Origin of the sequence: Streptomyces sp. NBRC 110611, assembly GCF_001590865.1 — a bacterium.
In the GTDB taxonomy this organism is placed as follows: Bacteria; Actinomycetota; Actinomycetes; order Streptomycetales; family Streptomycetaceae; genus Streptomyces.
On sequence record NZ_BBUY01000008.1, the window covers coordinates 1 to 229925 of the forward strand.

At 71.5% G+C, this 229925-nt stretch carries 194 protein-coding genes, 3 tRNA genes, 2 pseudogenes and 1 riboswitch (1 of these 200 running past the window's edge); of the genes and pseudogenes, 95 read left to right on the plus strand and 104 right to left on the minus strand.

Annotated elements, in window-relative coordinates; genetic code table 11:
• Positions 1-288: 288 nt before the first annotated feature.
• Positions 289-1296, minus strand: a complete 1008-nt coding sequence (locus tag AZE13_RS18640) for a stage II sporulation protein M (protein ID WP_066932800.1) — start codon at positions 1294-1296, stop codon at positions 289-291.
• A gap of 126 nt (positions 1297-1422) precedes the next feature.
• On the opposite strand from AZE13_RS18640, the gene AZE13_RS18645 reads away from it, so the two are divergent.
• On the plus strand, positions 1423-2514 hold the full coding sequence (locus tag AZE13_RS18645; RefSeq protein WP_066932805.1) for an RDD family protein: 1092 nt from the start codon (positions 1423-1425) through the stop codon (positions 2512-2514).
• A 92-nt stretch (positions 2515-2606) separates the two neighbouring features.
• Here AZE13_RS18645 and AZE13_RS18650 read toward each other — a convergent pair whose 3' ends face one another.
• Entirely contained in the window at positions 2607-3239 is a 633-nt protein-coding gene (locus AZE13_RS18650) for a hypothetical protein (protein ID WP_066932807.1), read from the minus strand.
• Positions 3240-3503: 264 nt separating this feature from the next.
• A complete protein-coding gene (gene ahcY, locus AZE13_RS18655; RefSeq protein WP_066932809.1) occupies positions 3504-4964 on the minus strand; it encodes an adenosylhomocysteinase in 1461 nt (486 codons plus the stop codon).
• Between the two features lie 522 nt (positions 4965-5486).
• On the opposite strand from ahcY, the gene AZE13_RS18660 reads away from it, so the two are divergent.
• Positions 5487-7685 carry a fructose-specific PTS transporter subunit EIIC gene (locus AZE13_RS18660; protein ID WP_398780175.1) on the plus strand — a complete coding sequence of 733 codons (2199 nt, stop codon included), beginning with the start codon at positions 5487-5489 and terminating at the stop codon, positions 7683-7685.
• A gap of 108 nt (positions 7686-7793) precedes the next feature.
• Here AZE13_RS18660 and AZE13_RS18665 read toward each other — a convergent pair whose 3' ends face one another.
• The 6 genes from AZE13_RS18665 to AZE13_RS18690 form a co-directional block, all read right to left on the minus strand.
• Positions 7794-8750: a cation diffusion facilitator family transporter gene (locus AZE13_RS18665; protein ID WP_066932813.1), complete on the minus strand. Its 957-nt coding sequence runs from the start codon at positions 8748-8750 to the stop codon at positions 7794-7796.
• Positions 8751-8972: 222 nt separating this feature from the next.
• The gene (gene manA, locus AZE13_RS18670) at positions 8973-10211 is read right to left on the minus strand and encodes a mannose-6-phosphate isomerase, class I (RefSeq protein ID WP_066932815.1); all 1239 of its coding nucleotides are present in this window, start codon (positions 10209-10211) and stop codon (positions 8973-8975) included.
• Positions 10212-10387: 176 nt separating this feature from the next.
• On the minus strand, positions 10388-11530 hold the full coding sequence (locus AZE13_RS18675) for an SIS domain-containing protein (RefSeq protein ID WP_066932817.1): 1143 nt from the start codon (positions 11528-11530) through the stop codon (positions 10388-10390).
• 75 nt (positions 11531-11605) lie between these two features.
• Positions 11606-11821, minus strand: a complete 216-nt coding sequence (locus AZE13_RS18680) for a Trm112 family protein (protein ID WP_066932819.1) — start codon at positions 11819-11821, stop codon at positions 11606-11608.
• 247 nt (positions 11822-12068) lie between these two features.
• Positions 12069-13427, minus strand: a complete 1359-nt coding sequence (locus tag AZE13_RS18685; protein WP_066932821.1) for a phosphomannomutase/phosphoglucomutase — start codon at positions 13425-13427, stop codon at positions 12069-12071.
• Positions 13428-13554: 127 nt separating this feature from the next.
• Positions 13555-13995: a DUF3499 domain-containing protein gene (locus AZE13_RS18690; RefSeq protein ID WP_079124135.1), complete on the minus strand. Its 441-nt coding sequence runs from the start codon at positions 13993-13995 to the stop codon at positions 13555-13557.
• 304 nt (positions 13996-14299) lie between these two features.
• Between AZE13_RS18690 and AZE13_RS18695 the strand changes: the two genes are divergently transcribed.
• Complete coding sequence (locus tag AZE13_RS18695) at positions 14300-14758, plus strand: metallopeptidase family protein (protein WP_181690379.1); 459 nt, start codon at positions 14300-14302, stop codon at positions 14756-14758.
• 43 nt (positions 14759-14801) lie between these two features.
• Here AZE13_RS18695 and AZE13_RS18700 read toward each other — a convergent pair whose 3' ends face one another.
• The 3 genes from AZE13_RS18700 to AZE13_RS18710 all read right to left on the minus strand — a co-directional run bounded on the left by AZE13_RS18700 (position 14802) and on the right by AZE13_RS18710 (position 20995).
• The gene (locus AZE13_RS18700) at positions 14802-16391 is read right to left on the minus strand and encodes a DUF5719 family protein (RefSeq protein ID WP_066932827.1); all 1590 of its coding nucleotides are present in this window, start codon (positions 16389-16391) and stop codon (positions 14802-14804) included.
• On the minus strand, positions 16388-20383 hold the full coding sequence (locus AZE13_RS18705) for a glycosyltransferase family 2 protein (RefSeq protein WP_066932829.1): 3996 nt from the start codon (positions 20381-20383) through the stop codon (positions 16388-16390). Before AZE13_RS18705 ends, AZE13_RS18700 begins: the two co-directional genes overlap by 4 nt.
• A 348-nt stretch (positions 20384-20731) precedes the next feature.
• Positions 20732-20995, minus strand: a complete 264-nt coding sequence (locus tag AZE13_RS18710; RefSeq protein WP_003983763.1) for a WhiB family transcriptional regulator — start codon at positions 20993-20995, stop codon at positions 20732-20734.
• Positions 20996-21741: 746 nt separating this feature from the next.
• On the opposite strand from AZE13_RS18710, the gene AZE13_RS18715 reads away from it, so the two are divergent.
• From AZE13_RS18715 to AZE13_RS18725, 3 genes are read left to right on the plus strand one after another with little or no spacing between them, the layout of a single operon-like run.
• Positions 21742-22317 (plus strand): cysteine dioxygenase, encoded by a 576-nt coding sequence (locus AZE13_RS18715; protein ID WP_066932831.1) that lies wholly within the window; start codon positions 21742-21744, stop codon positions 22315-22317.
• A gap of 22 nt (positions 22318-22339) precedes the next feature.
• Complete coding sequence (gene cofD / locus AZE13_RS18720; protein WP_066932832.1) at positions 22340-23296, plus strand: 2-phospho-L-lactate transferase; 957 nt, start codon at positions 22340-22342, stop codon at positions 23294-23296.
• Complete coding sequence (locus tag AZE13_RS18725) at positions 23293-24711, plus strand: coenzyme F420-0:L-glutamate ligase (RefSeq protein ID WP_079124136.1); 1419 nt, start codon at positions 23293-23295, stop codon at positions 24709-24711. Before cofD ends, AZE13_RS18725 begins: the two co-directional genes overlap by 4 nt.
• 64 nt (positions 24712-24775) lie before the next feature.
• Here the strand turns inward: AZE13_RS18725 and AZE13_RS18730 are convergent, their stop codons facing one another.
• The 3 genes from AZE13_RS18730 to AZE13_RS18740 form a co-directional block, all read right to left on the minus strand.
• Positions 24776-25732 carry a DNA-3-methyladenine glycosylase family protein gene (locus tag AZE13_RS18730; RefSeq protein WP_066932834.1) on the minus strand — a complete coding sequence of 319 codons (957 nt, stop codon included), beginning with the start codon at positions 25730-25732 and terminating at the stop codon, positions 24776-24778.
• A 68-nt stretch (positions 25733-25800) separates the two neighbouring features.
• Complete coding sequence (locus AZE13_RS18735) at positions 25801-26883, minus strand: NDP-sugar synthase (protein WP_066932836.1); 1083 nt, start codon at positions 26881-26883, stop codon at positions 25801-25803.
• 128 nt (positions 26884-27011) lie between these two features.
• Positions 27012-28577, minus strand: a complete 1566-nt coding sequence (locus AZE13_RS18740) for a peptidoglycan recognition protein (protein ID WP_066932839.1) — start codon at positions 28575-28577, stop codon at positions 27012-27014.
• A 128-nt stretch (positions 28578-28705) separates the two neighbouring features.
• Here AZE13_RS18740 and AZE13_RS18745 point away from each other — a divergent pair, with 128 nt between their 5' ends.
• The 4 genes from AZE13_RS18745 to AZE13_RS18760 all read left to right on the plus strand — a co-directional run bounded on the left by AZE13_RS18745 (position 28706) and on the right by AZE13_RS18760 (position 34816).
• Positions 28706-29467 (plus strand): TIGR03089 family protein, encoded by a 762-nt coding sequence (locus AZE13_RS18745; protein ID WP_066932842.1) that lies wholly within the window; start codon positions 28706-28708, stop codon positions 29465-29467.
• A 147-nt stretch (positions 29468-29614) separates the two neighbouring features.
• A complete protein-coding gene (locus tag AZE13_RS18750) occupies positions 29615-30877 on the plus strand; it encodes an LCP family protein (RefSeq protein WP_066932844.1) in 1263 nt (420 codons plus the stop codon).
• Positions 30878-31112: 235 nt separating this feature from the next.
• A complete protein-coding gene (locus AZE13_RS18755) occupies positions 31113-32984 on the plus strand; it encodes an LCP family protein (protein WP_066932847.1) in 1872 nt (623 codons plus the stop codon).
• Between the two features lie 137 nt (positions 32985-33121).
• Positions 33122-34816, plus strand: coding sequence for an LCP family protein (locus AZE13_RS18760; protein WP_066932850.1), 1695 nt, complete (start codon positions 33122-33124; stop codon positions 34814-34816).
• Between the two features lie 582 nt (positions 34817-35398).
• On the opposite strand, the gene AZE13_RS38195 is transcribed toward AZE13_RS18760, so the two are convergent.
• The 6 genes from AZE13_RS38195 to AZE13_RS18790 form a co-directional block, all read right to left on the minus strand.
• Positions 35399-35833, minus strand: coding sequence for a hypothetical protein (locus AZE13_RS38195; RefSeq protein WP_258527863.1), 435 nt, complete (start codon positions 35831-35833; stop codon positions 35399-35401).
• Positions 35834-36262: 429 nt separating this feature from the next.
• On the minus strand, positions 36263-37021 hold the full coding sequence (locus AZE13_RS18770; RefSeq protein ID WP_398780176.1) for an MvdC/MvdD family ATP grasp protein: 759 nt from the start codon (positions 37019-37021) through the stop codon (positions 36263-36265).
• Entirely contained in the window at positions 37018-37314 is a 297-nt protein-coding gene (gene tgmA / locus AZE13_RS18775) for a putative ATP-grasp-modified RiPP (RefSeq protein WP_066932857.1), read from the minus strand. The genes AZE13_RS18770 and tgmA overlap by 4 nt, the downstream gene beginning before the upstream one ends.
• Before the next feature lie 127 nt (positions 37315-37441).
• Positions 37442-37690, minus strand: coding sequence for a hypothetical protein (locus AZE13_RS18780; protein WP_066932860.1), 249 nt, complete (start codon positions 37688-37690; stop codon positions 37442-37444).
• Positions 37687-37932, minus strand: coding sequence for a hypothetical protein (locus AZE13_RS18785; RefSeq protein WP_079124137.1), 246 nt, complete (start codon positions 37930-37932; stop codon positions 37687-37689). Before AZE13_RS18785 ends, AZE13_RS18780 begins: the two co-directional genes overlap by 4 nt.
• A gap of 202 nt (positions 37933-38134) precedes the next feature.
• The gene (locus AZE13_RS18790) at positions 38135-38452 is read right to left on the minus strand and encodes a hypothetical protein (protein ID WP_147264681.1); all 318 of its coding nucleotides are present in this window, start codon (positions 38450-38452) and stop codon (positions 38135-38137) included.
• A gap of 449 nt (positions 38453-38901) precedes the next feature.
• Between AZE13_RS18790 and AZE13_RS18795 the strand changes: the two genes are divergently transcribed.
• Positions 38902-39771 (plus strand): helix-turn-helix domain-containing protein, encoded by an 870-nt coding sequence (locus AZE13_RS18795; protein WP_066932869.1) that lies wholly within the window; start codon positions 38902-38904, stop codon positions 39769-39771.
• Positions 39768-39995 (plus strand): DUF397 domain-containing protein, encoded by a 228-nt coding sequence (locus tag AZE13_RS18800; RefSeq protein ID WP_066932872.1) that lies wholly within the window; start codon positions 39768-39770, stop codon positions 39993-39995. The genes AZE13_RS18795 and AZE13_RS18800 overlap by 4 nt, the downstream gene beginning before the upstream one ends.
• Positions 39996-40235: 240 nt before the next feature.
• Here the strand turns inward: AZE13_RS18800 and AZE13_RS18805 are convergent, their stop codons facing one another.
• Entirely contained in the window at positions 40236-41264 is a 1029-nt protein-coding gene (locus tag AZE13_RS18805) for a glycosyltransferase family 2 protein (RefSeq protein ID WP_066932875.1), read from the minus strand.
• 262 nt (positions 41265-41526) lie between these two features.
• On the opposite strand from AZE13_RS18805, the gene AZE13_RS18810 reads away from it, so the two are divergent.
• The 3 genes from AZE13_RS18810 to AZE13_RS18820 are packed head-to-tail and all read left to right on the plus strand — an operon-like array spanning position 41527 to position 44277.
• Positions 41527-43005 carry an LCP family protein gene (locus AZE13_RS18810; RefSeq protein WP_066932878.1) on the plus strand — a complete coding sequence of 493 codons (1479 nt, stop codon included), beginning with the start codon at positions 41527-41529 and terminating at the stop codon, positions 43003-43005.
• The gene (locus AZE13_RS18815) at positions 43002-43652 is read left to right on the plus strand and encodes a hypothetical protein (protein WP_258527864.1); all 651 of its coding nucleotides are present in this window, start codon (positions 43002-43004) and stop codon (positions 43650-43652) included. The genes AZE13_RS18810 and AZE13_RS18815 overlap by 4 nt, the downstream gene beginning before the upstream one ends.
• Positions 43653-43692: 40 nt before the next feature.
• Positions 43693-44277, plus strand: coding sequence for a VanZ family protein (locus AZE13_RS18820; RefSeq protein ID WP_258527865.1), 585 nt, complete (start codon positions 43693-43695; stop codon positions 44275-44277).
• Here the strand turns inward: AZE13_RS18820 and AZE13_RS18825 are convergent.
• A complete protein-coding gene (locus tag AZE13_RS18825; protein WP_066932884.1) occupies positions 44228-44782 on the minus strand; it encodes an acyl-CoA thioesterase in 555 nt (184 codons plus the stop codon). The two genes, AZE13_RS18820 and AZE13_RS18825, sit on opposite strands and share 50 nt — an antisense overlap.
• Positions 44783-44937: 155 nt before the next feature.
• On the opposite strand from AZE13_RS18825, the gene AZE13_RS18830 reads away from it, so the two are divergent.
• Entirely contained in the window at positions 44938-46227 is a 1290-nt protein-coding gene (locus tag AZE13_RS18830; protein WP_066932887.1) for an LCP family protein, read from the plus strand.
• 94 nt (positions 46228-46321) lie between these two features.
• On the opposite strand, the gene AZE13_RS18835 is transcribed toward AZE13_RS18830, so the two are convergent.
• Complete coding sequence (locus AZE13_RS18835) at positions 46322-47545, minus strand: helix-turn-helix domain-containing protein (RefSeq protein WP_258527866.1); 1224 nt, start codon at positions 47543-47545, stop codon at positions 46322-46324.
• A gap of 450 nt (positions 47546-47995) precedes the next feature.
• Here AZE13_RS18835 and AZE13_RS18840 point away from each other — a divergent pair, with 450 nt between their 5' ends.
• Positions 47996-48178 carry a hypothetical protein gene (locus AZE13_RS18840; protein WP_066932891.1) on the plus strand — a complete coding sequence of 61 codons (183 nt, stop codon included), beginning with the start codon at positions 47996-47998 and terminating at the stop codon, positions 48176-48178.
• 69 nt (positions 48179-48247) lie between these two features.
• Positions 48248-48664, plus strand: a complete 417-nt coding sequence (locus AZE13_RS34150) for a class I SAM-dependent methyltransferase (protein ID WP_079124139.1) — start codon at positions 48248-48250, stop codon at positions 48662-48664.
• Here AZE13_RS34150 and AZE13_RS18845 read toward each other — a convergent pair.
• Positions 48639-49814: an acyl-CoA dehydrogenase gene (locus AZE13_RS18845; RefSeq protein WP_066932894.1), complete on the minus strand. Its 1176-nt coding sequence runs from the start codon at positions 49812-49814 to the stop codon at positions 48639-48641. The two genes, AZE13_RS34150 and AZE13_RS18845, sit on opposite strands and share 26 nt — an antisense overlap.
• A 257-nt stretch (positions 49815-50071) precedes the next feature.
• Between AZE13_RS18845 and AZE13_RS18850 the strand changes: the two genes are divergently transcribed.
• Positions 50072-51415: a UDP-glucose dehydrogenase family protein gene (locus tag AZE13_RS18850; protein WP_066932897.1), complete on the plus strand. Its 1344-nt coding sequence runs from the start codon at positions 50072-50074 to the stop codon at positions 51413-51415.
• Between the two features lie 17 nt (positions 51416-51432).
• Here the strand turns inward: AZE13_RS18850 and AZE13_RS18855 are convergent, their stop codons facing one another.
• Complete coding sequence (locus AZE13_RS18855) at positions 51433-51978, minus strand: CGNR zinc finger domain-containing protein (protein WP_066932900.1); 546 nt, start codon at positions 51976-51978, stop codon at positions 51433-51435.
• 78 nt (positions 51979-52056) lie between these two features.
• On the opposite strand from AZE13_RS18855, the gene AZE13_RS18860 reads away from it, so the two are divergent.
• Positions 52057-52428, plus strand: coding sequence for a VOC family protein (locus AZE13_RS18860; protein WP_066932903.1), 372 nt, complete (start codon positions 52057-52059; stop codon positions 52426-52428).
• Between the two features lie 9 nt (positions 52429-52437).
• Here the strand turns inward: AZE13_RS18860 and AZE13_RS18865 are convergent, their stop codons facing one another.
• From AZE13_RS18865 to AZE13_RS18875, 3 genes are read right to left on the minus strand one after another with little or no spacing between them, the layout of a single operon-like run.
• On the minus strand, positions 52438-53640 hold the full coding sequence (locus tag AZE13_RS18865) for a dipeptidase (RefSeq protein WP_066932906.1): 1203 nt from the start codon (positions 53638-53640) through the stop codon (positions 52438-52440).
• The gene (gene purE / locus AZE13_RS18870; RefSeq protein ID WP_398780166.1) at positions 53637-54248 is read right to left on the minus strand and encodes a 5-(carboxyamino)imidazole ribonucleotide mutase; all 612 of its coding nucleotides are present in this window, start codon (positions 54246-54248) and stop codon (positions 53637-53639) included. The genes AZE13_RS18865 and purE overlap by 4 nt, the downstream gene beginning before the upstream one ends.
• Positions 54245-55399 (minus strand): 5-(carboxyamino)imidazole ribonucleotide synthase, encoded by a 1155-nt coding sequence (locus AZE13_RS18875; protein ID WP_066932912.1) that lies wholly within the window; start codon positions 55397-55399, stop codon positions 54245-54247. Before AZE13_RS18875 ends, purE begins: the two co-directional genes overlap by 4 nt.
• Before the next feature lie 108 nt (positions 55400-55507).
• Between AZE13_RS18875 and AZE13_RS18880 the strand changes: the two genes are divergently transcribed.
• Positions 55508-56041 (plus strand): hypothetical protein, encoded by a 534-nt coding sequence (locus AZE13_RS18880; RefSeq protein ID WP_258527867.1) that lies wholly within the window; start codon positions 55508-55510, stop codon positions 56039-56041.
• 183 nt (positions 56042-56224) lie between these two features.
• Positions 56225-56734 carry a GtrA family protein gene (locus tag AZE13_RS18885; protein WP_066932916.1) on the plus strand — a complete coding sequence of 170 codons (510 nt, stop codon included), beginning with the start codon at positions 56225-56227 and terminating at the stop codon, positions 56732-56734.
• Between the two features lie 46 nt (positions 56735-56780).
• On the opposite strand, the gene AZE13_RS18890 is transcribed toward AZE13_RS18885, so the two are convergent.
• Together AZE13_RS18890 and AZE13_RS18895 are read right to left on the minus strand one after the other, a co-directional pair.
• Positions 56781-58034, minus strand: a complete 1254-nt coding sequence (locus tag AZE13_RS18890; protein ID WP_066932919.1) for an ATP-binding protein — start codon at positions 58032-58034, stop codon at positions 56781-56783.
• 6 nt (positions 58035-58040) lie between these two features.
• Entirely contained in the window at positions 58041-58721 is a 681-nt protein-coding gene (locus tag AZE13_RS18895) for a response regulator transcription factor (protein WP_066932922.1), read from the minus strand.
• 541 nt (positions 58722-59262) lie between these two features.
• On the opposite strand from AZE13_RS18895, the gene AZE13_RS18900 reads away from it, so the two are divergent.
• Complete coding sequence (locus tag AZE13_RS18900; protein ID WP_066932924.1) at positions 59263-60795, plus strand: peptide MFS transporter; 1533 nt, start codon at positions 59263-59265, stop codon at positions 60793-60795.
• 154 nt (positions 60796-60949) lie between these two features.
• On the opposite strand, the gene AZE13_RS18905 is transcribed toward AZE13_RS18900, so the two are convergent.
• The 5 genes from AZE13_RS18905 to AZE13_RS18925 all read right to left on the minus strand — a co-directional run bounded on the left by AZE13_RS18905 (position 60950) and on the right by AZE13_RS18925 (position 66464).
• The gene (locus AZE13_RS18905; protein WP_066932926.1) at positions 60950-62272 is read right to left on the minus strand and encodes a hypothetical protein; all 1323 of its coding nucleotides are present in this window, start codon (positions 62270-62272) and stop codon (positions 60950-60952) included.
• A 23-nt stretch (positions 62273-62295) separates the two neighbouring features.
• Positions 62296-63333 (minus strand): hypothetical protein, encoded by a 1038-nt coding sequence (locus AZE13_RS38205; protein ID WP_079124170.1) that lies wholly within the window; start codon positions 63331-63333, stop codon positions 62296-62298.
• Between the two features lie 1001 nt (positions 63334-64334).
• Entirely contained in the window at positions 64335-65090 is a 756-nt protein-coding gene (locus AZE13_RS18915; protein WP_066932929.1) for an LPXTG cell wall anchor domain-containing protein, read from the minus strand.
• 328 nt (positions 65091-65418) lie between these two features.
• Positions 65419-65922 (minus strand): ATP-binding protein, encoded by a 504-nt coding sequence (locus tag AZE13_RS18920; protein ID WP_066932932.1) that lies wholly within the window; start codon positions 65920-65922, stop codon positions 65419-65421.
• Between the two features lie 173 nt (positions 65923-66095).
• The gene (locus tag AZE13_RS18925) at positions 66096-66464 is read right to left on the minus strand and encodes an STAS domain-containing protein (RefSeq protein ID WP_066932935.1); all 369 of its coding nucleotides are present in this window, start codon (positions 66462-66464) and stop codon (positions 66096-66098) included.
• 275 nt (positions 66465-66739) lie between these two features.
• Between AZE13_RS18925 and AZE13_RS18930 the strand changes: the two genes are divergently transcribed.
• Positions 66740-67678 (plus strand): RNA polymerase sigma factor SigF, encoded by a 939-nt coding sequence (locus tag AZE13_RS18930; protein WP_079124140.1) that lies wholly within the window; start codon positions 66740-66742, stop codon positions 67676-67678.
• 134 nt (positions 67679-67812) lie between these two features.
• Here AZE13_RS18930 and hutI read toward each other — a convergent pair whose 3' ends face one another.
• From hutI to hutU, 4 genes are all read right to left on the minus strand, one after another.
• Entirely contained in the window at positions 67813-68994 is a 1182-nt protein-coding gene (gene hutI, locus AZE13_RS18935) for an imidazolonepropionase (protein WP_066932941.1), read from the minus strand.
• A gap of 104 nt (positions 68995-69098) precedes the next feature.
• Entirely contained in the window at positions 69099-70487 is a 1389-nt protein-coding gene (locus AZE13_RS18940; protein ID WP_066933378.1) for a formimidoylglutamate deiminase, read from the minus strand.
• Positions 70484-71746 (minus strand): allantoate amidohydrolase, encoded by a 1263-nt coding sequence (locus AZE13_RS18945; RefSeq protein ID WP_066932944.1) that lies wholly within the window; start codon positions 71744-71746, stop codon positions 70484-70486. The genes AZE13_RS18940 and AZE13_RS18945 overlap by 4 nt, the downstream gene beginning before the upstream one ends.
• The gene (gene hutU, locus AZE13_RS18950; RefSeq protein WP_066932946.1) at positions 71743-73413 is read right to left on the minus strand and encodes a urocanate hydratase; all 1671 of its coding nucleotides are present in this window, start codon (positions 73411-73413) and stop codon (positions 71743-71745) included. The genes AZE13_RS18945 and hutU overlap by 4 nt, the downstream gene beginning before the upstream one ends.
• A gap of 273 nt (positions 73414-73686) precedes the next feature.
• On the opposite strand from hutU, the gene AZE13_RS18955 reads away from it, so the two are divergent.
• The 5 genes from AZE13_RS18955 to AZE13_RS18975 all read left to right on the plus strand — a co-directional run bounded on the left by AZE13_RS18955 (position 73687) and on the right by AZE13_RS18975 (position 78091).
• Positions 73687-74193, plus strand: a complete 507-nt coding sequence (locus AZE13_RS18955) for a hypothetical protein (protein WP_181690380.1) — start codon at positions 73687-73689, stop codon at positions 74191-74193.
• On the plus strand, positions 74190-74582 hold the full coding sequence (locus tag AZE13_RS18960; RefSeq protein ID WP_066932952.1) for a transcriptional regulator: 393 nt from the start codon (positions 74190-74192) through the stop codon (positions 74580-74582). Before AZE13_RS18955 ends, AZE13_RS18960 begins: the two co-directional genes overlap by 4 nt.
• A 98-nt stretch (positions 74583-74680) precedes the next feature.
• Positions 74681-75598 carry an ABC transporter ATP-binding protein gene (locus AZE13_RS18965; protein ID WP_258527880.1) on the plus strand — a complete coding sequence of 306 codons (918 nt, stop codon included), beginning with the start codon at positions 74681-74683 and terminating at the stop codon, positions 75596-75598.
• Positions 75595-76602: an ABC transporter permease gene (locus tag AZE13_RS18970; protein ID WP_079124142.1), complete on the plus strand. Its 1008-nt coding sequence runs from the start codon at positions 75595-75597 to the stop codon at positions 76600-76602. The genes AZE13_RS18965 and AZE13_RS18970 overlap by 4 nt, the downstream gene beginning before the upstream one ends.
• A gap of 151 nt (positions 76603-76753) precedes the next feature.
• Positions 76754-78091 carry a diaminopimelate decarboxylase gene (locus AZE13_RS18975; protein ID WP_066932958.1) on the plus strand — a complete coding sequence of 446 codons (1338 nt, stop codon included), beginning with the start codon at positions 76754-76756 and terminating at the stop codon, positions 78089-78091.
• Between the two features lie 49 nt (positions 78092-78140).
• Here AZE13_RS18975 and AZE13_RS18980 read toward each other — a convergent pair whose 3' ends face one another.
• On the minus strand, positions 78141-79196 hold the full coding sequence (locus AZE13_RS18980) for a MurR/RpiR family transcriptional regulator (protein ID WP_066932961.1): 1056 nt from the start codon (positions 79194-79196) through the stop codon (positions 78141-78143).
• 525 nt (positions 79197-79721) lie between these two features.
• Entirely contained in the window at positions 79722-81110 is a 1389-nt protein-coding gene (locus tag AZE13_RS18985) for a cystathionine beta-synthase (RefSeq protein WP_066933384.1), read from the minus strand.
• A gap of 227 nt (positions 81111-81337) precedes the next feature.
• Here AZE13_RS18985 and AZE13_RS18990 point away from each other — a divergent pair, with 227 nt between their 5' ends.
• The 3 genes from AZE13_RS18990 (at position 81338) to AZE13_RS19000 (ending at position 85439) form a co-directional block, all read left to right on the plus strand.
• Positions 81338-82357: an SGNH/GDSL hydrolase family protein gene (locus AZE13_RS18990; protein ID WP_066933387.1), complete on the plus strand. Its 1020-nt coding sequence runs from the start codon at positions 81338-81340 to the stop codon at positions 82355-82357.
• A 225-nt stretch (positions 82358-82582) separates the two neighbouring features.
• Positions 82583-83803: an acetyl-CoA C-acetyltransferase gene (locus tag AZE13_RS18995; RefSeq protein WP_066932964.1), complete on the plus strand. Its 1221-nt coding sequence runs from the start codon at positions 82583-82585 to the stop codon at positions 83801-83803.
• 634 nt (positions 83804-84437) lie between these two features.
• A complete protein-coding gene (locus AZE13_RS19000; RefSeq protein ID WP_066932967.1) occupies positions 84438-85439 on the plus strand; it encodes a hypothetical protein in 1002 nt (333 codons plus the stop codon).
• 261 nt (positions 85440-85700) lie between these two features.
• On the opposite strand, the gene AZE13_RS19005 is transcribed toward AZE13_RS19000, so the two are convergent.
• Positions 85701-86060, minus strand: coding sequence for a hypothetical protein (locus AZE13_RS19005; protein WP_066932970.1), 360 nt, complete (start codon positions 86058-86060; stop codon positions 85701-85703).
• A 98-nt stretch (positions 86061-86158) separates the two neighbouring features.
• Here AZE13_RS19005 and AZE13_RS19010 point away from each other — a divergent pair, with 98 nt between their 5' ends.
• Positions 86159-86386: a DUF4287 domain-containing protein gene (locus AZE13_RS19010; protein ID WP_066932973.1), complete on the plus strand. Its 228-nt coding sequence runs from the start codon at positions 86159-86161 to the stop codon at positions 86384-86386.
• 262 nt (positions 86387-86648) lie between these two features.
• On the opposite strand, the gene AZE13_RS19015 is transcribed toward AZE13_RS19010, so the two are convergent.
• Complete coding sequence (locus AZE13_RS19015) at positions 86649-87536, minus strand: Bax inhibitor-1/YccA family protein (protein WP_066932976.1); 888 nt, start codon at positions 87534-87536, stop codon at positions 86649-86651.
• A gap of 709 nt (positions 87537-88245) precedes the next feature.
• On the opposite strand from AZE13_RS19015, the gene AZE13_RS19020 reads away from it, so the two are divergent.
• Both AZE13_RS19020 and AZE13_RS19025 read left to right on the plus strand, forming a co-directional pair.
• On the plus strand, positions 88246-91044 hold the full coding sequence (locus tag AZE13_RS19020) for a CDP-glycerol glycerophosphotransferase family protein (protein WP_398780178.1): 2799 nt from the start codon (positions 88246-88248) through the stop codon (positions 91042-91044).
• Positions 91044-92213, plus strand: a complete 1170-nt coding sequence (locus tag AZE13_RS19025) for a glycosyltransferase (protein WP_066932981.1) — start codon at positions 91044-91046, stop codon at positions 92211-92213. The genes AZE13_RS19020 and AZE13_RS19025 overlap by 1 nt, the downstream gene beginning before the upstream one ends.
• 197 nt (positions 92214-92410) lie before the next feature.
• Here the strand turns inward: AZE13_RS19025 and AZE13_RS19030 are convergent.
• A tRNA-Leu gene (locus AZE13_RS19030) sits at positions 92411-92492 on the minus strand.
• 487 nt (positions 92493-92979) lie between these two features.
• Between AZE13_RS19030 and AZE13_RS19035 the strand changes: the two genes are divergently transcribed.
• Both AZE13_RS19035 and AZE13_RS19040 read left to right on the plus strand, forming a co-directional pair.
• On the plus strand, positions 92980-93762 hold the full coding sequence (locus AZE13_RS19035; RefSeq protein WP_066932984.1) for an ABC transporter ATP-binding protein: 783 nt from the start codon (positions 92980-92982) through the stop codon (positions 93760-93762).
• A 63-nt stretch (positions 93763-93825) separates the two neighbouring features.
• Positions 93826-96366 carry an ABC transporter permease gene (locus AZE13_RS19040; protein WP_066932987.1) on the plus strand — a complete coding sequence of 847 codons (2541 nt, stop codon included), beginning with the start codon at positions 93826-93828 and terminating at the stop codon, positions 96364-96366.
• Between the two features lie 57 nt (positions 96367-96423).
• Here the strand turns inward: AZE13_RS19040 and AZE13_RS19045 are convergent, their stop codons facing one another.
• The 10 genes from AZE13_RS19045 to AZE13_RS19090 all read right to left on the minus strand — a co-directional run bounded on the left by AZE13_RS19045 (position 96424) and on the right by AZE13_RS19090 (position 108637).
• Positions 96424-97740 (minus strand): SAM-dependent methyltransferase, encoded by a 1317-nt coding sequence (locus AZE13_RS19045; protein ID WP_066932990.1) that lies wholly within the window; start codon positions 97738-97740, stop codon positions 96424-96426.
• A gap of 217 nt (positions 97741-97957) precedes the next feature.
• Positions 97958-99349 carry an NAD(P)/FAD-dependent oxidoreductase gene (locus AZE13_RS19050; protein WP_066932994.1) on the minus strand — a complete coding sequence of 464 codons (1392 nt, stop codon included), beginning with the start codon at positions 99347-99349 and terminating at the stop codon, positions 97958-97960.
• Positions 99350-99844: 495 nt separating this feature from the next.
• Positions 99845-100792, minus strand: a complete 948-nt coding sequence (locus AZE13_RS19055) for a Ppx/GppA phosphatase family protein (protein WP_066932997.1) — start codon at positions 100790-100792, stop codon at positions 99845-99847.
• Positions 100789-101346 carry a DUF501 domain-containing protein gene (locus AZE13_RS19060; protein ID WP_066933000.1) on the minus strand — a complete coding sequence of 186 codons (558 nt, stop codon included), beginning with the start codon at positions 101344-101346 and terminating at the stop codon, positions 100789-100791. The genes AZE13_RS19055 and AZE13_RS19060 overlap by 4 nt, the downstream gene beginning before the upstream one ends.
• A gap of 69 nt (positions 101347-101415) precedes the next feature.
• Positions 101416-101868, minus strand: a complete 453-nt coding sequence (locus AZE13_RS19065; RefSeq protein ID WP_066933003.1) for an FtsB family cell division protein — start codon at positions 101866-101868, stop codon at positions 101416-101418.
• A 102-nt stretch (positions 101869-101970) separates the two neighbouring features.
• Positions 101971-103251, minus strand: coding sequence for a phosphopyruvate hydratase (gene eno, locus AZE13_RS19070; RefSeq protein ID WP_066933006.1), 1281 nt, complete (start codon positions 103249-103251; stop codon positions 101971-101973).
• A 409-nt stretch (positions 103252-103660) separates the two neighbouring features.
• Positions 103661-104401 (minus strand): transglycosylase family protein, encoded by a 741-nt coding sequence (locus AZE13_RS19075; RefSeq protein WP_066933009.1) that lies wholly within the window; start codon positions 104399-104401, stop codon positions 103661-103663.
• Between the two features lie 7 nt (positions 104402-104408).
• Positions 104409-104617: riboswitch (cyclic di-AMP (ydaO/yuaA leader) on the minus strand.
• A gap of 230 nt (positions 104618-104847) precedes the next feature.
• Positions 104848-106086, minus strand: a complete 1239-nt coding sequence (locus AZE13_RS19080) for a transglycosylase family protein (protein ID WP_258527869.1) — start codon at positions 106084-106086, stop codon at positions 104848-104850.
• 251 nt (positions 106087-106337) lie between these two features.
• A complete protein-coding gene (locus tag AZE13_RS19085; protein WP_066933015.1) occupies positions 106338-107612 on the minus strand; it encodes a cytochrome P450 family protein in 1275 nt (424 codons plus the stop codon).
• Between the two features lie 125 nt (positions 107613-107737).
• On the minus strand, positions 107738-108637 hold the full coding sequence (locus AZE13_RS19090) for a LysR family transcriptional regulator (protein ID WP_066933018.1): 900 nt from the start codon (positions 108635-108637) through the stop codon (positions 107738-107740).
• 257 nt (positions 108638-108894) lie between these two features.
• On the opposite strand from AZE13_RS19090, the gene AZE13_RS19095 reads away from it, so the two are divergent.
• Positions 108895-110040, plus strand: a complete 1146-nt coding sequence (locus tag AZE13_RS19095; protein ID WP_107288382.1) for an MFS transporter — start codon at positions 108895-108897, stop codon at positions 110038-110040.
• Between the two features lie 47 nt (positions 110041-110087).
• Here AZE13_RS19095 and AZE13_RS19100 read toward each other — a convergent pair whose 3' ends face one another.
• Together AZE13_RS19100 and AZE13_RS19105 are read right to left on the minus strand one after the other, a co-directional pair.
• Positions 110088-111041: a nucleoside triphosphate pyrophosphohydrolase gene (locus AZE13_RS19100; RefSeq protein WP_066933394.1), complete on the minus strand. Its 954-nt coding sequence runs from the start codon at positions 111039-111041 to the stop codon at positions 110088-110090.
• Between the two features lie 183 nt (positions 111042-111224).
• Complete coding sequence (locus tag AZE13_RS19105; RefSeq protein WP_066933020.1) at positions 111225-111863, minus strand: SurA N-terminal domain-containing protein; 639 nt, start codon at positions 111861-111863, stop codon at positions 111225-111227.
• Between the two features lie 304 nt (positions 111864-112167).
• Here AZE13_RS19105 and AZE13_RS19110 point away from each other — a divergent pair, with 304 nt between their 5' ends.
• Genes AZE13_RS19110 through AZE13_RS19120 form a run of 3 tightly spaced genes read left to right on the plus strand, consistent with a single transcriptional unit; the run spans position 112168 to position 114588 of the window.
• Entirely contained in the window at positions 112168-112398 is a 231-nt protein-coding gene (locus tag AZE13_RS19110; protein WP_066933024.1) for an acyl carrier protein, read from the plus strand.
• Positions 112395-113639 (plus strand): beta-ketoacyl-[acyl-carrier-protein] synthase family protein, encoded by a 1245-nt coding sequence (locus AZE13_RS19115; RefSeq protein WP_079124144.1) that lies wholly within the window; start codon positions 112395-112397, stop codon positions 113637-113639. The genes AZE13_RS19110 and AZE13_RS19115 overlap by 4 nt, the downstream gene beginning before the upstream one ends.
• A gap of 43 nt (positions 113640-113682) precedes the next feature.
• Positions 113683-114588, plus strand: a complete 906-nt coding sequence (locus AZE13_RS19120) for an alpha/beta fold hydrolase (RefSeq protein ID WP_066933027.1) — start codon at positions 113683-113685, stop codon at positions 114586-114588.
• Between the two features lie 44 nt (positions 114589-114632).
• Here AZE13_RS19120 and AZE13_RS38210 read toward each other — a convergent pair.
• Together AZE13_RS38210 and AZE13_RS19125 are read right to left on the minus strand one after the other, a co-directional pair.
• Positions 114633-114883: pseudogene (locus AZE13_RS38210) on the minus strand (DNA mismatch repair protein MutT); the annotation flags it as partial.
• Positions 114884-115166: 283 nt separating this feature from the next.
• Positions 115167-115679 carry a GntR family transcriptional regulator gene (locus AZE13_RS19125; protein ID WP_398780180.1) on the minus strand — a complete coding sequence of 171 codons (513 nt, stop codon included), beginning with the start codon at positions 115677-115679 and terminating at the stop codon, positions 115167-115169.
• 212 nt (positions 115680-115891) lie between these two features.
• Between AZE13_RS19125 and AZE13_RS19130 the strand changes: the two genes are divergently transcribed.
• From AZE13_RS19130 to AZE13_RS19160, 6 genes are all read left to right on the plus strand, one after another.
• Complete coding sequence (locus AZE13_RS19130) at positions 115892-117142, plus strand: helix-turn-helix domain-containing protein (protein WP_181690381.1); 1251 nt, start codon at positions 115892-115894, stop codon at positions 117140-117142.
• A gap of 135 nt (positions 117143-117277) precedes the next feature.
• Complete coding sequence (locus AZE13_RS36965) at positions 117278-117595, plus strand: hypothetical protein (RefSeq protein WP_258527870.1); 318 nt, start codon at positions 117278-117280, stop codon at positions 117593-117595.
• A gap of 193 nt (positions 117596-117788) precedes the next feature.
• On the plus strand, positions 117789-118109 hold the full coding sequence (locus AZE13_RS19145) for a hypothetical protein (RefSeq protein WP_066933039.1): 321 nt from the start codon (positions 117789-117791) through the stop codon (positions 118107-118109).
• A gap of 38 nt (positions 118110-118147) precedes the next feature.
• Positions 118148-118375 (plus strand): hypothetical protein, encoded by a 228-nt coding sequence (locus AZE13_RS19150; protein WP_220127583.1) that lies wholly within the window; start codon positions 118148-118150, stop codon positions 118373-118375.
• 186 nt (positions 118376-118561) lie between these two features.
• A complete protein-coding gene (locus AZE13_RS19155) occupies positions 118562-118996 on the plus strand; it encodes a VOC family protein (protein WP_066933044.1) in 435 nt (144 codons plus the stop codon).
• Positions 118997-119460: 464 nt separating this feature from the next.
• On the plus strand, positions 119461-120972 hold the full coding sequence (locus tag AZE13_RS19160) for a DUF2079 domain-containing protein (protein ID WP_079124145.1): 1512 nt from the start codon (positions 119461-119463) through the stop codon (positions 120970-120972).
• A 39-nt stretch (positions 120973-121011) separates the two neighbouring features.
• Here AZE13_RS19160 and mfd read toward each other — a convergent pair whose 3' ends face one another.
• The 4 genes from mfd to AZE13_RS19180 form a co-directional block, all read right to left on the minus strand.
• Positions 121012-124635: a transcription-repair coupling factor gene (gene mfd / locus AZE13_RS19165; RefSeq protein WP_066933047.1), complete on the minus strand. Its 3624-nt coding sequence runs from the start codon at positions 124633-124635 to the stop codon at positions 121012-121014.
• Between the two features lie 186 nt (positions 124636-124821).
• A complete protein-coding gene (locus AZE13_RS19170) occupies positions 124822-125955 on the minus strand; it encodes a cellulose-binding protein (RefSeq protein ID WP_079124146.1) in 1134 nt (377 codons plus the stop codon).
• Between the two features lie 228 nt (positions 125956-126183).
• On the minus strand, positions 126184-128907 hold the full coding sequence (locus AZE13_RS19175; protein ID WP_066933053.1) for an SUKH-4 family immunity protein: 2724 nt from the start codon (positions 128905-128907) through the stop codon (positions 126184-126186).
• 5 nt (positions 128908-128912) lie between these two features.
• Positions 128913-129920, minus strand: a complete 1008-nt coding sequence (locus AZE13_RS19180; RefSeq protein ID WP_066933056.1) for an HNH endonuclease — start codon at positions 129918-129920, stop codon at positions 128913-128915.
• Between the two features lie 334 nt (positions 129921-130254).
• Here AZE13_RS19180 and AZE13_RS19185 point away from each other — a divergent pair, with 334 nt between their 5' ends.
• Entirely contained in the window at positions 130255-130752 is a 498-nt protein-coding gene (locus AZE13_RS19185) for a YwqJ-related putative deaminase (protein ID WP_066933059.1), read from the plus strand.
• A 20-nt stretch (positions 130753-130772) separates the two neighbouring features.
• The gene (locus tag AZE13_RS19190) at positions 130773-131339 is read left to right on the plus strand and encodes an SUKH-3 domain-containing protein (RefSeq protein ID WP_066933062.1); all 567 of its coding nucleotides are present in this window, start codon (positions 130773-130775) and stop codon (positions 131337-131339) included.
• A 94-nt stretch (positions 131340-131433) separates the two neighbouring features.
• On the opposite strand, the gene AZE13_RS19195 is transcribed toward AZE13_RS19190, so the two are convergent.
• On the minus strand, positions 131434-132987 hold the full coding sequence (locus tag AZE13_RS19195) for a sensor histidine kinase (RefSeq protein WP_079124148.1): 1554 nt from the start codon (positions 132985-132987) through the stop codon (positions 131434-131436).
• A gap of 156 nt (positions 132988-133143) precedes the next feature.
• Between AZE13_RS19195 and AZE13_RS19200 the strand changes: the two genes are divergently transcribed.
• The 7 genes from AZE13_RS19200 (at position 133144) to AZE13_RS19230 (ending at position 138860) form a co-directional block, all read left to right on the plus strand.
• On the plus strand, positions 133144-134004 hold the full coding sequence (locus AZE13_RS19200; RefSeq protein ID WP_066933065.1) for a hypothetical protein: 861 nt from the start codon (positions 133144-133146) through the stop codon (positions 134002-134004).
• A gap of 29 nt (positions 134005-134033) precedes the next feature.
• Positions 134034-134108, plus strand: a tRNA-Gln gene (locus tag AZE13_RS19205).
• Positions 134109-134225: 117 nt separating this feature from the next.
• The gene (glmU, locus tag AZE13_RS19210; RefSeq protein WP_066933068.1) at positions 134226-135683 is read left to right on the plus strand and encodes a bifunctional UDP-N-acetylglucosamine diphosphorylase/glucosamine-1-phosphate N-acetyltransferase GlmU; all 1458 of its coding nucleotides are present in this window, start codon (positions 134226-134228) and stop codon (positions 135681-135683) included.
• Positions 135684-135754: 71 nt separating this feature from the next.
• Positions 135755-136729 (plus strand): ribose-phosphate diphosphokinase, encoded by a 975-nt coding sequence (locus tag AZE13_RS19215; protein WP_066933071.1) that lies wholly within the window; start codon positions 135755-135757, stop codon positions 136727-136729.
• A gap of 203 nt (positions 136730-136932) precedes the next feature.
• The gene (locus AZE13_RS19220) at positions 136933-137514 is read left to right on the plus strand and encodes a 50S ribosomal protein L25/general stress protein Ctc (protein WP_066933074.1); all 582 of its coding nucleotides are present in this window, start codon (positions 136933-136935) and stop codon (positions 137512-137514) included.
• A gap of 124 nt (positions 137515-137638) precedes the next feature.
• Positions 137639-138229, plus strand: a complete 591-nt coding sequence (gene pth / locus AZE13_RS19225; RefSeq protein ID WP_066933076.1) for an aminoacyl-tRNA hydrolase — start codon at positions 137639-137641, stop codon at positions 138227-138229.
• 106 nt (positions 138230-138335) lie between these two features.
• Positions 138336-138860, plus strand: a complete 525-nt coding sequence (locus AZE13_RS19230) for a hypothetical protein (protein WP_066933078.1) — start codon at positions 138336-138338, stop codon at positions 138858-138860.
• 89 nt (positions 138861-138949) lie between these two features.
• Here the strand turns inward: AZE13_RS19230 and ppc are convergent, their stop codons facing one another.
• Positions 138950-141715, minus strand: coding sequence for a phosphoenolpyruvate carboxylase (ppc, locus tag AZE13_RS19235; protein WP_398780168.1), 2766 nt, complete (start codon positions 141713-141715; stop codon positions 138950-138952).
• Positions 141716-142100: 385 nt separating this feature from the next.
• Between ppc and AZE13_RS19240 the strand changes: the two genes are divergently transcribed.
• Both AZE13_RS19240 and AZE13_RS19245 read left to right on the plus strand, forming a co-directional pair.
• The gene (locus AZE13_RS19240) at positions 142101-143114 is read left to right on the plus strand and encodes an acyl-CoA desaturase (protein ID WP_066933081.1); all 1014 of its coding nucleotides are present in this window, start codon (positions 142101-142103) and stop codon (positions 143112-143114) included.
• A 22-nt stretch (positions 143115-143136) separates the two neighbouring features.
• Positions 143137-143826, plus strand: a complete 690-nt coding sequence (locus tag AZE13_RS19245) for a TetR/AcrR family transcriptional regulator (protein WP_066933084.1) — start codon at positions 143137-143139, stop codon at positions 143824-143826.
• A 216-nt stretch (positions 143827-144042) separates the two neighbouring features.
• Here AZE13_RS19245 and AZE13_RS19250 read toward each other — a convergent pair whose 3' ends face one another.
• A complete protein-coding gene (locus AZE13_RS19250; protein WP_066933087.1) occupies positions 144043-144864 on the minus strand; it encodes a trans-aconitate 2-methyltransferase in 822 nt (273 codons plus the stop codon).
• 165 nt (positions 144865-145029) lie between these two features.
• Between AZE13_RS19250 and AZE13_RS19255 the strand changes: the two genes are divergently transcribed.
• Together AZE13_RS19255 and AZE13_RS19260 are read left to right on the plus strand one after the other, a co-directional pair.
• Complete coding sequence (locus AZE13_RS19255; RefSeq protein ID WP_066933091.1) at positions 145030-145527, plus strand: MarR family winged helix-turn-helix transcriptional regulator; 498 nt, start codon at positions 145030-145032, stop codon at positions 145525-145527.
• Positions 145528-145950: 423 nt separating this feature from the next.
• Complete coding sequence (locus AZE13_RS19260; protein ID WP_066933094.1) at positions 145951-146811, plus strand: SDR family NAD(P)-dependent oxidoreductase; 861 nt, start codon at positions 145951-145953, stop codon at positions 146809-146811.
• A 57-nt stretch (positions 146812-146868) separates the two neighbouring features.
• Here the strand turns inward: AZE13_RS19260 and AZE13_RS19265 are convergent, their stop codons facing one another.
• The 4 genes from AZE13_RS19265 to galT form a co-directional block, all read right to left on the minus strand.
• The gene (locus AZE13_RS19265) at positions 146869-147756 is read right to left on the minus strand and encodes a response regulator transcription factor (protein WP_066933097.1); all 888 of its coding nucleotides are present in this window, start codon (positions 147754-147756) and stop codon (positions 146869-146871) included.
• 384 nt (positions 147757-148140) lie between these two features.
• Positions 148141-149337 (minus strand): galactokinase, encoded by a 1197-nt coding sequence (gene galK, locus AZE13_RS19270; RefSeq protein WP_066933100.1) that lies wholly within the window; start codon positions 149335-149337, stop codon positions 148141-148143.
• The gene (gene galE, locus AZE13_RS19275; RefSeq protein WP_079124149.1) at positions 149334-150386 is read right to left on the minus strand and encodes a UDP-glucose 4-epimerase GalE; all 1053 of its coding nucleotides are present in this window, start codon (positions 150384-150386) and stop codon (positions 149334-149336) included. Before galE ends, galK begins: the two co-directional genes overlap by 4 nt.
• The gene (gene galT / locus AZE13_RS19280) at positions 150383-151444 is read right to left on the minus strand and encodes a galactose-1-phosphate uridylyltransferase (RefSeq protein ID WP_066933103.1); all 1062 of its coding nucleotides are present in this window, start codon (positions 151442-151444) and stop codon (positions 150383-150385) included. The genes galE and galT overlap by 4 nt, the downstream gene beginning before the upstream one ends.
• A gap of 255 nt (positions 151445-151699) precedes the next feature.
• Between galT and AZE13_RS19285 the strand changes: the two genes are divergently transcribed.
• Complete coding sequence (locus tag AZE13_RS19285; RefSeq protein WP_079124150.1) at positions 151700-153370, plus strand: sodium:solute symporter family protein; 1671 nt, start codon at positions 151700-151702, stop codon at positions 153368-153370.
• Positions 153371-153391: 21 nt separating this feature from the next.
• Positions 153392-153685 (plus strand): hypothetical protein, encoded by a 294-nt coding sequence (locus tag AZE13_RS19290; RefSeq protein ID WP_066933106.1) that lies wholly within the window; start codon positions 153392-153394, stop codon positions 153683-153685.
• Between the two features lie 4 nt (positions 153686-153689).
• Here AZE13_RS19290 and AZE13_RS19295 read toward each other — a convergent pair whose 3' ends face one another.
• Both AZE13_RS19295 and AZE13_RS19300 read right to left on the minus strand, forming a co-directional pair.
• Positions 153690-154415, minus strand: a complete 726-nt coding sequence (locus AZE13_RS19295) for a response regulator transcription factor (RefSeq protein ID WP_066933109.1) — start codon at positions 154413-154415, stop codon at positions 153690-153692.
• Between the two features lie 295 nt (positions 154416-154710).
• Entirely contained in the window at positions 154711-156519 is a 1809-nt protein-coding gene (locus AZE13_RS19300; RefSeq protein ID WP_066933112.1) for an ABC-F family ATP-binding cassette domain-containing protein, read from the minus strand.
• 175 nt (positions 156520-156694) lie between these two features.
• On the opposite strand from AZE13_RS19300, the gene AZE13_RS19305 reads away from it, so the two are divergent.
• Positions 156695-157459 carry an alpha/beta hydrolase gene (locus AZE13_RS19305; RefSeq protein ID WP_066933414.1) on the plus strand — a complete coding sequence of 255 codons (765 nt, stop codon included), beginning with the start codon at positions 156695-156697 and terminating at the stop codon, positions 157457-157459.
• A gap of 54 nt (positions 157460-157513) precedes the next feature.
• Positions 157514-158115 (plus strand): annotated as a pseudogene (locus tag AZE13_RS19310) (Uma2 family endonuclease).
• Between the two features lie 64 nt (positions 158116-158179).
• Here AZE13_RS19310 and AZE13_RS19315 read toward each other — a convergent pair.
• From AZE13_RS19315 to rsmI, 6 genes are all read right to left on the minus strand, one after another.
• Complete coding sequence (locus AZE13_RS19315; RefSeq protein WP_066933115.1) at positions 158180-159103, minus strand: 4-(cytidine 5'-diphospho)-2-C-methyl-D-erythritol kinase; 924 nt, start codon at positions 159101-159103, stop codon at positions 158180-158182.
• Entirely contained in the window at positions 159100-160029 is a 930-nt protein-coding gene (gene rsmA, locus AZE13_RS19320; RefSeq protein WP_066933118.1) for a 16S rRNA (adenine(1518)-N(6)/adenine(1519)-N(6))-dimethyltransferase RsmA, read from the minus strand. The genes AZE13_RS19315 and rsmA overlap by 4 nt, the downstream gene beginning before the upstream one ends.
• On the minus strand, positions 160026-161180 hold the full coding sequence (locus tag AZE13_RS19325) for a resuscitation-promoting factor (RefSeq protein ID WP_066933121.1): 1155 nt from the start codon (positions 161178-161180) through the stop codon (positions 160026-160028). Before AZE13_RS19325 ends, rsmA begins: the two co-directional genes overlap by 4 nt.
• Positions 161181-161319: 139 nt before the next feature.
• Positions 161320-162198 (minus strand): TatD family hydrolase, encoded by an 879-nt coding sequence (locus AZE13_RS19330; protein ID WP_066933124.1) that lies wholly within the window; start codon positions 162196-162198, stop codon positions 161320-161322.
• 33 nt (positions 162199-162231) lie between these two features.
• The gene (locus tag AZE13_RS36970) at positions 162232-162714 is read right to left on the minus strand and encodes a hypothetical protein (RefSeq protein ID WP_066933127.1); all 483 of its coding nucleotides are present in this window, start codon (positions 162712-162714) and stop codon (positions 162232-162234) included.
• A 204-nt stretch (positions 162715-162918) separates the two neighbouring features.
• Complete coding sequence (gene rsmI, locus AZE13_RS19340; protein WP_066933130.1) at positions 162919-163821, minus strand: 16S rRNA (cytidine(1402)-2'-O)-methyltransferase; 903 nt, start codon at positions 163819-163821, stop codon at positions 162919-162921.
• Between the two features lie 143 nt (positions 163822-163964).
• On the opposite strand from rsmI, the gene AZE13_RS19345 reads away from it, so the two are divergent.
• From AZE13_RS19345 to AZE13_RS19360, 4 genes are all read left to right on the plus strand, one after another.
• Positions 163965-165746 (plus strand): dolichyl-phosphate-mannose--protein mannosyltransferase, encoded by a 1782-nt coding sequence (locus tag AZE13_RS19345; protein WP_066933132.1) that lies wholly within the window; start codon positions 163965-163967, stop codon positions 165744-165746.
• A gap of 125 nt (positions 165747-165871) precedes the next feature.
• Positions 165872-166069 (plus strand): hypothetical protein, encoded by a 198-nt coding sequence (locus AZE13_RS19350; RefSeq protein ID WP_066933134.1) that lies wholly within the window; start codon positions 165872-165874, stop codon positions 166067-166069.
• A 192-nt stretch (positions 166070-166261) separates the two neighbouring features.
• Positions 166262-167917, plus strand: coding sequence for a penicillin-binding transpeptidase domain-containing protein (locus AZE13_RS19355; protein WP_066933138.1), 1656 nt, complete (start codon positions 166262-166264; stop codon positions 167915-167917).
• A 134-nt stretch (positions 167918-168051) separates the two neighbouring features.
• On the plus strand, positions 168052-168903 hold the full coding sequence (locus tag AZE13_RS19360) for a DMT family transporter (RefSeq protein ID WP_066933141.1): 852 nt from the start codon (positions 168052-168054) through the stop codon (positions 168901-168903).
• Positions 168904-169002: 99 nt separating this feature from the next.
• Here AZE13_RS19360 and AZE13_RS19365 read toward each other — a convergent pair whose 3' ends face one another.
• From AZE13_RS19365 to AZE13_RS19385, 5 genes are all read right to left on the minus strand, one after another.
• Positions 169003-170244, minus strand: a complete 1242-nt coding sequence (locus AZE13_RS19365; protein WP_181690384.1) for a serine hydrolase domain-containing protein — start codon at positions 170242-170244, stop codon at positions 169003-169005.
• Positions 170245-170414: 170 nt separating this feature from the next.
• Positions 170415-171290 (minus strand): energy-coupling factor ABC transporter ATP-binding protein, encoded by an 876-nt coding sequence (locus tag AZE13_RS19370; RefSeq protein WP_398780170.1) that lies wholly within the window; start codon positions 171288-171290, stop codon positions 170415-170417.
• Positions 171278-172054, minus strand: a complete 777-nt coding sequence (gene cbiQ, locus AZE13_RS19375; protein WP_066933150.1) for a cobalt ECF transporter T component CbiQ — start codon at positions 172052-172054, stop codon at positions 171278-171280. The genes AZE13_RS19370 and cbiQ overlap by 13 nt, the downstream gene beginning before the upstream one ends.
• A gap of 1 nt (position 172055) precedes the next feature.
• Entirely contained in the window at positions 172056-173339 is a 1284-nt protein-coding gene (locus AZE13_RS19380; protein WP_079124151.1) for an energy-coupling factor ABC transporter permease, read from the minus strand.
• A gap of 323 nt (positions 173340-173662) precedes the next feature.
• Positions 173663-174229, minus strand: coding sequence for a hypothetical protein (locus AZE13_RS19385; protein ID WP_147264683.1), 567 nt, complete (start codon positions 174227-174229; stop codon positions 173663-173665).
• A gap of 417 nt (positions 174230-174646) precedes the next feature.
• On the opposite strand from AZE13_RS19385, the gene AZE13_RS19390 reads away from it, so the two are divergent.
• Both AZE13_RS19390 and AZE13_RS19395 read left to right on the plus strand, forming a co-directional pair.
• Positions 174647-175345, plus strand: a complete 699-nt coding sequence (locus AZE13_RS19390) for an alpha/beta fold hydrolase (protein ID WP_258527871.1) — start codon at positions 174647-174649, stop codon at positions 175343-175345.
• Positions 175346-175580: 235 nt separating this feature from the next.
• Entirely contained in the window at positions 175581-179024 is a 3444-nt protein-coding gene (locus AZE13_RS19395; RefSeq protein ID WP_066933417.1) for a S41 family peptidase, read from the plus strand.
• A gap of 124 nt (positions 179025-179148) precedes the next feature.
• Here the strand turns inward: AZE13_RS19395 and AZE13_RS19400 are convergent, their stop codons facing one another.
• From AZE13_RS19400 to AZE13_RS19415, 4 genes are all read right to left on the minus strand, one after another.
• On the minus strand, positions 179149-179337 hold the full coding sequence (locus AZE13_RS19400) for a hypothetical protein (RefSeq protein WP_066933156.1): 189 nt from the start codon (positions 179335-179337) through the stop codon (positions 179149-179151).
• 75 nt (positions 179338-179412) lie between these two features.
• Positions 179413-180309 carry an SDR family oxidoreductase gene (locus tag AZE13_RS19405; protein WP_258527872.1) on the minus strand — a complete coding sequence of 299 codons (897 nt, stop codon included), beginning with the start codon at positions 180307-180309 and terminating at the stop codon, positions 179413-179415.
• A 74-nt stretch (positions 180310-180383) separates the two neighbouring features.
• On the minus strand, positions 180384-181367 hold the full coding sequence (locus AZE13_RS19410; protein ID WP_066933159.1) for an alpha/beta fold hydrolase: 984 nt from the start codon (positions 181365-181367) through the stop codon (positions 180384-180386).
• Complete coding sequence (locus AZE13_RS19415) at positions 181364-182959, minus strand: flavin-containing monooxygenase (RefSeq protein WP_066933163.1); 1596 nt, start codon at positions 182957-182959, stop codon at positions 181364-181366. Before AZE13_RS19415 ends, AZE13_RS19410 begins: the two co-directional genes overlap by 4 nt.
• 311 nt (positions 182960-183270) lie before the next feature.
• On the opposite strand from AZE13_RS19415, the gene AZE13_RS19420 reads away from it, so the two are divergent.
• Positions 183271-184020 (plus strand): MerR family transcriptional regulator, encoded by a 750-nt coding sequence (locus AZE13_RS19420; RefSeq protein ID WP_066933166.1) that lies wholly within the window; start codon positions 183271-183273, stop codon positions 184018-184020.
• Positions 184021-184032: 12 nt separating this feature from the next.
• Here the strand turns inward: AZE13_RS19420 and AZE13_RS19425 are convergent, their stop codons facing one another.
• A complete protein-coding gene (locus tag AZE13_RS19425) occupies positions 184033-184836 on the minus strand; it encodes an exodeoxyribonuclease III (protein ID WP_066933168.1) in 804 nt (267 codons plus the stop codon).
• A gap of 107 nt (positions 184837-184943) precedes the next feature.
• On the opposite strand from AZE13_RS19425, the gene AZE13_RS19430 reads away from it, so the two are divergent.
• The 7 genes from AZE13_RS19430 (at position 184944) to AZE13_RS19460 (ending at position 191219) form a co-directional block, all read left to right on the plus strand.
• The gene (locus tag AZE13_RS19430) at positions 184944-185483 is read left to right on the plus strand and encodes a GNAT family N-acetyltransferase (protein WP_398780172.1); all 540 of its coding nucleotides are present in this window, start codon (positions 184944-184946) and stop codon (positions 185481-185483) included.
• A gap of 95 nt (positions 185484-185578) precedes the next feature.
• On the plus strand, positions 185579-186535 hold the full coding sequence (locus AZE13_RS19435; RefSeq protein WP_066933171.1) for an ABC transporter ATP-binding protein: 957 nt from the start codon (positions 185579-185581) through the stop codon (positions 186533-186535).
• On the plus strand, positions 186532-187554 hold the full coding sequence (locus AZE13_RS19440; protein ID WP_066933173.1) for an ABC transporter permease subunit: 1023 nt from the start codon (positions 186532-186534) through the stop codon (positions 187552-187554). The genes AZE13_RS19435 and AZE13_RS19440 overlap by 4 nt, the downstream gene beginning before the upstream one ends.
• Positions 187555-187714: 160 nt before the next feature.
• Positions 187715-188113, plus strand: a complete 399-nt coding sequence (locus AZE13_RS19445; protein WP_066933176.1) for a GntR family transcriptional regulator — start codon at positions 187715-187717, stop codon at positions 188111-188113.
• Between the two features lie 108 nt (positions 188114-188221).
• Complete coding sequence (locus AZE13_RS19450; RefSeq protein WP_066933179.1) at positions 188222-189001, plus strand: MerR family transcriptional regulator; 780 nt, start codon at positions 188222-188224, stop codon at positions 188999-189001.
• 71 nt (positions 189002-189072) lie between these two features.
• Positions 189073-190437, plus strand: a complete 1365-nt coding sequence (locus AZE13_RS19455) for a glycosyltransferase (RefSeq protein ID WP_066933182.1) — start codon at positions 189073-189075, stop codon at positions 190435-190437.
• Positions 190438-190601: 164 nt separating this feature from the next.
• On the plus strand, positions 190602-191219 hold the full coding sequence (locus tag AZE13_RS19460; protein ID WP_066933185.1) for a M23 family metallopeptidase: 618 nt from the start codon (positions 190602-190604) through the stop codon (positions 191217-191219).
• Positions 191220-193333: 2114 nt separating this feature from the next.
• Here the strand turns inward: AZE13_RS19460 and AZE13_RS39055 are convergent.
• The 8 genes from AZE13_RS39055 to galU form a co-directional block, all read right to left on the minus strand.
• Positions 193334-195832 carry a tetratricopeptide repeat protein gene (locus AZE13_RS39055; protein WP_066933194.1) on the minus strand — a complete coding sequence of 833 codons (2499 nt, stop codon included), beginning with the start codon at positions 195830-195832 and terminating at the stop codon, positions 193334-193336.
• Positions 195833-196262: 430 nt separating this feature from the next.
• A tRNA-Ala gene (locus AZE13_RS19480) sits at positions 196263-196335 on the minus strand.
• Positions 196336-196459: 124 nt separating this feature from the next.
• A complete protein-coding gene (locus AZE13_RS19485) occupies positions 196460-197512 on the minus strand; it encodes a hypothetical protein (RefSeq protein WP_066933197.1) in 1053 nt (350 codons plus the stop codon).
• Between the two features lie 152 nt (positions 197513-197664).
• Positions 197665-198279 (minus strand): GNAT family N-acetyltransferase, encoded by a 615-nt coding sequence (locus AZE13_RS19490; protein WP_066933199.1) that lies wholly within the window; start codon positions 198277-198279, stop codon positions 197665-197667.
• A gap of 14 nt (positions 198280-198293) precedes the next feature.
• Positions 198294-198797 (minus strand): molybdenum cofactor biosynthesis protein B, encoded by a 504-nt coding sequence (locus AZE13_RS19495; protein WP_066933202.1) that lies wholly within the window; start codon positions 198795-198797, stop codon positions 198294-198296.
• A complete protein-coding gene (gene moaC, locus AZE13_RS19500; protein WP_258527875.1) occupies positions 198794-199348 on the minus strand; it encodes a cyclic pyranopterin monophosphate synthase MoaC in 555 nt (184 codons plus the stop codon). The genes AZE13_RS19495 and moaC overlap by 4 nt, the downstream gene beginning before the upstream one ends.
• 158 nt (positions 199349-199506) lie before the next feature.
• Positions 199507-200811 (minus strand): gephyrin-like molybdotransferase Glp, encoded by a 1305-nt coding sequence (glp, locus tag AZE13_RS19505; protein WP_066933205.1) that lies wholly within the window; start codon positions 200809-200811, stop codon positions 199507-199509.
• Between the two features lie 3 nt (positions 200812-200814).
• Positions 200815-201717, minus strand: a complete 903-nt coding sequence (galU, locus tag AZE13_RS19510; RefSeq protein WP_066933426.1) for a UTP--glucose-1-phosphate uridylyltransferase GalU — start codon at positions 201715-201717, stop codon at positions 200815-200817.
• A 167-nt stretch (positions 201718-201884) separates the two neighbouring features.
• Between galU and AZE13_RS19515 the strand changes: the two genes are divergently transcribed.
• The gene (locus AZE13_RS19515) at positions 201885-202460 is read left to right on the plus strand and encodes a 5-formyltetrahydrofolate cyclo-ligase (RefSeq protein ID WP_066933208.1); all 576 of its coding nucleotides are present in this window, start codon (positions 201885-201887) and stop codon (positions 202458-202460) included.
• Positions 202461-202597: 137 nt separating this feature from the next.
• On the opposite strand, the gene AZE13_RS19520 is transcribed toward AZE13_RS19515, so the two are convergent.
• Positions 202598-205321, minus strand: a complete 2724-nt coding sequence (locus AZE13_RS19520; protein WP_066933211.1) for a penicillin acylase family protein — start codon at positions 205319-205321, stop codon at positions 202598-202600.
• Between the two features lie 233 nt (positions 205322-205554).
• Between AZE13_RS19520 and AZE13_RS19525 the strand changes: the two genes are divergently transcribed.
• From AZE13_RS19525 to mscL, 6 genes are all read left to right on the plus strand, one after another.
• Positions 205555-207081: a potassium/proton antiporter gene (locus AZE13_RS19525; protein ID WP_079124155.1), complete on the plus strand. Its 1527-nt coding sequence runs from the start codon at positions 205555-205557 to the stop codon at positions 207079-207081.
• Between the two features lie 421 nt (positions 207082-207502).
• Positions 207503-208804 (plus strand): MFS transporter, encoded by a 1302-nt coding sequence (locus tag AZE13_RS19530; RefSeq protein ID WP_066933429.1) that lies wholly within the window; start codon positions 207503-207505, stop codon positions 208802-208804.
• A gap of 163 nt (positions 208805-208967) precedes the next feature.
• Entirely contained in the window at positions 208968-209309 is a 342-nt protein-coding gene (locus tag AZE13_RS34180) for an FmdB family zinc ribbon protein (protein WP_079124156.1), read from the plus strand.
• Positions 209310-209465: 156 nt separating this feature from the next.
• Positions 209466-210299, plus strand: coding sequence for an S-methyl-5'-thioadenosine phosphorylase (locus tag AZE13_RS19535; protein ID WP_066933432.1), 834 nt, complete (start codon positions 209466-209468; stop codon positions 210297-210299).
• 241 nt (positions 210300-210540) lie between these two features.
• Entirely contained in the window at positions 210541-210831 is a 291-nt protein-coding gene (locus tag AZE13_RS39060; RefSeq protein ID WP_147264684.1) for a hypothetical protein, read from the plus strand.
• A 381-nt stretch (positions 210832-211212) separates the two neighbouring features.
• On the plus strand, positions 211213-211707 hold the full coding sequence (gene mscL, locus AZE13_RS19540) for a large conductance mechanosensitive channel protein MscL (protein ID WP_181690385.1): 495 nt from the start codon (positions 211213-211215) through the stop codon (positions 211705-211707).
• Between the two features lie 43 nt (positions 211708-211750).
• On the opposite strand, the gene AZE13_RS19545 is transcribed toward mscL, so the two are convergent.
• Both AZE13_RS19545 and AZE13_RS19550 read right to left on the minus strand, forming a co-directional pair.
• Positions 211751-212062, minus strand: coding sequence for a hypothetical protein (locus AZE13_RS19545; RefSeq protein WP_066933217.1), 312 nt, complete (start codon positions 212060-212062; stop codon positions 211751-211753).
• 468 nt (positions 212063-212530) lie between these two features.
• On the minus strand, positions 212531-213076 hold the full coding sequence (locus AZE13_RS19550; protein WP_079124174.1) for an AMP-binding protein: 546 nt from the start codon (positions 213074-213076) through the stop codon (positions 212531-212533).
• Positions 213077-213470: 394 nt separating this feature from the next.
• On the opposite strand from AZE13_RS19550, the gene AZE13_RS19555 reads away from it, so the two are divergent.
• Entirely contained in the window at positions 213471-214934 is a 1464-nt protein-coding gene (locus tag AZE13_RS19555; protein ID WP_079124175.1) for an MFS transporter, read from the plus strand.
• A 72-nt stretch (positions 214935-215006) separates the two neighbouring features.
• On the opposite strand, the gene AZE13_RS19560 is transcribed toward AZE13_RS19555, so the two are convergent.
• On the minus strand, positions 215007-216380 hold the full coding sequence (locus AZE13_RS19560) for an MBL fold metallo-hydrolase (protein ID WP_066933222.1): 1374 nt from the start codon (positions 216378-216380) through the stop codon (positions 215007-215009).
• Between the two features lie 295 nt (positions 216381-216675).
• On the opposite strand from AZE13_RS19560, the gene AZE13_RS19565 reads away from it, so the two are divergent.
• The 3 genes from AZE13_RS19565 to AZE13_RS19575 all read left to right on the plus strand — a co-directional run bounded on the left by AZE13_RS19565 (position 216676) and on the right by AZE13_RS19575 (position 219740).
• Complete coding sequence (locus AZE13_RS19565) at positions 216676-217560, plus strand: GntR family transcriptional regulator (protein WP_258527876.1); 885 nt, start codon at positions 216676-216678, stop codon at positions 217558-217560.
• 1 nt (position 217561) lies between these two features.
• Complete coding sequence (locus AZE13_RS19570; RefSeq protein WP_066933225.1) at positions 217562-218431, plus strand: sulfite exporter TauE/SafE family protein; 870 nt, start codon at positions 217562-217564, stop codon at positions 218429-218431.
• Positions 218432-218540: 109 nt separating this feature from the next.
• Positions 218541-219740: an FAD/NAD(P)-binding oxidoreductase gene (locus AZE13_RS19575; protein ID WP_066933228.1), complete on the plus strand. Its 1200-nt coding sequence runs from the start codon at positions 218541-218543 to the stop codon at positions 219738-219740.
• Between the two features lie 3 nt (positions 219741-219743).
• Here AZE13_RS19575 and AZE13_RS19580 read toward each other — a convergent pair whose 3' ends face one another.
• Together AZE13_RS19580 and AZE13_RS19585 are read right to left on the minus strand one after the other, a co-directional pair.
• Positions 219744-220853 carry a MerR family transcriptional regulator gene (locus tag AZE13_RS19580; protein ID WP_066933231.1) on the minus strand — a complete coding sequence of 370 codons (1110 nt, stop codon included), beginning with the start codon at positions 220851-220853 and terminating at the stop codon, positions 219744-219746.
• 164 nt (positions 220854-221017) lie between these two features.
• On the minus strand, positions 221018-222421 hold the full coding sequence (locus AZE13_RS19585) for an amidohydrolase (protein WP_079124157.1): 1404 nt from the start codon (positions 222419-222421) through the stop codon (positions 221018-221020).
• A gap of 279 nt (positions 222422-222700) precedes the next feature.
• Here AZE13_RS19585 and AZE13_RS19590 point away from each other — a divergent pair, with 279 nt between their 5' ends.
• The 4 genes from AZE13_RS19590 (at position 222701) to AZE13_RS19605 (ending at position 227613) form a co-directional block, all read left to right on the plus strand.
• Entirely contained in the window at positions 222701-223732 is a 1032-nt protein-coding gene (locus AZE13_RS19590; RefSeq protein WP_066933234.1) for a methyltransferase, read from the plus strand.
• A 234-nt stretch (positions 223733-223966) separates the two neighbouring features.
• The gene (locus AZE13_RS19595; protein ID WP_066933237.1) at positions 223967-225124 is read left to right on the plus strand and encodes a low temperature requirement protein A; all 1158 of its coding nucleotides are present in this window, start codon (positions 223967-223969) and stop codon (positions 225122-225124) included.
• A gap of 514 nt (positions 225125-225638) precedes the next feature.
• The gene (locus AZE13_RS19600; protein ID WP_066933240.1) at positions 225639-226463 is read left to right on the plus strand and encodes a L,D-transpeptidase family protein; all 825 of its coding nucleotides are present in this window, start codon (positions 225639-225641) and stop codon (positions 226461-226463) included.
• Positions 226456-227613 (plus strand): P1 family peptidase, encoded by a 1158-nt coding sequence (locus tag AZE13_RS19605; protein ID WP_066933242.1) that lies wholly within the window; start codon positions 226456-226458, stop codon positions 227611-227613. The genes AZE13_RS19600 and AZE13_RS19605 overlap by 8 nt, the downstream gene beginning before the upstream one ends.
• 65 nt (positions 227614-227678) lie before the next feature.
• Here the strand turns inward: AZE13_RS19605 and AZE13_RS19610 are convergent, their stop codons facing one another.
• A complete protein-coding gene (locus tag AZE13_RS19610) occupies positions 227679-228395 on the minus strand; it encodes a VIT family protein (RefSeq protein WP_066933245.1) in 717 nt (238 codons plus the stop codon).
• A 116-nt stretch (positions 228396-228511) separates the two neighbouring features.
• Here AZE13_RS19610 and AZE13_RS19615 point away from each other — a divergent pair, with 116 nt between their 5' ends.
• Positions 228512-229153: a Yip1 family protein gene (locus AZE13_RS19615; RefSeq protein WP_220127584.1), complete on the plus strand. Its 642-nt coding sequence runs from the start codon at positions 228512-228514 to the stop codon at positions 229151-229153.
• Between the two features lie 92 nt (positions 229154-229245).
• On the opposite strand, the gene AZE13_RS19620 is transcribed toward AZE13_RS19615, so the two are convergent.
• Positions 229246-229566 carry a hypothetical protein gene (locus tag AZE13_RS19620; protein ID WP_066933248.1) on the minus strand — a complete coding sequence of 107 codons (321 nt, stop codon included), beginning with the start codon at positions 229564-229566 and terminating at the stop codon, positions 229246-229248.
• 304 nt (positions 229567-229870) lie between these two features.
• Here AZE13_RS19620 and AZE13_RS19625 point away from each other — a divergent pair, with 304 nt between their 5' ends.
• Positions 229871-229925: the beginning of a CaiB/BaiF CoA transferase family protein gene (locus AZE13_RS19625; RefSeq protein WP_066933250.1), read on the plus strand. It continues 1151 nt past the right edge of the window; only the first 55 of its 1206 coding nucleotides appear in the window; the start codon lies at positions 229871-229873; its stop codon lies beyond the right edge, outside the window.

Consider the following 229925-nt stretch of genomic DNA (forward strand, 5'->3'; position numbering starts at 1 on the left):
TTTCCGGTTCGAATTCGAGTCCGAATCCCCGTCGGAGGGGATTGCCTTTTGGCTTTTCCGACTTTATCAGAAGAACTTCGGTCGAATTAAATCGGCCGTAGCTTCCGGTAAGCGGTCGGTTGCGCTTCGCCGGATATAAATCCTGGCCGAAGCGGAGAAGAGACTAGCCGTCGCGGATGAACTTGTCTAGTTCGTTGCAACCGTTTGAATCTACCTCCCCCTGCTACCCGTGTCAACGGGTTTCTGGGGCGAAGAGGAGATTAGCAGGTCAGCGGGGTGCGGCGCACATCAGGCGGCGGTCGGGAGGGTGGTGTCGCGGTCGGTGGAGCCCACATCCCCGGTCACTCCGGCGCGTACGGCTCGGCCTCCCAGGACGTACACGTACAGGAGGAAGCCCAGCTCGGCGAGGACGCCGATGCCGATGCGGGCCCAGGTGGGAAGGCCGGAGGGGGTGACGAAGCCTTCGAGGACTCCGGAGACGAAGAGGACCGCGGCGAGGCCGAGGGCGACGCCGAGGGCGGAGCGGCCTTCCTCCGCCAGGGCGGCACGGCGCGTGCGCGGACCCGGGTCGATGAGGGTCCAGCCCAGTCGGAGGCCGATCCCGGCCGCGACGAAGACGGCGGTCAGCTCGAGGAGACCGTGCGGGAGGATCAGGCCGAGGAAGGTGTCGAGGCGGCCGGCCGAGGACATCAGGCCGATGCCGACGCCCAGGTTGAGCATGTTCTGGAACAGGACCCACAGGACGGGCAGGCCGACGAAGGCGCCCAGGACCAGGCAGAGGGCCACCGCCTGCGCGTTGTTCGTCCATACCTTGGCGGCGAAGGACGCGGCGGGGTGGCTGGAGTAATAGGTCTCGTACTCGCCACCGGGGCGGGTCATGGCACGGAGGTCTTCGGGAGCGCCGATGGACGCCTGGATCTCGGGGTGGGCGGCTATCCACCAGCCGATGAGGACGGCGACCACGGTGGAGCCGATCGCCGTGGGAATCCACCAGTGGCGCAGGCGGTAGACCGCAGCGGGGAAAGCCGTGGTGAAGAAGCCGGCGACGTCTCGCCAGGAGGCCTTGCGCGCGCCGGTGACCGTGCTGCGGGCGCGGGCCACGAGGGACGTCAGGCGGCTGGTCAGCGCGGGGTCGGGGGCGTTGGAGAGGAGGAGGGAGAGGTGGGTGGTGGTGCGTTGGTAGAGAACGACGAGTTCATCGGCCTCGGCACCGGTGAGGCGGCGCTTACGGCGCAGAAGGGTTTCGAGCCGGTCCCATTCGGCGCCATGTGCCGTGATGAAGACATCGAGGTCCATACGGGGTCGCTCCTCGCAGCGCCGTGGGTGGGTACCGGACCCGGTCAGCTTGGCAGACTGGCCGAGCCCGGCGTGGGCGGGGCTTGAGGACAGCGTGCGGAACGAGCGAGAGGGAGTGGGCGCGGAGTGAGCGGACTGGTCACGGGCGAAGCGGTGGTGCTGGGGCTGCGGCCCGCCAGGCTGGCGACCCGGGGGCTGGCGGTGGCGGTGGATGTGGCCGTGGCGTGGAGCGTCTATATCGCGGAGTCGATGCTGTTGCTGGGCGCGACGTCGTCGTTGGACAGCGCGGCGGTGGCGGCCGTGTCGGTGGCGGCGTTCGTGCTGGTACAGGTCGGGATCCCGATCGTGATCGAGACGCTGAGCCATGGCCGGTCGTTGGGGAAGGTCATCTGCGGACTGCGGGTCGTACGGGAGGACGGCGGGCCGATCCGGTTCCGGCACGCGCTGGTGCGCGGGGCGATGGGGGCCGTCGAGATCGTGCTGACGATGGGGGTGGTGGCGGCCATCGCCTCGTTGGTCTCGGCCCGGGGGCGCCGGGTGGGGGATGTGTTCGCCGGGACGTTGGTCATACGGGAGCGGATGCCGGCGGCCCAGGTGGGGATGGCGTTGCCGCCGCCACCTCCTTGGCTGGCGTCGAAGCTCGGGGCGCTGGACCTGTCGCGCGTGCCCGACGGGTGGTGGCTCACCGTGCGGCAGTACCTGACGCGGGTGGGGCAGCTGGATCCGCAGGTGGGTGCGGCGATGGCGGGGCGGCTGGTGGAGGACCTGCGGGGGTTCACGGGCGTACCGGGGCCGGCGGGGGTGCATCCGGCGGCGTATCTGGCCGCGGTGGCCGGGGAGCGGCAGGTGCGGGAGTCCCGGCGGACGTTCGGGGTGTCGACGGGGGTCGGGGCCGTACCGGCAGGGGCTGTACCTGCAGGAGCCGTACCGGGAGAGGCCGTAGCGGGAGAGGCTGGGGCCGTATGGGCGGGGAGCGGGACCGTACCTGTGGACCACGGGGCGGCACCGGCGGGGGCTTGGGCGTCGCCTGGGGCTGGTGCCGGTGCTGTGCCGGGGAGCGAGGCGAGGGCCGAGGGCGGGGCGGGCGCCATGGGGCTCGGCGGGGCGGCCGTCGCCGGGCACGGGGACGGGAATCAGGGGGACGAGGACGGAGACGGGGGTGGTGGTGCGGGTGGGCAGCGGCGGCCGCGGTCCACGGGGTTCGCGCCGCCGGTGTGATCACGAAGGCGGTCCTGCGGGAGACGTGCGGCGGAGATGTGTAGCCGGAGACGTGCGGCGGGGCGTGGGGCGGAGGGAGCGGGGCGGAGGAGTCAGGCGGGGGGCGGCGATGAGGTGAACGTCGACGGCGGGGAGTCGAGGGATTCGAGTTCGATGCCGGGGGCGGCGAGGACCACGTCGCCGGCGATGTGGACGGTGTGCTGCTCGCCGGTTTCCAGGTCGTTGACCTGGTATTCGTCGGCGATGAGGGGGGCGTTGTCAGTGGCGTGTGGTGTGCTTCTCACCAGAGCCCAGGACTGGTCGAGGGTGCGGGGCGCGAGGACGGGGGGTGTGAAGGCGACGAGGCGGGTGCGGACGGCGCCGGCGCCGAGGGCGGGGCGCAGCAGCCGGGCGGTGGCGATGAGGAAGGCGGGGGATGCGCCCGTGAAGGCGTGTGCGGGGACGTTGCCTTCGGTGGCGTGTTCCCCGGTCGGGTCGGTACGTACCCAGGTGACACCGTCCAGGGCGGCGCCGCGGACCTGCCAGGCGGCGGCGTGGAGTTCGAGACGGACGGGGCGGCCGAGGTCGTCGAGAGTGAGGTCGACGGAGCCGATGTGATCGCCGGACGGGTTGGTGATCTGGGAGACGTAGCGCCAGCCGGAGGGGCCGGTGGCGCAGTGGAAGTGCTCTTCACCGAGGGGGGTGTGATCGTGCGGATCGTGGAGCGAGTAGTGGCCGCGGGGCATGGGGGATGCAGTCCTTCGGGCGGTCGCCGGCGGGTGGGGCGGCCGGTGGAACGGGGGCGGTGCGGGCGCACGGGCCTTCGCAGGGGTTCGGGCCTTCGCGGGGGTTCGGGGGGTTACGGCCCAGGCCCCCGCCGTGAGTGGCGAGGGCCTGGGGTCACCGTCCGCGGGGGATGCGCGCCGGCGGACCGGCACCGGTGGCGCCGGTCATCCGGTGGGCGCGTGATGCTCAGAAGCGGTGCGGCTCAGGAGCCGTGGGCCTCGGGATCAGTAGCGGTAGTGGTCGGGCTTGAAGGGGCCTTCGACCTGGACGCCGATGTAGGCGGCCTGCTCCGGGCGCAGGGTCGTGAGCTTCACGCCCAGCGCGTCGAGGTGGAGGCGGGCGACCTTCTCGTCCAGGTGCTTGGGGAGGACGTAGACGTCGGTCGGGTACTCCTCGGGCTTGGTGAACAGCTCGATCTGGGCCAGCGTCTGGTCCGCGAAGGAGTTGGACATCACGAAGGACGGGTGGCCCGTGGCGTTGCCCAGGTTGAGCAGGCGGCCCTCGGACAGCACGATCAGGACCTTGCCGTCGGGGAAGGTCCAGGTGTGGACCTGCGGCTTGACCTCGTCCTTGACGACGCCCGGGATCTTGGCCAGGCCGGCCATGTCGATCTCGTTGTCGAAGTGGCCGATGTTGCCGACGATCGCCTGGTGCTTCATCTTCTCCATGTGCGAGGCAAGGATGATGTCCTTGTTGCCCGTGGTGGTGACGAAGATGTCCGCGGTCTCGACGACGTCCTCGAGCGTGGTGACCTGGTAACCGTCCATGGCGGCCTGCAGGGCGCAGATCGGGTCGACCTCGGTGATGATGACGCGGGCGCCCTGGCCGCGCAGGGACTCGGCGCAGCCCTTGCCGACGTCGCCATAGCCGCAGACCACAGCGGTCTTGCCGCCGATGAGGACGTCGGTGGCGCGGTTGATGCCGTCGACGAGGGAGTGGCGGCAGCCGTACTTGTTGTCGAACTTCGACTTGGTGACGGAGTCGTTGACGTTGATCGCCGGGAAGAGCAGGTCGCCGTCGCGCTGCATCTCGTAGAGGCGGTGCACGCCGGTGGTGGTCTCCTCGGTGACGCCGCGGATCTCGGAGGCCAGGTTCGTCCACTTCTGCGGGGCCTCGGCGAGCGTGCGGGTGAGCAGCTCCAGGATTGCGCGGTGCTCGTCGCTCTCGGCGGTCTCGATCGCGGGGACCTTGCCGGCCTTCTCGTATTCGACGCCCTTGTGGACGAGGAGGGTGGCGTCACCACCGTCGTCCAGGATCATGTTGGGGCCGCCGGTGGACGAGTTCGGCCAGGTCAGGGCCTGCTCGGTGCACCACCAGTACTCATCGAGGGTCTCGCCCTTCCAGGCGAAGACCGGGACGCCCTGGGGGTTGTCCGGCGTGCCATCGGGGCCGACGGCGATGGCCGCGGCGGCGTGGTCCTGGGTGGAGAAGATGTTGCAGGAGGCCCAGCGGACCTCGGCGCCCAGGGCGACCAGGGTCTCGATCAGGACGGCGGTCTGCACGGTCATGTGCAGGGAGCCGGTGACGCGGGCGCCGGCCAGCGGCTGGGCGGCGGCGTACTCCTTGCGGATCGCCATCAGACCGGGCATCTCGTGCTCGGCGAGGGTGATCTCCTTGCGGCCGAAGGCGGCGAGGGAAAGGTCCGCGACCTTGAAGTCCTGGCCGGTGGCTGCTGCTGTCGTCATGCGTGCTGCTCCTCGGGGAATCGAGGCGGATGGGCTGGCGGTCTGCGGCGCGGGCTGGGGTTCCCCAGCATCAGCTGGCGGGAGGAGCGTACGTGCGCGTTCGCGCAGGCGGACACACCTCTCCCTGGGCCGCAGCGCAGTCCGTCGAAGGTCCTCTCTCCCTCGGCCGGTCCGCGGTGCGGGCCGACCGACCGCCATCAGCAGCGACGTCTGGCACTGGTCACGAATCTACACCGATCGGGCCGGTGAACCCCAGCCAGGCTGGGCCGCCTCGGTGCGGTCCCGACCACGGGAGGGAGAGGGGAGGCATGGGGAAGGGAGGCATGGCTCAAGTGCCGGAGGGGCTTTGCTCGGGCGGGGCCGTCATGCAGGATGCCGGGAGCGCGGGAGCATCCGGAACGTCTGCTCCGCCATCCGCTCCGCCGTGCGCATGTTCGTAAGGAGAACCACGTGACCACCAGTACAGCGGAATCCCCCGACGATGGTGCGGAGAGGGGCGGGCCTGCGCTGAAGCTGCTCGCCGTGACCGCCTGCCCGACCGGCATCGCCCACACGTACATGGCCGCGGAGAAGCTGGCCCAGGCCGCCGCGTCGCTCGGTCATGAGATGAAGGTGGAGACACAGGGCTCCATAGGGGCCGAGAACGTACTGTCTGACAACGATGTCAGGAGCGCGGACGGGATCATCATCGCCGCGGACAAGGACATCGACCGGAGCCGGTTCATCGGCAAGCGGCTGCTGGTGGTGGGGGTCGCCGAGGGCATTCGCCACCCTGAACAGCTGATCGCGCGGGTGCGGAGCGCGCCGGTATACGGGGGCGGGGCGCCGCTGCATGAGGGCGGGGCGTCGGCGTCCGGTGGCGCGGGTGACGGCGGTGACGGCGGTGTCGGTGGCGGTGATGCCGGCGTCAGGGGCGGCGCGCGTGGCGGTGGCGGCGGCGTCGGGAGCGGGGCCGGGGTCGGAGCCGGTGTGGCCGGCCGCGGCGGGGAACGCGGTGTGGCCTACAAGGCGCTGATGAACGGCGTCAGCTACATGATCCCGTTTGTGGTGGTCGGCGGTCTGCTGATCGCGATCTCGCTGGCGCTGGGCGGGCATCCGCAGGCGGACGGCGGCCTGGTCATCCCCGAAGGCTCGTTCTGGAAGCACGTCAATGAGATCGGTGCCATCGGCTTCACGCTGATGGTGCCGATCCTGTCCGGCTATATCGCGTACGCGATCGGCGACCGGCCGGCGCTGGTGCCGGGCATGATCGGCGGCTGGATCGCCAATACGGGTGAGCTGTACGGCTCCAAGGCGGGCGCGGGCTTCATCGGCGCGATCGTCGCCGGCTTCCTGGCCGGCTACCTGGTGCAGGGGATCAAGAAGATCAGGGTTCCCCGGTTCGTACGGCCGATCATGCCGATCATCGTGATCCCGATCGTGGCGACGACGACGCTGGGGCTGTTCTTCATCTACGTCATCGGCCGCCCCATCTCGTGGGTGTTCACGCACCTCACCGGCTGGCTCGGCGGGATGACGGGGTCCAGCGCGATCCTGCTCGGCGCGATCCTCGGCCTGATGATCGCGTTCGATATGGGCGGTCCGGTCAACAAGACCGCGTTCCTGTTCGGTGCCGGGCTGATCGCGTCCGGCAACCAGACGGTGATGGGCATGTGTGCCGCGGCGATCCCGGTGATGCCGCTGGGGCAGGGGCTGGCCACGCTGATCCGCAGGCGCCGGTACTCCGGGCAGGAGCGGGAGACGGGGATGGCAGCGCTGTTCATGGGGCTCTTCGGGATCTCCGAGGGCGCGATTCCGTTCGCCGCGGCGCGGCCCGCGCAGGTCATTCCGGCGAACATGCTGGGTGGTGCGGTGGCCGGCGCGGTCGCGGGGATGGCCGGGGTGACGGATGCGGTGCCGCACGGTGGGCCGATCGTGGCGGTGCTGGGTGCGGTCGGCGGGGTGCCGGCGTTCTTCCTCGCCGTGGTGATCGGTTCGGTCGTGACGGCGCTGACGACGGTGGCTCTGATGGACGTCGCGGAGCGGCGGAAGGGCGGGGCGGCCGCGACGGCTCCGGTGAGCGCGGGGACGGCGGGGCCGGCGGCTGCGGCAGGTACGGCGCCTGCGGCAGGTGCGGCGGCTCCGGCAGGTGCGGCGCCTGCGCCAGGTGTGGCTGCGGCAGCTGCGGGGGTGCCCCTTACGGGCGCGGCCGCGGCTGCCGCCGTCGCCGTCGCCGTCGCGGAGGATGCGCGGAGTACTGAGGAGGCGGAGGTGGCCGCCCCCGCCGAGGTGCTGTCCGGCTACCTCACCGAGCAGACCGTCACCACACAGCTGACCGCCGGCGAGAAGGACGCGGCGATCCGCGAGATGGCCGCGCTGGCGGCTGCCGGCGGCACGGTGGCGGACGTCGACGAGCTGATCCGGGCCGCGCTGGCACGGGAGGCGCAGGGCACCACCGGGCTGGGTGAGGAGATCGCCATCCCGCACGCCAAGACGGATGCGGTGACCGCGCCGGTCGTCGCCTTCGGGCGGTCCGCGGACGGTATCGACTGGGGTTCGCTGGACGGCTCGCTCGCCAAGATGGTCTTCATGATCGCGGTGCCGGAGGCGGCGGCCGGGGACGAGCACCTGCGGATCCTGGCGCTGCTGTCACGGAAGCTGATGGACACCGGCTTCAGGGCGCGGTTGCAGGGTGCGGCGGACGAGGCGGCTCTGCTGCAGATACTCCGGGAGATCCATTAGGACAGGTGCTCCGGGAGATCCATCAGGGGGGTGTGAACAGAGCCCCCAGGGGACGCCCCCGCGCTCGCCTGGAGCGCGGGGGCCGAGTGGTGATTTTGCGGGGGCGGGTCAGTGGGCGCCGGGGGTCTTGGCGGTGGCGGGGCCGGCGGCGACGGTCTCGTCGTAGATATCCGGTTCGAGGTAGATGACGCGGGCGATGGGGACGGCCTCGCGGATGCGGGCCTCGGCGGCGTTGATGGCGTCCGCGACCTGGGTGGCGGTGTCGTGGCCGCGCACCGCGATCTTGGCGGCGACCAGCAGCTCCTCGGGGCCGAGGTGGAGGGTGCGCATGTGGATGACGCGGGTGACGAACTCGCCGTCGACGATCGCGGTGCGGATCGCGGCGACCTCTTCGGTGCCCGCGGCCTCGCCCAGCAGCAGGGACTTCGTCTCGGCGGCCAGGACCAGGGCGATCAGCACCAGGAGCGTGCCGATGCACATGGTGCCGATGCCGTCCCAGATGCCGTTGCCGGTGGCGAGGGTGAGGCCGACGCCGCCGAGGGCCAGCACCAGACCGACGAGCGCGCCCAGGTCCTCCAGCAGGACGACCGGCAGCTCGGGGGCCTTGGCACGGCGGACGAACTGCGTCCAGGTCTGCTTGCCGCGCAGCTCGTTGGACTCCTTGATGGCCGTACGGAAGGAGAAGCCCTCGGCGATGATCGCGAAGACCAGGACACCGATCGGCCAGTACCAGTCCTCCAGCGGGTGCGGGTCGTGGATCTTCTCGTAGCCCTCGTAGAGCGCGAAGACGCCACCGATGGTGAACAGGACGATGGAGACCAGGAAGCCGTAGATGTAGCGCTCGCGGCCGTAGCCGAAGGGGTGCTCCTCGGTGGCCGCCCGCTTGGCCTTCTTGCCGCCGAGCAGCAGCAGGCCCTGATTGCCGGAGTCCGCGAGCGAGTGCACGCCTTCGGCCAGCATCGAGGACGAGCCGCTGAAGGCGAAGGCCACGAACTTCGCTGCGGCGATCGCCACGTTGGCGCCCAGCGCCGCAACGATCGCCTTTGTCCCGCCTGATGCGCTCATTGGTGCCGCGTATCCCTTCCATCATCCGGATCCCCCTTTGTCGGGTTCATCCGGTTCGCCCCGGCCCTCCGGGGCCTTCCGGCCGTCGGGCTTCACCGCCGCTCGACGGCCTGCGGCGGTCATTGTGACAGCACGGCGCGAGACGTCCGCCACGCGGCCGTCCGGCGGACGGCCGTCCTGCCCGTCGTGATCCGTTATGCCCCGCCGTGCCGGTCCGTCTCGCTACGCCACGACGGTCGCGCGGAAGAGGGTGCCCGCTCCGGAGAGGGTGAGCTGTTCACCGGCGCGTACGAACGCGGACTCGCCGGGGGCGAGGGTCAGCTCGGTCCCGCCGTGCTCCGGGCTCTGTTCCGGGCTCTGTTCCGGGGCCTCGTCGGCGCGGTGCAGCCGGACCGTGCCGGCCGTGCACAGCAGGATCTGCGGCGTGCGGGAGACCAGGGCGCGCGGGGCGCCGCCGGGGGCGAGGACGAAGCGGGAGAGCCGGAACTCGTCGACCGGGGTGTCGTAGACCTCCTCGCCGGCGACGTCCTCGGGACGCAGCACGGTGGCGTCGCCGGCTTCGAAGCGGACGACGCGCAACAGTTCGGGGATGTCGACGTGCTTGGGGGTCAGTCCGCAGCGCAGCACATTGTCGGAGTTGGCCATCAGCTCGACGCCGAGTCCGCTGAGGTAGGCGTGCGGGATACCGGCGCCGAGGAACAGCGCCTCGCCGGGCTGGAGCCGTACGTGGTTGAGCAGCATGGCCGCGAGGACACCGGGGTCGCCGGGGTAGTGGTGGGCGATGCCGGCGTAGGCGGCGTAGGCGTCGGCGTGCGGTCCGCCCTCGGCGGCCCGCTGCCCGGCCGCGACGGTGGCGCGCTCGACCGTGCCGGCGATGGCGTGGTGCTCGGCGCCGAGTACGGCGGTGAGCACCTCTCGCAGGGCGCCTTCCTCGGGCGTGGCACGCAGGATGTCGACGTACGGGGTGAGGTCGTCGATGCCCAGGCCTTCCAGGAGGTCCGCGGCCTGGGCCGGGTGGCGGAAGCCGCACAGCCCGTCGAAGGGGGTGAGCGCGACGATCAGCTCGGGCTTGTGGTGGGCGTCCTTGTAGTTGCGGTGGGGGGCGTCGAGGGGGACGCCGCGCCGTTCCTCGTCGGCGAAGCCCTCCCTGGCCTGGGCCAGGTCGGGGTGGACCTGGAGGGAGAGCGGTGAGCCGGCGGCGAGCAGCTTGAGCAGGAAGGGCAGCCGGGGGCCGAAGGCGCGCACGGTGTCCGGGCCGAGCTCGGCCTCGGGTTCGGCGTCGATCGCCTCGGCCAGGGAGACCGGGCCCGCGCCACGGTCGATGCGGGAAGGGGCGCCGGGGTGGGCGCCCATCCACATCTCGGCCTGTGGTTCGCCGGTGGGCTCGGTGCCGAGGAGTTCCGGGATGGCGGTGGTGGAGCCCCAGGCGTAGGGGCGCACGGTGTTGGCCAGGCGGTCCATCGGGGTCGCTGCTTCCTGCTGGTTGTTCGTCCTACGACGGCGTACGGCCGCAGCGGGGCGGCATACGGCTGTGTGCGTGCCACTGCGTTCGTGTCACTGCGTTCGTGTCACTGCGTTGTGACTGCGTTGGGTACGGGGGGCACGGCCGGCTCTGTACGGCGGGCCGCTCGTGCAGGTCACCCGGTACCGGCGAGCGCCAGGTAAACGGCGCCGAAATCCGCGATGGCGAGCAGCTCCGCGGCCTTCTCCAGATCGCTGCCGGCGCCCGGTTCCAGCTCGGTGAGGGTGGTGTCGCGCTCCTCGGCGAGCGCCTTGGCGGCGCGGGTGGCGGACAGCGGGCCGGGCTCCTGCTCGCGCAGCAGCACGACCCGGGCGTGCAGCGCCGTCGCGGCGGGCTGTTCGACCCGGTCACGGAAGAAGTCATCCGGGTCGGCGCCTTCGGCGAGGGGGCCGACGAGCAGGGTGCGGTGGGTGGTGAGCGCCTCGGGCAGTTCGGCGGCGAGCGCGGGGCGGCCGGCCAGTCCGGCCAGTTCGGCGGCGAAGTGCCGCCCGACGGCGTGCGCGAGGGGGCCCTCGGTCCATATCAGCGGGAGCGCGTCGGCGAGGTCGGCGGCGAGCGTCTTGCCGGGGTTGGTGTAGGTGGGGATGGCCGGGCCGCAGCGCTCGGCGAGCTGGTCGAGGCGGTCGGCGAGCTGGTCCAGGGCGACCGGCGGGGCGCTGATCAGGCCGATCCGGTCGGTGAGCATCAGCAGCGGGATCAGGACGGACCAGAGGGTGCCGGGGGCGGCCGGGGGCGCGCCCTCGACGTCGAACTCGGCGTCGTACGCGGTGGTCGCCAGTGGCACGGCGAGACCGCGGGCCTGGGTGACGGCGTCGGAGAGCGGGCCTCCGGCCGGGGTGACGGCGACCACCGAGCAGCCCCGGCGGTTGGCCTGTTCGACCAGTTCGGCGAGGCCGGGGTCGGCGGCGTCCGGGCCGGCGAGCAGCAGCAGGTCCAGCGGGCCGGCCCAGCCGGGGAGCGTCCAGCGCAGTGCGCCGGGCAGCGGGGCGACGCCGGTGGGCTGGATGAGGCCGACCGGGCAGGTGCCGCCGGCCAGGGCCCGCAGCAGGTCGGCGACGCCGGCCGCGGCGGGTCCGGGGCCGGCGACGAGGACGGAGCGTGGCCGGCCGTCGGGCGTCAGCCGGGAGATGCCGGATTCGGTGGCGCTGCGGGCGGCGGTGCGGACCCGGGCGCCGGATTCGGCGACGCCGCGCAGCAGACCGAAGCGGTCGGCGCCGGCCAGTGCGTCAGGGGCGTCGAGGAGTGACTCGTCGAGCATGGTGGGCGCGGCCTCCGATCGCCGGTACGGGCGGGGGTACGCGGGCGGTGCCGGGGCGGGCCCGGCGGGGCCCGGTCAGGCGGAGCCGGGGTTGCTTCCCGTGCCGTCGGCGCCGGGGCGGCGGGCTTCGTCGACGAGGAGTACGGGGATACCGTCCCGGACGGGGTAGCCGAGGCCACAGTCACCCGAGGTGCAGACCAGCTCCGCCGGGTCCGCGTCGGTCCGGTCCTCGAGCGGGGCGTGGCACGCCGGGCAGGCGAGGATCTGGATCAAGCTGGCTTCGACCGGCATGGATGCGACTCCTTCAGGGTGATTGCGGCGTGGCCAGCGTACCGCCGGACGAGGGGCCCCGGCCTGCTCGGAGGGAATACGCGGAGGTGGGAGGCGCGCGGGAGAGTGGCGGGCGCGCGCCCAGGAGGCAGCGCCACCCGCCACCGCAGGTGACCGCGGAGGTCCGCGGTCCTCGGTGTCCGCGGCCCTCAGCCCTCCCCGTCCGGGATGCGGGATGCAGGATGCGGGATTCCCGGAGGGCGCCCGCTCAGCCGCGGATGATCGCCAGGGCCTCGTCGCGGACCCGCTCGACGGTCTCCTGGTCGCGCGCTTCGGCGTTCAGACGCAGCAGCGGTTCGGTGTTGGAGGGGCGTACGTTGAACCACCAGTCCGCGGCGGTGACGGTCAGGCCGTCCAGTTCGTCGAGGGTGATGCCCGGGCGGCCTTCGTAGGCGGCCCGGATGGCGGCGAGGCGCCCGGCCTGGTCGTCGACGGTGCTGTTGATCTCGCCGGAGGCCGCGTACCGGTCGTACCCGGCGACCAGCTGCGACAGCGGGCCGTCCTGGCCACCGAGAGCCGCCAGGACGTGCAGCGCGGCGAGCATGCCGGTGTCGGCGTTCCAGAAGTCGCGGAAGTAGTAGTGGGCGGAGTGCTCACCGCCGAAGATCGCGCCGGTCCTGGCCATCTCCTGCTTGATGAAGGAGTGCCCGACGCGGGTGCGGACCGGCGTGCCGCCGTTCTCCGCGACGACCTCCGGGACGGACCAGGAGGTGATGCAGTTGTGGATGACGGTGGCGCCGGGGGCCTTGGCCAGTTCGCGGGCGGCGACCAGGGCGGTGATCGCGGAGGGGGACACCGGGTCGCCGTTCTCGTCGACGACGAAGCAGCGGTCCGCGTCGCCGTCGAAGGCGAGGCCGAGGTCGGCGCCGACCTCACGGACGCGTGCCTGGAGGTCGACGATGTTCGCGGGGTCGAGCGGGTTGGCCTCGTGGTTCGGGAAGGAGCCGTCCAGCTCGAAGTAGAGCGCGTCGAGTTCGATGGGCAGGCCCTCGAAGACGGTGGGAACGGTGTGGCCGCCCATGCCGTTGCCGGCGTCGACGACGACCTTCAGGGGGCGGATGCCCGAGAGGTCCACCAGGCCGCGGAGGTGCGCGGCGTAGTCCTCCAGCACATCGCGCTGGGTGACCGATCCGGTGGCGGGCACCGGCTCGGGCGCGCCGTCCGCACTCCAGCGCTCGACCAGTTCGCGGATCTGGGCGAGGCCGGTGTCCTGGCCCACCGGGGCGGCGCCCGCGCGGCACATCTTGATGCCGTTGTACTGGGCGGGGTTGTGCGAGGCGGTGAACATCGCGCCGGGCAGGCCGAGGGCGCCGCTCGCGTAGTACAGCTCGTCGGTCGAGCACAGCCCGATCTCGGTGACGTCCGCTCCGCGGGCCGCGGCGCCGCGCGCGAACGACCGGGACAGCCCGGGTGAGGACGGCCGCATGTCGTGCCCGATCACGATCGCGTCCGCGCCGGTGACCTCGACGAAAGCGGCTCCGAACAGCTCGGCGAGCGGTTCGTCCCAGTCGGTGGGGACGACGCCGCGTACGTCGTACGCCTTCACGAGGTGCGAAAGGTCTTTCACGAGGCAGTCCTCCTGGGGTGGGTTCGGCCACCCCAATTTATCCACGCCGGTGTCACGGCGGGACGGGAGGTACGGCGCCGGGAACGACGACGGAGGAAGCACGCCACGCGCGGCGGTTGGCCGGGGGTCAGTCGGGCGAGCGCAGCACCCGCAAGTGCCCCCGGCGGGCGACCTCCATGGGATGGGGGTCGCGGGCGCCGGACGGCGGGGAGCCGTCGCCGGCGGCGCGTTCCTGGGGGCGGGCGGCCTCGCGTACCGCGTTCGCCAGCGCTTCGAGGTCGTCGCCGCTGGGCCGTGCCGGTCCGGAGTCGACGGCGAGGCGGACGACCTCCCAGCCACGGGGCGCGGTCAGCCGCTCGGAGTGCTCGGCGCACAGGTCGTAGCAGTGCGGCTCGGCGTAGGTGGCGAGCGGTCCGAGCACAGCGGTCGAATCCGCGTAGACGTACGTCAGCGTTGCGACGGCGGGGCGGCCGCACGCAGTGCGCGAACAGCGACGTACAGGGCTCACGACGTTGGACGGTACCGCACTCTTGAGCGGGCCGCGACGACTCTCCCCCGGCTCACCCAACCGTGTCGTCCCGCTTCGTCCGATGCGTCTGACCTGCACCCGCTCGGGAGGACCTGGACCGGGAGCCCGGTGGCAGCCGGCGGAGGGCGGGGAGCACCGTCACCGGCCGGTGCGTTTCCGGGCATCGCCCGAGGTTGCCGCCCGGGGCTTCCGGGCATCGCCCGGGGTAGTCGCCCGGGGCTTTCGCGATCGGATATGGAAGGGAACCGAAACCGATGAGGGCGGGTTCGGTCGGCCGGCGACATGGCGCATCTTGCCGCACTCGGCGGTGCCCGGGGGTGCCCGACGGCTACGCTCGATGCTGATGGACAGCCCCGTACCTCCTCGACCGGCGGAGCCGCGGCCTCGCCGCCGCGACCGTCATGGCCGTGGCATGCGCGGGCCGATCGCGCCGCCCCAGGTGCCGCTGTCGGTGACCCGCGCCGACGCCTTTGTGGATCTTGTGTACGACTCGCGGGACCGTCTGGAGCGACGGTGGCCGCAGCTCGCCCAGGTCGATTTCATGGTGGTGGAAGTGCCCGGTTTCGGTCCCGACGAGGGGCCGGGCGGGGTGGCCGACGAGGAGACCGTGCCGCTGGGGCGGGTCCTGCCGGCCGGGGGCGGACATCGGGACCGGATCGTGATCTACCGCCGGCCGGTGGAGATCCGCACGAAGAGCCGGGACGAGCGGGCGCTGCTGGTTCACGAGGTCGTGGTCGAGCAGGTCGCCGAGCTGCTGGGACTGGCTCCGGAGTCGGTGGACCCGCGCTACGGCCAGGAGTGAGCGGCGCGGGCTCCTGGGGCAGTCCGTCGGCCCCTCAGCCCCTTCAGTCCGTCAGGACCGAGAGATCCTGGCCGGCGGTGGGGACGAGGACCGAGCCGCGGTCGTCGGGCAGCGGCTGGATGGTGAAGGCGGGCACCTTGCCCTGGGGCAGGGCGAGCATCCGGGCGGCGTGCACCGGTCCGCTGCCGGCCTCGGGCTCGACGGTCAGCGCATAGCCACCCTTGAGGCCCTGGGGGCGGGGCGGGTCGATGTCCAGGGTGGTGCCGCCCTTGACCGTGTACGTCTTGCTGACCGGGGTGCCGCCGCCGCTGCCGGCCGAGGCGGTGACCTTCACCCGGGCGTCCTTGCCCTTCTCGGGAGCGACCAGGGAGAGCGTGCTGCCCTTGTCGCGGTTGTCGGCGGCGGTGGCGCGCCGCTCGACGGGGCGGGTCGCCGGGATGAACGCCATCTCCTGGTTGTCGCCGGTGCCGCGGGTGACCCGTAGCGCTGCGGTGACCGGGGCCTTGGAGGTGCCGTCCGCGGGGGTGAGCACCAGGGAGCCGGCCTCGCCCTTGGTGAGGTCCTTGAGGTCCACCGCGGTGGTCATACCGCTCTTGACGTGCAGGGTCTCCAGACCGGCGGGGGTGATCAGCCCGGTGGGGGTGGCCAGCTGGACCTTCAGGTCGGCGTCGGCGCCCCCGGGGGCGAGGGCCACCAGCCGGACGGAGGTGGCGTCCTTGGGGATGCCCGGCAGCACCGCGCCGGGGGACGGGTCGCCGGCGGCCGGCAGCCAGTCGCTGCCGAGCTTGCCGTCGACGGCCTGGACGGCGGCGCCGACCCGGCCCTCGCGGGCGGTGACGTGGAGGGTGGCGTCCGTGGTGGGAGTGGTGGTGAGGGTCGAGAGGAGGACGGGGACGTCGGTGTGCGGCGGAACGGTGATGTTCTCGCCCGCGCCGCCGCCGCTCAGCGCACCGCCCTTGCCGCGCAGTTCGAGGTCGACGACGGCCGGGGTGGAGCCCGGGTTGGTGAGGTGGACGTAGTCCTGGCGGCCGGTCTCGGTGCTGACGCCGGGGAACCAGAAGGCGGTGTCCGGGGCGGTGCAGCTCAGGCCGAGCAGGCCGCGGCCGGCGCCGGCCGCCACGGCGGTGGTCTGCTGGACGGTCCAGCCGGGGGCCAGGGCGCCGTCCGCGGCACCGACGAGGGCCGGGGCGCCGGAGCGGTCGGTGGTCGTGGTGACCGGTGTGCCGGCCTGTCGCAGGGGGACGACGGGCTTGGTGTCGCGGGGCGGGACGACGCGGCCGCCGGCCGGGTCCGCACCGCTGTCCTTGCCCTTGCCCTTGCCCTGGCTCTTGTCAGCGCCGCGGTCGCTGCCGCCGTCGTCCTTGACCGTGCCGGCGGGCAGCAGCCGGGCGGTGCCCTTCGGGGTGCCGGACCCGGCGGCCGTGCCCTTGGGGACGAAGGCGGTGTAGGCCGTCTCGCCGACCTCGGAGGAGGTGGGGGCGGGGCAGAGCAGGGCGGAGCGCTGGACGGGCAGCCGGGTGCCGGCGGCGGGGGCGGCCTCGGTGCCGCCGTCCGGGGCGGCGACGGCGGCGACACCGGTGACCGCGCCCAGTGCGACGGCCACGCCGATCAGGGACATCATCGTGCGCTTCACTGCTGGTCGCTCCCGTCACGGCGCGGCTCGGCGGCGGAGCCGGGGTACGTCGTGCCGTCGTCGTAGGGCTGGTGCTGGTGCTGGTGCGGGTGTGGGGGCTGTCCGCCGTAGCCGTACGGGTCGTAGGCGCCGGTCTGGAGGGGATCGGCGGCGTACGGGTCGGCGTACGACGGGTCGACAGGGGCCGGGTAGGGGTCGGCCTGCGGGTACTGTCCGCCGTACTGGCCCGCCTGGTAGGAGTCGGCGGGGGCGTAGGGCTGCTGCTGTTCACCGAGCGGACCGGGCTGACCCGGCTGACCGGGCTGGGCCGGACCGCCCGGCGCCGCCTGCCAGTTCGCCCAGCCGTCGTGGCTGTCCTGGCTCCCATAACTCTCGTGGCTCTCGTGGCCCGCGTGGCTCTCGTGACCCGCGTGGCTCTCGTGCGACTGCTGCTGGGGCACCGCGGCGTACGGATCGGCGTACGACGGGTCGGCGTAGGGATCGGCGTACGGATCGGCGTACGAGTCGGCGTACGGGTCGGTGGCCGCGACGATGTCCTGGGCGGGCGCCGTACCCGCCGCGGCGGCGGGCGGCTGCTCGCCGGGGGCGGCCGGGCCGGTGCCCTCGGGCGCGCCGCCCGCGGCCTCGGCCTGGGCGCGCAGCCGACGGGCCCGGCGGCCGTCGCCGGTGGTCGCGGCGGCCTGGGCGGCGGCCACGTCCTCGGGCAGGTCGTCGTCGACCTCCCGGCGGCGGCCGGGCAGGGCGAGCACCACCAGGACGACGGCGAGCAGGCCCTGGGCCGACAGCCAGAGGGTGTGGCCGAGCGGGCTCTCGTGGGTGAGGTCGAGGGTGCCGCCGTGCGCGGGGAGGGTGAAGCCCTGCGCCCAGCCGTCGACGGTGACGGGCTTCAGCGGGGTGCCGTCGAGGGTGGCCCGCCAGCCCTCGTCGGCGGCGTCGGCGAGGCGCAGCACCCGGCCGGCCGGCCCGGCGGGGAGGGTGGTGTGCGCCTCGACGGGGCCGGCCTTGACCGGGGCGGGCGCGGCGGCCTCGCCGGCGGTGGCGCCCTGCTGGGTTCCGGGCGCTTCGATCGAGACGCGGGAGACCTTGCTGTTGACCCGCCACAGGGCGCTGCCGTCGTCCTGGCTGAGCCGGGTCAGGCCGGGCGTGCTGTCCAGTACGCGGCCCATCGCGCGCGGGGCGCCGTCCCTGACCAGGACGTAGCGGATGGCGTAGCCGCCGAGCTGACGGGTCTGGTCGGCACCGGAGCCGGCCACGAGGTTCGCGACGACGGTGCCCAGCCGCTTGTCCTCGCCCGCCTCGGCGGCCAGGTCGGCGTCACCGAGCCGGGCGCCGGAGCCGCGGACGAGGGAGTAGCGGACCCGGCCGGGTGTGCCGTCGAGGACCAGGGTGCGGGCCCGGTCGGTGGAGCCGGACTCCTCGGCGACGAACGCGGGTACCTGTTCGGGGCTGCGGCGTGCCAGCGGCCCGCCCGCACCGGTGATCATCCAGCTGACCGCCGCGTACAGCGGGGCGAGCAGGCAGGCCAGCGCGATCAGCACGGCGACCGGCTGCTTCCAGCCGAAACCGAGGCTGGCCATGCGGGTCCGGATGCCCTCGGCGCCGATCGCGGCGGCGCACAGCAGCGCCAGGCCGTAGATCAGCATCGCCGGGCCGGTCCAGCCGGAGCCGTTGCCGAGCGCCGCGCACAGCAGCCCGGTCAGCGCGACGGCCCATGCAGTACGGACCGCGCGCTGCCGGGTGTCGCGCAGCGTCGCGGCGAGGGCGGCCAGGACGATGCCGAAGAGCAGGACGCCGCCGGCCGCCTCGGGGCCGCCGGGGCTGAGGCCGAGGAGGTCGAGGGCGGAGGCGGCGCCGGCGCCGAAGCCGAGCCCGGGCTCGGCGAAGAAGCGGGACGGCCGGGTCAGCAGCGACAGCGACCAGGGGGCGAGGACGAGGAGCGGGACGAGCGCCACGGCCAGGAAGCGCAGCACATGGCCGAGGAGCTGGTCACGGCCGCCGGTCCGCTGCCCTCCGCCGATCCGTCCGCCGTCGCTCTGCCACGGGCCGCCGGGTGCGCGGCCCAGGGCTCGCAGCACCAGCAGGACGGTGCCGAGCAGCACCGCGACCGGCCAGACGACCGGGGTGAAGGCCATGGTGACCGTGATCAGCAGGGTGTACGCCCAGGTGGCGCGCCAGCTGGGCCGGGTGCCGGCCGGGAGCCGCAGTCCGGCGGCGGCGATCGCGGCGCGCGCCAGCAGCGGCAGCAGGACGGCGAGCACGGCGGTGCCCAGCCGGCCGCCGGCCAGCGCGCCGGTGGCGGCGGGCAGGAAGGCGTACGCGATGCTCCCCCAGGCCCGCAGCAGCCGGGAGGCGACCAGCGGGCGGGAGGCGAAGTAGGCGGTGAGGCCGGCCAGCGGGACGGAGCAGACCAGGAGCAGGGTGACGGTGAGACCGGTGGAGCCGAGGAGGACGCTCGACACCAGGGCGACGAGGGCCAGGTAGGGGGGCGCCGGGGCGGTGCTGCCGACGCCGACCGTGTGCCAGCTGTCGAGGTACGCCGACCACAGGTCGGAGGCGGTGCCGGGCGCGGGCAGCAGCGCGCCGCCGGCCAGCGCGCCGGAGCCGAGGAGTCCGCGGCAGGCGATCAGGGAGACCAGCAGCAGGACGGCGAAGAGCACCGGTGCGGGTTTGCGGGCGATCCGCTTGAGCCGGGCGAACTGCTCGATCTGCAGGTAGTCGGCGTCGTCGCCGCCGGGTCCGGACTCGACGGCGCCGTGCCGGCCGGCCGAGGCCACGTCGGGTGCCGCGCGCCCGGCGAGGTTGCCGGCGACCTGCTCGACGGTGGCCCGTACGGTGGCGCCGGGCGGCGGGAAGAGCGGCCGCAGTTCACCGGCGGGGACGGCGGGCCGGCCCCGGCGTTTGCGTGCCGCGAGGAGGGTGCCGGGCCGCAGCAGGGTGCCGAGGAGCCCGGCGAGTTCGTCGAGGGCCTGGCCGGGGGCCTTGCCGACGAGGTAGGCGAGGACCCGCAGGACGGTGCCGAGCAGCAGCCGCAGCAGGACGTACGGCAGGAGCGCGCCACGGGTGTTGGTGAGCAGGGTGTAGGCGGCGCCGGCCTTGTCGACGCGGTGCGGGTTGGCCCGGGTCCGGCCGACGCAGTCGATGGGGCGGCGCTCGCGGGCGGCGGCCTCGGCGTGCCGCAGGACGGCGTCCGGGGCGACCAGGACCTGGTGGCCGGCGGCCTGGGCGCGCCAGCACAGGTCGACGTCGTCCCGCATCAACGGGAGCCGGCGGTCGAAGCCGCCCAACTCCTCGTAGACGTCGCGGCGGATGAGCATGCCGGCGCTGGAGACCGAGAGCACCGGGCGCACCTGGTCGTGCTGGCCCTGGTCCTGTTCGCGGCGGTCCAGGCCGGTCCAACGGCGGCCGCTGCGGGCGATGCTGACTCCGGTTTCGAGCAGCTGGCGGCGGTCGTACCAGCTGCGCAGCTTGGGGCCGACGATGGCGGTGGCTGGGCTGGCGTCGGCGACCCGCAGCAGTTCGGCGAGCGCGTCCGGCGCGGGTGCGCAGTCGTCGTGCAGCAGCCACAGCCACTGGACCGGTTCGCCGTGCGGCAACTCCGGCATGTCGTAGGTCTCGTCGCGCCAGGTGCGGCTGACCGGGTCCCAGCCGCTGGGGCGGCGCAGGTACGGCAGCTCGTCGGGGGTCAGGACGGGGGCGGTGCGGACGGCCTCGTCGACGGCGGTGCCGAATCCGGAGCGGCGGGCGAGGTGCAGTACCCGCTGCTCGCCGAGGGCTTCGCCGAGAAGCTGGGCGGAGTTGTCCGCGCTGCCGGTGTCGGCTCCGACGGCGTTCTGCACCGGGCGTTCCTGGCCGAGCAGGCCGGAGAGCGCGTCGGGCAGCCAGCGGGCGCCGTCGTGGGAGACGATCACGGCGGTGACGACATGCCGCGGGAACTCTGGGGTGGCGGCTTCATAGGAGGCGGCGTGGGCCGCCGACTGGCTGTGCACGGACATCGAGGTACGGGCCCTCCGGACCCGGGAGTTCGGGACCCGCGGCGAAGCCTCCGCCACGCCTGAACGGCGCGGGGGGACCCCCATACGGCACCCGCCCCCGGAAGACACTGCGACGGACTACGAGGTGACGCGCGCGCCTCGCGGGGCGGCGGCACATCTCGGACGGGGCCCCACACTAATGGTTCGCGCCGGGGCCCCGGCCGGGTCCGCAGACAGCAGTCCGCCTCCGGCGGCCGGGGCCGCGGGAGGCGGAGGGTTCCTTATCGGTGGATATGGGGAGTTGGGGGGCTGCGGCGGCGTGGTCCGTGAGGCCGCGCGCCGTCGGTCCGGACGGCTGCCTGATCATCGTCAGACGGCGGCCTTCTTGAGCCGGCGCCGCTCGCGCTCGGACAGACCGCCCCAGATACCGAAGCGCTCGTCGTTGGCGAGCGCGTATTCGAGGCATTCGGACCGGACTTCGCAGGCGAGGCAGACCTTCTTGGCCTCGCGGGTGGAGCCACCCTTCTCCGGGAAGAAGGACTCGGGGTCGGTCTGGGCGCACAGTGCGCGCTCCTGCCAGCCGAGCTCCTCGTCCGCCTCCTCGACCAGCAATTCCTGGAACAGCTCGGTCATGTGCGCCCCTCGTCTGTCTTTACGTCCCCGTGATCAAGCCGTGATCGATTTCGGCTGAACGACACGAGTGAAATTACAAGTGTGGTGATCCGGGCCAGTCAAGCCGAGATCTGCTATTGAGCCTCTTATTCACTCGGCGGAACCAAGCGGTTGCGAAAAGTGTTCAAATCAGTAAAAACCAGGACACTTTCCCGGGCGCACCGCTCGGCACGTCCGCGTCGTCAAGAAAGACGCGATCGGGCGGCGCGCGCGTTGCACCCCGCGCGCCGAAGCGGGGAAGATCACAGTCGGATCACAGGACCGCAACGGCGTTTGGAAGCGCGGTTGCCGGTCGACTTCTCCGCCGCCGGTACTGCACAAACCTTTCGCCGGACGGAGTAACCGGATGAGGTGAAAGATTCACGGCAAACCAGACATCCGGTTGACATCGCGCCGGGAACCCGGTCTCCTTGACCGCATGCCAGCCACCGCCGCGTCCCGCCCGACCCGCATCCACGGGTCGCTCGGCGCCGCGCGGAACCGCTGTCGCTGTTCCGGCTGTTTCCGCTGTTGTAGCCACTGAGCTCCAGCTTCTCCGCTCGCACCACCCCGCAGAGCCCACCGCTCCTGCCCGGCGACCACTCTGCCGCGCCCCCCACAGGGAGAGCCGGCGTCGTGCCGCCCTCCCCAGCTCCCCCTCCCCAGCTGACGCCGGGCGGTCCCCCAGCCCGTCACACCCAGCACTTCCGCCGAGGAACCCGAAACCGATGAACAGCGACGTCCAGATCGCCGGCGACCCCCTCGCCCTCCCCCATCTGCTGCCGCCCGTCCCCGCCCACCCGCACACCGTCGCCGGCTTCGCCGGTCTGGCCCGGTCGATCGCCGCCGACCGCGCCGCCTGGGCCCCGCTCGTCCGGTACGACGCCACCACCCGCTGGTACCACCGGCTGCGCACCGTCCCGGCCCGGCCGGGCGAGGCCCCGCCCGGCTACGAGGTGTGGCTGCTGAGCTGGGTGCCCGGCCAGGGCAGCGGCCGGCACGACCACGGCGCGTCCGCCGGCGTACTGACCGTCCTGGAAGGCGAGTTGACCGAGCACGGCGGGACGACGACCGGCCCTCGGACGCTCACCGCCGGCGCCCAGCGGGTGTTCGCCCCCGGATACGTCCACGAGATCGTCAACGACTCCCTCAGGCCGGCGGTCAGCCTGCACATCTACTCCCCCGGCCTGACCGACATGCCGATGCACCCCCGGTCTCCGCTCCGTTCGGCCGGGGAGACCCCCATCGGCCGGGACACCACTGCCGGAACCGCGGCCACCGCCCCCGAGATCCTCGCCCCCTGACAGTCTTTGAGATCCTTGGGCCATGCGAATCGTGGTTCTGGCCGGCGGTATCGGCGGCGCCCGCTTTCTGCGGGGACTGAAGGCAGCGGCTCCGGACGCGGACGTCACCGTCATCGGCAACACCGGCGACGACATCCATCTGTTCGGCCTCAAGGTGTGTCCCGACCTCGACACCGTGATGTACACCCTCGGCGGCGGTATCAACGAGGAACAGGGCTGGGGCCGGACCGACGAGACCTTCCGGGTCAAGGAGGAGCTGGCCGCCTACGGCGTCGGCCCCGAGTGGTTCGGCCTCGGCGACCGGGACTTCGCCACGCACATCGTCCGTACGCAGATGCTGGGCGCCGGCTATCCGCTCAGCGCGGTGACCGAGGCGCTGTGCGACCGCTGGCAGCCGGGCGTGCGGCTGATCCCGATGACCGACGACCGGGTCGAGACCCACGTGGCCATCGAGGAGGACGGCGAACAGCGGGCGGTGCACTTCCAGGAGTACTGGGTGCGGCTGCGCGCCTCGGTGGACGCGAAGGCCGTGGTGCCGGTCGGTGCCGAGCAGGCCGCACCCGCGCCCGGCGTCCTGGAGGCCATCGCGGCCGCCGACGTGATCCTCTTCCCGCCGTCCAACCCCGTCGTCAGCGTCGGCACCATCCTCGCCGTCCCCGGGATCCGCGAGGCCATCGCCAAGGCCGCGGCACCGGTCGTGGGCCTCTCCCCCATCGTCGGTGACGCGCCGGTGCGCGGGATGGCCGACAAGGTGCTGGCCGCGGTCGGCGTGGAGGCCACGGCCTCGGCGGTGGCCACGCACTACGGGGCGGAGCTGCTGGGCGGCTGGCTGGTCGACACCGTGGACGCGGACCGGGTGCCCGATGTCGAGGCCGCCGGGATCCGCTGCCGCGCCGTGCCGCTGATGATGACGGACCTGGACGCCACGGCCGCGATGGCACGCGAGGCCCTGGCCCTGGCAGAGGAGGTACGGGCATGAGCGGTACGGGCGCGAGCGGCGCGGACAGGGGACGTACGGGCGCGAGCGGTACGGGCGCGGGGGCTACGGCTACCGGCCTGCCCGACGCCGCCGGGACGCCCGCGTACCGGGTGTGGGCACTGCCGGGGATCCCCGAGGTACGGCCCGGCGACGACCTGGTCAAGCTGATCACGGCCGCGGCGACCACCGACGGGAAGCCCCAACTCGCCGACGGGGACGTACTGTTGGTGACCTCGAAGATCGTCAGCAAGGCCGAGGGGCGGGTGGTCGAGGCCGACGACCGGGAGGCGGCCATCGACGCGGAGGCCGTACGGGTGGTGGCCCGCCGCGGATCGCTGCGGATCGTGCAGAACCGGCAGGGCCTGGTGATGGCGGCGGCCGGCGTCGACGCCTCCAACACCCCTGCCGGCACAGTGCTGTTGCTGCCGGAGGACCCGGACGCCTCGGCCCGCGCCCTGCGTGCCGGGCTGCGCGAGGCGCTGGGCGTCGAGGTCGGGGTCGTCATCAGTGACACCTTCGGGCGGCCGTGGCGCAGCGGCCTCACCGATGTCGCGATCGGCGCGGCCGGGGTGCGGGTGCTGGACGACCTCCGCGGCGGCACGGACGCGTACGGCAATCCGCTCAGCGCGACGGTGGTGGCCACCGCGGACGAGCTGGCCGCGGCCGGCGACCTGGTGAAGGGCAAGGCGACCGGGCTGCCGGTCGCCGTGGTGCGCGGACTGCCGCACGTCGTCACGGCGGGGGCGGCGGACGACGGGGACGGGGCGCGGGCGCTGGTGCGGTCCCCGGAGGGCGACATGTTCCGGCTGGGCACCTCGGAGGCCGTACGGGAGGCGGTGACGCTGCGGCGTACGGTGCGCACCTTCACGGACCACCCGGTCGACCCGGGGGCCGTCCGGCGGGCCGTGGCGGCGGCCCTCACCGCCCCGGCGCCGCACCACACCACACCGTGGCGGTTCGTCCTCCTGGAGTCGGCGGAGTCCCGGACGCGGCTGCTGGACGCGATGCGGGACGCCTGGATCGCGGATCTGCGCGCCGACGGGAAGTCCGAGGAGTCCATCGCCCGGCGGATCCGGCGCGGCGACGTGCTGCGGAACGCGCCGTACCTGGCCGTGCCGTGCATGGTGACGGACGGCGCGCACACCTACCCCGACGCACGGCGGAACGCGGCGGAACGGGAGATGTTCGTGGTCGCGCACGGCGCCGGGATCCAGAACTTCCTGGTGGCGCTGGCGGGCGAACGGCTCGGCTCCGCCTGGATCTCCTCGACGATGTTCTGCCGGGACGTCGTACGGGATGCCCTCGCTCTGCCCGACGACTGGGAGCCGATGGGCGCGGTCGCGATCGGCCGGCCGGCCGAGGCACCGAAGGAACGGCCCGCGCGGGACGGCGCGGACTTCGTGGTGGTGCGCTGAGGCGTCCGAGCCGAGTCAGGGCCGTCAGAGACGCGTCAGGGCCCTCAGAGTCGGGTCGGGGCCGTCAGAGACGGGCGATGTCTCCCACCGGAAATCTCGGCGCCCGGCGTGGCGGGGTGATGCCGGACAGCAGGATCAGCCGGGCGGCGCGGTGGCGCTGGCCGTCGTAGGGGGCGAGGAGTTCGAGCATCTGCTCGTCGGTGGTGCCGCGGCGGCCGGTGAGGGCGTATCCGATGATCTTCGGCAGGTGGAGATCCCCGACGGTGATCGCGTCGGGGGCGCCGAGGGTGCGCTGCAGCGTCTCGGCGGCGGTCCACGGGCCGATACCCGGTATCGCCGTCAGCCGGCGGGTGGCGGCCGCGAGGTCCATCCGCGCGGCCTCCTCCATCCGGCGGGCGGCCCGCACCGCGCGCAGGATCGCGGCGGAGCGCTTGGCGTCCACGCCGGCGCGATGCCACTCCCACGAGGGGATCAGTGCCCAGCCGCGCGGATCCGGCATCACCCGCATCCGCTCCCAGGGGCCGGGGCCGGAGGGCCCCGCGGAGGGCCCCGCGGAGGGCCCCGCGGAGGGCCCCGGGGCGGGCTCGCCGTGGCGCCACAGCAGGAGCCGCCAGGCCCGGTAGGCCTCGTCGCTGGTGACCTTCTGCTCCAGGATCGCGGGGATCAGCGACTCCAGGACCAGACCGGTCCGGGCGAGCCGTACACCGGGGTGGCGGCGGCGCGCGTCCCGGACGATGCGGTGCCGGGCGGTGAGCTGCTCCGGATCGTCGGACTCCCCCAGCAGGTCGGGCAGCTGCGCCAGCAGCCAGTCGGCGCCCGGCCCCCAGGCCTCGGCCTCGACCCGGCCGGCGGCCGGGCGGGCCGTGAGGCGCAGCGTGCCCGGCCCCTCGGGTGTGCGGGAGCACCGCCACACCTCGTCGCCGCGCACCACGCACGCGGGGTCGCCCGGGCCGCGCCGCAGCACACTCAGCGTGCGGTGGAGGTCGTACGGGCCGGACGGGACCCAGGCGCGGGCGGGCATGCGGCCAGGTTAGGCGATCGGGGGACGGGGGCGGGGGAGAGAACCGGGGGGAGAACGGGGGGAGAGAACTACGCGTCCGAGGAGAAGCGGATCGATCCTGCTGGGATCTCGGCGTCGCACCAGATGCGGATGCCGTCGCGCAGCTCGTTGTCCGCGCCGACCCGGGCGCCGTCACCGATGACCGCGCCCTCCAGGACCGTACGGGCTCCGATGCGGGCCCCGGCGCCGATCAGCGAGTCGCGGATCCGGGCGCCGTCCTCGACGACCGCGCCTTCCAGGACGGCGCTGCCGTCGATCCGGGCGCCGGCGCCGATGGAGGCGCGCGCGCCGACGACGGTGCCGCCGCCGAGCTTGGCGTCCGGGGCGACCTCGGCGGAGTCCAGGACCAGGCGCTCGCCGCAGCGGCCGGGCACCGCCGGGGACGGGGCGCGGCCCAGGACCAGGTCGGCGGAGCCGCGGACGAAGGCCTGCGGAGTGCCGAGGTCGAGCCAGTAGGTGGAGTCGACCATGCCCTGGAGGTGGGCACCGTCGGCGAGCAGCCCCGGGAAGGTCTCGCGTTCGACGGAGACCGGGCGGCCGGCCGGGATGGTGTCGATGACCGAGCGGTTGAAGACGTACGCCCCGGCGTTGACCTGGTCGGTGACGATCTCCTCGGGGGTCTGCGGCTTCTCCAGGAAGGCGGTGACCCGGCCGGTGCCGTCCGTGGGCACCAGGCCGAAGGCGCGCGGGTCCTCGACCCGGGTCAGGTGGAGGGAGACGTCGGCACCGGAAGTGCGGTGGGTGTCGACCAGGGCCCGGATGTCCAGGCCGGTGAGGATGTCGCCATTGAAGATCAGCACCGGCTCGCCGGGGGCGGAGTGCAGCCGCTCCGCGACGTTGCGGATGGCGCCGCCGGTGCCCAGCGGCTCCTCCTCGGTCACGTACTCAAGATGCAGGCCGAGCGCCGACCCGTCACCGAAGTACGGCTCGAAGACCTCGGCGAGGTAGGAGGTGGCCAGGACGATGTGCTCGACGCCGGCGGCCCGGGCGCGGGCCAGCTGGTGGGTGAGGAACGGAACGCCGGCCGCCGGGACCATCGGCTTGGGCGTGCGCATCGTCAGCGGACGCAGCCGGGTGCCTTTGCCGCCGACCAGGAGGATCGCTTCAGTCACCTTGTCTTCTCTGCTTCCTGCTGGGGTCGGCCGGTCGGCGGACCAGTGTAGGCAGACGACTCGGCGGGAAATGCCTAGACCCCGCGTCCGACGTCAGCCGAGAAGCCGGGCGTCGGTCGGAAGCCGGTTCATCGGCGGCCCTGCAGCTGGGCGGCGGTGAGGCGGGCGGCGGCCAGCTTGCTGTAGAGGTGGGCGCCGGGGCAGTCGGTGGTGAAGCCGTCGCGATGGCCGGAGAGGGTGTTCATCCGCACCTTGGCGCCCTTGGGGTAGCGGTTGCTGCCGGAGGACAGCAGCTGGATCTTGGCGCGCGGGTCGACGCCGTAGAGGCCGAGCTTCCAGGACGTCAGGCGCGAGATGGCGTCGATGGCCGGCTTGGGCGGCTCGGATTCGGTGAAGGTGCCGAGGACGGCGATTCCGGTGCTCGCGTCGTTGAAGCCGAGGGTGTGCGCGCCCATCACGGGCTTGGCGACGCCGCCGGCGCGGCCTTCGTAGACCGTTCCGCACTTGTCGACGAGGAAGTTGTAGCCGATGTCCCGCCAGTGGTTGCTCTTGACGTGGAAGCGGTACATCGCGCGGATCAGCGAAGGCGCCTGTGCGCAGGTGTAGTTGTTGCCGGATCCGCTGTGGTGGACGAAGGCGGCGCGCACGGTCTTGTTGTAGAGGAAGGTCTTCTCGCGGAGCTTCTCGTCGGCGCCCCAGCCGGCCCGGGTGATGATCCGCGGGCGCGGTCCGACGGCGGTCCGGTCCGGGTGGCTGCCGCCGACGGCGGCGAGGTCGGCCTGGGCGGCGGCCCGGTCGGCGGCCGGGATCTCGGTGGCGCCGAGCGGGACGAACTTGCTGTTGGCGGCGGAGGACGCAGTGGCCTCGGGGCCGAGCGGAACCGGCGGGTCGGTGCGCGCGCCGCGGTCCGTATTGCGATCCGTGCTGCCGTCCGCACCCGGCCGGTGGCCGGGGTCGACGAGTTCCAGCCGGAGCCCGCGGGGGACGGCGACCGGGCCGCGATGGCCGGGCTCGGGGGTGATGCGCAGCTGCACGGCGTCGGAGTCGCCGACCCACAGGGGCGCGGTGCTGCCCCGTACGGCGCTGTCGCGGCGCTCGGCGGCGCCGGGGTCGGGGGCGTCGTCGTTGTGGGCCTGGACGTCCTGCCAGCCGGACCAGACGTGGCTGCCGGTGGCACGGGTGCGGACCTGGACCCGGGCCCCCAGCTCGGCGCGGGCGTCGTCCCAGACGACGCCCAGCAGCGAGAACGGCCGTACGGTGCGGGGCGGCAGGCCGAGCGCCCGCGGGGTGGGCGCGCTCGCGGTGTCGCGGTCGGTGGACTGCGGGAGGGGCGCGTCGAGGGCGGGCACCAGCAGGGACTGGGTGCTGCCCGGCAGTTCGCCGGTGCGTTCCGGGTCAGCGCCCTCGGGGCCGGTGCGCTCCGGGTCCGGGACCGGCGGACGGGCGACGGGCCCAGCACCGGTCCTGGTCCTGGCACTGGTCCTGGTCCCGGCACTGGTCCTGGTCCTGGTCCTGGTCACGTTCGTACTGGTCCTGGTCACGTTCCCGTTCGCGGTCCCGGTCACGGTGCCGGTACCGATCACAGTGCCGGTGCCGGTGCCGGGAACTGCGACGGCGGCGGCATCCGGCGCGGAGGGCAGGGCGATGGCGGCGCTGCACGCCGCGCCGAGACAGCTCGCGAGGAAGGGGCGCATGGCAGCATCGTGAACACGGCCGACGGGAACCCGCCAACGCGGACCTGACGGGGCATCCGCCGATCCGGTGTCCCGGGGCTGCCGTGCCCGACCCTCCGTCAGCCGCCGCCCCGCGTACCCTTGCCGCGATGAACGCCACCGATCGCACCCCCGCCGACCTGCTGAGTTCCGCGCTCGCCGCGGACCCGGCCCGCCCGCTGGTGACCTTCTACGACGACGCCACCGGTGAGCGTGTGGAACTGTCCGTCGCCACCTTCGCCAATTGGGTGGCCAAGACCGCCAACTACCTCCAGGGTGATCTGGCCGCCGAGCCCGGTGACCGGCTGGCCCTGCTGCTGCCCGCGCACTGGCAGACCGCCGTCTGGCTGCTGGCCTGTTCCTCGGTGGGCGTGGTCGCGGAGGTGGACGGCGATCCGGCCGCCGCGGATCTGGTCGTCGCGGGGCCCGACCGGCTCGACGCCGCCCGGGCCTGCTCCGGGGAGCGGGTGGCGCTGGCGCTGCGCCCGATGGGCGGCCGGTTCCCGCAGCCGCCGGAGGGCTTCGCGGACTACGCCGTGGAGGTTCCCGGCCAGGGCGACCGGTTCGCGCCGTTCGCTCCGGTGGACCCGGGTGCGCCGGCGCTGGCCGTCGGTGGCGAGGAGCTGACCGGTGCCGGGATCGTGGCCCGTGCGCTGGCCGACGCGGGCGCGGCCGGGCTGCCGGAGGCGCCCCGGGTGCTGTCGGGGCTGCCGTTCGGCACCTGGCAGGGCCTGTCCTACGGGCTGTACGCGCCGCTGGCGTCCGGTGGGTCGGTCGTGCTCTGCCGGCACGCGGACCAGCTGGGCGCCGAGGCCGCGGCGGACCGCGAGACCAGCGAGAAGATCACGTTCCGGGCGCCGGCAGCGGTCTGAGGCGTCTGAGGCGGCGCCCCGGCCCCAGGGTTCCCCCAGGGCAGGTGCCGGAAGTCCCGTCTGCCTCTCCCCGCCATGGTCCGCCGGGCGGACGAGCCGGAGCGCTCCCGGCAGGACGGTGTGCCGGTTTCGGGCCATGCTCGGGGGATGACCGATACGCCCGAGCCGCCCCGGTTCACCGGCTGGGCCGAGCGCCCCGCCAGGGGGGCGGGGACGGACCGGCCGGGGTCACCGCGCCGGCGGCGATGGCGGCGGTGGCGGCGAGGGCACTGGGTGGCCTTCGGGACGGCCGGTGCGCTGCTGGCCGGCGCCGGCGGCCTCGGCTGGGCGCTGTACGCCGAGCTGAACGGCAACATCCGTATCGACAGCGCCATCGAGCGGGAGCTCCGCAAGTGGGAGTCGGAGCGGCCGCCGGGGGGCCCGCCGAACGCCGAGAACCTGCTGCTGATCGGGTCCGACAGCCGCCAGGGCGGCAACCGCCGGTACGGCAGCGCCGCAGGCCGACGCGCGGACACCACGATGCTGCTGCACCTGGCGGCGGACCGGCAGAGCGCCACCGCGGTCAGCATTCCGCGCGACCTGATGGTGCGGGTGCCGCAGTGCGAGCGCTCCGACGGGCAGCAGACCGAGCCCCAGACGGCCCAGTTCAACTGGTCGTTCGCGTTCGGCGGGGCGGCCTGCTCGATCCGTACGGTCGAGCAGATGACCGCGGTCCGCGTCGACCACTACCTCCTCATCGACTTCGTCGGCTTCACGAAGATGGTGGACGCGGTGGACGGGGTCGAGGTCTGTCTGCCGCGGGCGGTCCGTGACGACGCGGCGCGGCTGCGGCTGCCCGCGGGGCGGCAGACGCTGAACGGGGAGGACGCCCTGGCATATGTCCGGGCACGGGAGGGTCTGGGTGACGGCAGCGACACCCAGCGCATGGAGCGACAGCAGCGATTTCTTGGTGCTCTGGTGAAGAAAGTGCAGAGTAATGGTGTCCTGCTCAATCCGGCCCGGCTGTATCCGGTCCTGGAGGCCGCGACGAGTTCGCTGACGACGGATCCCGGGCTCGCGTCGCTGAGAGGACTGTACGAATTGGTGCGCAGTACGCGCCGCATTCCCACCGACCGGGTGCAGTTCCTGACCGTTCCACGCCGGGAGTACCGCTACGATCCCAATCGCGACGAACTCGTACAGCCGGACGCCGACCGGCTCTTCGGGCAGCTGCGCAAGGATCTTCCCGTGACGGTGGAGCCGGGGCGCGACGCCGGGGAGGAGCCGTCCCGCGGCGGCAGCGGATCGGCCGGCGAGGTCTCGCGGGGCACGCCGGAAGACACCTCGCCGCCGTCACCGTCGGCGTCACCGTCGGCGAGTTCCGGCCCGACCTTTCCGGGGACGACGGCGGAACACGGCATCTGCGAATAAAGATGCCGCAAAGGACGCTTGGCGACTCGAATGGATTGGGCGGATTGCCCAGGTGTAGGGAAGTGGAATTTGTCACGCGCGTCGCGGGGCGCTGAACTGGGCGGATAGTGTGAGCGATCCGGCCGCGCAGTTGGCTGGCCGATGACCATGCACTATTGACATGTACGCACGATCGACCTACCGAGCGCCTTGAGGGGATGGCGCCGCGTGGCACCGACGGAGGACTTCAGGCACCGTGGACGCGCAAGGCCGTGGGCGCGCGGGCGACGACAACGTCGATCCCGCCGATCAGTGGGTGTTCGACCCGAACACCGGCAGCTACCAGCTGCGGCTCGACCCCGCCGGTCAAGGCCCCGGCCGGCCCGCCGGACGCGGGACTCCCGGCTCCGGACGCACCACGCACCACCCCGGCGGCGAGACGGGCGACACCGACACCCGGCCGCTGCCGGTCCAGCGCCGCCGCCGGACCGAGCCGCCCGAGGGCGACGGCGGCGAGCGGCGGCAGCCCGAGGGTGACGGCGACGAGCGGCGGCAGCCCGAGGGTGACGGCGACGAGCGGACCGGGGACGGCGACGGCGAGCGCCGCGCCACCGGCGGCCGGGCCGCGCGCCGGACGGCCGGGAACCGCGGCGCGGCGTCCTCCTCGACGGGCGGTCCGACGCGCCGGCGCAAGCCCAAGCCGAAGGCGTCCGGCAAGAAGAAGGCGCTGTACTGGACGGCCGGTGTGGTGGGCTTCGTCCTCGTCGCCGGCTGCGGCGGCGCCTTCTACCTCTACCAGCAGCTGAACGGCAACATCAGCAAGGTCGACGTCGGCGTGGAGAACCCCGCGGTGTCCGACGGCCCGGTGAACCTGCTGATCATCGGGACGGACGCCCGCACCGGCAAGGGCAACTCGGGCTACGGCGACGCCGAGAGCGTCGGGCACGCGGACACCACGATCCTGATGCACATCTCCAAGGACCGGTCGAACGCCACCGCGCTGAGCATCCCGCGCGACCTGATCACCGACATCCCGGACTGCCCCACGACGCAGAAGGACGGCTCGAAGAAGGTCATCCCCGGTCAGCGGGGGGTGCGGTTCAACACCAGCCTGGGCCAGGAGGAGCGGGACCCCGGCTGCACCTGGCGCACCGTCGAGAAGCTCACCGGCCTGAAGATCGACCACTTCATGATGGCCGACTTCAACGCGGTCAAGGACCTGACCGAGGCGGTGGACGGGGTCGAGGTCTGTGCCGCCAAGGACATCGACGACCCCAAGTCGCATCTGAAGCTCAAGGCCGGCCGGCACACCGTCAAGGGCGAGCAGGCGCTGGCGTTCGTCCGTACCCGGCACGCCGTCGGCTTCGGCAGCGACCTGGACCGGATCAAGATGCAGCAGCAGTTCCTCAGTTCGCTGATCCGGAAGCTGAAGTCGGACGCCTTCTCCAGCCCCGGCAAGCTCTACGACGTCAGCCAGGCGGCGACCAAGGCGCTCACCGTCGACACCGGTATCGACACCGCGAAGAAGCTGCTGGACTTCGGCTCCGACCTCAAGCGGGTCAACCTCGACAAGGTCACCTTCGCCACGGTGCCGGTGCTGGACAACCCCAATGACAAGGCCACCGTCATCCTGGACAAGGCCAAGGCCGACCCGCTGTTCGCGATGGTCCGGGCCGACCACACCCTGGCCAAGGGTGAGAAGAAGCAGGAGAAGGAGAAGGACAAGGACTCCGGGCCGGCGAAGAAGGCCCCGGCGGCGCTCGTACGGGTCGATGTCACCAACGGCGGCGGGCCGATCGGCTCGGCCCAGATGACCGTGGACTGGCTGCAGAACACCAAGGGCGCCCGGCTCTCCACCAACGCCGGCAACGCCCCCGAGAAACTCGCCGCCACCCGCCTCGAATACGCGCCCAACCAGGCCGACCAGGCCGCGACACTGACCGACTGGATGGGCCTGCCCAAGAGCGCGCTGAAGAAGTCCGCGCAGGACGCCGGCGCCCGCGTACCGATGAAGCTCGTCCTCGGCAAGGACTTCACGGCACCGGGCACGCCCGTCACGGCGCCGACCGAAACCCCGGACGGGGTACAGAACGTCAACGCGGATGACAAGAACATCTGCGCCAAGTAACCATCCGCACGCAGCAACCATCTGCGCGCAGTAACCATCTGCATCGGTGATCCGAGCGGGACCCGGCCGCTTGCCCAGGCGCCGCCGACCGCAGCACCGAACTGAACGTGAACTGAACCTGACGGGGAGAGAGCCCAATGCCGCAGAGCAGTGTGCGTGGTGACCGGCCGAAACGGCGGAACCGGCCGGACGCACAGCAACTGGGCTGGGACGACAGCCTCTACGACACCGAGGGCGCCGACAGCAGAGGCGGCGAGGGCGGCGAGGACGGCGGAGACAGCAAGGACACCAAGAACACCCACGACACCAAGAGCAGCAGGGGAACCAAGGCCGGCAAGGGCACCAAGGGCGGCAAAGGCCGCAAGGCGCTGCGCTGGTCCGCGATCACCCTCGCCGTCCTCATAGTGGGCACGGCCGGCGCCGGTTACTGGTACTACGAGCACCTCAACGCGAACCTCCAGAAGGCCCCGCGCTCCCTGGGCGGCGGCGGTCTGAAGAAGCCCGACCCCAACGCCTTCGGCCAGACTCCACTCAACATCCTGCTGCTCGGCTCGGACGGCCGGAACAGCGAGAAGAACATCGAGCTGGGCGGCGCCCGGCAGGACGCGGACCGCAAGCCGCTGGCCGACGTCCAGATGCTGGTGCACGTCTCCGCCGACCGCAGCAACATGTCGGTGATCTCCATCCCCCGGGACACCCGGGTGACGATCCCCCAGTGCACCGACCCGAAGACCGGCGAGGTCTATCCGCAGACCACCGAGTCCATCAACGAGTCCCTCCAGCACGGCGGTCCGGGCTGTACCGTCGCCACCTGGCAGGAGCTGACCGGCATCTACATCGACCACTTCATGATGGTCGACTTCGCCGGTGTGGTGTCCATGGCCGACGCCATCGGCGGCGTCCCCGTCTGCGTCGACCGGAACGTCTACTCGCACGACAGCAAGGGCCACGGCAGCGGCCTGAAGCTCACCAAGGGCACCCACCCGGTCAAGGGGGTCCAGGCGCTGCAGTGGCTGCGGACCCGTTACGGCTTCGAGGACAACACCGACATCGGCCGGGCCAAGGCCCAGCACATGTACATGAACTCGATGGTCCGCCAGCTGAAGAAGGACGCCAAGCTCACCAACCCCGGCGAACTGCGCGCCCTCGCGGAGGCCGCGACCAGCGCACTCACCGTGGACGACGGCCTCGGCACCGTGAAGAAGCTCTTCGACCTGGGCGGTGACCTCAGCCGGGTGCCGACCGGGCGCATCACGATGGTCACCATGCCGTGGGTGTACAGCTCCGGCGAGGAGTACGTCCTGCCCAAGCCGGGCGAGGCGGACCAGACCTTCGCGATGCTGCGCAACGACACCGCGCTGGACGGCAAGGACAAGACGAAGAAGCCCGCCCCCGACCCCAAGCCATCAACCCCCAAGGAAAATCTGAAGGTTGTGGTGCAGAACGGCACCGACAGCAGGGTGACCGGCCCGGTGTCCGGCCGCGCCTCCGCCGTCCAGCAGCGCCTGGCGGGCCTCGGCTACACCGCAGCCGCCACCGACACGTCGCTCACCAGCCAGGCGGACACCACCCTCACGTACCACGGCAAGGACCGGCGGGGCGACGCCCTGACCCTCGCCAAAGCCCTCGGCCTCCCCAACAGCGCAGTAAGGGAGTCCAGTTCGGCCACCTCGATGCGCCTGGTGATCGGCAACGACTGGCGCGACGGCACGACGTACCCGAAGCAGCCCAGCGACGACAAGCCCGCCCGCAAGGCCCCGGACAGCGCCGACGCCCTCAACGGCGAGGACACCAAGGCCTGCATGAAGGTGAACCCGCAGTACTCGTTCTGACCAGCAAACGGTCGGCGGGCCATGCCGCCGTGCGCGCCTGCAGATGACTCGGCCTGAGGGCTCGGCGCAACCACCGGGGCGGGCACTGCCAGCGCGTCCGGCGACTGCAGCTACATCTGGGGCGTAAAGCGGAAATCTGACGCCGTCGACACCCTCGTCCACACTATCGACCTCAAAGCGGGACCTGCCGCGGAGTGCGGGACGGTGGCGCGGGTAAAGAGTGGAACACAGTTTGACGCCTGGTGCTGGGTCACCAACTCCTACGGAAGGCAGTGGATCTGGGGGAGATGAGGGGCACCGGGGCCGGTGGCTGGGTGTACTTCGCTGACCGGCACAAGGGCCCGGGCGCGGAGCGCCACTGTTAGTACTGCAACCGCATCTGGGGTGACGATCAACGGCGCCTGATGTTGATGTGACTGTGCGCTGATGTGCTGACGGTCGACCAGGTTGCGTCGTGGCCCAAGGCGCTCCGTCCCCTAGGGGATCTATTCGACCGTCCCCTAGGAGCCCAGAGGCAGGCGGCAGCCGACGCCCCGCGGCTGATGAAGGCTACGGGGCGTCGATAGTGTGCGGATGCGGTTGCTACACGGGACGGAGGTTCCATCGGTGGCCGTCGGTGAGGTGCCATACGGAGACGTGGCCGTCGGGCTCGCGTACGTATCCGAACTGGTCCTGTCCGGGGCGGCCGGCGTCGTTCCACCACTTCCACGCCGCCTCGGCCTGCTGCCAGATTCCCGGCGATCCGCCGTACGTCATGGTGTCGAGCCAGTCGCCGGCTAGGGGCACGCGTGCCCATGAACCGTTGGACTGCTGGAGCTGGAGAGACATGGTGCCGGTGGTTTCGTCGGAGTGGTACACGAGCTCGGCGCCGGGCAGATGGAACGCCAGCAGCAGGCGGAACGGGTAGTGCGCCCGGATGTCTGCCGCCGTGACGGTGGTGCGGTGAGTGCCTGCCTCGTCCGCGTACGGGACGCGCTCGCACCGCGGGTAGGTCCGGGCGTCGCCGCGGGCGGCCATGAATCGGCCGCCGGTGGCGGTGAACTGCCCGTAGGCGCGGTGCTCGGCGTCGACCGTGAGGCGTACGAGGCCGCCCTCGATCCCGAGGTCGACGTCGGCGACGACCAGGCCGCCGGCGGTGTCCGTTGTCGACGGCGAGGTCTTCCAGCATTCCGGCCATTAGGCTCGGCAGGGTGCTGGACGACGTGGGGATGCCGGTCCATGCGGTCTCGTCGACCTGCTCGGCGGTGTCCGGGTCGAGGGCGGTGACCAGGGTGGTGTCTCGGTAGACGCGTGCGAGACGGCCTTCGTGGGCGATGTGCCGCATGCGCCATACGGCGATGCCTTGGTCGTTGGTCTCCTGCTCGTACCAGCGCGGTACGAACACGTGCCGGGGGACGGCGCCGAATGCTTCGGCCCATTCCGGCGTCCGGATCGCGCCGGCCTTGGTCAGTTCCTCGACCATCGCCGCCGCGTGCGGGCGGGCGATGTCCGTGCCTTCGCGCTGGTGGCGTAAATCTCGGCGGCGAACAGGTGTTTCCCCATGACCGTGAGGCGTACCTCGTACGCCTTGCTCACCCAAGCTTGGAACAGGTGGGCCGTGGCCTCGATGCCGCGTAGGTCGGCGAGGTCGTGCTCGGTGATGCGCCGGGTGTAGACGGTCTTGAGCTCGTTGCCCTCGATGAATACCGGTGAGGCCACGGGTTTGCAGATGACCGGGCCGGGGATGTCGGCGGCGAATGCCCGTACTTCTTCCGGGCTGTTGGTGATCAGGGTCGGTGGGATGGAGAGACCGGCCTCACGCGCTGCGGCGAGTTGGACGGGTTTATACTCGGCGTGCGACATGGCTGACGGGTGGTTGACCCATCGGCAGTCGAGGGCTGTGAGGATGCCGCCGAAACCGGCGCGCGCTTGTGCTGCGGCGAACCGGCGCTCGGGCTCGGACATGTCCGTGGAGAGACGGAACGGGTTGGGTGCGCGGAAGTAGCAGGCGACGACGTCGAGGAGGTCGAGCGTGCGGTGTGAGGTGGTCACTTCGCCCGCCCAGCTGTGGGGGCCGATGCGTCCGACGAGAGTGGCCTCTTGCGGGAAGTCCGCGGCATCCATGCGGAACACCTTCGCGCCTCGATCGCTCAGCGTCTTCACGACGCGATCTGTCGGCCAGTCTTCGCGGGCGGCGATGACGAGGACGGTAGCTACGGCCGTCAGTCCTTCGGTCCCTCGTCGAGGGGCGGAGGGTTGGTGACGTTACCGTCCGGGACGGTCGGGTTGTGCGTCTGCATGAACGGCAGCAGATCGCTGTCGACGCCTACGGAGACTTGCAGTTCCTCGTCGTAGAGGGCGGCGGGGAGGGGCTTCGCCTGGGTGGCGTCCGGTGTCTGGGCGTAGCGCAGGATCCACGGGCGGGTGGCCGGTCCGGACGGCTGCTCGGCGCTGTGCGGGATGCGCCCGCCGTCGGGCGTCAGGGGGAACGCTTCACGCGGATGCGCCAGGGTGCTCATGGGCGATCTCCTTTGATCGGTTCCAACTCGGCCGGTGCAGGTGGTGCACCGCTGCCAACCCTCCGCAGAGTGGAGGTTGCGCGGGCGGGGCGGCCGGAAGGTGTGCCACGGTGGCCCCGCCCGGGTCTTATGTCATGGACGGGGCGCCGCCCGCCGTTGGGTCGGTCAGGGCGGCGTCGAAGTACTGGAACGCCGAGACCTCGTAGACGCCGTGCCGTGTGGCCCCCGCGTGCTTGAGGCACCACGTCTGCGCATCGTCGGCGTCCGGGGTGTCCACCGAGTGCTGCCCGCAGATCAGGCACTTACCGAGGTGCCGCGCGGCCATGCCCGGCACGGCCGAGAGCTTCCATTTCAGGAACCGGTACCGCGCCCTCATGCTGTGGCCTCCGGGCGGTTCGGGATGCTGGTGTCCGCCGCCTGCATGGCCTCGATGCACTCGTTGAGGCCGCGCAGCATCTCCGCCAGTTCCTCCTCGGTCAGCTCTTCCATCCACGCGGTACGGGCCTTGACTTCCGCCCGCTTGTGGTCAAGGTGCCGGTACAGCGCCCGGTACCTGACGTGCCGGTTCCAGAATTCCTCGACCCGGGAGCGCATCCGCGACCAGGCGCCCGCGCTCATGGCCGTGCCGCCTTCAAGGTGCGCGGGTGAGGGTGGCGGCGTAGCTCGACGTTGCAGTCGATCACCTTAGATTTGTCCCCGGCGGTGTACGCCTCGGCGCGCTGCCGGGCCAGAGCCCCGCAGACGTCGCACCCGGCAACCGGTACCGGCTCCGGTACCGGCAGGGGGTCTTTCAGGTGGGCGGGGCGACAGTTGCGGGGCATCAGGCCGTCACCTCCACCCCGTGAATCCGACGCGGCCCGGCGTCGACGCCGTGCACGGCCAGCCACAGCGCCTGGCGCCGCTGACGCTGCGCCCGCCGCTCCCGCCGCTCCTCCGGCGTGAGGACGTACGGGCGGATCAGCGCCGTGTCCTCACCCCGCAGCAGCTCCTGCTGCCGGACCGGCACACGGGTGTGTACGAGCGTCGGCGCGTCCGCGCACCCCCCGGTGAGCAGTCCGCCGGGGGACCGGTGACGCCCGCGCGCGGGCAGTAACAGCCGCAACAGCGATTCGAAGATCGTTCGGATAGTGTGGGGCATGCTTTCAACCTCCATGCGGTTGAGGCCACGCCCCCGGACGTTCGCCGCTCCAGCAACGTCGCGGGGGTCTTCGTGCGTGGCCGGTCCTCTTCAGAACAGGTCGCTGCTGACGCGTTCCGCTCACAACGGAAGCGTGGGCAGGACCGCTTGACTGCTGCGATGGCGCGAGTCCCGTGCTGGCACTGGGGTCTGTCTCAGCACTTCGCGCTGCTTCCCGTGCCGGATGAACGGTAGGCAGCGCAGAGGACGAAGAACTACGAGCCCGATCAGAGCTGCTGGAGCCGTCGCGCCTTCGCTCAGTCAGAGTGCACCTCCGAGAGCGTAACTCGCAAGTTTGGAACCGAAGTTGGCAAAGAGAAGAATTTCTGTTCTATCGACTTGAGAACCAGGGCGATGCCAAACTGCACCCGGGCCGTCATATGCGCACCTTGGAGGTATCAAAAAGCACCATGCCGAATGTTCGAGCAGTGCCAACTCTCCGCCGGCGCCGACTCGGTGAAGCTCTGCGCAAGTACCGCAACAACGCGAAGCTGAGCCTGGGCAGCGCCGCTACGGCGATGGGCTGGGAAGAGAGCAAGCTGTCCCGCATCGAAAACGCCAAAGCGCGCATGCGTCCGCAGGACGTCGAGACGCTGCTGAAGGTGTACGACGTGACGGACGCCGATGTCGTCGCGGCGCTGGAGGGTCTGGCCAAGGACGCCGGGAAACAGGGCTGGTGGCAGGGGTACGGCGACGTCGTAGCCCTCGCCTACAAGGACTATCTCACCCTGGAGACCGACGCGGAGGGCGTCCACATCTACACACCGGGCCTGATCCCCGGTCTGTTGCAGACCGGCGCGTATGCACGGGAGATCATCTCCGCGATGGCCCTCACCCGTACGCCGGAGGAGGTGATCGCCCTTGCGGAGGTCCGCAAAACACGCCAAGCCATTCTCACCAGGCCGTCCGCACCAGTGAAGCTCTGGGCGGTCATCCACGAAGCTGGGCTGTACCAGCGCTCCGCCTCGCAGTCGTCCCTCATGCGGGAGCAGCTTCGGCACCTGCTCGACATGGCGGATTTGCCGAATATTACCATCCAGGTCATGCCGCTGGCCTCCACTCCACACCCCGGGATGCTCGGGATCTTCCAGGTGGTGCGCTTCCAGCGCCCATGGCCCACTGTGGTCCTCCTCGAAAACATCCGTGGCGGCTACTTCGTCGAGGGCCACGACGACGTGAAGGTCTTCGAGACCGCATTCGACCGCGTGGTTGCCGCAGCACTTTCCGTGGACGACTCACGGGAGATCATTAAGAACATCATGGAAAGGAACGGGAAGTGAGCAATTCCCACCACAAGGACGACCTGTACGCCATCGACTTGAGCGGGGCCACCTGGCGGAAATCGCCGTTCAGCGATGGCGGCGAGAACTGCGTCGAGATCACCGAACTTCCCGGCGGTGGCGTCGCGGTCCGCGATTCCAAGAACCCGGAGAGGGGCGCTCTCCGCTACACCCCCGAGGAATGGCACGCGTTCCGGCAGGGCCTGATCGACGGCCTCCTGTAGCCCTCGACAAGGACCTGCATGGCCCGGCGCTGGCCTTCCCGGCGGACGGCTGGTCGTCGTTCGTATTCGCCGTCAAGCGCGGGCAGTTCACCGTCTGAGCCGACCCGCAACACCCCGAGTGATCGGCCCCCACCACGTTCCTTCCCGGCGGGGGCCGACGTCGTGTCGCCGCCGTGCCGCGCCGTGCCCGCGACCGGGCGCCCTTCCCGACCCGGCGGCCATGGCCCGTGCCCGCCCTAACTACGCCCCTTCCGACGGCGCCAGTACCGCCGGGCGGCGGCTGGCGATGACCTTCTTCGCGAGGGAGCGGGGGCTGGTCAGGAAGCCGGCGCCCCAGGACATGTGCATGGTGGCCAGGGCGAGGGGGATCTGGGCGCGGGCCTTGAGCGGGAGGCCCTTGCCGGCGGGGAGAGAGCCCGCGGTGATGGCGGCGAGGTAGCCGGCCGGGATGACGAAGCCCCAGGGGGTGACGGTGGCGCCGGCGACCAGGCCGGCGGCGATGGCGACGACGGCAGTCGGCGGGGCCAGGTAGCGGAGGTTGATCGAGCCGGCGTGGTAGCGGGCGACGACGTGGCGCCACTTGCCGTAGTCCTTGTACTGCTTGGCGAGCGCCTTGACGCTGGGGCGGGGGCGGTACTGGACCTTCAGCTCCGGTGAGAACCAGATCTGGCCGCCGGCCTCGCGGATGCGGAAGTTCAGCTCCCAGTCCTGGGCGCGGATGAACTCCTCGTTGTAGCCGCCCTGCTGCTCCAGGGCCTCGCGGCGGAAGACGCCGAGGTAGACGGTCTCGGCGGGGCCCGCTTGGCCGCCGGTGTGGAAGGCGGCGTTGCCCACGCCGATCTTGGAGGTCATCGCGGCGGCGACCGCGTCCTCCCAGGCGTTCTCGCCCTCGGCGTGCATGATGCCGCCGACGTTCGCCGCGCCGGTCTCCTCCAGGAGGCGCACGGCGGTGGCGATGTAGTTCGGGGAGAGCATGCCGTGGCCGTCGACGCGGACGACGATCGGATGCCGGGAGGCCTTGATCGCGGCGTTGAGCGCGGCGGGGGTGCGGCCCGTCGGGTTCGGCACGGTGTGCACCCGGGGGTCCTCGGCCACCAGCTCGGCGGCGATCTCGTCCGTACGGTCCGTGGACGGGCCGAGGGCGATCACCACCTCCATCTCGCCGGCGTACTCCTGCTCCAGGATGTGCCGGACCGAATTGCGCAGGTGACGTTCCTCGTTGAGCACCGGCATGATCACGGAGACGGCCGGGGGCTGCTGCTGCGGCATGGTTCCTCGGGGGTACGGCCCGTGGCGGAGCCGCCTGGGACGGCAGCGCCCGCCGGGAGACTGCGGTATGCGGTGTGGGGTGTTCGGTATGCGGTATGCGGTGTGGGGTGTCGCTGCCTCACGTTACCGCGAATGAGGGACGTCCTCGGACGCAGCCGGGTGGCGGGACGGCGGCCGCCCGGCGTGTGGCGCTTTACAGAAGATCGTATGGATCTACGGTGTCCTCGCCGTCTTCGTGGCGTCTTCGTGGAGGTGCCCGCCTGTGACCACGCCGTTCCGCTCCCGCCACCGGGCCGGCCGCCGGGCCGCCCGGCGCGACGGGCAGCGGCGCCCGGGTCCGCGCTGGGGACTGCGGATCGGCACCGGCGCGTCCGTCCTGCTGCTGTCCGCGAGCGGCGTCGGGCACGCGATGGTCACCGGGGTCGAGAGCGGCATCGGGCGGGTGGACGCCTTCACCGGGATGAGCAACCGGCCCGGCGGCGGCAAGGGGCTGAACTTCCTGGTCGTCGGCACGGACGGCCGCGACCGGCTCACCGAGGAGGAGAAGCGGCGCTACCACCTGGGCGGCCAGCCCTGTCACTGCACGGACACGCTGATGCTGGTGCACCTGTCCGCCGACCGGGACCGGGCCAGTGTCATCAGCCTGCCGCGCGACTCCTACGCCGAGGTCCCCGCCCATGTCGACCCGGTGACCGGCCGGCCGCGCGACCGGCGCGCCATGAAGCTGAACGCGGCGTACGCGGAGGGCGGCCCCAGCCTGACCGTGCGGACCGTCGAGCACATGACCGGGGTGCACATCGACCACTACCTGGAGGTCGACTTCACCAGCTTCATGCGCAGCGTGGACGCGGTCGGCGGGGTGGAGATCTGCACGTCACGGCCGCTGCGCGACAGCTATACGGGGCTGGACCTGCCCGCCGGGAAGTCGCGGCTGAACGGCGGGCAGGCGCTTCAGTACGTGCGCTCGCGACATCTCGACGGCTCCGCCGACCTCGGCCGGATGCAGCGCCAGCAGCGCTTCCTGGCCGCCCTCATCGACAAGGTGGCCTCGTCCGGGGTGCTGATGAACCCGATCCGCGTCAAGGACGTCGCGGGCGCGATGCTGGAGTCGGTACGCGCCGACTCCGGCTTCACCGCCAACGACCTGGTCGACCTGGGGCAGGCGATGCGCGGGTTCACCGCGTCGTCGTCGGAGTTCACCTCCGTACCGCTGGCCAGTCTGGAGCAGCCGGTGCCGGGCGTCGGCTCGACGGTGCGCTGGGACCCGGTGGCGGCGCCGAAACTGTTCCAGGCGATCCGCGAGGACCGGCCGATCGCGGTACGCCGGGACCGGCCGGAGCCGCGGGCCACGGCCGTGGAGGTGGCGCCCGACCGGATCCAGGTACGGGTCGCCGACGGCAGCGGCCGGGCGGGGCCGGCCGCGGCGGTGGCCAGGGACCTGCGCGCCACCGGGTTCGCCATCGTGGGCACCCCGGGCGACTCCGCCACCGGCAGGGCTCCCCATACGCCCCATACACCCCATACGGTCATCGCGTACGACCCGCGCTGGAACCGCTCGGCCCGCTCGCTGGCCGCGGCGCTGCCGGGCGCGCAGCTGCGGCCGGTGGCCGGGCAGGGGCCGGTGCTGCGGGTGACGGTCGGGCGGGACCACACGGAGGTCCGGCGGGTACGGGCCGAGGAGCCGGCGCGGGAGCCGGGCGGGATCGCGGCGATCACCGGCGATGAGGCGGTATGTCCATGAACGAGCGCGATGACGGGCACGGTGACGAGCGCGGTGGCGAACGCGATGACGGGCGGGGTGGCGGGCGCGGCGACGGGGGGCCCGGCATGAGTGTTCCGGCGCCCCGGCGGACGGGGGCCGGGCCGCTCGCGCGGCGGCCGGGCGGGCGGCGCCGGGCCCGCCGGGTGTCGGTGGCCATGGTGTCGGCCGGTCTGATCGCGGCCACCGTGGCGGCGGCACCGGCCGCGCCGGAGTCCCCGACCGGCTGCGGTGATCTGGTGCGCGGCCGGCTGTGCCTGCGCGGCCCGGTCGGGGCCACGGGGACGTACTCCGTGACGTACCGGCGATACGACGGGCTCCCGGCGGCGGCCGGTCAGGCCGGGACGGGGGCCGCGCGGACCGGGACGGAGACGACGCGGGCCGCGGCGGAGACGACGCGGGCCGCGGCGGAGACGACGCGGGCCGGGGCGGACGAGATCACGGTACGGCTCGGATACCAGCGCAAGAACTTCCGGATCACCGCGTTCCCGGGCTGGTTCGGCAGCCGGCGCACGGCGGGCGGGGCGGTGGGGCTGAACGGCCGGGTGGAGATGCTCCCGGACGAGTGCATCCGGGGCGTCATGGAGCACGGGCAGACGGTCTACGTCACCAAGTGGAGCTGCGGCTGACGCCCGGGCACTCAATGATCTTCGTGAAAGGTGAGCATCCGTGTTGTGGCAGGTTGTGCTGGGCATCACCCCCGCCTCGGTGACGCTCTTCCTCGTCGTGGCGCTGGGCCTGGCGGTGGCGTTCACCCTGTGGACCGCGCTCGTCCCGGACAGCGGCGCGGCGCGCGGCACCGCCCGCGCACTGCTGGTCTGCTGGCTGCTGGTGCTGCTGGCGGCGACGCTCACGCCGGTCCAGCCGATCGGTTCGGGGGACGCGACGGTGTGGTGGCGGCCCGGTGAGGGGCTGTTCGAGCTGGGTGCCCAGCTGGAGCCCGGGGAGACGGCCATGCTGGTGCGCCGGCAGATCGCCGGTGCCGCCCTGTTCGTGCCGGGGCCGCTGCTGCTGCGGTTCGCGGTGCCACGCGCCCCGGCCGCCCTGGCGTTCCTGCTGGGGGTGGGGCTGTGCCTGGCCATCGAGGCGGCGCAGCTGCTGATGCGGGCCGGCCGGATCGCCGATATCGACGATGTGCTGTGCGCGGCGGCCGGGACCGTCGTCGGTACGGCGCTGACGCTGCTGGCGCAGCTGTCGGTGGCCGTTATGCGCCGTCGAGGCCTTCCGCGACGTGCCGTTCGCGCAGCTCCATGATCGCGCGACGCCGGGCGAGGCGGTGCGTACGGCGGATCTGTGCCTCCTGGTAGCGGCGCTTGTCCCGTTCGGTCTCGGGGATCACCGGCGGCACCGAGCGGGGTTTGCCGTGCTCGTCGACGGCGGCGAAGACAAGGTAGGCGGAGCCGACCTGCTGGGCCGGGCTGGATTCGTTCCAGCGCTCGGCCAGGACCCGTACGCCGACCTCCATCGAGGACCGGCCCGTCCAGTTGACCTGGGCCCGGACGTGGACGAGGTCCCCGATCCGTACCGGCTCCAGGAAGGCCATCTCGTCCATGGAGGCGGTCACCGCGGGCCCGCCGGAGTGGCGCCCGGCGACCGCGCCCGCGGCGTCGTCGACCAGTTTCATGATCACGCCACCGTGTACCGTGCCCAGGAGGTTCGCGTCGCCGGCCGTCATGATGTGGCTGAGCGTGATGCGGGACACGGAGGTGGGCTTGCCGGCGGGCTCACCCTCGGGGCCGTTGGTGGCGTTCTCGGTCATGCAGCCAGCGTAAGCGGGCGCGTACGGGCCCTGGCCCCGCGCCGTACGTGACGCCGGTCTCCCACGCGTAGCTTTGCATCAGCTCTGCAACAGCCGTGACCCGATCCCGCACCCGCCCTATGGGGGACGCCTTGCGGCCAGGCACACTGCCCTCTATGAACGAGTGGCCCAATGGGTGGTCCGGGGACCAAGGCAACCGGTACGGACGCGGCAGCAGCGGCGAGCCGGAGGGCGCGCGCGCCATGCCGCAGGTACGCCGTACCAGCCCCGGCCGTCCGCGGCAGGAGCCTCCGCTGCCGCCATCGCTCTCCCCGCACGGTGGCCGGGGTGCCACCGTGCCGCCACAGCAGGCCCAGGGCTACGACGGCGCGTACGGCGACGGCTACAACACCGGCCAGGTCTACGGCGGCGGCCGGGGTGGCGGTCACGCCGGCGGGCAGCACGGCGGCTACGGCAGCCGACCGCGCCCCGACTGGGGCCGGCGCGTCAAGCGCACGCTGGTCGTCCTGGCCGTGGTGCTCCTGGTCACCTCGGTCGGCACGTACTTCTGGGCGGACAGCAAGCTCCGCGGCGAGGTGGACCTGAGCAAGGTCATCGACCGCCCGGAGGCGGGCGACGGCACGAACTACCTGATCGTCGGCTCGGACAGCCGCGAGGGCATGTCCGACGAGGAGAAGAAGGAGCTGCACACCGGCTCCGCCGACGGCAAGCGGACCGACTCCATGATGATCCTGCACGACGGGAGCAACGGCCCGACGCTGATCTCGCTGCCCCGCGACTCGGACGTCGAAATACCGTCCTTCATCGGCTCGGACTCGGGCAAGAAGTACCCGGCCACCGGCCGGCACACCAAGCTCAACGCGGCCTACGCCGAGGACGGCCCGGAGCTGCTGGTCCGCACCGTCGAGCACAACACCAAGCTGCGCATCGACCACTACGTCGAGATCGGTTTCGCCGGCTTCGCCAACATCGTCGACGCCCTCGGCGGGGTGGAGATGGACATCCCCAAGGCGTTCAAGGACAAGTGGTCGGGCGCCGACTTCCAGGCGGGCAAGCAGACCCTCGACGGCCGGCAGGCCCTCGCCTTCGTCCGCACCCGGCACGCCTTCGCGGGCAGCGACCTGGACCGCACGAAGAACCAGCAGAAGTTCCTGGCCTCGCTGGCCGGCCAGGCCGCCACGCCCGGCACGATCCTCAACCCGTTCAAGCTCTACCCGACGCTGGGCGCCGGCCTGGACACCCTCATCGTCGACAAGGACATGGGCCTGTGGGACCTGGGCCGGATGTTCTTCGCGATGAAGGGCGTCACCAGCGGCGACGGCACGTCCATGAACATGCCGGTGTCCGGCTCCCGCGGCGGCAACCTGGTCTGGGACCAGACCAAGCTGCGCAAGCTGGTCCAGCAACTGAACAACGACGAGAAGGTCACGGTCACCGCCGACTGACCACCACCGCCGGACGACGCAGCACAGGGCCCCGGTTCGCATTCCCCATGATCATCACAACGTCTCTTCAGGCGACCAACCTGCCAGGCAGGTGCTAGACCTTGATCCCGAACCGCTTCGACAGCTTCAGCAACTGCGGATTGCTGCGACGGTGGAGGGACGACAGGACTCGGAACACCTCTCGGCCCATGGGATGAATCCGGGCCATCTGAGGTGCCGCGTCCCAAGCGACACAGAGGTCCTCAAGGGCCCCGTCCCGATCGCCGAGGTCGAGCTGGGCCCGTGCCATGTTGATGCGGGTCGGAGCGATCCGCGTAGGCGGCAGCCCCTCCAAGACGGCATCGATGTTCTCGGCAGCACGCAGGGCTTCACGGGGTTTGCCGAGATCCAGCCGAGTGGCCAGTACGTGTGTGACCGTGTTCTGGGGCCCAAAGATCATGTGGTGCCGGTTCCAGTCGCAGGCGAACCACTCGGATGCTTCCCAGGCCGACTTGATGTGCCGCTCCGCTTCCCTCTTTCCTTCCTTCTTGTCCTTGAGCCTCCCCGCAAGGGTCATGCCCCGAAGGTTCAGCACACCCACGGCGAAAGCCCTCTCCTGCCCTGACAAGCTGTCCTGCGCCCTGCCAATCGCCCGGTCGACGACGGTAAGTCCACCTTCGAAATCTCCACCGTTCAGGTAGGCCCCTGCCCTGTCCCTGGCCGCGATGGCTTCGCCCAGAGGGTTCTTCTTCTGCTCGATGGCCCAACGCTGACGCGTTACGGCCAGCTCCGCCATGTCCATCCACCTGTGCCGGGCGGCGAGCCAATAGACAGTGCTGTAGACATCTGCGAGCCCTGCCCAGGACTCCCTCGTGTTCGCGTCGTGTGCGAGCGTCGTGGCGTCCCTGAGCAGCTTCGGCAGCATGGCGAGTAGCCGAGTCACCTTCACCTCGTCACGCAGCCGCCCGGACGTCCCCAGAGAATCCTTGAGAGCGTCTTCCCGGACTTCCTCGTGCCCCGGCAGGTCATAGTCCCGGACAGCCGACCTGAGCGCAGACAGGCGCTCTTCCTCGTTCCGGGCCAGAGAGGTTTTGCCCAGAACCTCGGCCATACTCAGGCCCATCGGTTTGCCCAGAGAAGCAGCGACAGCAGGCGTCAGAGCGCGGTCCCCTACTTCGATCTTGGACAGCAGGGAGACGCTGACATTGGCCATCCTCGCCAGCTGGTTCTGAGTGAGCCCACGTTCCTTCCGAAGCACAGCGAGGTTGGCGCCCGGTGCCAGTTCGGTGGTCTTGCCCATGTGATCAGCCCTATCCAGGAAGACGTCCGCCAGAGCCATGGTCGCAAGCTCCGCGAGTTCCCACAGCCGATTCGTTCCCGCGCACGGCTTCCGTGCGCCAGTCACGTGCAAGTCCGCTGATTCTCAAAGCCGTTGACTGGAAGGCACCACCAGCGAAAGGCGGACGGGATGAGACAGGAAACTGCGTGGGAGCCCGGTACGGCCGTGTTCGACTGCGGCAGTGGGATGGTCGGTGTTGTGCACGATCGCCGTGGACCCATGGTGCTCCTGAAACGACCCTCCGGCCTTCGCTGGCTGGCGCGCGCCGTGTCCGTACGAGCCGCCACGGATCGAGAGTTGATCCAGCTCCGAGCCTTGGCCCAGCACAACCGCCGGGTGCGCGAGTCGGCTGCTCTGCACCGTCGCGCGACCTCCTGAGCCGCCGGCCCTGGTCACCCCGACCAGGCCGAGTGGCCGGACCAGTTCCACGCCCGAGCACGACCAAGCGAAATGGACCGCGATACGGCCGAGCGCACCTTCGGTCAGACAATCGCCTACCTGGTCACCTCCACCGAACGCCCCGATCAGGCCATCCGGGACGCCGGATTCGTCATCGACCGGGAACTGTGGAACGCCAAGGCGGCAGACTGCCACCAGTGCCACGCCTGCTGCTCTGATAGCCCTGTCGCCTGACGGAGCCGAGCAAGGTCCGGTGGCTCCCCCTCTCCGCGAGGGGGAGCCACCCTGCGTGGAAGGAGCGGCATGGAAGCACTCACCGCAGCGTGGGAACGGTACGCCGCAGGCAGAACGCCCAGAAGGGCCGTCAATGCCGCTGGCGCCACCACGTGGTTGAACTGGACCCAGTATCCCGACCACGGCCCCGACGAGTCGCTACTCGGTCCGGTACGCGGGCTTCGGGTGCTGGAACTGGGGTGCGGTACCGGCTGCAACCTCGCCCACCTGGCCAACCTGGGGGCTCGGTGCGTCGGCATCGACATCGTGCCCAGCCAGCGGACCAAGGCGGACATCGTTCTCCGCCGCAGCAAACAAAGAGACGCCCCGGCTCATTCAGCCGGGACGTCTCCTTACCTCGAGGCCCGTGAGCCGATCACAGCTGCGAGCCACGAGAAATGGCACTTGACCTGCGAAATCCTTACTGCGGCAGGTTCCGGGCCATGACGATGCGCTGGACCTGGTTCGTGCCCTCGTAGATTTGGGTGATCTTGGCGTCCCGCATCATGCGCTCCAGCGGGTAGTCGCGGGTGTAGCCGTAGCCGCCGAGCAGCTGGACGGCGTCGGTGGTGATCTCCATGGCGGCGTCGGAGGCGTAGCACTTGGCCGCGGCGCCGAAGAAGGTCAGGTCCTCGCCCTTGCCGCCGGCCGAGACGCGCTCGGAGCGGGCGGCCGCGGCGTAGGTCAGCTGACGGGCCGCCTCCAGCTTCATGGCCATGTCGGCGAGCATGAACTGGACGCCCTGGAAGTCGCCGATCGGCTTGCCGAACTGCTTGCGCTCCTGGACGTAGCCCTTGGCGTAGTCCAGGGCGCCCTGGGCGATGCCGAGCGCCTGGGCGGCGATGGTGATGCGGGTGTGGTCCAGGGTCTGCATGGCGGTGGCGAAGCCGGTGCCCTCCGCGCCGATGAGGCGGTCGGCGGGGATCCGGACGTTGTCGAGGTAGACCTCGCGGGTCGGGGAGCCCTTGATGCCGAGCTTCTTCTCCGGGGCGCCGAAGGAGACGCCCTCGTCGCCCTTCTCGACGACGAACGCGGAGATGCCCTTGGAGCGCTTCTCGGGGTCGGTGACCGCCATGACCGTGTAGTACTCGCTGACGCCCGCGTTGGTGATCCAGCGCTTGACGCCGTTGAGGACGTAGTGGTCGCCGTCGCGGACCGCCTTGGTCTTCATGCCCGCGGCGTCGGAGCCGGCGTCGGGCTCGGAGAGGCAGTACGAGAACATCGCGTCGCCCTTGGCGAGCGGGGTGAGGTACTTCTTCTTGAGGTCCTCGGAGCCGGAGAGGATCACCGGGAGCGAGCCGAGCTTGTTGACGGCCGGGATCAGGGAGGAGGAGGCGCAGACCCGGGCGACCTCCTCGATGACGATGACGGTGGCCAGCGCGTCGGCGCCGGCGCCGCCGTAGGCCTCGGGGACGTGCACGGCGTGCAGGTCGTTGAGGGTCAGCGCGTCGCGTGCCTCCTGCGGGAAGCGCGCCTCCTCGTCCACCTCGGCGGCGAACGGGGCGATCTTCGCTTCGGCGAGCGAGCGCACCGACTCGCGGAGCATGTCGTGCTCCTCCGACAGCCGGTACAGATCGAAATCAGCGGTTCCCGCCACTAACTCTCACTCCCCTGTGAGCTCCCCGGCAGCACTGACTACCGTTAAGTAACTTATTTCTCTCCGCGGATTCTAGGCCGCGGACGCGGCTCGCGGATACGTGAGGTTGCCGACAGTTGTCACCTGCCCGCAGGACGGCTGGATTAGGCCTTTCCCGGCGCGACTATGCTCGGTCCGGCCCCTTCCCGCCCGCCCGTCGCCCGACCACCGCCCCTGAACGTCGGCGCTTCACGCCGCAGCCTCTGTTTGGAGCACTCATGGCCCTCAAGATCACCGTGATCGGCACCGGCTACCTCGGCGCCACCCACGCCGCCGCCATGGCCGAGCTCGGTTTCGAGGTGCTGGGGCTGGACGTGGTGCCCGAGAAGATCGAGATGCTCCAGCGCGGCGAGGTCCCGATGTACGAGCCGGGGCTGGCGGAGCTGCTGCGCCGCCATGTCGCCGGGATCGAGGGCTCCAGCGGGCGGCTGCGCTTCACCACCTCCTACGAGGAGGCCGGGGCCTTCGGCGATGTGCACTTCGTCTGTGTGAACACTCCGCAGAAGCACGGTGAGTACGCCTGCGACATGTCGTATGTGGACGCCGCCTTCGACGCGCTGGCGCCGCATCTGACCCGGCCCACCCTCGTCGTCGGCAAGTCGACCGTGCCGGTGGGCAGCGCGGCCCGGCTCGCCGAGCGGCTGGCCGCGGCCGCCCCGGCGGGCGCGGACGCCGAGCTGGCCTGGAACCCGGAGTTCCTGCGCGAGGGGTTCGCCGTCGAGGACACCCTGCGCCCGGACCGGATCGTGGCCGGTGTGGCCGGTGCGCGGGCCGAGGAGCTGCTGCGCGAGGTCTACGCCACGCCGATCGCCGCGGGCTCGCCATTCATCGTGATGGACTACCCGACCGCCGAGCTGGTGAAGGCCTCGGCCAACTCCTTCCTGGCGACGAAGATCTCGTTCATCAACGCCATGGCGGAGGTGTGCGAGGCCGCCGACGGCGATGTGGTGAAGCTGGCCGAGGCCATCGGCCATGACGAGCGGATCGGGAAGAAGTTCCTGCGGGCCGGTATCGGGTTCGGCGGCGGCTGCCTGCCGAAGGACCTGCGGGCCTTCATGGCGCGCGCCGGTGAACTGGGCGCCGACCAGGCACTGACGTTCCTCCGCGAGATCGACTCGATCAACATGCGGCGGCGCGGCCATATGGTCGAGCTGGCCCGGGACGCGGTCGGCGGCGGTTCCTTCCTCGGCAAGCGGGTCGCCGTCCTCGGCGCAACCTTCAAGCCGGACTCGGACGACGTACGGGACTCGCCGGCGCTCAACGTCGCCGGGCAGATCCACCTCCAGGGCGGCCAGGTGACGGTCTACGACCCGAAGGGGATGGACAACGCGCGGCGGCTGTTCCCCACGCTGGGGTACGCGGACAGCGCGCTGGAGGCGGTGCGCGGCGCGGATGTCGTACTGCATCTGACGGAGTGGCGCGAGTTCCGGGAGCTGGACCCGGCGGCGCTGGCCGAGGTGGCCGGCGAGCGGCGCATTCTGGACGGGCGCAACGCGCTGGACCCGGAGCTGTGGCGGAAGGCCGGCTGGACGTACCGGGCGCTGGGCCGCCCGCGGGCCTGATCCGCTCTCCCCAGGTACTAGGTACCGGGCTCCGCGCGGCGGGCGCGGTAGGTCCGCATCTTCGCCCGGCTGCCGCAGACCGCCATGCTGCACCAGCGGCTGCGGCCGGCCGGGCTCCGGTCGTAGAAGACCCAGCGGCACTCATGCGCTTCGCAGGCCTTGAGCCGTTTCCAGGTGCCGTCCGCGACGGCGGTGGCGATGCCCGCGGCGATACGGGCGGTGAGGTGGGCGATCCCCCGTAGTCCGGGTGCCGGACGCAGGGCGGCGTCACCGTCGGGGGTGATGGCCAGGACGAGGGGCGCGACGGCCAGGAGACGGTCCAGGGCGCGGGCGGCCGGCTCGGGGACGGCGGTGCCCGCAGTGTGCGCGAGGCAGGCCGCGCGGAGCGCCTCGCGCAGCTCTTGCAGCTCTTGCAGTTCGCGCGACTCGTGCAGCTCGTGCGGCTCCAGGAAGGCGGCGAGGCCGCCGTCGGCGGTCAGCGCGTCCTCGCCGGTCTCGATGTCGAGGGTGTTCACCAGGTCCTGGACCAGCAGCAGGGATTCCGGAGCGGTTCGCGATGCCACTCTTGCGATGTTACCGATACCTCGCCATCATGCAGTAACGCACGAAGTTACCGGTTGAATGGGCATGGAGGTAACACGATGAGTCTGATCACCCTCGACGTCGTCGCACTGGACTGTCCCGACCCGCGGGCGCTCGCCGGCTTCTACGCCGAGATGCTCGGCTGGCAGGTGACCGCCGACGACGATGAATGGGTCGAGATCGCGGGGCCCGAGGGCCGTCCCCTCGCCTTCCAGCGGGTGGCGGAGGGCTACCGGGCACCGCAGTGGCCCGGCCAGGAGGTGCCGCAGCAACAGCACCTCGACTTCAATGTGCCGCGGGCGCGGATCGACGAGGCCGAGAGCAAGGTCGTCGCGCTGGGTGCCGAGCTCGTCCGGCACGACGAAGGGGTGCGCAACTTCCGGGTCTATCTCGACCCCGCCGGGCACCCCTTCTGCCTCTGCTTCACGTAACCGTGCGGTTCACGTAATCGTCCGGCCGTCCAGCTGCTCGATCGTCGCGTGGGACGGGCCGCGCCGGCTCTGTTCGGCGCGCGCCACGTCCTCCGCGGCACGCAGCGTACGGACCGCGTTCTGCCAGGTCAGCTTGGCCAGATCGGCCCTGGACCAGTGACGGTCCAGCAGTTCGGCGATCAGGCGGGGGTAGCCGGCGACATCGGCCAGGTCGTCCGGGGTGAAGGCGGTGCCGTCGAAGTCGCCGCCGATGCCGAGGTGGTCGATACCGGCGACCTCGCGCATATGGTCGAGGTGGTCGGCGACGGTGGCCGCGGTGGCCTTCGGCCGCGGATCGGCGGCCTCGAAGGCCCGCTGGACCGCCATACCGGCCTCGGTCGTGTCGAGGTGGTGCAGGCCGTGGGCGCGCATGTTCTCGTCCGCGCGCCGGGTCCACTCGACGGCCTCGGGCAGGACGAACTTCGGCACAAAGGTCGCCATGGCGACGCCGCCGTTGGCGGGCAGCTCGGCCAGTACGTCGTCGGGGATGTTGCGCGGGTGGTCGCAGACGGCGCGCGCCGAGGAGTGCGAGAAGATCACCGGCGCGGTGCTGACGCGCAGCGCGTCGCGCATGGTGTCGGCCGCGACGTGCGAGAGGTCGACCAGCATCCCGCAGCGGTTCATCTCCCGGACGACCTCCTCGCCGAAGGCCGACAGGCCCTGGTGGCGCGGTGCGTCGGTGGCGGAGTCCGCCCAGTCGATGGTGTCGTTGTGGGTGAGCGTCATATAGCGGACGCCGAGCCGGTGCAGGGCGCGCAGGGTGGCCAGCGAGTTGTTGATGGAGTGGCCGCCCTCGGCGCCCATGAGGGAGGCGATCCGGCCCTGGGCGCGGGCCGCCTCCACATCGTCGGCGGTGAGCGCCGGACGCAGGTCGTCCGGGTAGCGGGCCAGCAACTGCCGTACCACATCGATCTGTTCGAGGGTGGCGCTGACCGCCGTGTCGCCCGCGTAGTCGGCGCGTACGTACACCGACCAGAACTGCGCACCGACGCCGCCGGCCCGCAGCCGCGGCAGGTCGGTGTGCAGATGCGCGGACTGGTCGGTGGCGATGTCCCGCCGGTCGAGGTCGTAGCGGACCTGTTCGCGCAGCGCCCAGGGCAGGTCGTTGTGGCCGTCGACGACGGGCCAGCGGGCGAGCAGCTCCCGTGCGGCGTCCTCGGAGGACGCACTCACTGGGCGCCGCCGAAGCCGAACCCGTTCGGCGTGGCGACCTTGTTGCGCAGCCGCTTGCCCTTCTCGGTGGCCTGGTCGTTCAACTCCTGCTGGAACTCCCGCATACGGGCGAGGAGTTCGGGGTCATGGGCGGCGAGCATCCGGGCGGCGAGCAGTCCGGCGTTGCGGGCGCCGCCGACCGAGACGGTGGCGACCGGCACCCCGGCGGGCATCTGCACGATGGAGAGGAGGGAGTCCATGCCGTCCAGGTACTTCAGGGGGACGGGCACGCCGATGACCGGGAGCGGGGTCACGGAGGCGAGCATGCCGGGCAGGTGGGCCGCGCCGCCGGCGCCGGCGATGATCGCCTTCAGGCCGCGGGCGGCCGCGTCCTCGCCGTACGCGATCATCTCGCGCGGCATGCGGTGGGCCGAGACGACGTCGACCTCGTAGGGGATCTCGAACTCGGCGAGGGCCTGGGCGGCGGCCTCCATGACGGGCCAGTCGGAGTCGGAGCCCATGACGATGCCGATGATGGGCGCATCAGAGGGGCGCGCTGGGGGTCCCCCCGCACGGAGTGTGGGGGAGCTCGTTGAGGGGCGGTGGCCGGGCGACGGGTGGGCGGTCATTCGGTGATCGTTCCTCGCAGGTAGCCGGCGGCGTGCGCGGCGCGCTCGCGCACATCCGCCAGGTCGTCGCCGTAGGTGTTGACGTGTCCGACCTTCCGGCCGGGCTTCACGTCCTTGCCGTACATATGGATCTTCAACTGCGGGTCCCGCGCCATGCAATGGAGATACGCGGAATACATGTCGGGGTAGTCGCCGCCGAGGACGTTGGCCATCACCGTCCAGCGGGCGCGCGGGCGCGGGTCGCCGAGCGGGAGGTCGAGCACGGCCCGGACGTGGTTGGCGAACTGCGAGGTGACCGCGCCGTCCTGGGTCCAGTGGCCGGAGTTGTGCGGGCGCATGGCCAGCTCGTTGACCAGGATCCGGCCGTCGGCGGTCTCGAAGAGCTCCACCGCCAGATGGCCGACGACGTCCAGCTCCTTGCCGATCCGGAGCGCCAGTTCCTGGGCCCGGCCGGCGAGCTCGGGGTCGAGGTCGGGCGCCGGGGCGATCACGGTGTCACAGACGCCGTCGACCTGGACGGACTCCACGACCGGGTAGGCGACGGCCTGGCCGTGCGGGGAACGGACGATGTTGGCGGCCAGTTCGCGGACGAAGTCGACCTTCTCCTCCGCGAGGATGGGCACACCGGCGAGCCCCCTCCTGTCGAAGAGCTGCTCCGCAGCCTCCTCGGAGGATCGCACAAGCCACACCCCCTTGCCGTCGTAGCCCCCGCGCACGGTCTTGAGGACCACGGGAAAGCCCTCCCCCTCCGCCGCGAAACGCGCCACGTCCTCCGGATCGGAGACGATGCGGTGCCGTGGGCACGGGACGCCGATCGCGTCCAGCTTCGCCCGCATCACCCCCTTGTCCTGGGCGTGCCGCAGGGCCTCGCGGCCGGGCCGGACGGTGATGCCGTCCGCCTCCAGGGCCTGCAAGTGCTCGGTGGGGACGTGCTCGTGATCGAAGGTGATCACATCGCAGCCGCGGGCGAAGGCCCGCAGCGTGTCCAGATCGCGGTAGTCGCCGATGACGACATCGCTGACCACCTGGGCCGCCGAATCCTGCGGGGTGTCACTGAGGAGCTTGAACTTGATGCCGAGGGGGATACCCGCCTCGTGGGTCATACGGGCGAGCTGACCGCCACCGACCATGCCGACTACCGGGAACGTCACGCCCCCAGGGTATCCGCCCGGCACCGCGGCACCGGCCCCGGCTTGGACGATCCTCCGAATGCTCGCGTTCACAGGTCTCGGACGGATGGCCGACAAAGGAGGCACCGAATGGAGAACAGCGGCATATCGAAGAACGGCGGTATACCGGAGGGCGGCGGTGTACCGGAGAGCGGCGGTGTACCGGCGACGTGCAGTGGCACATCCAGCAGTGGCACATCCAGGGGCGCCAGAGCGCTGGTGATCGCCGTCGCGGTCGCCGCCCTGCTGGCCGCCGTGCACTCCGTCGTCGGTCAGCTGTCCGCACCGGAGGTCTATGGCGCCGACGACTCCGAGATCGCGGTCTCCGCCGGGGACCGCTTCAGCGTGAAGGTGGCGGACGACCCCGCCGGTGATCCCTCCGACGGCTACCGCTGGATCATCGCCGAGCCCCGCCCCGACCCGGCCGTCCTGAAAGCCGCCGGACGGCGCGAGGTCCCCGGCGGCCCACTGCCGTCCGGCACCGGCCGCGAGCGCTACCTGGACTTCGAGACGGTGCACCCGGGCCGTACGGACCTGCGGCTGCTCCGCTGCCGGATCTGCTCGGCCGACGCCGCCGACGAGCCGGGCGCGCGCACCCTGAACTTCCGCATCAGGGTCGACTGACCCCCGTATCGGCGTCGGCCGCCCCGTATCGGCGTCGGCCGCCCTCCGTATCAGGGCCGGCCGTCACGGAGCAGGCCGTCGCGGAGGGCGTCGGCACCGCCATTCGGGCGTGGTTAGCATGAGGGGGCGGGCCAAGGTTGACGGCCGCGGACCATGCCCACGTCAGGGAGCTGAACCACCACCATGAGTAACCGGAGCGCAGTGCTGTCCAAGCTGGAGGCGCTCACCCGGGAACTGGTGAAATTCGGGGCCGTGGGCGGGGCCGGCGTCGTGGTCAACTTCGCGGTGTTCAACCTCGTACGGCACCTGACCGAGGTGCCCGTCGTCCGCGCCAGCATCATCGCGACGGTCGTGGCCACCGGCACCAACTACCTCGGCTACCGCTACTTCACCTACCGCGACCGCGACAAGCAGCGCCGCACACGGGAGCTCACGCTCTTCCTGCTGTTCAGCGCGGTCGGCCTGGTGATCGAGAACGGTCTGCTCTACGTCGCGACGTACGGGTTCGACTGGAACTCCCCGCTGCAGAGCAATGTCTTCAAGTTCCTCGGTATCGGCCTCGCCACGCTCTTCCGCTTCTGGTCCTACCGCACCTGGGTCTTCCGCACTCTGCCCGCGCGCGAGGCGATAGAGACCGCCGAGTCCTTCCTCGCCGACGGATCGCAGCGGCCACGCAGCTCGTCCCGGAAGTGACCGCCGGACGGCCGTCGGTGGCGGGCGGACCGTCTGCGGACCGCCGTCAGTGCCCGTCGGACTGCTGCTCCGCCTCCCGGGCCAGGAACAGCGCGAAGACCGGCGGCCGCTGCTGGAGCAGTTCCAGCCGTCCGCCGTCCGCCTCGGCGAGGTCCCGGGCAACGGCCAGCCCGAGCCCGGTGGAGTTGCGGCCGGAGACCGTCCGCTCGAAGACCCGTGAGCCGAGGTCCGGCGGGACCCCGGGACCGGCGTCGGTGACCTCGACGACCGCCTGGTTGCCGGTGACCCGGGTCCGCAGCGCGACCGGTCCGGAGCCGTGCATCAGCGAATTTTCGATCAAGGTGGCCAGCACCTGGGCGACCGCGCCCGGTGTGCCGACGGCCCGCAGCCCCTTCTTGCCGGAGCGGACGATGGCCCGCCCGGCGCTGCGGTAGGCGGGGCGCCACTCCTCGATCTGCTGCTTGACCACCTCGTCGAGGTCGAAGGCGACCGCGGAGCCGGTACGCGGGTCCCGGGAGTTGGTCAGCAGCCGCTGGACGACATCGGTCAGCCGCTCCACCTGCGCCAGCGCGATGGTGGCCTCTTCCTTCACGGTGTCCGGGTCGTCGGTGAGGGTGATCTCCTCCAGCCGCATGGACAGCGCGGTCAGCGGCGTACGCAGCTGGTGGGAGGCGTCGGCGGCCAGCCGTCGCTCGGCGGTGAGCATCCGGGCGATCCGCTCGGCGCTGGCGTCCAGCACATCGGCGACCCGGTCCAGCTCCTGGACGCCGTACCGGCGGTGGCGCGGGCGCGGATCGCCGGACCCCAGACGCTCGGCGGTCTCGGCGAGATCGGTCAGCGGCGCGGTCAGCCGGCGGCCCTGGCGGACGGCCAGTACCACGGCCGCGAGGATCGCGAGCAGCGAGACGGCCAGGATGACCAGCAGCGTCCGGCCGATCTCGGAGTTGATCGCGGAGCGGGACTCCTGGACCGTGACGGACTCGCCGCGGTCGCCGCGCTGCGTCGACTCGATGACCTCGCCGGACGGGCGCCGCCCGATCTCGATCCGCGGTTTGCCCGGCACGGTGATCTCGGCGTAGCGGTTGCCGGCGATCTGCTCCGAGAGCACGTCCGGGGTGATCCGCTCGCCGCTGCTCTGCCGGCTCTCGACCGCCCCCACCAGCCGGACCGCTTCGGAAGCCACGCTCTCCTCCGCGGCCGCCTGGATGGTGCGGGTCTCGACGATGACCAGCGAGAGGCCGAAGACGGCGATCACGACGAGCACCACGGCGAGCGTGGAGTTGATCAGGCGGCGGCGCACGGGCCCCTAGCTCTTCTCGAAGCGGAAGCCGACTCCGCGGACGGTGGCGATGTAGCGGGGGTTGGCGGCGTCGTCCCCCAGCTTCTTGCGCAGCCAGGAGATGTGCATGTCGAGCGTCTTCGTGGACGACCACCATGTGGTGTCCCAGACCTCGCGCATCAGCTGGTCACGGGTGACGACCCGGCCGGCGTCCCGCACCAGGACCCGCAGCAGATCGAATTCCTTGGCCGTGAGCTGCAGTTCCTCGTCGCCCATCCAGGCGCGGTGGGACTCGACGTCGATCCGTACGCCGTGGGTGGCCGGCGGCTGCTGGGGCTCGACGGTGGAGCCGCGGCGGAGCAGGGCCCGTACCCGGGCGAGGAGTTCGGCGAGCCGGAAGGGCTTGGTGACGTAGTCGTCGGCGCCGGCGTCCAGGCCGACGACGGTGTCCACCTCATCGGCGCGGGCGGTGAGCACCAGGATGGGGAAGGAGTGGCCGTCGTTGCGCAGCCGGCGGGCGACCTCCAGGCCGTCCATACCGGGCAGTCCCAGGTCCAGCACGAGGAGGTCGATATTGCCCCGGAGACCGGCGTCGAGCGCCGTCGGGCCGTCCTCGCGCACCTCGACTTCGTAACCCTCGCGGCGCAGGGCGCGGGCGAGCGGCTCCGAGATGGACGCGTCATCCTCGGCGAGCAGTACACGGGTCATGGGCCGATGGTAGTCCGATGTATCGCACACGAGGGGTGGACCAGCGCGGATGACGGCACAGAGGCCTTCCGCGCCCGGGGACCGCGGTGAGCTGGGACGGCGCGGTCGCGGGGGATCGCGCGCGGTCGCCGGAAGGAGGGCGCGCGGTTCCCCGCGATGATGTGACCGTTGTCTCACGTATTCCAACGGCGGGTGAACAGACGTATGGTGTCCCGAACGTCCAATGGACAACCGTTAACGTCCAGTGGACAACCGCTGGGGCCCATGACGCCACTGACGTCATCGGTCCCTCGTTGTGTGCGGAGCTGGCCCCCAGTCCCGACACACCGTGAATGACCTGTCGACCGGGTCCACCGCGCAGTGCAGCACGGAGGACGTGGATCCCGGTGTCGGACCGCTCTGCCGGTGCCTCCCCGACTGACCTCGAGGGACGGCGTCGCACCCCCGGGGTGGGGGGACGGCGGGTCCACGCCGGTGCCGGTCATCCCCCACCGGGCGCGAAACGGCCTCCGAACGCGTCCCGAGCAGCAAGGAAGCATCCATGGCGTCGAGCCTGACGAAGGACGAGGACCGGCAGGGGACCCCTGTGCCCGGTGGCAAGACCTTCTTCGGCCACCCCCGCGGACTGGCCACTCTCTTCATGACCGAGATGTGGGAGCGCTTCAGCTTCTACGGTATGCGGGCCCTGCTCGTGTACTACCTGATCTCGGGTGGCGCGGACGGCTTCAAGGAAGGGCTGGACGGCGGCGGCCTGGCGATGACGGCTGCCGCGGCGTCCTCCATCTACGCGGTGTACCTCGCGATGGTCTACCTGCTCGCCATGCCCGGCGGCTGGTTCGGCGACCGGGTCTGGGGCCCCCGTAAGACGGTCGCCATCGCCGGCTGCGTCATCATGGTGGGCCACCTCACCCTGGCCCTGCCGGGCGCGCCGGCGTTCTTCACCGGCCTGGGGCTGGTCGCGATCGGCTCGGGCCTGCTGAAGTCCAACATCTCGACGATGGTCGGCCACCTCTACGACGGGCCCTCCGACCCGCGTCGTGACGGCGGCTTCACGGTCTTCTACATGGGCATCAACCTGGGTGCCTTCGTCGCGCCGTTCGTCATCGGCACCGTCGGCGAGACCGTCAACTGGCACCTGGGCTTCGCGCTCGCCGGTGCCGGTATGGGCCTCGGCCTGATCCAGTTCCTGCTGGGCACCAAGCACCTGGACCCCAAGAGCAGCGTGGTCCCGAACCCGCTGTCCGCCCAGGAGCGGAAGACGTGGCTGCTCAAGGGCCTGATGTGGCTGGTCATCGCCGCGGTCTTCTACGGCGCGGTGGGCATCAGCGGTCACTTCACGCTGAACTGGGCCATCGTCCCGATCACCCTGCTCGGCCTGATCATCCCGACGGCGGTGCTGGTCCGCATCAAGCGCGACAAGGACCTCACGGACGCCGAGCAGAGCAAGATGAGCGGCTACATCTGGTTCTTCGTGGCCGCCGCGGTGTTCTGGATGATCTACGACCAGGGCGGCTCCACGCTGGCCGTCTTCGGCAAGGGCTCCACGTCGGGCGAGCTCTTCGGCTTCTCGTTCCCCGCCACCTGGTTCCAGTCCCTGAACCCGCTGTTCATCATGGCCCTGGCGCCGGTCTTCGCCTGGCTGTGGCTGTGGCTGGCCCGCAAGAACCAGGAGCCCAGCACCACGGTGAAGTTCGGCATGGCCCTGGTGGCGGTCGGCGCGTCCTTCTTCGTCTTCGTGGTGCCGATGCTGATGGCCTCGGACGGCACCAAGGTCAGCCCGATGTGGCTGGTGTCGATATACATGATCCAGACGATCGGCGAGCTGTGCCTCTCCCCCGTCGGCCTGTCCGTCACCACCAAGCTGGCACCCGCCAAGTACGCCAGCCAGATGATGGGCGTGTGGTTCCTGGCCGTCACGGCCGGTGACTGCGTCACCTCGCTGCTCTCCATCGCGGGCGCGGACCTCAGCGGTACGACCGTGGTGGCGGCCGAGGCCGGCCTCGCGGTGATCGCCGGGATCGGGGTGTACGTGTACCGCAAGAAGATCGTGGCGCTCATGGGCGGCGTGCACTGATCCGCCGCTGAGCGTCTGATGCGCGGGTTACGCGCGGCTTATGCGCAGGGCCCCGTCACACCGTGTGGTGTGACGGGGCCCTGCGGCGTATCGGGGCCGCTGCGGCTCGTACGGGCCGTCGCAGCCGGTGGGAGCCGTCGCGGCCGGTGGCCGCTCAGCGCCGCAGCCGCCGCCATGGGGTGACGGTGACGAGCGCGCCGCCGAGCAGGATGAGGGTGCCGGCGAGAAAGCCGAGGGCGGTCAGCGCGCCGTCGTCGGCCGCACCGGTCTGGGCGAGGCCGCCACTCGTCCCGCCGGAAGCCCCTGCGCCGGCGGAGGCCTCCGCGCCACCCGAGGAGCCGCCGAAGGTGCCTGCGGACGATCCGCCGGAGGAACCGGTCGTGGAGCCAGTCGTGGAACCGGTCGTGGAACCGGACGTCGAGCCTCCGGAGGTGCCGCCCGGCTGCGCGGCGGTGTCCAGGGTGAGCGAGACGCCCGGATCCTTCTCCGGGGTACAGGTGGTGGTCGTCCCCAGGGCGTTGACGGTGAGCACGCCGGGGGTCAGCGTGGCCGTGCCGGTGGCGCCCGGTGTGTAGACGCCCTTGAGGTCGGGGATCTCGATCGGGTCACCCGACTTGATCGGTTCGGCGTTGGCGGGCCCTTCGGTCTTCACCGATCCCTTGTCGGCGCCGCCCACCGTGACGGCCATCGACGGCTTGACCGCGCCCTTGGGGATATCCGCCGGGCTGGTCATGACGGACTTCTTGAATCGCACCGTCAGGTCGTATCCGCCGCCCTTCTTCACGGCGTCGATCTGGACCGGCGAGACCGCCTTCTTGTCGCCGATGGGCGTCTTGCAGGCGTACTGGACCCGGACTTCCTTGCCCTGGTACGCGGTGCCGTCGGGATCGCTACCGGAACCGCCGGTCGACCCGCCGGCCGATCCGCCGCCGTCGGTGACCTTGACCGTGACCGCGGGCCGCACCGTCTCCTTGGGCGAGCACTTGGTGTCCGTGGAGATCGGTTTGCTGACGTTGATGTTGTAGAAACCGGGCGTCAGGGTGATCTCACCGGGCTTCGTCAGCGTCAACTTGCCTGTCATGTCCGACAGTTGCATCGGTCCGCCCTTGGGGATCGGCGGATTCCGCCGCGGCCCCTCCATCGCCAGCTCACCGGTCTGGGCCCCGGCGACCGTGATCGTGCCGGTCGGCTGGACGGTGTCCTCCCCCAGGTCGAGGATGTCGGGGTTCTTCGACGCGCCCTCGACGGTCTTCCAGACCACCGTGATCTCGTCCCCGACCTTCGCCGTCGCGGGCGCGTCGACCGCCACCTTCGTGGTCCCCGCGATCGGCGGCAGCCCCGATATCGGCGGTGGCAGACACTCCGTCCGGTACGAGACCTCCGCCGCCCGGGCGGGCCCGGCCATGGTCATCACGCCCGCTCCCGCGAGTACCAGCGCGGCCGCCGAGGCCACCGCGGCTCTCCTCCGTTGCCTCATCCGTTGCCCCATCCGTTGCCCCATCACGCAGAACCCTTCGACGTCGGTCGTTCGGTCGGTGTGCTGGACGGTGACGCAGTGGCGGACGGTGATGCGGTGGCGGACGGTGCGGAGTCCGCGGTGAACCACGGCAGCGCGGCGGAACCGCCGGCCGCTCGGGCGCCGCGCCCGCGGCCCACGCCGCCGCCCGCGCCCGTACGGCGTGGACGCACCCGGTTCACGATCGCCATCCCGACGCGGAACACCACCATCGGGATCACCAGGCACAACAGCACCCAGAAGAGCGTCACGCCCCATGGCCTCCCGACCCCCCAGGGCTGCTCGGCCAGCACCTTGCCGCCGTACTTGAGGGCGATCAGATAGTCCCCGTGCGCGCCGGCCGCGAGCTCGACCGGCAGCCTGACCTCGGCCCTCTTGCCGGCGGGTACGGTCCCCCGCCACTGCCGCTCCTCCCACTGGGGCGCGAAGACGCCATGCGAGGTGCCGACGTGGAACACCGGATCCTTGGCCGGTGTGGGGCCGAGATTGCCGATCGTGACGGTCAACTCGCGCTGCGGCGGGGCCCCGAACCAGGTCAGCAGGCCACTGCTGCCCGTCAGCCGGGGCGGGGAGAGTACCGTCAGCCGGCCGCCGGTGCTCTCCTTGGGAAGCGGCGCGACGGGGTGGCCCGCTACCTGGAACGCGGCATCCACCGCGGCCGCCGCTCCGGTCACCGTCGACACATGCACCACACAGGGGCAGGGCTTGGGCGGCTCGGCGACCGGGAGGCTCTTGTGGAACGCCCCCTGCGCGTCGGTGGTGACGGCCCGCCCGTCCCCGTTGGCGCACGAGTTGGTACCGCCGATCATGTTCTGTCCGCAGATCAGCAGGGTGAGCAGCGCCCTGGGCCGCCAGCCGCGCCCGGTCACGGTGATGCTGCCGCCCTTGCCCGCCTCCTCCTTGGAGAGCCGGACGGTGGGCCCACCGTCGACCTCGGCGGTCACCCCGGCGGCAGCCGTGGTGACGGTCGTGGCGGCAGCCGTGGCAGCGGTCGTGGTGGTGAGAGTGGTGGCCGTCAGCATCAGGGCGGCCAGGGCCGCACACCGCACCGCCGCGGCCCCGCCCCGCCGCGTTCCCCTGGTGCGGCGCCATCGCCGTACGGCCACCAGGGCGCCGGCCGCGCCCGCCGCCGTCAGGCCCACCACCCCGGCGACGCCGCCCCACGGGACCGCCGTGTACGAGGCGGTGGCCGACCCGCGCGCCCCGCCCTCGGCGGTCACCGTGAGCCGGACGTCGACCGCGTCCAGAGCGGGCGGATCCGGCCACCGCTCCGTCAGCTCGACGGCCTGCCCGGGGCGCAGCGCGACCGGCAGGGTGCGGGCGGCACGCCGCAGCACCGGCCCGAACACCCCGTCGGCGCGCACCGCGAGCCGCGGAGCGAGCGTCGTATTGCCACGATTGACCAGCGTGTACCGGATAGCCCCCTCGCCCCCACCCCCGCCCCCATGCCCGTCCACGTTCCCGTTCACGTCCACCTTCACGTTCTCGACGGTCAGCGCGGACAACGCGGGCGCGGTCACCCGCACATGGACCGGTATGGCCACGCGCCGCCCGGCGCCCTTCCCCTCCTCCGCACCGCTGGTGGCGACGATCGCGCCCGAGTGCTCGCCGGGGACCGCGTCGCGCGGCACGGTCACCGTGAACGGCACACCCGCGCGGGTACGCGGCGGAACCTTCACCTCGGACGAGGCCAACGTGATCCACGAGCCCGCTCCCGTACCGGATCCGGAAGCGGAACCGGAACCTGAACCGGAGCCGCGCAGCCGTACGGTGACGGCATGACCGGTGGGATTGCTGAGGCTCAGCCGGTCGGCCGGAACCGTGCCCGGCGCGCCCTCCAGATAGAAGTACGGGCGGTCCCGCGCACTCGGTTCAGCGCCGTCACCGGGCGCGGGCGCGGCGTCCCAGCCCCCGTCCGCCGCCCCCGCCACGGCCACCGCCACGACGGGATCGCCCAGCAGCGCGGCGGCGACCGCGAGGACCGCACCGCAGACCACAGCCCGGGCCCGGGCCCGGAACGGCATCAGGCGTGCTGCCGGGGCCGGGTCAGCCAGAGCACACCGGCCACACCGGCCAGCAGCACCGTGCCGCCGAGCGTGCCCAGCGCGATCGCGGAGTCCGCCGGCCCGGTCTGCGGGAGCTGGTCACCGGGCGAGCCACCGGAAACCGTACCGCCGGAACCGCCGGAACCGCCGGAGCCACCGGAACCGCCAGATCCGTTAGATCCGCCGGAACCACCCGCCCCCTTCACGTCGAGGGTCAGCGAGGGCTTCGGGTCGTTGGCGGGAGTACAGGTCGTGGTGGTGCCCAGCGCCTTGATGGTGAGCGTGGCGGCCGTGAAGGTGACCTTGCCGCTGCCCTTGGGGGTGTAGGTGCCGCTCAAGTCACTGATCTTGATCGGGGTGTTGGCCGGTATCGCGCTGTCGTTGGGCGGCCCGGAGACCGGCACCGTACCGCTCTCCGCGCCGCCCAGCTTGATCAGCGCACTGGGCTTCATGGCGCCCTTGCCCAGTTCCACGGGGCTGGACGAGACCCCCTTCTGGAAGGACATCACAAGCTGGTACGCGCCGTTGCCGCCGGGGGTGCCCTTGATGTCGATCGGCGAGACCGCGCCCTTGTTCCCGATCGGTGTCCTGCACTGGTAGTTGACGTCGACGACCTCGGCGTGGGCGGCCGACACGGCGAGCATCACCGCGGCCCCCGCCGCCATCGCCACGGCAGCGGTGCGGCCGGCCGTCCGGCGCGGACACCTGCCGTGCTGTTCGTAGAAGCGGGCCACTGTCCGTTCCCCTCCTCCCGGAGCGCACCGCCGGAGGTTGCTGACGGCACATCAGATTGGCCGCTCAAGGTACGCCGGGGACCTTGCCGAGGGAAGGCACGGCACAGCCCCGATCGGTACGGGCCGGCGCCGGCGGGGAATTCCGGCCGCGCGCAGGCGGTCACGGCCACCCGTACGACAGCGGGCTCGGCGGCCATGGACACTGGACGGGGCCGGACCTCGGCCACCGGACACCAGAACGCGGGCCCTGAAAAGGCCCGCGCTCTCCTCGTCCCACCGCTCGATCCGTGCCCCGCCCGCCAGAAACGGCCCGGTCCGCCCCCGCGCGTCAGGACGGTGCGGCGAGCTCCGCCCAGACGGTCTTGCCCGCGCCGTCCGTATTGCGCACCACGCCCCAGTCCAGGCACAGCCGCTGCACGATGAACATGCCATGGCCTCCCGGACGGCCCGGGCGGTGCGGACTGCGGGGCGACGGCGAGCCCGCGCCGAGGTCGCTGACCTCCAGGCGCAGCACTTTGGAGGTGCAGCGCAGCCGCAGCTCCTCGGGCCCTTCGGCGTGCAGGCAGGCGTTGGTGACCAGCTCCGAGACGACGAGCAGGACGTCCTCGGCCGCGGCGCGCTGATCGGCGTTGGCGGCCGGCAGCCAGCCCCAGTCGTGCAGGGCCTGCCGGGCGAAGTCACGGGCCCGCGCCACGGCGCCCCGGGTGCCCGCCAGGCGCAGCCGGCGGATCTGGCCCGCCGGGGTGGCGGCGGCCGGAACGGCGGCGGAAGCACCGGCGCCGCCCGGCTCCGGGCCGAGATCGCCCGGCGGGTACGGCCGGGTGGTGCTCATCAGCGCTTCACCTCACCGATTCGCCTATTCACGGAGAACAGATACCTGACTGATTGCAACGGATTCAGGTGTCTCCTGCCCGACCGGACCGCGAGAACACCCACTTCTTGGATACGGAAGTTGTGACACGTACAACGTGCCCGGACGACGACGTTCCGGGCCTCGATGCCATGTCAGTCGGCCAGGGCCGTATCAAGGGAGTCATGCACCGTGAAGACCGCGTCGGCGCCGGTGATCTCGAAGACCCGGGCGACCACCGGCTGCATTCCGGCCAAATGGACCGCGCCTCCCGCGGCCTCCGCTTTGAGGCGGGCGCCCAGCAGCACATTGAGACCGGTGGAGTCCATGAACTCAAGGCGTGAGCAGTCCACCACCAGGCGTGCATATCCGTCGGCCACACAGCCCTCCAGCGACTCACGCAACAGATCCGCGGTGTGGTGATCAAGCTCACCCGCGACCGTCACGACTGCGCTGGCGCCGTGATGGCGGACCCCGACCTGAAGCCGCCCCCGGCTCGCACTGCCGACCGTCCCGCGGTCCATGCGCGCGCACCCCTCTTGCTGTCTCGACAACGACTGATCGATCGACTGATCGCTTACGACTGCGCTCGTGGAACCCTACGCCTTCCTGACGCGCACCGGTAGCCGAACAAGCCGCATATTGCCCAATATACGGACAACACGCACTTGCCATCTTCAGGCAAAGGCAGGTAGGCGTAGTAAGGACACATTCGACACGGCCGGCTTTGGAGGCGCCGCACACCGCAGCTTCACACAGAGGCTTCGGCAGCCATATGCCGAGAACGATGGAGGAGACCATGTCACCCCGGCTCGACGAATTGCGCACCGACGACCACCGGCAGCCCGCATCGTCGACACCCCTGTCCGAATCGACCGGGCATATCCCTTCCCAGCCGCTCCCTGCCGAAACAGACCCGGCAGGTATGCCTGAGATCGACGGTCTGCCCGAGATCCCGCCGTTCGACGAGGTGGGCCCGGTGGACGCGAGGGCTCTGTCCAAAACCCTCTTCGAGCGCCTGGAATCGCTCGAGGAAGGCACCCACGAATTCGCGTATGTCCGCAATACCCTGGTCGAGCTCAACCTCGCCCTGGTGAAGTTCGCGGCCTCCCGTTTCCGCTCCCGCAGCGAGCCCATGGAGGACATCGTCCAGGTGGGCACGATCGGCCTGATCAAGGCGATCGACCGCTTCGAGCTCAGCCGTGGCGTCGAGTTCCCGACGTTCGCGATGCCGACCATCGTCGGCGAGATCAAGCGCTTCTTCCGTGACACCAGCTGGTCGGTGCGCGTACCGAGGCGTCTGCAGGAACTGCGTCTGGACCTCGCCAAGGCGAGCGACGAACTGGCGCAGAAGCTGGACCGCTCCCCCACGGTGCCCGAGCTCGCCGAACGCCTCGGCATCACCCATGACGAGGTCGTGGAGGGGATGGCGGCGAGCAACGCCTACACCGCGAGCTCGCTGGACGCCCAGCCCGAGGAGGACGACAGCGAAGGCGCGCTGGCGGACCGTATCGGCTATGAGGACCACGGCCTGGAAGGCATCGAGTACGTCGAGTCCCTCAAGCCGCTGATCGCCGAACTCCCCTCGCGCGACCGGAAGATCCTCTCACTGCGCTTCGTCGCCAATATGACGCAGTCCGAGATCGGCGAGGAGCTGGGCATCTCCCAGATGCACGTCTCCCGTCTGCTCTCCCGGACGCTCGTACGGCTCCGCAAAGGGCTGATGGTCGAGGAGTGACGGACCGCGGTCGCGTCCGGCCGCCACGGCCGCGCGCCGCCCGCGCGGAGGAGGGCCCGCCCCGAGGCTTCTGGGGACGGGCCCTCCTCCGCTGTCACACTCCACTGTCAGCCTCCGCTGCCGGACCGGAACCGTCAGACCAGAACTCCCTTGTGCCATACGGCCGATACGAGCGGCACGCCCGGCCGGTAGGCGAGGTGGACGTGCGAGGGCGCGTCCAGGAGGGCGAGGTCGGCGCGGGCGCCGGGGGTGATCACGCCGACGTCCGTGCGGCGCAGGGCGCGGGCGCCGCCCGCGGTGGCCGACCAGACGGCCTCGTCGGGCGTCATCCCCATGTCCCGGACGGCCAGCGCGATGCAGAACGGCATGGAACTGGTGAAGGACGAGCCGGGGTTGCAGTCGGTGGACAGCGCCACGGTGGCGCCGGCGTCGAGCAGCGGGCGGGCGTCGGGCCAGGTGGCGCGGGTGGAGAACTCGGCGCCCGGCAGGAGGGTGGCGACGGTGTCGGACTGCGCCAGGGCGTCGATGTCGGCGTCGGTGAGGTGGGTGCAGTGGTCGGCGGAGGCGGCGCCGAGCTCGACCGCGAGCTGGACGCCGGGGCCGTGGCCGAGCTGGTTGGCGTGCACCCGCGGCCGCAGCCCCTTGGCCCGGCCCGCGGTGAGGATGGCGCGGGCCTGGTCGCCGTCGAAGGCGCCCCGCTCGCAGAAGACGTCGATCCAGCGGGCGTACGGGGCGCAGGCGTCCAGCATCGTGCCGGTGACGAGGCCGACGTAGCCGGCCGGGTCGTCGGCGTAGTCGGGCGGGACGATGTGCGCGCCGAGGAAGGTGACCTCGTCGGTGTGCTCGGCGGCGATGCGCAGTGCGCGGGCCTCGTCCTCGACGGTGAGGCCGTAACCGGACTTGGTCTCCTGGGTGGTGGTGCCCTGGCGGAGCCCCTCGGCGAGGTAGCGGGCCACGTTGGCGCTCAGGGCGTCGTCGGTGGCGGCGCGGGTGGCGGCGACGGTGGTGCGGATGCCGCCGGCGGAGTACGGGCGGCCGGACATCCGGGCGTTGAACTCCGCGGTGCGGTCGCCGGCGAAGACCAGGTGGGAGTGGGAGTCGACGAAGCCGGGGAGGCCGGCCCGGCCGCCGGCGTCGACGGCGTTGTCAGTGGCGGGTGCTTTGCTGGACGTACCGACCCAGGCGATGCGGTCGCCGTCGATGACGACCGCCGCGTCCTGGATCAGACCGAGGGGGCCTTCACCGAGGGAGGGGTCGTTGGTGACGAGCTGGGCGATGTGGGTGATGGCGGTGGTCGGCGCGGAAGTCGTCGTCATCGCGGGGGTGTTCTCCTTGAGCCGGGTACGGCGGGTCGGCTGCGTACGGTTCAGCCAAGTGGACCGCTTCAGCGGGGTGGGGCGGTTCAGCCGGGCGGGGCCGTTCAGCCGCGTACGGCGGCGATGGACTCTGCGAGAGCGGTGGGTACGTCGGCGAGAAGCGTGTGCACACCGTCCCGGACGATCTGCCGACCGCCGACGATGGTGTGCCGGATGTCCGCCGCGGAGGCGGCGAATACGGCCGTCTCCGCGGCCAGCCGTGGCAGCGGTCCGGCGGTGCGTACGGAGTCCAGCGCGATCGTGGTGAGGTCGGCGAGCGCTCCGGCTTCGATGGTGCCGGCGTCGTCCCAGCCCAGGGCGGTGTGGCCGTCCGTGGTGGCGGCGCGCAGCAGGGCGGCGGCCGTCCAGTGCCCGCGGGTGCGGGTGCGCAGCCGCTCGTCGAGCTCCATGGCACGGGCCTCTTCGAGGAGGTCGATGACGGCGTGACTGTCGCTGCCGAGCGACAGCGGGCTGCCGCGGCCCTGGAGCCGGGCGGCCGGGCCGATGCCGTCGGCGAGGTCGCGTTCGGTGGTGGGGCACATGCACACACCGGTGGTGGAGTCGCCGAGCAGCCCGATGTCCGCTTCGGTGAGGTGGGTGGCGTGCACGGCCGTGGTGCGTGGCCCCAACGCACCGTGGTCGGCGAGCAGTTGGGCGGGGGTGCAGCCGTGGGCCTCGTGGCAGGCGTCGTTCTCGGCGGTCTGCTCGGAGAGGTGGACGTGCAGCGGGGCCTGCCGCTCGCGGGCCCAGTCCGCAACGGTGCTCAACTGCCCGGCGGGGACGGCACGTACGGAGTGCAGGGCGGCGCCGATACGGGCGTGTGCGCGGCCGTCCTTGAGCGCGTCGGCGCGCTGGGCCCAGCGGTCGGCGGTGCCGTCGGAGAAGCGCAGCTGGTGCCGGTCGGGCGGGGCGCCGAAGCCGGACGAGAGGTAGGCGGTGTCGAGCAGGGTGATGCGGATGCCCGCGTCGGCGGCGGCCTCGATCAGCGCCTCGCCCATGGCGTTGGGGTCGCTGTAGGGGGTGCCGCCGGGCGCGTGGTGGAGGTAGTGGAACTCCCCGACGCAGGTGATACCGGCCAGCGCCATTTCGGCGTACACGGCGCGGGCGAGCGCGTAATAGGTGTCGGGGGTGAGCCGGTCGGCGACGCCGTACATCACCTCGCGCCAGGTCCAGAACGTTCCGCTGCCGACCTGGACGGTGCCGCGCAGGGCGCGGTGGAACGCATGGCTGTGCGCATTGGCCAGGCCCGGGATCGTCAGACCGTACAAGGCCACGGCGCCGGGCGGTGGTGCGGGCGCCCCCTTCCGTACGGCCGCGATCCGCCCGTCCGCCACGTCCACGGTGACGCCCGGTTCGACGTAGGTGCCGAGCCAGGCGTGTTCGAGCCAGTACGACGTCGGGGCAGCCGGTGTCGCCGGGGTTGCCTGCGTCGTCGGTGTTGCCTGCGTCGTCAGTGGCACGCGAGCCCCTCCAGTACGTCGGCGAGTGCGGTGACCCCCGCGACGCAGTCGTCCTCCGCCGCCGCTTCGGCGGGTGAGTGCGAGACACCGGTGGGGTTACGGACGAACAGCATGGCCGTGGGGACGGTTCCGGACAAAATACCGGCGTCATGCCCGGCGCCGGTGCCGAGTACCGGAACCGGCCGTTCCCGCGCCTTGCCGAGGATCGCGCCCAGCTCGTCCCGCAGGGCGTGCGGGAACTCCACGACGGGGGTGAAGGATTCGCGGACCACGGTCAGGTCGACCCCGTCGCGTGCGGCGCGCTCGGCGGCCGCCCGCTCGATCGCGTCGATCACGATGTCCAGGGTCTCCTGGTCGGGGGCGCGGGAGTCCAGCCAGCCGCGGACGACCGAGGGGATCGCGTTGACGCCGTTCGGCTCCACGCTGATCTTCCCGAAGGTGGCCAGGGCGCCGGCCAGCCGGGCCTGCTCGCGGGCGGCGAGCACGGTCGCGGCGTAGCTGAGCATCGGGTCGCGGCGGTCGTCGAGGCGGGTGGTACCGGCGTGATTGGCCTCGCCGTGGAAGTCGAACCGCCAGCGGCCGTGCGGCCAGATGGCGGACGCGATGCCGACCGGGGCGCCCGGGTCCGCGTCGGAGCCGCTGTCGTACAGGGCCAGCGCCCGGCCCTGCTCGACGTGGAGTTCGACGAACGCGCCGATCCTGGCGAGCCGTTCGGGGTCCGGGCCGATCGCCGCGGGGTCGTATCCGGCGCGCTCCATGGCCTGCGGGAGGGTGATCCCGTCGGCGTCGCGCAGCTGGTGTGCGGCCTCAGGGGTCAGCGCGCCGGCCGTGAGGCGGGAACCGACGCAGGCCAGGCCGAAGCGGGCGCCTTCCTCGTCGCCGAAGTTGACGATCGCCAGTGGCTTGCCGAGCTCCGCTCCCCTCCTGCGGAGTTCGTCCAGCGCGGCGAAGGAGGAGACGACGCCGAGCGGGCCGTCGAAGGCGCCGCCGTCCGGTACGGAGTCCAGGTGGGAGCCGGTGACGACGGCTTCTCCGGGGGCCACGTCCTGATAGCCGGTGGCGCCGAGCCAGGCCCACTGGTTGCCGTTGCGGTCGGTCTCGTAGGCGAGTCCGCGGGCCTCGGCCTGTGCCCTGAACCACGCGCGGCAGTCGGCGTCGGCACCGGTCCAGGCGTAGCGGCGGTAGCCGCCGGTGGCGGAGCTGCGCCCGATGGGCCGCAGCTCCTGCCACATCTCGTGGAACGAGGCGGTCACGCGCCCTCGCCTTCGCCCTCGCGCATCGGGATGCGGACGCCGCGTTCGGCGGCGACCTCCTCGGCGCGCTCATAGCCCGCGTCGACGTGCCGGATGACGCCCATGCCGGGGTCGTTGGTCAGCACCCGGCGGATCTTCTCCCCGGCGAGCGGGGTGCCGTCGGCGACGGTGACCTGGCCGGCGTGGATCGAGCGGCCCATGCCGACGCCGCCGCCGTGGTGCAGCGAGACCCAGGAGGCGCCGGAGGCGACGTTGACCATGGCGTTGAGCAGCGGCCAGTCGGCGATCGCGTCCGAGCCGTCCTTCATCGCCTCGGTCTCGCGGTACGGCGAGGCGACCGAGCCGCAGTCGAGGTGGTCGCGGCCGATGGCCAGCGGCGCCCGCAGCGTTCCGTCGGCGACCATCTCGTTGAACCGCTCACCGGCCTTGTCCCGCTCGCCGTATCCGAGCCAGCAGATCCGCGCGGGCAGGCCCTGGAAGTGGACCCGCTCACCGGCCATCTTGATCCAGCGGGCCAGCGACTCGTTCTCCGGGAAGAGGTCGAGGATCGCTTTGTCGGTGGCGGCGATGTCCCGGGCGTCTCCGGAGAGCGCGGCCCAGCGGAACGGCCCCTTCCCCTCGGCGAACAGCGGCCGGATGTACGCCGGGACGAATCCCGGGAAGTCGAAGGCCCGCCGGTATCCGGCGAGTTGCGCCTCGCCGCGGATCGAGTTTCCGTAGTCGAAGACCTCGGCTCCGGCGTCCTGGAAGCCGACCATGGCCTCGACGTGCTGGGCCATCGAGGCGCGCGCCCGCTGGGTGAAGTCGGCGGGCTTCTCGGCGGCATACGCGGCCATGTCGGCGAAGTCGATGCCGAGGGGCAGGTACGAGAGCGGGTCGTGGGCGCTGGTCTGGTCGGTGACGATGTCGATCGGCGCGCCTTCGGCGAGCATCCGCGGCAGCAGCTCCGCGGCGTTGCCCAGCAGCCCGATGGAGAGCGGCTTCCGCTGGTCCCGGGCCTCCACGGCGAGCCGCAGCGCGTGCTGGAGGCTGTCCGCCCGCACGTCCAGGTAGCGGTGCTCGATCCGGCGCTCGATGGCACGCGGGTCGCAGTCGATGCAGAGGGCGACGCCGTCGTTCATCGTGACGGCGAGCGGCTGGGCGCCGCCCATGCCGCCGAGGCCGGCGGTGAGGGTGATCGTCCCGGCGAGAGTGCCGTTGAACCTCTTCGCCGCGACGGCCGCGAACGTCTCGTAGGTGCCCTGCAGGATGCCCTGGGTGCCGATGTAGATCCACGAACCGGCGGTCATCTGGCCGTACATGGTCAGGCCGAGGGCCTCCAGGCGGCGGAACTCCTCCCAGTTGGCCCAGTCGCCGACGAGGTTGGAGTTGGCGATGAGCACCCGCGGTGCCCACTCGTGCGTCCGCATCACACCGACCGGCCTGCCGGACTGGACGAGCATCGTCTCGTCCTGCTCGAGCGTGGTGAGCGTGCGCACCATCGCGTCGAAGGAGCGCCAGTCGCGGGCCGCCTTGCCCGTGCCGCCGTAGACGACCAGCTGGTCCGGGTGTTCGGCCACCTCCGGATCGAGGTTGTTCTGCAGCATGCGCAGCGCGGCTTCCTGCTGCCATCCCCGAGCGCTCAGCTGCGTACCGCGCGGTGCCCGCACGGGTCGCGGTCCCGACATGGGCCGTGCCTCCCTGACGTCGAATGGATCGAGCTATTCACATAGTGAGGCCGCTGAATAGCGCCAGTCAACAGGGCACGACGACCGCCTGACGTACGCCGTCCCCCTCGGCCGGCCACCCCTTAGGGGTGAACCCCGACTCTCCCCCGACCCTGCCCCCACCTCTTGGAATTCGACTTGCCTGCCAGGAAAGTCACGGGTAACTTTCCTGGCAGGCAAGTAAACGGGGAACCGTCCGGGCGCACCCCGGACCGCCTTGGGGAGGCGATGAGCATGACCACACCAGTGGACGCCGAGCAGGCCTGGCAGGACCTGCAGCGCATCCGCGTACCGCAGGAGCGGGTGTACGACGAGGTCGAGAGATGTGCGCGCGGCGACGCCAAGTCGACGTACATCTCCGCCGCGATCATGTGGGTCTTCCTCGCCAGCATGGGCCTCGACCTGCCCAACTGGGCGGTCCTGCTCGTGCTCGCCGCATATCTCGCACTGCTCGGCGCCGTGGCTGTGTACTACAGCCGCCGGTCGCGGATGCGGCTGCACCGCTCACGCCACAGCTGGCGCCAGTTCGCCACCTTCCTCGCGGGCGCGGTCCTCAGCGGCACGGTCATCGTGGGCTCCGGCCGCCTGGTGGAGTCACTGGCGCTGCCCTTCGGCAGCCTGATCCAGGCCACCCTCTCGGCAGGTTTCTTCGTGCTCTTCGTCGGGCCGGCGAACCGCTGGGCGATCGGCACACTGCGCACCCGAGACGTCAAACCCGCCCACGTGGAGGCATGCCGATGAGTACACCCAGCGGCTTCGACGAGCTGATCCACCCGTCCACCCGGCTGTCGGTGGTGGCGCTGCTCGCCGCCACGGAGTGGGCCGACTTCCCCTTCATCCGGGACAGCCTCTCGCTCAGCGATTCGGCCCTCTCCAAGCAGCTCCACACGCTCGAAGAGGCCGGGTACCTGGAAATACACAAGGAGGGCGGCGGCCGCAAGCGCCGCACCAAAGTCCGGCTGACGAGCCGCGGCCGCACGGCCTTCGAGGGCCATGTGGCCGCCCTCCAGGCGATCGTCGAAGGTGCCGGCCCGAGAGCCGCGCCCACGACTCCGGCGGAGTCCGCGCCGGCAGAGACCACGCCACCACACCACCAGCAGCAGCAACAGCACGCGGAGGCGGGCCGATGACCACAGCCGAACAGCACCCGACCATGCCCTCGCCCTCCGCGCCTACCGCTACTTCCACTTCCACGTCCACCGCCCAACCCGTCATCCACATACGCGATATGCGGATGTCGTACGGCAGCGCGGACGTCCTGCACGGCATCGACCTCGACATCCACCACGGCGAGATCTTCGCCCTGCTCGGGCCCAACGGCGCCGGGAAGACGACCACCGTCGAGATCCTGGAGGGCTTCCGGCGGCGTTCCGCCGGCACGGTGCGCGTCCTGGGGACGGACCCGGCGCGCGGCGGGGACGCCTGGCGCGGCCGGATCGGCCTGGTGCTGCAGTCCTGGCGCGACCACCGCCGCTGGCGGGTGGCCGAGCTGCTGACGCACTTCGCCACGTACTACCCGGATCCGCGCGACCCGGCCGACGTGCTGGCGCTGGTGGGCCTCACGGAACAGGCCGGTCAGCAGGTCGACCGGCTGTCCGGCGGCCAGCGCCGCCGACTGGATGTGGCACTCGCCATCGTCGGCCGCCCCGAGCTGCTCTTCCTGGACGAGCCGACCACCGGCTTCGACCCGGAAGCCCGCCGTGCCTTCCATGAGCTGGTCGAACGGCTCGCGCGCGACGAGGGCGTCACGGTCCTGCTCACCACCCACGACCTGGCGGAGGCCGAACGGCTGGCCGATCGCATAGCGATGCTGGTCAACGGCCGGATCCGGGCCTGTGGCACCCCAGCGGAGCTGGCCCGTCGGGCTGCCGCGGAGGCAGAGGTCCGCTGGACGACCCCGGACGGCCGGGCCCGCCGCGAGCACACCGCGGATCCGTCCCAGCTGGTCTGGGAGCTCCACCGCGACTCGGGCGGGCCGGTCGCGGACCTGGAAGTCCGCCGCCCGACGCTGGAGGACACGTATCTGCACATGGTGCACCGGAGCGAGGCAGCCGGGGCCGGGGCGCCGCCCGGGGAGCAGCGCGCCTCACAGGCACCCCGTTCACGGACCGACCGGGCGACAGCGACCACAGGGGGACAGCGATGACAGCGGCACCGGCCACCACCCACGCCACCGGCCCAACCGGCCCGGACGACGCAACCGTTCACCACCAGGACCTGGAGCAGCAGCACCAGGACCCGAACCCGGAGCAGCACCCGCACCGGAACGGCGGGCCCGCCACGTCCCGCCCGGCCGCACCCCGCCGCTACTGGCGTGCCGGATTCCACCGCGGCACGATCGAGCTTCGCCACCTCCTCCGCAACCCCAAGGAGATGACGGGGCACCTGTCCAACATCGTGGTGGCGCTGGTGCTCGCCGGCTATATCGGCTCCAAGGTGCCCGGCACCCAGGTCCCGATGGCCCATCTGATGCTCTCCGGCTTCGCCGCGTATCTGCTGTTCCAGGTCGGGCTGTTCAACCTCCCGCAGATCCTGGTGACCGAACGGGAGGAAGGTGCCCTGCTGCGACTGCGCGCCACCCCCGGCGGGATACCGGCCTACCTGGTCGCCAAGGCGGTGCTGGTGGTCGTCATGGCACTCGGCACCCTCGTGCTGCTCCTGGCCACCGCCGCACTGCTGGTGAACGGTCCGCTGCCGCACAGTCCCGCCGGCTGGCTGACGCTGCTCTGGGTCAGTGTGCTGGGGCTGCTCGCCGTCGTACCGCTGGGCGCGGCGATAGGTGCCGTACTGCCCAACCCGCGCGAGGCGCTCGCACTGATCATGCTGCCCGCGATGGCACTGCTGGTGACGTCCGGAGCGATGTTCCCGCTCGCCTCACTGCCCGTGGTGATCCAGAAGGTCGCGTCCGTCTTCCCGCTCAAGTGGATGGCGCAGGGCCTGCGCTCGGCTCTGCTGCCGGATGCCGCCCGCGCCGCGGAACCGGCCGGCTCCTGGGAGCTGCCGACGGTCGCCCTCGTCCTCACCGCCTGGGCCGTCCTCGGCTTCCTCCTCGCCATACCCCTCCTCCGCCGCGCCGCCCGCCGCGAGTCCGGCTCCCGCCTCGGCGAACGCCACCGCAAGGCCGCCCTGGCCGGCACCGGGCCCGCCTGATCCCCGTCGGGGAGGGGAGGGACCTGACCCCCGTCGAGGAAAGGGAAGGGAGGGCAGGGGGAGAGCCGGGAAGGAGCGTCCGGGGGGGGAAGAGGCACGGCACGGGGGTGTGCGATGGCGCTGGGGCCTGCCCGATGGTGGAGTGAGGGGTATGAGGTTCACGGACCGAGAGCGTGCCGTGCAGGCAGCCGTCGCGCGGGGGCTGGTGGGGACGGCAGAGCCGGTTGCCGGGCTGCTGGATGTGGGCGGGATCCGTCGGGCGGTGGGCGAACTGCGCGCCGCGTTCGAGGAGTTCGCCGCTCCCGGCACTCCGGTGCTGCACGCGTTCGCGGTGAAGGCCGCTTCGCTCGTGCCCGTACTGCGGCTGCTCGCTCAGGAGGGGCTCGGCTGCGAGGTGGCCAGCCCCGGGGAACTGGCGCTGGCCCGGGCCGCCGGGGTACCGGTCGCGCGCACGGTGCTGGACTCACCCGCCAAGACCCTCGCCGAACTGCGGGAGGCGCTGGCTCTCGGCATCACCGTCAACGCCGACAACCCCGAGGAACTGGCCCGTATCGACGGGCTGATGGCCACCGCGCCGAGTACCGCGCCCATCGGCCTGCGGGTCAATCCGCAGATCGGCGGCGGCAGTATCGGGGCGATGAGCACGGCCACCGGCACCTCCAAGTTCGGGGTGGCGCTGCGTGACGAGGGCGCCCGGGAGTGGGTCGTCCGTGCCGTCCTCGCCCGCCCCTGGCTGACCCGGCTGCACGCCCACGTCGGCTCCCAGGGGATGCCGCTGGAGCTGATGGCCGCCGGTGTACGGACGCTCTTCGAGCTGGCCGAGGAGATCAACGCGAAGGCCGGCCGACGCCGGATCGACACCCTCGACATCGGCGGCGGTCTGCCGGTCAACTTCTCCTCCGACACCGCCACCCCGACGTACCGCGAGTACGCCGCGCTCCTGCGCTCGGCCGTGCCCGGGCTGTTCTCCGGCCGCTATGGGATCGTCACCGAGTTCGGCCGCTCGCTGCTGGCCAAGCAGGGCTTGGTCCTGGCGCGCGTCGAGTACGCGAAGACGGCGGGCGGCCGCGCCATCGCGGTCACCCACGCCGGGGCGCAGGTCGCGACCCGTACGGTCTTCGCACCCGAGTCCTGGCCGATCCGGGTAGCGGCCTATGACGCGGAGGGCCGGTCCAAAACGGGTGAGCCGGTCGCGCAGAATGTCGCGGGGCCGTGCTGCTTCGCCGGCGACCTGATCGCCGAGAACCGCGCTCTCCCGCTCCTGGAGTCCGGCGATCACATCGCCCTGCTGGACACCGGCGCGTACTATTTCTCCACCCACTTCGCCTACAACTCCCTCCCCCGCCCCGGGATTTACGGCTTTTCGGCCGCCGCCGACGGCACCGTTCGGTTCGCGACGATCCGCAGTCCGCAGACCCTGGAGGAGCTGGTGGCGGAGAGCGGCGGCGCGCACGGGGAGGAGCTGGGCGGCCTCGACGGGCAGCGGTAGCCGCACGAGGCGCGCAGGCACCTCCGCCAACAGCCTCGCTCTGCCGCCGTCACTCCACGAACAGCCCCCGTGCCGCCGCCTTGGCGTCGAACTCCTCCAGACGGGCCTGGGCGTCGGGCAGGTCGTCGCACATCGCCTCCAGCAGGACCCGGCCCAGGAGCATCGGGGCGCAGGCCGTGTCGAAGGCCAGGCCGGTGCCGACGGGAGCCGGGAGGAGGAGGTCGGAGTGGTGGGCGACAGGGGCGAAAACACTGTCGGCGACGGTGATCACGGTCAGGCCGGAGGCGCGGGCGTAGGCGAGGGCGTCGACGACCTCGCGGGGGTGACGGGGCAGGGCGAAGCAGATCAGGGCGCTCGCCCCGGCGCGTACGGCGGCGTCGACGCGGTCGCTGAGCATGGTGCCACCCTCGTCCAGAAGGCGGACGTCGGGGTGGACCTTACGGGCGAAGTAGGCGAAGCCGGCGGCCTGGGCGGTGGCGGCGCGCAGGCCCAGGACGGGAAGCGGGCGGGAAGCGGCGAGCAGGCGGCCGGCTTCGATCACCGGCGAGGGGTCGGCGAGCGCGGCGGCGAGGTGACGGAGGTTGTCGATCTCCACCTGGACGGCCTGCTGGTACTCGTTGTACGAGCCGGTGTCGTCGGCCTTCCCGGAGGGGGCGACTTCGCGCAGATGGCGGCGGAGCGCCGGATAGCCGTCGAAGCCGAGGGCGACCGCGAAGCGGGTGACGGAGGGCTGGCTGACACCGGCCAGCTCGGCCAGTTCGACGCTGGACAGGAAGGGCGCGTCGGCGGCCCGGCGCACCATGCAGTGCGCGATCCGGCGCTGGGTAGGGGTCAGCCGGTGGCCTTCGAAGAGCTTCTGGAGGCGGGCGGCAGTGCCCGTGTCGGCGCCGGGAGCGGTGTCCGCGCCCGGGCGGGCCCCGGCGGCCGACGGTTCCCCGGCGGCCGGTACCTCGGCGGCCCCCGCTTCCCCGGGCCGGTCCCGCTCCGCCCCGGCCGCACCGCCCTCGCCCGCGTCACCGGTGCCACCGGCACTCTCGATACCGCCGGTACCGCTACTGCCGCCGGTACCGCTGCTGCTGCCGCCGCGCTCCCCGTCCCCGCTCATCGCCTCTTCCTCCCGGCCGGTAGGGACCTTGTCCTGTGTCGACCGACTGTACGGAATTTCTGGCTCGCGCCGGTCCGGACCAGGCCTGCCGGTCCGGACCAGGCCGGGATGCGTACAGCGCTCCGCCGGAGGTCGTCTTCCCAAGCCGCTTGCGACTGGCGGCCGGTTGTTGCGGGGACCGCCGCACCCCGGCCGGGGCCGGGGGCGGGACGACGGCGGTCCCCGCAAGGGACGCGATCCGGGCCCTGGCCGGTCGTCGCATCCGGGTGGCGATCGTGGAGGTCCGGGAGCCGCTCCGGAGGTCCGTGTCGCCGTGCACATGACTGTGCCGGACGCGTGTTAAGTCCGTGCTGCCGGCACATGACGCATACGTACACCTGGCGGTGACGGGCCGTTTCCTGACGGAAATGCACCGAACCACCATGCGCAGAAACACAGCGAAACACAGCAACACAGCGAAACGGCGGCTGCCCTGCCATCGGCCGGGGACAGCCGCCGTTTCCGGCATCACGACGCGCCGGCGCGCTACTTACCGGCCTCGCGGGCCAGGAACGCCAGCAGATCCTGCCGGCTCACCACGCCCTTCGGCTTGCCCTCGACCAGGACGACAGCCGCGTCCGCGCTCTCCAGGACCGCCATCAGGTCGGAGACCGACTCACCCGAGCCGACCTGCGGCAGCGACGGGCACATGTGCTTCTCCAGCGGGTCGGTGAGGGACGCGCGCTGGGCGAAGAGGGCGTCCAGCAGTTCCCGCTCGACGACGGAGCCGACGACCTCGGCGGCCATCACGTCCGGGTGCCCGGCGCCCGGCTTCACGATCGGCATCTGCGAGACGCCGTACTCGCGCAGGACCTCGATCGCCTCGCCGACGGTCTCCTCGGGGTGCATGTGCACCAGCGAGGGCAGCGCACCCTCCTTGTGCTCCAGGACATCGGCGACCCGGGCCGCGGTGCCGCCCTCCTCCAGGAAGCCGTAGTCGGCCATCCACTCATCGTTGAAGATCTTGGAAAGGTAGCCTCGGCCGCTGTCCGGCAGCAGGACGACCACCACGTCGTCCGGGCCGAGCTTCGCGGCGACCTCCAGCGCGGCCACCACGGCCATCCCGCAGGAGCCGCCGACCAGCAGGCCCTCCTCCTTGGCCAGCCGCCGGGTCATCTGGAAGGCGTCCTTGTCCGAGACCGCCACGATCTCGTCGGCCACCGTACGGTCGTAGGCGGTCGGCCAGAAGTCCTCGCCGACGCCCTCGATCAGGTACGGACGGCCGGAGCCGCCGCTGTAGACCGAGCCCTCCGGGTCGGCGCCGATGACCTTGACCCGGCCCTCACTGGCGTCCTTCAGATAGCGGCCGGTGCCGCTGATCGTGCCGCCGGTACCGACACCCGCCACGAAGTGGGTGATCTTCCCCTCGGTCTGCTCCCACAGCTCGGGGCCGGTCGACTCGTAGTGCGAGCGCGGGTTGTTGGGGTTGCTGTACTGGTCGGGCTTCCACGCCCCGGGGGTCTCGCGCACCAGGCGGTCGGAGACGTTGTAGTACGAGTCCGGGTGCTCCGGGTCCACCGCCGTCGGGCAGACCACCACCTCGGCGCCGTACGCCCGCAGCACATTGATCTTGTCCGTGGACACCTTGTCCGGGCACACGAAAATGCACTTGTAGCCCTTCTGCTGAGCCACGATCGCCAGGCCCACACCGGTGTTCCCGGAGGTCGGCTCGACGATCGTGCCGCCCGGCTGAAGCTCGCCGGACTGCTCGGCGGCCTCGATCATCCGCAGCGCAATCCGGTCCTTGACCGACCCGCCCGGGTTGAAGTACTCGACCTTGGCCAGGACGGTGGCCTGAATGCCCTTGGTCACGTTATTGAGCCGCACGAGCGGGGTATTGCCGACAAGCTCAATCATCGAATCGTAAAACTGCACGGTGGTCTCCGCGGTCGGGGGCACGCTCTCCTGCGCCCGTGCTGCCAGCCTATTGCCCGGGTGGAGCGGCGGACCGACGCGTTGCGTTCCGTGCGGGAACGGGCAACACCCTGTTGTAGGGGTTCTTGCCGATTCAAGAACCCAAGAACTGGTGAACGTGGTGAAGGAACGTGCCACGGCCCCCGCCGGCCGTGGCGCACCCGTACCGCACGGGAGGTGCCCGGCCGATGCCGATGACGATGTCCAGGGCGAGAGTCGCGCGGCGGATCGCGACGGCCGCCGCGTTCGGCGGGGGCGGGATCGGCCTGCTGGGCGCCGCCGCCCTCGGGGTGCTGCTGACCGAGGTCCGGCTGGCCCGCCGTACGGTCGGCGGCTCCAGCGACATCCCGCCGTGCGCGGACGGCCGCTACGGCGCCGCCTTCGGCCACCGCACCGACCGCCCGCCGCTTCGTATGGGCTTCCTCGGCGACTCCACGGCCGCCGGCCAGGGCGTGCACCGCGCCTCCCAGACCCCGGGCGCGCTGCTGGCCTCCGGCCTCGCGGCGGTCTCCGAGCTGCCGGTGGACTTCCGCAATGTGGCGCTGCCGGGCGCCCAGTCCGATGACCTGGCGCGGCAGGTGGAGCTGATGCTGGCGGGCAACCCCGGAGCGCCGGACATCTGCGTGATCATGATCGGCGCCAACGACGTCACCCACCGGATGCCGCCGGCGCAGTCCGTGCGCCACCTGTCCGACGCGGTACGGCGACTGCGCGCGGCGGGCTGTGCGGTGGTGGTGGGCACCTGCCCCGACCTGGGCACCATCGAGCCGGTCTACCAGCCGCTGCGCTGGGTGGCCCGGCGGCTCTCCCGGCAGCTGGCGGCCGCCCAGACCATCGGCGTGGTCGAGAGCGGCGGCCGTACGGTCTCGCTGGGCGATCTGCTGGGCCCGGAGTTCGAGGCGCGGCCCCGGGAGCTGTTCGGTCCGGACAACTACCACCCGTCGGCCGAGGGCTACGCCACCGCCGCCATGGCCGTCCTCCCCACGGTGTGCGCCGCACTGGGGCTGTGGCCGGAGCAGGAACGGCCGGAGCCGGCCCGTGGCGAGGGCATCCTGCCGGTCGAGCAGGCAGCGGCCGAGGCGGCCGCCGAGGGCGGTACGGAGGTCGCCGCCAGCGCCTCCCGTGGGCCCTGGGCCCTGCTCAAGCACCGCAGGCGGCGCAGGCTGCCCGCAGAGGAGCCGACGGACGGGTCACCGGTCACCGGGTGACGCGCCGGAGCGGGCCCGTACCGCATACGCGGACGCGTGAGCGGAGCCGTACGGAATAACCCGGCCCCCCGCCCCGTTCCCATAAGCACCCGCTTAGAAAAGAGGTCCGCATCACAGGCCGCACGTCGTGACCTCAGCAGTACGTGCAGGTAACTTCCCTCACAGTCTTTCCTTGTGCCTGCCCCTTGGCGCTTGCCGCTTGCCTCTTGCCCTTCAGGAGCCGTGATGCCCGAAGCCGTGATCGTCTCAGCCGCCCGCTCCCCGATCGGCCGCGCCTTCAAGGGTTCGCTCAAGGAGCTGCGCCCGGACGACCTGACCGCGACGATCATCGAGGCCGCCCTCGCCAAGGTCCCCGGGCTGGACCCCAAGGACATCGACGACCTGATGCTCGGCTGCGGCCTCCCCGGCGGCGAGCAGGGCCACAACCTCGGCCGCATCGTGGCCGTCCAGATGGGGATGGACCACCTCCCCGGCTGCACCATCACCCGCTACTGCTCCTCCTCGCTGCAGACGACCCGTATGGCACTGCACGCCATCAAGGCCGGTGAGGGCGACGTCTTCATCTCGGCCGGCGTCGAGATGGTCTCGCGCGGCGTCAAGGGAACCTCGGACGGTCTGCCCGACACTCACAATCCGCTCTTCGCCGACGCCGAGGCCCGTACCGCCGCGCGCGCCGAGCAGGAGGGCACCAGCTGGCACGATCCGCGCGAGGACGGTCTGATCCCGGACGCGTACATCGCGATGGGCCAGACGGCGGAGAACCTCGCCCGCCTCAAGGGCATCACCCGCCAGGAGATGGACGAGTTCGGCGTACGGTCCCAGAACCTCGCCGAGCAGGCGATCAAGGACGGCTTCTGGGAGCGGGAGATCACCCCGGTCACGCTGCCCGACGGCACGGTCGTCGCCAAGGACGACGGTCCGCGCGCCGGCGTGACCCTGGAGGGCGTCGCCGGGCTCAAGCCGGCCTTCCGCCCCGACGGCCTGGTGACCGCCGGCAACTGCTGCCCGCTGAACGACGGCGCCGCGGCGCTGGTCGTCATGTCCGACACCAAGGCGCGCGAGCTCGGCCTGACCCCGCTGGCGCGGATCGTCTCCACCGGCGTCTCCGCCCTCTCCCCGGAGATCATGGGATACGGCCCGGTCGAGGCGTCGAAGCAGGCCCTCGCCCGCGCGGGGATGAGCATCGGCGACATCGACCTGGTCGAGATCAACGAGGCGTTCGCCGCCCAGGTCATCCCGTCCTACCGGGATCTGGGCATCGACCTGGACCGGCTGAACGTCAACGGCGGGGCGATCGCCGTCGGCCACCCCTTCGGGATGACCGGCGCCCGGATCACCACCACCCTTATCAACTCGCTCCAGTGGCACGACAAGCAGTTCGGCCTGGAGACCATGTGCGTGGGCGGCGGCCAGGGCATGGCGATGGTCATCGAACGACTGAGCTGAGCCCGAGCGGAGCCTGAGCCGGGCCGGTGTGGCATGTGACCCCCTCGTCCCGCCGAAGGTGTGCGCGGGAGAAAACGGACCAACTCCCGCCCCGCGCACACCCTTCGAGGTCGCACGGACACGGGCGGCAATGACGGCGTGAGCCGTGTCACGCGTTAACAAGATCGCGACCCAATCTCCCCCAGGATTGTGACCAACGCCCTGGGGGCGCAGCGTTCTTGCAGGTCAGCGTGGGGGTACCCGTACACGCAAGCCCCCTGACCCCCAGCATTTCGGACATAGTGCACCGGCAGCGGTCGCAGATCTCCGGCAGGCTGAGGTAGAAGTCGGAGAACATTCTGCTAACGGGAGTACGCCGGTGAGCGAGCCGTCCGCGCCCTCCGAGTCATCGGAGCCGGCCGAGCCGCCACCAGGAGTCGTCCCGTGAGCGAGCGCATCAAGGGGGTCACCCCTACCGGCGGTCGGGGGAAGTCCAAGTACGGATGCGCGGCCCGTGGCAAGTGGGCCGCCGAGCGAAGTGAGAAGCACGCATGAGCGAGCGCAGCATGGGGGTCCCCCCGGCCGGAGGCCGGCGGAGAACCATGGTGAGGTACGTGTCTCGCGCATGCGCGGCGGAGCGAAGCGAGGTTTCGGCATGAGTGTCAGCACCCTGGTCCTGCTGGTCCTGCTGCTGGCCGCGGCCGTCGCCGTGGCGCTGGGCGTCGTCGCCCTGCGTACCGCCCGCGCGCTGCGCCACCAGATCACCGAGCTGCATGCGGAGCTCGTCGCCACCCGTCAGGACGCCGCCGCGCACGCCGAGGCGGCACACACCGCGAACGCGGCACACGCGGCGGACACGGCAGACGCGGCGGACACGGCCGGCGCGACCATCCCGGCCGCCCGCACCACCCCGGCCGCCGAGACACCGCTCGCGGACATACGGGCCGCCGTCGCCGACGCGCTGGCGGAGGAGCGGGAACGGGAACTGGCCGAGGCCCGCGCCTTCTGGGCGGCGCAGGAGGCCCGGGACGCCGCCGATGCTCCGTCCCTGCTCGGCGGCCTGGCCGGCCTCGGCGACGACGGGCCGGCGGACTTCCGCGGCGAGCAGTGCGAGCTGCCCGAGCGGCCGGAGTTCGACCGGCTCGACACCCAGCCGTTCCTGCCCCGCCAGGCGGACTTCGCCGGTCTCGAGCCGCTGCTGGGCCCGGACGCCCTGGAGCCGGTGGACGCGCTCGACGCCCTGGACGCACCGGAGTTGGAGCCGGTCGAGGAGACCGAGTCCGCCGAGCTGGCCGCCGCCCGTCGGCGCCACCCCTCACACCCGGACTTCAAGCCGTCCCCGGTGATCAACGACCATGAGCGCACCGTGGCGCGCCTGGAGGAGCTCGCGCAGGAGCGCACTCCGGTCGCGGACGTCCGTCCCGGCCCGCTGGGCACCCTCGACGTCTATGTCTTCGCCGACGGCACCACGCTCTGTCTGACCCCCGGCCAGCGCGAGGCCGCCGAGCGCGTCGCCGGCGCACTTCAGGCCGGGCTCACCCCGGTACTGCTGGGCGGCTCCGGGATCTCCGGTGCGTACGCGCTGACCTTCTCCTGGGGCGAGAACCGCGACGAGAGCGCCTACATCCTCGCCGACCGCGTCATCGCCTCACTCTGACCCGGCACAACACCACGCGCACGGCCCACCGCGCGGCTCGTGGGCGCATGGCTTTGGGCGCGTGGCTTGTGGGCGCGTGGCTTGTGGGCTTTTCCCTTAGGGGACGGTCGAACAGATCCCCTAAGGGATACGAGACCCCCCCTGCGGGGCCACAACCGGCTGGGGGTGGAAGGTATTCCCGGCCGGATGGGGCGGGTGGTGTGCCCAGGCCCGGGCGGACAGGGGCGGGACGTAGTTCGCGGTTCTGGCGGCGGGCGGGCTTCAGCAGCGGTCGGCTGCTGCACGGATCAGGCGCAGGGCCTCTGCCAGCTCCTCGGCGGGGGCCACTTTCGCGTCAGAGTCCGCTGATGCGCCGGCCGGGCGGGCGGCCGCGCACCGCAGCGCCTCGATGAGGTCATGTCCGGCCACGGCGAGCTGGTCGCCGACGGCGAACATCCCGGCGTCCGGGAGTTCGCGCGGGGGCGCTCCGGGCCGCTCGATCAGCTGCGCTCGGGCCGCCAACCGGCGCGCCAGCGCCAGCCCTTCGGCGGCCGCGCCTTGGCTGAGCTTGCTCTGCGGCAGCGCTCTGAGGCGGTCGGCGAGGGCGTCCACGGCAGTCTGCAAAGGGGTCACGTCAAGCACGTCGTGAGACTATGCGCCACTCCCGGGTGGTTGCCAACGGCGGAACGCTCAGGCACGGTGTGCTGAAGAACCAGCATCGACCGCGTCCGGAGGCGCCGATGTCTCAGCTCTTCTCCGAAGAGACCCACCGGAACATGCTCTCCCGTATCCCGCACTGCACCGGTCGGGAAATCTCCGAATGGCTCCGCACCGTTGAAGAAGGCCCCGCACTCTTCCGTTTCAACGAAAAGGTCAGCTGGCTCCGCGGTGAGCACAACCTCTCCTACGGACACGCCAAGGCGATCGTCCATGAGCACGGCCTCAGGCGCGCCGCACGGAAGTTCTGACCCACGATGACGGGTTGAGACCGCACGCCCTGCGGATCGGCCCCCGTCGACGCGGAACACGCAATGCGCCATAGGTGATACGCAACAAACAACAGGCAATGCGCAATGCGTGTGGCAGCGGAACACGCGACACGGCGATACAGGTGAGGCGCAGCATACAGAGCGCTCCGCAGAACGAACAGACAGAACGAACGGAACGAGCAGAACGAAGGGCCCGCGGACGATTGTCCGCGGGCCCTTCGTTCTGTGCTGTGGTGTGACGTCAGTCGCCGCGGAGGATCGAGATCAGCCGCAGCATCTCCGTGTAGATCCACACCAGCGTCACGGTCAGGCCGAACGCCGCCAGCCAGGACTCCTCACGCGGGGCGCCGTACGCGATGCCGTCCTCGACCTGCTTGAAGTCCAGGGCCAGGAACAGCGCGCCGAGAACGACGCCGACGACACCGAAGAGGATGCCCAGGCCACCGCTGCGGAAGCCGAGGCCGTCGCCGCCGCCGAACAGCATGAACATCACGTTGACCAGCGACAGCAGGACGAAGCCCAGGGTCGCGATCATCACGAAGCGGGTGAAGCGGGCGGTGACCCGCACAATCCGCGTCTTGTAGGCGACCAGCATCGCGACGAACACCGCCATCGTGCCGAGCACCGCCTGCATAGGGGCGCCGCTCAGCTTGGGCAGGTCGTTGATGTAGCCGCTGAGCGCGCCCAGGAAGACGCCTTCCAGGGCGGCGTACGCCAGGATCAGCGGGGGCGACGGCTTGCGCTTGAAGGACTGGACGAAGCCCAGCACCATCGCGACCAGACCGGCGCCGAGGGCGAAGCCGAGCTTCTCGGTCAGGAACAGCCAGCCGACCGTGGCGCCGACGATCACCGTGCCGAGCGTCAGGCCCGTACGCATGACGACGTCGTCCATCGTCATCGGGCGGGACTGCGACGCGTACTGCGGCGGTGCCTGGGTAGCGGCCTGCTGGTCCTGGGCGTACGGATTGCCGCCCTGGGCGTACGGGTTGCCGCCGCCCTGCGCGTAGGGGTTGGTGCCGGCGTACGGGTTCGCGGTGGTGGCCCCGGCCTGCGGCGCTGCGTTGAAGCCCGCGTAGCCGGTGTCGCGACTGAAGCCCCGTCGCGAGAAGACCGGGTTGCTGCTCCTCATCCTCACTCCTCCATGGCCGCCCTGCGCGGCCTTGACGGCAAGCGTAATGGCTTGGCAAAGGCGCGTCGCTAATACTTGAGCACGATCTTTCCCTGAATGTGATGTGACGCGTCCGCCATGAGGAGGACGTATGGGAGGGCGCGGACGTGCCCGGGACGGGCGGCGGAGTTCCCCCCTCCCGGACCTCGGGGCCGGTCCGCCCCCTCGCCGGGAGTCACGGCCAGGCGTCACCACCGGGCGTCACCACCGGGCGTCGTCGCCGGGAGTCATCGCCGAACTGGACACGTACATTTTCCAGAATCCGATGAATGTCTGATGAATGTCCGATTGCAGTGATTCGGACAAGAGATCGGCAAGCGGACCGGTCAGGAGATCCGGCCGGAGATCGGGCAAGAGATCACGCAACGGACATCACCTGCGTCACATGAGGTGATGCAACCGTTTCGCGGACGCGGTCGTCTTTCCCTCTAGCCGGAACCCTGTCCGGTGATCGGATCCCCGAGATGACACGATGGTCGAGATCCGAACACCGGAGCACCCCCTTCCGTCACACATAGCGACCTACCGTGCGTAACGCCATGGGTGCGATTGGTGGGAATCCCCGGGAGCGGACAGGTCTATTCTTGGCGGGAACCAGCAGCGAAAGAGGGTTGAGGTGCCTGTGCCTGACGTCTCAGTAGTCGTCATCGTCTACAACGACGCCGACCGGATGCCGACCGCGGTCCAGTCCGTGCTGGACCAGACGCTCCGGGACGTCGAGGTGGTGATCGTTGATGACTGCAGCACCGACCGTTCCTACGACGTCGCGCAGAGCCTCGCGGCCGCCCATCCCGGGCGGGTGAGGGCCTTCCAGCTGCCGGAGAACAGCGGTGCGGGCGGCGAGCCGCGCAACGCCGGAATCCAGCACGCCACAGGGCGTTATGTGATGTTCCTGGACAGTGATGACGTCCTGGAACCCAATGCCTGCCGCAATATGCTGCAGGCCGCGGAGGAAACCGACTCGGACATCGTTTCCGGTCTGTGCGTACGAATCCACAAGGACACCCGCAACCAGAAGCGGGACGAGTGGTATTCATGGCTGTATTCCACGACGCGCACACTGGAATCGGTCACGGAATTGCCGGACCTTTTTGTGTGGGACACCCTGTCCACCAACAAATGCTATCGCCGTGATTTCCTCATCGAGCACGACCTCCGCTTCCCCAAGGGAATGTTCTACGAGGACCTGATGTTTATCGCCGACGCCTACCTCGCGGCGCGGCGCATCACCCTGATCCCCAATCAGGTCTACTTCTGGAACGTGTACACGAAGGCCGCCGTGAAGTCGGTGACGAACCGGCGGCATGAAATGACGAACTATGCGCACCGGCTGGAGATCCACCGGCGCATCGACGCCCTCCTGGCCGAGCGCGGGCTGACGGAGATGCAGCTCGCGAAGGACGTCAAGTTCCTCAAGCACGACCTGGTGCTGCACCTGCGGGACCTGCCGTTCCGCGACGAGGCCTACCGCCGGGAATTCGCGGAGCTGTCCCAGGAGTACCTCGCCGGTATCGCCCCGGAGGCGTACGAGCGCGTCCAGCCGATCCAGGCCATCTGCGCGTACCTGCTCCAGCAGGGTGACTGGGAGAACCTGATCCCGGCGGTCGACACCCTCATCAACCGCGACAAGGTCTCCTCGCCGCTGGCCGAGCGCGACGGCCGGATCTACTGGTGCGGAAGCCACCTCGACGACGAGTTCGCCCGCGGTGTGCTGGACGTGACCGACACCGGCTACCACGAGAAGCCGGTCAACCAGCTGTTCCTGCGCAACCAGCTCACCCGGTGCGACAGGTCCGGCGGATCGGTCTCCCTGGCGGGGCGGATCACCAATCCGCTCGGCGTGATCCCGCCGGACGCCCGGCTGACGGGCGAGCTGGAGTTCAGCGCCCGCCGGCGCAGTCTGCAGTCCTTCCACTTCCCGGTGCGGGCGCTGCGCCACGACGGCGACACCCTCCACTGGGAGGCCACCGCGGACCTCACCGCCAAGCTGCGTCCGCTGGGCATCGTCGACACCATCTGGGACGTACGGCTGCGCCTGGACGTGAACGGGGTGCGCACCACCACCCGGCTCACCGTCGCCGACACCCCGCTGGCCGAGGGCCCGCCGGTCCGGCCGCGGCTGACGCGGATGGTCGCCGATCACCTGGAGCCGCATGCGTCGGCCCGCGGACACCTGGCGTTCCGCCTGGTCAGCGAGGGCCGTAACGCCGAGCGGGTACAGGAGCTGATCACCCGCGGAGTGCGCGGCACGCCCGGAACGCTGGCCAAGACCGGCGTCCGCAAGGCGAAGGCGCTGCGCAAGAAGGTCACCTCCGGGGACAACAAGCTCCGCCTGTACCACGAGGTGTTCAGCCGGCTGCCGGTCAAGAAGCGCACGGTGGTCTTCGAGAGCCACCTGGGCAAGCAGTACAGCGACAGCCCGCGCGCCCTCTACGAGGAGATGCGCCGGCAGGGCCTGGACTTCGAGGCGATCTGGTCGTACTCCGGGTCCACGAAGGACTTCCCCAAGGACGTCACGCTGGTCCGGCGCTGGTCGCTGCCGTACCTCAAGGCGCTGGCGCAGGCCGAGTTCTGGGTGGACAACCAGAGCTATCCGCTCAAGCTCACCAAGCGCCCGGAGACCACCTACATTCAGACCTGGCACGGCTCGGCGCTGAAGAACATGGGCTTCGACCAGCCGGCGCTGAAGGCGCAGACCCGGCAGCAGCAGGCGGAGCAGCAGCGCTCCCTGGACCGTTTCGACCGCTTCCTGGTCCGCTCCGAGCACGATGTGCACACCCTCGCCAAGGCGTTCCGGCTCAAGGAGAAGACGCTGTTGCGGGTGGGCTATCCGCGCAATGACGCGCTGGTGCAGGCCCGGCGGCGGGAGGCGGAGCTGGGGAAGCGCGAACGCGGGCCGCTGGCCGCGGAGTTGGGCATTCCCGAGGACAAGACCGTACTGCTGTACGCGCCGACGTTCCGCAAGCACGGCGGGCGGCACGGCCGTTTCGCCCTGCCCTTCGATGTGGAGCGCTTCGCCGACCAGTTCGGCGACCGCTATGTCCTCCTGGTGCGTTCGCACTACCTGAATCACGTGGTGCTGCCGCCGACCGTGCGGGGCCGGGTCATCGACGTCTCGGCGCGCCATGACGTGACGCCGATCCTGGAGCTGGCCGACGGGCTGATCACGGACTATTCGTCGGTGATGTTCGACTACGCGCTGCTCGACCGGCCGCTGCTGTTCTTCACCTACGACTACGACGAATACGTACACGAGGGCCGTGGCACGTACTTCGATCTGCTGGAGCACGCCCCGGGCCCGGTGGTCCGCACCGAGGACGAATTCCACGAGGCGGTCAAGTCGTTCGAGTCGCAGGCTCTGGACTACGCGCGGAGCCGTGAGGAATTCGTCGCCAAGTTCGGGGAATACGACCGCGGCGACGCCGCCCGGACCCTCGTCGATCAGTTCTTTGCGCAGTGGAGCCGTTGATGACCAAGCCGTACGCAGCCGAGCCGCGGGACATCTTCTTCGTCTCCAACAGCGTCAACGAGATGGGCGGCATCACGAGTTGGTCGCACCAGATGGCGCGCCTGTTCAGTGAGCGGGGCCACCGGGTGCACATCGTCGGGATCGTGCCGGCGCCCGAGGGCCGGGCCCACGAGCTCGCCGACGATGTGCCGTTCGCGACCACCACGCTCTACGCCGAGCATCCGCCGACGGTCCGTCCCGCGCAGGGCATCCGGGGCCGGCTCAACCTCGTCGAGCAGCGCCGCCGGGCCGCCCGGGAAGCCGGTATGCACGAGCAGGCGGCCAAGATGAGCGCGCTCTTCCGGGCGGCCAAGCCGGGCGGGGTGGTGATCGTCACCCAGGTGTGGGCGATGGAGTGGGTGGCGCTGGCCGACACCGCGGGCCTGACGGTGATCGGTATGAGCCACGAATCTTTCGACACCTGTCGTAAGTCGTCTCGCTTCGGTCGCGTCAAGCGGTTTTACGGAGACGTCGACCGGATGCTGACGCTCACCCGCGAGGACGCCGACCGCTGGATCCGGCAACGGATGGACAATGTCGGCTTTATGCCGAATCCGCTGCCGTTCTTCCCCGATATGCCGTCGGACCGGTCCCGCAAGTGCGTGGTGAGCATCGGCCGGCTGCACGAGGAGAAGGGCGTCGACCTGCTGCTGGAGGCCTGGGCGAAGGTCGCGCCGCGGCACCCGGACTGGACGCTGCGGATCTACGGATCCGGCGAGGAGGCCGAGGCGCTGCGCAAGCAGGCCGCCGAGCTGGGCGTGACCGGCAGCGTCGAGTGGATGGGCCGCACCAGCGACGTCCCCGGGGCGTTGCGGGAGAGCGCGGTGTTCGCGCTGAGCTCGCGCGGCGAGGGCTTCCCGCTGGCCCCCATGGAGGCGATGGCGACCGCGGTGCCGTGCGTGGCCTTCGATGTGGCGCCGGGCGTCCACGAGATCATCACGGACGGCGAGGACGGTTTGCTCGCCCCTCCGGGCAATATCACCGAATTCGCCCGGCATCTCGACACCCTGATGTCCGACAAGGACCTTCGGGACACCATGGGTGAGGCCGCGCGGGAGAACATCCAGCGGTTCGCCACGGCGGAGATCGTCGAGCGCTGGGAGAGCCTCTTCGCGCTGATAGAGCGCTAGCGCGCAGGCGCGCGAGCGCGCAGGCGCGCTAGCGCGCCCCCCGGGCGCCTGGGCGCGGATAACGAGGAGGGCCGCCGGTGCATACCGGCGGCCCTCCTCATATGCCCTGTCGCCCCCATCGCCCCGTCGCTTCGCGGCCCTGGTTGCGTCGTTGAATTTTTGGCCAGTCGCTCTTCGGCCCGCTGCTCGCGGGAGAGTGCCCGGAGCCGGACTTGAACCGGCACGGCCCGTAGGCCAGCGAGGTTTAAGCTCGCCGTGTCTGCATTCCACCACCCGGGCCCGGGACCCCCACGAAGTGGGTCCCCAATGCCGTCTCAAAGAGGGCAGCACGAGCGTAGCCCGCAGTGCACGGCGCAGATCGGCCACACATCCCGAGGTTGTCTTATTTTATTGGCAACTGAGGGGGCATCAGCGCTGGGTACAGGCCTTCGGCACATGCCGGAAGCCTGCCGCCGGCAACACCCGTAGCGGCGCATTCTCGTACCTGAATTGACGGAAACTCGACGTCCGCTCTCCCCCGCCCTTCACCCCCGCGAGTGCCCGCCCCGGCCGCTCAGGACGGCGCCGCACCCTCGGGGACCGTCTCCTCCCCAGGGATGACCAGGCCCTCTCCGGCTACGCCGCAGGGGTGGTCAAGGACGGTCACAGGGGTTGACGTCCGTCCCTCTGCTCCTGGCCGACGATGGAAACGTCCGCTTGACGTCCGCGCCCGCACCGTCCGGCGCCCGCGGACCGCTGGTCCCTCGTCCCGACAGGAGCTCCTCCCGTGACCACCCTCCACTCCGGCGTCTCCACCGCCGGCCGCAGCACCACAGTGGCCGCCCGCGCCACGGACCTCACCAAGGTCTATGGACAGGGCGAGACTCAGGTGGTCGCCCTGGACGCCGTCTCCGTCGACTTCCGCCAGGCCCAGTTCACCGCGATCATGGGCCCCTCCGGATCCGGCAAGTCGACCCTGATGCACTGCATGGCCGGTCTGGACGCCATATCCGGCGGCTCCGCCCGGATCGGCGACACCGAGCTGACCGGCCTGAAGGACAAGAAGCTCACCCAGCTGCGGCGCGACAAGATCGGCTTTATCTTCCAGGCGTTCAACCTGCTGCCGACCCTCAGCGCCCTGGAGAACATCACCCTGCCCATGGACATCGCCGGCCGTAAGCCGGACCGTGCCTGGCTGGACCGCGTGGTGGAGACCGTCGGCCTCGGCGGCCGCCTCAAGCACCGCCCCAGCCAGCTCTCCGGCGGCCAGCAGCAGCGGGTCGCGGTGGCCCGCGCGCTCGCCTCCCGCCCCGAGATCATCTTCGCCGACGAGCCCACCGGAAACCTCGACTCCCGCTCCGGCGCCGAGGTGCTGGGCTTCCTGCGCAACTCCGTACGCGAGCTGGGGCAGACGGTGGTCATGGTGACCCATGACCCGGTCGCGGCCTCGTACGCGGACCGCGTCGTCTTCCTCGCCGACGGCCGGATCGTCGACGACATGCCGCACCCCACCGCCGATCTGGTCCTGGAGCGCATGAAGGGCTTCGACGCCAAGGGCCGTACGAGCTGACCCCCGGCAGCCGCCTCCCGTACTCCGGACCTCCCGGACCTCTTCTCCAGGACTGATCCACCCATGTTCCGTACCGCCTTGCGCAATGTGCTCGCGCACAAGGCCCGGCTGCTGATGACCGTCCTCGCCGTGATGCTCGGCGTGGCCTTCGTCTCCGGCACCCTGGTCTTCACCTCGACCCTCTCCGAAGCCACCCAGGCCAGCTCCCGAAAGGGCTACGACAACGTCGACGTCGCCATTCAGCCACGGTCCTCGGACAACGGCGGCGGCGCGCCCGGCGAGGCCCCCACGCTCGACCAGAAGCTGCTCGACAAGACCGCCCGGGTGCCCGGCGCCGCCTCCGTCACCGGCACCGTCTCCGGCTTCACCGCCGTCGCCGACAAGAAGGGCGAGCTGACCGGCAGCGGCTTCGGCACCCGCGGCGCCAACTACTTCCCCGGCCAGGACGGCAAGGACGCCCGCTACCCGCTGCGCGACGGTGCCGCCCCCAAGGGTCCGCACGAGTTCGCGCTGGACGCGCACACCGCGGACAAGGCCGGCTACAAGGTCGGCGACACCGTCCGGATCTCCGTCGACGGACCGGTCCGCGAGCAGAAGCTGACCGGTGTCTTCACCACCGACGACGGCACCGTCACGGCCGGTGGCAGCCTCGCGCTGTTCGACACCCCGACCGCCCAGAAGCTGTTCGCCGCACCGGGTGAATTCAGCGAGATCGATGTCAAGGCGGCGCCGGGCACCTCCCAGACGGCCCTGAAGGCGGCCGTCGAGAAGGTGCTGCCCAAGGACCGCGCCGAGGCCACCACGGGCCGGCAACTCGCCGACGAAGAGGCCGCGTTCATCGCCCAGAGTATGGACGGGATGAAGACCAGCCTGCTCACCTTCGCCGGTATCGCCCTCTTCGTCGGCGTCTTCATCATCACCAACACCTTCACCATGCTGGTCGCCCAGCGCACCAAGGAACTGGCGCTGCTCCGCGCGGTCGGCGCGAGCCGCCGTCAGGTGACCCGCTCGGTGCTGATCGAGGCCCTCGTCGTCGGCGCGGTCGCCGCGGTCACCGGCCTGGCCGCCGGCATCGGTATCGGCGCCGGCCTGCGCGCCCTGCTGAACAGCACCGGTGCCACGTTCCCCGACGGCCCCCTGGTGGTCTCCCTCTCCACCGTCCTGGTCTCGCTCCTGGTCGGCATCGTCGTCACCGTCCTGGCCGCCTGGCTGCCCGGCCGGCGCGCCGCGAAGATCCCGCCGGTCGCCGCGATGAGCAGCGTCCACGCCACCGCCACCACCAAGTCGCTGGTGGTCCGCAACACCATCGGCGCGCTCCTGTCGGGCGCCGGTACGGCCGCGATCCTGGTCGCCACCGGGATGTCCGACGGCAAGGCCACCATGGGTGCCGGCGTGGCGCTCCTGCTGATCGGCGTGCTCGTCCTGACGCCGCTGCTGTCCCGCCCGATGGTGGCGCTGGCCGCCCCCGTGCTGCGGCTCTTCGGTATCTCCGGCGTCCTCGCCCGGCAGAACGCGGTCCGCAACCCGCGCCGTACGGCCGCCACGGCCTCGGCGCTGATGATCGGCCTGATGCTGATCACCGGCATGACGGTGATCGCGGGCAGCGTCCAGCAGGGCGTCGACAAGATGGCCACCGCCTCGCTGAAGGCCGACTACGTGGTCTCCATGGCGAGCCGTACGCCGCTCTCCCCCGATGTCGCGAAGAAGCTGGCGTCCGTGGACGAGGTCACCGCGTCCAGCCCGCTGCGCAACTCCCCCGCCCGGATCGGTACCGACACCGCGTACCTGACCGGCGTCGACGGCAAGGACTTCGGCAAGCTCACCCAGCTCGACTTCACCCAGGGCTCACTGGGCGAACTGGCCGGCGGCCGGGCCGTGGTGGACGACACCACCGCCGAGGAGAAGGGCTGGCGCCCCGGCTCCCGGATCCCGGTGACCTTCGAGGACGGTAAGAAGAGCACCCTCACCGTCGCGGGTGTCTACAAGGGCAACCAGATGCTCAAGGGCATCATCCTCGACAACACCACCCTCGCCCCGCACCAGAAGCAGATCACCGATATGCAGGTGATGGTCAAGACGAAGCACGGCGCGACCGCCGAGGCCAAGGACGCACTGGCCGACGCCCTCGGCAAGAATCCGGCGATCACCATCGCGGACAAGAAGGACGTCTCCGACAGTATCTCCAAGATGATCACGCTGCTGCTGAACATGCTCTACGGCCTGCTGGCCATGGCGGTGATCGTCGCGGTGCTCGGTGTCATCAACACGCTGGCGATGTCGGTCTTCGAACGCTCCCAGGAGATCGGCATGCTGCGCGCCATCGGCCTGGACCGCCGCGGCATCAAGCGCATGGTCCGGCTGGAGTCGCTGGTGATCTCGCTCTTCGGCGGGGTGCTCGGCATCGGCCTGGGCGTCTTCTTCGGCTGGGCGGTCGGCAAGATGATCGAGGCCACGGGTCAGCTGCCGACGTACGAACTGATCCTGCCCTGGGGCCGGATGGGCGTCTTCCTCGCGCTCGCCGCCCTGGTCGGCGTACTCGCCGCGCTCTGGCCGGCGCGCCGGGCGGCGAAGCTGAACATGCTGGCCGCCATCAAGGCGGAGTAGCCGCCGGGGCGGACGGTGCGGTGCGCCGGGTCCGGACGGGCCCGGCGCACCCGCGCGTCAGGCCGTCCAGGCCCGCGCCCGCCGCGGCAGCCCCGCGGCGCCCGACTCCGGTGTCCGGACCGCCAGGACCTGGTTGACTCCTATGCGGTTCCGCTCGAAGGACAGCGCCGAGGCGGCCATGTAGAGCCGCCAGACCCGGGCCCGGCCCGGTGAGGTGAGCCGGACCGCTTCGGCCCAGTGCCGCTCCAGGTTGGCGACCCAGGCGCGCAGCGTCAGCGCGTAGTGCTCGCGGATCGCCTCCACGTCCCGCACCTCGAAGCCGGCCTCCTCCAGCTGGCCGACCGTCCGGCCGACCGGCGCCAGCTCACCGTCGGGGAAGACATAGCGGTCGATGAACTCATCGACGTGGTACGCCTCCTCGTCCGCGAGCGGGCGCCGCGCGATCTGGTGGTTGAGCAGCCGTCCGCCGGGCTTCAGCAGGGCGTACAGCGCACTCGCGTACTCCGCGTACCGGGTCCGGCCGACATGCTCGGCCATGCCGATCGAGGAGATCGCGTCGAACGGCTCGTCGTGGATCTCGCGGTAGTCCTGCACCCGGATCTCGATCCGGTCGGTGAGCCCGGCCTCGGCGATCCGCTTGCGGGCGTAGCTCGCCTGTTCCTCGGAGAGGGTGATGCCGACCGCCCGTACGCCGTACTCGCGGGCCGCGTGCAGCACCATCGAGCCCCAGCCGCAGCCCACGTCCAGCAGCCGCTGGCCCTCCTGCAGGCCGAGCTTGCGGCAGATCAGGTCGAGCTTGTCGCGCTGGGCATCCGCCAGCGACGAGGCGGCGTCGCCGGTGGTCCCCCAGTACGCGCAGGAGTAGACCATGGACGGGCCGAGCACCAGCTCGTAGAAGTCGTTGCCGACGTCGTAGTGGTGGCTGATGGCTTCCTTGTCGCGCAGCAGGGTGTGCAGCGGTCCGCGGCGGCGCCGGGCCTCTTCGGCGGGCGGTGCGGGCGGTACGGGGGCGCCGGCCAGGGACAGCAGTTCCCGGGCGGCGGCGCGGATCTCGGGCCGGGCCAGGGCGCGCAGGGCGGCGGCGCGCTGCGGTTTGGCGGCCGGGCCGCGCTCCCAGATCAGCTCGGCGAGCAGGTCGAGCGCCGTATAGAGGTCGCCCTCGACGTCGATGTCACCGGCCACCCAGGCTCGGGCCAGGCCCAGTTCGCCGGGCTTGAACAGCAGTCGGCGCAGGGCGCGGCGGTGGCGGATCACCAGGACCGGGGCGCCCGGCGGGCCGGACTCGCTGCGGTCCCAGGCCCGGATGCGCACCGGCAGCGGGGCTCCCAGCACCTCCTCGGCGAGCTTGGTGAGCCGTCCAGCGGCGTCGGCCATGTCGCACACCTCCGTGTTGACGAGTCGGGGCACTCGGGCGAAATAGATTCACCCGCCACGTAAACGCCAAGTGGGCGCCCGGATAATCCCGTTCACCGGTAAGGGAACCGCAAAACGGCCGGAACTCGCCAGACCGGACAACGCCAAAGGGCGCCCGCCCCACGGATGGCGGACGCCCTTCGGGCTGGTCGGGGTACCGCGGTACCCCGACCGGGGATCAGGAGGCCTTGGCCTTCGGCTTGTCGCCGGAGCCGGCCGCGGCGGCCGGAGCGGGGGCCGGCTTGGCCGCCTCGTAGAACTCCTCGCGGGGGTTCTCCATGGCGCCGAGCGAGACGACCTCGCGCTTGAGGAACATGCCCAGCGTCCAGTCGGCGAAGACCCGGATCTTGCGGTTGAACGTCGGCATCGCCATGCCGTGGTACGCGCGGTGCATGTACCAGGCGAGACGGCCCTTGAGCTTGATCTTCGTCTTGCCCACGACGATCATCGCGACGCCCTTGTGCAGGCCCAGACCGGCGACCGCACCCTTGTTGGCGTGGCTGTACTCCTTCTGCGGGAAGCCCCGCATACCGGAGACCACGTTGTCGCCGAGGACCTTGGCCTGCCGCAGCGCGTGCTGCGCGTTCGGCGGGCACCAGGCGTTCTCGTTGCCGTTGCGGCGGCCGACCATGTCCGGAATCTGGGCGTTGTCGCCCGCGGCCCAGATGTAGTCGGTGCCCTGCACCTGGAGGGTGGCGGCGGTGTCGACATGGCCGCGCGGGCCGAGCGGCAGGCCGAAGCGGGCCAGCGCCGGGTTGGGCTTGACGCCCGCGGTCCACACGATCGTGTTGGAGTCGACCTCAAGGCCGTTGTTCAGCTTGACGTGGCCGTCGACGCAGGAGTCCATGCCGGTCTTGAGGTAGACCTCGACACCGCGGGACTCCAGGTGCTCCTTGCCGTAGGCGCCGAGCTTGGGGCCGACCTCGGGGAGGATCTTGTCGGCGACGTCGACCAGAAGGAAGCGCATGTCCTCGCGCTTCACGTTCTTGTAGTACTTCGCGGCGTCGCGGGCCATGTCCTCGACCTCGCCGACGGTCTCCGCACCCGCGAAGCCACCGCCGACGAAGACGAAGGTGAGCGCCTTGCGGCGGACCTCTTCGTCGGTCGTGGAGTCGGCCTTGTCCAGCTGCTCCAGGACGTGGTTGCGCAGGCCGATGGCCTCCTCGACGCCCTTCATGCCGATGCCGTTCTCGGCGAGGCCGGGGATCGGGAAGGTGCGGGAGACCGCGCCCATCGCCATGACCAGGTAGTCGAAGGGCAGCTCGTACGACTCGCCGACCATCGGGGCGATCGTGGCGACCTTGCGGTCCTGGTCGATGGTGGTGACCCGGCCGGTGAGGACCTCCGCCTTGGGGAGCACGCGTCGCAGCGGGACGACGACGTGCCGGGGGGAGATGCTGCCGGCGGCGGCTTCGGGGAGGAAGGGCTGATAGGTCATGTACGACCGCGGGTCGACGACCGTGACGGTCGCCTCGCCGTAGCGCATCTTCTTCAGAATGCGCCGAGCCGCGTACAGGCCTACGTACCCACCGCCTACTACGAGGATCCTGGGACGCTCCGTGGTGCTCATGCAATCGAGTATCCACCCCCAGATGGGGGGTCGCTCGTGAGCCCCTTCACAAGAACGCAGGGGGCATCTGCTACACTCCGCCGCCTTCGTGACGGACGCCATAGCCCGCGGTGGAACCACACTGCCCCGCGAGGCGTTGCCGACCCCCTTTGATCAGGCCTTGTCGCTCCCCGGGCGGCTGAACCACGCCCTCCGGCAGCGCACCGCGGATGGGCCGGAACCCGGGCAACCTCCGGGCCGAGGGGCCCTGGGACCTTCGAATGAGGGCCGGACGATCAGATTGTTCGCCCAACCGGAGGCTTTTTCATGTGAAGGATTTCACGAACCTTTTTCCGGACCGCTCCACGGGGCCCGCGCCGGCCCCCCGAAGGGCGCTCGGACGGGCACCCGGTGCGCTCAAAAACCCTGTCGGCAGGGGCCGTTAAGAAGTCGTCAAGGCCCGTCCCGCGCCTCCGCCCGACCGCTCCCCGGCCGCCTGCCGACCGCCCGGCGCTCTCAGCCGTCGAGGGCGCAGCTCCAGGCGATACCGTCCAGAATGTCGTGTTCGCTGACGACGACCTCCCGCGCGCCGATCCGCTCCATGACCGTCGCCAGGATGAGCGCTCCCGAGGCGATCACATCGACGCGGCCCGGGTGTATGGCCGGGATCGCAGCGCGCTCGGCGTGCGTCGAGTGCAGCAGGCGCGTGGTGATCTCGCTGACCTGCTCGTACGGGATACGGGCGTGGTGGATCGCCGCGGAGTCGTACTCCTCCAGCCCCAGCGCGATCGCGGCCACCGTGGTGACCGAGCCCGCCAGGCCGACGAGCGTGCCGGCTTCCGTGATCGGCACGCGCTGGGCGACCAGGTCGAGGGCCCGGACGATGTCGTCCCGTATCGCCTGGATCTGCGCCTCGCCCGGCGGGTCGACCACTGAACCGTCCTGGACCAGGTGGCGCTCGGTCATCCGGACGCAGCCGATGTCCACGGACTGCGCCGCGACCACCTGCTTGTCGCCGACGACGAACTCGGTCGAGCCGCCGCCGATGTCGACCACCAGGTACGGCTTCGCCAGATCGCGGCCGGCGAGCTCCTTGGTGGCGCCGGTGAAGGAGAACTCGGCCTCCTGGTCGCCGGAGATCACCTCCGGCTCGACGCCGAGGATGTCGAGGACACCGCGCGTGAACTCCTCGCGGTTCTCCGCATCGCGGGACGCGGAGGTGGCCACGAAGCGGACCTTCTCGGCGCCCAGCTCCTTGATGACCGCGGCGTACTCGCGGCAGGCCGCGAAGGTGCGCCGCAGCGCCTCGGGCGCGAGGCGCCCCGTCTCGTCCACCCCCTGGCCCAGCCGGACGATCTGCATCCGGCGGTCGAGCTCGGTCAGCTCGCCGGTGCTCGGGGCGACGTCCGCGACCAGCAGGCGGATGGAGTTCGTACCGCAGTCGACCGCGGCGACGCGCTTCACTCGGACGCTCCCTCGTCGGTCCCGCACTCTCCCCCGTCGGCGCCAGGAGCCACACACGGCCCCTTCCGCCACCACTCCGGCAGCATCGCGAGCGCCTCGTCACCGAGCGGATTGACGCCCGGCCCGGCCGCCAGCGAGTGGGCGACGAGGACGTGCAGGCACTTGACGCGGTCCGGCATCCCGCCCGCGCTGGGGAAGCCCTGCAGCACCTCGATGGCGTCCCGGCGGCGGATGTAGTCCTCGTGGGCCGCGCGGTAGGCGGCGGCCAGCTCCGGGTCGGCCGCCAGCCGCTCGGTCATCTCCTTCATCACGCCGTTCGCCTCCAGCGTGCCGATCGCGGAGGACGCGCGCGGGCAGGTGAGGTAGTAGAGCGTGGGGAAGGGCGTGCCGTCCTCCAGGCGCGGCGCCGTCTCGACGACGTCCGGCTGGCCGCAGGGGCAGCGGTGCGCGATGGTGCGCAGTCCGCGCGGCGGGCGGCCGAGCTGCTCCTTGAAGGCGGCGATGTCCGCGGCGGTGGGCTCGGTGGGCTCGGTCTGGGGCGGAGGGGTTTCCATGTGCGCTTTCGGTGAGGTGGGGTGGGGAGCGGCGGTACGGGGCGGGCCCGGTACGGCGTGGGCGGTGGCCTACCGTCCGTCGGCCGCGTCGACGTCGCTCCACAGATTCTCGTACCAGGGACGCTGCGCCGCCTGCGGGCCCTTGGGGGCGGTGCCGGCGCCGGAGCCGTCCTGGACGGTATATCCGGTCTCGCCCGGCATCACATAGTGCAGATGCCGGCGAGCCTGCTGGCGTACGTAGGCGGGGTCCTGCCAGCGGGCCTTCTGCTCCCGCAGCCGGTCGAGCGCGGCCGCGGCGTCCTGGGCCTTCCGGCGCTGCTCGGTGATGTCGGACCGCTGGGAGACGTACTGCCTTATCGGGTACGCGAGCGCGACGACCAGGGAGCACATCACCAGCGCGAGCAGCGCGGCGCGGCCGGTGAGGCGGTTGCGGCGGGGCGGGCGGGCCCGGTAGACGCGGGCGGCGGCCTGCTCGCCCAGCGCCTTGAGCCGGGTAGCGGTCGAGAACCGGTCGGCGGGCACGTCGTCTCCCCTCCACTGGCTGACGCCGGGACTGCTGAAGCAGGTACGTCCCCGGCAACGGTACGGGACCGTTGCCGGGGACGTGCTCAGACTGGCTCGCGGTCAGCCCTTGAACCGCGGGAAGGCGGAGCGGCCGGCGTACACCGCGGCGTCGTCGAGGATCTCCTCGATGCGCAGCAGCTGGTTGTACTTGGCGACGCGCTCGGAGCGGGCCGGGGCGCCGGTCTTGATCTGGCCGCAGTTGGTGGCGACGGCGAGGTCGGCGATGGTGACGTCCTCGGTCTCACCGGAGCGGTGCGACATCATGCACTTGAAGCCGTTGCGCTGGGCCAGCTCGACGGCGTCCATGGTCTCGGTCAGCGAGCCGATCTGGTTGACCTTCACCAGCAGCGCGTTGGCGGAGCCCTCCTCGATGCCGCGGGCGAGGCGCTCGGGGTTGGTGACGAACAGGTCGTCGCCGACCAGCTGGACCTTGGCGCCGAGGCGGTCGGTGATGACCTTCCAGCCGGCCCAGTCGTCCTCGAACAGCGGGTCCTCGATGGAGACCAGCGGGTACGCGGCGACGAGCTCCTCGTAGTACGCCGTCATCTCGGCGGCGGAGCGCTCCTGGCCCTCGAAGACGTACTTGCCGTCCTTGTAGAACTCGGAGGCGGCGACGTCCAGGGCGAGGGCGATGTCCTGGCCGGGGGCGTAACCGGCCTGCTTGATGGCCTCCAGGATCAGGTCCAGGGCCTCGCGGTTGGAGCCCAGGTTGGGGGCGAAGCCGCCCTCGTCACCGAGGCCGGTGGCCAGACCGCGCTCCTTCAGGACCTTCTTGAGGGTGTGGTAGACCTCGGCGCCCCAGCGCAGCGCCTCGGAGAAGGACTCCGCGCCGATCGGGGCGATCATGAACTCCTGGATGTCCACGTTGGAGTCCGCGTGCGACCCGCCGTTGAGGATGTTCATCATCGGGACGGGCAGGATGTGCGCGTTCGGGCCGCCCAGGTAGCGGAACAGCGGGAGGTCGCTGGCCTCGGAGGCGGCGTGCGCGACGGCGAGGGAGACGCCCAGGATGGCGTTGGCGCCGAGCGAGCCCTTGTTGTCGGTGGCGTCCAGGTCGAACATCGCCTGGTCGATCAGCCGCTGCTCGGTCGCGTCGTAGCCGACGAGCTCCGGGCCGATCTGCTCGATGACGGCCAGCACGGCCTTCTCGACGCCCTTGCCGAGGTAGCGGTTGGGGTCGCCGTCGCGGAGCTCGATGGCCTCGAAGGCGCCGGTCGAGGCGCCGGACGGCACGGCGGCACGGCCGGTGCTGCCGTCGTCGAGGCCAACCTCGACCTCGACCGTGGGATTACCTCGCGAGTCGAGAATTTCGCGGGCTACGACGACGTCGATGGACGGCACGTTGTCTCCTTCATGGTGTGTCTGGAGTTCTGCAGCATGAGCCTAACGGCCCCGGGCGCGTCCGCTCGCCGTCGGCCCGCTCGGCGGGATGGAATTCCCGAGCAAAGAGCCCAAATGCGCAGTTCAGCTGATGTTCCCCGGCATTGTTCGCTAGCGGGGAAATTCGCGGCATACCACATATGCCGCCACGGGGTACCGCAGGTGTGACCGCGGGGTACCGCGGATGCGGTCGCGGGGTACCGCGGAGCCCGCCGAGAGCGAGCAGCCCCGCCGCGGCACGCCGGGGGAGGGCGCGCCGCTGCGGGGCTGACTCAGGGGGGCGAGGCCGGGCGGGGGCCGGGTGGGGCTGGGGCCCGCCGCCCGGGCCTGCGCGGTCCCGGTGCGGTGCGGCTCAGTCGCCGAGCTCGGCTCAGACGCTGAGCTTCTGGCCCGGGAAGATCAGGTTCGGGTTGCCGCCGACGACCGACTTGTTGGCCTCGTAGAGGGCCTTCCAGTTGGTGCCGTGCGCCTTGGCGATCTTCGCGAGGGTGTCACCCGACTTGACGGTGTAGGTGCCCTCACCGTCGGACTTCTTCGGGGCCTCGTACGCCTTCGGAGCCGGCTCGGCCTTCTTCTCGACCTTGGGGGCCGACTCGGTCTTCTTCTCGACCTTGGGGGCCGGCTCGGTCTTCTTCTCGACCTTGGGGGCCGGCTCGGTCTTCTCGGCCTTCTTCTCGCTCTTCTTCGGCGTGGACTTGGCCTGCTCACCGCCGGAGGTGTCGACGTCGGCGGCGGGGCCACCGGCGCTCAGGCCGGCCCTGGGGCCACAGTTGGGCCAGGCGCCCGGGCCCTGCATGGCGAGGAGCTTCTCGCCGGCGGCTATCTGCTGTGCCTTGGTGGCCAGGTCGGCGCGCGACGCGTACTGGGTACCACCGGCGGCGGCCCAGCTGGAGCTGGAGAACTGCAGGCCACCGTAGTAGCCGTTACCGGTGTTGATCGACCAGTTGCCACCGGCCTCGCACTGGGCGACCTTGTCCCAGGTGGAGACCGAGGCAGCGTTGGCGGAGGTGGCACCCATCAGCGGGACGGCGACGGCGGCGCCGGCGACACCGGCGAGGGTGGCGACGCGGACGGCCTTGGAGGGACGACGGTGCTTGCCCTTGTTCAGCATGGTTCGTTCGTTTCCTCACCGACGCCTGCGAGGTGAGCTGTCGGGTTCGGACTGTGAGTGGCCCGGCCGGTGCGTCTGGCGCACCGGGCTTCACCCCAAGCCGACTGACCCGCTGTCACGGGCCGGGCGGCACTTACCTTGGTTCCCCCGCTCCTGCCTACGGCGCTTACGCGTCAACTGCCTCCGACCACCGGCAGGATTCGGCGTGTGATCGAAGGGCCCGCTTTGGCGAGCGGTCCTGACCGTAAGCAGTAATCCCCTTGGTGTTCAAACCCCATCTTCTGAACCAAGTTGACCGCTTTTGATCACGGGTGGGTTACATTTCCGCAGGTAGGACCGGGTCCGACGGCGTCGGACGGCGCTCGGTTCGCGAGGGGCAACGAGACCCTTGTCTCACTTTCCCCGCAACGGGCAAAGGAGCCCCCATATCGGACGAAGGTGGCGAACTATGCCTCAGGCTGCCCGAGATCGAGCCGCTGCCCCGGGTGGATCAGGTCCGCGTCGGAGCCGATAACACCCTCGTTCCGCTCGTAGAGCGCGGGCCAGCCGCCGGGCAGCCGGTGAGCCTGGGCAATGGCTGACAGGCTGTCACCCGGGCGCACGGTGTAGTCGCCGGCGGCCGGGCCCGCGCCACCGTCGGTGCGGTGCGGGCCGTCGCCGCGGTCGCCGCGGCCGCTCTGGTCATCGCGGCCACCGTGGTCGCCGTGGTCGCTGCGGTCATCGCGGTCGCCGTGGTCGTCGCGGTCATCGCGGTCGCCTCGCGAGGCGTGCCGGCCGCTGGAGGAGCGTCCGGCGTCCCCTTCGCTCTCGTCCACGTCACCGCGGTGCTTGCCCTTGGCGGGCCCCCGGTGCGGCGCGCCGGAGCCGTCCGTACGGCCGGGCGTGTCGTCCGTACGCCTGCCGCCATCCGACGTGCCGGCGGAGTCGGAGGGGCTGGGGGTGCCGGAGGGGCCGGTGGCGTCGTCCGACGGGCCGGTGGCGTCCGATGGGCCGGTCGAGCCGGAGGGGTCGGGCGAGCCGGACGGGTCGGTCGAACCCGACGGGTCACCGTTACGGGACGGGTCACCGGAGGGCGAGTCGCTCTCACGGCTGCCGTCGGTCGGCGTGCCGGAGCTGGAGCCGGTGCCGTCAGGAGCAGAGGGCGAAGGCGAGGGCGTCGCATCGGACGGCCGGTCGGACGGCCGGTCGGACGGCCGGTCGGACGCGTGGTCGGACGGCGCACGGTCGGCACCGTCCGTAGACCCGGACCCGGACCCGGGCCTGGAACCAGTGCCGGACCCGGCCCCGGAGCCAGTGCCCCTGCCCGTGCCCGTGCCGTCCGCCGGATCGGGCGCCGGGGTGTGGTTGCCGCCGGGGTCGACCTGCGGCGCGCGGCCGCCCGTCGTCAGCCCCGCGTTCACCGCGCAGCTGGGCCAGGCGTCCGGCCCCTGGTCCGCGAGTATCGCCTCGGCCACCGCGATCTGCTGGGCGCGGCTGGCGTAGTCGGGGCGGGACGCGTAGGCCGTGCCGCCGTGCTCGTCCCACATCTCCTGGGTCAGCTGCAGCCCGCCGTAGAAGCCGTTGCCCGAGGCCGCGCTCCACACCCCGCCGCTCTCGCACTGGGCGACCCGGTCCCAGGTGGCGGTGTCGGCGGCGTGCGCACCGCCGGCGGAGAAGAGGGGCAGTGCGAGGCCGGCGCCGGTCACTCCCGCCGTGACAAAGATGGCCGGTGCTTGACGGGGGCGACGGTGTCGGCCGTTCCCGGAACGCATGCGGATGCCTTTCGCGCGGCGGTTGAGTTGTTCGACGACCGGTGAACTCTTTCGAACTCCTGTCGGTCGTGGGTGGCAAAGTAGCCGGGGTCACGGGTAGTCACAAGCCGGTGTAGTAAAGATCACGCACAGGTCACGCAGCTGACACGACGTCACATTCCCCGGCTCCTGCCCCCCGTCCCTGGTCAGGGCCGTTCGGGCGTGAACTCCACCGGCAGCGACCGCAGTCCGCGCATGATGAGCCCGCCACGCCACCGCAAATCATCAGGATCCGCGGCAAGCCGGACGTCCGGGAGGCGGGTCAGCAGAGTGGCGAGCGCGGTCTGCCCTTCGAGCCGGGCGAGTGGCGCGCCCAGGCAGTAGTGGATGCCGTGCCCGTACCCCAGGTGCTGGTTGTCACGTCGGGTCAGATCGAGCACATCCGGTGCGACGAAACGTGACGGATCGCGGTCCGCGGCGGCCAGCACCACCAGGACGGGGTCGCCCTCGGCGATCCGCTGCCCGCCGAGCGTCAGCTCCTCGGTGGCGAACCGCCACGTCGCCAGCTCCACCGGGCCGTCGTACCGGAGCAGCTCCTCGACGCCGGTGCTCAGCAACTCGGTGTCGCCCGCCGCGATCGCCTTCTGGAGCAGTTCCCGCTGGGCGGGATGGCGCAGCAGGGCGTAGGTGCCGTTGCCGATGAGGTTGACGGTGGTCTCGAATCCGGCGAAGAGCAGGATGAACGCCATCGCGGCGGCCTCGTTCTCGGTGAGGTGCTCACCGTGATCGGAGGCTCGGATCAGCCCGGATATCAGGTCGTCGCCGGGTTCGCTGCGCTTGCGGTGGATCAGCTCGGCCAGGTAGCCGCGCATCTTCTTCACGGAACGGGCGACCCCGCCCCGTGGCCCGCCCCCATGCCGGATCATCATTCCCGCCCAGTCGCGGAAGTCGTCCTGGTCCTCGCTCGGGACGCCCAACATGTCGCAGATGGCGTAAATGGGCAGCGGGAAGGCGAACTCATGGATGAGATCGGCCGAGCCCTTCGCCGCGAACTGGTCGATGAGGTGGTCGGTCAGCTCCTGTACCCGCGGTGCGAACGCGGCGACCCGGCGCGGGGTGAACGCCTTGGACACCAGTCGGCGCAGCCGAGTGTGGTCGGGCGGGTCGATATTGAGCAGATGTGTCATCAGGTTGGCGCTGCGCTCGCCCGGAATGCCGACCTTGCCCTTACCGTGCGCGGACTCGCTGTGGTGCACCGGGTTCTTCGACAGCCGGGCGTCGGCGAGCGCCTGTCGCGCCTCGGTGTAGCGGGTCACCAGCCAGGCCTCCACACCGCTGGGCAGTGCGGTCCGGTGCACCGGCGCATGCTCGCGCAGCCAGGCGTACGCGGGGTACGGGTCGGCGGCGAACTCCCAGGTGAACAGCTCGGGCGCGGGCGGGGAGGCCGGGCAGGAGGTGGCGTCGTCGGACTTGTCGTGCACGTTTCGACCGTAACCGGTACGCGGACCACCGCGCGCCGCCCAGCCGTTCCCGAACCCTCAGACCGGCCGTCCCGGAACCCTCAGACCGGCCGTCCCCGAACCTCGGACGCCCCTGCCCCTGCCCCCTACGCCCCTGACACCGTCCCCTCCGGGTCCCCGTCCACCCCCAGCCCGGCCAGAAACGCCAGCGCCGCCGGCGACGGCCCGAGAGCGCTCCACACCACCCGCTCGGTACGTTCCGGCGCCGGGCGCGCCCGGACGATGCGCAGCCCCGGCAGCTCGGCGGCGAAGGCCTCCGGGACCATGCCGATGCCCAGCCCCGCCCGCACCAGCTTCGCCAGGAACTCCACGTTGGTCACCTCGAACCCCACCTCCGAGGTCAGCCCCGCCGCCAGGAACGCCTCGTCGCGCTGCCGCCGGGCCGTCGACCCGGCCGTGAAGTCGACAAAGGTCTCCCGCGCCAGCCGTGACAGCGTGGTCCACTCCCGCCCGGCCAGCGAATGGTCCGGCGGCACCACGGCCACCAGCTCACCACGGGCCAGCTCCCGCTCCCGCACGCCGGCCGTGCGCGCGCCGGGCACCAGCCCGACGAAGGCGACGTCCAGCGCCCCCTCCCGCACCCGCTCGATGAGCAGATCGCTCATCTCCGTCTGCAGACTGATCCGCACCTGCGGATAGCGGGTACGGAACGCGCCCAGCTCACGGGCGAGATCGACGGCCGCGACGGTCGAGATCGCCCCCACCGCCAGCCGGCCGCGCACCTCACCGGTCGCCGCCGCCACCTCGGCGCGGGCCCGCTCGGCCGCCTGCAGCGCCTGCCGAGCGACCGGAACGAACGCCTCCCCCGCGGCGGTCAGCCGCACGCTCCGGCTCGTCCGGTGGAAGAGCCGTGCGCCGAGCTCCTTCTCCAACCGGGCGATCTGATGGCTGAGCGCGGACTGCACCACATGGCACCGCTCGGCGGCCCGGGTGAACCCACCGGTCTCGGCCACCGCGACCACGTACCTCATCTGCTGGAGCTCCATGACGCCCGAGAGTACGACGGCATCGATCTCTTTCCACGATGGGTGAAATGAAAACTATGTATTGGACTCATCAATGGGCCGGGCCCCAGGCTGGGAAGCGCCGGCAGCCGCCACAGCGGCCGCGGGCGAATGCACTACGAGAAGGAGCCCTCGTGAGACCTGCCGGCGCGTCCGCGACGTCCACCACATCTGCGACATCAGAACCGTCCGAACCATCCGGCTCCGGCAAGGGGCTGGCACGCGGCACGCTGCTGCTGATGTCGGTCGCCACCGGCCTGTCCGTCGCCGGCAACTACTTCGCCCAGCCGCTGCTGGACGTCATCGGCCGCGATCTCCACCTCTCCGCGTCCACCGCCGCCCTGGTGGTGACCATCGCACAGCTCGGCTACGGCCTCGGCCTGCTGCTGCTCGTCCCCCTCGGTGACCTGCTGGAACGCCGTCGGCTGGCGGTCGCGCTGTGCGCGGCGACGGCGGTGTTCCTGACTGTCACGGCGAGTGCGCCGAACGCCCTCCTCCTGCTGACCGGCACCGCCCTCACCGGCCTGACCTCGGTCGCCGCCCAGGTCATCGTGCCGTACGCGGCGACCCTCGCGGCGCCCGCCGAGCGCGGCCGGACCGTCGGCACCGTCATGACCGGGCTACTGCTCGGCATCCTGCTGGCCCGTACGGCCGCCGGGCTCCTCTCCGAGCTGGGCGGCTGGCGCACCGTCTACTGGATCAACGCCGCGCTGATGCTGCTGGTGGCGGTGCTCCTGCGGCTCCGGCTCCCCGCGCTGCGCACCACCGCCGGGCTCCGCTACCCCGCCCTCCTCCGCTCCACGCTGGCACTGTTCGCCCAGGAGCCGGTGCTGCGCCGAAGGGCGGTACTGGGCGCGCTGTCCTTCGCGGGTTTCTCGGTCCTGTGGACCGCCGTGGCCTTCCTGATGTCCGGCCCCTCCTACGGCTGGCAGGAGTCGGCCATCGGCCTTCTGGGCCTGGTGGGTGCCGCCGGTTCCCTGGCGGCATCGGCGGCGGGCCGGCTGGCCGACCGCGGCCTGGCACACCGCGTCACCGGCACCGCGGCGTTCCTGCTGCTGGGGTCGTGGGGGCTGCTGGCGGCGGGCGGCTCCGGCGGAACATGGCCGCTGGCCGCGCTGCTGGCGGGGATCGTCGTCCTGGACCTGGCCCTCCAGGCGATCCACGTCTCCAACCAGAACCTGGTCTACGGAATCCGCCCGGAGGCTCGTAACCGCCTCAACTCGGCTTACATGACCGCCTACTTCGTGGGCGGCGCGCTCGGCTCGGCCCTGACCTCCGCGGTCTGGGGAGCTGGCGGCTGGCGCGGGGTGTGCCTGGTGGGCGCGGCCCTGGCGGCGGCAGCGGCGGCCGTATGGCTCTTCGACCGGCTCCGCCCACTTCCCTGAGCCGCCCCCCTGCCTCTCTGCTCCCCTGCTCCCCTGTTCCCCTGCTCCTAACTCTCGGTGGCCGCTGACGCCTCGGCGGCCACCACCGCGTCCCGGTACGTCCGGGCCGCCGCCCGCAGCGCCGCCTCCGGGTCGATGCCGTCCCGCTCCGCCCGTACGGCCATGGCCAGCAGCTCGTAGCCGATGCCCTCGCCGGTGGGCACGGTGACGTCCAGGCCCGCCGAGCGCACGCGGGACGCCAGCTTCGCCGCCAGGGCGAGGCCGGGCTGGGCGAGCGGGATGCCCTCGGTCACCGACTCCCGCTGCTTCTCCACCGCCTTCGTCCGCAGCCAGTGGGCCTTGACGTCCTCGGGCGTCTCGGCCGCCTCCTCCCCGAAGACATGGGGGTGGCGATGGACGAGCTTCTCCACGATCGTGCCCGCGACGTCATCGATGGAGAACGGCTCCTCCGGGGCGTCCTGGGCGATCCGGGCGTGGAAGACGACCTGGAGGAGCACATCGCCCAGCTCCTCGCGCAGCGCCTCGCGGTCGCCCTCCTCGATGGCCTCGACCAGCTCGTACGCCTCCTCGATGCCGTACTTGGCCAGATCGCGGTGCGTACGGATGCTGCTCCAGGGGCACTCGGCGCGGATCTGGTCCATGACCTGGACGAGGTCGAGCAGCCGGGCGCCGGGCAGGTCGTACGAGCCGGGCAGCAGCTCCAGGTCGGGCATGGTCTCGCGGCCGGAGCCGGCCAGCCGCGCCAGGCCGTCGGTCAGCGCGCTCTCCCCGACGGCGGAAGTGAGGATGACGGCGGTCCGGTCGCCCGGCACGCAGTAGTCGACCAGCTCGCGGGCGGTCGGGGCAGCCGTCTCCACCTCGATGCCGGCCTCCCGCAGATACGGCAGCTGCGGGTGCTCCGGGTCGGCGCACAGCACCCGCTGCGCCGCGTGCAGGGTCTGCCAGGCGGGCCAGGACAGGAGCCCGGGGGCGACCCGATGGCTGGTGGTGAGCAGGACCAGGCGTCCGGTGCCGGTGCCCTCGGGGCGGGCATCGGCACCGGAGCCCGCGGCGGACTCGGAGCCCGTAGCGGAATCGGAGCCGCCGGTGGAGGCGGAGCCCGCGGCGGAGGCGGATGCGGAGGCGTCAGCAGCGTTCACGCATCGAACGTAACCCACACCACTGACAACGCCCGGCGCCGCCCGTCAGGCCTGCTGCCTGACGGGCGTGGTGGTGATCCACGGCTCCTTGGTGCGGCCGAGGATGACCTGCTGGTCGTCCCAGGTGCCGAACCGCGGATTGACGTCGATACCCATCGCGCGCGAGGCGTCGGACAGCGCCCGGGCGAGCTTCTGCTGGCCCTGGGGAGTGTTGCGGTCGGCGCGGAGGTGTTCGGCGATGCCGTCGAGCAGCAGCTGGTTGCGGACCGTGCCGTCGATCTCGTCGGGGGCGATGCCCTGCTGGAGCCACATCGCCTTCAGCCGCTCGGCGCCGCCGGCCCGCTTCTCCGCCCGGGCGCGCCAGTTCTGGATGCTGCGGCGGGTGACCGTCACCCCGGCGTTCTCCGCGGTGCGCGCCAGCACCTCGTCGAAGATCATGCCGTTGAGGGTGGCCAGGCTCAGCCGGCCGGTGTTCAGGATCAGCTGGGCGCCCTCCGGGGACCGGGCCTGGGCGTCCCGGACGTCCCGCACCTTGGCCTGGAGCTGCGCGACGGTGATCCGCTTGCCGTCCACGATGGCCGCGGCACCGGGGTGCGCCTCGCTTCCGCAGGCGGCGAGCAGCGGGGTCGCGGCCAGCAGGGCGACGGTGGCGGTTACGGAGAGCGCTGTCCTACGGCGGAACACATGGCCTCCCGGCAGATCGTGCGACGGAGTCTCGACCTTTGGTGATCGATGCTATGGAGTCGGTGTGGCCCAGGCCACTGCTTCGGCCAACGATCTGCGATCCGTGGCGTACCGGTTTCCCTCGTCGGGGGTCGCCCCGCCCACGCCCCGCCGTCATCACGAGGCCCCCGCCCACGCCCACGCCGTCATCACGAGGCCCCCGTCCGCGCGTTCGCCTTGTCGGCGCATGGCGTGACTCAACGACCGTTTCCCGCGTTGTTCCACATAGCCCAGACGGCCACAAAGGTCTAGAAAGGTGCCTGAAATGGACATCGCCGAACAGGTCAGGACGCTGTTGACCACGAGGTTTGGAGTGGATCCGGTCTCGGTGACTGCTGACGCCACACTGCGCAAGCTGGGCGTTGACTCGTTGGCGCTGGAAGAGCTGCGGTTGCTCATCGAGGACGGACTGGAGGTCGACCTGGAGGACGCCGAGTTGACGCCCCGGAACAGCTTCGGACAGCTGCTGGCGGCCGTCCATTCGGCAGCCGCGTGACCACCCGGACGCAAGAGCCGTACCCGGCCGTCGTGACCGGGCTCGGGATGCTCACCGCGGCCGGCATCGGCGCCGCGGCGAACTGGCACAAGGTCACCCACGCCACCTCCCCCTCCGGCGTACGGAGGCCCGCCGAGCTGCGCGATCTGCCGACCGACTTCGTGTACCTCATCGACGGCCTGGACATCGAGGCCGCCCTGGACGCCGCGACCCGCCGGCTGACGGACCGTTTCTCCCAACTGGCGGTCCTGGCGGCCCGCGAAGCCGTGGCCGACGCCGGGCTGGATCCACGGACCTGGGACGGCGACCGGGTCGCGGTCGTCATCGGCACCGCCAACGGCGGGCTCCCCGTCTACGACGAGCAGCACACCGCACTCCTGGAACGGGGCCCCCGCCGGGTCTCCCCCATGCTGGCCGTCCTGACCACCGGCAACGGCGCCGCGGCGAGCGTCTGCCGCGACCTGGGCGCCCGGGGACCGAGCCTCACGGTGAACACCACCTGCGCGTCGGGCACCGACGCGATCGGCATCGCCCGTCAGCTGCTGCGCGCCGGGATGTGCGACATCGCCCTGGCCGGCGGAGCGGAGTCGTCCTGCTCCCGGTTGATCGTCGCCAGTATGTGCAAGATGAAGGGCCTCTCCACCCGGCGGGACGACCCGGCCGCGGCCTGCCGCCCCTTCGATGCCGACCGGGACGGCTTCGTCCTCGGCGAGGGCGCCGGCCTGCTCGTCCTGGAACGGCCCGAGCACGCCCGGGCGCGCGACGCACGCACCAGGGCCATGGTCGTCGGCTACGGCACGGCCAACGACGCCTACGCCCCCGTCGCTCCGCACCCCGAGGGCGCGGGCGCCGAGCGTGCCCTGCGGGCCGCGCTGGCCGACGCCGGGGTCCGCGCCACCGACATCGGACACGTCAACGCGCACGGCACCGCCACCACGCTCAACGACCTCATCGAGAGCGCCATGCTCCGCCGGGTCCTCGGCGAGCACCCCCTGGTCACCTCTACCAAGGCCATGACCGGCCACACCCTGGGCGCCGCCGGCGGCATCGAGACCGCCTTCACCGTGCTGGCGCTCCAGCACCAGCTCGTCCCGCCGACAGCCAACCTGGAATCCCCCGACCCCGACGTTCCCGTCGAGGTGGTGGCCAAGGAAGCCCGCCCCGCACGGCTGGAGTGTGCGGTGAAGACCTCACTGGGTTTCGGCGGGCACAACGCCGCCCTGGTCGTCAGCCGCGGGTGAGCCACCGCCCTCGACAGCGCGTGCAGCCACGCGAAGGAGACGCATGACCGAGGAAGTAGTCAACGCCCTGAGCGTGGACGGGCTGTCCTACTCCTACCGGCTGCTGCGGCAGCCGACCCAGCAGATCGAACCGGTGCTCATTCTGGGCGGTCTGCTGCAGGGCAAGGACGGATGGGAGCACTTCGAAGAACCGGTACTCCCCCTGACGAGCCTGATCACCATCGACCTGCCGGGTTCCGGCAAGGCCGACCCGATCCGCCCCGAACAGGGCATGGACACCTTGTGCCAGGCGGTCGAGCAGGTCCTCGACGACCTCAGCATCGTCAGCGTCAACCTGTTCGGGTACTCCTACGGCTCCGCCATCGGCTTCGCCTTCGCACAACGACACCCGCACCGGGTGGCCCGCCTCCTGCTCGGCGGCGTGCCGGTGGAGGTCACCAGCAGGCAACTGGACATCTGGCGGACGGCCGCGACCCGGGTAGCGGACGGCAGGCCGGAGGAGTTCGTCGAACTCACCCTCAACCTCTGGCTCTGCCAGGACGAACGCCGCTTCGTACGCCACCGCAGACTGGCCCGCCGCTACGTCAAACGCCTCCTCACCCACGCCGTCGCCAACACCTCGCACGGATTCACCATCCTCAACCGCGCCGCGACCGAGGGCATGCAGCCGTCCGGCGAACTGCGCGGCGTTCCGGCCCTGGTCTTCTGCGGCGAGCACGACACCGTCTCCGCACCCGAGAAGCAACGCGCCTTCGCCGCCAACGTCGAGGACTGCCGCTTCCTCACCATCGCCGAGTGCGACCACTGGCTCCCCTTCGAACGCTCCCAGGACGTCGTCGACCTGGTAGTCCGCTTCTTCACCGACCAGCCCGTGGAGGGCGCGATCCACGCCGCCCGGCCGGAGCCCCGCGCCCAGCCGCAGGTACGGGCCGAGCCCGCTATGCGGTAGGCCGGCAGGGAAGAATCAGGTGGCCAGCGATTCTCCGGTCACTGTCACCAACCGTCGAGAGAGACCTCCGGACCGCCCGTGAGATACCGGTGGAGGGCGCTGGCCGTGGTATCGACGAACGCCTCGGGGACAGCATCGGTGGCGACCCAGCGGACCTGGGCGTGCGTGCGGGGTTCGCGGTTCTCGGGCTCACCGCTCCATTCGTGGGGGGCAAAACGACGGTGAGGAAGCCGTTGGGGGCTTCGACACCCCAGGCGCCGTGGATGAGGTGGGCGACCTTGAGGGCTTCGGGCTGGTCGTCGGCTGTCCGCTGAGCCACGGATGGTGTCCCTTCGTCGGCCGGACGGTGGCAGCTCAGGCCAGCGCTTCGCGTGCGCGGCGGGCGAGTTCGGCGGTCCGGGCACTTTGCGGCGCTGGTAGACGGCCAGGGTGGAGCGGAACGAGGTGATGGCCTTAGCCGCACGGAACGTTGTATGTCTTCCTGCGGGCGGCCTCATGATCTCGTCACGCAGGTCGGCGGCGATCCGTTCGTGCAGGGAACGCCGGTCGTACGCGTCGTCTCCGGTTCCTCGGCACGGTCATCCGATCCTGATCTCGTAGCGCAGCCGCTGAAGGCGTCCGGGCATGGCCATCCTGTCGACTTGGATCGGCCGGTCGTAGTCGTCCAGCGTGACCCGTGTCAGCTGGAGCACCGGTTCGTCCGTGCCGGTCCGCAGGGCATCACGTTCCTCGTCGCCGGGCATCCGGGCGAACACGTCCTCCCGCACCCGGGCGCCGGTGTGTCCGAGCTCGGCCAGGAGCGAGACCGCACCACCGGGAATCTTGGCCGTCCCGGCCAGACGGGTTCCCCGTGCGACGTGGACGGGGTAATAGGTGTCGGTCAACTCGCAGGGCACGTCGTCGAGATACATCACACGGCGCCGTACGACGACGTCCGCGCCCTCGGCGATCCCCAGGCACTCCGCGATCTCGGCCGGTGCCGCGACCTCCCCGGTATGGACGATGCGTTGCCTGCCCCGGCGACCACGGGCGGCAGCCTCCGCACCCCGGGCGTCGGGCTGCCCCTCCTCACGGGGTGTCAGATACGGCATCGAGGTACTGGCCCACTCGCCGGTGCTCACAGCGCCCTCCTGCGCGGTAGGCGATCCCGACCCTTCGCGTACACGGTAGGCGGCTGCCTGGCGGCAACCATCATTACTTCGCGTGCGGGGCGGTGCGTTCGGCGACTCCTGCGAAGGATCACCAAGTACGGCCCCACCCTCGTACTCTGGCAGTGACGAGCTGCACAGAAAGGGGCAAGGCCGTGTCTTCAGATGCTACCCCCGAACCGTTCGCGGAACCGGTCGCGTTCGGCCAGCGTATGCAGATTCTGCGAACCCGTCGCGGTATGAGTCGGAGTGTCTTGGCCGGTCTGCTCGGGAAGTCGCCGAGCTGGGTAAAGCAAGTAGAGGGCGGACGCCTGCACATGCCCAAGCTCCCCATGGTGCTGCGTATCGCTGAAGCCCTCCGAGTACGGAACCTCTCCGACCTCACCGGTGATCAGTCAATGGCAGTCGACTTGTTCACCGGTCCAGGACATGCCCGGCTGCCCAAAGTCCGCCAGGCCATTGACTCATTCCCATTGACGACACAACGAGAGGCGCCGCCCTCAGCGCATCTCCGAGAAAGGCTTTCCCGTGCGTGGAGCGCCCGGCATTCCGCCCCCCATCACAGGGACGTCATTGGAGCACTCCTGCCGGACTTGATCCGAGATGCACAATGCATGGCGCTGCAAGCCAACTCAGCGAGCGAGCGCCGAGTAGCGCAGGGGCTGATGGCGGAGGTTTACAGCCTGAGCCAGTTCTTCATCGCTTACCAGCCGGATTCGTCTCTGCTGTGGCGTGTCGTCGAGCGCAGTATGATTTCCGCACAGGAATCGGAAGATCCGCATGCCATCGGTGTCGCGGCATGGCTGGCGGCACAGGCTCACCGTGACAGCGGACATGCCCACTTCGACACTGCTGACGCGGTGAATCTGGAGACTATCCGGTACCTGGAGACGTTCCTGCCCGATGCGGGTAACGACGTGCTCGCCATTGCGGGAGCACTGCAATTCGAGGCCGGCTATACCGCTGCCCGCCGAGGCGACACGGGAACTGCTTGGCGCTACTGGGATACGGCACGCGCTATGGCGGACCGGCTGCCTGCCGGCTACTTCCACCCCGTTACGTCCTTCTCGCAGGCGGTCATGGGAGCACACGCGGTCACTATCGCGGTCGAACTGCACGCGGGTGCAGAAAGCGTCCGGCAGGCCGCTGCTGCGGACGCAGCAACCATCCCTTCCCGCCCCCGGCGCGCTCGGCACCGCATCGAGGAGGCGCGCGGGTATCAACTCGATGGACAGACCGAAGCGGCGCTCGCCGCGCTCGACAAGGCCTATGAGGCGGCTCCGGAAACGATCCGCTACAACGGATACGCCCGCCGCATCGTCTTGGAAGAAACGGACTCGAAGAGCCCGGCGCAGCGACGCCGGGCCAGCGAGCTAGCAGTAAAGATCGGCGTACTGGCGGCATGAACTAGGGGGCACAAACTGTGCCCCCTCTCTCTCCGCAGGGATCCTACGGTCAGTCAACGCGTGACTACCAGAGACCCCCGCAACCGCTGCTGACGGCCCGGGGGCATGGCCACCAACCCCTGGGAGGTTGACGACATGCGCAAACATAGCGCGTGGATCTTCGAACTGCTGTTGCGGGTGCTACTGCCCGCGCGAGGGCGTCACCGGTCCGCGGGCACACTGCCCGCCATGGAGCGCGCGGACGCGCCAACACTCGCACTTCCCCGCGTGCCCGCACGTGAGTCGGGGCTGCTGCGTGGCGAGGACATGGCCCTGATCCGCCCGTACGTCCTCACCCCCGAAGAGCGGCAAGAGCGGAGGTTGCGGCGCGGTCGGCGGCGGGCGCTGTGGCTCGCGACGTACGGGGTCGATTCCGGGCCGCGCTGGATCCACGGTGTGGAGGTGGTGAGCTGATGCCCCGCAACTGCCGCACCATCCACCTGCCAGACCCCCTGCCGGTACCGGAGTCCGAGCCGGTTGCCGGGTGCGACGTGTGCGCCGCCCTGGCCAGGCAGCGGGCGGGGGCGCGCGCCGTCGGAGACATGTCGAGGGTGATCGACTGCAACATCGAGATGCGCCGCCATCCTCACCCGAAGCGGGAGGGCCGATGACGACCGAGACACACGCGGGTAGCCAGACGGGAACGGCTGGCTCGCACCCTGAAAGCGGCAGGGTCGTGAGTGCGGGCTCCTGGTCACGGCTGCGCTGCCGGGTCGAGGAAGCGTGGAACCGGCACGTCAGGTATCGGAAGCTGTGCAGGCAGCTTGACCACATGCGGGCGGAGGCCGAGGCCCGTACCGCGTGGGTGGATGAGCTGACCGAGGAGGAGCTGGCGGCGATGCTGCGCGGTCTCCGCGAGTGCATCAACGCCATGGAAATGGAAACAGCGGGCAGCGATGCCCCGGATCGTCCAGAGGGTGCGTCATGAGGGCGCGGTATCGGTTTGCTGAGTGGACGCTGTCAGCCATGACGGGCATGACACTCCGATACATCGGTAAGTGCCTCACCTGCGTGGAACGGTCCGTCGACACCGCCGACCCGGACGACGGGCAGGTGTGGTGTCTGAGGCACGCGGGCGCTACCGGCCACACCAGTTATGAAATGACGGCGTTCCAGTACTTCGACGCCACCCTGACCGACCCTCGGCATTCCCACACCGCAAGAGGGGTGGGAACGTGCGCACCCGGCTCGTAGACCGCGCTGGGTGGGTCTGCGTGGACTTGGACTGCGTACGCGAGACCAGCCGACCCGCAGCTCAGGAGCCGCACCATCGGCCCCCGTTCGCCCACTACGGCTATGGGGGCCGCCCCATGGCCTCGGCCCGCGCGGCGATGGCGCCCCGGGGCCTCGGTGAACAGCACGCGTCACTACGGTGGGCCAATGACGTCAATCAAGCAGGTCCAAATCACCTTTGACTGCGCAGAACCGGAGCGCGTCGCTCGTTTCTGGTGCGAGGTGTTGGGGTACGTCGTACCGCCGCCACCGGAGGGGTTTGCTTCGTGGGACGAGTTCGATCGCTCGCTGCCGCCGGAGCGTCAGGGTTCCGGGTTTGTCTGCATGGATCCCTCAGGTGTGGGCCCGCGCATGTACTTCCAGCGCGTTCCCGAAGGGAAGGTTGTCAAGAATCGGGTGCATCTTGACGTGCGGGTCGGCACCGGGCTCGTAGGTGAAGAGCGCGTCGCCGCACTCGAGGCCGAGTGCGCACGGCTGGTCGAACTCGGCGCAGTACGCGTGCAGCTCCTGCGTGCCGATGGTTTCAACGAGTCGTGCTTGGTGATGCAGGACGTCGAGGGCAACGAGTTCTGTCTCGACTGACTCGGCTGACTCGGCTGGCTTGGCTGACTCGGCTGAGGGGCCGCTCACGTGTCCTCGCTCTGTGGGAAGGCATGGTGCTTGGGGTCGGTGATGCCCATTCGCCGGCTGGGGCGTGCGAGCGGTTGGACGCAGCGGCCCCGCTACCTCCTGACCCCCGACGAGTGCCTCCTCACTCCCGACGGTCACCTCCTCACTCACGACAGCTGCCTCCTCGCTCACGACGGCCCGGCACTGCGACGCGCGGCGCCGGGCCGTCCGGCCGTCCCGACCGGAAACGGAACTGCGCACCGGAACGGACCACGTACGCCGGAACGGACCGCGTATGGGAACGGACCGTCCCGCAGGCACGTCTCCCCCACTGCGCGGGCCGTCGGTGCCCCGGCCGTCGGCGCTCCGGCCGCCGGACCGGCCGGTACATCCGTTCGAGTATCTTTCCGTGTAGTTGAGAGTGAGCGAGGACCCTCATGGACACGGCCGCAGCAACGGCCGGCGGTACCCCCGGGACGGGCCCGGGCGCAGACGGCGGCATCCTGCCGCGGTCCCGGACCGCCACCCCGGCCGCGACCGCCGCCCCCGCCCCGAGAGGCGCCCTCCTCGCTCCGCTGCGTGCCCGGACCGCTTCGCTGCGCGCCCCCCGGCTAGACCCGTACTGGACCGCCGGATTCTTCTTCGTCGCCTTCGCGCTGCTGGCCCTGTGGCGCTTCCGTACGCTGTCCACGTCCTCCTGGGACCTGGGCATATTCGAGCAGGCGATACGCGGCTACGCCCATTTCCAGGCGCCGATAGTCGATCTCAAGGGCCCGGGCACCAACATCCTCGGCGACCACTTCAGCCCCGTCCTGGTCCTGCTGGCCCCGTTCTACCGGCTCTTCCCCTCCCCCCTGACCCTGCTGATCGCCCAGGCCGCCCTGTTCGCGCTCTCCACGGTCCCGGTCACCCGCGCCGCGGCCCGCCACCTCGGCCGCTGGCCGGGCCTGGCCATCGGCATCGCGTACGGCATGTCCTGGGGCGTACAGAAGGCCGTGGACTTCGACTTCCACGAGATCGCCTTCGCGCTGCCGCTGATCGCCTTCGCCCTTGAGGCGGTGCTGCGCGGGCGGTGGACCGCGGCGGTGTGCTGGGCCGCGCCGCTCGTCCTGGTCAAGGAGGACCTCGGCGTCACCGCCGCCGCCATCGGGGCCCTCGCCCTGCTGCGTACTCGCCGGGCCGGTCCGCTGCCCATCGCCCTGGTCGCCTTCGGCCTCACCGCCTCCGCCGTAACCCTCGGCGTGGTCATCCCCGCTTTCAACGGCTCGGGCTCGTACGACTACTGGAGCAAGTTCGGGGCCGACGGCGGCGGTGCGACCATCCCGCTCGGCACCGCGCTCAACACCACGCTGTGGGTCCTGCTGCCCACGACCGGGCTCCTCGCGCTGCGCTCCCCCCTTCTCCTGGTCGCGCTGCCCACCCTCGGCTGGCGGTTCCTCTCGCACGAGTCGCACTACTGGGGCACCGACTGGCACTACAACGCCGTCCTGATGCCGGTGGTCTTCCTCGCCCTCGTGGACGCCCTGCCCCGGGCCCGGGCCTCGGCCCGGCCCTGGCTGCGCTCGTACGCCCACCACCTGCCGGCCGCCGCCCTGGCCGCCGCCCTCGCGCTCACCGCCACCCTGCCGCTGGCCCGGCTCACCGAGACGGCCACCTACCGCACGCCGCCGGAGGCCGCCGCCGCGGCGAAGCTGCTGGAGCGCATACCCGACGGGGCCACCGTGGAGTCCGGTATCCGCCCGCTGAGCCGGCTCACCGACCGCACCCGGGTCTTCTGGATGGGCGACACGGGCGGGCTGGCACCCGACTACATCGCGGACGAACTCCGCGACGACCGCACCCCGAAGCAGGCCCTCGCCGACGCGGCGGCCCGCCACCCGGAGTCGTCGTACGCGCTTCTCGGCGACAGCGGGAACATCGTTGTCCTGCGGCGGGTCGCCGCGCGCTGAGGCGCGACGACGGTCCGGCACCACGCTCCGCCTGGGCCGCTACGACCCCAGAACCGTCGCCAGGAACTCCCCCACCCAGGCCAGCAGCTCGCGGCCGACCAGGGGCTTGCCGCCGATCTTGCCGGTGGTCGGGCGCGGCACCAGGATCTGGCGGGTGGCCGGCTTGAGGACCGTGCGCGGGTAGAGGCGCTTGAGGCGGAGCTCCTGGGACTCGCGGAGTTCGACCGGACCGAAGCGGATGTTGCTGCCCTGGAGGGTGATGTCCGTGACCCCGCAGGAGCGGGCGAGCATGCGCAGGCCGGCGACCAGGAGGAGGTTCTCGACCGGCTCCGGCAGCTTGCCGTAGCGGTCGGTGAGCTCCTCGCGGACGGCGGCGATGTCCTCCTCCGAGGTGGCGGAGGCGATGGCGCGGTAGGCCTGGAGGCGCAGGCGCTCGCCGGGCGCGTAGTCGTGCGGGACGTGCGCGTCGACGGGGAGCTCGATCTTCACCTCCAGCGGCGGCTCCTCCTCCGCGCCGCCCTCCAGGGAAGCGCGGTAGTCGGCGACGGCCTCGCCGACCATGCGGACGTAGAGATCGAAGCCGACACCGGCGATATGGCCGGACTGTTCGCCGCCGAGCAGGTTGCCCGCGCCGCGGATCTCCAGGTCCTTCATCGCGACGTACATGCCCGCGCCCATCTCCGTGTGCTGGGCGATGGTCGCCAGGCGCTCGTGGGCGGTCTCGGTGAGCGGCTTCTCGGGCGGGTAGAGGAAGTAGGCGTAGCCGCGCTCGCGGCCCCGGCCCACCCGGCCGCGCAGCTGATGCAGCTGGCTCAGGCCGAAGTTGTCACCGCGCTCGACGATCAAGGTGTTGGCGTTGGAGATGTCGATGCCGGACTCGACGATCGTGGTCGAGACCAGGACGTCGAACTTCTTCTCCCAGAAGTCGACGACGACCTGCTCCAGCGCGTTCTCCGACATCTGGCCGTGCGCGGTGGCGATCCGGGCCTCGGGGACGATCGCGCGCAGCCGTGCCGCGGCCTTGTCGATCGTCTCCACCCTGTTGTGGATGTAGAAGACCTGGCCCTCGCGCAGCAGTTCACGGCGGAGGGCCGCGCCGATCTGCTTCTCCTCGTACGGGCCGACGAAGGTCAGGACCGGGTGGCGCTCCTCGGGCGGGGTGGTGATCGTGGACATCTCGCGGATGCCCGTGACCGCCATCTCCAGCGTGCGGGGGATCGGGGTCGCGGACATCGTCAGGACGTCCACGTTGGCGCGGAGCTTCTTCAGCTGCTCCTTGTGCTCGACGCCGAAGCGCTGCTCCTCGTCGACGATGACCAGCCCCAGGTCCTTGAACTTGGTCTCGGAGGAGAACAGGCGGTGGGTGCCGATGACGATGTCGACCGCCCCCTCCCGCAGCCCCTCCAGGGTCGCCTTGGCCTCCACGTCGGTCTGGAAGCGGGAGAGCGCCCGGACGTTGACGGGGAACTGGCCATAGCGCTCGGTGAACGTGCCGTAGTGCTGCTGGACGAGGAGGGTGGTGGGCACCAGCACGGCGACCTGCTTGCCGTCCTGGACGGCCTTGAAGGCGGCGCGGACCGCGATCTCGGTCTTGCCGTAGCCCACGTCGCCGCAGATCAGACGGTCCATCGGGACCGACTTCTGCATATCGTCCTTGACCTCGGCGATGGTGGTGAGCTGGTCGGGCGTCTCCGCGTACGGGAACGCGTCCTCCAGCTCGCGCTGCCAGGGGGTGTCCGGGCCGAAGGCGTGGCCGGGGGCGGCCATCCGGGCGGAGTAGAGCTTGATCAGATCCGCCGCGATCTCCTTGACGGCCTTCTTGGCGCGCGCCTTGGTCTTCGTCCAGTCGGCGCCGCCGAGGCGGTGCAGGGTCGGGGCCTCGCCGCCCACGTACTTGGTGACCTGCTCCAGCTGGTCGGTGGGGATGTAGAGACGGTCGCCGGGCTGGCCGCGCTTGGCGGGCGCGTACTCGACGAGGAGGTACTCGCGGGTGGCGCCCTGGACGGTGCGCTGCACCATCTCGATGTAGCGGCCGACGCCGTGCTGCTCGTGGACGATGAAGTCGCCCGCCTGGAGCGTGAGCGGATCGATCTGCTTACGGCGGCGGGCCGGCATCCGCGCCCCGTCCTTGCCGGCCGCCTTCTGGCCGGACAGGTCGGTCTCGGTCAGCACGGCGAGCTTGCGGGACGGGTCGACGAAGCCGTTGTCGAGGGAGCCGCAGGCGACGTGGACGACCGACGGCGAGACTTCGGACAGGTCGGCGTCGAGGCGGGCGGCGATCCCCTCACCGCCGAGGACCTCGACCGTACGGGCCGCCGGGCCGTGCGCCTCGGTCACGTACACCGTGCGCCAGCCGTCGGCGAGCCACCGCTTGGTGTCGGACAGCGCCCGCCGGGTGTCGCCGCGGTAGCTCTCAGGGGCGTGCATCCCGAGCTTGAGGGTGTCCTCACCCGCCGGCGCGTCAGCGCCGTATGTCAGCGTCTCGTCGGCGGCGAAGGGCGAGACGGACCACCACATCATGCCCAGCTCACGGGCCCGGTCGCGGACGTCGGCGATACCCCACAGCGAGGCCGCGCCGACATCGATCGGAGCCGCTCCGCCCCCCGCGCCCGCCCGTCGCCCACCACCGCCCGTTACGGAACGGACTTCGTCCGTACGGGACATTGCGGCTGCCGCCCAGGACGCCTGGAGGAACTCCTGGCTGGTGGCCACCAGGTCGGCGGCCCGGGTGCGTACCCGCTCCGGGTCGCAGACCACGGTCATGGAGCCCTTCGGCAGTACGTCCAGCAGCAGCTCCATATCGTCGACGAGCACCGGAGCCAGGGACTCCATCCCCTCCACCGCGATGCCCTCGGCGATCTTGCCGAGCAGCTCGCCCAGCTCCGGATGCTCCTCGGCGAGGGCCGCGGCCCGTCCCCGCACGTCCTCGGTGAGCAGCAGCTCACGGCACGGTGGTGCCCACAGGCCGTGTTCGGCGACCTCCAGGGAGCGCTGGTCGGCGACCTTGAAGTAGCGGATCTCCTCGACGTCGTCGCCCCAGAACTCGACCCGGAGCGGGTGCTCCTCGGTGGGCGGGAACACATCCAGGATGCCGCCGCGGACCGCGAACTCACCGCGCTTCTCGACCAGTTCGACGCGCGTGTACGCGGCGGCCGCCAGCCCGTCGACGACCTCTTCCAGGTCGGCCGACTCGCCCGTGCGCAGACTGACCGGCTCCAGGTCGCCCAGGCCCTTGACCTGCGGCTGGAGCACGGAACGGATCGGCGCGACGACGACGGAGACCGGGCCGGCGGTCGGGTCGTCCGGCCGCGGATGGGCGAGCCGGCGCAGCACCGCGAGACGGCGGCCGACGGTGTCCGAGCGCGGGGAGAGCCGCTCGTGCGGCAGCGTCTCCCAGGCCGGGAACTCCACGACGGAGTGCTCCTCGCCGGCCGGCACGAGGCTGCGCAGCGCCGCGGCCAGGTCCTCGGCCTCCCGGCCGGTGGCGGTCACCGCCAGCACGGGTCGCTGGGCCTCCCGGGCCAGCGCGCCGATCACGAACGGGCGGGCGGCCGGCGGGCCCACCACATCCACCTGCCGGCGGTGTCCGTCGGCCGCGGCCTGCACCGCTTCGGCGAGCGCCGGATCCCGTACGACGGCGTCGAGCAGACCAGTGAGGCTCATGAAAGGGTTCCGTCCCAGCAAGCGAGGCGAACAACACGAACAGCCCGCGACGTCTCACGGGCGGGGCTGCCCACGATACGCCCGACCACCGACAGCCTGCCGCCCGCGCGGACGGGGCCCGGGCGGGCGGCTTCCGGACGGGCGGCTCCGGGCCGGTCAGCTCCCGGACGGGCGGCTCCGGGCCGGTCAGCCTTCGGCGCTGCCTCGGGTGCGGGGCAGCCGGGTCTCCAGCGTGTCCTCGTTGTCGGGGTCGGCAACCGTCGCGCCCGCGGCTCCCAGGGCTCCCGGAGCTCCCGCGGCCCCCGGGGCCCAAGCCGCCGCTCCTTCCGACGGCTCGGACTCCGTGGACTGGACCGAAGCGGCGGATGCGGTACAGGTGTCGGATGCGGTAGATGCGTCGGACGAGGCGGAGCCGAGGCTCTCGTCCTCCGCCCCCTCCGGCTCCGGCGCCTTCCCGGTCAGCGCCGCCAGGCTGTTCCGTACATGCGTCATATGGGAGCGGACCTCCTCGCGCCGCTCCGCGTGCTCCCGCAGAATCCGCTCCGTGGCCCGCTCGATGCGCTCCGCTTCGACCCTCGCCTGGGCCAGCAGCTCCGCGGCGCGGTCCTCGGCGGCCTCCTGCTGGTGCCGGGCGGCCTCCTCGACCTCCGCCTGCAGCCGGCGGTGCTCGGCGATGATCCCCTGCCCGTGCGCGTCCAGCTGCGTGACCACCTGGTCCAGCTCCGCCTCGCGCTCCGCGATCCGCCGCCCGGCCGCGTCCCACTCCTCGGCCTGCTGCTTCTCCTGGTCACTCAGCAGCTGCTCGGTACGGCGGAACATCTCGGCCAGCTCCTCGCCCGCCTCCGCGCGCAGCTGCTCGGCCTCCTTCGCCGCCCCGGCCACCAGCCGGGCGGCCTCGTGCTCCGCCCGCTCCACCGTCCGCCGGGACAGCTCATCCGCCTCGGTGCGCAGCGCGGACGCCGCCCGGTCCGCCGCGTCCCGCACCTCGCGCCCGTACGCGTCGGCCTCCTCGCGGGCCTCCTTCGCGGCGTGCTCCGCCTCGGCACGCAGCCGGGCCGCCTCCGACTCCGACGTGTTCAGGATCAGCAGGGCGTCTCTGCCGAGAGTCTCGTACGCCGGCTCCGGCAGCTCTGCCACACGGGCGCGCAGCGCGTCGAGTTCGGCCTCCATCTCACTGCACAGGACGGTGAGCCGGGCGGCACGCTCCCAGCACGAGTCGCGGTCGATGGAGAGTCCTTCGAAGCGACGGTCCACGTCCTCCGGGCGGTAGCCACGCCCTCGTACGGTCTCGAACCCGTGAGGCGAAACCGATGCACTCATCCCTGAAGCCCCTCTGTGGAGTTACGCGCGATGTCGTGTGGACGGGTACGGAGCCGCGACGGCGCGACGCTTCACCCAACTCACCCCACCTAGGATGCGTCATTTATCGCCAGAAGTCGGAATTGGATCACCGAGTCTTCGACTTCTCGCCTTCTCGCCTTCTCGTCATTCTCGTGGTCATTGCTCCCCCACCGCCCCAAGGACGTGGGGGAGCAATGCCGAAAGCGACTAGAGAAGGCCGTCCCACATCTGCTCCAGCAGCACCGACCACCAGGTCTCCGGCGACCCCAGCGCCGGCGGATCCAGTGCGACCAGCTGCGCCTGGAAGTCGACGGTCCACCGGCCCGCCTGCTCCGGCGTCAGCCCGTACCGCAGCCGCCACATCCGCCCCAGCATCGCCAGACAGCGCACGAACTCCGGCAGCCCGGTGTTCACGAACTGCGGCGCGGCCGGCTGCCCGCCGGGGCCAGCCTCCAACGGCACCGCCACGATGTTCGCGGTCCCGTACTGCACACACAGCTGGCGGCCGAAGTCATTGCCCATGACCAGATACGACCCGGCGTCCGGAGCCGGCTGCACCCCGCGCTCCGCCGCCAGCTCCGCCAGCGTCGGCACCGGACGGCCCGGCTGCGCCTGCGCCCAGAAGAACGGGCCGAAGTCGACCGGCATACCGGCCCACACCAGCATCTGCGCCACCACATCGGGCACACCGTGCCGGGAGACCGCCCGCTGATCGAAACGGAAGATCCCCTGCGGCCCGAAGGCCTGCTCCAGCTCCTGCCCGATCGCCTGCGGCGGGACCGGCGGCGCCTGCGGCACCTGCGAGGGGTGCGGCAGCGGCACCCGGACCGGCGCCGGCCGCGCCGGGCCGTCCGCGACCTGGTGCAGCTCGCCCTGATGCTCGATGAGATGCCGTACGCCCTGCTGACGCGAGGCGTGGTCCCTGCCGTACGCGGCGGTGTGACTGATCCGCACCTGCGGCCAGTTGTCCCGGATCATCCGGGCGCAGTAGCCACCCGGCAGATCGCAGCACTCCAGCTCGGTGTGCAGCTCCAGCACCTGCTGCGGCGGGACGTTCATCCCGCGCAGCTCGTGGAGCAGCTGCCACTCCGGATGCGGCGTACCGGGCGCCGAGCGGCGCACGATCTTCTGCTCCGAGCCATCCGGCGCGCGGTAGCTCAGTACGGCCATGTAGCCGGGGCCGACGGTCGGCTGGCCACTGGGGGCAGCCTGCGGATAGCCGTATGCGCCGGGGGGCGCGGGCGGCGGGGCAGGCACCGCCGGGGGCGGGCCGACGGGGCCGGGCTGCGGCGCATGGGGCGAGGGCGGGGACGGGGACGAGGGCGGGGGCGGCATGCCGGGGCCGCCCGGACCGCCCGGACCGCCGTGGCCGCCGGGGCCGGGCAGCGCGGCGCCGCTGGCGAGCATCGTCGCCGCGGCGTGCACACCGCCGCCACCGGTGTCGCCCGCCACAGGCGGGGCGGGCGGCGGAGGAGGCGGCGGAGGACCGGCCTCACCGCCCTGGCCGGACCGCCCACCCGTGGGCGGTCCGGACTCACCCGGAACACCGGGCGGCGCAGGCGGCGGGGGCACGCCGGGACCACCGGCGGGCCGCGGCCGTCCCTGCTGACCGGCCTGACCGCCCGCGCCACCGAGGCCCGCCTGGAGGGACGCGCCATCGGCGAGCATCGTCGCGGCGGCATGCACCCCGCCACCGGGACCACCGGGACCGGAAACAGGACCAGAGCCAGAACCAGAGCCAGAGCCACCGGAGTCGGTGGCGGCCCCGTCGGCCGTACCAGCCGTACCCCCCGTACCAGCCTTATCCGCCGTGCCAGCCGCACCGGCCCCGTCGTCCGATCCGCCCGGCCCGTCCACCGCACTGAGATCCACGTCCGCCGCGTCCAGCTGCGACACCAGCTGCGTCGGTACGTACCCGCCGGCCGGCCCACCGGGACCGGACGCCACGGGTTCCCCCGGCACCCCCGGAGGCGCAGGCGGCACGGCGGTCCCGGACCCGGCCGGCGCCCCGGCCGCCGGCACACCCGGCGGGGGAGGCACATCGGCGACCGGCGCACCGGACGGCGGCGGCAGCTCCGACAGGGCCGGAGACACCGGAGCTGCCGGAACCGCCGGAGTCTCCGGGACCTCCGGGGTCGCCGGGGCATCCGGAATCGCTGCATCCGGAATCGCCGGCGCCACCTGCGTACGCGGCAACTGACTGCCGCCCTGCAGCAGTTCGGTCTTGGCGTCCGGACGGGAACGCGGCGCCGGCGGAGCGTCGTCCGCCTCGTCGAGACATGCCAGCGGCGGCGCGAAGACCGTCTGCGGCAGCCCCACCGAACGGTCCTCGGCGCCCTCGTCGGAGTGCGTGGTGTCCGCCGCCGCCCACGGAGTCGCCGCTCCGGCACCACCGGCGCCACCGGCAGGACCAGCCGGCGCCGCGGCAGCCGACGACGGGTCGGCCTGCGGCGGAGCGGCCTGCGGCGAAGGGACAGCAGGCGCCGCCCCCGCCCCCTCCGTCCCACCGTCGCCCCGGCGGTCCGGGATGCCCCGGGCGTCCGCCGCCTCCTGCAGCCACTCCGGCGGCGTCAGCAGGAACGACGTGGCATTCAGGTCGATCCGCTGCGGCGACTCCGCCACCGCGCCCGCGCCGTCCGCCGGAGCGCCGTACTCCTCCTCGTACCGCCGGATCACCTCGCCCACAGGCAGCCCCGGCCACAGCGTCGTCTCCCCGCTGTCCCGGGCGATCACCAGCCGGGCCCGGCCGCCCTCCGCCGCCGGACCTCCCCCGGAGCCCCCGGCACCGGGGGTACCCCCGTCCCGGTCCTCCGCCCAGACCACAAAGCCCAGGTCGAACTCCCGCACCCGCACCTCGCGGTGCAGCTCCGCCGGCACATCGCCGTTCACCCACCGCTCCGCGCGCTCCTGCGCCTGCGCGAACGTCACCATGCCGGTCAGCCCCCCACCGGAACAGCGGCCGCGAAGCCACCGTCCACCATCAGGTTCGCCACGGTCTCCAGCTCCGGCGGATTGCCCACCAGCCGCTGCAGAAACTCATCGAAATCCGCACCACACGGCAACAACAGCCGCTCCACCCGCTCCTGCACCGTCCAGCCGTCCCGATCCCGCGCATCGTCATACGGGCAGAACCACACCGAACCGCGCGCCTCACCCCGCACCTTCACCGCGACCACCCCGCCCTGCACGAACCCCACACCCAGATAGTCCTTGGTGAAGTGATCCCGCAGGCACTTGTTCACATAGACCAGATCGTTCACCGCGGCGTCATCGCGCACCGTGAAGAACGGCTGATCCACCAGCAGTCCCAACTCCGCGTCCAGCGCCGCGCCCACCGGCGCGCAGCCGCCCGCCGCCTTCAGGAACGACCGGTACGCGCCCGGCAGCCGATAGCCCAGCGCCTCCTCGGCCTGCACCACCTGCTCCTCGGCCACCGACACCTCGCGCAGCGGCAGCCCGAAGTGCACCGGCCGGGTCTCCTGCAACGGCCGCGTGCCCCGCTTGTCATGCGCCACCGCCGCCGTCGCCAGCCCGCCGTGGTGCCGCAGCAGCGCCTTCACCTCGGCCGGGATCAGCTCCATCCGCCGCGTACCGGCCACGTGATGCCACGTCCAGCCGTGCGGCGTCGCCACCGCCGGCACATCTATCCACAGCTCATGCCCCTGCGCGTGCAGCGCCGCATTCGCCGACACGAAATCCGTCAGCCGCAGCTCGTCCACGCCGAAACCCTCGGGCGGCTCGGCGATCTCCGCGGCCGCCCGCGCATACGGCGTGAACTCCGGAAAGCCCCGCCCGTCCACCCGCACCCCCGCGGGATACCGCGCAGCACGCACCGGATCCGGAAAACGCACGACCTGCCCGGCATAGGCTGAATTCGGTGGCGCGGCCTGTCCCGCCGCCTGAGGGCCGGGAAGAGCCCCCAGCCCTGGCCGACCTGTCGTCATCGCGGTTGCCCCCTGGCTGAAGCTGGATGTGGGGCACAGCCTATGCCGTACGGCAACACCCCCTCCGTCCACCGCCCCCACCACCCGGCACCCCGGCCGACACCCCATCCGGCACCCCGCCCGTCAGCCCCACGACACACCGGCGTCACCCACCGGCCCACCGCCGCCGGACCCCCCGCGCACCACCCCGCCCACCAGCTCCGATACCCCACGCCCCGCACCCCGCCCACCGCACGTGAGATCGCCGACAGGCCGGCCGACTACCGCAACACCCAGCACATTTGGCAGGCTGACCCCCGCAACCGGGGGATTGCAGGGAGGGAAAGCACCACGCATGAGCACCACCGCACGCCACGGCACCGAAGCCGGGGACCCGCGCATCGGCTGGAGCGGCACGGCCGGCACCCCGGACACACCCGCCCTCCACCACCGCCGCGACGGCATCCTCCCCACCATCGGCGCCGCCCTGTCCGTACGCGGACAAACCCTCACCTGCACCGCGAGCAAATCCGAACAACCGCCCGCGCTCCACCCCCTCGTCCAGGACTTCCTCGACGCCCTCCCCACCGGCCAGCGCGAACGCTTCACCGGCCGCTGCCCCGAAGCCGTACTCCTCTCGCGCCACCTCACCGCCGTCGAAGCCAACCGCTCCAAACGCGCCTCCCGCAAACCCCTCACCAACGGCGAAGCCCGCCGCTCCCTCAAACACTCCAAAATCACCGCACGCCACATCCGCGAAGACGGCGACCCCCAGCACGGCAACTACGCCCCGCCCTGCCGCTCCTGCGACGCCCTCCTCGCCCACTTCGGCGTCATGCCCATCGGAAGCTGATCGGAAGCCGACCCGCCACCATGCCGCCCACCGCACCCGGTCCCCGCACCCCCGCACACGACCGCACCGGCTCCACCCGCTTCCCCGCCGCCGTCGACGTCGCCCTCCAGCAGGCCGGCTGGCAACCCGGCCGCTGGGACATAAAACAAGCCGAACACTGGGCCGACACCCTCCGCGCCCACACCTCCCCCGCCGGCCACCGCCACACCCTCTTCCCCGCCGCCGTCGAAGCCTGGGCCGAATTCGGCGGCCTCCACCTCACCGGCCCCGGCCCCGGCCGCCACATCGCCCCCACCCCGTTCGTCATCGACCCCCTGCACGGACTCCACCTGGCCCGCACCCTCGGCGACCTCGGACGCGCACTCAACACCGACGTCGCCCCCCTCGGCCGCGAAGAACTCACCGCCCCCGGCGGCACCACCCACGCCCAGGCCACCCTCGCCATCGACACCTACGGACGCGTCTACAGCCTCGACCACAGCGGCGACTGGTACCTGGGAGCCGACATCGACGCGGCACTGGGAACACTCGTCCTCGGCACCCAGCCGGCCCGGCTGGCGATCACCACCACCCACACCGCCGGGTGAGCCACGGCAACCCCGGGTGAGCCATGGCGACCCGACATACCGGCGGGAAAACCGCGGCCCGCGCATGACGAGGTGACACCCGACGCACCGAGGATCAGGCGGCAGCCCCGACGACGGGCACCACCGCCGAGACCCGGAAACCACCGGCCTCCGTCGGACCCGAGACGAACACACCGCCCAGCTCCGTCACCCGCTCCCGCATCCCCAGCAGACCGTTCCCCCCACTCGGCAACCCCGCCGACGCCGGACTGCCCTCACACGGCCCGTTCTCCACCTGCACCGCGACCTCACCCTCCCGATGCGCCAACCGCACCCGCGCCCGCGCCCCCGGCGCATGCTTGTGCACATTCGTCAGCGCCTCCTGGACCACCCGGTACACCGTCTGCTCCACCCGCGCCGCATACCGCCGCCGCACACCGGCAACCGCCCCGCCCCCCTCGGCTGCCTCATCGCCGTCATCCCCGTCAGCGACCCCGTCCACCGAAAGCTCCACCACCATCCCGGCCGCCCGGGACTGCCCCACCAAAGCCCCCAGATCGGCCAGACACGGCCCCTCCGCATCCACGCCCGCCCCGGAAACCGCCACCGCGCCGGCCCCGGACGCCGCCGCCGGCACCGACACCGACACCGACGACTCCGAAACCCCCGCCGCCGCGCTCTCCCCCGACCGCGCCGCCGCAGACCATCCCTCGGCATTCCCCTCCGCGTGCCCCTCCGACCGCGCCCCCGCACCCGCCGCCCGCACCCGCGACGCCACCGCCGCCAACCGCTCCGGCGCATCCGCCCCCGAAGCACCACGCCCCGCCGCCCCCTCGGCCGTACGCAGCACCCCCAGCATCTCCCGCAGCTCCGTCAGCGCCTGCCGCCCCATATCCCCGACCAGCGCCGCGTTCTTCGACGCCTTCTCCGGATCCTTCAACGCCACCGCCTGCAGCGCAGCCGCATGCACCACCATCAGACTCACCCGGTGCGCCACCACGTCGTGCATCTCCCGCGCGATCCGGGTCCGCTCCTCGTTACGGGCCCACTCCGCCCGCTCCTCGGCCCGGTCCGCCAGCAGCGACAACTCACGCTCCAGACCGTCCGCCCGCTCCCGCAAGGACTCCACCAGCCGCCGCCGGGCACCCACGTACAGCCCCAACAACACCGGCGGCGCCGTCAGCACCAGCCCCAACGCGACCGACGTCACCGGCACGAACCACACCGACGGATCCCAGTCCTCCTGCCCCGCCACGTCCTGCCGCAAGGCCAGGAACGTCGTCGCCACCGTCCCCACGACCGTCATCCCCGCCAGCAACGCCGTGATCCGACGCGGCACCTCCGACGCGGCGAGCGTGTACAGCCCCACCACACCCAGCAGCGCGCCCATCTGCGCAGGCATCACCGCTATCGACACCAGAACGACCACCACCGGCCACCGACGCCGCAACAGCAACACCGAACCCACCAGCAGGCCGAACACCACCCCCGGCAACGCGGACAGCTGCGCCTTCTGCGCAACCTCCACGCCCTCGGCCATGCACTCCACAGCCGAAGCCGCCGCCAGCGACACATCCAGTACGACGCTCCGCCGCCGGGCCCACCACCACGGCCCCGTCACCGGCGCACCGCGCACGCCCACACTTTCGCTTGCCCCCGTCGTGGTCATACCGACCAGCGTACGGGCGCCCCCACCCTTGCCCCCGCCCCTTTTCCCAGCACACTTCCAGCCCGCTTCGAGCCGTTACCGACGGTTATCACTCGAACTGTTGAATCGCCCACATTTTCGACACTTCCGCAACCACCCGCACGCCACCCTGTTCCCATGACGAACACATATCGCACCCACCCGGACTACACATCGTTACGCCCCCAGGCCGTCGCCCTCCGCCGCGCCGGCCTCAGCCGCCGCCAGATCCGCGACCGACTCCACATCCACAACAACGACCTGCTGAACCGCCTACTGGAAGGCGAACCGGTACCGGAGTGGACCAAGCGCCCGAACGCCAAGGACGACCTCCGCGACAAGGCCCGCGAGCTGCGCAAGCAGGGCATGACCTACGACCAGATCCAGGTCGAGCCGGGCTGCTCGGAGAGCTCGATCTCGCTCTGGGTGCGGGACCTGCCGAAGCCCGAGCGGAAACGCAGTCGCGAGGAGGCCTCGGCGATCGCCCGGCGCGGCTGGGAGGCGACGATGAAGCGGCGCGAGGAGGAGCGCCAGGAGACGAAGAGGGTCGCAGCCGACGAAATCGACCAGCTCTCCGACCGAGAGCCCTTCCTGATCGACGTCGGGCCCTACTGGTCCGAGGGAGCGAAGAGCAAACCCCACAATCCAGCGGAACGCGTCACGTTCATCAACAGCGACCCGGGCATGATCAGGACCTACCTCGCCTGGCTGACCGTTCTCGGCATCGAGCCGGAACGCCTGCAATTCCGAGTGCACATCCACGAGACCGCAGACGTCGAAGCGGCGGAGCGGTACTGGGCGCAGCTGGTCGGAATTGAGACATCCGCCCTGGCCAAGACAACGCTCAAGAAGCACAACCCGAAGACCAACCGGAAGAACGTAGGCGAGACGTACCGAGGCTGCCTGGTGGTACGCGTCATGGACGGCGCTGACCTATACCGTCGCATTGAAGGCTGGTGGTACGGCATAGTGTTGGGTGCCGAGCAGCGATCAACCTGACGAGATGTCCGGTTTAGCTGCTTATGCACTCCCTCGTGGTGTAATTGGCAACACTGTCGGTTTTGGTCCGATTATTCCAGGTTCGAGTCCTGGCGAGGGAGCCAAGCAAAGCTCGGGTCCTGACCGCAAGGTCGGGACCCGCTGTCGTTTCGCCCGCGAAACGCCCCGGTATCCTTCGGATGACCACCACCCGAAGTAACCAAGAAGCCGAAGGGCATCCCGTGAGCGCCAACCGCCCGGCAGCCGTCGTCGTTCTCGCAGCGGGTGAGGGCACCCGCATGAAGTCGGCGACGCCCAAGGTCCTGCACACTCTCTGCGGCCGGTCCCTCGTCGGACACGTCGTCGCCGCCTCCCGTGAGCTGGCCCCCGAGCATCTCGTCGTGGTCGTCGGTCACGCCCGTGAGCAGGTGCGGGCCCACCTCTCCGAGGTCGACCCGGCGGTGCGTACCGCCGTACAGCACGAGCAGAAGGGCACCGGGCACGCCGTCCGTACGGCTCTGGAGGAGCTGAGCGGCGACGGTGTCGTGCTGGACGGCACGGTGATCGTGGTCTGCGGTGACACGCCGCTGCTGACCGGCGAGACCCTCAAGCAGCTCGGTGACACGCACGCGGCGGACAAGAACGCGGTGACGGTGCTCTCCGCCGAGGTGCCGGATGCCACCGGTTACGGGCGCATCGTGCGGGACGAGACGACGGGTGCCGTGACGGCGATCGTCGAGCACAAGGACGCGTCGGAGGACCAGCGGGCGATCCGGGAGATCAACTCCGGGGTGTTCGCGTTCGACGCGCGGCTGCTGGTGGACGCGCTGGGCAAGGTGCGGACGGACAACAGTCAGGGCGAGGAGTACCTGACGGATGTGCTCGGCATCGTGCGCGAGGCGGGTCACCGGGTCGGTGCGGCGGTGGCCGCCGATCACCGCGAGATTCTGGGGATCAACAACCGGGTGCAGCTGGCGGAGGCGCGCCGGCTGCTGAACGGGCGGCTGCTGGAGCGGGCGATGCTGGCGGGCGTCACGGTGGTCGATCCGGCCTCGACGTTCGTGGATGTGTCGGTGTCGTTCGAGCAGGACGTGACGGTTCACCCGGGGACGCAGCTGCTCGGTGCGACGTCTGTTGCCGCCGGTGCGGAGGTCGGTCCGCAGTCGCGGCTGACGGATACGGCGGTCGGGGCGGGCGCTGTGGTGTCCTTCACGGTGGCTGAGGGTGCGCGTGTGGGCGAGGGCGCGAATGTGGGCCCGTATGCGTATCTGCGGCCGGGTACGGATCTTGGCCGGAAGGCCAAGGCGGGTACGTATGTGGAGATGAAGAACGCGTCGATCGGGGAAGGCACGAAGGTGCCGCATCTTTCGTATGTGGGAGATGCGACGATTGGCGAGTACACCAACATCGGTGCGGCGAGTGTCTTTGTGAATTACGACGGTGAGGCGAAGCACCACACCACGGTGGGTTCGCATTGCAAGACGGGGTCGGACAACATGTTTGTGGCTCCTGTCACGATCGGGGATGGCGCTTACACGGCGGCCGGCTCGGTCATCACCAAGGATGTGCCCCCGGGTTCGCTGGCGGTCGCGCGTGGCCAGCAGCGGAATATCGAGGGTTGGGTCGCGCGTAAGCGGCCTGGAAGTGCCGCCGCGCAGGCTGCTGCGGCTGCTTGTCCGGAGTCCGAGGACGAGCAGTGAGGGTGCAAGGGGGCGTTGTGCGGGGCGTACCGTGTTGACCGCAGGCAAACTGTGATTCGAGGAGATTTGCTGTGACCGGGATCAAGACGACCGGCGAAAAGAAGCTGATGCTCTTTTCCGGCCGCGCCCACCCCGAGCTGGCGGAGGAGGTCGCGCATCAGCTGGGTGTGGGGCTGGTCCCGACGAAGGCTTTTGACTTCGCCAACGGTGAGATCTATGTCCGATATCAGGAGTCGGCGCGTGGTGCGGACTGCTTTTTGATTCAGAGCCATACGGCTCCGATCAACAAGTGGATCATGGAACAGCTGATCATGATTGATGCGCTGAAGCGGGCTTCGGCCCGGAGCATCACGGTGATCGTTCCGTTCTATGGTTATGCGCGTCAGGACAAGAAGCACCGGGGTCGTGAGCCGATTTCGGCGCGGCTGATCGCGGATCTGATGAAGACCGCGGGTGCGGACCGTGTGGTGGCGGTTGATCTGCACACGGATCAGATCATGGGCTTCTTCGACGGTCCGGTGGATCACCTTTTCGCGCTGCCGGTGCTGGCGGATTACGTGGGCGCGAAGGTGGACCGCGACAAGCTGACCGTGGTCTCCCCGGACGCGGGCCGGGTGCGGGTCGCCGACCGCTGGTGCGACCGGCTGGGTGCGCCGCTGGCGATCGTCCACAAGCGCCGGGACAAGGATGTGGCCAATCAGGTCACCGTCCATGAGGTGGTCGGTGATGTGCGGGGCCGGGTGTGTGTGCTGGTCGACGACATGATCGACACCGGTGGCACGATCTGTGCCGCGGCGGACGCGCTGTTCGCGAATGGGGCGGAGGACGTCATCGTGACCGCGACGCACGGTGTGCTGTCCGGTCCGGCGGCGGACCGTCTGAAGAATTCCAAGGTCAGTGAGTTCGTGTTCACGAATACTCTGCCCACGCCGTCCGAGCTGGAGCTGGACAAGATCACGGTGCTGTCGATGGCGCCGACGATCGCGCGGGCGATTCGTGAGGTCTTCGAGGATGGTTCGGTGACGAGCCTCTTCGACGAGCAGTGATCGGCTTGGCCGGGCAGTGATCGACTTGACTGGTTGATCGACTTGGGGGCGGCCTCCCCGCCGGGTAGACTCACGGAGTTGCTCGGCGAGGGAGGCCGTACCCATGTGTACGGCGGTCCGTTATCGACGCGCTCTTCGTAGCAGGTCTGTCGTGGGCCGGGTGACGGTCAACGGATCATTGAACAACTACGAGGAGTGCGATCATGGCTGAGATCAAGCTTGCCGCCGAGCTGCGTACCGACTTCGGCAAGGGCGCTGCCCGCCGTACCCGCCGTGAGGCGAAGGTTCCGGGTGTCGTCTACGGTCACGGTGCGGAGCCGAAGCACATCGCCGTGGACAGCCACGCGCTGATGATGGCCCTGAAGACGCCGAACGCCCTGATCCGTCTGGAGCTGGACGGCAAGAGCGAGCTGGTCATCCCCAAGGCTGTGCAGCGTGAGGCCATCCGTAAGTTCCTGGTGCACGTGGACTTCCTGGCCGTGAAGAAGGGCGAGAAGGTCAACGTCGAGCTGCCGATCCTCACCGAGGGCGAGCTGGCTCCGGGTGGCAACCTGCTGGAGCACGTCCTGAACTCCCTGCCGGTCGAGGCCGAGGCGACCCACATCCCGGAGTCGGTGACCGTCTCCATCGCGGGTCTGGACGCCGGCGCCTCGGTGCTCGCCAAGGACATCACCCTGCCGGCCGGCACCGCGCTGGCCGTTGAGGAGGACGCGGTGGTGCTGCAGGTGCTGGCCGCGCAGGCGGAGGCTCCGGCCGAGGAGGCCGCCGAGGGCGAAGAGGCCTGAGCCTCCCCCTATCCTCCTCACCACGTGTGAGTGTGTTCCCAGCCGCCGCGCCGGTGCCGCCGAGGTACCGGGCGGCGGCTGGGCCGTTCCTGGACCAAGCAGGCCTGGACTGAGAAGGCATTTGATGAGTGACGACACGAGCCCCTGGCTCATCGTGGGCCTGGGAAACCCTGGGCCGGAGTACGCGGGCAACCGCCACAATGTGGGTTTCCTGGTGGCCGACCTCCTCGCGGGGCGCATGGGCGGGCGTTTCAAGGCGCACAAGTCCCGGGCACAGGTCGTCGAGGGGCGTGTGGGGGCGCCGGGGATGGGCAGCCGCCGGGTGGTGGTGGCCAAGCCCATGTCGTTCATGAACCTTTCGGGTGGGCCGGTGACCGCGCTGCGGGACTTCTACAAGGTGCCGTTGGAGCGGGTGGTGGTGGTCCACGATGAGCTGGACATCGACTACGGCACGCTGCGGTTGAAGCTGGGTGGTGGCGACAACGGGCACAACGGTCTGAAGTCGATCAGCAAGTCGCTGGGGCGGGAGTATCACCGGGTGCGGTTCGGGATCGGCCGGCCGCCTGGTCGTATGCCGGTGGCGGATTTCGTGCTGAAGGATTTTTCGTCGGCGGAGCGCAAGGAGCTGGACTACTTCGTGGACCGTGCGGCGGATGCGGTGGAGACGTTGGTGGCGGACGGGTTGGAGCGGGCGCAGGGGACATACAACTCGTGAGGGCGCAGAGGGCGTACAACTCGTGATTGGGGCAGGGCCGTTCAGGTTCTGACGAACCGTTTCGCGAGGTTGACCGGGTGGTGGTGGATGGCCAAGGATCGCCGCCATGCCCAAGAGCAGTGCGCGCACCAGTTCGGTGAGACGGAGTCGTGCCCGGCGGTTCGGTGAGAGTGCCTATGGGGTGGTGCTGGTCGCCAGGACGGGGTTGATGGGGCTGCTGGCGCTGCTCCTGTTGGTGGCGGGTGTGTGGACGTCGTGGAACACGGCGCGGTACGCGATGCTCGTCGGCGGGGAGGAGCGGGGCACGTTGACGGTGTCGGCGTGTGCGGGTGAGCGGTGTTCGGGCCGGTTTGTGCCGTTGGAGGGGGACGGGCGGGTGCGGGCGGGGGTGTCGGTCGCGCGGGCGGTGGCGCCGGAGGTGGGTGAGCGGGTCGAGGTGGTGGTGAAGCCGGGTTCGGCGGATGCGGTGCGGACGGGGGCGGCGGGGGTGCTGCATGCGTGGGTGCCGTTCGCGGGGTCGTTGTTGCTGGCGGCGCTGGTGGTGGCCGGGGGGATGCGGTTGCGGCGTACGGCGTGGGTGATGGGGTTGGTGGGGGCGGTGTTGTTGGCGGCGGCGTTCGCGGCGATGTAGGCAGGGGTGGGGATGTAGGCAGGGGTGGGTACGGCGGCGGCCGGCTCCTTTTCCGAGGAGCCGGCCGCCGCCGTGTGTGCGGTGGGGGGTCAGCCGGTGTTGCGGAGTCCGGCGGCGACGCCGTTGACGGTGAGCAGTAGTGCGCGGGCGAGGACGGGGTCGGCTTCCTGGCCGGTTGCGGCGGCGGTGCGCTGGCGGTGGAGGAGGGAGACCTGGAGGTAGGAGATCGGGTCGAGGTAGGCGTCGCGGATGTGGAAGGTCTGCTTCAGGACGGGGTTGGAGTCCAGGAGTTCGGCTTCCTTGGTGATCCGGAGGACTTCCTGGACGGTGAGCTCGTGCTCGGCCTTGATGACGTCGAAGACGTGCTTGAGCTCGTCCGGTACCAGTGTGTCGACGTAGTGCTGGGCAATCCGCAGGTCGGTCTTGGCCAGCGTCATTTCGACGTTGGACAGGAAGTTGCGGAAGAAGTGCCAGTGTTCGTGCATTTCGTCGAGGACGGTGTCGAGTCCGGCCTCGCGGGCGGCCTTGAGGCCGGTGCCGACGCCGAACCAGCCGGGGACGATCTGGCGGGACTGGGTCCAGCCGAAGACCCAGGGGATGGCGCGGAGGCCGTCGAGGCCGGCGCCGGAGTCGGGGCGGCGGGAGGGCCGGGATCCGAGGTGGAGTTCGGCAAGCTGGTCGACGGGGGTGGAGGCAAAGAAGTAGGCGGGCAGGTCGGGGTCTTCGACGAGGCGGCGGTAGGCGCCGTGGGCGGCTTCGGAGACGGTCTCCATGGCGGCGTCCCAGCGGGCGAGGGCCTCGTCGGACTGGCGGGGGGCGGTGTGCAGGGCGGAGGCCTGGAGGGTGGCCGCGACGGTCAGTTCCAGGTTCTCCCGGGCCAGGGACGGTACGAGGTACTTGTCGGAGATGACCTCGCCCTGTTCGGTGACCTTGATCTCGCCTTCGAGGGTGCCGTAGGGCTGGGCGAGGATGGCGTCGTGGGAGGGGCCGCCGCCGCGGCCGACGGTGCCGCCGCGGCCGTGGAAGAGGCGGAGCCGTACGCCGTGCCGGTGGGCGACGTCGCGGAGCAGGCGCTGGGCGCGGTGGATCTCCCACTGGCTGGTGGTGATGCCGCCGAACTTGGAGGAGTCGGAGTAGCCGAGCATGACTTCCTGGACGTCGCCGCGGAGGGAGACCAGGCGTCGGTAGGAGGGGTCGGAGAGCATGTCGTCGAGGAGCTGGTCGGCGATCTTCAGCTCGTCGGTGGTCTCCAGGAGGGGGACGATGCCGATCTTGGCCCAGCCGGCGTGCAGGTCGAGGAGGCCGGCTTCGCGGGCGAGGACGGTGGCGGCGAGGACGTCGTCGGAGCCCTGGCACATGGAGATGATGTAGGACTCGATGACCTCGGGGCCGAAGGTCTTCTTGGCCTTGAGGATGGTGCGGAAGACACCGAGGGTCTTGGCGCCGGCCTCGTCGAGGGGGGCGGGGGTGGGCGCCAGGGGGCGGCGGGAGCGCAGTTCCTTGGCGAGCAGCTTCCGCCGGTAGTCGCGGGGCATGTCCACGTAGCGCCAGGATTCCTCGCCGAGGCGGTCGAAGAGCTGGCCGAGGGCGTGGTGGTGGGCGTCGGCGTGTTCGCGGACGTCCATGGTGGCGAGCTGGAGGCCGAAGGCAGCGAGGGTGCGGAGGGTGCGCTCCAGGCGGCCGTCGGCGATGAGGCCGCCGCGGTGGGCGCGCAGGGAGGTCTGGATGAGGGCGAGGTCGTCGAGGAGTTCGGCGGTGCCGAGGTAGTCGCGGCCGGGGGTGTGGGGGGTGTCGGCGGCGAGGCGTTCGCGGGTGTTGATGAGCTTCTGGCGGATGCAGGTGGCCTTGAGGCGGTAGGGCTCTTCGGCGTTCAGGCGCTTGTAGCGGGGGCTGATCTCGGGGAGGAGTTCGAGGTCGTGCTGGAGGGAGGTGAGGAGTTCGTCGGTGGCGCCGCAGTTGCGGATGGAGTTGGACAGGGCGCCGCGGAGTTCGTCGATGTGCTCGAGGGCGTCGGTGATGCCGTGCTCGTGCTGGAGGATCAGCACGTCCCAGGTGACCTGCGGTGTCACATTGGGGTTGCCGTCGCGGTCGCCGCCGATCCAGGTGCCGAAGGTGAGGGGGCGGGTGCCGGCGGGCAGCTTGGTGCCGGCGCGTTCGAGTTCGGTGGCGAGGTCCTCGAGGACGTCGCCGACGGCGCCGCGGCCGAGTTCGTCGAGGTAGTAGATCGCGTTGCGGGCCTCGTCCGTCGGTTCCGGGCGGGCGACGCGGAGTTCGTCGGTCTGCCAGATGAGGTCGATGTTCTCGGCGAGGCGCAGGTCGGAGCGGTGGCGCTCGGTGGGGTCGGTGCGGTCGAGGAGTTCGGCGATCTTGCGGAGCTTGGTGAGGACGGAGCGGCGGGCGGCTTCGGTGGGGTGGGCGGTGAAGACGGGGCGGACGCCGAGGTTGGCGGCGGTGGCCGCCAGGTGTTCGGGGTCGGCGTCCTTGAGCATGTCGGCGGTGCGGGCGAGGATGCCGCCTTCGGCGGCGCGCTTGGCGCGCAGTTCGCGGCCGCGGTGGACCTGCTCGGTGACGTTGGCGAGGTGGAAGTAGGTGGAGAAGGCGCGGACGAGCTTGGCGGCGGTGGCCAGGTCGGTGTCGCCGACAAGGCGGGCGGCGGCTTCGCCGTCGGTGCGGGTGAGGGCCCGTACCCGTTCGACGAGGTCGAGGAGCTCCTGGCCTTCCTGCCGGACGAGGGTTTCGCCGAGGAGGTCGCCGAGGCGGCGGATGTCGGCGCGCAGGGCGTGGGTGTCGCCGGCGCCGGTGTCGGGGGCCTGGGTGGGTGCGGGCGCGGCGGGGGTGTGGTCGGCACTGCTCACTGGTGCGGCTCCTTGCGGCGATCAGGGGCGTCGCACCGCGTCTCGTCGGAGGGCGGTGGCGGCTGGGGACTCCCCCAGCTGTCGCTGGGGGCGCTTCCACCCGGCGTGAGCTGGGGGAGGCGGGGCTGGTCTGCTGCGGGCGGGTTGCGGACCGCGCTGTCCGACGCCCCCAGGATAGGACTGCCCGGTGCCGGGGGATCACACCGTCCGGTGAGTGGGCATCCGCGTCCTGGGTGGCGTCTTCCCGCTGAGCGGGCGGACACGCCCTCGGTGGTGTGGGGCCTGTCACGGCCTTGCCCGTGGCGGTGGCGCTGCCATACTTACGAGACCGTAGGTTACGGTTCCGTAGCCGTAGCCGTGCCCCCGAGCCCCGACGAGGGACACCATGACCCTTGGCCCTGAAGCCGTAGAAGATCCGCCGATTTCCGCCGATTCGCCCGCTCCGGCGCGCGGCGCCGCGTTGCCGTCCGCGACGCTGGGTGGTGAGCAGCGCAGGTCGGTCGAGCAGATCACGCTGCTGCTCTTCATCACCGTCCCGTTCGTGGCGCTGGTGGCCGCGGTGCCACTGGCCTGGGGCTGGGGGGTGAGCTGGCTGGATCTCACGTTGCTGACGGTGATGTACTTCATCGGCTGCCATGGCATCACGATCGGCTTCCACCGCTATTTCACGCATGGCGCGTTCAAGGCGAAGCGTCCCCTGCGTATCGCGCTGGCGATCATGGGTTCGCTGGCCGTGGAGGGCCCGCTGGTCCGCTGGGTGGCCGACCACCGCAAGCATCACAAGTTCTCCGACGCCGAGGGTGACCCGCACTCCCCCTGGCGTTACGGGGAGTCGGTGCCCGCCCTGCTCAAGGGCCTGTGGTGGGCCCATGTCGGCTGGATGTTCGACGAGGAGCAGACGCCGCAGCAGAAGTACGCACCGGATCTGATCAAGGACTCGGCGGTCCGGACGATCTCCCGCCAGTTCGTCCTGTGGACGACGGTCTCGCTGCTGATCCCGCCGTTGGTCGGCGGCCTGGTCACCTGGTCGTGGCAGGGCGCCCTCACCGCCTTCTTCTGGGGCTCGCTGGTCCGGGTGGCGCTCCTGCACCACGTCACCTGGTCGATCAACTCCATCTGTCACGCGGTGGGCAAGCGCCCCTTCAAGTCCCGTGACCGCTCGGGCAATGTGTGGTGGCTCGCGGTGCTGTCCTGCGGCGAGTCCTGGCACAACCTGCACCACGCGGACCCGACCTGCGCCCGGCACGGCGTGCTCAAGGGGCAGCTGGACTCCAGCGCCCGTCTGATCCGCTGGTGCGAGCGGGCGGGCTGGGCGTATGACGTGCGGTGGCCGAACGCGTCCCGGCTCGACGCCCGGCGCAAGGAGGCCGCTGCGGCCGGGAGTGCCGCCCGGGGGTAGCCGGGGAAGGCATCATTGACGAGTGGCGAACGACAACAGCAGCAGCGCAGGCAACAACAAGGGCAAGTCTTCCCCGGCCCCGGGTACCCGGCGGGCCCGCCGGGTCCGGATGACCGGCGCCGAGCGCCGGGAGCAGCTGCTGGACATCGGCCGCACCCTGTTCGCCGAGCGCGGCTTCGAGGGCACGTCGGTCGAGGAGATCGCCGCCAAGGCCGGGGTGTCCAAGCCGGTCGTCTATGAGCACTTCGGCGGCAAGGAGGGCCTGTACGCGGTGGTCGTGGACCGCGAGATGCGGCAGCTGCTGGACATGGTGACCGGCGCACTGACCGCCGGCCACCCCCGCGAGCTCCTCGAACAGGCCGCCTTCGCCCTCCTCGACTACATCGAGACGTACACGGACGGCTTCCGCATCCTGGTCCGCGACTCCCCCGTGGCGCAGTCCACGGGCACCTTCGCCTCGCTGATCAGCGACATCGCCACCCAGGTGGAGGACATCCTCGGCCTGGAGTTCAAGGCCCGCGGCTTCGACCCGAAGCTGGCCCCGCTCTACGCCCAGGCCCTGGTCGGCATGGTCGCGCTGACCGGCCAGTGGTGGCTCGACGTCCGCAAACCGAAGAAGGCCGAGGTCGCGGCCCACCTCGTCAACCTGGCCTGGCACGGCCTGGACGGCCTGGAGCCCAAGCCGCGGCTGATAGGGCACCGGAAGAGCTGAACCACTGCCCCGTCGGCCCGCCGGCTCCAGGAACTCCAGCCGGTCGCCGGACGGGGCGGCGAAGTGGCGGCGGAGGCGCGCCGGGCCGGCCTCGGACCGGCGTCTCGCGCGAGCGGCGAGGGACGTGGCCGAGGCCGGCGAGCACGGCAGGTCACCTGGCCCCGGCCGGAAGGGCCGACAGCGGGACCGGTACGCGCACGGGGATCGGCAGGGGGATCACCGGGCGGGTGTGCGGGCCACCGCGAAGATGCGGCGGAAGGGGAAGACCGTGCCGTGGCGGCCGGGCGGGTAGGCCTTGCGGAGGGCGTCGCGGTATTCGGCGAGGAAGGCTTCCTGGGCGGGGGGATCATCCTCCAGGACGGTCAGGACGGGGCGGAGGGCGGTGCCCTTGACCCAGTCGAGGACCGGGTCGTCGCCCTGCAGGAGCTGGACGTAGGTGGTCTCCCAGACGTCGGTGGTGCAGCCGAGGTCGGTGAGGCGTTCGAGGTAGTCGGCGGGTTCGAGGATGTGGACGAAGCGCCGGCCGTGGGTGCCGAGGCGGTCGCGCCAGCGCGGGGAGTCGCACAGTTCGCCGAGGAGGGCGTGGCTGGGCGAGGTGAAGTTGCCGGGGACCTGAAAGGCGAAGGTGCCGCCGGGGGTGACGGCGTCGAGCCAGCGGGCGAAGGACTCGGGGTGGTTGGGGACCCACTGCAGGGCCGCGTTGGAGACGATCAGGTCGAACCGCTCGTCGGGGACCCAGTCGGCGGCGTCGGCCGGCGCGAAGTCGAGGTGGCCGCCGCCGGCGGTGGGGCCGGCGTGGGCCTCGGCCTCCTTCAGCATCTCCGGCGAGTTGTCGTACCCGGTGATGTGCGCGTCGGGCCAGCGGACGACGAGCTCGGCGGTGACATTGCCCGGGCCGCAGCCGAGGTCGGCGATACGGGCGGGGCGGCTCCGCGCGGGAAGTTCCGGTATCCGGGCGAGCAGGTCGCGGAAGGGGCGGGTACGGTGCCCGGCGTGGCGGAGGTATTGCTGCGGATCCCAGATGGGCGCTTCGTACATGTTCTGAACCCCTTTGCTGGTGCAGGGCTGATCTCAAGCCGGCCCGGTCCGAAGCGGGCCGTCTCGGCCAAAGGCCGAGTCCTCGCCGACGATGCCCCATAGTCCAGCGAAATATTTCTTGACGTCAAGAGACTTCATGTCGACAGACCCTCTACACTGATCGCCATGGAGGACGAGGTCGACCGATTGGTCGCAGCATGGCGCCGGGAGCGCCCCGACCTCGACGTGGAGCCGCTCGAGGTCCTCAGCCGCGTCTCCAGGCTGGCCAGGCACCTCGACCGGGCCCGCCGCATCGCGTTCGCCGAGGTGGGACTGGAGCCCTGGGAGTTCGACGTCCTGACGGCGCTGCGCCGCACCGGAGCGCCGTATCAGCTCTCCCCCGGCGCCCTGCTGACCCAGACGCTGGTCACCTCGGGGACGATGACCAACCGCATCGACCGGCTCGCCAAAAAAGGCCTCGTCGAGCGGCTGCCCGACCCCAGTGACCGGCGAGGAGTGCTGGTCAGGCTGACCGCCGAGGGCCGCGACAAGGCCGATCAGTCACTGGCCGGACTGCTGGCGCAGGAACGCGCCATCCTGGCCGAGCTCTCCCGCGAGCAGCGCACCGAACTGGCCGGCCTGCTGCGGCGGTTGACGGGGCCGTTCGACAACCTTCCCGGCTGACCTGGTCGACCGGGTTGGCCGGGTAGACCGGGTTGACCGATTGGCCGGGTTGACCGGTTGGCCGGTTGGCCGGGTTGGCCTGGTCCGGTTGATGCGGTTGCCCCTGTTCACTGGTTGTCGGCTTAAGCGGTCGACAGCATTCCGCCCAGGTGCGCGGCAACCCTCGTGCGCAGGCGCGCGAAAACTTCTCGAAGCAGACCACGGGCGCGTGCTCCCGGAGCACACGGCGCGGGCACGGTCGGATGAGGGTCCGTCCCCCGGAGAGACAGGCCCTCAGACCGCAGCGCGGGAGCCCCTGGGCGGCTCCTGGGCGCGAAAACTGAGGGCACGCGGGCGGGTATCGCGCGCCCCACTCCACCTGGGCGCGCCCCTCCCTTTCACGTCCCCTTGCCCGCCCCTCGCCCGGTGCACTTGGATCACGCCATGGACCAGCAGCGCGCACCGCACCCGGCGAACGGCCCGTACGGCAGACGGTTCGAGGGCCGTACGGTCCTGGTGACCGGGGCCGCGGCGGGGATCGGGGCGGCCACCGCCGACCGGCTGGCCGCCGAGGGTGCCGCCGTCCTGCTGCTGGACACCGACGACGAGCGCGGCGAGCACCTCGCGCGGCGCATCCGCGCGTCCGGCGGCCGGGCCTCGTACGAGCACTGCGACACGGCCGCGGAGGACGACTGGCGGCGGGCCGTGGCAGCGGCACGGACGCGCTACGGGCCGGTGGACGGCCTGGTCGGCAACGTCTCCGGGCCACACCCCGACCCGTACGGGGCCGCGCCCGAGGAGCAGGCAGCTGCCGAGGACCGGGACCGGCGGCTCGCGGCGTGCCTGACCGGTGCCTTCCTCGGCGTCCGCGCCGCTGTGGAGGATCTTCGGCTGCGGTCCGGCGCGGTGGTGCTGGTCTCCTCGGTGCCCGGGCCCCCGGCGGGGCCTGCCGAACCGGCGGGGCCTGCCGAACCGACGGCTCCTGCTGGGCCTACCGGGCCCGCGGAGCCTGTGGGACGGCCCGAGGAGCTTGCCGCCGTCGAGGCCGGGCTGATCCGTCTGGGGCGCCAACTGGCCGTCCATTACGGGCCGGAGGTACGGATCAACAGCGTGCTGCCGGGTCCCGTAGACCTCGGCGGCAGCGGCGCCGTCGTGGAGACGGTCGCGCGGCGGCCGGGACGGCCCGAGGAGATCGCCGCCGCCGTCGCCTTCCTGCTCTCCCCCGAGGCATCGTTCATCACCGGCACGAGTCTCGCCGTGGACGGCGGCCGGCGCGCCGCCGCCCACCGGCCTGACACCGCCTGACGCCACCCGACACCGCCCCACGCCACCTCACGCCGCCGGGCACGCCGGGCGGCGCCCCTACGGAACGGGCACCGACGCCGCCGCGGCCGCCGTCTCCAGCTCGACCGGGCCCACCCCCGCCCGGCGGGCCAGCGCCACCGCCGCGAGGGTCGAGTGCACCCCCAGCTTGCCGAGCACATTCTGCATATGCGTCCGCACCGTGTGCGGGGAGAGGAACAGCCGCTCGGCGACGGCCTTGCGCCCCAGGCCCGCCACCATGCAGCGCAGCACCTCGCGCTCCCGCGGCGTGAGCGACTCCACCAGCCGCTCGCTCTCCGACCGGTGCTTGCGGGCGGCCGTCAACTCCCGCAGGACACCGGTCAGCAGCGCCGGCGGCAGATGCGTTTCATCACGCAGCACACCGCGGATCACGGCGAGCAGCCGGGACAGCGAGCAGTCCTTGGCGACCCAGCCCGACGCACCGGCCTGCAGCGCGGCGGCCGCCCGGCGCGGGTCGTCGCGGTCCGCGAGGACGACCGTGCGCAGGTACGGGTGGCTGCTGCGCAGCCCGGAGACCAGCGCGATCCCGTCCCGCGGGCAGTTGCGCGGCACCGCTTCGCGCCCCGGGCGCACCGCCGCGTCACGAGCCGTGGGCACCGCCGCGTCACGAGCCGACGACACCGCCTCACGGGCCAACGGCACCGCTTCACGCGCCGACGGCACCGCCTCGCGGGCCGGGCCCGGCGGCTGTGCGGGCACCGCGAGGAGCGGTGCGGCGAGGTCGGCGTCGGCAAGCAGTACGTCGAACCGGCGGCCGTCGGCGGCCGCCCGGTCGAGCGTGCGCAGGGCCGCGGGAGCGCTGCCCGCGGCCGCGACGTCCACGTCCTGTTCCGCGGCGAGCGCGGCGGCCAGGGATTCGGCGAAGATGCGGTGATCGTCGACCACCAGAACCCGGATGCGTTGCACAGAGACCCCCTGTCTCGGTGAACGGACCATAGCGGGCACGACGCCCGGATTGAAGATCGCCTCAACCGCACGGCCGCCGCCGTGCCGGCATGACCACCCCACCCGGCGCGCCGTACCCGAACAGTCTCGCCCCCTGATCAGCACCGGCCCCCACCGGTGCAGGATCTCAGGGTACGGACGGGGTGCGGCGAGGGAAGGCGAATGACGAAACTCCTGCCGTCGGCGGGCCATTTGGCGACGGCTCGGTGACCACGCGCCGTCCGGTACGCCGTCCACTACGCCCTGCTTGCCCCAGTGCGCTACGTGGGCCGGTGCGCTACGTGGGCCGGTGCGCTCTGCGGCCTGGTGCACTCTGCGGTCCGGTGCACTCTGCGGTCCGGCGCGTCACGTGATCCGGTGCGCTCCCGCGCTCGGGACGGCCTCGAACAGCCGTGGGGCGGTGTGCCCGGCAGCCGCGAACGCCTCGGTGACCGCCGTGCCGACGGCCGCCGCGTCCGCCTCCTCGACGAGCACGATCGCCGAGCCGCCGAAGCCGCCGCCGGTCATCCGGGCCCCGAGGGCGCCGGCCGCGGTGGCGGCCTCGACGACGAGATCGAGCTCCGGGCAGGAGACGGTGAAGTCGTCGCGGAGCGAGGCGTGGCCGGCCGTCAACAGCGGGCCGATGGCACGGGGACGGCCCGCGTCCAGGCAGGCGATGACCTCGGCCACCCGGTGGTTCTCGGTGACGACGTGCCGGACGAGGGGCTGGACGTCCGGTACGCCGGCCAGTCGCGCCAGCGCGTCGGGCAGCTGTGCCGGGGCCACGTCGCGCAGGGCCCGTATGCCGAGCGCCCGCGCGGCACGCTCACAGCCGGCGCGCCGTTCGGCGTATGCGCCGTCCCCCAGTGCGTGCTTCACCCGGGTGTCGACCGCCAGGAGCCGCAGCCCCTCGCCCGCCAGGTCGAACGGCACCTGGCGGAGGGTGAGGTCGCGGGTGTCGAGGAACAGCGTGTGTCCTTCGGTGCAGCAGGCCGCGGCGGTCTGGTCCATGATTCCGCAGGGCACTCCGACGAAGGCGTTCTCGGCGTGCTGGGCGATCCGGGCCAGCCGCCGCCGGTCCAGGCCGAGCGCGTAGAGGTCGTCGAGAGCGAGCGCGGTGGCGACCTCCAGGGCCGCGGAGGAGGAGAGTCCGGCGCCGGTGGGCACCGTGCTGTCGAAGTGCAGATCCGCGCCGCCGACGGGCAGCCCGGCCTCCCGCATCGCCCAGACGACGCCCGCCGGGTAGGCCGCCCAGCCGGCCCAGCCGGCCTGGGGCGGCGCCGCCGGGCAGAGCTCGTCGATACGCAGGTCGACTCGCAGATCGACGACTCCACCGTCGGCGCCGCCGGAGTGCAGCCGCAGCACTCCGTCCGTACGGGGTGCTGCGGCGGCGAGTGTGGTGTGCGGGAGGGCCAGCGGCATCACGAAGCCGTCGTTGTAGTCGGTGTGTTCACCGATCAGGTTGACGCGGCCGGGGGCGGCCCAGACGCCGGCGGGCTCCGCCCCGTAGATCTCGCGGAAGGCGGCGGCGGTCCGGCGTGCGCGCTGCTGCGTCTCCGTCACGAGGTGCAGCCGCCCTCAACGGTCCGGCCGTCCTCGGCAGTCCGGCCGTCCTCGGCGGTCCGGCCGTCCTCGGCGGTCCGGCCGTTCTGGGCGAAGGCCCACGCGTCGGCGACGATCCCCGCCAGGTCGGCGCGGCGGGGCCGCCAGCCCAGCCGGTCGACGGCGGTCCACGCGGAGGCCACCAGGACGGCCGGGTCACCGCCGCGGCGCGGAGCGGCGACCTCGGGGATGGGGTGCCCGGTGACCTTGCGGGCGGTCTCGATGACCTCGCGTACGGAGAAGCCGTTGCCGTTGCCGAGGTTGCAGATCAGGTGCTCGCCGGCGGTGGACACGTCGAGGGCGAGGAGGTGGGCCTCGGCGAGGTCCGCGACGTGGAGGTAGTCGCGGACACAGGTGCCGTCGGGGGTGGGGTAGTCGTCACCGTAGACGGAGATCGTCGCGCGCTTGCCCTGGGCGACCTGGAGGACGAGCGGGATGAGGTGCGACTCGGGGTCATGGCGCTCACCGAAGCCGCCGTAGGCGCCGGCGACGTTGAAGTACCGCAGGGAGACCGCGGCCAGTCCGTGGGCGGTGGCCTCGCCGCTGATCATGTGGTCGACGGCGAGCTTGCTCGCCCCGTACGGGGAGGTGGGGGCGGTCGGGTCGGTCTCGGTGATCGGGGTGCGCGCCGGCTCCCCGTACGTCGCGGCGGTGGAGGAGAAGACGAGCTTGCGCACGCCCGCCGAGCGCATCGCGGCGAGCAGCGCCATGGTGCCGCCGACGTTGTTGTCCCAGTACTTCTCGGGTTGCACGACGGACTCGCCGACCTGCGAGAACGCGGCGAAGTGCAGCACCGCGTCATAGGAGGCGTCGAACCACGCGGCGCCGCGCGCTCCGTCGAACGCGGTGCGGATGTCGCCCTCGATGAACTCGGCGCCGGCCGGGACGGCGTCCCGGAAGCCGGTCGAGAGGTTGTCGAGGACGGTCACCGTGTGGCCGGCCTCCAGCAGGTGCTGGGCCACGACGCTTCCGACATAGCCGGCCCCACCCGTCACCACGTACTTGCTCATGACTCGCTCGCTGCCTCTCGCAGTCGTTCGGCCGCGGCCTCCGGCGGCACGTCGTTGATGAACACGTTCATGCCGGATTCGGAACCCGCGAGGAACTTCAGCTTGCCGGGCGTCCGGCGGATGGTGAACAGCTCGAGGTGGAGGGCGAACTCGGCGCGTTGCTCCGCACCGCGCACCGGCGCCTGGTGCCAAGCCGCGATGTACGGGGTCGGGGCCGGCGAGGCCCCGCCCCCGCCGAAGAGCCGGTCGAACCTCCGCAGAAGCTCCAGGTAGACCCGCGGGAACTCGGCGCGCGCGGCGTCGTCGAGGGCGGGCAGATCCGGAACGCGACGCTTCGGGTAGAGGTGCACCTCGTAGGGCCAGTGGGCGGCGTACGGGACGAAGGCGAACCAGTGCGCGGCGTCGAGCACGATGCGGCGGCCGTCGGCGCGTTCGTCGGCGAGAACGTCGTCGAAGAGGTTCCGGCCGCCGGTCGCCTTCCGGTGGGCGGCGAGCGAGGTGAGCATGCGCTCGGTGCGCGGGGTGACGAAGGGGTAGGCGTAGATCTGGCCGTGCGGATGGCCGAGGGTGACGCCGATCTCCTCGCCGCGGTTCTCGAAGCAGAAGACCTGTGCCACGCCGGGGAGTTGGGAGAGTTCGGCGGTGCGGTCGGCCCAGGCGGCCAGGACCAGGGCGGCCTGTTCGTCGGTGAGGTCGGCGAAGGAGGCGTCATGGTCGGAGGTGAAGCAGACGACCTCGCAGCGGCCGTGACCGCCGGCCAGGGAGGGGAAGCGGTTCTCGAAGACGGCGACGTCGTAGTCGGCGGCGGGGATCTCGGAGAGCCGGCCGCCGCGGGAGGGGCACAGCGGGCATTCGTCGGCCGGCGGGTGGTAGGTGCGGGCCTGGCGGTGGGAGGCGATGGCCACGGAGTCGCCGAGGAGACGGTCGTGGCGGATCTCGGAGTCGGTGGCGACGGGGTCGAGGGGGCGCCGGTCGGCGGCGTCTCGTACGACGTCGTCCCGCGCGTCGTAGTAGATGAGCTCCCGGCCGTCCGCGAGCCGCGCCGTCGTCTTCTTCACGGAAAAGCCGCTCCTCACCGACCCCACCACCTCAAACATAAACAAACACAATGAAGCACAAGTAAACACCGACGTCAACGCACACCCACATCCACGCCCACATCCACGCCCACATCCAACCGCCCATCGACAGCCGCTCCACGCCGCCCCGCACCTCAAGATCAAACGACTCAATCGAACAAAAGTCTTCAGTTTCTCAAGGTCTCGGCGTAGCTTTCTGTGCGTTCTGATCGCTCTAGGAAGCGAGTTCCCACCGTGATCACCCTGGCTGAAGGGCTCCGGCTCCCCACCAACGCCCTGGACTACACGATCCTGGCCCTCTACTTCGTCGTCGTCCTCGGCATCGGATTCGCGGCACGACGCAGTGTCAGGACGAGCCTGGACTTCTTCCTCTCCGGGCGGTCACTGCCCGCCTGGGTCACCGGCCTGGCCTTCGTCGCCGCCAATCTCGGCGCCACCGAGATCCTCGGGATGGCCGCCAACGGCGCGCAGTACGGCGCCTACACCGTCCACTGGTACTGGATCGGCGCCATCCCGGCGATGGTCTTCCTGGGCCTGGTGATGATGCCGTTCTACTACGGCTCCAAGGTGCGCTCGGTGCCGGAGTTCCTGCTGCACCGCTTCGGCCCCTCCTCGCACCTGCTCTCGTCGGTCATCTTCGCCGTTTCGTCCGTACTGATCGCGGGTGTGAACCTCTATGCGATGGCGATCGTGCTGCAGGCGCTGCTCGGCTGGCCGCAGTGGGTGGCGATCGTGGTCGCCGGGTGCTTCGTCCTGGCGTACATCACCATCGGCGGCCTCTCCTCGGCGATCTACAACGAGGTGCTGCAGTTCTTCGTGATCCTCGCCGCGCTGATACCGCTGACCGTCGTCGGCCTCAAGCGCGTCGGCGGCTGGGACGGCCTGAGCCACTCGCTCACCTCCTCGCACGGCGACGCGTTCCTCACGGCCTGGAAGGGCACCGGCATCGGCGAGGGCAACCCGCTCGGCGCGAACTGGCTCACCATCGTCCTCGGCCTCGGCTTCGTGATGAGCTTCGGTTACTGGACCACCAACTTCGCCGAGGTGCAGCGCGCCCTGTCCGCCAAGAACCTCTCCGCCGCCCGGCGCACCCCGCTGATCGCCGCCTTCCCCAAGATCCTCATCCCGATGGTGGTGCTCGTGCCCGGCCTGATCGCCCTGGTCATGGAGCCGACGCTGGGGAAGTCCGCCGACGGCCTCCAGTACAACGACGCCATCCCGGTCCTGATGCGCGACCTGCTCCCCAACGGCGTCCTGGGCATCGCGGTAACCGGCCTGCTGGCGGCCTTCATGGCCGGGATGGCGGCCAATGTCTCGTCCTTCAACACGGTCTTCACCAACGACATCTGGGCCGCGTACCTGAAGAAGGGCCGCGCGGACTCGTACTACCTCGCGACGGGACGCGTGGTCACCGCGGCCGGGGTGCTGACCGGCATGGGCACGGCCTTCATCGCCTCGTCCTTCAGCAACATCATGAACTACCTCCAGACGCTGTTCTCCTTCTTCAACGTGCCGTTGTTCGTGGTCTTCGTCATCGGCATGTTCTGGAAGCGGACCAGCGCCGCGGCCGGATTCTGGGGGCTGCTCTCCGGAACCGTGGCCGCGATGGTCAACTACTTCTGGTTCTACCAGCGGGGCATCATCGCCATCCCCTCCGACCAGGGCGCCAACTTCGTCTCCTCGATCGTCGCCTTCGTCGTCGGCGCGCTGGTGATGGTCGCCGTCACCCTGGCCACCAAGCCCAGGCCCGCCGAGTCCCTGGCCGGACTGGTCTACGGCACCAGGTCACCCGGCATGGGGGAACTGCCGGCCGAGGGCGACGACGTCTGGTACCGCAAGCCCGCCCTGCTCGGCTGGGGCGCCGTCGTCCTGGCCGCCGCCTGCTACGTCCCGTTCTCCCTCTGAAACCAGCGGAGTTGAACCACCATGAGTGATTACCAGCACGAGGTCGAGGAGCTGGAGCGCACATCGGCGACCGCCGCCCGGCTCTTCGACATACGGCGCATCATCGGCGGCCTGTTCGTCGTCTACGGCGTGATAGTCGGCATCGCCGGCCTGACCGCGTCCGACGCGGACCTCAAGAAGGCCCAGGGCATCAACATCAACCTGTGGACCGGCCTCGGCATGCTCGCGCTCGGCCTCTTCTTCCTGATCTGGCTGAAACTCCGGCCGACCGCCCCGCCTGCCGTCGAGGTGCCGGCCGCCGGCTCCGGGGACTGACCCCTCACTGCGGCGGGACCGGATCGTCCGGTCCCGGCTCCGTCTTCCGTGCAGCGCGTCCGCCACCGCCGCCCGCGCGTTCCAGCAGCCCGGTACGTGCCGCCAGCGCGGCGGCCTCCAGCCGCGACCCCACCTCCAGCTTCATCAGCACCCGCTGGACGTGCGTCCGCGCCGTACTCGGCGCGATATCCATGCCGGCCGCGATCAGCCGGGTGTCCTCCCCGTCCGCGACCCGCATCAGCACCTCCACCTCGCGCGGGGTGAGCAGCTCCAGCAGCCGCGCCCCCTCGTCGTCCGGCTGCGCCGCGGGGTGCAGCAGCTCCTCGAAGGCCTGCTGCAACAGCTGCGGGGAGACCGCCGACTCCCCCGCCCGCGCCTTCATCATGGCGCGCTCCACGCCCTCGATCCGCTCGTCATTGCGTACGTACCCGGAGGCGCCGGCCGCGAACGCCGCCGCGATCCCCCGCGGACTCGGCACCGGCCCCAGCACCACCACCGAGACCTGCGGCCGCTCCTTCTTGATCCGCACGACCGGATCGAACGCCCCCGGCTGGGCGGGCGCCGCGGTGCCCAGCAGGCAGACCTCGGGCGCCCGGCTCACCACCAGGTCCGCGGCCCCGGCGCTGGGCGCGGCGGCCGCCAGCACGCGGTGTCCGCGCAGCTTCAGCGCCGAGGCGAGCGCCTCCGCGAGCAGACGGTGATCGTCGACCACCATGAGCCGTACGCCCATCGACCAGCCCCTCCCCTTCGGCCCCCTTCGGCGCGCCCCACCGCGACCCGTCCAGGCCACTCGTCCCCGGGAAGCTACACGTTCAGCTGCCGAAGCGCGCCCCCTACCGGGGAGAAGACCCCCGGAATGCTGGAATCCCGGCCAACCGGGGCCGATTGGCACCCGGTTGGCCGGGATCAGGCGCATCTAGGCACCCTCCGGACGAACCAACGAAGAGCTGCCCAACGAGCTGCGCGAAGAGCCACACGAGAAGCTAAACGCCCTGCCACATGGCGAGTTACGCGCTCTCCGCGCGTTACGCGTCCTCCGCCAGCTCCAGCCAGCGCATCTCCAGTTCCTCCCGCTCAGCGGTCAGCCCACGCAGCTCCGCGTCCAGCCCGGCGACCTTCTCGAAGTCCGTCGCATGCTCGGCGATCTGCGCGTGGAGCGCGCTCTCCTTGTCCCCGATCTTGTCCAACTGCCGCTCGATCCGCTGGAGTTCCTTCTGCGCGGCGCGGGTGACGGCGGCGGACTTCTTGGGCCCGGCGGCCGCCGACTGCGGCGCGGGTGCCGCCGGCACCGCGGCCTCGATCAGCTTCTGGCGACGCTCCAGGTACTCGTCCAGCCCGCGCGGCAGCATCCGCAGCGTGGCGTCGCCGAGCAGCGCGAAGACGCGGTCCGTGGTCCGCTCGATGAAGTACCGGTCGTGGCTGATGACGATCAGCGAGCCGGGCCAGCCGTCGAGCACGTCCTCCAGCTGCGTCAGCGTCTCGATGTCGAGATCGTTGGTCGGCTCGTCCAGGAACAGCACGTTCGGCTCGTCCATCAGCAGCCGCAGGATCTGCAGCCGCCGCCGCTCACCGCCCGACAGGTCGCCGACCGGCGTCCACTGCTTCTCCTTCGTGAACCCGAACTTCTCGCAGAGCTGTCCGGCGGTCATCTCCCGTCCCTTGCCGAGGTCGACGCGCTCGCGCACCCGCTGCACGGCCTCCAGCACCCGCCAGTCCGGGTCGAGCTCGGCCACCTCCTGCGACAGATACGCCAGCTTCACGGTCTTGCCGACCACGACCCGTCCGCCGGCCGGCTGCCGCTCCCCCTGCGTACGGGCCGCCTCGGCCAGCGCCCGCAGCAGCGAGGTCTTCCCGGCGCCGTTCACACCGACCAGACCGATCCGGTCCCCCGGCCCCAGCTGCCAGGTCAGGTGCTTGAGCAGCACCTTCGGCCCGGCCTGGATGCTCACGTCCTCCAGGTCGAAAACGGTCTTGCCCAGCCGCGAACTGGCGAACTTCATCAGCTCCGCGCTGTCCCTCGGCGGCGGGACATCCGCGATCAGCTCGTTGGCCGCCTCGATCCGGAACCGCGGCTTGCTCGTACGGGCCGGAGCGCCGCGCCGCAGCCACGCCAGCTCCTTGCGCATCAGGTTCTGCCGCTTGGCCTCCTCGGAGGCCGCGATCCGCTCCCGTTCGGCCCGGGCGAAGACGTAGTCGCTGTAGCCGCCCTCGTACTCGTGCACGTCGCCGCGCTGGACGTCCCACATCCGCGTACACACCTGGTCGAGGAACCAGCGGTCGTGGGTGACGACCACCAGCGCCGACCGCCGGGCCTGCAAATGCCGGGCCAGCCACGAGATGCCCTCCACATCCAGGTGGTTGGTCGGCTCGTCCAGCACGATCAGGTCCTGCTCGGCGATCAGCAGCTTGGCCAGCGCGATCCGCCGCCGCTCACCACCGGACAGCGGCCCGATGACGGTGTCCAGCCCCTGCGTGAAGCCCGGCAGGTGCAGATCCCCGAAGAGGCCGGTCAGCACATCCCGGATCTTGGCATTTCCCGCCCACTCGTGATCGGCGAGATCACCGATCACCTCATGCCGGATGGTGGCTTCCGGATCGAGCGAGTCATGCTGGGTCAGCACCCCCAGCCGCAGCCCTCCGCTATGGGTGACCCGTCCTTCGTCCGCGCCCTCCAGCTTGGCGAGGATCCGGATCAGGGTGGTCTTCCCGTCGCCATTGCGCCCGACGACGCCGATCCGGTCGCCCTCATTGACACCGAGGGAGACACCGTCGAGCAGCGCACGCAGCGCGTACGCCTTGCTGACGGCTTCCAGATTGACGAGGTTGACGGCCATCTCACTCCTGCGTTCACATCGATCGACCTCCCCAGCGTAGTCGGCGCCCCACCCCGGCAACCCCGGAGATTCCGCCGCCACCCCACAGCGCCGTATACATCCCGGTCTTCGATCTCAGCCGCTGACTGCAGACCCGGAGCGCATTCCCTCGCGCAGCGTGGCTAGCGTGATCGCCATGGCATCCGACATGAACACGGCAGTGGAGACGGAACGCGGCCTGGTCTACGGCCCGAGCGGCAAGCGCCTGGACCTCTACCGCCCGGCGGCCGCCCCGCGCCCGACCCCGACCGTCCTGCTCTGGCACGGCGTCGGCCCCGACGAGCGCGACGTCCTGGCACCGCTCGCCCGCACGGCGGCTTCGCACGGCCTACTGGTCCTCGTACCGGACTGGCGCTCGGACGCCCCGGACGGCGGCCGGGCCCAGCTCCTGGAATCGCTCACCTTCGCCCGCAAGGAGGCGGGCGGCCTGGGCGGCGACGGAGAGTCGTTCGTACTGGCCGGGTGGTCGGCGGGGGCCGGGGCCGCGCTGGGGGTCGTGTTGCGGCCCGAGACCACGGACGGCCCGCGCCCCCGGGCGGTGGTGGGCGTGGCGGGCCGCTACGACCTCCCGGCGCGCACCACCGGCGCCGCCCCACTGTCCGACCTCACCGCGGGCCTGGCCCCGGCCGTCCCGGTCCACCTCGTCCACGGCAGCCGGGACGTGGCCGTGGACGCCCGGCACACCCGCGACCTGGCGGAGGCCCTGCGAGCCGCAGGCGGGACGGTGGCCCTGGACATCCCGGACACCGATCACGCGGGCGTGATCATGACCGAGTACGACCCGGCGGCGAACCGCTGCGTACCGACCACCACCGGGCACGCCGTACGGGCAGGGCGGCTGGTGGCGGGGGTACTGGCGGAGGCCGGAGGCGACACGCACGGGAGCGGTCACTCTTTGTGATGACGCGAGGGGGATACCGCGCCACCGTGGAGGGCGGGCAGCAAGATCCCGGCCATGGACGAAACCGCGTTCTCCGAGGCCATGGACGACCGCCCGCTCTGGCCGGTGCCGCCTCCGGACGGATACACCGTGGACGACCTGTTCACGCTGCCCGATCTTCCACGGCACATCCAACTGATCGACGGGAGCCTGGTCTTCCCCCCGTCCGCAGAACAACTCCCACTCCATCGCCATCGACCTGCTAGTCAGCGGCCTTTCGTGCGAGCCGGCCGGCCAAGTTCAAGGTCGCAGCGCGGATGACGGTCGTCCTCGACGAGCGCAATGGCCCAGAACCCGATGTGAGCGTGATCCGGGCCGATGCGGTCACCGGACCGGACCCGACGAGCTTCCAGGCCAAGGACGTACTTCTCGCCGTCGAGGTGGTCTCCCCGGAATCAGAGTCCCGTGACCGCACGGCCAAACCGTGGAAGTTCGCCGCCGCCGGGATTCCGAATTTCTGGCGTGTCGAGATGGACCGAGCCGATAAAAGGCCCGTCGTCCACGTCTACGAACTCGACCCGGTCACCAGGGCCTATGTGCACGCGGGCATGCACCGCGACCAGATCAAGGTCGCGAAGCCCTACGACATCGACCTGACCGCCATCGACGAGCTCTGAGGCCGGCTGCCCCTCGACCCCTCGGGCGGCCTCAGCCGCGCCCCGCCCCGGGACGCGCCCGGGGTCAGAGGGTCGTCGCGCCTGGTGCCGGGCCCGTCGCCGTGCGCACTGTACGGCAGGTGCCCGACGCCTGTAGGGCATCCGCCACCTGCCGGGCCGACCCCGGGTCCTCGACCAGGAACGCCGTGGTCGGGCCGGAGCCGGAGACCAGGGCGGCCAGGGCACCGGCGGCGGTGCCGGTGGCCAGGGCGGCGGACAGGGAGGGGCGCAGGGAGAGGGCGGCGGGCTGGAGGTCGTTGGTGAGGGAGGCGGCGAGCGCGGTGGGGTCGCCGGTCTCCAGGGCGGCCAGGAGGGCGGGGGACGGTTCGGGGGCGGGGACGTCGGTGTCTGCGGTCAGGCGGTCGAACTCGCGGTAGACGGCGGGGGTGGAGAGGCCGCCGTCGGCGACGGCGAAGACCCAGTGGAAGGTGCCGCCGACCGGGAGCGGGGTCAGCAGTTCACCGCGGCCGCGGCCCAGGGCGGCGCCGCCGACCAGGCTGAAGGGCACGTCACTGCCCAACTCGGCGCAGAGGGCGAGGAGTTCGGAGCGGGGAGCGCCGGTGCCCCAGAGAGCGTCGCAGGCGAGCAGGGCACCGGCGGCGTCGGCGCTGCCGCCGGCCATACCGCCCGCCACCGGGATGTCCTTGGTGATGTGGAGGTGGACGTTCGGCTCGATGCCGTGGCGGGCGGCGAGGAGTTCGGCGGCGCGGGCGGCGAGGTTCGTCCGGTCCAGGGGGATCTGGTCGACGTCGTGGCCCTCGGCGGTGATCCGCAAGGCGTCCGCCGGGGTGGCGGTGACCTGGTCGTAGAGGCCGACCGCGAGGAAGACGTTCGCCAGGTCATGGAAGCCGTCCGGGCGGGCGGCGCCGACCGCCAGCTGGACGTTGACCTTGGCCGGGACCCGGACAGTGACGGGCGCGGGCGTGGGCGCGGGTGTGGGCGCGGTCACTGGCCTGCTCCCTGGTTCTCGGCTCCCTTGCCCTCGGCGGCCTTGTTCTCGGTGACCTTGTTTTCGGCGATGCGGGTGAACTCCTCGATGGTCAGCGCCTCGCCGCGGGCCTGCGGCGAGATGCCCGCGGCGACCAGCGCGGCCTCCGCGGCGGCGGCCGAGCCGGCCCATCCGGAGAGGGCGGCGCGCAGCGTCTTGCGGCGCTGGGCGAAGGCCGCGTCGATGACCGCGAAGACCTCGTCGCGGCGGGCCGTCGTCGCGATCGGCTTGTCGCGGCGTACGAGGGAGACCAGGCCGGAGTCGACGTTGGGGGCCGGCCAGAAGACGTTGCGGCCGATGGCGCCGGCCCGCTTGACCTCGGCGTACCAGTTGGCCTTGACCGAGGGCACGCCGTAGACCTTGTTGCCGGGGCGGGCGGCGAGCCGGTCGGCGACCTCGGACTGGACCATGACCAGGGTGCGGTCGATGGTGGGGAACGTCGCGAGCATGTGCAGCAGCACCGGTACCGCGACGTTGTAGGGGAGGTTGGCGACCAGCGCGGTGGGGGCGGGCCCGGGCAGCTCGGTGACGTGCATCGCGTCGCTGTGGACCAGCGCGAAGCGGTCGGCGCGCTCGGGCATCCGGGCGGCGATGGTGGCCGGGAGGGCGGCCGCGAGGACGTCGTCGATCTCGACGGCGGTGACCCGGTCGGCGGCCTCCAGCAGCGCCAGGGTCAGCGACCCGAGGCCGGGACCGATCTCGACGACGACGTCGTCGGGCCGGACATCGGCGGTCCGCACGATACGGCGGACGGTGTTGGCGTCGATGACGAAGTTCTGGCCGCGCTGCTTGGTGGGGCGTACGCCCAGCCTGGCGGCCAGCTCGCGGATGTCGGCGGGGCCCAGGAGGGGGCCGTGCTCATCGGTGGGGCTGGCGCTGTTGCTCACCCGTGAAGCTTACGGCCGCAGACCGGCCAGGGGCTCGCCCCCCGTCTGACGTAGAGCTTCTTGGCGCGGTAGGTCTGTTCCGCGGCGGACGCGTCCTGGGGGCGGCCCTGGCCGCCGAGGGCCTGCCAGGTGCCGACGTCGAACTGGTAGAGGCCGCCGTAGGTGCCGGAGGCGTCGACGGCGTTCGGCCGTCCGCCCGCCTCGCACTGGGCCAGCGCGTGCCAGGCGAGGTGGTCGACGCCCTGTACGGAGGTGGGCAGCTCCTGGGTCCCGATGTGCACGATCTGCGGGAGCGGGTGGCGCACGACCTCGGCGTGCAGCCGCTTCGGCTTCTGCCGGACGCCGTTGACGGTGCGCAGCCGGTAGGTGACCCGCCGCACTCCGGGCCGGCCCTGCTGGACGACGGACTCGGTGCCCCGGGCGAGCTGGGGATCGGTCCGTCGGACCGTACGGAACGGGATCGCCTCGTCGCGGACCTTCCGGGAACCGGTGATCCGCAGCACGGAGATGGTCTGCCCCTCACGGGGGAAGCTCTCCGCCGGCACCGAGGTGGTGTCCTGGTTGCGCAGGGCCAGGCCGGCCTCGGCGAGGGCCTCGCGGACGGTGGCGGCGTTGGTGCGGAGCGGGTACGTGCGGCCGTCGGCGAGGAAGGTCACCGAGCGTTCGGTGCGGACCGCCAGCTCCATGCCGTGCCGGTCGATACGGCGGGCGCGGGAGGTCGACAGATAGGCGCCCTCGGCACGGACACCGAGCTCGCGGAGTGCGCCGTCGACGGTGTCCTCGGTGGTCCACACGGTGCGGCGCCGGCCGTCGACGGTGAGCGCGACGGGGCGACCGTGCCGGACGACGACCTCCTCGCCGCTGCTCAGGCCGGCGCCGGGGGCGGGCGCGACGATGTCGTGGTCGCCGATGTCGAGTTGCTCGTCGCCCAGCAGCTCGTGCACGTCGTCGGCGAAGGTGTGCAGGGTGCGCGGTTTGCCGTCGACGTTGAGCCGGACCGCCTTGTCGTGCGCGATGAACGCCGTGGTGCCGCCGGCGAGGAACGCGACGACCAGCGCCCGGGGCACCAGTCGGCGCAGCCCTTCGGGGCGTTCGGTGCGGCGTCTGCGATGCCCGCGTGCGGCACGGTGACTGCTCGGTGACTGGCTCACGGCGCTCCCCATACCCACGGATGCGGTGGACGGGCGGAATGTAGCGGAGGGGGAGGTCACTCTCCAAAGTCACCCGGATACGGAAAGTGGTCACTTCGGGGGACGTGGGTGGACTCGTCCGCACCGGATCGGTGCCGGATCAGTACCCGAAGGCGCGCGCCGTGTTGGCCGCGACGGCGGTGGCCAGCGCGTCCTCCGTCATCCCCTTGACCTCCGCCATGGCCCGCAGGGTGACCGGAACGAGGTACGGGGCATTGGCCCGTCCGCGGTACGGCGCCGGGGTGAGGAACGGCGCGTCGGTCTCGACGAGAACCAGGCCGGGCGGGGCGACGGCGAGCGCGTCGCGCAGCGGCTGGGCGTTCTTGAAGGTGACGTTGCCGGCGAAGGACATGAAGTAGCCGGCCGCGGCGCAGACCTCGGCCATCTCGGCGTCGCCGGAGTAGCAGTGGAAGACGGTCCGGTCGGGCGCGCCCTCCTCGCGCAGGATCCGCAGCACGTCCTCGTGGGCCTCCCGGTCGTGGATGACCAGGGCCTTGCCGTGCCGTTTGGCGATCTCGATGTGGGCGCGGAAGGACCGCTCCTGGGCGGCCATGCCGTCCGGACCGGTACGGAAGTAGTCCAGGCCGGTCTCGCCGACGCCGCGGACCTGCGGCAGCGCCGCGAGCCGGTCGATCTCGGCGAGCGCCTCGTCCAGGGCGGCGTCCCCGCCGGGCTGCCGGGCACCCTGCCGTGACCAGCCGTCGGGGTCCCCCAGGACGATCCGGGGCGCCTCGTTCGGGTGCAGGGCGACGGTGGCGTGCACGCTGTCGTACGCCGCCGCGGTGTCCGCGGCCCATCGTGACCCGGCCAGATCGCAGCCCACCTGGACGACGGTGGCCACCCCGACCGAGGCGGCCTTGGCGAGCGCCTCGTCGACGGTGCCCGCCTGCATATCGAGGTGGGTGTGCGAGTCCGCGACCGGCACCCGAAGCGGTTCGGGCAGCGGCGGCGGGGTGTGCTTGTCGTCCTGCGGTGCCATGGCCGTGATCCTACGAGGACCGCGGGCCGGGGCTCACCTGCGGTGGTGGTGCTGGAAAGGGTGCAGCAGGTCGGAGAGGTGCCAGTGGTGCCTGCCGCGCTCCGCGGCCTCCCCGTCCCCGGCGGCGTCCTCGCTCCTCGCGGCCCGCCCGCCCTTCACGGCCTCCATGCCCTTCTCCGGCCTCTCCGCCTTCCCGACCCTCTCGGTCTTCTCGGCCTTCGCGCCGTCGTTCCGGCGCTGGTGCATGTTCTCGATCGCGTGGGAGACCTTCGAGACCTGGCCGGAGCGCATGATGCGGACGACGTCACCGCCGCAGTTCCGGCAGCTGGGGCGGGTCAGCGGGGACGGCACCCGCTCGCCGTCCGCGTAGTAGACGACATGCGGCTCGCCCTTGCCATCGGTGCGGTGGACTATCTCGTACGCCTGCTCCCAGCCATGGCCGCACCGCATGCAGGCGAAGGCGTACGCCTCTCGGGCGGCGGGCTCGATGCCAGTGGTCTGTGCGATCTCAGTCATCTGCGCTCCTCTTGTCCGCGGGACAAGGTGTCCGGGGACCATTCGTCCCGCCCCCAGTGGACTCCCTTCCCGGCCGAAACGCAGCGGTTCACGCACCCAATTGGCCCAGATTTGGCAGTGGGCATATAAAACGTCCGACTACACCGCCCCGCGCTTTACCTTTCAGAGCAGCCTTTTACCTTCCGAAGCGTCGGTTACCTGCCCCTACCTCTTGGTTTTCACGGCATCGGGCGCCGGGCCCACGGACTCGGGCCCCTGGCCCACGCCCGCGTTCTTCGCGGCGACGACGGCGTCGAAGACCTCCCGCTTGGGCAACCCCGCCTCCGCGGCGACCGCCGCGATGGCCTCCTTGCGCCGCTCCCCGGCCTCCTCGCGGATCCGCACCCGCCGCACCAGCTCCTCGGCGCCCAGCTCCTGCGGGCCGCTCTCGGGGGCGCCCTCGACGACGATGGTGATCTCGCCCCGTACACCCTCGGCCGCCCAGGGCACCAGCTCGCCGAGGGTGCCGCGCTTGACCTCCTCGTACGTCTTGGTCAGCTCCCGGCAGACCGCGGCCCGCCGCTCCGCGCCGAAGATCTCGGCCATCGCGGCGAGGGTGTCGTCCAGCCGGTGCGGCGCCTCGAAGTAGACGAGGGTGCGCCGCTCGTCGGCGACCTCGCGCAGCCGGGAGCGCCGCTCCCCGGCCTTGCGGGGCGGGAACCCCTCGAAGCAGAAGCGGTCCACCGGCAGCCCGGAGACGGCGAGCGCGGTGAGCACCGCGCTGGGGCCCGGTACCGCGGTGACCTTGATGTCGCGCTCGACGGCCGCGGCGACCAGGCGGTAGCCGGGGTCGGAGACCGACGGCATCCCCGCGTCGGTGACCAGCAGCACCCGCGCCCCGCCGGCCAGCGCGTCGGCCAGCTCGGGCGTCCTGGCCGCCTCGTTGCCCTCGAAGTACGAGACGATCCGGCCGGCCGGCGTCACGTCCAGCGCCTGGGTCAGCCGGCGCAGCCGCCGGGTGTCCTCGGCGGCGATCACATCGGCGGCGGCCAGCTCGGCGGCGAGCCGCGGCGGGGCGTCCGCGACGTCACCGATGGGCGTCCCTGCAAGTACCAGCGTTCCAGTCACCCCTCCATCCTCCCAGCCGCGCCCCGGCCCGCCGCCCGGCAGCCCCTGGTCCCGTGAACCGGTCGAGCTGCGGGTCCGCTCCCCGCCGCCTCATGCCGTTCCGCGGCCTTCCCTACGGCCGGTCCACAGGGGGCTTCCCTACGATGGGCCGAGTGACAAGTGACACCACCGCGCCCGACGCCGCCGAGCACCGCGCCCCGGAGCCGGCCCAGCCTCCCGCCGGATGGCAGCGGCGGCTGCGCCGCTTCGGATACCCGGCCCGCCCGCAGGCCGATGTCCGGACGCGGCTGGTGCCCCCCTTCCCCGGGCCGGACGGCCGCCTGTGGGCGGTGTTCGGCCTGGGCCCGCAGGCCGCGGCCCGGCTGACGCGCTGGTCGGCCTGGGGCGGTCCGCTGCTGGTGGCGCTGTGCGCGGGGGTGCTGCGGTTCTGGAACCTGGGCAGCCCGCGCAAGGTGATATTCGACGAGACGTACTACCCCAAGGACGCCTGGTCGCTGCTCCAGTACGGCTACGAGGGCACCTGGGCCAAGAACGCCAACGACGCGCTGATCGCCCACCCGCCGCAGATCCTGCTCTCGCCCGAGCACTCGTACGTCGTGCATCCGCCAATGGGCAAGTGGCTGATCGCGCTCGGCGAGTGGGCGTTCGGGATGAACCCTTTCGGCTGGCGGTTCACGGTGGCGCTGCTCGGCACGCTGTCGGTGCTGCTGGTCTGCCGGATCGGGCGGCGGCTGCTGCGTTCCACGGCGCTGGGCTGCCTGGCCGGCGCCCTGCTGGCGGTGGACGGTCTGCACTTCGTGATGAGCCGTACCGCCCTGCTCGACCTGATCGTGATGTTCTGGGTGGTGGCCGGGTTCGGCTGCCTGCTGGTGGACCGGGACCGCACCCGGGCCCGGCTGGCGGCGGCGCTGCCGGTCGGCCCGGACGGGACGGCCCGCCCGGACGCGGAGGTCGGGGACCGGCTACGGCTCGGCTGGCGGCCCTGGCGGATCGCGGCCGGGGTGTGCCTGGGCCTGTCCGCCGCCACCAAGTGGAACGGCCTGTACTTCCTCGCCGCGTTCGCGCTGATGTCGGTGCTGTGGGACGTCGCGGGGCGCCGTACGGCCGGTGCCCGGCACCCGTTCCGTTCGGTGCTGCGCCGCGACGTGCTGCCGGCGTTCGGCTCGACAGTCGTCGTCGCCCTCGCCGCCTACCTCGCGTCCTGGTCCGGCTGGCTCGCCACCAAGGGCGGCTACTACCGCGACTGGGCGACCACGGCGGACGGCCAACGGGCCGGCTGGACCTGGCTGCCGGACTGGCTGCGCAGCCTGTGGCACTACCAGACCGAGGTCTACGACTTCCACACCGGCCTGACCACCCCGCACACCTACCAGTCCAACCCCTGGAGCTGGCTGGTCCTGGGCCGCCCGGTCTCGTACTTCTACGAGGACCCCAAGGCCGGCCAGGACGGCTGCACCGCGGCCGAGGGCTGTGCGCGGGAGGTGCTGGCGCTGGGCACCCCGCTGCTGTGGTGGGCGTCCTGCTTCGCCCTGCTCTACGTCCTCTACCGCTGGCTCTTCAAGCGGGACTGGCGGGCCGGCGCCATCGCCTGCGGTATCGCCGCCGGCTATCTGCCGTGGTTCCACTACCAGGGACGCACCATCTTCCTCTTCTACGCGGTGGTGTTCGTGCCGTTCCTGTGTCTGGCGCTGGCGATGATGATCGGCGCACTCATCGGCCCGCCGTCCCGGGCGGGCGGCACGACCGCTGCGGCGGAGGCGGGGCCCGTTCCGGGCGAGCGCCGCCGGACGGTCGGGGCGGTGGGCGCCGGCGTCCTCGTCCTCCTCATCATCTGGAACTTCATCTACTTCTATCCGGTCTACACCGGCACCCCGATCCCGAAATCGGCCTGGCACCACCGGATGTGGCTGGACACCTGGGTCTAGACACCTGGGTCCAGGCCGTGTCCTGTGGATCGGCTCCGCCGTCCGGGACGGCCGTTAGCCCGGTCGGCGGCGCTGGTCGCGCGCCCGCCCCGAACCGGTCATATCTTCCGACGCGGGGGGTCAGGATGATCACGACCGGAGAGGACCACACCATGCGCCTTCGCTCTCTTGCCCTTGCCGCCTGCGCCATCGCGCTGCTGACCGCCGCCGCCCCCGCGGCCGCCGCCGCCCAGCCCAGCGAATGCAGTCAGTTCAGCGTCCTCACCATCCCCCTCCTCGAGGACTGCCAGGCCGGCCTGCCCGACCAGATGGGCGTCAAGTGAGCGTGCACCGGAGAGTCAGCGTGCACCGGAGAGTCACGGCACGCGTGCGACAGTTCTGTCACAGCACTACAACAGTGCGTCACAGGACCGTGCCCTGATCGAGATTCGATACCTCCCCCGTGTCCCTTAGAGTGCGAAGCACGTTCTTGTGTGCGTATTCACGAACGAGGCTCCTGGGAGGGGATCGGTGGCATGCGCCGAGAGGTGAAGTACGGGCTGATCGGCGGATCGGTGGCCCTGGCAGCGGGAGTCGCGGGCGGCCTCGCGCTGTTCGGCGGTTCGGACGACACGCCGCGTACGCAGGTCACGGCGGCGGACGCCAAGGCGGGCGACAACGCGCCCACGGTGCCGACCGGTCCGCCGTCGGCCAAGGAAGTGCAGACAGCGGGTCAGGAGTTCCTGACGGCCTGGCAGTCCGGGGACACCGCCGCGGCCGCCGGGCTGACGGACGACCCGGCGGCCGCCAAAGCCGCCCTGGAGAGCTTCGCCGCACAGGCGAAGTTCTCGAAGGTGACGGTGACACCGGGCACCCCGTCCGGCACCACGGTCCCGTACACCGTCACCGCGCAGATCGACTACAACGGCACCAAGGCGCCCTACTCGTACCGCTCCTCGGCGACCGTGCAGCGCGACAGGACCACCGGGAAGCCGCAGATCGCCTGGCGGCCGACGGTGCTGCACCCGGGCCTGGCCAAGGGTGACGAGCTGCGCACCGGAGAGGCCGAGGCCCCGCCGATCAAGGCCGTCGACCGCAACGGCACCGAGCTGACCCCCCAGGCGCACCCGACGCTGGCCGGGGTCCTGGACAGCCTGCGCGCCAAGTACGGCGACAAGACCGGCGGCAAGCCCGGCACCGAGCTGTTCATCCACCGCGCCAAGGCCGCCAAGCCCGACGAGCAGCAGCCCGACAAAACCCTCAAGGTGCTCTCCAAGGGCACCCCCGGCACCCTGAAGACCACCCTGGACGCCAAGCTCCAGGCCGCCGCCGAGAAGGCCGTCGCGGGCAAGAAGTCCGCCTCCGCGGCCGCCGTCAAGCCCAGCACCGGCGAGATCCTGGCGCTCGCCAACTCCCCGGCCAAGGGCTTCAACCTGGCCACCCAGGGCTCGCTGGCCCCCGGCTCCACGATGAAGATCGTCACCGCGGCGCTGCTGATGGACAAGGGCCTGACCGACCCCGGCAAGAAGCACCCCTGCCCCAAGTTCGTGACCGTCGGCGGCTGGAAGTTCCAGAATCTCAACAAGACCGAGATCAAGGACGGCACCTTCGCGCAGAGCTTCGCCGCGTCCTGCAACAACGCGTTCATCTCGCAGGCGGAGAAGCTCAGCAACGACGATCTGACGAAGGAGGCCCGGGACGTCTTCGGCCTCGGGCTGAACTGGAACACCGGCATCCCCACCTTCGACGGCTCGGTGCCGGTGCAGAGCGACGCGCAGATGGCGGCCTCGCTGATCGGCCAGGGCGGGGTGCGGATGAATCCGCTCAACGTCGCCACGTTCGCCGCCACGGTCCGCGCCGGCTCCTTCCACCAGCCGTACATCGTCGACCAGTCGCTGGACAACCGGGCCTTCGCCAAGGCGGCCCGCAGTATGAAGCCGGCCACCGCGTCCGGCCTGAAGTCGCTGATGAAGCTGACCGCGACCTCCGGTACGGCCGCCGAGGCGATGGCCGGGGTCGGCGGGGACATCGGCGCCAAGACCGGCTCCGCCGAGGTCGACGGCCAGGAGAAGCCCAACGCGTGGTTCACCGCCTACCGCGACGACGTCGCGGCGGCCGCCGTCGTGCCGGCCAGCGGCCACGGCGGCAGCAACGCGGGGCCGGTGGTCCGCGCCATCCTCACGGCGGGCTGAACCGGCCCTCTCCCGGACCCCGGAACCCCGCCGGAACCCCGCCGGAATCACCGTCGCATGGCCCGTACAGCTTTCGATAGCGTGCGGGCCATGCCCCTGCCCATGACCGTTCCCGCGCCCGCCGAACGCTCGTCGTGACCCCGCTCGTCGTCGCGGCCGTCCTGTTGGCCGCCGTCACCCACGCCAGTTGGAACGCCATCGCCCACGGCATACGCGACCAGCTGCTGGCCTTCACGCTGGTCGGCAGCGGCGGCACGATGTGCGGCGCCGTCCTGGCCGCCGTCGCGCCGCTGCCCGCCGCCGGCGCCTGGCCCTGGCTCCTGGCCTCCGCCGTCCTGCACATCGTCTACCAGGCGCTGCTCATGCGGTCGTTCCGGCTGGGCGACTTCGGGCAGATGTACCCCATCGCCCGCGGCACCGCGCCGCTCGTCGTCACCGTGCTCGCGGCCGTCTTCGTCGACGAGATCCCCGACGGCTGGGCCCTGGCCGGGGTGGCCCTGGCCTCCGCGGGCCTGGTCGGCGTGGCCCTCTGGGGCGTCCGCACCGCCGGCACCCGGCCGCACTGGCCGGCCCTCATCGCCGCCCTCGCCACCGGCCTGGCGATCGCCTCGTACACCACCGTCGACGGCCTCGGCGTCCGCGCCTCCGGCACGCCCCTCGGCTATACCGCCTGGCTGATGCTCCTCGAAGGCGCTGCCATCCCCGTGTACGCACTGGCCGTCCGCCGCGGCCAACTCCTCACCCAGCTCCGCCCGTTCGCGGTCCGCGGCCTGAGCGGCGGCGTCCTCTCCGTCCTCGCCTACGGCCTGGTCCTGTGGGCGCAGACGCGCGCTCCCCTGGCCCCCATCGCCGCCCTGCGCGAGTCCTCGATCATCGTCGGCGCGGCGATCGGCGCCCTCTTCTTCAAGGAACGGTTCGGCGCCCCGCGAATCGCCGCGGCCGGACTGATGGTGGCCGGTATCGGCCTGATGCTCCACCACGGCTGAGCCCTGCCCTTCACCAGGGGGAGGCCCCCTCTGGCCCGGATCAGGGGCAGGGGCAGAGGCGGAAGCAGAGGCAGGGTCGGCCGACGGACGCGAAGTGGATCAGGCGCACCCGACGACGCCGGAGACCGCCCGCAGCAGCGCCTGCGCCCGGGGGTCCGCCGTCACGTTCCGCTGCATCCCGTTGGTGACGTACCCGAACGCCATCCCGCTCTCCGGATCCGCGCACGCCAGCGCGCCCCCGCGGCCGGGGTGGCCGAACGAACCGGGCCCCAGCAGCGGCGAGGCGGGCCCGTGCAGCATGAAGCCGAGGCCGAAGCGGGTGGTGACGAGGAGGGTGCGGTCGAGACCGGCGGACTCCTCGGTGCGGGCGAGGGTGAGGGTCGCGGGCGCGAAGAGGCGGGGGTGGCCGTCGACGGCGCCGATCAGCGCCGCGTAGCAGCGGGCGAGGGAGCGGGCGGTGGCGATGCCCGCGGAGGCGGGAAGCTCGGCGGCCCGGTACTCCGGTGCGTTCTCGTCCGGCGCCGGCGAGATCGCGGCGAAGGCCCGGCTGGTGAGGGAGGTGGGATCGGCGTACGCGTCGGCGACCGCCCGCTTGGGGCGGACACGGAGACCGGAGGCGGCGGGCGCGGGCGGCGCCTCGACGGCGGCGATCCGGCCCACCCGGGACTGTTCCGCCGCCGGCAGGCCTATCCACAGGTCGAGGCCGAGCGGCCCGGATATCTCGTCGGCTATCCAGGCGCCGAGGGTGCGCCCGGTGACCCGCAGCACCAGTTCGCCGATGAGCCAGCTGTAGGTCTGCGCGTGGTAGCCGTGGTCCGTGCCGGGCTCCCAGACGGGGGCCTGGGCGGCCAGCGCGGCGGGCCCGCTGACCCCGTCGAGGGCCTGGGCGGGGGTGAGCGGGGTGTCCAGGACGGGCAGGCCGGCGCGGTGCGAGAGGAGGTGGCGGACGAGCACCCGCTCCTTGCCGGCGGCCTTGAATTCCGGCCAGTACGTGCCGACGGGGGCGTCCAGGTCGAGCAGTCCGCGCTGGTGCAGCAGCAGCGGGACGACGGCGGCGATGCCCTTGGTCGCGGACCGGATCACCTGGGCGGTACCGGCCTCCCACGGCGCGGCACCCTCCGCCGGGGCCGCGGCTCCTTCGGCGTTCCCGCCCCCGCCCCCGTCCCCGTCCTTCGTACCGGCCCACAGGTCGACGACCTTCCGCCCGTGCCGGTAGACGGCCACCGCCGCCCCCCGCTCTCCGCGTCGCGCGAAGTTGGCTGCGAAGGCGTCCCGGACCGGCTCGAAACCGTCCTCGACCGTGCCCTGGACGTCCACCACTGTTTCCCGCTTCCCACTCATCCGTCGCTTTCGTGACCCATCCATGGTGCAACGCTCCGATCGGTGCTGATGACCAGGGCGGCGGCCCGTGGCGTTCGTCACACGACGGATGGCGCGGGGGAACGGCCGGGAAACGGCGGGGGACACGGCGACGGCGCGGGGACAACACGCCCTATGGCACGGGCGGGACGTCACCCGGGGACGGCGACCGACTGCGGGTCGAAGCCGAAGGGCAGCTCCAGCCGATGGCTGCGCATCAGTTCCTCATCGCACAGCAGGTCCTGGGTGGTGCCGTCGGCGACCAGCACGCCACCGGAGAGCACGACCGAGCGCGGGCACAGCTCCAGCGCGTACGGCAGGTCGTGCGTGACCATCAGCACGGTGACGTCCAACGACCGCAGGATGTCGGCGAGTTCGCGGCGGGAGGCCGGGTCGAGGTTGGAGGACGGCTCGTCCAGGACGAGGATCTCGGGGCGCATGGCGAGGACGGTGGCGACGGCCACCCGCCTCCGCTGCCCGAAGGAGAGGTGGTGCGGCGGCCGGTCGGCGAAGTCCGCCATGCCGACCCGTTCGAGCGCCTCGGTGACGCGTGCGGCGAGTTCCGCGCCGCGCAGGCCCGCGGCGGCCGGCCCGAAGGCGACGTCCTCGCGGACGGTGGGCATGAACAGCTGGTCGTCCGGGTCCTGGAAGACGATGCCGACCCGGCGGCGGATCTCCGCGAGGTTGCCCTTGGCGACCGGCAGCCCGGCGACGCGCACCGTACCGGCACCGGCCTCCAGAATGCCGTTGAGGTGGAGTACGAGGGTGGTCTTGCCGGCGCCGTTGGGCCCGAGGAGGGCGACCCGTTCACCACGGCCGACGGTCAGGTCGACGCCGTAGAGCGCCTGGTGGCCGTCGGGGTAGGCGTAGGCGAGCCCCGAGACGGCGAGGGACGGTACGGCGGCGGGCGGATGCGGGGCGGTGGCCTCGGGGGTCGTGGGGGGCGCGGCGGGCTCCGGGGTCTCGGGGGACGCGGAAGGCACAGGAGGCACAGAGGGCACAGGGGTTACAGAGGTCACAGGGTCCATCCCAGGAGGCAGACGGCGAGCGCGGCGGCGGGCAGGGCGGCCGCGCGGGTCCAGTGGGTGCGGGTGGCGATGGCGGCACCGGCATCGGCGTCGGTGACGGGCATCGTGCCGGTGTAGCCGCGGCTGACCATGGCGAGGTGGACGCGCTCGCCGCGCTCGTAGGAGCGGATGAACAGCGCACCGGCGGACTTGGCGAGCACGCCCCAGTGGCGTACGCCGCGCGCTTCGAAGCCGCGGGAGCGCCGGGCGATCCGCATCCGCCGCATCTCGTCGGTGATCACATCGCCATAACGGATCATGAAGGAGGCGATCTGGACGAGCAGCGGGGGCATCCGCAGCCGCTGCAGCCCGAGCAGCAGCTCCCGCAGTTCGGTGGTGGCGGCGAGCAGCACGGACGCGGCGACGCCCAGCGTGCCCTTGGCGAGGATGTTCCAGGCCCCCCAGAGCCCGGACTGGCTCAGGCTGATGAGGCCCATGACGTCGACCCGCGGGCCCTCGGCGACGAACGGCATCAGAACGGCGAAGGCGACGAACGGCACCTCGATCAGCAGCCGGGTGAGGAAGAACCCGGCGGGGACCCGGGCGGCCGCGGCGGTGGCGGCGATCAGCAGCGCGTAGAGCCCGAACGCCCAGACCGCCGCGCGCGGGGTGGAGACGACGATCACGACGAAGCAGAGGACCGCGACGATCTTGCAGTGTGCGGGCAGGACGTGCACGGGAGAGTGCGCGTACCGGTAGAGCTTGTGCGCATGCCCCGCACCCATCTCAGACATTCTCCGCGGTGGGGCCTTCGGTGCGAGCTTCGGTGGGGGTTTCGACGGGGGTCTCGACGGGGGCGTCGGGGCGAGCTTCGGCGGGGGCTTCGGTGCGGGCTTCGGCGGCCGGGCGGGGTGCCGGGCGCACGGCCGTACCCCTGCGGCGCTGACGCCGGACGATCACGAAGACACCGGTCCCGGCCGCCAGGGTCGCCCCGACCCCGATGACACCGGCCAGGCCACCCGACAGCCGCGGATCGCCGATGTCCTTGACGCTGTAGTCGGCCAGCGGCGAGCCCTTGGCCGCATGCTCCTTCGCCTTGGCGTCGAGCCCCTGATCCTGGGCGACCTTCTCCAGCCCGTCGGGGCTGGTGGACGCGTAGTAGCTGAGGACGCCCGCACACACCAGGGCGGCGGCCAGCCCGGCCAGCCAGAGGCGACGGGCGGAGCGACGCGGCGCGGCGGCGTCCGGGACGTCGCCTCGTGCAGCGGCGGTAGCGGCGACGACCGGCTCGGCGGTACCCCGTACGGAACCGGAACCCGCAGCCTGCTCCCGCCCGCCGCCCACCGGCGAGGTCCGCAGCTCCAGCGGCCTGGTCAGCCCCCGCGCCCCGTACACCAGATCCGGCCGTACGGCGATCACGGCCCCCACCGTCAACGCGGTGATCACCGCCTCCCCCACCCCGATCAGCACATGCACCCCGACCATGGCGGCGAAGACCTTGCCGATCGACACCTCCGCGGTCCCGCCCAGCGCGTAGAGCGCACTGAAGGCGACGGCAGCGGCCGGCACGGAGACGAGCGCGGCGACGAACGCGGCGGCGGTGACCGACTGCTGCCTGCGCCGCGGCAGCACCTTCACCAACACCCGCACCAGCCCCCGGAACACCCCATAGGCGACCACCGTCGTCACGATGGCCATATCAGTGACATTGACCCCCAACGCGGTCAACCCACCATCCGCGAACAACACCCCCTGCATCAGCAGTACCACCGACACACACAGCACACCCGTATACGGCCCCACCAGGATCGCCGCCAGCGCCCCGCCCAGCAGATGCCCACTGGTCCCGGCCGCGACCGGAAAATTCAGCATCTGCACAGCAAAGATGAACGCCGCGACCAATCCGGCCAACGGCGCCGTCCGCTCCGCCCCAGCCCCAGCCCCGGCACTCTGCCCCGCACCCGCCAGCTCGCGCCGGGCCCCCCGCAGGCTGACCGCGACCGCAACCGCAGCCACCACCCCGGCCCCCAGCGACACCGGCGCATTGATGAACCCATCGGGTACGTGCATGACATGCCTCCGCTCAGGCGCTGCAATCCAGCCATGGTGATGGCTACTGCGAACCACTTGCAAGAGCGCCCAGCATGCGAAATGCGCCCCCGGTTGCCCACCCCACGACCGGACGGGGACGCCACACTCCCGGGAACACCGAACGGCCCCCACAGCCTGATGGGGCCATGGGGGCCATGGGGGCCGTGGGGGCCGTAGACCATGAGGACAGCGACCATCAACCATCCCGCCGAATCCAAGCGGCAATTCCCGCACTACGAGGGCACTTTAGGCCGCCCTATCACTGCCCCTCATAGACATTGACCCAATTCCTCGACCTATCGCTAGGCCTGGACGGGCTTGAAGACCGTGAAGTCCCGGAAGTTGGGGAGCACGGAGGCATAGGCCACCAGCCAGCCCTTACCACCCACGGGGTGGGTCAGGTAGTTCTGCGTTCCCGCCAGCTGGAGCAGATAACCACCGTGGCTGGGCACGAAGTTCCAGCGAGAAGCGCAACTGCTTTCCTGGTCCAGCTTGATTCCGTTGCCGACGGCGCACCAGGTGTTGTAGCCGCTCCAGTGCGAACTGGTCGACTTGATGACGTAACCGTCGTCCTTCTTCTCGAAGACCACGGAAGCGCCGTTGTCCCCCGGCGAATTCGACAGGAGCGCGTAGTCCCAGTTGAGGTAGGCCTCAAAACTGACGCCCCGGTTCTCCTGGTTGACGAGGTAGTAAGGAACACCGGTGACGACGGGGTCCGCCGCCTTCGTACCGGCGGTCTGCGCGACATGGCCCACGGCGGCGGGCTGCGCGGTCGCGGCCGGTGCCGAGACGGCCATCAGCGCGGCACAGGCGGCGGCGACAAGAAACCCCTTGCGCAGCGGACGACGAGAACGGGACGCGTTCTTCATGAACTTCCTTCCCATGAGCGGCGGTTCACCGATCTTCGGTGCGCACATCAGCATCCGATCACCCGCCACCCATCACCAGACGGTTTTCGGCCCGGCGGCACTTTCACCCTCAAGAGGTAAACGAAATCCCTAAACCCAAAAGAAAGGATCACGTCACCCGGCACACTCCCCCTCCGCCCCACACCCCCCCCTCTTACCACCCAGCACCTCACACTCAAAGCCGCAAGATGACCAGAAGCAGACCACCCGCCAGCCGTCTTCGCCCGTACGCAATGCCGTAGACCCGCTATTGTTCCTGCGGCATTTACGGCTTTCAGGCACGACGGCTGACGACCGAGACGTGGGCACAGCCGGGAACGCCAGGCCGAGGGCTGACAGCCGAGGTGGGAGATGAGCGGCAGAAGGTTATCCGTCCGCGTGGGTGGCCACGTCGTCAAGTACCTTGATTTTGGGGGTGAAGGGACTCCGCTCGTCGCGCTGCACGGGACATTCGGGCGCGGGTCGATCTTCGCGCAGCTGGCGGAGGATCTCGGGCCCCGGGTTCGGGTGATCGCGCCGGATCAGCGTGGCCACGGATTGAGTGATCACACCGGCAGTTACACGCGTGAGGATTTCATCGAGGACGCGGTCCGTTTTGTGGAGCATCTGGGTAGGGCGCCCGTCGTTGTGCTGGGGCATTCGCTCGGCGGGATCACCGCGTATCAGCTCGCCGCCCGGCGTCCCGACCTGGTTGAGGCACTGATTGTGGAGGACGTCGGGCCGGTGATGCGCCGGCCGGAGATCGCCGAGCCCGTGCTGGACGTCCGTGGATGGCCGATGCGGGCTCCGACTCGTGACCGGCTCGCACGCGCCATTGAGAGGGCCGGTGTCGCGGACAGTAGTTACTTCATGCGGAGTGCTGTTGCGGAACCGGAAGCGGCCGAGGGGCATTGGCGGATGCTGTTCGACTGGGACGAGATGATGGCGGTGCAGGAGAGCGGTCTGGGTGACTGGTGGGCTGACTGGCTGGCGTCCGACTGTCCCGCGCTGGTGTTGCGCGGGGGGGAGGAGTTCTCTCCTGCCAGGCGAGCTGGCTCGGGAGATGACCGCGCGCCGGCCGGGCAGTCGGCTCGTTGAGTTTCCCGAGGCCGGGCATTTCGTTCACGAGGATGAGCCGACGGGAATGGCTCAGGCGATCATTGGTTTTCTCGCTCGGCCGGTCTCGTAGGCCCGCTCCGGCTGGTATTCACCCGGCCGACTTGCCGCCCCCATCCCCTCCCGAAACCATGGATGGGTGAGCGATGCACGCGAGGGCGTCGGACCGGGGCCGGAGTCGAGTGCGAGTGATCCGGCGGGCGGGCGGTTGCGCCGTGTGCCCAACGCGCCGAGCGCGTCCGACGTGGGCTCGTATCTGCGCTTTCCGCATCTGCACGGGGACCTGCTCTGCTTCGCCGCCGAGGACGACCTGTGGGTGGCGCCGATCGCGCCGGACGGGCAGGAGCCCGGGCGGGCCTGGCGGCTGACCGTGGACCGGACGCGGGTCGGGCACCCTCGTTTCTCCCCGAACGGGCGGCATATCGCGTTCACCAGCTGGCGGAGTCTCGATCCCGAGGTGTATCTGGCGCCGGTCGAGGGCGGCCCGGCGCGTCGGCTGACGTACTGGGGCAGCACGGACGCGCGGGTGTGCGGGTGGACGCCGGACGGGCACATCCTGGCGGTTTCGTCGCACGGCCAGCCGTTCTCGTACTACTCCTGGGCCTACAAGCTGGCGACCGACGGCAGCCCGGGCCGGAAGTTGCCCTGGGGGCCGGCCGCCGATATCGCGGTCGCGGACGTCGCCGGAGAGCACAAGACGCTGCTGCTCACCGGCAAGCCGCCGCATGAGCCGGCCTCCTGGAAGCGCTACCGGGGCGGCGCGATGGGACGGATGTGGCTGCACGGGACGCGGCTGCTGCCGGACCTGTACGGGCATCTGGACTCGGTGATGTTCGTGGGAGGGCGGATCGCCTTCCTGTCGGATCATGAGGGGGTCGGCAATGTCTATTCGTGTCTGCCGGACGGGACCGATCTGCGGCGGCATACGGATCACGCCGATTTCTACGCCCGGCACGCCGCGACGGACGGCGAACGGATCGTGTACCAGTGCGCGGGCGACATCTGGCTCGTCGACGAGCTGAGCCCGGATTCCGTACCGCGCAAGCTGTCGGTGCGGCTGGGCGGGCCGCGAGCCGGGCGCCGCGGCTACCAGGTCCCGGCCGCGTCGAATGTCACCTCGCTCGCGGTGGACGCCACGGGACGCGCCAGCGCCGTCGGCGTACGCGGCAGCCTGTACTGGCTCACCCACCGCGACGGCCCGGCCCGGACGATCCACGACACCCCGGGCGTATGGGTCCGGCTGCCGGAGATGCTGGGGGCCAGCGGACGGATCGCGTATGTGACCGATGCCGAGGGGCCGGACGCCATCGAAATCTCCAACCTGCCGCGCGCGAGTGGGGCCGGTGAGCCGCGGCGGCTGGCGGCGGGGCAGGTGGGCCGGGTACATGAGATGGCGTCCTCGCCGGACGGTGAACGGCTGGCGGTGGCCGCGCACGACGGGCGGCTGCTGCTGGTGGACGTGACCCGGCCGGGTGAAGGGTCGACCGAGGAGGACCGGAGCGCGGAGGAGGTGGCGGCCGGGCCCGGTGGCGTGACCGAATTGATCCGTTCCGCCAACGGTCCGGTGCGCGACCTGGCGTTCTCGCCCGACTCACGCTGGCTGACCTGGTCGCATCCGGGGATCGGCCGTTCGCTGCGGCAGATCAAGATGGCCCGGCTCGCGGACCGGCACATCGTGGACGTGACGAACGGGCGCTTCGAGGACGAACAACCGGTGTTCACGCGGGACGGCCGCTATCTGGCGTTCCTGTCGTGGCGCGGCTTCGACCCGGTCTACGACGTGCACACCGGGGATCTGTCCTTCCCGCTGGGGTGCCGGCCGCATCTCGTGCCGTTGTCGTCCGCCACTCCGTCCCCCTTCGCGCTGTCGGCGGAGGGGCGGCCCGCGGCGGGCGGGCTGGATCCCGACGAGAATCCGCCGACGGGTGGGGAGGGGACGGTGCTGGTGGAGGTGGAGGGGCTGGAGAACCGGGTCACGCCGTTCCCGGTGTCGGCGTCCAAGTACTCCTCCCTGGAGCCGGTCAGCGGCGGCGGGCTGGTCTGGCTGCGCTGGCCGATCTCCGGCGCGCTGGGCGAGACCTTCGCCGACCCCGACAAGACGTCGAGCCGGCCCACCCTCGAACACTTCGACCTCACCAAGGCGCGGCGCACCGAACTCACCAGCTCCCTGGACGGGTTCGCGCTCAGCGGCGACGGCACGCGGCTGGTCGTCAACGACGAGGGTGAGCTGCGGGCGGTGCCGGCGACCGAGCCGTCGGACAGCGATGCGACGGTCTACCTGGATCTGCGGCGCATTCTGCACGACGTCGATCCGGGGGCGGAGTGGCGCCAGGGGTTCGAGGAGGCGGGCCGGATCATCCGGGCGTACTTCTGGGATCCGCGGATGTGCGGAATCGACTGGGACGCGGTGCTGGCGCAGTACCGTCCGCTGGTCGAACGGGTCTCCTCCCCGGACGAGTTCGCCGATCTGCTGCGTGAGGTACTGGGCGAACTGGGCACCTCGCACGCGTACGTCACCGGTGCCCGGCGCAATGAGGGGCCACCGCACTATCAGCGCGCCATCGGTCTGCTCGGCGCCAACTTCGTCTGCCGGGACGGCCATTGGCTCGTGCAGCGGATCCTGCCGGGCGAGTCGTCGGACTCCAAGGCCCGCTCCCCGCTGGCCGGTACGGGCATCCGCGAAGGCGCCGAGCTCACCCATGTCGACGGCCGCCGGGTGGACCCGCTGACCGGCCCGTATCCGCTGCTGTCCGCGGCCGGCGGCACCACCGTCGAGCTGACCTTCTCCCCAGCGGACAGTGACGGCAACGGAAGCGGCACCGGCGACGACGACGGCAACAGCAGCAGCAACAGCAACAGCAACAGCAACAGCAGCGGCCATGCCCGCCGGGTCGCGGTGGTCCCGCTGGTCGACGAGCGGCCGCTGCGCTACCAGGACTGGGTCGCCAAACGCCGGGCCGTGGTGCGGGAGCTGAGCGACGGCAGGTGCGGCTACCTCCACATCCCCGACATGGGCGGCTCGGGCTGGGCGCAGTTCAACCGCGACCTGCGGAAGGAGGTCTCCCGGCCCGCGCTCATCGTGGACGTCCGGGGCAACGCCGGCGGCAACATCTCCGAGCTGGTCATCGAGAAGCTGACCCGCACGATCATGGGCTGGGACCTGACCCGCGACGCCGAGCCGGTCTCGTACACCAGCAACGCTCCGCGCGGCCCGGTCGTCGCGGTCGCCGACGAGATGACCTCGTCCGACGGCGACATGATCACCGCGGCCTTCAAACTGCAGGGCATCGGCCCGGTGGTCGGGATGCGCACCTGGGGCGGGGTGGTCGGGATGACCGGCCGGCACCGGCTCGCCGACGGGACGACGATCACCGTCCCGATGAACGCGGCGTGGTTCCGGCTCTACGGGTGGGGCGTGGAGAACCACGGCGTCGAGGTCGACATCGAGGCGCTGCGCTCGCCGCTGCACTGGGCGGAGGGGCGGCAGCCGACGCTGGGCGTGGCGGTGCGTACGGCGCTGGAGCTGCTGGACCGGCACCCGGCGGCGACACCTCCGGATCTGTCGGACGTACCGGACCGACGGCGGCCCGCACTGCCGCCGCGGAACGGGGCAGGGGCCGGGAGCGGTAACGGGAGCGCGGCGGAGGCTGCGGGGGCTTGAGGGGGGCTCAAACGACGACGGGACACCGAACATGACGAGAGGCGCACCCGGTTGACCGGGTGCGCCTCTGCTCGCACTGCCCCATATCGCCGTTCGCATCGCACGGTGTTTCAGGACGGCCGCATCAAGTCTCGTCGTCGTAACGGTACTGCTGCTCCTCGCGCAGTTCGTCCATCGGGTCCGGTGCGGTCCGACTACGGCCCTGCCCCTGGGGCCGCCGGCCCTGACCGCGCTGCTCGGCACTCTCCCGTGCCTGCTGCGCCCGGTCCCTGAGCTCGTTGGCCTTGTCCTGGAACTGGTCCTTTATGCCCATGCTGTTCACTCCTAGTGAGGTGTGGGGGTTGGGCCTCGACCAGCGTGACACGCCCGAACATCGCTCGCACTTCGATCACGGATGGATACCGTCCGTGACGCCGCCCTTGTGTGCCGCGGCGCGTGCCCTTTCGTCCGCCTCCCCGCCCGCGCCGATCAGGCCGATCCGCACTCCGTCCAGCCGGTCGCCGAACCGCCGCATCTCGCGCCGGCCCACCGTCCCGATGAGCGCCGGCAGACAGCCCCGCAGGGACTGCATCCCGCGCAGCCAGCCCTGCCCGTAGACATGCGCGGAGCGGCGCTCGATGCCCGCGACGAGCCGGTCGACCGCGGGACCCAGCGGATAGGTCTTGTTCGACGGCCAGGGCAGCCGGGCGCGCAGCTCGCGAAAGGTGTCGTCCCGGTCGGCGCCGCGCACCATGTCGGTGTCGGTCCAGCTCAGATAGCCGACGCCGACCCGTACGCCCCGGTGGCCGACCTCCGCACGCAGGCTGTGCGCGAACGCCTCGACGCCTGACTTGGAAGCGCAGTACGCGGTGAGCATCGGCGCCGGGGTGAGCGCGGCGAGCGAGGCTATCTGGAGGAAGTAGCCACGGGATTCCATCAGTACGGGCAGGAAGGCTCGCCCGGTGACCGCGCTGCCGATCAGATTGACCTCGATGACCCGATTCCAGGCGACCGGATCGGAGTCGGCGAACAGGCCGCCGGACGCCACCCCGGCGTTGGCGACGACCACATCGACCTTCCCGAAGCGGTCCTTGACCTCGCCCGCGACCTGGGTCATCGCCGCGTGGTCGGTGACGTCGGCGGGCCAGTGGTGCGCCGGCCCGTGGAGTGCGGCGGCCACGCTCTTCAGTTCGTCCGGCTCCAGGCCGACCAGTGCCAGGGTCACACCGCGCGCCGACAACTTACGGGCCAGCAGCGCACCGACACCGCGCGCCGCGCCGGTGACGACGATGACCTGCCCGGCCAAGCTCCTGCCCCTGGGCCCTCCGGCCCCTATGACCCCTCGGGCTCTCCTGGCCCCTCCTCCGCTCCCTCGCTCGCTCACGCCGTCTTCCCCCTCTGCTCCGCTGCCGTCTCCTGCTGCCGCGCCTGCTGTTCCCGGTGCTCCTGCCGCTCCAGGTGGTCCTGTACGAGGGCGCGCAGCCGGCCGGCGACCGTGTCCGGCGCCTCGATCGGCGTCATATGGCCCAGCCCCGGCAGTTCGGTCAGGTCCCGGCAGTCGGGGAGCACGGAGGCCAGCCGGCGGGCGTGCACCAGTGGCGTCAGCCGGTCCGCGGTCCCCGCGATGACCGCGGCCGGCATCGTCAGCTTGCCCGCCCCACCGGTCAGTTCGAGGCCGTACAGGACCTTGCCCCAGTGCGCCCGTACGCCCGTCGGGCAGGCGTGCACGATACGGGCGCAGGCCTCGACCTGCTCGGGGGTGGAACCGGCGCCCATCGTGGCGTACTTGAGCGCGCGCTTGGTGAGCGACGATACGGGGCCGAGCGGGGTACGCGAGTGCAGCAGCAGCCAGTGTGCCTGGCGCCGGGCGGCCGGGCTCCGGAAGGGGAAGACCCGGGCCTCTGCGGCGAGTTCGGTGGGGCCGGTGCTGCACAGCAGCACGGCGGCCGCCCGTTCGTGCAGCTGTGACCGCCCGGCGGCAGCCATGATCGTCATGCCGCCCATGGAGTGGCCGCCCACCACGGTGCGTTCGCCGGGCTCAAGGGTCCGCTCCAGTACGGCGATCAGGTCGTCGGCGAGTGCATGGGTGCTGTGGCCGGCGGGCCGGACCGCCGGGCTGCGCCCGTGTCCCCGCTGGTCATAGACGATGACCTTGTGGTCGGCGGACAGGTCGCGGACGACCGGGGCCCAGAAGGCGGTCGAGCAGGTCCAGCCGTGGGCCAGCACGATGGCCGGGGCGTGTTCGGGGCCGTGGATCTCGGTGTAGATCCGGGCGCCGTCGGCGGAGGTGACGGTCATCGTCGTACGCGGCACCGGCGGGGCGTACGGACCGCTGGTGACGTGACCGGGACGGCTGCTGCTCATGCGCTCGCCTCCGTACGTGCACCACCGGTCGCCGCCCCCACTGCCGTACCGGTCTCGGTACCGGTCGCGGTGGCCGGACCCGCTGTTGCGCCGGCCGGCCGCAGTACCTCGTACTCCGCGAGGTCGACCCGTCGCGTCACCTTCCTGAACTCCGCTGTGGTGCCCGGCCAGACGGTGGTGTTCCGCCCCTTGGCGTCCAGGTACCAGCTGTCGCAGCCGCCGGTGTTCCACACCGTCCGCGCCATCCGTCGCTGAATCTTCCGCGTCCATTCGTCCACCGCGGACTGCCGTGCATTCAAGGCGATCTTCCCTCCCAGAATGTCCAACTGCCGTAGGAAATCCACCATGTAATTCAGCTGCGACTCGATCATCAGGATCATCGAGCTGTTCCCCAGCCCGGTGTTGGGACCGATGATGGTCAGGAAATTCGGGAATCCGGCCGCGCTGGAGCCGCGCAGCGCAGCCATTCCGTCCTTCCACTCCTGCGCCAGCGTCGTCCCGTTGACCCCCGTGACGCGCTCCCCGATCGGCATGTCCGTCACACGGAAGCCGGTGCCGAAGACGATCGCGTCGGCCTCGGCCGTACTTCCGTCCGCACCCACAAGCGTGCTGCCCCGCACCTCCTTCAGCCCGGCCGGTACAAGGTCCACATTCGGCCGGGCCAATGCCGGATAGTAGGTATTGGAGAGCAGAATGCGTTTGCATCCGATGCGGTAGTCCGGCGTCAGCGCGCTCCGGAGGGCCGGATCCTTGATGGCCTTCCTCATGTGCTGCTTCGCCAGGAACTGGATCAGTCCCAGCTCTCCGGGCCGCTTGGTGAAGGCGCTGACCTGCATCTCCCTGATGCCCCACAGCAGCCCACGGCGAGCGGCGCGGGTGGCCGGCACCCTGCTGTGCAGCCACTGCTCGGCCGCGGTGATACTGCGGTCGGCGCGCGGCAGCACCCACGGCGGAGTGCGCTGGAAGAGCGTGAGACGCGCCACCTCCGGCTGAATGGCGGGCACGATCTGGATCGCCGAGGCGCCCGTGCCGATCACGGCGACGCGCTTACCGCGCAGCTCGTACGCGTGATCCCAGCGTGCCGAATGGAAGACCTTCCCGGGAAAACCGTCGATCCCCGGCACGTCCGGAGTCCTGGGATCCGACAACGGCCCGGTGGCGGACACCACCACATCCGCCGTGAGCGCGCCGGACGCCGTATCGATTTCCCACCGCAGTTCATCGCTGCTCCACCGGAGGCTCCGTACTTCCGAGTGGAACCGGATATGCGGACGCAGCCCGAAATTGTCCGTGACCCGCTCGAGGTACGCGCGGATGTGGGGCTGCCCGGAGAAGTTCCGCGGCCACTCCGGATTCGGGGCGAAGGAGAAGGAGTACAGATGCGACGGGACGTCACACGCGCACCCCGGATAGCTGTTGTCCCGCCAGGTGCCGCCGACCGAACCGGCCCGTTCCAGGACCACGAAATCGGTGATCCCCTCCCGGCGCAGCCGTACCGCCGCCCCCAGGCCGCCGAAGCCCGATCCGATCACCGCCACCCGCACATGCCAACGACCGCTTTGCCTACGACCGCTACGTTCGCGCCCGGCCATCCGCCGCCTCCCGAGTCCGACGTCCGCCTCTCGCCAACCATGCCAGCAATCACTGGCACGATCGAGCACACTGGGAGGGTAGGACAGCCGCGTACCGAGCGGTAGGGGTCGGGCGGCAGGAAGTTACCGCCGGTCGCACCCCGGCCCGGCGCCACATCCCCGGCGTCACACCTCCGGCATAGGCTGGCCCCGTGGCAGCGAACGAGACCTCGAGCGAGCATTCCGGGAACGAGACCTCCCGTGAGCACTCCACGGACGAGGCCGGACAGCGGCGGCCCCGGCAAGACGGCCGCCCCACACGCGAATTCCGCATGGCCGAGCTGGCCGAGGAAGCCGGGATCACGGTCCGCACGCTGCGCTTCTACCGCGAGCGCAAACTCATCCCGCCACCGCGCCGCGAGGGCCGGATCGCCTGGTACAACGAGCACCACCTGGCCCGGCTCCGCACCATAGGCGCCCTCCTGGAGCGCGGCCACACCCTCGGCGGTATCGCCGACCTCCTCTCCGCCTTCGAAGCGGGCCGCGATGTGGGCGAACTCCTCGGCCTGCAAGGCGACTTGCAGAGCCCCCTGCTCCCTCCCTGGTCCGAGGAGACCCCCGTGCGCCTCACCCCGGAACAGCTCGTCGACCACTTCAGCAGGGACATCACCCCGGAGAACCTCAGCACGTCCTTCGATATCGGCTATCTCGCCATCGACGGGGACGAGTTCGTCCACATCAGCCGCCGCCTCCTGGACGCCTCCGCCGAACTCGTCAACAGCGGCATCCCCCTGGCCGCCGTCCTGGAGGCCGGCCGCAGAGTCCGTGCCCACGCCGACGCCCTCGCCGACCTCTTCACCACCCTCATCCGCACCCACCTCCTCGCCGACGTCCTGGACCACGCCGCCCCGGGCCCGGGCACCGCCCAGGACCTGGACCGAATAGCCCGCACCATCGAAGGCCTCCGCCCCCTCTCCAAGGGCGTGGTGGAGGCCGAACTCTCCATGGCCATGGACCGCCGGATCCGGGCCGAACTGGAGGGCCGGCTACGGCGGAAGGGGCAGGACGGGGAAGACCGCTGACCCTATGGCTCGCTACAGCCCGTACGCCACAGTCACGGGAGCATGATCGGACCACCGCTGGTCATAGCTCGCCGCCCGCTCGACGTACGCCTTCACCGCGCGCCCCGCCAGCCCCGGCGTGGCCATCTGGTAGTCGATTCGCCAGCCCGCGTCATTGTCGAAGGCGCGGCCCCGGTACGACCACCAGGAGTAGGGGCCCTCGGTGTCGGGGTGGAGGGTGCGGACGACGTCCACATAGCCGCCGCGGGTCTCGCCGAGGACCTCCGTGAGCCAGGCGCGTTCCTCGGGGAGGAAGCCGGACTTCTTCCGGTTGGCCTTCCAGTTCTTGAGGTCGGCCTCCTGGTGGGCGATGTTCCAGTCGCCACAGACCACGACCTCCCGGCCGTCCGCCGCGGCGCGCTCGCGGAGGCCGATGAGGTACGGGAGGAACTCCGCCATGAAGCGTTCCTTCTCGTCCTGGCGCTCGGTGCCCACCTCGCCGGAGGGAAGGTAGAGGCTGGCCACGGTCACCCCGGGCAGGTCGGCCTCCACGTAGCGGCCGCTGTCGTCGAACTCCGACGAGCCGAAGCCGATCCGGACGCGGTCCGGTTCACGGCGGGTGTAGAGGGAGACACCGGCCCGGCCCTTGGCCGCCGCCGGGGCGTGCACGGTGTACCAGCCCGCGGGCTCCCGCACCTCCTCCGGAAGCTGGGCGGCCTCGGCCCGTACCTCCTGCAGGCACAGCACATCGGCCGCGGTCTCCGCCAGCCACGGGACGAAGCCCTTCTTGGCCGCGGCGCGCAGCCCGTTCACATTCGCAGAGGTCACGGTGAGCATCCGGGCACCATACCCATGCCCGGCAGCTGATCGCCTTGTCGTGATCGCGTTCTCGTCCGTTCCGGCCGGCATTCGTTCCCTCGCGGGATTCCCGTACGCTTCGCGGAATGGAGACTCGCGCTGGCAAGATCACGATACGGCCGGTCCGGTACGACCACCCCGACGCGGTCCGGCTCGACGGCCTGGTCCAGCAGGAGTACGTCCGCCGCTACGGCGGCGAGGGCGATATGACGCCCCTGGACCCGGAGATGTTCACCCCGCCGAACGGTACGTATCTGATCGCGTACGAGGACGGGCGGGCGCTGGCCACCGGGGGCTGGCGGGCCCACGACGTCGCCGCCGACGGATACGCGGCCGGGGACGCCGAGGTGAAGCGGATGTTCGTGCTCCCGGAGGCACGCGGGCGGGGACTGGCACGGCGGATCCTGGCCGCGCTGGAGGCGGACGCGCAGGCCGCGGGCCGCTCCCGGATGGTGCTGTCGACGGGCAGTGAGCAGCCGGAGGCGCTGGAGCTGTACGCGTCCAGCGGGTACGCACTGGTGGAGAAGGCCGAGAAGTTCGGTCACTACCGGGCGTACGAGGGCAGTCGCTGCATGGTGAAGCCGCTGGCCGAGGCCGCCACCGCCGCCGGCACCTGCTCTGTTTGACGGGTCTCCCACTCTGTTTGACAGCTCTCCTGGCCGCTCTCCATACTCATTCCACTAATGAACTAGCTAAATAGATCGTCTAAGGGGGGATCCGGATGAGCGACGACCCGAGCCAGAGCCGGAGCCGGAGTCAGGGCTCAAGCCCGAGCCCGTGGGCCATCGAGGCCGAAGGACTGGGGAAGCGCTACCGTCGCACCTGGGCGCTGCGGGACTGCTCCTTCCGGCTCCCCGCCGGCCATATCTGTGCGCTCGTCGGCCCGAACGGCGCGGGCAAGAGCACCTTCCTCGGCGCCGCGACGCGGCTGGTACAGCCGACCGCCGGAACCCTGAAGCTGTTCGGCGTCCCGGTCAGCGACCCGGCCGTCCTGGAACGGGTCGCCTTCCTCGCCCAGGACAAGCCGCTCTACCCCCGCTTCACGGTCGCCGAGACCCTGCGGCTGGGCCGCGAGCTGAACCCGCGCTGGGACCAGGCGCTGGCCGAGCGGATCGTACGGTCCGGAAACGTGCCGCTCACCGCCCGGACCGGCACCCTCTCGGGCGGCCAGCGCACCCGTGTCGCCTTCGCCCTCGCCTTCGGAAAGCGGCCCGACCTGCTCCTGCTCGACGAGCCGATGTCCGATCTCGACCCGCTCGCCCGGCACGAGCTGTCCGGGCTGCTGATGGCCGAGGCCGCCGAGCACGGCACGACCGTCCTGATGTCGTCCCACGTGCTCTCCGAGCTGGAGGAGATGTGTGACTACCTCGCCGTGCTGGCCGAGGGGCGGCTGCGGATGGCGGGCCCGACCGAGCAGCTGGTGCCCGCGCACACGCTGGTGACGGGTCTGGCCGACGGCGACGGCGACGGAGTGCCCGAGGAGCTGCGGCGGCAGCACACGATCATCGAATCCCGGGTCACCGGGCGGCAGTTCAGCGCCCTGATCCGGCCCGGCGGACCGCTCTCCGACAGCTGGGAAGCCCTGGTACCGAGTATGGAGGAAGTCCTGTTGGCCTATCTGCGGACGCCCGGAGCCCCCGGCCTGATAGCGGACGACGCCCGGGAGGTGACGGCATGACGACCACCGGCGCCGCGACCACCGCTGCGACCACGACTGAGACCACGGCCGCTCCGTCCCGTACGCTCCTGCGCGGCCTGCCCTGGCTGGTCTGGCACCGGCACCGCTCGTTCCTGCGGCTCGCCCTGCTGGCCACCGTCGCGGGGTGTGCGCTCTTCGTGTACCAGCGCTTCGGCCTGATGGACTTCCTGCACGTCAAGGGCTCCTCAGCCGGCACCCAGGCCGCCTCGCACCCGGCCGACGAGCAGCTGCTCAACGAGTTCCGCAACCACTTCGGGGAGCTGATCGAGAAGAGCGCCTCCTTCCTCCAGTACGTGCCCGTCATCGCGGGCGTCTTCCTCGGCGCACCGCTGATCGCGAGCGAGCAGGAGCACGGCACCCTCAAACTGGTCAGCACCCAGTCGGCGGGCCAGGGCCGCTGGCTCGCGGTCACGCTGGCCCTGCCACTGGCCGTGGTCACGGTGTGCACCACCCTGCTGTCGGCCGCCTTCACCTGGCTGTGGGCACCGGCTCACAACCTGGCGATGGACGGCGACTGGCTGGTGGGCGGCGCCTTCGACAGCACCGGCCCGGTCCCGGTCGCCAAGGCCCTCTTCCTGACCGCGTGCGGTATCGCCATCGGCATGCTGATCAAGCGGGTGGTGCCGGCGATGGCGGTCACCGCCCTCCTCGCCTTCGTCTTCAGCGTGATCTGGGCCGAGAAAGTACGCGACCACCTCGGCACGCTGCGCAGCCTCAGCTATCCGTACGACGCCGGCGGCCCCGACCTGCCGCTGAGCTCCGTACGGATCGACGAATGGCTGTCCACCGCCGGCGGCAAGCTCTACGGGATCGGCACCTGCACCGGCGCCGACGGCGACGCCTGCCGGGCCAAGCTGGGCATCGTCAACCGCACGACCCAGTACTTCGACTACGGGCAGATGCCCGGAATGCAGTGGCTGGGCGCGGGGATCCTGCTGGCGCTGACCGCCGTGGTGCTCGCATTCGTCGTGTGGTGGGCCCGTCGGCGGCCGCTCTGAACGGCGAGCTGCGGTGCCCGCCGGGCGGCGCTTTGACACCCGGTACGGGCGGCCCGATCATCGAGCGGTCGGGCCGCCCGGCCGCGGCGGGGACGGGCAGAGCCGTGACACCGGAAGCAGCAGAACCGAAAGCTGCAGAAACAGCAGAAACAGCAGAGAGGTGGTGAGCGTCGTCGAATTCCGGATCGACCGTCGCAGTGGCGTCGCCACCTACCTCCAGATCGTCCAACAGGTCAAGCAGGCGCTGCGGTTGGGCACCCTCGTGGAGGGCGACCGCCTGCCGACCGCCGCGCAGGTCGCCGCCACCACCAAGGTCAACCCCAACACGACCCTGAAGGCCTACCGCGAACTGGAGCGCGAGGGCCTGGTCGAACCACGCCCCGGCCTCGGCACCTTCGTCAGCCGTACCCTCGCCCGCCCCGAGTCCGCCGCGGACGCCCTGCTCCGCGCGGAACTCCGCTCCTGGATGGAGCGCGCCCGGGCGGAGGGGCTGGACCGCGAGGACGTACGAGCGCTGGTGGACTCGGTGCTGGAGGAGCGGTACGGGCAGCCGGCGTGACCCGCGCGCCCCTCGTGACCCGCGTGCCCCTCCCCCCCGCTTGACCCTCACGTAACGTCAGGCCGCACCCTGATCGTCGTACACGACGGCAGGACGAAAGGTACGGCGATGGGCTACTCGGTCGGGCAGGTCTCCGGCTTCGCGGGGATCACGGTGCGCACCCTGCACCACTACGACAAGTCCGGCCTGCTCTCCCCCAGCGACCGCAGCCCCGCCGGCTACCGCCTCTACAGCGATGCCGACCTGGCCCGGCTCCAGCAGATCCTCTTCTACCGGCAGCTCGGCTTCCCCCTCGACGAGATCGCCACGATCATGGACGACCCGCAGGCCAACGCCCTCGACCACCTCCGTGCGCGGCACCGCCTGCTCACCGACCAGATCACCAAGCTGCAGCGGCTGGTGGAAGTCGCCGAGCAGGCCATGGAGGTCCAGCAGACCGGGGTGGAGCTGACGCCCGAGGAGCGGTTCGAGGTCTTCGGTGAGGTCGCTTTCGACCTCACCTACGCCACCGAGGCCCATCTGAAGTGGCAGCACAGCGAGGGTCACCAGCGTTCGATGGCACGGGCCGCCGCACACTCCAAGGAGGACTGGGCAACGCTCATGGCCGAGGCGGCCGACTGGCGGCGGCGGCTGCTCGCCGCCTTCGACGCCGGAGCCCCGGCGGACGGGGAGCGTGCCATGGACCTCGCCGAGGAGCACCGGCAGCACATCAGCCGCTGGTTCACTCCGTGCCCCACCGATATGCACGGCCGGATCGCCGACGACTTCGCCGCCGATCCGCGCGCCTTCGCCCTGATCGTCCCGCCCGCCGAACAGCGCCCCGGCCTCGCCCCGTATCTGCGCACCGCCGCCCACGCCAACGCCGTACGCCAGAACGACCAGGGCTGACGAGGGCTGACCAGGGCTGACGAGGGCTGGACGGCCGGCCGGCCAGGGAACGACGAAGGACTGACAAACCCATGACAAAGATCCTGATCACCGCCGCCGGTTCGTACGGCGACATCGCCCCGTACACCGGCGTCGGCGCCCGCCTCCGTGCGGCCGGCCACGAGGTCGCGCTGGCCACCCACGACACCTACGCGCCCCTCGTACGCGCCGCCGGCCTGGAATTCCGCCGACTGCCGGCCGACCCGCGCACCCACCACACCCACCGCTCCGAGCACGCCGAGCACTCCGGCCACGCCGAGCACGCCGGCCCCGAATCGCCCGAGCGCGGCACCCCGACCGGCAAGCGCGCCCTGATGCGCCGGGCCGCCACCTTCATCAAGGAACTGGGCGACGGAATCGCCGACGCCGCACAGCAGGGCGCCGGAACCGGAACCGGCGCCGAACTTCTGCTGCTCTCCGCCACCACGGCCCCACTCGGCCGACACCTGGCCGAGGCGATGGACATCCCCGCCCTGGAGCTGCCCCTCACACCCAACGCCCCCACCGGCGATTTCGCCCCCATCGTCAGCGGCGGCCGCTCCCTCGGCCGCTGGGGGAACCGCGCCGCCGGCCGCCTCTCCCTCCGTATCATCGACCGCCTGTACCGGGACGCGGCCCACGAGCTGCGCGCCCGCCTCGGCCTGCCGTCCGCCACGCCGCGTACGGTCCGCCGCCGCGCCGAAGCGGAGGGCCGACCGGTGCTGCACGGCTTCAGCGAAGTCCTGGTCCCCCGCCCCGGGGACTGGCCCAGCCCCCTGACCGTCGTCGGGAACTGGTGGCCCTGGCACGCCCCTGACGCCGAACTCCCTCCCGTCATACGGGACTTCCTCGCTGCCGGGCCGCCCCCGGTATTCATCGGCTTCGGCAGCATGGCGGCGAACGGCGACGGTGAGCGCCTGAGCGCGCTGGCGGTGCAGGCCCTGCGCCGCGCCAAGGTCCGCGGCATCCTCCAGTCCGGCTGGGCCGGTCTCACCACGAGCCCACACGACGGCACGCTCGCCACAAGCCCGACGGACGACATCCTCACCATCGGCGAGGTGCCGCACGCCCTGCTCTTCCCCCACATGTCCGCCGTGGTGCACCACTGCGGCGCCGGCACCGCCGCGGCGGGTCTGCGCGCAGGCGTGCCGACCGTCCCGGTACCGGTCGCCGCCGACCAGCCCTTCTGGGCCGCCCGGCTGGCCTCCCTGGGCGTCGCCAGCACCCCGGTCCCCTTCAAGGAGCTGACCGAGGAGCTGCCCCCGGACCGCGCGGTCGCCCGCCTGGCCCACGCCCTCACCCAGGCCACCGGCGCCCCCGCCCGCCGCGACCACGCCGCCGCTGCCGCCCGCCGCCTCGCCGCCGAGGACGGCGCCGGTGCGGTCGTCCACGCAGTCCAGCAAGCACTCGACGCGTAAACAGTCGATTCAGGGGCGTACCTGACGTATCGACAGGTACTGGCACACCCGCCGACGTCCGGCGTCGCGGATCGGCACCCCGCGATATGACCAACCACCTGATCGGCGGCCCGCCACCCCTCCCCGGGTTGTGGCCACGCGTCACAAGGCGTGGGCTCGCAACTATGACCACGTTCCGTAAGAGCACCCCGAGCCGCCCGCGCACCCCGCTGCGCAGCTGGCTGCTGCGCGTCACCACACCGGTGGCGCTGGGCTCGGTCCTCGTCCTGACGGTTCCTCAGGCCATCCGCGCCGCGCCCGCCGCCGAGCCCGCGGCCGCGGCCGAGCCGTGGCCCCCCGCCGACGCCGACACCTGGACCCGTCCGCTGAAGGCCTGGACCCACTACCACATCAGCGTGCCCTACGGCGTCCCCGGCGACTGGCAGGCCGGCCGTCACACCGGTGTCGACATCGCCGTCCGCCCCGGGGTTCGGGTCAGATCCGTCGGTACCGGCACCGTCGTCCATACCAATAAGGCAGGCGACTACGGAAAGGCCGTCACCGTCCGGATGAACGACGGCCACTACACCCTCTTCGCCCACCTCTCCCGCATCACCGTCCATCCCGGCCAGCGGGTCCGCGCCCGCACCCGCCTCGGCTACAGCGGCTCCAGCGGCCGCTCCACCGGCCCCCACCTCCACTTCGAGGTCCGCGCCACGCGCCATTACGGCTCGGACATCGACCCCCTCACCTACCTCGCCGACCACGGGGTGCGGCTCCCGGCCCACCTCCTCGACGACTGAGCCCGTCGGGTCCGGCCGTGGATCCGGCCGTGGATCCGGCCGTGGATCCGGCCACGGGCACCGTCCCGGTAGCATCACGCGCAACGAGCGGCACAGGTCTCTCACCACGAGGCGCCGCACGGCACGGGAGTGGCGGAGAGACCGGGATGACCAAGTGACCGGGGCAACGGAGTGACCGGTCCGGCGGAGTGACCGGGGTGAAGGAACGACCGGGGTGAAGGAGTGACCGGGGTGGCGGACGTGGCGCGGCTCAGAGTTCCTGTCGGCGCGGATGCGGAGCGCTGGGCCACCCGTGCCGGCTGCCGACGCGTCCTGCTCGTCGTCCACAACGTCACCTCCGCGACCCGGCTGCTGGACGTGGCGCCGCTGTTCGATGCCGATCTCCGTGTGCAACTGCTCATCACCTGCACGGGTTCCTCGCCGTTCCTGGCCGGTGTGCCCGAGCTCCTCGCCTCCACCGGGCTGCCGGTGCTCTCTTGGGAACAGGCGAAGGAGACACCGGTGGACCTGGTCATATCCGCCAGTTACGGCGGTGAACTCCACCTTCTTCCAGGCAAGTTGGCAGTCCTCTCGCACGGCGTTGGATACAATAAAAGGCTCGCGACACCGGACACCGGACACCGGACACCGGACACCGGACACCGGACACCGGACACCGGACACCGGACACCGGACACCGGACACCAAGACAGCGAGACAGCGGACCGGTCTTCGGTCTCTCGCCGGAGTGGCTCCTGCACGAGGGACGCCCGCTCGCGACCGCCACGGTCCTGTCCCCACCCCGAACAGCTCGAACGGCTCACGGCCGCCTGCCCCGAGGCCGCGCCGACCGCCGTGCTGGCCGGAGACCCCTGCTACGACCGGATACTCGACGCCCTTCCCCACCGTGAGCGCTTCCGGCGCGCGCTGGGCGTCACTCCGGAACAGCGCCTGATCGTCCTCAGCTCCACCTGGTCGCCTCACTCCCTGTTCGGCGACGGAGACGGGAACGGGGACGACCTGCTTCCCTGGCTCCTCCCCCGCCTCACCGCCGAGCTACCCGCCGACGAGTACCGCACGGTGGCGGTACTGCACCCCAACATCTGGTACGGGCACGGCCCCGGCCAGGTCCGGGCCTGGCTGGAACGAGCCCGCCGCGCCGGCCTGACGCTGATCCCTCCGCTGGAGAGCTGGCGCCAGGCGCTCATCGCGGCAGACTGCGTCCTCGGCGACCACAGCAGCGTCACCTACTACGCGGCGTCCCTCGGCGTGCCCGTCCTCCTCGGCGCCTTTCCGCAGCACGCCCTCGACCCTGATTCCCCCGTCGCCGACCTCGGCCGCACCGCTCCGCACCTCCGCCGACGCGACAGTCTGCGCGACCAGATCGACCAGGCCATCACCGGCCACGCCCCGGGCCGCTATACGCATCTGGCGGCCCAGACCAGCTCGTCACCCGGCGAATCGGCCGGTCGGCTGCGGCGCCTGTTCTACGGCCTCATCGGCATCCCGGAGCCCGAGAACCGGCCGGCGCTCCTGGAGCCGCTGCCGCTGCCGTCGTACGCGCCCGCCGAACGCACCGCGCCCGTACAGGTGCTGGCACGGCTGCTCAGCGGCGACCCACCAGAGGTCGCGGTCACCCGCTACACCGATGCCGAGTTCTTCCCCGAGGCGTCCGAGGAGTCCGAGGAGCCTGCGGAGGGGGCCGCCGATTCCCAGCACATAGCGGTGCACGAGGACACCAGAGCGCCCGGCCGGCGGAGCATCGCCGATGTGATCCTGCGGTACGCGGACGCGGAGGACCCGCGAGTCGGGCCGCCCGCCGCCTGGACCTCGGAGGTCCTGATCCGGCACCCGTACTGCCGACTCGCCGCGTACATCGACGGCCCGGACCGCTGCACCGTACGCACTCGCAGCGGGCAGCTGGTCCGGCTGGCCGCGGCGGCTCCGGCCCGTGGCGGCGGCCGGACCGATCTCTGCGATCCGGCGGCCTACGCGTCCGCGCTGCACGCCTGGCTCAGCAGCGGCAAGTCCCTCGCCGAGGCAGCACCCGGCATCACCGTGGTGACCGGCACCTCCCGCCACCCCATCACGGTCGAACCAGTCGAACCATTCGACCCATTGGACAATCCCCCCGTTCAGCTCCCCTCTCCCACTCCCTCTCCTTCTCCCCCTCCCTCTCCCTCTCCCGCCCCTTCTCCGTCTCCCGCCCCTACATCGGCCCCCGCATCGGTCCCCGCCTCCGGCGCCGACCCCCCGAGGCGGTCCCGCACCCGGGCGAGCGAAACGTAATCCCCGGCCTTCTCGTACAGCCCGGCGGCGGTCCGCAGATCGGCCGTCGCACCGGCGGGGTCGCCCAGCCCCCCGGCGCACCGCGCCCGTAGCTCCGCGGCGTCGGCGTGCTGGAGTTCGGCGCCCACGCTGCGCATCGTGGCGATGGCCTGGTCGAGACAGACCTGGGCCAGCTCGTACTCCCCGGCGTCCAGGTGCGTCTCGCCCAGGCTCATGTACACCCGGCCCTCGTTGTAGAGGTCGCCGCCGTCCAGGGCCCGGAACCGGGCGAGTGCGCCATGGAGCCGCCGGACGGCGTCCGCGTGACGCCGCTGCCCGCGCTGGGCCCGGCCGATGTGGTGTTCCAGCAGCGCCAGTGCGCGCGGTACGTCCTGCGCGCCCTCCTCTCCCGGCCCGATACGCCCCAGAACCCGCCGCGCCTCCTCGAAACACGGCTCGGCACCGTCCCAATCCCACATCTTCAACCGCAGCAGCCCGAGGGCTTCCACCGCGCTGGCCTGGCCCCGGTGGTGCCGGGCCCGCTCCTCGGCCGCCACGGCCTGCCCCAGGGCCTCGCCGGCGGCTTCGGCCCGGCGCGCGCCCATGTAGGCGAAGGCGAGCTGGACCAACATCCGTCCCTCCGCCCGCGGATCGCCGAACTCGGCGGCCTGTCGCCGCGCGGCCTCGACCCCCAGCAGGTGCGTTTCGATCCACTGCTCGTGGAAGCCGAGGCGCAGATGCAGCCCCCACATCGCCTCGCACAGCTGCCAGACCAGCTCGTCGAAGCCGTAGTGATCGGCGGCACGCACGGCGGCGGCGAGGTTCTCGCGCTCCCGCCGCAGTTCCGCCAGCGCGGCCCGGCCGTCCTCGGGCCCGCTCTCCGTCGGCCCGTTCTCCGTCGGCCCGTTCAGCTCGCGGTACGCGCGGCCGAGCCGCCAACGCTGCGGCAGCACGCGGAAGTCGGCCGCCGCCGCCCGCCTCAGCAGCCAGCCGACGATACGCCGGACCGCGTTCGCCAGATCCGTATGCCGGTCCTCGGCCGCGGCCAGCTGCCGGGCGTGTTCGCGTACGAGGTCGTGGTAGCGGTAGCGCTCCTCGTCGATCTCTTCGAGCAGATGCACCCGCGCCAGCTCCTCCAGCAGCAGGCGCGCCTCGTCCTCCTCGACGCCGACGGCCTTGGCCGCCATCCCGACGCTGAGGCTCGGCCACGCCCAGACCGCCGCCAGCCGGTAGAGCCTGGCAGCCGGCGGCCTCAGCCCCTGGTAGCCGATGTCATAGGCCCGACGCACCACATCCCTCGGCGTCCGCTCCTCCGGCTCACGCACCCAACCGACCTCCCCCTCATGCCTGTCGGCCGAGACCGCGGAACCGGAACCGGACTCGGAACCGGGGCCGGGACCGAGGCCAAGGCCGGAACCGGAACCGGAACCGGAACCGGTCAGCCGTCGCACCATCGACTCCCACGTCAGATGCTCCCGTTCGGCGAGCTGACTTCCGGTGGCGCACAGTGCGAGCGGGATCCCGGCGCAGTGCTCGGCGACGGCCAGCGCGCCGGCCTCCCGCCCGGCCACGCGGGCGTCCCCCACGATCCGGGTGAGCAGCCGCACCGAGTCCGCCGGGGAGAGCGGCGGGAGGGTGCGGGCCAGCGCCCCTCGCTCGGCTGCCAGCCGCCCCAGCCGCAGCCGGCTGGTGACGATGACGAGACAGCCCGACGAGGCCGGCAGCAGCGGCTCGACCTGCGCCTCGGAACTCGCGTTGTCCAGCACGACGAGCATCCGCCGGTCCGCCAGGCAGTCGCGGTACAGCTCGCTCTGGCGCTCCTCATCGGCCGGCATCCGTTCCGGCGCGACCCCGAGCCGGTCCAGGAACCGGACCAGCACATCGGTCGGCCGCAACGCGTTCGCCCCGGACGCGCCCGCGAGATTCGCATAGAGCTGGCCGTCCGGGTAGCGCCCCTTGAGCTGATGCGCGCAATGCGTGGCGGTGGCGCTCTTGCCGATGCCGCCGGGCCCGCTGAGAAAGACCACCGCGGGCGCGCCCTCGGTCCGGCACGCCCCGTCCACGAACCGAGTGATCTCGTCCAGCACGGTCGTGCGGTCGGTGAACGTCCCGCTCGCCGGCAGCAGCATCTGCGGCCGGGAGGCGCCGTGCGCCACCGCGGGAACAGCGCGTGGCGCCAGCCACTGGGCTTCCCGCGCCCACGCCAGTACCTCACGGGCGAACTCCGGCGACCTGGCGGCCACCTCCCACAGCTGGGCGACCGCCGCCCGCCGTTCCCCCTCACTGACCGGCAACGCGATCCGCCCGATTCCGCTCCCGCTCCCGTCGCCTTCCGGGCCCGCCGCTTCGCCCTCCCCCTCCGGCATACCCTCCGGCGTATGCTCCTGCCGCGCCCGCCGCAGAAACCCGAACAGCGCCTCCGAACTCCGCCGCGCCACCTCCCCACCGGCCCCCGAAAGGGCCCCCGAACTCACCGTGCTGACGGCCGACAACACCAGCGACCCGAACCCGTCCACTGCCACCCCCAACTCGCGGATCCGCCAACGATATCGAGCCGCCCGCTCCCGCCCGTAGCGACAACACCACGCGGGACCTCCGCCACAGCCACTACCCGGAAGAGCGGAACTGGGGAGAGAAGAGGAGAGCGCGGAACAGGCGCTGGTTGATCTCAGAGCCGCAGAAGCGTGCGCCGCTTCGTCGCCGCGCTTCATTGCTGTACTTCGCTACCGCGCTTCGCTGCTGTACAGCGCGAAAAAGCCCCCACCGGATCTTCCCGGTGGGGGCTTTGACGTGCTGTGGACCTGAGGGGACTCGAACCCCTGACCCCCTCGTTGCGAACGAGGTGCGCTACCAGCTGCGCCACAGGCCCTTGCGACGAGTGAAACTCTAGCATCCCGGTCGCGGTGCTCGGAAATCGCTTCCGGTGCCGGTCAGGGGAGCCGGTGGGGCGGGGTGGCCGCGGAGGGGGCTGGCGCGGGGTGGTGCGAGGTGGGTCACTCGTTGGCGGCGCGGGGGCGGTCCTCGTCCTCGTACTGGTCGAAGAGGGGGGTGCGCCCGCGCGGGCGGCGGGCGGGGGCGTCGGCCTGCGGCTTGACCTGGGGCTTGGGCTGGGACTGGGGGCGGTCGGGGGCGGCGCTGGACCGGGCAGAGCTCCAGGCGTCGTCGGCGTCCAGGTCGACGTGGCTGGTGGCGCGCGGCGCGACCGGGGCGGTGACGTAGGTGGGGAGGGGGACCGGAACGGGCTCCCAGCTGCCCGCGGCGGGGCGGGGGCGCTCGCGCTGCTGGTCGACCCACTCGGCGTGATCGGTCTCCTCGACGACGGCGCGGCGGCCGGCGGCGGGAGAGGGAGTGGCGGCGCGGGGTGGTTCCGGGGCCGGGGCCGCAGGGGTGTCGGCGCGGGCGTCGGCCGGGTGGGCGTCGACGGGCGGCTGGTCGGCCGCCTGCCGGGGGCGGTGCCGGCCTTCCCGCAGTCGCTGGGCCGCCGCCTCCGCCCTGCGCTGGTCCATGGTGAAGGTGAAGCGGCGGCGCTCCTGGGCACGCAGATACATGATGTACGCGGTCAGGAGCAGGGCGGGGAGGGCGGGCGCCCAGAGGAAGGGGAAGCCGCCGACGGCGGCGACGACGGCGCCGGCGGTGAAGGTGAGGAAGAGGACGGTGATGGTGCGCCGGCGGCGGGCGAGGACCTTGGCGCGCTTGGCGCGTTCGGAGAGCGAGGGGCGCGGCGGGGCGGGCTGCACCCGGGTGGGCGCTTCGGAACCGTCCACGGGGGCGGGGTCGCCGAAGGGCCCGGCGGCGGCCTCGTCGGCCGGGGCGCCCGGCTCCGGTGCGGGGAGATCCGCGCTCGCATCGTCGGTGGGGTAGCCCCCGTGCGCCTTGTCGTAACGGCGCTGCATGGCCGCGCGTCCGGACAGCAGCCGGATGGCCGTGCTGAAGCGCTCGGTCGGACGGGCCTCATTGAGCTCGTCCTGCCTACGGAGCCACATCGGCACCAAGTAGGCGGCCCAGGCCCCGACGATGACTGCATAGATGAGGCCGCTGCTTCTCACAACTCACACGGTAGAGGGGTTTGCGTGGGGCCATCCGCCAATTGGGCCGGTGTGTCGCACGATCTGGCTGATATCTCGAACTTTTTTGTGATGGTAGAGATCCGCATCCCCGCCAGGTCGGCCAATTGGGGGGATTTATTCGAACGTTTATTTTATTTGTGGGGTGTGCCCGGGGCGGTGGGTTTCTCTCGGTGCCAGCGGCTGAGCAGCCCCTCGGGCACCTCTTCCGCGGTGAGCGCGAAAACCGCGTGGTCACGCCAGGCGCCGTCGATGTGCAGGTAGCGGGGGCGGATGCCTTCTTCGCGGAAGCCCAGTTTTTCGACCACTCGGCGACTGGGGGTGTTTTCCGGCCGAATGCAGACTTCGATGCGGTGGAGACCGACGGTACGGAAGCAGTGGTCGACGGCGAGCGCGACGGCCGTCGGGATGACGCCACGGCCGGCCACTTCCCGGTCGACCCAGTAACCGATATGGCCGGAACACATGGAGCCCCAGGTGATACCGGCGACCGTCAGTTGTCCGGCGAGCCGGCCCCGGAATTCGACGACGAAGGGGAGCATCCGGCCGGCGTGTGCCTCGGCGCGCAGATGGCGGACCATCTGGCGGTACGTCGGGCGGTGCGGCGGGACGAGGCCGGGCGGGGGCGGCGGGACGGTGGCTTCCCACGGGCGCAGCCAGTCGCGGTTGCGGCGGTTGACCTCGAGCCAGGCCCGCTGGTCGCGCAGCTTTATCGGGCGGAGGGTGACCTCACCGTCCGTCAGGACCACCGGCCAGGGCGCGTTCAGCTCGGGCTCCCGGAGGGGCGGGGATGGTCGCCGCCGCGGACCTGGTCGACCGCGTGGACCAGCAGTCGTCCGAGGACCGCGAGGCCGTCGCGGACGCCGCCGCTGGAGCCGGGGAGGTTGATGATCAGAGTCGTACCGGCGACGCCGGCCAGGCCGCGGGAGAGGGCGGCGGTGGGGACCTTGGCCAGTCCCTCGGCGCGGATCGCCTCGGCGATGCCCGGGATCTCGTAGTCCAGGAGGCGGCGGGTGGCCTCGGGGGTGCGGTCGGTGGGCGAGAGGCCGGTACCGCCGGTGGTGAGGATGACGGCGTAGTGGCCGGAGCCGACGGCCTGGCGGAGGGCGGCTTCCACGGGGTCGCCGTCCGGGACGACCTGGGGGCCGTCGACCTCGAAGCCCAGGGCCGTGAGGCCCTCCGCGAGCAGCGGGCCGCCCTTGTCCGGGTAGACGCCGGCCGCGGCGCGGTTGGAGGCGGTGACGACCAGGGCCCGGGCCTCGCTCATGACCGGCTCCCGCCCGACCCGCTCCCGCCCGGCCGGCTCTGGTCCAGGCTCTGGTCCGGCCGGCTCTGGTCCGGCCGCTGCCAGTCGCCGGACTTGCCGCCGGTCTTCTCCTCGACGCGCACATCGGAGATCACCGCGGCCTTGTCGACGGCCTTGACCATGTCGACGACGGTGAGGGCGGCGACCGAGACCGCGGTCAGCGCCTCCATTTCGACGCCGGTGCGGTCGGTGGTCCGGACCGTCGCGGTGATCTCGACGGCCTCGTCGGTGACGGCGAGGTCGACCGTGACGCCGGAGACGGCGAGCGGGTGGCAGAGCGGGATCAGTTCGGGGGTGCGCTTGGCGCCCATGATGCCGGCGATCCGGGCGGTGGCCAGGGCGTCGCCCTTGGGCAGGCCGTCACCCCGCAGCAACGCGATGACCTGCGGCGATACCAGGACCCGGCCACGGGCTCGGGCGGTTCGGGCGGTGACGTCCTTCGCCGAGACGTCGACCATCCGGGCCGCGCCCGCCGCGTCGAGATGGGTGAGGTGCTGCTGGCCGCTGCTCATCGTTCTCCCGGTCGAAACTGCCGCCTGTGGGACGACACCGTACCCCCGGCGGCCCCGGGCCACCCGGCGGGTGCACTGGTGCGCAGTCCGCGGCCCGTTTCTTCTGAAGTCCCTGGCCTATGAAGCCTGGCCGATGAAGCCCCTGGCCGATGAAGTCCCTAGCCGAGCGGGAGGACGTCGACGGTTTCGCCCGGGGGAATGTCGGTGGTGTCCTCGGGGACAACGATCAGGGCGTCGGCCTGTGCCATGGCCGTGATCAGGTGGGAGCCGGCGCCGCCGACCGGGGTGACCGTGCCGGCGGCGGGGTCGTACGAGCCGCGCAGGAACTGCCGCTTGCCCGGGGGCGAGGAGGCGATGGCGGCGGTGAGCCGGGCGGGGGCGGTTGGGCGGTGGACGTCCGGCAGGCCCATCAGGGCGCGGATGACGGGGCGGACGAACAGCTCGAAGGAGACGTACGAGCTGACGGGGTTCCCGGGCAGCGCGAGCAGCGGGATGCGGTCGGGCCCGACCAGGCCGAAGCCCTGGGGCTTGCCGGGCTGCATGGCGAGCCTGCGGAACGCGACCCGGCCCTCGGCGGCGAGGGTCTCCTTGACGACGTCGTACGCGCCGACGCTGACGCCGCCGCTGGTGACCAGGACGTCGGCCCGGGCGAACTGGTCCTCCAGCGTGGCGCGGAGGATCTCGGCGTCGTCGGCGACCGCGCCGACCCGGTAGGCGATGGCGCCGGCGGCGCGGGCCGCGGCGGTCAGCTGGAAGCTGTTGGAGTCGTGGATCTGGCCGGGGCCCAACGCCTCGCCGGGCTGGACCAGTTCGCTGCCGGTGGACATCACCACGACCCGGGGACGGGGGCGCACCCGGACCGTGCCGCGGCCGAGGGCGGCGAGCAGGCCGATCTGGGAGGGGCCGAGGACCGTGCCGGCGGTGAGGGCCCGCTCGCCCTCGTGGACATCGCTGCCGCGGGCGCGGATGTGGGCGCCGGCGGCGGCCGGGCGGTGGACGCGTACCCGGCCGCCGGCGTCCTGGGGCGCGGCGCTGTGGGCACGCATCGCGGCGGCCGGCCCCCGGCCCGTACCGCCGTCGGTCCATTCGACGGGGACGACCGCCTCGGCGCCGGGCGGGACGGGGGCGCCGGTCATGATCCGGGCGGCCTGGCCGGGGCCGACCTCGGGCAGCTCGCCGCTGCCGGCCGCGACATCGCCGAGGACGGTGAGGGTGACGGGGGAGGCCTCGGTCGCGGCCGCCACATCGGCCACCCGGACGGCGTAGCCGTCCATGGAGCTGTTGTCGAAGGGCGGCAGCGCGACGGCGACCGTGATCTCCTCGACCAGGGCGCAGCCCTGGGCCTCGAGGAGGGGCAGTTCGATCGGCTCCAGGGGGGCGACCGTGGACAGTACGTCGTCGAGGTGCTCGGCCACCGACCAGACGCGGTCCTGGTGGCCGGCCCGGCCGGTGGCGTCGTTCAACGTCTACATCTCCTCGGTGACGTAACTGCGCAGCCAGGCCCGGAAGTCCGGGCCCAGGTCCTCACGTTCGCATGCCAGTCTGACAATGGCACGCAGATAATCACCACGGTCGCCGGTGTCGTAACGGCGGCCCTTGAAGACCACGCCGTGCACCGGGCCGCCCAGGGAGGGGTCGGCGGCCAGGGAGTGCAGGGCGTCGGTGATCTGGATCTCGCCGCCCCGGCCCGGCTCGGTCTTGCGGAGCACGTCGAAGACGGCCGGGGGGAGGATGTAGCGGCCGATGATGGCGAGGTTGCTGGGGGCCTCGGCCGGGTCGGGCTTCTCGACCAGGTCGGAGACCTCGACCACATCGTCGTCACCGGTGGGGAGGGCGGCCGCGCAGCCGTAGAGGTGGATCTGCGCCGGGTCGACCTCCATGAGGGCGATGACGGAACCGCCGTACTGCTCCTGGACCTCGATCATGCGCTGGAGGAGCGGGTCCCGGGGGTCGATCAGGTCGTCGCCGAGGAGGACCGCGAACGGCTGGTCGCCCACGTGGGGCGCGGCGCACAGGATGGCATGGCCCAGGCCCTTGGGGTTGCCCTGGCGCACGTAGTGGATGGTCGCCAGATCGCTGGACTCCTCCACCTTGGCGAGGCGGGTGTCGTCGCCCTTGCGGTGCAGGGCCTCTTCGAGTTCGTAGTTGCGGTCGAAGTGGTCCTCTAGGGGGCGCTTGTTGCGGCCGGTCACCATCAGGACGTCGGAGAGTCCGGCGGCGGCCGCCTCCTCCACCACGTACTGGATGGCGGGCTTGTCGACGACGGGGAGCATCTCCTTGGGCGTGGCCTTGGTGGCAGGCAGGAACCTGGTGCCGAGGCCGGCTGCCGGGATGACAGCCTTGCTGATCCGTGCGTGCGATGGGGTCATGCGCGACACCCTAACCGGCGCTCTCGGAACGATGATGGGGGTTCCGTCAGGCCGCGATCAGGCCGCGGTCAGGCCGTGACAACAGAGCGGGAGCAGGGCCCGAAGTGAGCATCGCACACGAAAGAAAGCGCAGGTTGCGGCGGGATCTCCTGGAGGTGAGGAGATCGTTGCCGCCGGATGTCGTCGCGGCGGCGGGGGAGGCGCTGGCCCGGCGGGTGCTGGATCTGGAGGAGCTGGCTCCGTACACCGCTCCCCCGGGCACGCGCCCGGACACTCCCCCGACGGTCGCCGCGTATGTGTCCATCGGCGGTGAGCCGTCCACCCGGGCGCTGCTGGACCGGCTGCGCGCGGCCGGGGTGCGGGTGCTGCTGCCGGTGCTGCTGCCGGACAACGATCTGGACTGGGCGCTCTACGAAGGCGCCGACCGCCTCGTACGCGCCGGCTGGGGGCTGTTGGAGCCCGCCGGGGAGCGGCTGACGCCGCAGGCGGTCACCGCGGCGGATGTGGTGCTGCTGCCGGGGCTGGCGGTGGACCGCGGCGGGCTGCGGCTGGGGCGCGGCGGCGGCTCGTACGACCGGGTGCTGGAGCGGCTGGCGCAGAGCGGCGCCAGCACGTCGCTGGTGGTGCTGCTGTACGACGCGGAGCTGCTGGCGGAGGTGCCGGCCGAGCCGCACGACCGGCCCGTCCACGCCGCGGTGACGCCGTCGGCGGTGCACCGCTTCCGGCACCGGCCGGGCGGCTGATCCACGGAGACCGACGGAGATCGGGGAGATCGACGGAGAACCGGGGGGGGGGAGGGACAACGCCGTCGGGCCGGCCGGAAGGTCTCCGGCCGGCCCGATGGCATCACCTGCGGGTGCGGTGCGGCAGCGCTACCGCACTACGGCGACAGCGTCAGCGTGTCCTTGCCGTTCTTCTTGACGGCCTGCTCGCTGAACGCCCAGCCCAGCAGCTCGCCCTTGGCCCACTTGTCGGTCTGGTCGCTGTAGTGGGCGTGGTACGCGTGCCCGGACGCGCCCGTGAGGTTGATCCAGCGGGACTTGTCGAGGTCGGCGAGGTTGACGACCATCCGCATCGACGGCACCCAGGTGACCTTGTAGCCGCCGGCCGCGTTCCAGCCGGTGGCGTCGACCGCGGCCTCACCGCCGCCGAGGTTCCACGGACCCCGGTTGAACAGACCCTGCAGTATGCCGGGCCCGTCCGTGCCCAGGGTCTGGTTGTTCAGGAACAGCTGGTGCAGCCGGCCCCAGCTCCAGTTGTCGATGTTCTTGCCCAGCTTGGAGGTCAGCTCGTAGCGGGCGTCCTTCATGGCGTGCGCGAGGAGCTGGTCGCGGTTCTTGTCGCCGGGGCTGCCGGGCCGGTCCTCGGTCTTCCACCAGGCGTTGCCGGGGTCGTCGAGGATGTTCCGGACGACCTCGTACCAGCGGTCGCCGCCGTCGGGCTGGGCGGTGTCGCCGGCCCGCTCGCCGCACTCGCGGACGTACTTGTCGTTCTCGTCGGCGGGGCCGGTCTCGTCGGCCGGCCGGACCGTGAGGCACTCGCCCTTGACCCGCAGCTCCTTGGGCATCTTGTCGCCGAAGGCCAGCTGGAGGGTGTTGCGCCAGACCGCGTTGAAGTACGCGGCCGCGGCGGAGTCGGGCTCCTGGGTGAAGTCCCAGCCCTCCAGCAGCTGCTGGGCCTCGCGGACGTAGGGGTCCTTGATGTCGATCTTCATCAGGTAGGGCGTCAGCAGCCGGGCGATCTCGCTGCTGTTGTCCTTCTGGAAGGTCTGCATGTCGTCCGTGGAGACCTTGCCGCCGTCCTTGATCTTCGACTGGATCAGGTCGTTGATCCGCTGGCTGCGGGAGCCGTAGCCCCAGTCCTTGGTGATCAGGTACGGGTACTTCTCGTCGGTGACGGCCTGGTTGGCGGTGACGATGTAGCCGCGCTCGGGGTTGTACTCGTACGGCAGGGCGTTCTGCGGGATGGAGCCCTTCCACTGGTAGCGCGGGTCCCAGCCGGGCGCCGGGTAGGTGCCGTCGAAGTGGCCGTCGCCCTTGCCGCGGACCGGGATCCGGCCGGGCGCCTGGTAGCCGATGTTGCCCTTGGTGTCGGCGTAGATCAGGTTCTGGGAGGGCACCTCGAAGTGCTCGGCGGCCTTGCGGAAGCTCGTCCAGTCCGCGGCGCGGTTGAGCTCGAAGACGGCGTCCATGGACCGGCCGGGGTCCAGCGCGGTCCAGCGCAGGGACACCGCGTAGCCGTCGCCGCGGTCCGGTGCGGCGTTGCCGACCGGCGCGTTCTTGCCGACGTCGCCGAGCTCGTGGTCGCGGTCGGAGACGATCGGCCCGTTCGCGGTGGCGCGGACGGTGATCGTACGGCTCTCACCGCCGGCGACCTTGATCGTCTCCTTGCGCGTGGTGAAGGGGCGCTGCTTGCCGTCGTAGAGGTACCCGTTGGCGCTGAGCTTCTCCAGGTAGAGGTCGGTGACGTCGGCACCCAGGTTGGTCATGCCCCAGGAGATGTCCTTGTTGTGACCGATGATGACGCCCGGCATACCGGAGAAGGTGAAGCCGGAGACGTCGTAGCCGCACTTGGGGCCGGTGGTACGGCAGTGCAGGCCCATCTGGTACCAGAGCGAGGGCATCTGCGGGGCCAGGTGCGGGTCGTTGGCGAGCAGCGGCTTGCCGGTGGTGGTGTGCGCGCCGGAGACGACCCAGGAGTTGGAGCCGATGCCGTTGCCGTTGGGGCCGAGCAGCGCCGGGACCTCCCCGAGGGTCTTGGACAGCGCGGACAGCTGTGCCTGCACTCCGCCGATCGCACCGGGGGCGCCCGCGGGCGCCGTCGCGCCGGACGACTTCTTGGGCGTGAACTCCTTGCCGGCCGGGTCGACGGTGCCGCCGTCGACGATCGGCCGGTTCCGCTTGTACGGGTACGCCGGGTAGAGCTCCGCGATCTGCTCCGGCGTGAAGCGGCTGGTCATCAGGGAGCGGTCGATCTCCTGCTGCATATTGCCGCGCAGGTCCCAGGCCATCGCCTTGAGCCAGGCCACCGAGTCGACCGGCGTCCACTGCTCCGGCTTGTAGTCGTTCTCCAGGTTCAGCGCCGCGTACTCCAGGGACAGCTCCGAGCCCTCGTGGTCCTTGAGGTAGGCGTTGACACCGGCCGAGTAGGCCTGGAGGTACTTCTTGGTGCCGGGCGACAGCTTGGTGTCGTACTCCTGCTGCGCCACGCGGTGCCAGCCGAGGGTGCGCAGGAAGGAGTCCGTCTTGACCTGGCTCTTGCCGAACATCTCCGAGAGCCGGCCGGCGGTCATATGGCGCCGGACGTCCATCTCCCAGAAGCGGTCCTGGGCCTGGACGTAGCCCTGGGCGCGGAAGAGGTCCTCGTCGGTGTCGGCGTAGATCTGCGGGATGCCGTTGGCGTCGCGCACCACGTCCACCGGGTTGCTCAGGCCCGGGAGCTTGAGCGAGCCGGTGGTCTGCGGGAAGGAGGCGCGGGCGGTGCTGACTCCCCAGAACGCGCCCAGGCCGACACCCGCCACGAGCAGCAGCGCGACGGTGATGGCTACGAGGCGGCCGCGGCGCCCCTTCTTCCTGGGAACCGGTCCGGACTTGTTGGCGGGCATCTCTGTCCTTCGAGGGGCAGGGTGGGAGTGCTGGAGCAACCATAGGCGCACGGGTTTGCCGACCCCTACGCGGAGTCACCGCCAGCACATCCAACTTTCAAGCAATGGTAAATTGTTAGTCTCAGTAACTAGATACGGTAAGGAAAGACCCCCTCCGGAAAGATCCTCGGAAAGCCCCTCGGAACGACCATCTCCGGCCCACCGCCCGGCCGCGCGCGAGGAAGGACCAGCTCCTGACTGTCGACCACCTCAACCAACTCCTGCTGATCTGCTCGCTCGTCCTGCTCAGCGCAGTCGCCGCAGTACGGCTCTCCTCGCGCAGCGGGCTCCCCAGCCTGCTCATCTACCTGGGGATAGGCGTCGCCATAGGCCAGGACGGCCTCGGCGGCATCGTCTTCGACAACGCCGAGCTGACCCAGGTCCTCGGCTATGCCGCGCTGGTCGTGATCCTCGCCGAAGGCGGTCTGGGCACCAAGTGGAAAGAGATCAAACCGGCACTGCCCCGGGCTGCCGCGCTCTCGACGGTCGGCGTCGCGGTGAGCGTGGGGGTCACCGCGGCCGGCGCGCACTATCTGGCCGGACTTGAATGGCGGCAGGCGCTGCTGATCGGTGCCGTGGTCTCCTCCACGGACGCCGCGGCCGTCTTCTCCGTCCTGCGCAGCGTGCGCCTGCCGGGCCGTCTGACGGGTGTGCTGGAGGCCGAGTCCGGCTTCAACGACGCCCCCGTCGTGATCCTCGTCGTCGCCTTCTCCACCGCCGGACCGGTCGAGCACTGGTACCTCCTGCTCGCCGACATCGCCCTGGAGCTGGCCATCGGCGCCGCCATCGGCCTGGCCATCGGGTGGCTCGGCGCGTACGGCATGCGGCATGTGGCGCTGCCCGCCTCCGGTCTCTACCCGATCGCCGTGATGGCCATCGCGGTCTCCGCGTACGCGGCCGGCGCACTGGCGCACGGCTCCGGCTTCCTCGCCGTCTACCTGGCCGCGATGGTCCTCGGCAACGCCAAACTGCCGCACGCGCCGGCCACCCGCGGCTTCGCCGAGGGCCTCGGCTGGATCGGCCAGATCGGGATGTTCGTGCTGCTGGGCCTGCTGGCGACCCCGCACAAGCTGCTCGGCGACGTCGTTCCGGCGCTGATCATCGGCCTGATCCTGACGGTCGTGGCCCGGCCGGTGTCCGTCCTCACCTCGCTGCTGCCCTTCCGGGTGCCCTGGCAGGAGAAGGCCCTGCTGTCGTGGGCCGGGCTGCGCGGCGCGGTCCCGATCGTGCTGGCCACCATCCCGATGGTGAACGACGTCCCCGGCAGCGAGACGGTCTTCAACATCGTCTTCGTCCTGGTCGTCGTCTACACCTTCGTCCAGACGCCGACCCTGCCCTGGCTGGCCAGGCGGCTGCGGCTGGGCGAGGGCGAGGAGGCCGCCGACCTGGGCATCGAGTCCGCCCCTCTGGAGCGGCTGCGCGGCCACCTGCTCTCGACGTCCATCGGCCCCAGCTCCCGTATGCACGGCGTCGAGGTCGGTGAGCTGCGGATGCCCAAGGGCGCCGCGGTCACCCTCGTCGTACGGGACGGCTCCAGCTTCGTGCCCTCCCCCTCGACGGTTCTGCGGCATGGTGACGAGCTGCTGGTCGTCGCCACGGATCCGGTGCGCGACACCGCCGAGCGGCGGCTGCAGGCGGTCTCCCGGGGCGGCAAGCTGGCCGGCTGGCTGGGGACGGACGGCGCAGCGGGGCGGCGGGTCCGGCGGCACGGGGGACGGTGAGGGCGGCGGGTCCGGCGGCACGGGGGACGGTGAGGGCGGCGGGTCCGGCGGCACGGGGGACGGTGAGGGCGGCGGGTCCGGCGGCACGGGGACTGTGAAGGTGCCGGGCGTGAGCGGCGCGGGCGCGGGCGCGCGCCCAGGAATACCAAGGGATATCAAGGGAATTTACGTAAAGCCCTGCCCAATCCCAGGCCATTACTTGCGCCCGGCCTGTAGTATGCAGAGCGAACACGTTGAACCAACTCTGCCTGATGCAGAGCTGGCGCGACCGCTCGGCGGCCGCGGTCCCCTGCCACACGCAGCCACCTCTCGGGGTGCGGACCACGCGGTATCACTCGGTCCTGCGCGAGAGGACAGCTCTCGGCGCGCACCCGTGACGACCTCGCGGGCGGTGCGCTACCAGGCGGCAGAAAGGCCGGCCGTGGCATCCGCGGTCAAGGAATCCCGTCCCGGATACGGACAACTGCTCCGCACCCCTGGTGCCTGGACATTCCTGCTGCCCGGCTTCCTGGCCCGGCAGCCCTTCGCGATGCTGACGATCAGCATCGTGCTGCTCGTCGAGTCCACCACCGGCTCCTACGGCACCGCGGGCGCGGTGTCCGCCGCGACCGGTATCTCGATGGCCCTGTTCGCCCCGCAGTGCGGCAAGCTCGCCGACCGCTTCGGCCAGCGCGCGGTGCTGATCCCCGGCGTACTGGTGCACGCCGTCGGCGTCTCGGCGCTGATCGCGCTGGCCCTGGCGCACGCCCCCCTGTGGGCGCTGTTCGCCGTCGCGATCCCCACAGGAGCTTCGACCCCGCAGGTCGGCCCGATGGTGCGGGCCCGCTGGGCCGCCCGGCTCGGCGGCAGCCCCCTGATGCCCACGGCCGCCGCCTTCGAGTCGGTCACCGACGAGTTCACCTTCGTCGTCGGCCCCGTACTGGCCACCGCGCTGTGCACCGGCGTCCACCCGGCGGCCGGTCTGGTCGCCGAGGCCGCGCTGACGGTGGCCGGCGGGCTGCTGTTCGCCACGCAGAAGCGCAGCCAGCCGCCGGTGCACCGGGCCGGGTCCGGCGACAAGCCGCGCGTCTCGGCGCTGTCGGTGCCCGGTGTCCGCGTGCTGATCGCCGCGTTCCTCGGCATCGGCGCCGTCTTCGGCGGTATGCAGGTCTCCCTGACGGCACTCACCCAGCACATCGGGCAGCCCGGCATCAACGGCGTCCTCTACGGGATCTTCGCGGGCGGCAACATGCTCGCCGGTATCGCGTGCGGCGCGATCGCCTGGAAGATCGGCCCGCGGCGCCGGCTGCTGACCGCCTACGGGCTGCTGGCGCTGGCCACCACCCCGCTGTGGGCGGTCACCTCGGTTCCGCTGCTGGGCGCCGTCGGCCTGCTCGTCGGCCTGTGCATCGCGCCCGCCCTGATCACCGGCTACACGCTCGTCGACTCCCTGGTCCCGGCCACCGCCCGCACCGAGGCCTTCACCTGGCTGACCGGCTCGGTCGCGCTCGGCCAGGCGGCCGCCGCCACCTCCGCCGGCCAGCTGGCGGACCGCTTCGGACCGAGCACCGGCTTCCTGGTGCCGCTGGCCGGTACGGCGCTGGCATTCGCCGTACTGCTGACGCTCCGCGCCCGCCTGGTACCGCACTCCTCGACCGTGATCGCCTCCCATGGCGGCGCCGCCGAGGCCCCGGCCACCGGACCGGAGGACCGGGAACGGGCACAGCAGCTGGCGGGCAGCTGACGCGGACGACCGGGCCGGACAGGGACGACCGGGCCGGACGGAGCGGACGTGGCCGACGTGGAGTCGGTCACCGTACGCCGGTCGCGGTGGACTGACGGGCCGGAATACTGCAAGATGGAGCGTCGTTAGCACTCATCGAGTGAGAGTGCCAGGAGGAAGTCAAGTGCCGACCTACCAGTACCAGTGCACCGAGTGCGGCGAGGGCCTCGAGGCGGTGCAGAAGTTCACCGACGACGCGCTCACGGAGTGCCCCAGCTGCAACGGACGCCTCAAGAAGGTGTTCTCCGCGGTCGGCATCGTCTTCAAGGGCTCCGGCTTCTACCGCAACGACAGCCGCGGCTCGTCGTCCAGCAGCAGCCCCGCGAAGAGCTCCTCCTCGTCGAACACGTCGTCCTCCTCGGACTCCGGCTCGTCCGGCTCCTCGTCGAGCAGCTCCGACGCCAAGTCGTCCACCTCGTCCGCGGCGTCCTCCAGCAGCACGGCGAGCACCAGCTCCGCGGCCTGAGCCGCACCCCGTACACACGCTCCACCAGGCCCCGCCGTCAGCTGACGGCGGGGCCTGGTGCGCTGACGGCCGGGCGCCGGGAAATCTCCGCGGGAGATATGGGAGACATCTGCGGGAGGCATCCGCCCTGGTGGATCACCCGCTAGTGTGGCCGCCATGGCTGACGCGCAGATAGGTGTCATCGGCGGCTCGGGCTTCTACTCCTTCCTCGACGACGTGACCGAGATCACGGTCGATACCCCCTACGGCGCCCCCAGCGACTCGCTGTTCCTCGGCGAGATCGCCGGCCGCCAGGTCGCCTTCCTGCCCCGGCACGGCCGCGGCCACCACCTCCCGCCGCACCGCATCAACTACCGCGCCAACCTGTGGGCCCTGCGCTCGCTCGGCGTGCGCCAGGTCCTCGGCCCGTGCGCGGTCGGCGGGCTGCGCCCGGAGTACGGCCCCGGCACGCTGCTGATCCCCGACCAGCTCGTGGACCGCACCAAAACCCGCGCACAGACGTACTTCGACGGCGTACCGCTGCCGGGCGGGGACACCCCCAACGTCGTCCACCTCACCTTCGCCGACCCGTACTGCCCGGTCGGCCGCCAGGCCGCGCTCGCCGCGGCCCGCGGCCGCGACTGGGAGCCGGTCGACGGCGGCACCCTCGTCGTCATCGAGGGCCCCCGCTTCTCGACCCGTGCCGAATCGCGCTGGCACGCCGCCCAGGGCTGGTCGGTGGTCGGCATGACCGGCCACCCCGAGGCCGTCCTGGCGCGCGAACTGAGCCTGTGCTACACGTCGTTGACGCTGGTCACCGACCTGGACGCGGGCACCGAGACCGGCGACGGCGTCTCCCACGAGGAGGTGCTGAGGGTCTTCTCCCAGAACGTCGGCCGGCTGCGCGAGGTCCTCTTCGACGCGGTCGCCGCCCTCCCCGACAACGTGGACCGCAACTGCCTCTGCGCCGACGCCCACGCCGGCTGGGACCTGGGCATCGAGCTCCCGTAGCCGTCTCGCTCCCCCTCAGCCGCCCTGGCCGTCCTGGGCGCTCCCACAGCCGTCCTGGGCGCTCCCGCAGGCCGCCCTGATTGCCTGGCATCCCCCTCCCGGGTGACCGAGTTATCCACAACGGCGGGGGCATCCACAGCCCTGAGCGGTCGCGAGCGAACTACGGCACGGTGGTGATCGCCAGTTCGCCCGATCACCACTCCAAGGCGGTGACCACATGCCCATGCCCATGCCCCGGCCCATGTCCATGCCCCTGCCGCTCCCCCCGCCCCTGCCCCACACCCCGCCGGACGCCCTCGCCTCCCTCGCCTCCCTCCCCCTCCCCACGCCTCCTCGATGTGAAGTGCCCCACTTCGCCCCAGTGCGGGCGGGCAGCGGCAGACTGCACTGGGTACGCGCCGCACGACGGCGGATGCTGACCGCCGGACTCGCGCTGACCGCCGCAGCGCTGGCCGGCGTCGCCTCGTACGGTGCCGTACGAACCCCGCCCGCCGCAGGCTGCCCGTCGATGGCGACGCCAGGAGGGCGGTGACCATGCCCCAAGATCAAGTGGCTTCTCTCCGTACGCCGGGCCACACTGCTGCGGGTGGCGGGGCACCCGCGCGCCGACGAGGGCGCGCCCGCCGCGCCGGTACCGCCGGCCCCCTCTCCCCCACCCACCGGACGTACCGACCCCACTCCGTCCGCACGATCCGCACGATCCGCACGATCTGCACCGACGCTCCGGACGATCGCCGGTTCGGTTCGCGCGGCTGGACAGCTCCGCCCCGCCCTGCCGTATGTTGCGGTGCCGACTGTCGCGGCACCGGTCGTCGCGGTATGGATCGTGGCGGTGCCGGTCATCGCGGTACCGGTCGTCAACGCACCGTCTGTCGGTGCACCGTCCCCAGTAAGCATGGAAAGAGGCTGTCAGGTGAGCGAGAGCAAGGGTGTCCTGCAGGGATTCAAGGAATTCCTGATGCGGGGCAACGTCATCGAGCTGGCGGTCGCCGTCGTGGTCGGCGCGGCGTTCACCAACATCGTGAACTCCGTGGTCAAGGGCGTCATCAACCCGATCGTCGGTGCCCTCGGCTCCCAGAACCTCGACAACTACAAGGCCTGCCTCACCACCTGCCACACGGACAAGAAGACGGGCGCGTTCACCGACGGCATCTACATCCTCTGGGGCTCGGTGCTCAGCGCCGCTCTGACGTTCCTGATCACCGCCGCGGTCGTCTACTTCCTCATGATCCTTCCGATGAACAAGTGGAAGCAGCGCCAGGAGGCCAAGAAGCCGGTCGACAACACCCCCCTGCCCCCGACCGAGGTCGAGCTGCTCACCGAGATCCGCGACGCACTGCTCGCCCAGCGCAACGGCTCACTCACCTCCACCAGGGGCACCATCGGCGTCCAGAAGACGCAGGAGTAGCGGGCACCGGCAGACGGCACAAGCAGCCGCCCCGGCGCCTCGCTCAGAGGTGGTGGGGCGGCTTTTCGTCGAGGAAGCGGGCGAGATCGCCGGCACTGTCACCGCCGGCCGGGCGTTCGCCCCAGCCCCGATCGGTGTCGTCGGACGACCGCTGGCTCAACGGATCGTCGAAGATCAGACGCGCGGCGGACGCGGACGCCGGGCGCGCGGGGGCAACGACCTTGCCGCCCTCGGCACCGCACTCAGCGTCTCCCGGGGAGGCCGGAACGGCCTCGACGGCCTGGGCGGCCGGTGGGGCAGCCGGTGAGGTCGCCTGGGGCTCGGCGGCCGGCTCGGATTCACGGGTGGTGCTCACGCCTCCAGGGTACGGGCGGACGCCCCCGACACCGGTACGACGGCCCCGCCACCGGAACGGCATAGCCCCACTGCACTCCGACAGCAGAGGCCACCGCACTCTTTCAGCCGCAGCTCAGCCGCCTGCGCCATCCCCTCCCCGTACCAGCCGCATCATCCGCGTCAGCCGGATCAATGGCATCATCAGCGGCTTTTGTCGTGGGTGGGTATGGGGTGCGGTCGCTGATCGACACGCGGCCGGGTCGGCGGACTCTGGGAGCCGTGACCGCGCCGACGCGGACGGCTGCGCTCGGTGCCGGGCAGGGGATGCCGGGCGTGAGCGTGCTCGTCGGGAGCCATGGGACCGCACCTTCCTGTTCCGGGTACCCACACAGCGCTGCGACACGGATCCACGCTAGGCGACGCCGCGACTTATGGCCCGTTTTGCGGACTTAGTGAGTGAAGGCCCCCATATTGAGGTCAGCAGCGGTCAGCTGTTCCCCGTACCGGCCAGCGCCTCATGCCACCACAGATCGCGCCCCGGCTTCCAGGACACCGGCCGCGAGCACCGGTTCACCACCAGCACCGACCGCTTCGGCGCGCCCCCCGCGGCCGCACCTCGCGCCAGCGCATGGTCGAGCACCGCCTTCACCGGCCGTACGGCCCCGTCCCAGAACGCCGCATCCGCCGTGATGACCACCCGGGCGTCCGACTCGCGGGTCCGCGCGACCAGTTCGGGCACGGTGAGCGACACCGGCAGAGTGGTACGTATCGCGTCCAGCCGCCCGCAGGCGAGCGTGGCGATCACCGACTCGGGCACCAGGGGGAGGTGCACCGCGACCCGGTCACCGGCCCGCACACCGAGCCGGGCGAGGGCGGCGGCAGCACGTTCGGCCTGGTCGAGAAGCATGCCGTGCGTCAGTTCTTCCAGCCGCCCCGGCTCTCCGTTCCAGGTGAGGGCGATGCGGGACGCTTCCGGCTCTTGAACTTGCCAGGCGTTATCGGCAACATGATCTGAGGTCACACGGCGCAACATGCGGACCAGCATGAAGATCGCCGATCAACGATCGGTGAACGTCCGCTGTACGGGCCCGGCGTTGACTCTTCTCGCCCGCCCGCCTGCCTGTCCGGCTCTTCCCGCCTCTTCTCTCTCTGCCTCTGCGGCTCGGCAGAGCACGTCGCCGTCTACGGCGTCTGCGGGTTTTCCCCTAAGGGTTCGAAGGCCCCCTTGCTGCCGTCATTCCCCGGTCTGGTGCGGTCCATACCTCGGGCCCGGCGCGTTCTGGGCGGCCCGTTCTGGGCTCTGCCCAGTTCCTGTTTGCCGCTCCTCCTCTCCCCCCCCTTCTCCCCCTTCCCTTCCTCCCCTGTGCCTGTCCGTGTGTGCCTGCTTTGTTCGTGTGCCTGTAATGAGAGGTGTGGTAGCTGTGTCGATGTCCGCAACGCCGAGGAACTCGCCGTCGTCGGGCACATTCCCGTATGCGGAAGGCCGTTGGGCGTTGGCTGCGGCTGCCGGTGGCGCGTTCTGTGTTCAGTTGGACTCCTTCGCGCTGAATCCGGCGATACCTGCGCTCCGCGCCGATCTGCACGGTTCGGCGGCCGTCACTCCCTGGGTGGTGAGCGGGTACCTCCTCGCCACCGGCTCCCTGATGCCCGTCGCGGGGCGGCTCGGTGACCTCTACGGAAGGCGTCGGATGCTGACCCTGGGGCTGGCGCTGTTCGCCGCCACCGCCGCCCTGTGCGCGCTCGCCCCGTCACTGCCGCTCCTGGTCGCGGCGCGGACGCTGCAGGGCGCGGGCGGCGCGCTGATCATGCCCGCCGGGCTGGCCCTGCTGACCAACGTCTGCCCACCGGAGCATGCCCCCCGCACGACAGGCCGGGCCCTTGGCCTGGCCGGACTCGGCACCGTCTGCGGCCCGGTCCTCGGCGGCGCGCTCGCCGACAGCGTTTCCTGGCGAGCAGTGTTCTGGCTGACGGTCCCGCTCGCCGCGGCCGCCGCGTACTGCGCCCGACGGGCGCCGGAGTCCCGTGATCCGGATGCCGCCGGCCACCCCCTCGACGTCACCGGTGCGGTGACCGCGACGGGAGCACTGGCGTGCCTGGCCCACTGGCTGGAGCACCCCGCGGCCTGGGGCTGGGCTGCCGCCGCGTCGGCGCTCGGCACGCTCTTCGTACGGACCGAGCGCCGCTCCCCCGCCCCGCTGGTGGACCTCGCCCTCTTCCGTAACCGCCCCTACGTGACCCTGACCGCGGCGGGCGCGGTCGCCAACTCCGCGACCGTGGCGCTGTTATACGTGGTCCCGCTCCAGCTTCAGCAGAGCCGGGGCTGGTCGGTGCTGGACGCGGGGGTGGCCTTCCTCGCACCGGCCGCGGCACTGGCCGTCGGCGGACCGCTGGCGGGTCGGGTGCGGCCTGCGGCGGCGGTGCCGGTGATGGTGCTCGGCCTGACCGTCGCCGCGGGCGCGCTGTGGGCGACCGGACGCCCCGATACGGGTGCCCCGGGCCTGCTCGCGTACGGGACAGTGGCCGCGGCGGCCCTGGGCGTGGCCGGCGGGCTCGCACTCACCTGCACACAGGCGGCCGTACGGCGGGAACGTGCGGGTGAGGCGTCCGGCGTGACCAAGGCGGTGATGACGGCGACGGCGGGAGTCGGTCTGACCCTCGTCGGGAGGGGGAGGGAGGGTGCCGGCACCGGTACGGGCTCCGGCATCGGTACGGGCTCCGGCCCATCCCTGGCTCTTCCTGCCGCCGCCTGCCTGGCGGCCGTTGTCGCCCTCATCGTGGCGATTGCATGCGCCCGTCTGCTGCCCCGGGTTCTGACGGGGGTTCTGACATGGGTTTGGCTTCTTCTCTCCCGGCTGTCCCGTGTGTTGCGTCTGTCGCGGCGCCGTAGGTAGCCGGGTCGGGGCCGGCCACGAGCAGGCAGGAGGCCGGACCGGATGGCAGGCGCCACGGCATGGCGTCAGGGCTCAGCCCGCTCCCGCTGCCACCCCCTCATAGCCGCCGAGCACATCGCACACGTCGCCGAACCCGTGTGCCTCCAGGAGTGCCGCCGCGATCACCGAGCGGTTCCCGCTGCGGCAGTAGAGGACGACCGGACGGGCCGGGTCCAGTTCGCCCATGCGGTCGGGGAGGACGGCCAGCGGGATGCTGCGGGCACCGGGGAGGGCACCCGCCTGGTACTCGGCGGGGTTGCGGACGTCGATCAACTGGCCGCCCTCGACCGGCAGTTCGGTGTGGTGGATGCGGCGGCTGCGGCGTACCGGCGTCTGCGCGTCGGCCAGCACCGCGGCCGGGTCCGCGAGGTGGCCGATGACGTGGTCGTATCCGATGCGGGCGAGGCGGACGCGCGCTTCGCGCTCGGCGCCCGGGGCGGCGAGCAGCACGATCGGGGTGCCCGGGGCGACCACGGTGCCGGCGTACTCCGCGAACCGGGTGTCCAGGCTCGTATGGAGCGAACCCGCCAGGTGGACCTGGGTGTAGGAGGTCAGCGGCCGGCAGTCGAGGAGGACCGCGCCCTGCTGGTCTCGGGCCGCGAGCGCCTCCTCCAGGGTGAGGGCGGCCGGCGGCCCGGCATCCAGGAGGGGATGGCCGTCCCGGTTGAGGGCCGCGTCGTGGGCGAAGTATCCGGGAGTGGCGGGCTGCCCGGCCGTGACCAGACGGACGAAATCGGCCTCCGGCATGGGCTGCAGGGCGTAATTGAGGCGGCGCTGGTCGCCGATGGTGGAACTGGTCTCGGTGGAGAGGCTGCGGCCGCAGGCCGAGCCGGCGCCGTGTGCGGGAAACACCCGGGTCGCGTCCGGGAGAACCATGAGTTTGGTGTGCAGGGAGCGGTGCAGGCGTGCGGCCATCTCCTCCGGGGAGTGCCCGGCCGCGGAGAGCAGGTCGGGCCGGCCGACATCCCCCACGAAGAGGGTGTCACCGGTGAGCACACCGAACGGCACGTCGTCGTCGGGGTGTTCCTGGATGACCAGGCAGATGGATTCCATGGTGTGCCCCGGGGTGGCGAGGACCGTGAGGGTGACCCCCTCGCCGTCCCCCTCTCCCAGGTGGATGCGCTCGCCATCGCGTAACCGCCGGATGGGGAAGCCGGTTTCGGCTGCCTCCCCGAAGGCGATGGCGGCGCCGGTGGCACGCGCGATTTCAAGGTGGCCGGAGAGGAAGTCGGCGTGGATGTGCGTCTCGATGACGAGTTCGATGCGCAGCCCTGCGGCCTCCGCGTCCTGCAGGTAGTCGTCTGTGTCACGGCGCGGGTCGACGAGGACGGCGCGTCCGGTGGTCTGATCGCCGATCAGGTACGACGCCTGGGAGAGGCAGTCGAGGTAGTACTGAGCGAAGTGCACGGTCGGCCTCCGGGGGAGGGATGGGGCAGCGGGCACCGAACGCGGCGATTCGGGTCCGCTTCGCGATGCGTACGGGTGTGCGTTGTGCGGATGCGCGGATGTACGTACATTAAGGAGCCGGGTCGGCGGACGACAAGCCGGGTACCCCTGTCGGCCCACCCAAAACCCCCTTTTGACCGCACATCAGGTGAAGTGAATCTCGCACGCGGCCGGGCCGCCGCCTAGGGCCGAACGGCCCATGAGAGAAGCCCGGGACGTGTCCGAGACAAGCAGCAGCCACCGGAGGAACCCCACCATGACGACCGAGCCGCCGGACGGCGCGCACGCCCCGCGCCCCCTCGACCGGCGCTCGCCGCTCCCCCTGTGGGCGCAGCTCTTCAACGATCTGCGCCGCCGGATGGAAGCCGGCGCGTTCACCGAGGAGTTCCCGGCCGAGCACCGGCTCACCGGCGAGTACGAGGTCAGCCGGCACACCGTCCGCGAGGCGCTGCGCAAGCTGCGCGCCGACGGCCTGGTGATCGCCGAACGCGGCCGCGCCAGCCGCCTGGACACCCGTCGCATACAGCAGCCGCTCGGCTCGCTCTACAGCCTCTTCCGCGAACTCGAAGGCCAGGGAGTGGAGCAGCGCAGCGAGGTACTACGGCTGGAGCGGACCGCCGACGGGACGGCGGCGGGGCATCTGGGACTGGTGCCGGACGCCCCACTGGTCGTACTGGAGCGGCTGCGGCTCGCGGACGGCGAACCACTCGCCCACGACACCGCCTATCTCCCCGCCGAGATCGCCGAACCTCTGCTGGCGGCGGACTTCGGACGCACCTCGCTCTACGGCGAACTGTCGCGGCGCTGCGGGGTGAAGGTGACCGGCGGATGTGAGCGGATCCAGCCGTTCCTGCCGGATATCCGGCAGGCGTGGCTGCTGGGGCTGGCCGACCGGGAACCGGCGTTCGCCATCGAGCGGCTGGGCCGGGCCGGGGAACGGCCGGTGGAGTGGCGCGAGACGGTGGTACGCGGTGACCGCTTCACCTTTGTCGCGGAGTGGTCCGACAGCAGCCGGGCGGTCGCCCTCGCGCCACGTGCCTCGGCCCCGGAATCAACCCAGGCCCCGAGCCGGACCACCGGCCAGGCCTCCAGCCAGGCAACCGGCCAGGCCCCGGCCCCGGCCCCGATACCGTTCTCGTAACGTGTCCGTCCTTTTGGCCGTCACCGCGCTGCCGTGCGGACTGCTGATCGGTCTGTTGCTGGGCGCTCTCGGCGGCGGCGGTTCGGTGCTGGCGATGCCCGCGCTGGTCTATCTGCTGGACCAGACGCCGCACGAGGCGACCGCGGGTGCCCTGGTCGTCGTCGCGGTCGGCGCGGCCTCCGGGCTCCTCGGCCACGCCCGCGGGGGCCGGGTCCGCTGGGCCGCCGGCACGGCCTTCGGCGCACTGGGCACGGCCGGCAGCTACCTCGGCACCCGTTGCAGCACGGCATTGGCGCCCGGTGTCCTGCTGACCGCATTCTCCGGGCTGATGCTCGTGGTGGCGGCGATGCTCCTGATACGTACGGAACGTGAGCGACGGGCGACCGGCACCGGGGAAAGCGAAGGGGAAGGGGAAGGCAGAAGAGCCGGGCCCGGGAGCTCGACAGGCGGGAGCTCGGCAGCCGGGCGCCCGCTACGGGGAGCCCGGACTCGCCTGTTCCCCGGCCGTCCCCTCCGGATAGCCGCCACCGCCTCCGCCGTGGGACTGCTCACCGGCTTCTTCGGGGTCGGCGGCGGGTTCGTGGTCGTACCGGCACTCACCCTCGTCCTCGGTCTGGAGATGCCGGTCGCCATCGGCACCTCGCTGCTCGTCATCGTCGTCAACTCCCTCACCGCGCTGGCCACCCGGGCCGGGACCGGGGCCCTGGACTGGCCGCTGCTGGCCGGCTTCGCCGCCTGCGCGGCGCTCGGCAGTCACCTCGGCAACCGCCTCACCACCCGCCTGCGTCCCCGGACCCTGACCACCGCCTTCGCCTCACTGCTCACCGTCCTCGCCGTCACCATGGCGGCCAGCGCGCTACCCCGCCTCTGAAACCCGAGGCCCCGCCGCTGAAGCCCGAGCCTGTCAACCGCCCCGACCCTGACGACAACACCAACCATCAACCGCCAACCACCCACCACCCACTCAGGAGGAATCCCCCATGTCCCCCACCCACCACCAGATCGTCATCGTCGGCGGCGGCACCGCGGGCATCACCGTCGCCGCCCGTTTACGGCGGGCCGGCGTCCGGGACATCGCGCTGCTGGAGCCCTCCGAAACGCACTGGTACCAGCCGCTGTGGACACTGGTCGGAGGCGGCCAGGCCCCGCTACGGGCTTCCCTGCGCACCGAGGCGGAGGTCATACCGCCCGGCGTGCGCTGGCTGCGCGAGCGCGCCACCGCCGTCGACCCCACCGCCCGCACGGTCACCACCGCCTCCGGCCGGGTCCTCTCCTACGGGCGGCTGGTCCTCGCCCCCGGACTGCAACTCGACTGGGACGGCGTACCGGGCCTGGCCACCGCGCTCGGACACGGCGGTGTGAGCAGCAACTACCGGCCCGATCTCGCGCCGCTCACCTGGGATCTGATCCGGCGCATGCGCCGCGGCACAGCGGTCTTCACCATGCCGTCCGGACCGGTGAAGTGCGGCGGCGCCCCGCAGAAGATCGCCTATCTGGCGGCCGACCACTGGCGCAAGCGCGGTGTCCTGGACGCGATCCGCATCATCCTGGTGATCCCGGAACCGACACTGTTCAAGGTGCCGGTGTTCGCCCGGACGCTGGAGGAGGCGGCCCGGCGCTACGGCATCGAGGTGCGGCTCAGCTCCGAGATGACCAGCCTGGACGGCGCGGCCCGCGAGGCGGTGATCACCGATCACGCGACGGGTACGGCCGAGACGGTCCGGTACGACCTGCTGCACGCCGTACCGCCGCAGCGCGCTCCCGAGTGGCTGGCCAACGGCCCGCTCGCCGACCCCGGCTCCCCCCACGGGTACGTCCGGACGGACCGCCGGACCCTCCAGCACCCCGACCACCCCGAGGTGTTCGTCCTCGGCGACGTGGCCAGCCTCCCCACCTCCAAGACCGGCGCCGCCATCCGCAAACAGGCCCCGGTCGTGGTCGGCAACCTCCTCGCCGGGCTGCGCGGCCGCCCCGCCACCGCCCACTACGACGGCTACACCTCCTGCCCCTTGGTCACCGCCCGCCACAAAATGCTCCTCGCCGAATTCGACTACGACCTCCGGCCCACTCCCTCCATCCCCTTCATCGACACCACCCGCGAACGCACCGATATGTGGTTCCTCAAGCGCTACGGCCTGCCGCAGCTCTACTTCAAGGGGATGCTCAAGGGACTGGCCTGATGTCTACGCGTCGGCCAGGCGGACGTCCGCCACCACGCACGTCACGTTGTCCGGCGCGCCCGCCTCGTACGCCAGCGCGATGAGGTTCTCCACGGCCTGGTCAGGGGTGGCGGCAGTGGTCAGTACGTCCTGGAGGGTCTCCGGTGGGACGACGCCCGTCAGGCCGTCGGTGCACAGGAGGTAGCGCTCTCCGGGGCGGGCCTGGAGGAGCTGGAGGTCCGGGGTGAAGTCGGTCGTGCCGTCGAGGGCACGCAGGAGCAGGGCGCGCTGGGGGTGGGTGGGGGCCTCCTCGGGGGTGAGCCGGCCCTCGTCGATGAGGGACTGGACGAGGCTGTGGTCGTGGGTGATGCGGAAGAGGCCGGAATCGCGGAGGACGTAGGCGCGGGAGTCGCCGATGTGCAGGAGCGCGAGACGGGATCCGGCGCGGAGGAGGGCGGTGAGGGTGCTGCCCGTGGTCATCTCGTCGGCCGAAGGGGCCACGGGTGCCGAGGAGGCGGAGTGGTGGGCCCGCCGGGCCGCCTCCTCCAGGGCCAGGAGGGGGTCGGCGGAGGTGAGGGCCGCCTCCTCCAGGGGCGTGAGTGCGTCGATGGCGGCGGCCGCGGCCAGGGCGCCGCCGGGGCCGTAACCGTCGGCGACGGCCAGCAGCCGGCGGCCCGCGTGGGCGGCGTCCTGGTTGGCCGGACGGACCAGGCCCCGGTCGGTCCGGGCCGCGTAGTGCAGGGTCAAGGGGGCGGGTGTGGCGGTCATGGCGTTCTCCTCGTCCTTTCGCTGAAGCTGGTCGACGAGGAAGGCGGCCAGGTCGCGGCGGGCGGCCGTGTCGGCCTCCACCTGCGCCCAGTACGCGGCGACCGCCTCGGCCGCCGCGAACGGCGTCAGCTCGCACACCTCACGGATGCGGGCGAGCGGCATACCGAGCCGGCGCAGCCAGGCGACCAGCCGGGCTCGCTCCAGCTGAGCCGGCGCGTAGTGGCGGTAGCCGTTGACCGGGTCGACATGGGCCGGCGGCAGCAGACCGAGTTCGTCGTAGAGGCGCAGGGCCTTCGGCGAGAGCCGGGAGGCACGTGCGAACGCCCCGATGGTGAGGAGCTCCGCTGCTTCGGCCCTCCGCCTCATGTCCCCGCCCCCGCTCTTTCCGCCCGTTCCGCTGTTGCCGCTCTTGCCGCTCGTTCCACCGTCTTCCTCGTGCCGGGCGTCAGGACCGCCCGGCACGACCGATCGTGGGGCTTCCCCCAAGGACAAGGTCAACGGGGAACGGGGAACGGGGAACGGTCACAAGGTCAGCGGGAACGGTCAGGGCCGGCCAGCTGGTTGAGGGCCGCTGCCGTCAGGGCCTCCACCCCCATGGTCAGGGTCGGCCGGACCACCGGCACGAACTGCGGGGAGTGGTTGGAGGGGATGTCCTGGGCCAGGCGGCCGGCGGCCAGCGCGGTATGGAAGGCGTCGGGGTCCCAGCCGCCCAGCCACCAGTAGTAGAGGGGCGCTCCGGCGGCGGTCGCCAGGAGGCCGGCGTCCTCGCTGCCGGTGGCCGGCTCGTACGCGAACAGGCGCGGTTCGCCGAAGAACCGGGTGAACTCCGCGTTGACCTGCCGCAGGGTGTCATCGTCGTTGACGGTGACGGGGAAGGAGTCGAGGACGTCCGTCTCGGGGGCACGGTCGGCGCCGGAGGCGGTGGCCTCGGCGCGGGCGATGCGGTCGATCGCGGCGAGTACGGCGGTGCGGACGGTCTCGTCGAAGGTACGGATGCTCAGCCGTACGACGGCCCGGTCGGGGATGACATTGGCGCTGTCCCCGGCGTGGAAGGAGCCGACGGTGACCACCACCCGGTCCTTGGGTGCGACCTCGCGGGCCACGACGGACTGCACCCGCTGCACGAAGGACGCCGCCATGAGGATCGGGTCGACGGTGGTCTCGGGGCGCGAGCCATGGCCGCCGCTGCCGTGGAAGGTGATCTTCAGGCTGTCGGCGGCCGCCATGCAGGCGCGCGGGCAGTACGCGATCAGCCCGGCGCCGAACGGGGCGACGTGCTGGGCCAGCACCACATCGGGCGTGGGGACCAGGTCCTTGCTGTAGAGGCCGGCGTCGAGCATGGCGCGGGCTCCGCTGCCGGCCTCCTCGGCGGGCTGGAAGAGGGCGATCAGCGTGCCGGACCAGCGGTCGCGCGCGGCGGCGAGCAGCTCGGCGGCGCCCAGCAGGCAGGTGACGTGGACGTCGTGGCCGCAGGCGTGCATCCGGCCGGGGACCGTGGAGGCGTAGTCCAGGCCGGATTCCTCGGTGACCGGTAGTGCGTCCATGTCGGCGCGCAGCAGGACCGTCGGGCCCGGGCCGTTGCGGAGTACGCCGACGACGCCGGTGCGGGCGATGCCGGTGGTGACCTCGTATCCGTACTCGGTCAGCCGGCGGGCGGCCTCGGCGGCGGTACGGGTCTCCTGGAAGCCGAGTTCGGGGTGGCGGTGCAGGTCCTTGTAGAGGGCCACGAGGTCGTCGAGGCGGCGGTCGTCGAGCGGGGCGAGGACGGTGGCGACGTCCGCCGAAACGTCTCCGTCCGGCGTGCCCGCCGTGCCCGCCGCGCCTCCGGTACGTGTCGAGCCTGCCGCGCCCGCCGTACCTGCCGCGCCTACCGCGTCTGCCGTCGTGCCTGCCGAGTCGGCCTTCCCGTTCTTGTCACTGTCACTGTCGCTCATCTGCGCATTCGACCATGAAGCACCCGTCGGCATCGAACGCCCCGGCCCCTATTGGCCACTCTGTTCGCCACTGTGTTGGCCACCCCCGCCGGCCCCCCTGCGGGAGACCGGCGCCACCTGGGCGCGCCGGAGCCGCTCTCTCCGTAACGCCCGTCCCGCTGGCCGGACTTGTCGGTTGCCCTCCTCAATCATCGTGACACCGGAGCCCGCGGCTGCAACCGTGGATCACCCGCCTGCGACCGGGAGCAGCAGGCCCAAGTACACGACCGGAGGCTGACGTTGGCCACCTCACCCCACCGTCCGACCGGCGATCCCCAGGACATCACGGCGCACCTGGTGGACCAGGCGCTGGGGCATGTCTTCGCCGCCGCCTTGCGCACCGCCGCCCATTACCGCATCGCCGACCACCTCTCCGAGGGCCCGCGCACCGTCGAGCAGCTGGCCATCGCCACCGATACCCACGCCCCGCAGCTACGCCGTGTGCTGCGCTACCTCGCCACCCGCGGCATCTTCCGGGAGGACACCACCGGCGCCTACCAGCTGACACCGGCCGCCCAGCCGCTCCGTACCGATGTTCCCGATTCGCTGCACTCCGCCGTGCTGATGATGACCGACGAGCTGTTCCTGCGGACCTCGGCCGCCATGCCCGAGGCCGTACGGCACGACGGGGCGTCCTTCGAGCGGATCTTCGGGGCGCCCCTCTTCGAGCACCTGCTGACGGACCCGGCCGCCCGGCGGCTCTTCGACGACGGGATGGCGTCGCTGTCCGCGCCGGCGGACGAGGCGGTGGCGACCGTGTACCCGTTCCCCGAGACCGGCACGGTCGTGGACGTCGGCGGCGGCCGCGGCGGGCTGCTGCGCGCCGCCCTGCGCCGCCACCCGCAGCTGACCGGGGTGCTCTTCGACCAGGCGCCGCCGCTGGCCCATCACCTCCTGGACGGCGACGAGCTGAAGGGCCGCTGGCGCGCCCAGGAGGGCGACTTCTTCACGTCCGTACCGGAGGGCGGCGATGTCTACGTCCTCAAGCACGTCCTGCACGACTGGCCGGATGACGCCTGCCGGCGCATTCTGCGGACCTGCCGGGCGGCGATGGCGGCCGGCAGACGGCTGCTGGTCATCGAATCGGTACTGCCTCCGGGGAACGCCCCGCACTTCGGCAAGACCATGGACGTGGCGATGATGGCGGTGGTGGACGGGCGGGAGCGCACCGCGGACGAGTTCGCGACGCTGCTGTCGGCGGGCGGGTTCCGGCTGACGCGGGTGCTGCCGACCGCCGCCTGTCCCTCCATCGTCGAGGCCGTCGCCGAGTAGCCACCGACCTCCGACCACCAGTCGCCGAATAACTACCGGCCACCGACCTCGACCACCAACCGGCCACCGGCTGGCCACCCCGACGGACCACACCCCACGGCCACCCGGTCGGCGGGCGGCCCGACACGACACGCCGCACCCGGCTCCCCTCATGCGCGGCACCACCGGCCCGCGCTCTACTGAGCTCTACTGGTCCGGCCGCCCAGGCCGCCCCGGCCGACGAGAGGAGCCGCCGTGCCGGTCCTCATGCAGGCCCGCCGACGCGACGAGCAGCACCGCGCCGCCACCCCGCTGGAGCTCTTCTTCGACCTGTGCTTCGTCGTGGCGGTCGCCCAGGCCGGCCGCCAGCTGGCACACGCGCTGGCCGAGGGCCACTGGGGGCACGGCATCCCCGGCTACCTGATGGTTTTTTTCGCCGTGTGGTGGGCCTGGATGAACTTCAGTTGGTTCGCGTCGGCGTACGACACCGATGACTGGCTCTACCGGGTGGTGACGCTGGTCCAGATCGCCGGGGTGCTGATCCTGGCCGCCGGCGTGCCGCGGGCGTTCGAGCACAGCGACTTCGGCGTCGTCTGGTTCGGCTATCTGGTGATGCGGCTGGCGCTGGTCTCCCAGTGGCTGAGGGCCGCCCACGGCAGCCGGGGGGCCGAGCGGCGCACCGCGCTGCGTTACGCCTTGGGAGTGACGGTGTGCCAGGCCGGCTGGCTGGGTCTGCTGCTCCTGCCCGAGACCGTGCTGACCTGGGTGTTCCTGGTGGTGGGGGTGGCGGAGCTGTCCGTTCCGGCGCTGGCCGAACGGCAGCGCCAGACGGCGTGGCATCCACATCACATCGCCGAGCGCTACGGCCTGTTCACCATCATCGTGCTCGGCGAGACGATCGCGGCGGCCACCGTGGCGGTGCAGTCGGCGCTGGACGACAACGACGAGCTGGGCACCCTGCTGCCGATCGCGGCCGGCGGGCTGCTGCTGGTGTTCGCCGCGTACTGGATCTACTTCGCGGTGCCGATCCACCTCCACCTGCGCTCGAACCGTCAGGCGTTCCTGTGGGGCTACGGCCACTACCTGGTGTTCGGCTCGGCGGCCGCGATCGGCGCGGGTATCGAGATCGCCGTGGAGCAGGCGTCCGGCAAGGCACATCTGACGGTGTACGAGGCGGCGGCCTGCGTGACCGTGCCGGGTGCGCTGTTCATGTTCACGGTGTGGCTGATCCACTCCCGGCACCGGAAGCGGGGGGCGGCCCAGCAGCTGGTGCTGCCGGTGTCGTCGGTGCTGATCCTGGCGTGCACCGCCGCCGGCCGGTGGGCGGTCCTCTCGGCCGGTCTGGTGGCGGCCGCCACGGTGGCGGCCGGCGTCACTCTCACGGCCCGTCAGGGCCCCGCGCCGGCGGAGTAACGGACGGTGGAGGCCGCGCCTCCGCACGTCCCCCGGATCCCCCCCCCGCACGCCCCCGGACGTCCTCCACGCCTCCCCTCCGACGCCTGTGGCATACGGCCCACACCGTCCCCCACAGGCGTGTCGAACAGCCGTACTGCCACGGATGCCGCCCTGATCCCGGATCAGATTCAGCCATCTTCCGCATCGGCCGAAAAAGGCCCGTCACCAGCACAGCCGCGCCCGGAGCCACTCCCCATTCCCCGCCAATTACCCACCAATGGACGCTGCTTATCCGAGCTTCGTGCTCCTGTTCCCCACGGTTCACCTTGGCCACCGGAGGCGCGCTGACGCAGACGCGGTAGGGTGCAGATTGCCCTTTTTATGACAGGGAACTCCCCTGCAAGGAACTCCCCTGCAAGAAGTTCCCGCGCCAGAGAGGTCCCTGGCAGGCACCAGAGATTTCCCTGGCAGGGGGTCTCCCCCGGGAAGCCCCTGAGGCCGACCACCGTCCGTACCTGAGGAGACGCCAGCCATGGCCCGCCACGCTCAGTCCTCCCGCACGCGGACGAGACTGTCCCGGCGCAGCAAGGCCGTGGGAGGTCTCGCCCTCTCCACACTCGTCGGTACCGCCCTGTGGGCGTGGCCGGCGTCGGGTGACGATCACGAAAACCTGGCCGACGCCAAGAGCACCACGTCCCGGACCGCTTCCGGCCCGGACACGCCACGTGATCCCGCCGTCGCCGCGAAATCCGCCCCGAACGCCACACCGAACGGCACGATTCCCGGTCTGAGCGACGCCACCCGCAAGCGGATACCGGCCAACGCCCGGCAGGTGCTCGTCGTCACCGGCCAGGACATGGACTCCTTCCAGTCCCGGGTCGTCCTGTACACCCGTAAGGACGGCTCGCACGCCTGGGAGGCCGGCCCCACCTGGTCGGCGCACAACGCCGCGCACGGCTGGACCGACGACCACCACTACGGCGACCTGCGCTCCCCCATCGGCGTCTACACCCTCACCGACGCCGGCGGCCGGCTGTCCGCCCCCGACGGCACCAAGCTCCCGTACGACCGCAACGACCGGTTCGTCGCGGACGGCACCGGCGTGGAGGGCGAGCCGCTGGCCGGCGCCTTCGACTACGTCATCGCCATCAACTACAACCGGGAAGAGGGCACCTCCCCCCTGGACCCGCAGCGCCCCCTGGGCGACGCCAAGGGCGGCGGGGTCTGGCTGCACGTCGACCACGACGGCCCCACGCAGGGCTGTGTGAGCCTCAAGCCCAAGGCCATGCGGGAGCTCCTGCGCACCCTCGACCCCAGCCTGCACCCGGTTGTCGTGATGGGACCGACCCATCACTGACGGGCCGGCGCTCTCCACCACTGACGGGCCGGCGCTCCCCACGGGGCCCCGGGACGCGCTGACCGACGTCCCCGGCCTCCGGGTCGGCCATGCCCGGCGGACCGGCGACGGCGCGCTGACCGGCACCACCGTCGTGCTCGCCCCCGAGGGCGGCGCCGTCGCGGCCGTCGATATACGGGGCGGTGGCCCCGGCACCCGGGAGACCGACGCGCTGGACCCGCGCAACCTCGTCCCCCGCGTCGAAGCCGTGGTGCTGACCGGCGGCAGCGCGTTCGGCCTCGATGCCGCGTCCGGTGTCGTCGGCTGGCTGGAGGACCACGGGCGCGGCTTCCGGGTGGGGCCCGGCCCCGCGCAGGTCGTGCCCGTCGTCCCGGCCGCCGCCCTCTTCGACCTGGGCCGCGGGGGCGACTGGCGGGCCCGCCCGGACGCCGCGCTGGGCCGTGCCGCGGCCGAAGCGGCGGCGGCCACCGGCCCCGGCGCCCCGGTCGCCGAGGGCAACACGGGCGCCGGCACCGGAGCGGTGGCCGGCGGCATCAAGGGCGGTATCGGCACCGCGAGTACGGTCCTCCCCGACGGCACCACCGTCGCCGCTCTCGCGGCCGTCAACGCCGCGGGCTCGTTCGCCGACCCCCGTACCGGCGCCCTCTACGGCCGCTGGTTCGAAGGCCGCCCCGTCTCCCTCCCGCCCCCGGACGTCCACGCCGCGGCGGTACGCCGGCTCGCCGCGGCCAGGGAGGCCTCGCGGGCCCGCTCGGCCGCCACCGCGCACCCACCGCTCAACACCACCCTCGCGGTGGTCGCCACCGACGCCGCCCTCACCCGCGCCCAGGCCCGCAAGCTCGCCGGCACCGCCCACGACGGCCTGGCCCGCGCCATACGGCCGGTCCATCTCCTCTCCGACGGCGACACGGTCTTCGCCCTGTCCACCGCCACCCGCCCGCTCGCCTCCGGCGCGTCCGGACCCTCCGAAGAGGCTCTCGCCGAGCCCGTATTCGGGGTGCACGCGGAGGCCGCCGCCCTGAACGGCATCCTGGCCGCCGGTGCCGACACCCTGACCCGCGCCGTGGTACGGGCCGCCCTGGCGGCGGAGACGGTGGACGGACCGGGCGGCGTCTTTCCGTCCTACCGGGAGCTGTACGGCGAGTCGTAGGGCGCTTCCGACGGACCTCCTGACGGATCTCCGTGCCCCGACGCCACGGGGCCTGACGGCCGCCCTCAGACCCCCATCGCCCCGAGCGCCGATCCGGCCGCGAAGGTGACCGCCATGGCCAGCGCCCCGCCGCCCATGTTCCGCAGCACCGCCGGCCGCTCCGGCGCGGCACCCAGCCGGGCGCTGGCCCAGCCGCACAGCGCCAGCGCACCGAGCACCGCGGCCGCCGTGATCCACAGCCGGTGCCCGGCGGGCAGCAGCACGATCGCCAGCAGCGGCAGCAGTGCGCCGGCCGTGAAGGCCAGGAAGCTGGCGCCGGCCGCGTGCCAGGGCTGGGTGAGTTCATCGGGATTGATGCCCAGCTCGACCTCGGCGTGGGCGCGCAGGGCGTCATGCCGGGTCAGCTGCTCGGCGACCTCCCGGGCGAGCTGCGGCTCCAGGCCCTTGCCGGCCAACAACTCGGTGAGCTCGGTGAGTTCCGCCTGCGGTTCGGTGGCCAGCTCCCGCTTCTCCTTGGCCAGCGCGGCCCGTTCCGCATCGCGCTGGGTGGAGACCGATACGTACTCACCGGCCGCCATCGACATCGACCCGGCCAGCAGTCCGGCCAGACCCGCCGTCAGCAAGGTGCCACGGTCGCCGGTCGCGCCGGCGACCCCGACGACCAGGCCGGCGGTGGAGACGATGCCGTCGTTGGCGCCGAGGACCGCGGCCCGCAGCCAGTTGAGCCGGCTGCCGAGCGCGCCGCCGTGTGCCTCGTCGTGGTCCGGTGTCCGCGCAGTCACGGCCAGAGCGTCTCATCCCGGCCGGTCACGGACCTCCCGACGCGACCGTGACGTGAGCGTTCCCCCGTCCGACGCCCACGCCCCGCCCCGGTGTGGCCGGTGGTAGAAACAGCCATATGCCCGCACCGCCCCCGTCCCCGTCCCCCTCCCCGTCCCAGCCTTCGCCGCAGCCCCCGCCCACTCTCGTCCGGCGGGCGCCCCGCGGACCCGCACCGCGCCGTCGGCTGTGGTGGCACCGGCTGATCTTCGGGCTCTGGTACCGGCCGGTGGACGTCATGGACGAGGCGCGGGACCGCAGTGCGTGGAGCGCGGCCGTACTGCTCTCCTTGATCAGCGGCGGCGTCGGCGTGGTCTCGGCGGACGCCTTCCACACCCAGTGGGCGGTCGACCACGGCGCGGCCCTGCAGCTCGTCGGACTGGCCGAGGCAGGGGTGCTCGCCGCCAGCCTCGCGCTGGGTGCGGTCACCCATGCGATAGCCCGCACGCTGGGCGGCAACGGCCGCTTCGCGCCGACCGCGAGCCTGTTCATCGTGCTCTTCTGGGTGACGGACCTGCCGCGGCTGGCGATCGCCGCCTGGCTGCCGACGGACGCCACCTTCGTACAGGCCGCGACCTGGACGACCTGGGGGTTCGGTTACGTCCTCGCGGTGCTGCTCATACGGGGCCAGCACCACCTGTCGACAGTGAAGTCCGCGGCGACGGTGTCGGTGCAGATGCTGGCCGCACTGGCGCTGCTGAAGCTGGGCCCGATGCGCTGAGTGCACTGCGAACGGGTACGACCGGGTGCGACCGGGTGCGACCGGGGTGCGGCGGGGCACCGGCGCGGGTGGTGTGGCGTCAGCTCGGCTGGTCAGCTCCGGCTGGTCAGCTGCCGCACGAGGCCCTCGAACGCCTCCCGTTCCTCGGCCGTCAGCTGTACACACTCCGCCGGCGGCCCGGCCGGGCCGGTCTGCCGTGGCACCGTGCCGAGCAGCTCCGGTACTGCGGGCACTTCCTCCGGGCCGCGCCCCCGCTCCGTGTAGCGGGCCCGCATCTCCCGTCGGTCCCGCCGCATGGCCGTCTCGTATCGCCCGTATCGCAGCAGTCTGACGAGTACGACGGCCCAGACAACGGCCACCGTGAGAAGTACGCCGAGGCCGATCTGCTGCAGAATCGATACAGAGGGGAGCATGCGGTCCTCCCGGAGGGATGAGGCGCTGGGCTGAAGCCAGTAGACACCACACTTCAGGCCCGGCAACAGAGGATTCTGGGACTAAAGTCCTGAAGTGACGCATCTCCTATGACATTTCCCCTCATTTCCGATGTGAACACCTCCGAACACCGCGCGGCTGTGCCACAAGAGCCACCCGAGGCCGCTCCCCAAGAGGCCAACAGGGCGGGGTATGCCCGGCCCTGTTGGCCGGTGCGGACGCTTCCGCCGGCGAAGGCGTCCTTTGACGATGTCGGCACACCGCCCGCGACATGAGGAGACACACGTGCCGCAGCCACACCCCGGTCCCCAACCTCAGCCACAGCCCACCGCCCTGGACG

Excerpts from the sequence above, each read along its gene's own strand:
- AZE13_RS18640 (WP_066932800.1), bottom strand. The coding sequence starts at position 1,296 with ATGGACCTCGATGTCTTCATCACGGCACATGGCGCCGAATGGGACCGG.
- AZE13_RS18650 (WP_066932807.1), bottom strand. The coding sequence starts at position 3,239 with ATGCCCCGCGGCCACTACTCGCTCCACGATCCGCACGATCACACCCCC.
- ahcY (WP_066932809.1), bottom strand. The coding sequence starts at position 4,964 with ATGACGACAGCAGCAGCCACCGGCCAGGACTTCAAGGTCGCGGACCTT.
- AZE13_RS18665 (WP_066932813.1), bottom strand. The coding sequence starts at position 8,750 with ATGAGCGCATCAGGCGGGACAAAGGCGATCGTTGCGGCGCTGGGCGCC.
- manA (WP_066932815.1), bottom strand. The coding sequence starts at position 10,211 with ATGGACCGCCTGGCCAACACCGTGCGCCCCTACGCCTGGGGCTCCACC.
- AZE13_RS18675 (WP_066932817.1), bottom strand. The coding sequence starts at position 11,530 with ATGCTCGACGAGTCACTCCTCGACGCCCCTGACGCACTGGCCGGCGCC.
- AZE13_RS18680 (WP_066932819.1), bottom strand. The coding sequence starts at position 11,821 with ATGCCGGTCGAAGCCAGCTTGATCCAGATCCTCGCCTGCCCGGCGTGC.
- AZE13_RS18695 (WP_181690379.1), top strand. The coding sequence starts at position 14,300 with ATGGACAGCCCCGTACCTCCTCGACCGGCGGAGCCGCGGCCTCGCCGC.
- AZE13_RS18705 (WP_066932829.1), bottom strand. The coding sequence starts at position 20,383 with ATGTCCGTGCACAGCCAGTCGGCGGCCCACGCCGCCTCCTATGAAGCC.
- AZE13_RS18710 (WP_003983763.1), bottom strand. The coding sequence starts at position 20,995 with ATGACCGAGCTGTTCCAGGAATTGCTGGTCGAGGAGGCGGACGAGGAG.
- AZE13_RS18715 (WP_066932831.1), top strand. The coding sequence starts at position 21,742 with ATGAACAGCGACGTCCAGATCGCCGGCGACCCCCTCGCCCTCCCCCAT.
- cofD (WP_066932832.1), top strand. The coding sequence starts at position 22,340 with ATGCGAATCGTGGTTCTGGCCGGCGGTATCGGCGGCGCCCGCTTTCTG.
- AZE13_RS18725 (WP_079124136.1), top strand. The coding sequence starts at position 23,293 with ATGAGCGGTACGGGCGCGAGCGGCGCGGACAGGGGACGTACGGGCGCG.
- AZE13_RS18730 (WP_066932834.1), bottom strand. The coding sequence starts at position 25,732 with ATGCCCGCCCGCGCCTGGGTCCCGTCCGGCCCGTACGACCTCCACCGC.
- AZE13_RS18740 (WP_066932839.1), bottom strand. The coding sequence starts at position 28,577 with ATGCGCCCCTTCCTCGCGAGCTGTCTCGGCGCGGCGTGCAGCGCCGCC.
- AZE13_RS18745 (WP_066932842.1), top strand. The coding sequence starts at position 28,706 with ATGAACGCCACCGATCGCACCCCCGCCGACCTGCTGAGTTCCGCGCTC.
- AZE13_RS18750 (WP_066932844.1), top strand. The coding sequence starts at position 29,615 with ATGACCGATACGCCCGAGCCGCCCCGGTTCACCGGCTGGGCCGAGCGC.
- AZE13_RS18760 (WP_066932850.1), top strand. The coding sequence starts at position 33,122 with ATGCCGCAGAGCAGTGTGCGTGGTGACCGGCCGAAACGGCGGAACCGG.
- AZE13_RS38195 (WP_258527863.1), bottom strand. The coding sequence starts at position 35,833 with ATGGCCGCCCGCGGCGACGCCCGGACCTACCCGCGGTGCGAGCGCGTC.
- tgmA (WP_066932857.1), bottom strand. The coding sequence starts at position 37,314 with ATGAGCACCCTGGCGCATCCGCGTGAAGCGTTCCCCCTGACGCCCGAC.
- AZE13_RS18780 (WP_066932860.1), bottom strand. The coding sequence starts at position 37,690 with ATGAGGGCGCGGTACCGGTTCCTGAAATGGAAGCTCTCGGCCGTGCCG.
- AZE13_RS18785 (WP_079124137.1), bottom strand. The coding sequence starts at position 37,932 with ATGAGCGCGGGCGCCTGGTCGCGGATGCGCTCCCGGGTCGAGGAATTC.
- AZE13_RS18790 (WP_147264681.1), bottom strand. The coding sequence starts at position 38,452 with ATGCCCCACACTATCCGAACGATCTTCGAATCGCTGTTGCGGCTGTTA.
- AZE13_RS18795 (WP_066932869.1), top strand. The coding sequence starts at position 38,902 with ATGCCGAATGTTCGAGCAGTGCCAACTCTCCGCCGGCGCCGACTCGGT.
- AZE13_RS18805 (WP_066932875.1), bottom strand. The coding sequence starts at position 41,264 with ATGCCGCAGCAGCAGCCCCCGGCCGTCTCCGTGATCATGCCGGTGCTC.
- AZE13_RS18815 (WP_258527864.1), top strand. The coding sequence starts at position 43,002 with ATGAACGAGCGCGATGACGGGCACGGTGACGAGCGCGGTGGCGAACGC.
- AZE13_RS18825 (WP_066932884.1), bottom strand. The coding sequence starts at position 44,782 with ATGACCGAGAACGCCACCAACGGCCCCGAGGGTGAGCCCGCCGGCAAG.
- AZE13_RS18830 (WP_066932887.1), top strand. The coding sequence starts at position 44,938 with ATGAACGAGTGGCCCAATGGGTGGTCCGGGGACCAAGGCAACCGGTAC.
- AZE13_RS18835 (WP_258527866.1), bottom strand. The coding sequence starts at position 47,545 with ATGGCTCTGGCGGACGTCTTCCTGGATAGGGCTGATCACATGGGCAAG.
- AZE13_RS18840 (WP_066932891.1), top strand. The coding sequence starts at position 47,996 with ATGGACCGCGATACGGCCGAGCGCACCTTCGGTCAGACAATCGCCTAC.
- AZE13_RS34150 (WP_079124139.1), top strand. The coding sequence starts at position 48,248 with ATGGAAGCACTCACCGCAGCGTGGGAACGGTACGCCGCAGGCAGAACG.
- AZE13_RS18850 (WP_066932897.1), top strand. The coding sequence starts at position 50,072 with ATGGCCCTCAAGATCACCGTGATCGGCACCGGCTACCTCGGCGCCACC.
- AZE13_RS18860 (WP_066932903.1), top strand. The coding sequence starts at position 52,057 with ATGAGTCTGATCACCCTCGACGTCGTCGCACTGGACTGTCCCGACCCG.
- purE (WP_398780166.1), bottom strand. The coding sequence starts at position 54,248 with ATGACCGCCCACCCGTCGCCCGGCCACCGCCCCTCAACGAGCTCCCCC.
- AZE13_RS18880 (WP_258527867.1), top strand. The coding sequence starts at position 55,508 with ATGGAGAACAGCGGCATATCGAAGAACGGCGGTATACCGGAGGGCGGC.
- AZE13_RS18885 (WP_066932916.1), top strand. The coding sequence starts at position 56,225 with ATGAGTAACCGGAGCGCAGTGCTGTCCAAGCTGGAGGCGCTCACCCGG.
- AZE13_RS18895 (WP_066932922.1), bottom strand. The coding sequence starts at position 58,721 with ATGACCCGTGTACTGCTCGCCGAGGATGACGCGTCCATCTCGGAGCCG.
- AZE13_RS18900 (WP_066932924.1), top strand. The coding sequence starts at position 59,263 with ATGGCGTCGAGCCTGACGAAGGACGAGGACCGGCAGGGGACCCCTGTG.
- AZE13_RS18905 (WP_066932926.1), bottom strand. The coding sequence starts at position 62,272 with ATGAGGCAACGGAGGAGAGCCGCGGTGGCCTCGGCGGCCGCGCTGGTA.
- AZE13_RS38205 (WP_079124170.1), bottom strand. The coding sequence starts at position 63,333 with ATGCTGACGGCCACCACTCTCACCACCACGACCGCTGCCACGGCTGCC.
- AZE13_RS18920 (WP_066932932.1), bottom strand. The coding sequence starts at position 65,922 with ATGAGCACCACCCGGCCGTACCCGCCGGGCGATCTCGGCCCGGAGCCG.
- AZE13_RS18925 (WP_066932935.1), bottom strand. The coding sequence starts at position 66,464 with ATGGACCGCGGGACGGTCGGCAGTGCGAGCCGGGGGCGGCTTCAGGTC.
- AZE13_RS18930 (WP_079124140.1), top strand. The coding sequence starts at position 66,740 with ATGTCACCCCGGCTCGACGAATTGCGCACCGACGACCACCGGCAGCCC.
- hutI (WP_066932941.1), bottom strand. The coding sequence starts at position 68,994 with ATGACGACGACTTCCGCGCCGACCACCGCCATCACCCACATCGCCCAG.
- hutU (WP_066932946.1), bottom strand. The coding sequence starts at position 73,413 with ATGTCGGGACCGCGACCCGTGCGGGCACCGCGCGGTACGCAGCTGAGC.
- AZE13_RS18955 (WP_181690380.1), top strand. The coding sequence starts at position 73,687 with ATGACCACACCAGTGGACGCCGAGCAGGCCTGGCAGGACCTGCAGCGC.
- AZE13_RS18960 (WP_066932952.1), top strand. The coding sequence starts at position 74,190 with ATGAGTACACCCAGCGGCTTCGACGAGCTGATCCACCCGTCCACCCGG.
- AZE13_RS18965 (WP_258527880.1), top strand. The coding sequence starts at position 74,681 with ATGCGGATGTCGTACGGCAGCGCGGACGTCCTGCACGGCATCGACCTC.
- AZE13_RS18970 (WP_079124142.1), top strand. The coding sequence starts at position 75,595 with ATGACAGCGGCACCGGCCACCACCCACGCCACCGGCCCAACCGGCCCG.
- AZE13_RS18975 (WP_066932958.1), top strand. The coding sequence starts at position 76,754 with ATGAGGTTCACGGACCGAGAGCGTGCCGTGCAGGCAGCCGTCGCGCGG.
- AZE13_RS18980 (WP_066932961.1), bottom strand. The coding sequence starts at position 79,196 with ATGAGCGGGGACGGGGAGCGCGGCGGCAGCAGCAGCGGTACCGGCGGC.
- AZE13_RS18990 (WP_066933387.1), top strand. The coding sequence starts at position 81,338 with ATGCCGATGACGATGTCCAGGGCGAGAGTCGCGCGGCGGATCGCGACG.
- AZE13_RS18995 (WP_066932964.1), top strand. The coding sequence starts at position 82,583 with ATGCCCGAAGCCGTGATCGTCTCAGCCGCCCGCTCCCCGATCGGCCGC.
- AZE13_RS19000 (WP_066932967.1), top strand. The coding sequence starts at position 84,438 with ATGAGTGTCAGCACCCTGGTCCTGCTGGTCCTGCTGCTGGCCGCGGCC.
- AZE13_RS19010 (WP_066932973.1), top strand. The coding sequence starts at position 86,159 with ATGTCTCAGCTCTTCTCCGAAGAGACCCACCGGAACATGCTCTCCCGT.
- AZE13_RS19015 (WP_066932976.1), bottom strand. The coding sequence starts at position 87,536 with ATGAGGAGCAGCAACCCGGTCTTCTCGCGACGGGGCTTCAGTCGCGAC.
- AZE13_RS19020 (WP_398780178.1), top strand. The coding sequence starts at position 88,246 with ATGCCGACCGCGGTCCAGTCCGTGCTGGACCAGACGCTCCGGGACGTC.
- AZE13_RS19025 (WP_066932981.1), top strand. The coding sequence starts at position 91,044 with ATGACCAAGCCGTACGCAGCCGAGCCGCGGGACATCTTCTTCGTCTCC.
- AZE13_RS19040 (WP_066932987.1), top strand. The coding sequence starts at position 93,826 with ATGTTCCGTACCGCCTTGCGCAATGTGCTCGCGCACAAGGCCCGGCTG.
- AZE13_RS19045 (WP_066932990.1), bottom strand. The coding sequence starts at position 97,740 with ATGGCCGACGCCGCTGGACGGCTCACCAAGCTCGCCGAGGAGGTGCTG.
- AZE13_RS19050 (WP_066932994.1), bottom strand. The coding sequence starts at position 99,349 with ATGAGCACCACGGAGCGTCCCAGGATCCTCGTAGTAGGCGGTGGGTAC.
- AZE13_RS19060 (WP_066933000.1), bottom strand. The coding sequence starts at position 101,346 with ATGGAAACCCCTCCGCCCCAGACCGAGCCCACCGAGCCCACCGCCGCG.
- AZE13_RS19075 (WP_066933009.1), bottom strand. The coding sequence starts at position 104,401 with ATGCTGAACAAGGGCAAGCACCGTCGTCCCTCCAAGGCCGTCCGCGTC.
- AZE13_RS19090 (WP_066933018.1), bottom strand. The coding sequence starts at position 108,637 with ATGGAGCTCCAGCAGATGAGGTACGTGGTCGCGGTGGCCGAGACCGGT.
- AZE13_RS19095 (WP_107288382.1), top strand. The coding sequence starts at position 108,895 with ATGTCGGTCGCCACCGGCCTGTCCGTCGCCGGCAACTACTTCGCCCAG.
- AZE13_RS19110 (WP_066933024.1), top strand. The coding sequence starts at position 112,168 with ATGGACATCGCCGAACAGGTCAGGACGCTGTTGACCACGAGGTTTGGA.
- AZE13_RS19120 (WP_066933027.1), top strand. The coding sequence starts at position 113,683 with ATGACCGAGGAAGTAGTCAACGCCCTGAGCGTGGACGGGCTGTCCTAC.
- AZE13_RS19125 (WP_398780180.1), bottom strand. The coding sequence starts at position 115,679 with ATGCCGTATCTGACACCCCGTGAGGAGGGGCAGCCCGACGCCCGGGGT.
- AZE13_RS36965 (WP_258527870.1), top strand. The coding sequence starts at position 117,278 with ATGCGCAAACATAGCGCGTGGATCTTCGAACTGCTGTTGCGGGTGCTA.
- AZE13_RS19145 (WP_066933039.1), top strand. The coding sequence starts at position 117,789 with ATGACGACCGAGACACACGCGGGTAGCCAGACGGGAACGGCTGGCTCG.
- AZE13_RS19150 (WP_220127583.1), top strand. The coding sequence starts at position 118,148 with ATGACGGGCATGACACTCCGATACATCGGTAAGTGCCTCACCTGCGTG.
- AZE13_RS19155 (WP_066933044.1), top strand. The coding sequence starts at position 118,562 with ATGACGTCAATCAAGCAGGTCCAAATCACCTTTGACTGCGCAGAACCG.
- AZE13_RS19160 (WP_079124145.1), top strand. The coding sequence starts at position 119,461 with ATGGACACGGCCGCAGCAACGGCCGGCGGTACCCCCGGGACGGGCCCG.
- mfd (WP_066933047.1), bottom strand. The coding sequence starts at position 124,635 with ATGAGCCTCACTGGTCTGCTCGACGCCGTCGTACGGGATCCGGCGCTC.
- AZE13_RS19170 (WP_079124146.1), bottom strand. The coding sequence starts at position 125,955 with ATGAGTGCATCGGTTTCGCCTCACGGGTTCGAGACCGTACGAGGGCGT.
- AZE13_RS19175 (WP_066933053.1), bottom strand. The coding sequence starts at position 128,907 with ATGGTGACGTTCGCGCAGGCGCAGGAGCGCGCGGAGCGGTGGGTGAAC.
- AZE13_RS19180 (WP_066933056.1), bottom strand. The coding sequence starts at position 129,920 with ATGACGACAGGTCGGCCAGGGCTGGGGGCTCTTCCCGGCCCTCAGGCG.
- AZE13_RS19185 (WP_066933059.1), top strand. The coding sequence starts at position 130,255 with ATGAGCACCACCGCACGCCACGGCACCGAAGCCGGGGACCCGCGCATC.
- AZE13_RS19190 (WP_066933062.1), top strand. The coding sequence starts at position 130,773 with ATGCCGCCCACCGCACCCGGTCCCCGCACCCCCGCACACGACCGCACC.
- AZE13_RS19195 (WP_079124148.1), bottom strand. The coding sequence starts at position 132,987 with ATGACCACGACGGGGGCAAGCGAAAGTGTGGGCGTGCGCGGTGCGCCG.
- AZE13_RS19200 (WP_066933065.1), top strand. The coding sequence starts at position 133,144 with ATGACGAACACATATCGCACCCACCCGGACTACACATCGTTACGCCCC.
- AZE13_RS19220 (WP_066933074.1), top strand. The coding sequence starts at position 136,933 with ATGGCTGAGATCAAGCTTGCCGCCGAGCTGCGTACCGACTTCGGCAAG.
- pth (WP_066933076.1), top strand. The coding sequence starts at position 137,639 with ATGAGTGACGACACGAGCCCCTGGCTCATCGTGGGCCTGGGAAACCCT.
- AZE13_RS19230 (WP_066933078.1), top strand. The coding sequence starts at position 138,336 with ATGCCCAAGAGCAGTGCGCGCACCAGTTCGGTGAGACGGAGTCGTGCC.
- AZE13_RS19240 (WP_066933081.1), top strand. The coding sequence starts at position 142,101 with ATGACCCTTGGCCCTGAAGCCGTAGAAGATCCGCCGATTTCCGCCGAT.
- AZE13_RS19250 (WP_066933087.1), bottom strand. The coding sequence starts at position 144,864 with ATGTACGAAGCGCCCATCTGGGATCCGCAGCAATACCTCCGCCACGCC.
- AZE13_RS19255 (WP_066933091.1), top strand. The coding sequence starts at position 145,030 with ATGGAGGACGAGGTCGACCGATTGGTCGCAGCATGGCGCCGGGAGCGC.
- AZE13_RS19260 (WP_066933094.1), top strand. The coding sequence starts at position 145,951 with ATGGACCAGCAGCGCGCACCGCACCCGGCGAACGGCCCGTACGGCAGA.
- galE (WP_079124149.1), bottom strand. The coding sequence starts at position 150,386 with ATGAGCAAGTACGTGGTGACGGGTGGGGCCGGCTATGTCGGAAGCGTC.
- AZE13_RS19290 (WP_066933106.1), top strand. The coding sequence starts at position 153,392 with ATGAGTGATTACCAGCACGAGGTCGAGGAGCTGGAGCGCACATCGGCG.
- AZE13_RS19295 (WP_066933109.1), bottom strand. The coding sequence starts at position 154,415 with ATGGGCGTACGGCTCATGGTGGTCGACGATCACCGTCTGCTCGCGGAG.
- AZE13_RS19300 (WP_066933112.1), bottom strand. The coding sequence starts at position 156,519 with ATGGCCGTCAACCTCGTCAATCTGGAAGCCGTCAGCAAGGCGTACGCG.
- AZE13_RS19305 (WP_066933414.1), top strand. The coding sequence starts at position 156,695 with ATGGCATCCGACATGAACACGGCAGTGGAGACGGAACGCGGCCTGGTC.
- AZE13_RS19330 (WP_066933124.1), bottom strand. The coding sequence starts at position 162,198 with ATGGCACCGCAGGACGACAAGCACACCCCGCCGCCGCTGCCCGAACCG.
- AZE13_RS36970 (WP_066933127.1), bottom strand. The coding sequence starts at position 162,714 with ATGACTGAGATCGCACAGACCACTGGCATCGAGCCCGCCGCCCGAGAG.
- AZE13_RS19345 (WP_066933132.1), top strand. The coding sequence starts at position 163,965 with ATGGGCCGAGTGACAAGTGACACCACCGCGCCCGACGCCGCCGAGCAC.
- AZE13_RS19350 (WP_066933134.1), top strand. The coding sequence starts at position 165,872 with ATGATCACGACCGGAGAGGACCACACCATGCGCCTTCGCTCTCTTGCC.
- AZE13_RS19355 (WP_066933138.1), top strand. The coding sequence starts at position 166,262 with ATGCGCCGAGAGGTGAAGTACGGGCTGATCGGCGGATCGGTGGCCCTG.
- AZE13_RS19365 (WP_181690384.1), bottom strand. The coding sequence starts at position 170,244 with ATGAGTGGGAAGCGGGAAACAGTGGTGGACGTCCAGGGCACGGTCGAG.
- AZE13_RS19370 (WP_398780170.1), bottom strand. The coding sequence starts at position 171,290 with ATGGACCCTGTGACCTCTGTAACCCCTGTGCCCTCTGTGCCTCCTGTG.
- cbiQ (WP_066933150.1), bottom strand. The coding sequence starts at position 172,054 with ATGGGTGCGGGGCATGCGCACAAGCTCTACCGGTACGCGCACTCTCCC.
- AZE13_RS19380 (WP_079124151.1), bottom strand. The coding sequence starts at position 173,339 with ATGCACGTACCCGATGGGTTCATCAATGCGCCGGTGTCGCTGGGGGCC.
- AZE13_RS19385 (WP_147264683.1), bottom strand. The coding sequence starts at position 174,229 with ATGAAGAACGCGTCCCGTTCTCGTCGTCCGCTGCGCAAGGGGTTTCTT.
- AZE13_RS19400 (WP_066933156.1), bottom strand. The coding sequence starts at position 179,337 with ATGGGCATAAAGGACCAGTTCCAGGACAAGGCCAACGAGCTCAGGGAC.
- AZE13_RS19410 (WP_066933159.1), bottom strand. The coding sequence starts at position 181,367 with ATGAGCAGCAGCCGTCCCGGTCACGTCACCAGCGGTCCGTACGCCCCG.
- AZE13_RS19415 (WP_066933163.1), bottom strand. The coding sequence starts at position 182,959 with ATGGCCGGGCGCGAACGTAGCGGTCGTAGGCAAAGCGGTCGTTGGCAT.
- AZE13_RS19420 (WP_066933166.1), top strand. The coding sequence starts at position 183,271 with ATGGCCGAGCTGGCCGAGGAAGCCGGGATCACGGTCCGCACGCTGCGC.
- AZE13_RS19425 (WP_066933168.1), bottom strand. The coding sequence starts at position 184,836 with ATGCTCACCGTGACCTCTGCGAATGTGAACGGGCTGCGCGCCGCGGCC.
- AZE13_RS19430 (WP_398780172.1), top strand. The coding sequence starts at position 184,944 with ATGGAGACTCGCGCTGGCAAGATCACGATACGGCCGGTCCGGTACGAC.
- AZE13_RS19435 (WP_066933171.1), top strand. The coding sequence starts at position 185,579 with ATGAGCGACGACCCGAGCCAGAGCCGGAGCCGGAGTCAGGGCTCAAGC.
- AZE13_RS19440 (WP_066933173.1), top strand. The coding sequence starts at position 186,532 with ATGACGACCACCGGCGCCGCGACCACCGCTGCGACCACGACTGAGACC.
- AZE13_RS19450 (WP_066933179.1), top strand. The coding sequence starts at position 188,222 with ATGGGCTACTCGGTCGGGCAGGTCTCCGGCTTCGCGGGGATCACGGTG.
- AZE13_RS19455 (WP_066933182.1), top strand. The coding sequence starts at position 189,073 with ATGACAAAGATCCTGATCACCGCCGCCGGTTCGTACGGCGACATCGCC.
- AZE13_RS19460 (WP_066933185.1), top strand. The coding sequence starts at position 190,602 with ATGACCACGTTCCGTAAGAGCACCCCGAGCCGCCCGCGCACCCCGCTG.
- AZE13_RS39055 (WP_066933194.1), bottom strand. The coding sequence starts at position 195,832 with ATGCCGGAGGGGGAGGGCGAAGCGGCGGGCCCGGAAGGCGACGGGAGC.
- AZE13_RS19495 (WP_066933202.1), bottom strand. The coding sequence starts at position 198,797 with ATGAGCGAGGCCCGGGCCCTGGTCGTCACCGCCTCCAACCGCGCCGCG.
- moaC (WP_258527875.1), bottom strand. The coding sequence starts at position 199,348 with ATGAGCAGCGGCCAGCAGCACCTCACCCATCTCGACGCGGCGGGCGCG.
- galU (WP_066933426.1), bottom strand. The coding sequence starts at position 201,717 with ATGACCCCATCGCACGCACGGATCAGCAAGGCTGTCATCCCGGCAGCC.
- AZE13_RS19520 (WP_066933211.1), bottom strand. The coding sequence starts at position 205,321 with ATGCCCGCCAACAAGTCCGGACCGGTTCCCAGGAAGAAGGGGCGCCGC.
- AZE13_RS19535 (WP_066933432.1), top strand. The coding sequence starts at position 209,466 with ATGGCTGACGCGCAGATAGGTGTCATCGGCGGCTCGGGCTTCTACTCC.
- AZE13_RS39060 (WP_147264684.1), top strand. The coding sequence starts at position 210,541 with ATGTCCATGCCCCTGCCGCTCCCCCCGCCCCTGCCCCACACCCCGCCG.
- AZE13_RS19550 (WP_079124174.1), bottom strand. The coding sequence starts at position 213,076 with ATGTTGCGCCGTGTGACCTCAGATCATGTTGCCGATAACGCCTGGCAA.
- AZE13_RS19555 (WP_079124175.1), top strand. The coding sequence starts at position 213,471 with ATGTCCGCAACGCCGAGGAACTCGCCGTCGTCGGGCACATTCCCGTAT.
- AZE13_RS19565 (WP_258527876.1), top strand. The coding sequence starts at position 216,676 with ATGACGACCGAGCCGCCGGACGGCGCGCACGCCCCGCGCCCCCTCGAC.
- AZE13_RS19575 (WP_066933228.1), top strand. The coding sequence starts at position 218,541 with ATGTCCCCCACCCACCACCAGATCGTCATCGTCGGCGGCGGCACCGCG.
- AZE13_RS19580 (WP_066933231.1), bottom strand. The coding sequence starts at position 220,853 with ATGAGGCGGAGGGCCGAAGCAGCGGAGCTCCTCACCATCGGGGCGTTC.
- AZE13_RS19585 (WP_079124157.1), bottom strand. The coding sequence starts at position 222,421 with ATGAGCGACAGTGACAGTGACAAGAACGGGAAGGCCGACTCGGCAGGC.
- AZE13_RS19600 (WP_066933240.1), top strand. The coding sequence starts at position 225,639 with ATGGCCCGCCACGCTCAGTCCTCCCGCACGCGGACGAGACTGTCCCGG.
- AZE13_RS19615 (WP_220127584.1), top strand. The coding sequence starts at position 228,512 with ATGCCCGCACCGCCCCCGTCCCCGTCCCCCTCCCCGTCCCAGCCTTCG.
- AZE13_RS19620 (WP_066933248.1), bottom strand. The coding sequence starts at position 229,566 with ATGCTCCCCTCTGTATCGATTCTGCAGCAGATCGGCCTCGGCGTACTT.